Source organism: Variovorax ureilyticus (assembly GCF_050632185.1).
GTDB classification, from domain to species: Bacteria; Pseudomonadota; Gammaproteobacteria; order Burkholderiales; family Burkholderiaceae_C; genus Variovorax; species Variovorax ureilyticus_A.
This window is the reverse complement of sequence record NZ_CP192579.1, coordinates 284,123-514,808: the sequence shown is the minus strand read 5'-3', so window position 1 is coordinate 514,808 and position 230,686 is coordinate 284,123. Positions and strand designations below refer to the sequence as shown.

Sequence of the window (230,686 nt, the reverse complement as noted above, 5' to 3'; positions counted from 1 at the left end):
TTTGACTTGTCCATAATCCCCCGATGCAATTCGCGAGCATTTTGGCATCGGTGCGCCGCCGGCCCCGCGCAGCCCTTTCCACCCTGGTCTTTTCTTTCCTCGCCGCGGCCTGTGCGACCCAGTCCGCCAGTGCGCAAAACACCAACGACGACGTTCTCCTGCAGATGAAGCAGGCGGCGCAGCGCGGCGACAAGGCACGCCTTTCCGCGCTGCTGCCGCAGGCGCGCGGCCATGTGCTCGAACCCTGGGCCGCCTATTGGGAACTCAAGGCGCGGCTGCCGGACGCGAGCCAGGACGACGTCCAGGCCTTTCTCGCGCAATACGCCGGCACCTACCAGGAAGACCGCCTGCGCAACGACTGGCTGCTCCTGGCCGGCCAGCGCCGCGACTGGAACGGCTTCACCAGCCTGCATCCCGCCTTCCGCATGAACGACGATGCGCAGGTCCGCTGCTACGCGGTGCTGATCGAGACGCTGCAGTCCGGCACCGCGACGCAGGGCCAGGCAGACGAGGTGCGCCGCAACTGGTTCGGCCAGCGCGATCTCGACGACGGCTGCCTCACCGCCGCCGATCGCATGATCGGCGCGCGCCAGATGTCGCCCAACGACGCATGGAAGAAGGCACGCCTCTCCATCGAGGCGAACCGCCCGCAGGCGGCGCGCGCTGCCGTGATCATCGTGGCGCCCGAGGCGATCCCGCTGTTCGACGAAATGAACGCCAATGTCGGGAAGTTCCTGGCAAGCCGCGCGGTGGTCGCCGCCAAGTCGCGCCGGGAGATCGTGGTGCTCGCGCTGATCAAGCTGGCGATCGCCGATCCCGAAACGGCCGCCTCGCAGCTCGACAGCAAATGGGGGCCGATGCTCTCCGCCGAGGAACGCAACTGGCTCTGGGGCACCATCGGGCGGCAGGCGGCGACCAAGCTCTCGCCGGCGGCGAACAGCTATTTCGCCAACGTCACGAAGAACAGCGACCTCTCCGACGAGATGCTCGCGTGGAAGGCGCGCGCCGCGCTGCGCACCGGCGACTGGAAGATCGTGCAGGCCGCGATCGACGCGATGAGCGACACCCAGCGGCAGGACCCGACCTGGATCTACTGGAAGGCCCGCGCGCTGGCCGACCGCGGCGGCGACGAGCGCCGCGCACAGGCCCGCGCGCTGTACGAAAGCATCGCCGGCACGCGCGGCTTCTACGAGCTCCTGGCGCTCGAGGAACTCGGCCAGCGCGCCGCCGTGCCTGCGCGCCCCGCGCCGCTCACGGCCGATGAGAAGAAGGCCGCGCGCAACAACCCGGCGCTCAATCGCGCGCTCTATGCGATCTCGATCGGCCTGCGTCCCGAAGGCACGCGCGAGTGGAACTACGCCACCAACCTGCACGACCGCGGCGGCATGGGCGACCGCGAGCTGCTCGCCGCCGCCGACCTCGCCTGCCAGCGCGAGGTGTGGGACCGCTGCATCAACACCAGCGAGCGCACCAAGGGCACGATCGACGTGGACCAGCGCTTCCCGATGCCCTTCCGCGACATGGTGGTGCGCAAGAGCCAGGAGATCGGCCTCGACCCCGCCTACGTCTACGGCCTGATCCGCCAGGAAAGCCGTTTCGTCATGGACGCGCGCTCGGGCGTCGGCGCCTCGGGCCTGATGCAGGTCATGCCGGCCACCGCGCGCTGGACCGCCAAGAAGATCGGCCTTTCGGATTTCACGCCGGGCCAGATCACCGACCGCGAAACCAACATCACCATCGGCACCAACTACCTCAAGCTCGCGCTCGACGACTTCGACGGCTCCATGCCGCTCGCCGCCGCCGCATACAACGCGGGCCCCGGCCGCCCGCGCAACTGGCGCAACGGGCCGATCATGGAAGCGGCCATCTGGGCCGAGAACGTGCCCTTCAACGAGACGCGCGACTACGTGAAGAAGGTGCTCGCGAACACCACCAACTACGCGGCCCTGATCACCGGGCGACCGCAATCGATCAAGGACAAGCTCGGCCGCGTCGGCCCGCGCGACGCGGCCGAGCCCGAAACGAACAAGGATCTGCCCTGAACCGGCCCCTGCAGAGCCTGCGCGCCCAGTTGCCGAACTGGACGATCGAATGGCTCGAGATCATCGTCCCGACGGCGGAGGTGGCGCTCATCATGCTGGGTGCCTGGCTGCTGTACCGCATCGTCCGGCGGCTGGTCGAGCGCGTGGCCAGGAGCTACACGCTGCCCTCCAACGTGGCCACGGTCACCCGCCGCACGGCCGGCTTCCTGATCTACGGGGGCGCCGTCCTGTGGTCACTGGAGCGGCTGGGCGCCTCGGGCGAGGTACTCTGGACCGCCTTCACCGGCTTCGCCACCGTCGGCGCGGTGGCATTCTTTGCCGCCTGGAGCGTGCTGTCGAACATGTTCTGCGCGCTCCTGATCTTCACCACGCGCATGTTCTGGCCGGGCGACACGGTCGAAGTGCTCGAAAACGGCGAGAAGCCCGGCCTCAAGGGCCGCGTGCTGGACATCAACCTCGTCTTCACCACACTGGAAGAGACCGGCGACGCGCAGCAAGGCACGACGCTGAAGATTCCCAACAGCATGTTCTTCCAGCGCGCCGTACGACGCTGGCACGGCAGCGCGCCGCCGCTGCCGGCAACGCTGGCGCCCACGACCCGCTCGGATCCCTCTGGCATTCAAGGGCATTAGTCCGCTGATTCAGATGACCACCGTTTCGGCTGGCCATTCCGCTGCCTGAATGGCCAGCCGTAATCCGGGGCGGCGCCGTGCGCTGTGTGTCGCCGGCCTCGAGGACATCGTCAGACCGAAAAATCGTCAGGATCGATGTCGCGCCGGCCATGCAGCACACGCTCAACCCTCACGACATCGCCGAGCACCCGGAAGAAGAGGATGTATCGCGCGTGCGTGCACATGCGCAATCCGGAGGCCAGGTCTTCACGCGCCAGATAGGCGCTGGGCATCCGCGCGATCTTCCCTACCTGATCGATCAGTTCTCCAATGAAACTCTCGGCTCGACGGGGATTGTCCTGAGCGATGTAGTCGCCGATCTCGATCAGATCCGCCTCGGCCAGGGGCGAAAATTCACTATGCACTTGGTGGCTTGCCGGTGGCAGCCCACTCACGATAGCGAGACCTCAACTTCCCATCGACCTCGGCGAGCGGCCGACCTGGACCACTTTCGATGCCAGCCTGAATGTCGGCGCGCAGGGCCTCCAATTTCGCCTGCTGGTAGGCCGTTCGCTCTTCGAGCAAGCGCAGGCCGTCGCGAATGACTTCACTCGCGCTTTGATAGCGCCCAGAGTCAATCTGCTGACGCACGAAGCCCTCGAAGTGGTTTCCTAGGACGTAGCTGGATGGCATGAGGTTCAGGCTATCAAAAATTGCTAGTCCATGCAATCAGAACAGTCGGGCCGGAAACAGACGAAGCGGGCGTCGCTCAAGCCGTCTTTCGTATGTACACCGGCCTTGACTGAAGTCCCCCCGACATCAAACCGGGTCGGCCTGGGCGGCATGGAGCGCCACCAAGGCTTGTGCGCGTCGTGCCTCGCGGGGTAAGGGCGAATCGCAGCCGCCCGTACGCGATGACTGCCGCAGCAACCCCTGGATATACTCCATCCGATCACGCCAACAAGGGCGTGATCGGGATTGGCGTCCCAAGTAACCCGCTGCGACGCAAGCCGCAGCAACCCGCAGAGGTTCTGCGGCTTCGTCGTTCGTGCCTCCATTTTGGCGGCTTGAACGGGGAGCCGCGAGGCTCGCCGGTTCGCGCAAGCGGGTTCCCGGTACGCCAACCCGTTCGAGCCGCCGCCCCCAATTGGCGTTGGGTGCGGTGGTTGGCAAAACTGAACCCGCAGGGAGCCCATCCATGGCTAAGTCCAATCGCGCATCCGCGCCGTCGCTGCAAAAGGCATCGTCATCCGCCTTGCAGCTTGACGACGATTTCTGCAATCTCAAGCAAGCGCTTCGTGCTGTCGCCTGTCTCGAAGGCCTGCTCTCACCAGTCCATCGGGCGATGCATTACGAGGAGTTCAGCTTCGAGCCAAGCGATCTGCGTGCGCTGGTCGCGTTGATAAACGCCGAACTGGTCCGCTGCACCGAGCCGGTTGACGCGTCCATCCGTTCGTTGCGCAAGGCTCTCAAGCACAAGGTGCACTGAGCGGGCTCCACAGAACTCGCGCGTGACTTGAATCGGGTCAGGCGTAGAGAGCGGCTTCGGCCATGCCCCGGCGACGGCGACCGGACCGCCCGCTGAGCATCAATTCCCGCCCTGTTCCGCATCAATCGCCGGCTTGCCTGCCGCTAGCATGGAACGCTTTGCAGCACCGCACCGGAGAATCGCGATGACCCAGCTCTACATCGGCAACAAGAACTACTCGTCCTGGTCCATGCGGCCGTGGGTGCTCATGAAGCAGGCCGGCATCGCCTTCGAGGAAGTCATGGTCCGCTTCGATTCCATGGGCGCCGATTCGAAGTTCAAGCACACGATCCTCCCGCTCAACCCGACCGGCACCGTGCCCGTGCTGAAGGACGGCGACATCGTCGTCTACGACACGCTCGCGATCTGCGAATACCTCGCCGAAACCCATCCCGACAGGAAGCTCTGGCCCGCCGACCGCGCCCGCCGCGCGCAGGCGCGCAGCGCGTGCGCCGAGATGCACGCCGGATTCGGATCGCTGCGCAGCCACTGCACGATGAACATCGAGGCCGACCTGCGCCAGCAGGGCCAGTTGATCCTGCGCGACCAGGCCGGCGTGCGCGCCGATCTCGAGCGCATCGTCCGCCTCTGGGGCGGCCTGCTCGAAGCGCACGGCGGCCCGATGCTGTTCGGCGAGTTCAGCATCGCCGATGCCTACTACGCGCCGGTCTGCACGCGCATCCGGACCTTCGGCCTGCCGGTGCCCGCGCCGATCTCGGCGTACATCGACCGCGTCCTCGCGCTGCCGGGTGTGAAGGCATGGATCGACGAGGCGCTGGCCGAAAAGGAGTTCGTCCTCATCGACGAGCCCTACCGCCTGACGCGCTGACCCACCCGGGCGCCCGGGCGCATCGCCGCCCTACACTCGCCCGATGCAAACTTATCTCGTCGGCGGCGCGATCCGCGATGCGCTGCTGGGCCGGCCCGGCAGCGATCACGACTGGGTCGTCGTCGGCGCGACGCCCGAGCAGATGATTGCGCTCGGCTACCTGCCGGTGGGCCGCGACTTCCCGGTCTTCCTGCATCCCGAGACGCGCGAGGAATACGCGCTCGCGCGCACCGAGCGCAAGAGCGCGCCGGGCTATCGCGGCTTCGTCGTGCATGCAGCGCCCGACGTGACGCTCGAACAGGACCTCGCGCGCCGCGACCTCACCATCAACGCGATCGCCTTGCCCGAGGACCGGATCGGCACCTCCGACCGGCTCGATGTCGATCCCGCCGACCTCGTCGACCCCTTCCACGGCCAGCGCGATCTGCGCGAGAGGCGCCTGCGCCACGTGACCGACGCCTTCCGCGAAGACCCGGTGCGCATCCTGCGCGTGGCGCGCTTCGCCGCGCGCTTCGACGACTTCACCGTCGCGCCCGAGACCCTGGTGCTCATGCGCGAAATGGTCGAAGCCGGCGAGGTCGATGCGCTGGTGCCCGAGCGCGTCTGGCAGGAGCTCGCGCGCGGCCTGATGGAAGCCAGGCCTTCGCGCATGTTCGAGCTGTTGCGCGAGTGCGGCGCGCTCGCGGTGCTGCTGCCCGAGGTGGATCGGCTCTGGGGCGTTCCGCAGCCCGGGGCGCATCACCCCGAGATCGACACCGGCGTGCACCTGATGATGGTGCTCGACATGGCCGCGCACATGAAGACATCGCTCCCCGTGCGCTTCGCGTGCCTGGTGCACGACCTCGGCAAGGGCACCACGCCCGCCGACGTGCTTCCGCGCCACCACGGCCACGAACAGCGCAGCGCAAAGTTGCTGCGCGATGTGTGCGACCGCTGGCGCGTGCCGGTCGATATCCGCGAGCTCGCGGACGTGGTGGCGCGCGAACACGGCAACATCCATCGCAGCGGCAACCTCAACGCGGCGGCCGTGGTGCGCCTGCTGGAGCGCTGCGACGCCTTCCGCAAGCCCCAGCGCTTCGACGAGATCCTGCAGGCCTGCGAATGCGATGCGCGGGGCCGGCTCGGTCTCGAAGACCAGCCCTACGCGCCGCGCCAGCGCCTGCTCGCCGCGCTGGGCGCCGCGCAATCGGTGGTGACCGAGCCCATCGCGCGTGCGGCGCGCGATGCCGGCGCGTCGGGCCCGAAGATCGGCGAGGCGATCGCCCGCGCCCGCGTGGCCGCCGTCGAGGCGGCGCTTCAACCCTCCTTGCGAAGTTGAATTGACGGCTTTGGCCGACGCGCTGCGCAGCGCGAGTCTGCTATGGTTTTTCTTCCATGCAGCAGCCCCCCGACTCACCCGCGACGCGGCGCTCTTCCTCGACTTCGACGGCACGCTGGTCGAGCTTGCAGAAACGCCCGAGGCCGTGCAGGTGCCGGCCGCCATGATCCCGCTCCTGAGTGACCTCGCCGACCTGCTCGGCGGTGCGCTCGCGGTGGTCTCGGGCCGGCAGATCGACGTCATCGACCGCTTTCTCGCGCCCCTGCGGCTCCCGGCCGCCGGCGAGCACGGCGTGCAGCGCCGCGATGCCGATGGCGAGATGCAGGAGCGGCGCCCGCCCGATCTCCTGTTCGTGCTCGACGCCGCCAATGACCTCGCGCGCGTGCACGAAGGCCTGCTGGTCGAGCGCAAGCACGCCGCCATCGCGCTGCACTACCGCCTCGCGCCGCAACTCGAGGCGGTGTGCCGCGACGCGATGCAGCGCGTGATCGAAGGCCAGCCGCAGCTCGAGCTCATGCACGGCAAGTTCGTCTTCGAGGTCAAGCCCGCCGGCATCAACAAGGGCATCGCGATCGATGCCTTCCTGCAGGAGCCGCCTTTCGCGGGCCGCGTGCCCGTGTTCGCAGGCGACGACACCACCGACGAAAGCGGCTTCGCGATCGTGCAGCCGCGCGGCGGGGTCGGCATCAAGGTCGGCTCCGGCCCCAGCTTGGCGCTGCACCGGCTCGATTCGCCGCGCGCGGTCTTCGAATGGCTCGTGGCGGCGCGCGATCTGCTTGCTGCGCCCGCAACAACAACCCCGAGGAGGCCGACATGACAACCCTTCAAAAAGACAACGAAACCATCGATGGCCGCGCCGAGGCCGCCGCGCGCACCGGATTCGGCCCGCCGGCCACGCCGTCGCTCAACCTCGGCGTGATCGGCAACTGCGCCTACAGCGCACTCATCGATTCGCGCGGCCGCGTGGTGTGGTGCTGCCTTCCGCGCTTCGACGGCGACCCGGTGTTCAACGCGCTGCTGCATCCGGATGAGGACGCCAGCGCGTGGGCCATCGAGCTCGAGGACTTCGCCTCGTCGAAGCAGTGGTACGAGCCGAACACCGCGGTGCTGCACACGCAGCTCTTCGATACCGCCGGCCAGTGCGTCGAGATCACCGACTTCGCGCCGCGCTTCAGCAGCCGCTCGCGCTATTTCAGGCCGCTCACGCTCGTGCGGCGCGTGAAGCCGATCGTCGGTACGCCGCGCATTCGCGTCACACTCGCACCCCGCTTCCAGTGGGGCGCCACGGCGCCGACCATCACGCGCGGCAGCAACCACATCCGCTATGTGGGGCCGGACTTCGCGCTGCGCCTGAGCACCGATGCATCGGTGTCGCACATCCTTTCGCGCCAGCCCTTCGTGCTCTCGGGCGAACACAACTTCGTGCTCGGCGCGGACGAGACGCTGACCGACGGCATCGCGGACACCGCGCGCCACTTCGAGCAGGAAACCATCGCCTACTGGCGCACCTGGAGCAAGCGGCTCGCAATCCCCTTCGAGTACCAGGAGGCGGTGATCCGCGCGGCCATCACGCTGAAGCTGTCGCTCTACGAAGACACCGGCGCGATCGTCGCGGCGATGACCACCAGCATCCCCGAAGCGCCGGGCAGCCAGCGCAACTGGGACTACCGCTACTGCTGGCTGCGCGACGCCTTCTTCGTGGTGCGTGCGCTCAACAGCCTCTCGGAAGTGGGCACGATGGAGGACTACCTGCGCTGGCTCTCCAATGTGGTGATCGGCTCGCGCGGCGAGCACATCCAGCCGCTCTACGGCATCGGGCTGGAGCGCGAGCTGCCCGAATCCTTCGTCGACGGCCTGCTCGGCTATCGCGGCATGGGCCCGGTGCGCGTGGGCAACCAGGCGCAGGAGCACTTCCAGCACGACGTGTACGGCAACATCGTGCTCGGCGCAGCACAGGCCTTTCACGACCACCGCCTGCTCAACCGGGGCGGCCTGGCCGAGTTCCCGTACCTCGAGGCGGTCGGCGAGCAGGCCATCCGGGTCTACGGCACGCCCGATGCGGGCATGTGGGAACTGCGCACGCGCGCGCGCGTGCACACCAGTTCGGCGCTGATGAGCTGGGCCGCCTGCGACCGGCTCGCGAAGATCGCGCGCGCGCTTGGCCTGCCCGAACGCGCGGCCTACTGGCACGGCCATTCGTCGCGGATGCGCGAGGAGATCCTCACCAAGTCCTGGTGCGAGGAACGGCAGGCTTTCGCCGAGAGCTTCGGCGGCCATGAACTCGACGCGAGCATCCTTCTCATGGTCGAGGTCGGACTCATCGAGGCGCGCGACCCACGCTTCATCTCCACCGTCGACGCGATGGAGAAGACCCTCTGCGACGGCCCCTACATGCGCCGTTACGAAGCGGCCGACGACTTCGGCAAGCCCGAGACCGCCTTCAACATCTGCACCTTCTGGCGCATCGATGCGCTCGCGAAGATCGGCCGGAAGGCGCAGGCGCGGCAGATCTTCGAGACCATGCTCGCCGCGCGCAATCCGCTCGGCCTGCTGTCGGAGGACACGCACCCGGTCACCGGCGAGATGTGGGGCAACTTCCCGCAGACCTATTCGATGGTCGGGATCATCAATGCGGCGGTTCGACTCTCTGCGCCTTGGGACTCTTGCATATGAGTCGATTGGTGGTGATCTCCAATCGCGTGGCCGACCCCCGCAAGCCTGCGGCCGGCGGACTGGCCGTGGCACTAGGAGAAAGCCTCCAGCAAAGCGGCGGCCTGTGGTTCGGCTGGAGCGGCACGATCGTCGAGGAAGGCCCCACCGGCGAAGGCGAGATGCACCGGCAGCAGGCCGGCAAGGTCACGCTCGCGACGATCGACCTGAGTCGCGAAGACCATGACAGCTACTACCTCGGCTACAGCAACGACGTGCTCTGGCCGGTCTTCCATGGACGTCTCGACCTCGCGCATTTCGAGGCGGCCTTCATCACCGGCTACCGCCGCGTCAACCAGCTCTTCGCGCGCAAGCTGCTGCCGCTGCTGAAGCACGACGACATCATCTGGGTGCACGACTACCACCTGATCCCGCTCGCGGCCGAGCTGCGAGCAATGGGGTGCAGGCAGCGCATCGGCTTCTTCCTCCACATCCCGATGCCGCCGCAGGTCATCCTGGCAGCCGTGCCGCAGCACGAGTGGCTGATGCGGTCACTGTTCGCGTACGACCTCGTCGGCTTCCAGTCCCGGCAGGACGTGCGGCATTTCGAGGACTACGTGCACCACGAGGCCCGCGGCGAGGACCTCGGCGACCATCGCTACCGCGCCTTCGGCCAGACGGTGCGCTGCGACGCCTTCCCGATCGGCATCGACGTCGACGAATTCGCCGCGCTCACGCACGCCAAGGAATCGCGCGACATGTACGAGACCATGAAGCGCGAGTATTCGACGCGGCGATTGCTGCTCGGCATCGACCGGCTCGACTACTCCAAGGGCATTCCGCAGCGGGTGCGCGCGTTCCGCGAGCTGCTGGCCAACTACCCCGAGAACCGCCGCAGCGCGACGCTGATCCAGATCGCCTCGCCCACGCGCGAGACCGTCGATGCCTATGCCGACATCCGCCGCGAACTCGAGTCGCTGTGCGGAGCGATCAACGGCGACTACGGCGAGCTCGACTGGATGCCGGTGCGCTACATCCACCGCATGGTCGCGCGCAAGCGCGTGCCGGGCCTGTGCCGCGCAGCGGCGGTCGGTCTGGTGACGCCGCTGCGCGACGGCATGAACCTCGTCGCCAAGGAATACATCGCCGCCCAGGACCCGGCCGACCCGGGCGTGCTCGTGCTCTCGCGCTTCGCGGGCGCGGCCGAGCAGCTGAAGGAAGCGCTGCTGGTGAACCCCTACGACACGCACGGCACCGCGGAGATCATGCAGCAGGCGCTGCAGATGCCGCTGGAAGAACGGCGCGAGCGCCACCAGAAGCTGCTCGCGCGCATCCGCGAGCAGGATGTGCACTGGTGGCGCAACGGGTTTCTCGATGCGCTGCGCGCGGCGGAGAGCGTTCGATAAGTCGCCGTGGCGTACTCAGCGCGCGCGCTCGCCCACCCGCCGCCCCGCCCGCTTCTCGTTCACCCGCACGCCCACCTTCTCCCGCCGCAGGCTGTTCCCCAGCGCCGTCTTGCGCAGGATCACCGCGAAGGACTGGATGAACACCGGCTTGGTTTCGCCGAGCCGCCAGAGGATGCCCGGCGTGCGCGTCGGCGTCGGACTTTCGAGCGGGATCACGGCGAGCCCCGACATGCCCTCGGGCACCGCGTTGATCGCGACGATGGCGCCGATCTGCGTGCGCGCGACCAGCCCGAGCATCGGCGCGACGGTCGACATTTCCGCCACCACCGTCGGCTCGGCGCCGCAGGCGCTGAAGCACTCGTCGATCATCGTGCGCGTGGAGAACGACTTCCCCAGCAGCACGAGGTCCTGCCGGTGCAGCTCCACCATGCGGATGCGCTTGCGGCCCGCGAGCGGATGAGTGTTCGACACGACGAGCACCATCTCCTCGTTGTAGAGCGGTTCGAACCACAGGTCCGTCGGGTCCTCGGGCCGGTAGGCGATGCCCAGGTCGAGCTCGCCCGCGCGCAGGCGCGAGCAGATCACCTCGGCCGAGAGCTCCTCCACGCTGATGCGCACCGTGGGATGCCGCGCGAGGAAGAGCGCTACGCATTCCGGAATCAGCCCCATGTTGAAGGTGTGCGTGGCACCGATGCGCACTTGCCCCGTGAGGTTGCCCGCATCGGGCTTGAGCAGCGCCACGCCCTGATCGACCTCGCGCAATGCGCGTGACGCAAACCCGCGCAGCAACTCGCCCGCCTCGGTGGTCACCACCTTCTTGCCGATGCGCTCGAAGAGCGGCTGGCCGAGCTCCTCCTCGAGCTGGCGGATCTGGTGCGAGAGCGTCGACTGGGTGACGTGCACCCGCTCCGCCGCCCGCGTGAAGCTCAGGCAGTCGGCCAGTGCGACGAAGTAGCGCAGATGCCTCATCTCCATGGAAACCCCCACGAATGATCGATGCCATCGATGATATCGATGGAAATTCATCATTTGTCGGGCGCGGGTCGCCGCCCTATCGTCCCGGCCATCGGCGCTCGATGACGCCGGGACAGGAGACAAACACCATGTCGGAATACAACCAGGACGGCATCACGCGCGACGTGCTCGATGCCTTTGCCAAGACCCCCGACCCCCGCCTGCGCGAGCTGATGACGGCGCTGGTCAAGCACCTGCACGCCTTCGCGCGCGAAGTCGATCTCAAGCCCGAGGAGTGGCTCGCGGGGCTGAACTTCCTCAATGCCACGGGACAGATCTCGACCGACAAGCGGCCCGAGTTCATTCTTCTGTCGGACACGCTGGGCCTCTCGATGATGGTGGTCGCGCTGGCGCAGGCCCGGGCCAGCCAGGCCAAGGGTGCGACCGAGGCGACCGAGGCCACCGTCGAAGGCCCGTTCTACTGGCCCGGTGCGCCCGACGTGCCGCTGGGCGGCGACATCGCGAACGGCGCGAGGGGCGAGCCCACCTTCTACATGGGGCGCGTGACCGACTGCGACGGCCAGCCGCTCGCGGGCGCGCTGCTCGACGTCTGGTCCGGCGACGGGCACGGCAAGTACGACGTGCAGCTCAGCAGCGAGCCGTCGATGCAGGCGCGCGGGCGCTTGCGCACCGACGCGCAGGGCCGCTACTGGTTCTGGTCGATCCGCCCCAACTACTACCCGATCCCGGACGACGGCCCGGTCGGCGACATGATGCGCGCCACCGACCGCAGCATCTACCGCCCGGGCCATCTGCATCTGCAGGTCTCCGCGCCGGGCTACGTGACGCTGACCACGCAGGTCTTCGTCGGCGGCAGCCCCTACATCGACGCCGACGCGGTCTTCGGCAAGCGCGACAGCCTGGTCGTCGACTTCGAGACCCATCCGCCGGGCAAGGCGGTGGACGGCCGCGAGATGGGCGTGCCCTATCACTCCGCGAGCTTCGACGTGCGGCTCGCGCCCGCGACAGCTTGATGCACCCACCCCTCATCCATTTCAAACCAAGCCTTATGAAACTGAAGCAACTCACCCCAGGGCACCCGCGGAACCGGCTTCGCCGGGCCGCCGGGTGCGCCCCCTCGAGGGGAGCGCCGAAGGCGCATGGGGGTGCCTATGAAGATCGGAAAAGCGACCGTGCCGCGCACGGCGATCAGCACGTCGGACGCGCACACCATCGTCATCCGCGGGCAGGACCTGTCGAAGGACCTGATCGGCAAGATCTCCTTCGTCGACCACTTCTTCTTCCTGCTGACCGGCCAGCGCCCCACGCCTGCCCAGTCCGAGGTGCTGAACGCCACGCTGGTCGCGATCGCGGACCACGGGCTGGTGCCGAGCGTGCAGGCCGCGCGCATGACCTTCGCCGCGGCGCCCGATGCGCTGCAGGGCGCGGTGGCGGCGGGCATCCTCGGCTGCGGGTCGGTGATCCTCGGCGCATCGGAAACCGCAGGCCGCATGTACAGCGAGATCGACGCACTCGCGAACACCGGCAAGCCGCTCTCGGTCGCAGCGCTCGACGTGATGAAGGCGTGGCGCGCGGCGGGGCGCTCGATCCCGGGCTACGGCCATCCGCTGCACAAGGAACGCGATGCGCGGGTCGACGCGCTGTTCGCCGTTTCGAAGTCGGCGGGAACCGATCAACGCTTCGTCGAGATCGCCAGCGCGGCCGAGGCCGTGATGCCCGAGGTGCTCGGCAAGCCGCTCAAGCTCAACGTCTCGGGCGCGATCCCGGCGGTGCTTCTGGGTGCGGGCTTTCCGGTGGAAGCGCTCCGGGGCGTGCCGATCCTCGCGCGCACCGCCGGGTTGATCGCGCAGCTGTACGAGGAGATCCGGCAGCCGATCGGCTTCGCGCTGTCCTACCAGGCCACGCGCGAGATGCAGTACGACGGGGCACTGCCGCCTGGTTTCGGGACGCACGAATGATCCCTGTGCTTCAAGGCCTCAAGGTCGTCGAGCAAGGCACCTTCATCACGGGGCCGGCGGCCGGCATGCTGCTCGGCGATCTCGGCGCGGATGTGATCAAGGTGGAACAGCCCAAGACGGGCGACCCGTTCCGCGCCTTCAAGGATGGCCTCTACAGCCCGCACTTCCAGACCTACAACCGCAACAAGCGCAGCATCACGCTCGACACCCGGAGCGCCGACGACCGCGCGGTGTTCGACGCGCTGATCGCCGATGCCGACGTCTACATCCAGAACTTCCGCCCCGGCGTGGCCGAAAAACTCGGCGTCGGCGCGGACCGGCTGCGCAAGCTCAACCCGAAGCTCATCTACTGCTCGATCAGCGGCTTCGGCCCGACCGGCCCGGCGGCCGACCGGCCGGCTTACGACACCGTCGCACAGGCCGCGAGCGGCTTTCTCAACCTGCTGATCAACCCCGAGAATCCGCGCGTGGTCGGCCCCGCGATCGCCGATTCGCTCACCGGCTTCTATGCCGCCTATGGCGTGCTCGGCGCACTGTTCGAGCGCAGCCGCACCGGTCTGGGCCGCCTGGTCGAGGTGTCGATGCTGGAGGCGATGGCGCACTTCAATCTCGATGCCTTCACGCATTACTTCCAGGTCGACGAGGTGATGGGGCCCTACAGCCGGCCGAGCGTTTCGCAGTCGTATGTGCTGCGCTGCGCGGACGGCAAGTGGATCGCGCTGCACATGTCCTCGCCCGAGAAGTTCTGGCGCGGGCTGGCAACCGCCATCGAGCAGCCGGACATCTTCGAGGACCCGCGCTTCGCCACGCGCGAGGCGCGCATCGCGAACCAGGAGACACTGATCGAACTGCTCGGCGAGCGCTTCCGCAAACAGCCGCGCGACGAATGGTGCCGCCGCCTGCAGCGCGAGGACGTCCCGAACGCGCCGATGTACGACACCAGCGAGGCGCTCGAAGACCCGCAGGCGAAGCACCTCCAGCTCATGACCTCGGCCGAGCATCCGGTGATGGGGCTTTTCCGCACGGTGCGTTCGCCGGTGAGCTTCGACGGTCAGCGCGCGCTCGATGTGCGGCCGCCGCCGGTGCTCGGCGAGCACAACGAAGAGATCCGCGCCGCATTGCAGGGGCGAGTGAAGCCCCGCCAGCAAGGAGGCGCCGCATGAACCCGCACGACACACGACGCCGGTTCATCGCCGCACTGATCGGCGGTGCACTGATCGCCGGCATCGCGCACGCACAGGACCGCCCGCCGATCCGCATGGTCGTGCCCTTCGGCGCCGGCACCACGACCGACACCGTCGGCCGCGTCGTCGCCGAGGCGCTCGGCAAGAACCTGCAGCAGCCGGTGATCGTCGACAACCGCGCGGGCGCGGGCGGCTCGACCGGAACCGACCTCGTCGCCAAGGCCGCGCCCGACGGCCGCACGCTGGTCATGGGCACGGTCGGCACGCATGCGATCAACGCGGCGCTCTACACCCGTCTGCCCTACGACCCGGTGCGCGACTTCGCGCCCGTCGCCTTCATCGGCTACACGCCGACCCTGCTGGTCGTGGCCGCGGATTCGCCGATCAGGTCGCTGCACGATCTCGCACAGGCTGCCGCGAAGCCGGCCGGCATCACTTTCGCCTCGGCCGGCAACGGCACCTCGGGCCACCTCGCGGGCGAGCTGCTCGCGCAGCGGCTCGGCGGCAAGATGATCCACGTCCCCTACAAGGAAGGCGCGGTCGCGCTCACCAGCGTGATGGCCTCGCAGGTGGACTTCATGTTCTATCACCCGGCCGCGGTGCTGCCGCAGATCAAGGCCGGCAAGCTGCGCGCGCTCGGCGCGAGCGGCGCGGTCCGCAGCGCCGCCGCGAGCGACGTGCCCACGCTGATGGAGCAGGGTGTCGCCGATTTCGATCTGGTCGCGTGGTTCATGCTGTATGCGCCCGCCGCAACGCCCGCGGCCACGCTCGCGCAACTGCGCACCGGCGCGAGCGCCGCGCTGGCCCGACCCGAGGTGATGGCACGCCTGCGCGACCAGGGCATCGAATCGCGCGACCTGCGCGCCGACGAGATGCTGCCCTTCAACAAGACCGAGCTCGGCAAGTGGGCCGAGCTGGTCAAGCGCTCCGGCGCGCAGGTCGACTGATTCCGATAGAAGAAACCACAGGAGACAAGAACCATGAAGACGCAGCAATCCAATGGCATCGGACGGCGCAGCGCAGTGGCCGCGATCGCACTCGCGGCGGCCGGCATCTCGATGGCGCAGACGCCCACGGGGCAGCCGATCCGCATCGGCAGCACGCTCGCGCTCACCGGACCGCTCTCGGCCACGGCGCAGATCCACAAGCTGGTGGGCGACATCTACATCGAGCAGGTGAACAAGCGCGGCGGCCTGCTCGGGCGGCCGGTCGAGTGGGTCGTGAAGGACGACCAGTCCAAGCCCGATCTCGCGCGCACGCTTTACGAACAGCTCGTCACCGCCGACAAGGTCGACCTGCTGATGGGCCCGTACGCCACCGGCGCGATCCTCTCCGCGATGGGCGTAGCGCAGCGCTACAACAAGGTGCTGGTCCATCACACGCTGGGCATTCCGTCGCTCGCCAAGTACGACATGCAGTTCCCGGCGTGGTCGATCGGCTCCGACCCGGCGACCACCGTGCCGAACACGCTCTTCGATGCGCTCGCCGCATCGCCCAAGCCGCCGAAGACGGTGGCGGTGGTGACGAGCAAGTTCCCGTCGATCCAGTTCATGAGCGCGGGCGCGCGCGAGGTGCTCAAGAAGCGCGGCCTCACCGAGGTGCTGTTCCTCGAATGGGATTTCGGCAACCGCGACTTCGGCCCCATCGCCAACCGCATCAAGGACGCGAAGCCCGACTTCGTCTGGGTCGGCGCGATCGGCCTGGACGGCAACCTGCTGCTCGACGCGATGAAGAAGATCGACTATGTGCCGCCGCAGCACTTCTATCTCTACCCATCGCCCGGCCCGCTGCTGGCCGCGCCGGAAGCGAAGAACGCGCTGTCAGCCACGATCTTCGAGGACCAGCCGCCCTTCACCAGCAACTACGGCGCGGCCGAGTTCGTCAAGCTCTACCGCGAGCGCGCGGCCAAGGCCGGCTTCACCGACACCTCGGTCGAGACACAGGCCGCGGCTTCGTACACCGCGTGGCAGATCCTGGAAGCGGGCATCGTCGGCACCAAGAGCCTGGACGACAAGGCCATCGCCAACTACCTGAAGACGCACAAGGTCGACACCATCCAGGGCAAGCTGCACTTCGACGGCGTCGGCAACTTCGGCGACGACCTGATGCGCATCAAGCAGATCCAGGATGGCAAGTGGGTTGTCGTCTGGCCCAAGGAGGTCACGTCCGGTGGCGCGAAACTGCTGACGCCGTGAACCAGAAGTTCAGTCTCAGGCTCGGGGGTTGGCGCGGGATCGCGCCGACGGCGTACTCTGCTCCGCGAATGTCCCCCGCCCTTCGGGCTCCTCCTTTATTTCGCTGCGCAGAGCACACCATCGTCGCGATCCGTCACGGCGGTGGTTGATCTCTGCGCAGAGCACGCCGCTTCCCGTGGGGAGGATGCAGGGTGGTCCCCGCAGCGAAATAAAGGAGGAGGCGAAGCCGGGGGACATTCGCGGAGGGGACCGCCCTGCGTCCTCGCCACGCGCCCCCGACGCATCCCTGCGTTCATCATCCGAAGTCAAGGGACTCTGACATGTCGGGCTTCACGCTCCCAAGCCTTTCTCTGCTGTCCCAGTCGATCCTGTCGGGCATCTTCGTCGGCGCGCTGTACGGACTGATGGGCCTCGGCCTCAGCCTGAGCTGGGGCCTCCTGCGGCTCATCAACCTCGCGCACTTCGCGTTCGCGTTTCTCGCCGCCTACCTCTGCTACCAGCTGGCGACGATGGGCATGGACCCGCTGCTGACGCTCGTCGTCATCGTGCCGCTCTTCTTCGTGCTCGGAGCCGCCCTGCACTGGGTGATGGCGCGCTTCGCGGTGACGCCGTTCAATTCGCTGTTGCTCACCTTCGGGCTCATGGGCATCGTCGAAAGCATCATCCAGTCGATCTGGACCGCCGACTTCCGCAAGCTCGAATCGAGCTACGCGCAGCAGAAGTTCAAGATCGGCGAGCTGTTCGTGCCGGTGCCGGAACTCATCACGCTGCTGCTCGCGATCGGCATCGCCTTCGCGGTGTGGGGTGCGCTGCGCTTCACCGACCTGGGCAAGGCGATGCGCGCGGCCGCGCAGGATGCGCCGGTCGCGGCGGCCTTCGGCGTCAACGAGAAGGCGCTCGGCCTCTTGCTCGCCGGCACCTGCTCCGCGCTCGCGAGCGTGGCCGGCGTGTGCCTCGCACTGAGCTTCACGCTTGCGCCCTCGCAGATGTACGCCTGGGTCGGCGTGGTCTTCGCGGCGGTCATGCTCGGCGGGCTCGGCAGTGCGCTCGGGCCGCTGATCGCGGGCACGCTGATCGGCGTGAGCGAGGCCGTGACGATGGCGGTGACTGCGCCTTCGTGGGCGCCGATCGTGTCCTTCACGCTGCTGATCTTCATCCTGCTCTTCCGACCCAGAACATGAGCACGCTCACACAGACCCTGGCAACCGCGCCCGCGACGCCGCGCGCGGCAGGCCGGTTCATGAAGCGCACGCCGCTCGCGATCCTCGCGGCCGGCGTGGCGCTGGCCTTCGTGCCGCATCTCGGCCTGCCGGCCTTCTACGACTCGCTGCTCTACCTCGCGCTGCACTGGGTGGTGCTCGCGACCTCGTGGAACATCCTGTCGGGCTACTCGGGCTACTTCTCCTTCGGCCACGGCGCGTTCTTCGGCACGGGCATCTACACCAGCGCGAACCTGATGGCGCGCTACGACTGGCCCTTCCTGTGGACGCTGCCCGTCGCCGCGCTGGCGGCCGCGCTGATCGGCGTCGCGCTCGGCGCGATCGTGTTCCGCGTGAAGGGTGTGCGCGGCGAGCTCTTCGCGCTGCTCACGCTCGCGGTCACGCTCGTGATCGGCACCATCGTGGTCAACACGCCGCTCGACGGCGGCTCGGGCGTGCCGCTTTCCGGCGTGCCGGTGCCGAAGATCGGACCCACGCAATCGTCGACCTTCTACCTGCTCGCGCTCGCGGCCGCGGTGGTCACGCTGCTGATTGCCTGGGGCATCCAGGTGTCGAAGTTCGGCGCGGGCCTGTTCGCGATCCACGACGACGAGGACGCCGCCGAGGTGATGGGCGTGCCCACCTACCGCTACAAGCTCTACGCGCTCGCCATCTCGTGCGCGCTGGCGGGCGTTGCGGGCGGCATCCATGCGCTGTTCCTTTCGTACGTGACCGCGGGCGAGGTCTTCACCATCGCGGTACCGCTCACGGTGGTGCTGATGAGCGTGCTCGGCGGCACCCGCCACTGGGCCGGACCGGCCATCGGCGCGGTCGCGATCACCGGGCTGCTCTACAGCTTCACTGCGGCGGACCACGCGGTCGCGGGCAAGGCGCTGATCGGCGTGATCCTGATCGCGGCGATCCTGTTCATGCCGGAGGGCATCCTGGAGCGCTTCCGGCGCCATCGCCGGCCCGCGCCGTCGACGACGCCGGTTGCGACGCCGAGCGCGATCCAGCCGCCGGAGGTTCCCACCCGTGCTGCACCTGTCGCATCGCAAGGCGAACCGCTGCTGCGCGTGCGCGGCCTCGCCAAGTCCTTCAAGGGCGTGCGCGCATTGGCCGGTGTCGATGTCGATGTCCGTCAAGGCGAGATCCTTGGCCTGCTCGGGCCGAACGGCTCGGGCAAGTCCACCTTCATCAACGTCGTCAGCGGCCACTACACGCCGAGCGGCGGCACGATCGCGTTCGAGGGCCGTTCGCTCGACGGCCTGCCCGCGCACTGCATCGCCGGCAGCGGCATCGCGCGCACCTACCAGATCCCGCGCCCCTTCGCGCACCTGAGCGTGCTGCAGAACGTGGCGATCGCGACGATGTTCGGCGGCGCAATCGGCGACCCGGACACCGCGCGCAGGCAGGCCATGACCTGGCTCGAATTCACCGGCCTGCAGGACAAGGCCGATGCCCGGCCCGACGACCTCAATCTGCACCAGCGCAAGTTCCTCGAACTCGCACGCGCGCTCGCCTCGCGGCCGCGGCTGGTGCTGCTCGACGAGGTGCTGTGCGGCCTCACGCCGAGCGAGATCGACGATGCGGTGGCGCTGATCCGCCGCATCCGCGACCAGGGCTCGACCATCGTCTTCGTCGAGCACGTGATGCGCGCGGTGATGGCGCTGACCGATCGCATCGTGGTCTTCAACCACGGCGAGCTCCTGGCCGAAGGTCCCGCGGCCGAGGTGATGCGGCGGCCCGATGTCATGACAGCCTACCTGGGGAAAGCCCATGCTTGAAGTGCGCGATCTCCAGGTGGCCTACGGCGCCGCGCCGGCGTTGTGGGGCGTGTCGCTCGATGTACGGCCCGGCGAGCTGCTGTGCGTGGTCGGCCCCAACGGCGCGGGCAAGACCACGCTGATCAACACGATCGCGGGGATCCTGCGCGCGCGCGGCGGCAGCATCCGTTTCAACGGACAGGACATCACCCGCCTGCCGCCGCACCGCTTCTGCGAGGCCGGCATCGCGCTGGTGCCCGAGGGGCGGCGGCTCTTCACCGGCATGAGCGTGCTGGAGAACCTCGAACTGGGCAGCTACCTGCCGCGCGCAAAGTCGCAGCGGCGCGAGACGCTCGACGAAGTCATCTCGCTCTTCCCGGTGATCCGCGAGAAGCTCGCGAGCCCGGCCGGCGAGCTTTCGGGCGGGCAGCAGCAGATGGTCGCGATCGCACGCGCGCTGATGGCGCGGCCGAGCCTCCTGCTGCTCGACGAACCCTCGCTCGGCCTGTCGCCGCTGATCGTGCACGACATGTTCGCGGCGATCCGGCGCATCAACGCCGGCGGCATGGCGGTGCTGCTCGTCGAGCAGAACGTGACCATGGCGATGGACGTTTCGCACCGCGCCTATGTGCTCGAAGAAGGCCGCGTCGTGGCCGAAGGTGCGCCGGACGATCTCCTGGCGCGACCCGAAATCCAGCGCGCCTATCTCGGCGTCTGAACCCCAAGCCCGGAGGCAAGCCATGCTCTTCCCCACCACCATCGTCGGCAGCTTTCCGCAGCCCGACTGGCTCATCGATCGCGCCAAGCTCGCGGGCCGCTTCCCGCCGCGCGTGCGGGCACGCGAGCTGTGGCGCGTCGCGCCCGAATACCTCGAAGAAGCACAGAACGACGCCACGCTCATGGCGATCCGCGTGCAGGAAGAAGCGGGCCTCGACATCCTGAGCGACGGCGAGATCCGCCGCGAGAGCTATTCGAACCGCTTCGCGACCGCGCTCGACGGCGTGGACCTCGACAACCCCGGCACCGCGCTCGATCGCTCGGGTCATCCGAACCCGGTGCCGCGCATCGTCGGCAGGATCTCGCGGCGGCATGCCGTGGAGGTGGACGACCTGAAGTTCCTGCGCGCCCACACCGACCGGCAGGTCAAGATCACCGTGCCCGGCCCCTTCACCATGCTCCAGCAGGCGCAGAACGACTACTACGCGAGCGAGGAAGAAGCCGCGATGGACTACGCCGCCGCGGTCAACGCCGAGATCCGCGATCTGTTCGCGGCCGGCGCGGACGTGGTGCAGATCGACGAGCCCTACATGCAGGCGCGGCCCGAGAAGGCACGGCAGTACGGACTCAAGGCGCTCAACCGTGCGCTCGAAGGGATCACCGGCACGACCGCCGTGCATATCTGCTTCGGCTACGCGGCGATCATCCACGAGCGGCCGAGCGGCTATTCCTTCCTGCCCGAACTCGCGCAATGCAGTTGCAAGCAGGTGTCCATCGAGACCGCGCAATCGAAGCTCGACTGCGCGGTGCTCAGAGAGCTCGAAGGCAAGCGCGTGATGGTGGGCTGCATCGACCTCTCGGACCCGGCGGTGGAATCGCCCGAAACGATCGCCGGTCGCATCCGCCGCGCGCTGCCCTACATCTCGCCCGAGAACGTGATCCTCGCGCCCGACTGCGGCATGAAATATTTGCCGCGCGACTCGGCGATCGGCAAGCTGCGCGCGATGGTCGCGGCGGCGAAGATGTTGCGCGAGGAATTCGCGCACCGTGCGCTGGCCTGAGCCGGCTGTGCGCTTCACCCCCATCGGCTTGCCGCGACGGAACCGTCGCGGCGGAACTCCCAGTGTGGCAGCGTGCCGCTTGCGAGGTTCTTCCACTGCACGCCCTTGCCGATCAGGCTGACCTCGATCTCGGCGCAAGTCAGGCAGACCCAGTCGTCGGCGAAGGCCACGCCCGTGCGGGCCATGCCGATCATCACCAGCAGCATGGAGATCGCGAAGAGGAGGTCACGCGGGTTCATGGTGTCTGCTTCCCTCTGCGCGACGCGACGGATTCGCGCCGCTTCAGTGCAATGTAGGCAGACGGCCGCCAGGGCACGAGTGACGAGTTCGCTGCACCGAGGTGACGCAGTTCACTTCGTTCGTCAGCCCCGCCACACAAGCCCGCCCGTGAGGAGCTGAACCAGCCGCCCCACCCGCGTGGTGTTCACATAGTTCAGCGGCGCGGGACGCGGCAGTCCCTGCACCCGCGCGGCCGTCAGCGCCACGATCTCGATCCAGCCGCCGCGCTCCACCACGTGCGCCTCTTCCGCATGCACTGTCGACTTCACGTTGAACACGTTTTCGCCGAACCATGACGGCGGCGACACCACCTGGACGCTGCCCTCGAGCACGCGCACCGCGAAGCCCTCGTCCACGGCCAAGCGCAGCGCCTGGCCCGGCTGAAGGGGGTGATTTCGGAAGATTCGCTCGTCATGAAGACACCTCGTCGAGTCGGTTGGGGATGGCTTCATCGTAGGAATCCGGCCGCTCGAAAAACAGGCACAGCCAAGCGGCATACGAAGCGAAACAGATGCGGCCAAGGTCATCTGTTATGGTCCCTTTGCCTCGAATCTGCATCTGTTTTCAGGATGCGCGACGAGAGAGCATCACCCCGTATGGATTCGCCGCCGCTCTACCGGAAACTCGCCACGCACTACATCGATGCGATCGGCGCCGGTGCGCTCAAGCCGGGCGACCGGTTGCCGTCGTTGCGCAGCCTGATGCGCATGCACGACATCAGCCTGTCCACCGCGCTGCAGCTGTGCCGCGCCATGGAAAGCGAAGGCTGGGTCGAGGCGCGCGACCGCTCCGGCTACTTCGTCAAGCGCCCGCGCCGCCTCGCGATCGCGGCGATGGAAGAACCCGCGACCCACGTCGCGCCCGATCCGGCGCAATACGTCGGCATTCACGCCAAGGTGTCCGACTTCGTCGCGCGCCGGCGGCAGAACGAGGTGCGCATCGATTTCTCCACCGCGCGCGGCTCGCCCGAGCTCTACCCCGGCGATGCGCTGCGCACGATCATGATGCGGCTGCTGCGCCAGAAGCCCCTGCTCCTCACCACCGCCGCGCCATCGCGCAGCCTCAATCCCCTGCGCGAAACCGCCGCGCGGCGCGGCCTGCGCGTGGGCATGCGGCTCTCGCCCGACGAAGTGCTGACCACCAACGGCTGCATCGAGGCGCTCAACCTCGCCCTGCGCGCAGTGGCCCAGCCCGGCGACACCGTCGCGGTCGAATCGCCGACCTTCTACGGCCTGCTGCAGGTGCTCGAAAGCCTCGGCATGCGCGCGCTGGAAATCCCGACCAGCCCGCAGACCGGCCTGTCGATCGAGGCGCTGGAGATGGCGCTCGACGCCTACGACAACATCAAGGCCGTCGTCACCGTGCCGCATCTGCAGAACCCCCTCGGCAGCGTGATGCCCGATGCGCACAAGGAGCGCCTCGTCGCGCTATGCGAGCGCCACGGCGTCGCGCTCATCGAGGACGACACCTACAGCGAACTGCTCGACATGGACACGCCGCCGCGCGCCATCAAGTCATGGGACCGCAGCGGCAACGTGATCCACTGCGCCTCGCTGCACAAAATCCTCGCGCCCGGCCTGCGCCTCGGCTGGATCTCGGCCGGCCGCTGGCACAGCCGCGTGGAGATGCTCAAGTACACGCAGACGCGCAGCAATGAAGAGCTCTCGCAATGGGCTGCCGGCGAATACATGAACACCGGTGCCTTCGACCGCCATCTGCGCCGCCTGCGCGAACACCTGCGGCAGCAGCGCGAACAGGCCGCCGACGCGATCGCGGCGCACTTCCCCCGGGCACGCGGCTCAACTACCCGCCGGGTGGACTGCAACTGTGGGTGGAACTGCCCGATCGCCTCTCGTCGATGACCGTCTTCGACCTCGCCCTGCGCGACAAGATCTTCATCGCGCCCGGCACGCTGTTCTCGAATTCGTCGCGCTTCGATCACTACCTGCGCCTGAATTGCGGATGGCCGATCACCGAGACGATCGAGGCCGGCCTGCGCCGGCTCGGCGAGATCGCGAGCGAATGCGCGGCGATGCAGCGCAAGGCGGCCTGAACGCGCGCTGAGTGCAGTGGGCGCCGCGCTGTATGCGCATTCAGTAGTCCGTCCCGCCTACAACTTCAGGGGGCTTCTCACATTTGGCAACAGTCCTACACTGGGCCGCATCGGATGAATACCTAATTCGTACATTCATGCATCAAGGGGGTGTCATGGAAACGTTCAACGACGATGCGGCCCGGCTCAGGGCAGAGGCGACGAGGGCCGACGCGATGGCCCGGCGTGCGAAACGCGCGGCCGACGAGGCGTTCAGGGTGTTCTTGAAGGAGGACGGCGCCGCCGCGCCCGATCACGCCATCGAAACGGCGAAGGCCAGCGCCCGGGCTGCGCAGGAAGCGTGGCGCAACTACGTGAGGCACATCGCACTGCACGGCGGGCATCTGCACAACTGCTGATACCGTCGACCGGCCCGGGAGCGCGGGCTCCTGTGGGGATCAGTCCACCAGCGCCAGCGCGCCGTAGTCCCCGACCTTGTCTCCCAAACCCGCCGGCACCAGCAGCGCACCGCGCGTGAGCGCTTCGAGCTTGCCGTCGATCTGCGCCTGCAGGCGCGGCAGCAGGAAGTCGCGGTTGTTCCAGAACACGCTGCCGCCGAGGCTGATGCGCTGCAGGTCGAGCGTGGCGACGAGGTTGTAGAGCATGCGCCCCATCACGCGGCACAGCCCATCGGTGGTGGCGAGCGCCTTCGGGTCGCCGCGCGCGGCGGCGGCGAACAGATCGGCCGCGGGCTCGCCGAAGCGGCGCGCGATGCCGTTGCCGGCCGCGAGCGCCTCCACGTCCCCACGGTTGCCGCAGCCGCAGAGCGCATGGTTGTCGTCGTCCGAAACGAAGCTGTGGCCCGCGTGGCCGGCGTTGCCGTTCTTGCCGCGCAGCACGTGCCCATCGACGCAGAGGCCGACGCCGACGCCGGTGCTCCAGGTGACGTAGGCGCAATGGTCGAAGCCCTTGAGCGCGCCCCAGCGGCGCTCGGCTTCGAGCGCGGCGACCGCGTCGTTCTCGACGCGCACCTGCGCGAAGCGCTGGCGCAGGGGGCTTCGAGCAGCGCGGTCATCCATTGGTTGGGCAATCCACGCGCGGGGCCGGCGATGCCGCCGCAGATGTTGGGCGTGGCCAGTTCGACCATGCCATCGCGCAATTCGAAAGGCCCGGCGGACGAGACGCCGACGCGGTCGATGCTGCCGCCATCGATGCCCTGCTCGGCGCAGATCTGGTCGATGAGGCGAATGATCTGCACCGCGACCGCGTCGTTGTCGCCGGTCTTGGCGGTCGGCTCGCTGTGGCGGCCGATGAGGGGTGAGGTGCTGTCCACGGCGAGGCTCACCGCCACCTTGGTTCCGCCGAGGTCGACACAGGCCTTCATGACTGCCTCCGAGCTCGGCACTTCGTGTCCTCGCTGCCCCCCGAGGGGGCGCGAGCTTGCTTGGGGCGGCCCTGCGCTGCGCTCATCAGTGCCCCCGAGCTCGGCACTTCGTGTCCTCGCTGCCCCCCGAGGGGGCGCGAGCTTGCTTGGGGCGGCCCTGCGCTGCGCTCATCGATTCAGATCCATCGTGCGACCAGGGCCGCGATCATGCTGAGAACGACCGTGCTCGCGATCGGCAGTTGCCATTCGCGCCCGAACGCACGGAACTCGAAATCGCCGGGCAGCCGCCCGAAGCCGAAGCGCCGCAGCCACTCGGTAAGCCCGCTCATCAGCACCAGCGCGAGGACGACGACGATCAGCCAGCGAATCATCAGGCGAGTTTAGGCCGCGAGGAGCGCAAGCGCCTGTCGGTGAAGTTCGCGCGTTGCGGCGGCGACCACGCGGCCGTCGGACTGGAGGCCGAGAGGGCGGCCTTCCCAGTCGGTGACGATGCCGCCGGCGGCCTCGATGAGGCCGGTGGGGCCGAGGTAGTCGTAGGGTTGCAGGCCGGTCTCGACGACCAGATCGATGGTGCCGCCCGCGAGCTGCGCGTAGCCGTAGCAGTCGCCGCCGAAGCGCCGCATCGCGCACTTGCGGCTCAGGCGGTCGAAGGCCTGCCAGTCGGCGGCGTTGAAGATGTCGGGCGAGGTGGTGACGATGCGGGCGTCGGCGATGGCGGTGCAGTCGCGCACGCGCACCGCCTGGCCGTTGCGCTGCGCGCCGACGCCGGGCTGGCCGATCCAGCGCTCGCCGAGCACCGGCATGTCGACCATGCCGAGCTCGACGCGCCCGCCACGCAGGAGCCCGATCAGCGTGCCCCAGAGCGGCGAGCCGGTGATGAAGCTGCGGGTGCCGTCGATCGGGTCGAGCACCCAGACGCGCTCGGCTTCTAGACGCTCCAGCCCGTGCTCCTCGCCGAAGATTCCATCCGCCGGCCGCTTCGCGCCGAGGATGTCACGCATGGCCTGCTCGGCTTCGCGATCGGCCCGGGTGACCGGGCTTTCATCGGCCTTGGCGATGATGTCGAGCGGCGTGCGAAAGAGGCGCATCGAATGCGCGGCCGCCGCATCCGCCAGGGCGTGGGCGACGCGCAGATCGTCTTCGGGCGTGAAGGTGGAACTCATGGGCTTTTCGGCTGGCAAAAGCCCGATTAGACCCGAGCCGGAATCACAATCGCCGGATGTTCATCGTCACCCTGACCTACATCCGTCCCCTCGAAGAACTCGACGCGCTCATGGCGCAGCATGTCGCGTGGCTCAAGGTCCACTATGAGAGCGGGTTGTTCATCGCCTCGGGGCGGCAGGTGCCGCGCAAGGGTGGCGTGATCCTGGCGCGTTCGGGGGACCGCGAAGCGCTGGAGCGCATCCTCGCGGAAGACCCGTTCGCAAAGGCGGGCTGCGCGCGCACCGATGTCGTCGAGTTCACGCCGAGCATGGCGGCGCCGGGCGCGGAAGTGCTCAAGAGCCTCTGAGCGCGCGCGGCGCGGCTCAGATCGGCACGTCGCCCTCGATCGTGGTGCGGTAGAGCTTGCGCCGCTCGCTGTCGGGCGTGCCGGCGGCGAGGTGCATCAGCGACCGGTTGTCCCAGAAGACCAGATCGTGCGGCGCCCAGTTGTGGCGGTAGACGAACTCGGGCTTGACGCTGTGCGCGAAGAGCTCGGCCAGCAGCGCGTCGCTTTCTTCCTTGGGCAGCCCGACGACCCGGGTCGTGAAGTGCTCGCTGACGAATAGCGCCTTGCGGCCGGTCTCCGGATGCGTGCGCACCACGGGCTGCACGGCCGGCGCGACCTGGTCGATCTGCGCCTGCGAAAGCTTGGGTCGCCACGGATTCCTGGCGCGCAGCTCTTCGTACTTGGCGAGGTAGCTGTGCTCGGCCTTCAGCGGCAGGATGCGCGCCTGCATCTCGGGGCTGAGCGCCTCCCAGGCGAGATGCTGGTCGGCAAAGAGCGTGTCGCCGCCAACGGCGGGCAATTCCTGCGCGTGCAGCAGCGAGCCGAGGCTCGGCTTTTCCTTGTACGAGATGTCGGAATGCCAGTAGGCGCCCGCGTCGCCGAGCCCGATCGGCTCGCCGTTTTCCTTGATGTTGGAAACGATCAGGATCTCCGGATGGCCCTCGAGATGGAACTGGTGCAGCACATGGATCTCGAGCGGACCGAAGCGGCGGCTGAACGCGATGTGGTCGCCGGGCGAAACCTGCTGGTCGCGGAAGACGAGCACATGATGGTCCAGATGCGCGCGGTGGATTCGCGCGAAATCGGCATCGTCGATGGGCCTGGAAATATCGAGCCCGATGACTTCCGCACCGACCGGCGCGTCGAAGGGGCGGATCTCGAAGTGCTGTGTTGCCTGTGTCATAGCGTGTGGCTCCGATCGCCCTGCGTGAAACCGATCGCGTCCCACGCCTCGCCGGCCGCGAAGCCGACGACCTTGAAGAGTTCGCCCATCTCGTGCTCGTGGATGAGCCGCGCGGCCATGCTGCGCTCGGCCAGCGTGGCCTGTTCCATCATCGGCAGGATGCCGGCATTCAGCAGGAACCTCGCCTGGTTGCAGTAGCCAAGCACTTCGAGCCCCGCGTTCTGGCCGGCGAGCGCGATGCCGGTGAAGTTGACGTGCGCGGTGATGTCCTTCTCGCCCACGTCCGAGAGCGGATCGCCATCGGCCTGGTGGCCGCGGTGGCACATCACGGTGCCCATGTGGCGCTGCGGGTGGTAGTACTCGGATTCCGGAAAGCCGTAGTCGAAGAAGAAAGCCGCGCCGCGCCCGAGGCGATCGGCCAGCGTGGCGATGAAGGCCTCGGCCTGCGGATGGATCTCGGTGAGGTAGTCATGCTGGCCTTCGATCTCGACGGGCGGGCGCAGATCGGTCGGGCGGTCGCTCCACGCAAAGCCGCCGCCCTGCGCGACCACGCCGCGCTCGAACCACTGGCCGCCCGAGCGCACGAGCAGCTGTACCGGCATTGCGTCGAGCACTTCGTTGCCGACGACGACGCCGTTCATGGATGCGGGCAGTTCGGACAGCCATTCGAGCTTGGCGGCATGCTTTTGCAGCGTCTGCTGCTGGCGTGCGCGCAAGGTGCCGGAGAGATCGACGATGCGGTAGCGCGCCACTCGGTCGCCCAGCGCATCGAGCAGCTGCAGCGCGAGCGCGCCGGAGCCGGCACCGAACTCCCAGACCTCGTCGGTGCCGGTCTTTTCCAGCGCTTCGGCGACCTGCACCGCGAGCGCTCGGCCGAACAGCGGCGTCAATTCGGGCGCGGTGACGAAGTCGCTGCCGGACGACGGCATGCGGCCGAACTTGCGGCTCGCATTGGCGTAGTAGCCCAGTCCGGGGGCATACAAAGCCAGCGCCATGAAGCGGTCAAAGGGCAGCCAGCCGCCGTCGCGTTGCAGCGCGGCATCGATAATCCGGGTCAAAGGGTTGGCGCGCTGCGCGCCTCGGTCCAGGTTCATACAGGAAATCTATCAGGATGGCTCCAACGTCCCCACGCCAGAGCGTGCTCGTGACCGGCGGCGGCCGGAGGCTGGGCGCCGCGGTCTGCGAAGCCTTCGCGCGCGCAGGCTGGCGGGTGTGGTGCCAGTACCGCGCATCGCGCGAACAGGCGCTCGCATTGTGCGCGCGGCTGCGCGACGAAGGGCACGACGCCAGCGCCGTCGAAGCCGACATCGCCACCGAGGAAGGCCGCAAGGCGCTGGTCGCACAGGTCAGCGCCGAGGGCCCGCTGGCATGCATCGTCAACAACGCCTCGGCCTTCGAGCCCGACACCGGGCTCGATTTCGACGCCGACGCGGCGCTGCGCCAGATCGGCGTGAACCTGGTGGCGCCGCTGTCGTTCGCGCGGCTGCTCGCCAGGAGCGCCAAGGCGGGCGACGGCATCGACCGCTCGGCGATCCACATGCTGGACCAGAAGGTCTACAACCTGAACCCCGACTATTTCTCCTACACGGTGTCCAAGCTCGCGCTGGAGCGCGCCGTCGCCCTGCAGGCGCAGGCGCTCGCGCCGGCGGTGCGGATCTGCGGGGTCGCGCCGGGCATCCTTTATCAGAGCGGGCCGCAGAACGAGGTCAATTTCGCCAAGGCCTCGCGCGCAAACCTGCTGCGCCGGCCGATCGATCCGGCCGATGTGGCCCGCACCTGCGTCTTCCTCGCCGCCACGCCCAGCGTGACCGGCACCACCCTCTGTGTCGACAACGGCCAGCACCTGGTGCCGCTGCCGCGCGACATCATGTTCGTCGTCGACGAGCTTCTGACTCCCCCAGCCTCGCCCACTTCGTGTGGCTCTGCCCCCTGAAGGGGGCGCACCCCTGCGGCCCGGCGAAGCCGGTTCCGCGGGTGCCCTGGACTGACATCATGAATACCATCAATCCCCTCTTGACCACCTGCCGGCGCGTGTTCCTGCGCGACTACGAGGTGTGGATCAACATCGGCGTGCACGAATTCGAGAAGCGCGCCGAGCAGCGCGTGATCATCAATGTCGACCTCTACGTGCCGCTGGACGTGTCGACGCCCAAGGCGGACGACCTCGACGAAGTCGTGGACTACGACTTCATCCGCCGCACCATCGCCACGCGGCTGAGCAAGGGGCACATCCACTTGCAGGAAACGCTGTGCGACGACATCCTGACGCAGGTGCTGACCCATCCGAAGGTCCACGCCGCCCGCGTCTCGACCGCCAAACCCGACGTCTACCCCGACTGCGATGCAGTGGGCGTGGAAGTATTCAGGAGCAAGTAATTGAGCTCGCCCCCAGGCTGCGCGCACTGCGTGTCGCGGTGTTTCACGAAGGGGTCTTCGCTGCGCGCGACCGCGAAAGGAATTTGAGATGAGTGTGATTTGGACTGAAGAACAGGAAGCGGTCAGCGCCACCAACAGCCCGAAGATCGAGCGCGAGACGCACAAGCTCGAAAAGCGCCTGTGCCGCGAAGTGGGCCGCGCGATCTTCGACTACAACATGATCGAAGCGGGCGACAAGGTCATGGTGTGCGTCTCGGGCGGCAAGGACAGCTACGGGCTGCTCGACATCCTGCTCAAGCTGCGCGCGCGCGCGCCGATCCACTTCGACATCGTCGCGGTCAATCTCGACCAGAAGCAGCCGGGGTTCCCCGAAGAAGTGCTGCCGACCTACCTGACGTCGCTGGGCGTCCCGTTCCACATCGAGGAGCAGGACACCTACTCGATCGTCAAGCGCGTGATCCCCGAAGGCAAGACCACCTGCGGGCTCTGCAGCCGGCTGCGCCGCGGCATCCTCTACCGCGTGGCGGACGAACTCGGCGCGACCAAGGTGGCGCTGGGCCATCACCGCGACGACATGCTGCAGACCTTCTTCCTGAACATGTTCTTCGGCGGCAAGCTCAAGTCGATGCCGCCCAAGCTGGTGAGCGACGACGGCAAGCACGTGGTGATCCGCCCGCTGGCCTACGTGCCCGAGAAGGACCTGGTGCGCTGGGCGCAGCACCGGCAGTTCCCGATCATCCCGTGCACGCTTTGCGGCAGCCAGGAGAACCTGCAGCGCAAGCAGGTCGGCGAGATGCTGCGCGAATGGGAGCGCAAGTATCCGGGCCGCATCGAGAACATGTTCAACGCGCTGCAGAACGTGGTGCCCTCGCATCTGCACGACGGAACGCTGTACGACTTCAAGGGTCTGAAGGCGACGGGCGTGGCCGACGACGAAGGTGACAAGGCCTTCGACGCGCCCGAATTTCCGGCGGCGCCGTCGCCGCTCAGCATCGTGCAGATCTGATCCGTATGAAATCGCTGCTGGCCGCGCTCGCCGTCACCGTGAGCCTCACGGGCTGCGCGACGCGCTGGGTGGTCGACAGCGACGTGCGCAGCTTCTCCGAGATCGGCACCGTGCCGGCGGATGCGACCTACCGGTTCGAACGCCTGCCCTCGCAGCAATATGACGAGGCCGCGCAGCTCCGGCTCGAAGCGATGGCCGGCCCCGCGCTCGAAGGCGTCGGCCTGCGCCGCGACGATGCCGCGCCGCACTACACCGCCCAGATCGGCGCGCGCGTGACGGCCGAGGCGTCGATGTGGGTGGACCCGTACGGCAGCCCGTGGTGGGGTCCCGGTCCATGGGGAGCCCCGGGACCCTGGGGCCCGTATCACGGCGGGTGGGGCTACGGCAGCGGCTGGTCCGGGCCGGGCTGGTGGGGACCGCCGCCGTACAACCCCTGGTATTCGCGTGAAGTGAGCATCGTGCTGCGCGAGCTGCCGTCGAACCGTGTGGTCTACGAGACGCGGGCGCGCAACGACGGCCCGTACAACGACAGTGGCGCGATCCTCCCGGTGATGTTCCAGGCGGCGCTTCAGGGCTTCCCGAATCCGCCCAAGGGCGAGCGGCGGGTGAATCTGGAAATCCCGACCACCCGGAACTGAGCCACCTTCCGACAGCGTCCGCTTAGGGGTTTCCCCTAGAATTTCGCCCATGGAGTCCACCCGCGTCATTGCAGTCCGCCACGGCGAAACCGCCTGGAACGTCGACACCCGCATCCAGGGACAGCTCGACATCGAACTCAACGACACCGGTCTCTGGCAGGCCCGGCGCGTCGCGAAGGCGCTGGTCGAGGAACCCATCTCCGCGATCTACGCCAGCGACCTCGCCCGCGCATGGCAGACCGCCAGGGAAATCGCGGATCTGCGCCAGCTCGAGGTGACCACCGACGCCGGCCTTCGCGAACGCGCCTTCGGTCACTTCGAGGGACGGACCTTCGCCGACATCGACGCCGTGCTGCCCGACCAGGCGCGGCTCTGGCGCACGCGCGATCCCGAGTTCGCGCCGGAAGGCGGAGAGTCCCTGCTCACTTTCCGTGAACGCATCACCAGCACGGCGACCCGGATCGCAGCGCGTCATCCCGGCGAGCTGGTGGTGATGGTCGCCCATGGCGGCGTGATGGACGTGCTCTACCGCGCGGCCACCGGCCAGGGCCTGCAGGCGCCGCGCACCTGGGAACTGGGCAACGCGGCGATCAACCGCCTGCTCTGGACCCCCCAGGGTTTCACGCTCGTCGGATGGGCGGACACACGCCATCTCAGCGACGACGTGCTCGACGAAACCACCGTCTGAGCTGCCGCGACGGCCGCGTCGCAACAAATAGTACTTTCCCATGTACTTTTCGTCGATTCTGACCGTCGACGTCAGCTTTTCGTACTCATTTCAGGTAAACGTGGGCACAATCGTGTCTGCATGAAACTTTTGTCAATGCGACAAAAGCAACGAATTGCTTCGAATGTTGCAGTCTCCAAAAAGACATAGGCTGCTCAGCATGGCTTTCGGAGGGTGGCACTAAGGTCCTTGAGAGGGCAATATCGGGCTCGTGGAAAATGTTAACGCTTTCTGATTACTGTTCATAACGGATACATGTGTTGCCAAACCGCGCGCCGATCCTGAAACAAACCAGTAGTCACCAGAAGCTTCACAGCCACTCGCCAGCGGAGTCATCAGTCCATGGAACAAGCACTTGCACCCAGTTCCCCCGTTGAGGCCGCGGCGCTTTCGCCGGAGGATCTCTTCGTGGCACGTACGGGAGGCGTATCGCCCTCCGGGCCGGCCACCCATGATCTTCAGGTTCCGGCGGAACTGGCGGCACGGTGGGCACGCAAGGCGTCCGAATCGGCGCTTCTTCCCGACACCCTGTTTGCTGCCGCCTGGGCGCTGCTCCAGGCCCGATGGCTGGGCACTGCGATCCCGCTGAATGGCACCGCGAGCGAGTGGCTCGCTGAAATCGATCGGGTACGGCGCGACACCTCGAGCGCATCCGACGATGCGTTTCGCTTGAGCTTCTCGGCCGAGAGCTCGGTGCTGGGCCTGCGCGGCCCTGCGGCCCTGCTCGATGCCGACGTCGCGGCAACGCTGCTGGCTGCCATCGCCGACACCTCGTCGGATCTTCTGAACCGCCCCGGGGCCGCCCTGCGCGACATCCGCACGCTGACCGCCGACGACCGCCGGCGCCAATCGGACGCCTGGAACGTTCCGCCCACGCCCTACGACCGGGCGCTGACGGTCCATGCGATGTTCGACCGCCAGGTCGCCGCGCGTGGCGAGGCCATCGCGCTCGTCGGCGAAAACGGCGCCCTGAGCTACAACGAAGTGGCACGCCGCGCCGAAGTCATGGCACGCCGGCTGCAATCGCGCGGCGTTCGCGCAGGCCAGGCGGTGGGCGTGATGCTCGATCGCTCGAGCGCCGCCGTCATCACCCTGCTCGGCATCCTGAAAGCGGGCGCGGCCTATGTGCCAGTGCAGCCCGATTTCCCCGCCGAGCGCATCGCGTTCATGCTGTCGCACGCCGACGTCGGTCTCGTCGTCACCCAGGCCGCGCACCGGCCGCTCGTTCCCAGCGAGCGGCCGGTGCTGTCCATCGATGAGGGGCGCGTCGCCGACGAAGCCGCGCTCCCGCCCTTCTCGCCCGCCGACGCCGACGGCGAATCGGTCGCCTACGTGATGTACACGTCCGGCTCGACCGGCACGCCCAAGGGCATCGAGATCTGCCACCGCTCGATCCTGCGTCTCGTGGTCGACCCGCATTACGTGGACCTGCCGGCCGGCGAAGCGATGCTGCATGCGGCGCCGCTGGGCTTCGATGCCTCGACGCTCGAGATCTGGGGGCCGCTTCTCAATGGCGGCATCGTCGTGGTCCATGACGAGCAGGTGCCGACCGGCGCCGGGCTGGCGCGCACCATCGAACGCCATTCGGTGCGTACCGCGTGGCTCACCGCCGCGCTTTTCAATGCGGTGATCGACGACGATCCGCTGCAGTTCCAGGGCCTGCGCCAGCTGCTGGCGGGCGGGGAGGCCCTGTCGGTCTCGCATGTCCGCCGTGCGATCGCCGCGCTGCCGGGAACCACGCTGATCAACGGCTACGGCCCGACCGAGTGCACCACCTTCTCGGCCACGCACCGGATTCCGCGCGACCTGCCGGCCGATGCGCGCTCGGTGCCGATCGGCCGCCCGATCAACGACACCACGCTGCGCGTGCTGAGCCCGACGATGGCGATGCTGCCCGCCGGCCTCGTGGGCGAGCTGTGCATCGGCGGACGCGGCCTCGCGCGCGGCTACCTGCAGCGCCCCGACCTGACCGCCGAGCGCTTCGTCGCCGATCCGTACGGGGGTCCGGGCGACCGCCTCTATCGCACCGGCGACCAGGTGCGCTGGCTGCCCGACGGCACCATCGAATACATCGGCCGCGCGGACGGCCAGGTCAAGATTCGCGGCCACCGCATCGAGACCGGCGAGGTCGAAGCGGCGCTGCTCGCGCATCCGGGCGTCAAGTCCTGCGCGGTCATCGCGCGCAAGGATGCGTCGGGCCGGTTGAGCCTCGTCGCCTACCTCGTCGCGCGTGGCGCCGAAGTGCCGTGGACGACGCTGCGCCATCACCTGGCCGACCATCTGCCCGAGGCGATGCTGCCTTCGGCCCAGGTGTGGCTCGCGCAGCTGCCGGTGACCACCAACGGCAAGCTCGACCGCCGCGCATTGCCCGAACCGCCGCGCCAGCGGCCCGAGCTGGCGCAAGCGTTCGAGGAACCGCGCACCGACGCCGAGCGCACGGTGTGCGCGGCCTTCGTCCGCGCGCTCGGCATCGACCAGGTCGGCCGCAACGACAACTTCTTCGACCTCGGCGGCGATTCGCTCCTGGTCCTGAAGGTGATGAAGGACCTGCAGCGCGCAAGCGACCGCCGTCTTTCGACCAACATCTTCTTTCGCCAGCCCACGCCCGCCGCACTGGCCGCGAGCCTGCAGGCCGACGAACCGGTCGTGCCGAAGCGCGAAACCGCCAAGCCCGCGCCGCGCATCGGCGCCGAACTGGAACCGGTCGCGCTGGTCGCGATGGCAGGCCGCTTCCCGGGCGCGGCGGACGTCGAGCAGTTCTGGGACAACCTGCTCGCCGGCCGCGAATCGATCAGCTTCTTCGACGACGCGACGCTCGACGCGGGCGTGAGCGCCGCACTGCGTGCCGACCCGCTCTACGTGCGTGCGCGCGGCGTCATCGCCGACATCGAGCAGTTCGATGCCGCCTTCTTCGGCATCAACCCGAAGGAAGCCGAGCTGATGGACCCGCAGCACCGCGTGTTCCTCGAGATCTGCTGGGAATGCATGGAGCGCGGCGGCTACGTGCCCGACCAGGCGCCGGGCCCGGTCGGCGTCTACGGCGGCATGTACAACCCGACCTATTTCCAGCGGCACGTGTCGACGCGCCCGGACCTGGTCGAGATGCTCGGCGAGTTCCAGGTGATGCTGGCCAACGAGAAGGACTACATCACCACCCGCGTGGCCAACAAGCTGAGCCTCACCGGACCGGCCGTCAGCGTGCACACCGCGTGCTCGACCTCGCTGGTCGCGATCGCGCAGGCCTTCCATGCGCTTCGCACCGGCCAGTGCCGCATGGCGCTCGCGGGGGCGCATCGGTGACCTGCCCGCCGCGCAGCGGCTATCTCTACAACGAGGGCTCGATGCTCTCGCCCGACGGGCACACGCGCAGCTTCGACGCCAAGGCCAAGGGCACCGTCTTCAGCGACGGTGCTGCAGTGGTGCTGCTCAAGCGGCTCTCCGACGCGATCGCCGACGGCGACACCATCTACGCGGTGCTGCGCGGCGCGTCGGTCAACAACGACGGCGGCGCCAAGGCCAGCTTCACCGCGCCGAGCGTGGACGGCCAGGCGGCCGTGATCGAAGCCGCGCTCGCGTCGTCCGGCGTCGAGGCGCGCAGCATCTCGTACATCGAAACCCACGGCACCGCGACGCCGATGGGCGATCCGATCGAAGTCGAAGGCCTCACGCGCGCCTTTGCGCCGCACACCGCCGACAAGGGGTTCTGCACCATCGGTTCGCTCAAGAGCAACGTGGGCCACATGGTCACGGCCGCCGGGGCGGCGGGGCTCATCAAGGCCGCGCTCTCGTTGCACACCGAGGCGATCCCGGCCAGCCTGCACTACGAATCGCCGAACCCCGCGATCGACTTCGACGCAACGCCGTTCCGCGTGAACAGCCAGCTTCGGCCGTGGCCGCGCGAAGCGGCGCCGCGCCGCGCCGGCGTCAGCGCCTTCGGCGTGGGCGGCACCAATGCGCACGTGATCATCGAGGAAGCGCCGGTGCGCGAGCCTTCCGATCCACAGGCCGGGCCGCAACTGCTGACGCTCTCGGCCCGCTCGCCCGCCGCGCTGGCCGTCGCCATGACGCGACTGGCCGATCACCTCGACACGCATCGCGACGTACCACTGGCGGATGTCGCACACACGCTGCGCGTGGGCCGCAAGGCGTTCCAGCATCGCGCCTGCGTGGTGGCGGGCTCGGTCGACGAAGCGATCGCCGCGCTGCGCACCGCCGATTCGCCCGCACGCGCCGGCGCCTCGCAGAGCGCCTGGGTACCGCAGCCGGTATTCGCATTCCCCGGCCAAGGGGCGCAATACGCCGGCATGGGCCGCGCGCTGTATGAGAACGACGCGGTCTTCCGCGCCGCTTTCGACGACTGCCTGCGCGCCTTCGAGGGCGTGCTCGGCTTCGACCTGCAGGAGCGGATGTTCTCGGACGACGCCTCGGCGCTCGCGCCCACCTCGGTCACGCAGCCCGCGACCCTCGCGCTCGAATACTCGCTGGCACGCCAGCTCATGGCGCTGCATGTTCAGCCCGCCGCGATGGTCGGCCACAGCGTGGGCGAATTCGCCGCCGCGGTGCTGGCCGGCGTGATGCGTCTCGAGGATGCAGCGCGCCTCGTGGCACGGCGTGGCGTGCTGATGCAGGCGCTGCCCGCGGGCACGATGCTCTCGGTGCGCATGCCTGCCGCCGACCTGTTGCCGCTGCTGCCCGAAGGCATCTCGCTGGCCGCCGACAACGGCCCGGCCGTCTGCGTGGCCGCCGGCCCGAGCGATGCGATCGAGAACCTGCGCGTCGCGCTCGAAGCCAAGGGCATCGTCGCAAAGGCGCTCCAGACTTCGCACGCCTTCCACTCGGCCATGATGGAACCGGCGGTCGAACCGTTCGAAGCCCTGGTGCGCGAGACGAAGCTCTCGCCGCCCCAGCTGCCGATCTACTCGACGCTCACCGGCCGCCTCCTCACTGCGGAAGAGGCGACCGACCCGCACTACTGGGCGCGGCACCTGCGCGAGACCGTGCGCTTCTCGCCCGCCGTGCGCGAGGTGCTGGCGCAGCTCGCGCATCCGCTCTTCATCGAGATCGGCCCGCGCAACACGCTCGCCACGCTGGTGCGCCAGCATGCGACCAAGGCGGTGCCCGCGCCCGCCGTCTCGCTGCTGCTCGACCAGCCGCAAGGCGAGAACGCCGCGTGGCGTCTTGCGGCCGGTCGCCTCTGGGCGCACGGCGTCGAACTCGACCTGCGTGCCCTGGACACGCGCATGCGCAAGCACCGCGTCCGTCTGCCGACCTATCCCTTCGAGCGCAAGCGCTTTTGGATCGACATCGCCGCGGCACCTGCCGCGACGGTGGCACCCGTGATGACTTCCGCCCCTCTTCTTTCCAATCCGCTTCCGGAGTTGACAATGACTGTCGCCGCCACTTCCGCACCGCCCGCGCGCCGCGCATCCCTGGTCACGCGCCTGCGCGAGTTGTTCGAGAACCTGTCCGGCGTCGACATGGGCGGCGTCGACGGCGGGGCCCCCTTCGTGGAGATCGGACTCGATTCGCTCACGCTCACGCAGGCCGCCCTGCAGGTCAAGAAGACCTTCAAGGTCAACCTGACCTTCCGGCAGCTGATGGAAAGCTATCGCAGCTTCGACGCACTCGCCGAGTTCCTCGACGCGACGCTGCCGCCCGAGCCCGCGGCCGCGGCACCGGCCGCGCCGGTCGCCGCGCCCGTGGCCACGGTGGCTCCGCAGGCCGCACCGGTGTTCCAGCCCGTGCAGCAGATGATGCCCGTCATGCAGCCCGTGGCCTTGCCCGCCGGGGCCGGCAACCTGGTGCAGCAGCTCATCGCGCAACAGATGCAATTGATGCAACAGCAACTCGCATTGCTGTCGGCGGCACCATCGATGCCGGCCAGCCCCGTGCTGCCGGCACCGGTGGTGGAGCAACCCACGCCCACGGCCACCGCCGCGGCCACGGCGTCCAATTCGCAAGCCGCGCAGCCGGTGCAGGCCGCAGCGTCGGTCACGCCCGCAACCGACGCGGAAGCATCTGCCGCAGAGGTCAAGTACGACGTCAAGAAGGCCTTCGGCGCCATCGCCCGCATCCACACGCAGGCCAAGGAACCGACCGAGCGCCAGAAGGCGCGGCTCGCCGCCTTCATGCGCCGCTACACGGAGCGCACGAAGAAGAGCAAGGAATTCACCGCACAGAACCGTCCGCACATGGCCGACCCGCGCGTGGTCAACGGCTTCCGCCCCGCGACGAAGGAGATCACCTACCAGATCGTCGTCGATCGCTCCAAGGGTTCGCGCCTGTGGGACATCGACGGCAATGAGTACGTCGACACGCTCAACGGCTTCGGCATGAATCTCTTCGGCTGGACGCCGGACTTCATCAACGAGGCGGTGCACAAGCAGCTCGACCGCGGCTACGAGATCGGCCCGCAGCATCCGCTGGCCGCCGACGTGACCAGGCTGCTGTGCGAGCTCACCGGCTTCGACCGCGCGGCCCTGTGCAACACCGGCTCCGAGGCCGTGATGGCCGCCCTGCGCATCGCGCGCACCGTGACCGGCCGCAACACCGTGGTGCTGTTCACCGGCTCCTACCACGGCACCTTCGATGAAGTGCTGGTGCGCGCGGGCCGCCATGCCAAGGGCATGTCCGCCGCGCCGGGTGTGCTGCAGACCATGTTCGGCGAAGTGCGCGTGCTCGACTACGGCACGCCCGAGGCGCTCGAATTCATCCGCGCCAACGCGGACGACCTCGCCGCGGTGCTCGTGGAGCCGGTGCAGAGCCGCCGCCCCGACTTCCAGCCGCGCGAGTTCCTGCGCGAGGTGCGCGCGATCACCGAGAAATCGGAAACCTGCCTGATCTTCGACGAGGTGATCACGGGCTTCCGCAGCGACCTCGGCGGCGCACAGGCGATCTTCGGCGTCCGCGCGGACCTCGCCACCTACGGCAAGGTGCTCGGCGGCGGGTTCCCGGTCGGCGTGATCGCCGGCAAGCGCGCCTACATGGATGCGCTAGACGGCGGCGCATGGCAGTACGGCGACGACTCTGTGCCCACGGTGGGCGTGACCTACTTCGCCGGCACCTTCGTGCGTCATCCGCTCGCGCTCGCCGCGTCGAAGGCCGCGCTGGAACACCTCAAGCAGGACAACAACAAGCTGCAGACCCAGCTCAACCTGCACACCGCGGCGATGGCCGACGAGCTGACCGCGTTCTGCCGCGAAGTCGGCGCACCGCTCGAGATCCGCTATTTCTCGTCGCTTTGGCGCGTGACCTGGCTCGAGGACCATCCGCTGCAGGACCTGCTGTTCGCGATGATGCGCAGCCGCGGCGTGCACATCCTCGACAACTTCCCCTGCTTCATGACGACCGCGCATTCGCAGCAGGACATCGCGACGATCAAGTCCGCATTCAAGGAATCGATCGCCGAGATGCAGGAAGCCGAACTGCTGCCGCGCCGCGCGGTGGCGCAGACGAGCTTCGATGCATCGCACCCGCCCGTCCCCAACGCCCGGCTCGGCCGCGACAAGGATGGGCAGCCCGCCTGGTTCGTGCCCGATCCGAACGCCCAAGGCAAATTCACGAAGTTCCAAGCATGACTGCAGCCGTCCTCACCCCCGCCGACAACGCGCCCGCCGACGACTTCGATCCCTTCGCGTCGGGCCTCATCGAGCGGATCGTTCCGACGACGGAGGCGCAGCGAGAGGTGTGGCTGGGCGATCGGCTGAGTCCGGAAGCCTCGCTGGCCTACAACGAGTCGCTGCGGATGCGGCTCAGGGGCGCGCTGGATGCAGGCGCACTCGCCGCCGCGCTCGACCAGCTGGTGGCGCGGCACGAATCGCTGCGCGCGACCATCTCGCCGGACGGCACGCAGATGCTGATCGGCGAAGCCGTGCCGGCCGCCCTGGTGCAACACGACCTGTGCCAGCTCGACCCCGCGGCGCAGCAGCGCCGGCTCGAAGACGAAAACCTCGCGGCGGTGCTGGACCCCTTCTATCTCGAGAAAGGCCCGCTCTTCCGGGCCGCGCTGTACAAGCTCTCCGACCTCGAGCATGTGCTGGTGATGACCGCGCATCACGCGATCTGCGACGGCTGGTCGTGGGGCGTGATCAGCCAGGACCTCGGCCTGCTCTATGCCGAGCAGATCGGCGCCGGTCCGGCGCTCGAAGCCCCCTCGCAGTACTCGGACTACGCAGCCTGGGAAACGCAGGAAGCGGGGAGCCCCGAGATGCAGGGTCACATCGACTACTGGCTCTCGCGCTTCTCGGGCGGCAGCCTGCCGGTGCTCGAACTCCCGGTCGATCGGCCCCGCCCTGCCGTGCGCACCTTCAGCTCGCGCCGCGTCGACCATGTGCTGGGCCAGGACCTGATCGATTCGCTGCGCAAGGTCGGCGCCTCCTCGGGCACCAGCCTGTTCGCAACGATGTTCAGCGGCTTCGCGGCCACGCTGCACCGGCTGACCGCGCAGGACGACCTCGTGATCGGTATCGCCGCCGCCGGCCAGATGCCGAGCGACATGCCTTCGCTCGTGGGCCACTGCGTCAACACGCTGCCGATCCGCGTCGCGGTCGAGCCGCAGATGTCCTTCGACGCCTTCGCCAAGGCATCGGGCACGACGCTGCTCGATGCCTTCGAGCACCAGACGCTGACCTACGGCGCGCTGCTGCGCAAGCTGCCGGTGCCGCGCGATCCAAGCCGGCTGCCGCTGGTCAACGTGCTGTTCAACCTCGACAGCGGCGCGCTGGTCACGAGCAATTTCCCCGAGATCGAATCGGAGCAGAGTTCGATCCCGCGCCGCTACGAGAACTTCGAGCTGTTCGTCAACATCGCGCCGGTCGCGAAGGGCATGCAGATCGAGGCGCAATACAACGCCGACCTGTACGACGACGCCACGGTCAAGCGCTGGCTCGGGATGTACGAATGCCTGCTGCGCTCGGTCGCATCCGATCCGGCGCAGGCCGTCGGCAAGCTCAACGTGCTCGATGAATCGGAAGCGAAGGCCATCGCCGCGCTTCAGCCGGCGGCGACGACGCTCGCCGGCCAGCCGCTGATGCACGCCGGCTTCGCCGCGCAGGCCGCGAAGACGCCCGACCGCGCCGCGCTGCGCGACGGCGCGCGCAGCCTGAGCTACCTGGAACTCGACCAGCAATCGAACCGGCTCGCGCATGCGCTGCGCGAACGCGGCATGGGCCGTGGCCAGCGCGTCGGCCTGTGCCTGGACCGCGGCGCCGACATGATGGTCGCGCTGCTCGCGGTGCTCAAGTCCGGCGCCGCCTACGTGCCGCTCGACCCGGCCTTCCCGCAGGCGCGTCTCGACTACTACGCCGAGGATGCGCAGCTCGGCCTGCTGCTCACCGGTTCGACCGTCGCCGCGGTGCCCGCGAACTGGTGCTCCGATGCGGCGCAGCGCGTGCTCATGCTCGACCGCGACACCGACTGGCGGGACAAGCCCGCCACCGCGCTCGCACCGTCCGACCAGGATGCGCAGGCCGGCGATGCGGCCTATGTGATCTACACCTCCGGCTCCACCGGCAAACCCAAGGGCGTTTGCGTGCCGCACGGCGCGGTCGCGAACTTCCTGCAGAGCATGCGCGAGGCGCCCGGCATCACGGCCGACGACCGCCTGGCCGCAGTCACCACACTGTCGTTCGACATCGCAGTGCTCGAGCTCATGCTGCCGCTGACCGTCGGCGCGGAAGTGATCCTCGTGTCGCGCGACACCACGATGGACGGCAACGCGCTGCGTGCCCTGATCGAGCAGAGCGGCGCGACGATGATGCAGGCCACGCCCGGCGGCTGGCGGCTGCTGCTCGATGCGCAATGGCAGGGCTCGCCGCACTTCAAGGCGCTGGTCGGCGGCGAAGGGCTGCCTTCGGACCTCGCGCAGTCGCTGCTGCAGCGCTCGCGCGAAGTCTGGAACATGTACGGCCCGACCGAGACGACCATCTGGTCCACCCTCTGGCGCGTGGAGCCCTCGCGGGTCGCGCAGCGCGGCGTGTCGATCGGCAAGCCGATCGCCAACACCACCGTGTGGGTACTCGACACGAACGGCCAGCGCTGCCCGATCGGCGTGCCGGGCGAGATCGTGATCGGCGGCGACGGCGTGACGCTGGGCTATCTCGATCGCCCCGAGCTCACCGCCGAGCGCTTCGTTCCCGATCCGTGGGGCGCCGACGGTGCGCGCCTGTACCGCACCGGCGACCGCGGCCGCTGGAGCAACGACGGCCTGCTCGAACACATGGGACGCTTCGACTTCCAGGTCAAGGTGCGCGGCTATCGCATCGAGCTCGGCGAAATCGAAGCCGCCTGCAACGAAGCGCCCGGCGTCGGAAACAGCGTGGTCATCACGCGCGAGGACCAGCCGGGCGACGTGCGCATGGTGGCCTATGTGAGCCCCTCGTCGGGCGCGAGCATCGACCTGCACGAGCTGGACCGCCGCCTGCGCAACCGCCTGCCGCAGTACATGCTGCCGCAGCACGTCGTGACGCTGGACGCGATTCCCTTCCTGCCGAACGGCAAAGTCGACCGCAAGGCGCTGCCCAAGCCCCTGGCCAACCGCGAGGAAAGCCGCGAGCGCGTCGCGCCGCGCAACGATCGCGAACGGCGTATCGTCGAACACATGGAGCGCGTGCTCAACTTGCCTGGGCTGGGCGTCACGGACAGCTTCTTCGCGCTTGGCGGCCACTCGCTGCTCGCCGCGCGTCTCGCGACCCTGCTGAGCCGTGACCTGGGCGTTCCTGTGCCGATGCGCACCCTGTTCGAGGCGCCGACCGCCGAGCGCCTGGCGATGGCCGCCGAAGAACTCCTGAAAGCCGGCGCGCCGCAAGGCGATCTCATCGTCCATGACGCCGCGCGCCGCATCGCTCCGCTCACCCCGATGCAGGAGCGCATCCGCTTCCTGGAAGAGATGTTCCCCGGACGCTCGGTCTATAACGCGCCTTCGGCCCACCGCCTGGGCGGGCCGCTCGATATCGCGAAGTTCAACGAGACGCTGCGCGAGATCATCCGCAGGCAGCCGGCGCTGCGAACCTCGATCGGCACCGATCCGCAGACCGGCAAGCCCGCGGCGCTGATCGCGGAGCAGATCCAGTTCGACCTGCCGGTGGTCGACCTCACGCACCTGCCCGAGGATCAGCGCGAGAACGAACTGATGGAAGTCATCCAGGAGCTGGCCGACCGCCCGATCGATCTCGGGCGCGCGCCGTTGTTCCACGCTGCGCTCTATCGCATGGCTGAGGACGATCACGCCTTCGTCTTCGTGCCGCACCACCTCGTGTGGGACGGCTGGTCGTTCGACATCCTGCAATCGGAGCTCTCGCAGATCTACGGCGCCAAGGTCCGCGGCGAGCCGCATGGCCTGCCGGATCCCGCGCTCACGCACGGCGACTATGCCGCGTGGTTCGAGGACTGGCTCGGGACGCCGAAGGCCGAAGCACAGCTGCGCTACTGGAAGAATCGCTTCGCGGCCTCACCCGTGCCCAAGGTGCCGCGCACCGACATGCCGCGCCGCGCGGGCATGAGCGGCCAGGGCGGAACACACTGGATCACGGTCGAGAAGGCGCTCTCGGAGCGGCTGCACGAAGTCGGACGTGCCCACGACGTCACGCTCAACATGCTCACGCTCGGTGTCTACGTTCTGCTGATGACCCGCGTTGCCAATTCGCGCTCGATCGTGATCGGCATGCCGGTGCGCGGACGCGAGGTGCCCGAGCTCGAGTCGGTGATGGGCTTCTTCAACAATACGCTGCCGATGTCCTTCGAGGTCGACGCCTCGATGCGCTTCGGCGATTTCATGCGCTACATCAAGAAGGAACTGCTCGCCGTCATGGCCTACCAGCAGGTGCCCTTCGAGCGCATGGTGGCCGAACCCGAATTCGTCGAGCGGTCGCAAGGCGTGGGCCTGTATCAGGCGCTGTTCTCTTTCCAGGACGCACGCGAGCGCCCGTCCACGATCGGCGGCCTGCAGGACCGGCAAATCCACATGCTCCAGCGCGGCGCGACGGATGACCTCGGCATCTGGGTGATGGAGAAGGCGAGTGGTCTCGAGGGAGCGATCACGTACAACGCCGACGTCTACCGGCGAGAGACCGGTGCGGCCTTCCGGGACCGCTATATCGAGCTGCTGCGTGTCGTCGCCGACCGCCCGGATGACACGCTGGAAGCGATCTGGTCCTCGGGAGACTCGCAGAGCGCCGGTACCTGGAGCGGCTCTCCGACACCGGAACCCGGGAGGATGCGGCGGTCCCTGAACCGGCACGCGCCAAGCCAGCGAATGCCGCGGAGTCCGTTTCCCTCCTGCTCCCCGAACAGGCGCGCCTCGCGCAGATCTGGGCCAGCCAGCTCGGCATCGACGTCAACGACATCCGCGCGAGCGACAACTTCCTCGACCTCGGTGGCGATTCATTGCTTGCCATGCGCGTGATCCAGCAAGCGGAACAGGCACTCGGCTTCCGTGTGGAACCGCGCCGCTACGTGTTCGAGACCCTCGGGCAGCTTGCGATCGCCCCCCGACATGCCGGTCCCGGCGGCGGTTGCTTCGAACGAACCCGAGCGTCGTCGCGGCCTGTTGGGCCGGGTCTTCTCCGGCTGGGGCCGCAAGGGTTGAGGAAGAATTGATGTCCATTGTGGAGGTTCCTGCCGCAGTGCGCTGCCGGCTCTGGCGCATCGACCTCGACGCGACGCTGTCGGCCGAAGCCATCGCATCGCTCTCGGACGACGAATGGGAACGCGCTCACCGCTTCGTCTTCGCGCACGACCGCCGGCGCTTCATCGCAGCACATGCAGCGCTGAGGAGCACGCTGTCCGCGGAGACGGGCATCCCGGCTGCCGGGCTGGACTTCAGGTTCGGGGCCTTCGGCAAGCCGGCGCTGGTCGAGCCGCCCGGGATCCAGTTCAACATGAGCCACAGCAAGTCGGTCGGCATGATCGCGGTCGCGATCCCGACCGGGTCGGACTCGGAAATCGGCGTTGACGTCGAACTGCTGCGGCACATGCCCGACGCCGAAGCCCTGGCAGAAACCTATTTCACGGCGCACGAACGCGCGGCGCTCGCGGCTGCCGCGCCGCATGAGCGCGACCTCGCCTTCCTGCGCTGCTGGACGCGAAAGGAGTCCTGCCTGAAGGCGACGGGGCTGGGATTGAGCGTGGACACACGCAGCTTCGAGGTCGGGGTCGATGGGGGCGCACGCGAAGTACGCATCGCCGGAGAGGCCGGCCTGACGCGGCTCGAACTCGCCTCCTTCGATGGAGGCAAGGACCTCGTGTGCGCGGCAGCGCGAGTGCAGGCGATCGACACGCCCCGCGCCCGGCCTCTGATGCCGGAAAGGGAGGCCTGCCTGTGAAGCCCCTCATCTTCGGACCGGCGTCGCGCCAACTCTTCGGCCTCTACCACGAGCCCGAGCGCGAGGGCGAGATCGCGGTGCTCGTGTGTGCGCCCTTTGGCCAAGAGGCGCTGCGCACGCACCGGCTGTTCCGCGTTCTGGCCGACCGGCTCGCGCAGGCGGGCGTCGCCGTGCTGCGCTTCGACTACTACGGCACCGGCGATTCGCCTGGCGAGGACAGCGAAGGCGAACTTGAGGGTTGGCGGCGAGACGTGGGAGCCGCCCACGCGGAACTGCGGGGGCGCGTCGGCGGGCGGCGCATCCTGTGGCTCGGCGCGCGCCTCGGTGCCACGGTGGCCGTCATGGCGGCACGCAGCGGGCGCTGCGACCCGTCGCGACTCATCCTCTGGGACCCGATCATCGACGGCGCCCGCTATCTCGACGAACTGCGCGCGCGTCACGTGGATGCGCTGGAGGTGTCGTTCTGCGTCCCCGATCGCGCATGGAGGCGCCGGCTCGAAAAAGAGAGCAACTCCTACACGGACTCCGTGCTGGGTTTCGGACTATCCCCGGAACTGCCCAAGCAGTTGAAGGGGCTGACGTCCCGATCGCTGCAACTGACTGCGCTGCATGACACGGTGATCCTGGCCCGGGACGATGATCAGGATGCGGTGCAATGGGCGCGCACCGAAGCCGAGAGGCAGATTCCCGCCAGGCTTTCGCCTTTCCAGCATCCCCTGATCTGGACCTCCGATCCGTTCGTCGACAGCGCCATGGTTCCGATCGAAGTAGTACAACGCCTGCAGGAGGAGATCCATGCGTGACTATTTGGAAAAGCCTGTCCTTTTCGGCCCCGAAGGCTCGCTGATCGGCATGCTCGCCACGCCGGCGGAAGGCCAGGCGGAGCCGGTCGCATGCCTGCTGATGAACATGGGCGCGAACCATCGCATCGGCCCGCGGCGCATCAATGTCAAGATCGCGCGGGCGATGGCCGCGCACGGCATCGCCAGCATCCGCATCGACCTCTCCGGCATGGGCGACAGTCGCCCCACGAGCGGATCGGCACACTACCGCACGCAGGCAGTCCTGGATCTGCAGGCTGCGATGGATTGCATCGAGAAAGAGCTCGGCATTCGCCGCTTCGTCGCGGTCGGGCTCTGCTCCGGTGCCGAGAACGTGATGGCGAGTGCCGTCGCCGATGCCCGCGTCGCCGGCGTGCTGATGTTCGACGGTTTTGCATTCCCGGGCCGGCGATCGCAGCTGGAGAAGACCCTGCGCAGGGCGCTGGCAGACCTCTCCGTTGCGACGCTGGCCGCCAAGGTCATGGGAAAGCTGCGCAGATTCATGCCGGCGCGGGCGGCACCCGGGTCGCAGGCTGCGTACGTCGATGGCGCATCCAGCGAGATATTCCGGCCCGAGTCGCCCACGGAGAAGCTTGCCTATTTCAGCCGCTCGATGAGTCAGCTCGCGGAACGCAAGGTCTCGGCCCTGCTCCTTTATTCGGGCACCCTGCACGTGACGGACAGGGGCCGCGACCAACTCGGGCCGCTCGCCCAGGAGCCGTTCATGCGCCAGTTCGAGTACCGGTTCATTCCGGAGATCGACCACAGCCTGCTGTCGCCCGAGTCACAGCAGACGTTCCTGTCGCTCGCCTGCGAGTGGGCGCTCCGCGTGATCCGCGAGGGCGCGTCCCAGCCGCGCGAACGCCGGGTGGCGCAGACGAAGCCGTCCCCGGTCGTGATGGCCGAAGCCCCGGGCTACGGGGCCCAGAACGCAGAGTTTACGCAGGTGTGAGCTTCTCGCCGGGCAGGTCCTGCAGCGGCCCGCTGCCGCTGTAGCGGTCGAGCGCCAAGTAGATCGCCGGCGTGATGTACAGCGTGATCACCTGCGAGAAGATCAGCCCGCCCACCACCGCGACGCCCAGCGGCTGACGCAGCTCGGCACCGGCGCCGAGGCCGAGCGCCAGCGGCAATGCGCCCATCATCGCGGCCAGCGTGGTCATCAGGATCGGGCGAAAGCGCAGCCGGCAGGCCTCGCGGATCGCCTCCACCGGCCTCATGCCCTGGGTGCGCTGCGCCTCGAGCGCGAAGTCGATCATCATGATCGCGTTCTTCTTGACGATGCCGATCAGGAGCAGGATGCCGATGGTCGCGATCAGCGTGAGATCGAAGCCGAAGAGCTTGAGCGAGAGCAGCGCGCCCACCGCCGCAGACGGCAGGCCGGCGAGGATGGTGATCGGGTGGATGTAGCTCTCGTACAGCACGCCCAGCAGCACGTAGATCACCAGCACCGCGAGCACCAGCAGCACCGCCTGGCTCGACTGCGAGCTCTGGAACACCGCCGCATCGCCGCCGTAGCTGGTGATGATCGACGGCGGCATCTTGAGTTCTTCCTTGAAGCGGTCGATCTTCGCGGTGGCGTCGCCGAGCGGCACGTCGGGCGCGAGGTTGAACGACACCGTCACCGCCTGCAACTGCCCCTGGTGGTTGATCGAGGTCGGCCCCACGGTGCGCTTGACGGTTGAAAAGGCCGACAGCGGCACGAGCTGCCCCGCCTTGTTGCGCACCGACAGGCGCGACATGTCCTCCTCGAACTGCCGGTCGCTGTCGGCGGCCGAGAGGATCACCTGATAGGTGTTGCTCGCGCCGTAGATGCTGCCGATCTGGCGGTCGCCGTAGGCGTTGTAGAGCGCGGTGCGCAGGTCGCCCACCGCGATCCCGAGCACGCCGGCCTTGTCGCGGTTGATCTCGAGCGTCGCCTGCAGGCCGCGGTTCTGCGAGTCGCTGGTGACGTCGCGGAAGATCGGATCGGCGCGCATGCGCTCCATCAGCTTCTCGGACCAGAGGTTCATGGTGCCCGCGCTGACGCTCTGCAGCGTGTACTGGAAGCGCGCCTTGCTCTGTCGCCCGCCGAGCCGCAGGTTCTGGATCGGCTGCATGTAGACCGCGATGCCGGGGATCTCGCGGAAGCGCTTGCGCAGCGACTCGAGCACCTGCGGCATGTGCAGGCGTTGGCTGCGCGGCTTGAGCACCACGAACAACCGACCGGAGTTCTGCGTCGCGGTCGGGCCGCCGACGCCGATGAACGAGTTGACGTAGTCCACGTTCGGGTCGGCCATGATGGTCTCGGCCACGCGGTCCTGCAGCGCCTTCATCGCGGGGAACGAGATGTCCTCGGCCGCTTCGGTCGTGACCTGGATCTGGCCGATGTCCTCCTCGGGGAAGAAGCCCTTGGGGATGGTGACGAACATCCACGCGGTCAGCGCGAAGGTCGATGCGGCGAGGAGAAGCATCACCGGGCGACGCCGGAGCGTCCAGTCGAGCGTGCGCATGTAGCTCGAATGCACCCAGCGGTAGCCGCGCTCGAAAGCCCGGCCGATCGCGGTACCGGGCTCGGGGTGCTCCTCTTCATGATCCATCGCGCCCTCTTTGCGCGGCACATGCCTGAGCAGCCGGCTCGCGAGCATCGGCACCAGCGTGAGCGAGACGATCGCGGACACCATCACCGCGAGGCCGACGACGACCGCGAATTCGTGGAACAGGAGTCCGATCACGCCGGGCATGAAGAAGATCGGGATGAACACCGCCACCAGCGAGATCGAGATCGAGATGATGGTGAAGCCCACTTCGCGCGCGCCGCGCAGCGCCGCGGCGAAGGGCTCCATGCCCTTTTCGACGTAGCGCATGATGTTCTCGAGCACCACGATCGCGTCGTCCACCACCAGGCCCACCGCGAGCGTGATGCCGAGCAAGGACACGTTGTCGAGGCTGTAGCCGAAGGCGTAGAGCAGCGCGACCGCGCCGATCAGCGAGATCGGGATCGTGAGCGCCGGGATCAGCGTCGCGACCAGCCGGTGCAGGAACAGGAAGATCACCAGCACCACCAGCAGGATGGTGCCCAGGAGCGTGAGCTGCACGTCGTGCACCGCCTCGCGGATCGAGAGCGAGCGATCGTTGAGCACGCTGATCTCGACCGACTGCGGCAGCTCTTCGTGGAAGCGCGGCATCAGCGCGCGCACCGCGTCGACCACCTGCACCGTGTTCGCATTGGGCTGGCGCTGCACCGCCAGCGAGATCGAGCTCTTGCCGTTGTAGGCGCTGCCGGTCTTGACCGACTCGAAGCTGTCCTCGATGGTCGCGACCTCGTCGAGCCGCACCGGTGCGCCGTTGCGCTGGCCGACGATGACCTTGGCGAAATCGGCCGCCTTGAGCATCTGCTCGTTCGCCTGGATGGTCAGCGTCTGGCGCGGTCCGTCGAGCACACCCACGGGCGTGTTGGCGTTGGCGAGCCGCACCGCGTTGGCGAGCTCGTCGAGCGTGATGTTGCGCGCGTTGAGCAGGTCGGCGTCGGCCTTGACGCGCACTGCGAAGCGCTTCTGCCCATAGACCACCACCTGCGCCACGCCGTCGATGGTCGAGAGCGTGGGCGACACGAGGTTCTCGGCGTAGTCGTTGAGCTCGGACGGCGTCATCGAGTCCGAGGTCATCGCGATGAACAGCACCGGCGCATCCGCCGGATTCACCTTGCGGTACGACGGCAGCTGGGTGAGCTCCTGCGGCAATTGCCGCTGCGCACGCAGCAGGGCAGCCTGCACGTCGACCGCCGCCGCGTCGATGTCGCGCGAGCTCACGAACTCGAGCGTGACCGAGGTCGTGCCCTGCGTGTTGACCGAGCTGATCGTCTGCAGCCCGGGAATGGTGGAGAACTGCTTTTCGAGCGGCAGCGCGACCGACGACGCCATCGTCTCCGGGCTCGCGCCCGGCAGCTGCGCATTGACGTTGATGACCGGCGTGTTGTAGCTCGGCAGCGCCGCGACGGGGATCTGGAAGTACGCAAAGATCCCGATGACCACCACCGCGGCAGAGAGCAGCACCGTCATCGCCGGACGACGGATGCACAGCTCGGAGATGTTCATGCGCGCTCCCGCTGCGCGACGAGGCTGGCGTTGGTCGGCGCGACCGACGCAGCGCTGCCCGGCCCGGGCGCCGGGTCGTCGGTGCGCCGCGGGCCGCCGCTCGCCTCGACGCGCACCTTGCCGCCGGGACGGACGTTCTGCTTGCCTTCGGTGACCACCTGCTCGCCCGGCTGCACGCCGCGCACCACCACCTGCGTGCCGAAGGTGTAGACCGACTCCACCTTGCGCCGCGCCGCCTTCTTCTCGGCGTCGATCACGTACACCGATGACCCTTCGGACAGCATCATCAGCGCCGAAGCGGGCACCACGGTCGCGTCGTCGATGGTGCGCACGGTCACGCGCGTCTCGACGAACTGGCCGGGCCAGAGGCTCTGATCGGCGTTGTCGAACACCGCCTTGGCGCGCACCGTGCCGATCTGCGGATCGACCGTGTTGTCGACGAAGTTGAGCTGGCCCTTGAGCGTTTCCTTGCGGCCGGGAATCACCGCCTCGACCGGCGTGTGCGAGCGGGCGGCCGCCAGCAGGTCCTGCAGCTTGCCTTCAGGCACCGGGAAGCTCACCGCGATCGGGTCAAGCTGCGTGATCGTGACCAGCGTCAGCGTCGGCTGCACCAGCGTGCCGGGATAGATGCTGACCGCGCCGATGCGTCCCGCGATGGGAGCACGCAGCGTGGCGTAGCCCAGCGCCACGTCGGCCGATTGCACCGCCGCGCGGTCGGCGGCGACCGCCGCGCGCTGCGCGTCGAGTTGCGACAGGGTGGCATCGACCGCGCTCTTGGCGATGAAATTCTGCGCCACGAGCTCGAGATTCCGCTTGTATTGCCGCTCCAGGTCGGCCAGCACCGCTTCATCCCTCTGCTGCTGCGCCTTGGCCTTGGCGAGATTGGCCTGGTCGGGCCGATCGTCGAGCGTGAAGAGCAATTGGCCGGCCTTGACGAACTGGCCTTCCTTGACATGCACCTGCCGGACCGTGTTCGTCACCTGCGGCCGCAGGTCGACGCTGTTGAGCGACACCACGCTGCCATTGACCTGCACCGTGACCGGCACGCTTTGCTTCCTGGCGACCGCCAGGGTCACGAGCGCCGGAGCGCCGCCACCGGCACCGGTGGCCGCCTTGCCGCCCACCGGAGCGGAGGCGGTCTCCGCAGGGCGCGATCTGGCGCCGGACCACCACCAGCCGCCTGCGGCGGCGGCCACGACCAGCACCCCGGTCAGGGTGAGTACGAGATTTTTCTTCATGGGGCATCCATCATGGATCGAAGCTCTACATGCCGGAATGGGAGTCGCACTAGAAGAAATACGACACGTCGGAATTTTCCGGCCGCAGCTATTGGAGCAGCGCACGAGGGAAAGCGCCCCCACCGTCCGTAAAGATAAGTAAAGCGCTCAGGCACAACGGCACATCGGCGGGCCTCGCGTGTGGGGGCCGACCGCTAAAATCGCCGATCCCCAGCCTCTGGATGAACCCCATGAACCGCTGCAAGAAGCTCCTGAATTCCGCCCTGCTGGCCACCCTGGGCGTCATGCTCGCGCCGGCCGCACTCTTCTCCTCCCCGCCGCGGCGCAGACCGCACAGATCCCCAACACCCAGAACGAAGCCGCCAACGGCGGCCGCAACTTCCCCGTGGGCACGCTGCGCGGGCAGTTCATGGTGGTGAACTACCCCCAGATCACGCTCGACGGCCGTGCCGAGAACCTCTCGCCCGGCGCGCGCATCATGAGCGCCAACCGGATGCTGGTGATGCCCGCATCCATTACCGGCCAGAACCTGCTGGTGAACTACACGCGGGACGCGGCCGGACTGGTGCGCGAAGTCTGGATCCTCACACCCGAGGAAGCCGCCACCAAACGCGCGACCGCCGACCGGCCGCTTTTCAATTTCTGGCCCTTCGTGGCCGAGAGCGGTCCGCGCGACGACGGCAAGACCCCGTTCGATCAGCTTCCCCGCTACGGGCAGTAAACAAGCTCGCCCCCAGGCTTGCTCACTGCGTGTAGCCGCCAACCCCCTTCCGGGGGCGGCACCGGCGGCCCGGCGGAGCCAGTTCCACGGTGCCCCGCGCCTTGTCTGCACTCGCAATGACCCTTGCATCTCCCCCGGAGAGCCCCATGACCCGCAAAGTTTTCATCAAGACGTTTGGCTGCCAGATGAACGAGTACGACTCGGACAAGATGGCCGACGTGCTGCACGCCGCCGAGGGCTACGAGCCCACCACGGACGTGGAAGAGGCCGACCTCATTCTTTTCAATACCTGCTCGGTGCGCGAGAAAGCGCAGGAGAAGGTGTTCTCCGACCTCGGCCGCATCAAGCACCTCAAGGCCAAGGGCGTGAAGATCGGCGTCGGCGGTTGTGTCGCGAGCCAGGAGGGCGACGCCATCATCGCCCGCGCGCCCTACGTGGACGTGGTGTTCGGCCCGCAGACGCTGCACCGCCTGCCCGAGATGCTGAGCCAGCGCGAGCGCGAAGGCCGTCCGCAGGTGGACATCAGCTTCCCGGAGATCGAGAAGTTCGACCACCTGCCGCCCGCGCGCGTCGAAGGCGCCACCGCCTTCGTGTCGATCATGGAAGGCTGCTCCAAGTACTGCAGCTACTGCGTGGTGCCCTACACCCGCGGCGAGGAAGTGAACCGGCCGCTGGACGACGTGCTGGTCGAGATCGCGGGTCTCGCCGACCAGGGCGTGCGCGAAGTCACGCTGCTCGGCCAGAACGTGAACGCTTACCGCGGCACCATGGGCGACACCGCCGAGATCGCCGATTTCGCCACGCTGATCGAATACGTCGCCGAGATCCCCGGCATCGAGCGCATCCGCTACACGACGAGCCACCCCAATGAATTCACGCCGCGGCTGATCGAAACCTACGCGCGCGTGCCGAAGCTCGTGAGCCACCTGCACCTGCCGGTGCAGCACGGCAGCGACCGCATCCTCATGGCGATGAAGCGCGGCTACACCGCGATGGAATACAAGAGCACGGTGCGCAAGCTGCGCGCCATCCGCCCCCAGCTCGCGCTCAGCAGCGACTTCATCGTCGGCTTTCCCGGCGAGACCGACGAGGACTTCGCGAAGATGATGAAGCTCATCGACGATCTCGAATTCGACGCCAGCTTCAGCTTCATCTTCAGCCCCCGGCCCGGCACGCCCGCCGCGGCGCTGCACGACGACACGCCGCATTCGGTCAAGCTCGCGCGGCTGCAGCAGCTCCAGTCGGTGATCGACGGCAACGTCAAGCGCTTCGGCGAGGCCCGCGTCGGCACCGTGCAGCGTGTGCTGGTCGAAGGCGCATCACGCAAGAACGCGCGCGAGCTGATGGGCCGCACCGAGTGCAATCGGGTGGTCAACTTCGAAGGCGACGCGCGCCTGGTCGGCCAGATGATCGACCTGCGCATCACGACGTCTCTCGCGTACACCTTGCGAGGAGAGGTCGTGACCACCGAATCGACGCAAGTCGGCCACCCGGCGGTGACTGCCGCCTGATGGCGAAGTCGATGTCCGCGCGCGGCTCGTTCCAGCAGCTGCTGCTTTTCGCGTTCCTTCTCATCACCGCCCTGCTCGTGGGCGTGGCGCTGCGCGCCGTCTTCCAGTACGACGTGCTCATGACGCAGAGCCGCGATGCGGCGGCGCGCGCGCTCACGCTCTCGGGCGCCGCCCAGTCGCTGGCCGAGCGCACCGCCGCCATGGAGCGCGCCGGACGCCAGTCGCTGGTGCTCAACGATGCGGTGCTGCGCCGCCGCTTCGACGACGCGAGCCGCGATGCCAGTGCAGGTGCTGGACCGGCTCACCGCCAACGGCCTCGGCGCCGACGGCCCCCAGAAATGGCGCGAGCAGCTGGAGGTGATCCAGGGCCTGATGAGCGGCGCCCCCGAAACGGCGCTGGCGCGCGAAAGCTCGATGGCGATGCAATTTCGCGACCTCGACGCGCTCAACACCAACATCGCCCAGCAGGCGCAGTTCCTTATCGAGACGCAGAACAACGCACTGGCCGAGCGCATCGAGACCGCGCGCATCCGCCTGATGCGGCTGGTGGTGGCGGCCAGCGCACTGGCCGTCTCGCTGGCGCTGGCCTTCGGCGTGTGGCTCGCACGGCCTTTCAAGCGACTGCAGCGCGCCATCATCGGCCTGGGCGAAAACCGTCTCGACGAACCGATCGACATCCATGGCCCTTCGGACGTGCGCCGTGTCTCGCAGCAGCTCGAATGGCTTCGCCTGCGGCTGACCGAGCTGGACGCCGACAAGGCACGCTTCCTGCGACACGTATCGCATGAACTCAAGACCCCGCTCGCAGCCCTGCGCGAAGGCGTCTCCCTGCTGGAAGACGGCGTGACCGGCCCCCTGAACCCGGCGCAGCGCGAAGTCGCCCAGATCCTGCAGCAGAACACCGTCGCGCTGCAGGGGCAGATCGAAGCGCTGCTGCGCTTCAACGCCGCGGCCTTCGAGGCGCGCGAACTGCGCCGCGAGCGCACCGCGCTGCTCCCGCTGCTCGAGGAGCAGATCGAAGCCCAGCGCCTGCAATGGCAGGCCCAGGGGCTCACGGTGCGCGCCGAGGGCGACCCGATCTCGGTGGTGGTCGACCGCGTGAAGCTCGGCACCGCGATCGCCAACCTGCTCTCGAACGCGATCCGCTTTTCGGCGCGCGGCGGCAACATCACCATGACCGTCTCGGGCACGGCCGACACGGCCGTCATCGAGATCAGCGACGCGGGCCCGGGCATCGCCGAGGGCGACCGCGACCGCATCTTCGAACCCTTCTACCGCGGCGAGCGGCAGCCCCAGCATTCGGTGAAGGGCACGGGCATCGGCCTGTCGATCGTGCAGGAGTACATTGCAGCCCACGGCGGCCGCATCTCGCTGCTGCCGGACGGGCCGGGCGCGCGCTTCCGCATCGAACTGCCGCGTACCGCCTGAAGTCCGCCGCACACGTTCCCTTTCCGATCCATGCCTTCCTCGATCTTCCGCAGGTCCGCCATCGTCGTGACGTTCGTCATGCCGGTGCTGCTGACCGGCTGCGGGGCGCCGCCGCGCAAGCCGCCGCCGGCGCCTGTCGTCGTCCCGGTGCAGCCGCCCCCACCGCCGCCGATCACGCCCGTGGAGGCGGAACCGGTCGCCCCGGCCACGCAGCCGGGCGGCATCTTCTCGCAGCTCGCGCAGGGTCCGGTCGGCGCCATGCTGGCCTACGCCGACAAGGTCCGGCCGCTGGGCCCGCCCGAGCTCGCGAACGAACTCACCCGTCTCGCCGAACTCGCCGAGACGCCGACGACGCAGATGCAGACCTCGCTCGTGCTCGCGCAGACGCGCAACCCGGGCGACCTTGCGCGCGCGCAGAGCCTGCTGCAGAAGGTGGTCACGAATCCGGCGGCCGAAGCCCAGCCGCTGCAGCCCCTCGCACGCACGCTCGTGGCGCGCATCGCGGAACAACGGCGTGTCGAGGAGGATCGAGACAAGCAGGCCCAGCAGCTGCGCGATGCACAACGGCGCATCGATCAGCTCAACGACCGGATCGAAGCGCTGCGAGCCATCGAGCGCAGCTTCGCGCGTCCCAACAACCCGCCGCCGGCCGCACCGGCGGCTCATCCGAAACCCGCACAGTGAACAGCTCGGCACCGCAATCCCCCCGCCACCGTCCGCCACGGGGGCCGGCGAGGGATCGCGCGGCGCTCGCCTCCTGGTCGTCGACGACGACCCGGACATGCTCCGGCTCCTGTCGATGCGCCTGACCGCCGCGGGCTACCAGGTCACTGCCGTGACGTCGGCCGAGTCCGCGCTCACGCAACTGGAGATCGAGCACCCTCAGCTCGTGCTGAGCGACGTGCGGCTGCCCGGCCGCGACGGGCTCGCGCTCTTCGATGAAATCCGCAAGCGACATCCGACCCTGCCCGTGATCCTGCTGACCGCGCACGGCACCATCCCGGACGCGGTGGAAGCCACCTCGCGCGGTGTCTTCTCGTATCTGACCAAGCCTTACGAAGGCCGCGAGCTGCTCGACAAGATCGCGCAGGCGCTCGCGCTCGCCGCGCCGACCGAAGCATCCGGCAAGGGCGGCGACGAAAGCTGGCGCGCCGAGATCGTGAGCCGCAGCAACCGCATGGCCGAGCTGCTCGCCGAAGCGCGCATGGTCGCGAAGTCCGACGCCAGCGTGCTGCTGCGCGGCGACAGCGGCTCGGGCAAGGAACTGCTGGCGCGCGCCATCCACCGCGCGAGCGCCCGGGCCGGGAAGCCCTTCGTGGCGGTGAACTGCGGCGCCATTCCGGAAGCGCTGCTCGAATCCGAGCTGTTCGGCCATGTAAAGGGCGCGTTCACCGATGCGGTGGCGAATCACAAGGGCCTGTTCCAGCAGGCCGACGGCGGCACGCTGCTGCTCGACGAGATCGGCGACATGCCGCCGGCCTTGCAGGTCAAGCTGCTTCGCGTGCTGCAGGAACGCGCGGTGCGGCCCGTGGGGTCGAGCCAGTCCATCGCGGTGGACGTCCGGATCATCTCCGCCACGCACCGCGACCTCGACGCCGCGATGGAAGCCGGGCAGTTCCGCGAGGACCTGTACTACCGCCTCAACGTCGTGACGCTCAGCCTCCCGCCGCTCTCCGCGCGGCGCGAGGACATTCCGCTCCTGGCCAACCACTTTCTGCAGCGCCTGTCGGCCAAGTACGGCAAGCGGCTTTCCGGCTTCGCGCCCGAAGCGCTCAAGGCGCTGACCACGGCGTCGTGGCCCGGCAACGTGCGGCAGCTCTTCAACGTGGTCGAGCAGGTGTGCGCGCTGTCGAGCTCGCCGCTGATCCCGCTCGCACTGGTGCAGCGTGCGCTTCGGGTTCCGAGTGTGGAGGTGCTCACCTACGCCGAAGCCAAGCAGCGCTTCGAGCGCGATTACCTGGTCGGCCTCCTCAAGCTGACCGACGGCAACGTGGCCGACGCCGCCCGCCTCGCGGACCGGAACCGCACGGAGTTCTATCGCCTCCTGCAGAAGCACGAACTGACCCCCGGCCACTTCAAAGCCGAAGGCGTGTCGCCGTCCGGCGAGTCAGGTCGCTGACCAGCGACATAGCTAAGTCCTTGATTTCATTGAAGTTCGACGGTCAGGCTCCGTGGTTTGTCGGGCTTTGGCGACAAATTCGGGGGATTTGAAGCCTTTCAGCGCCCCGGGTCCTCGGCGGACACTGAAAAATCGTCCTAACCCTTTGATTTAAAAGAGGAATCCAGAGCTGGCACAGGGTTTGCCCCTGTACAGGCATGACAGCTCATTCCAGCCCCTCTTTCGCACTGCGTCCGCAGCGCGACGGCCTGCGTCAAAAGCAGTTTTCCCTCTCGCGCCCCCGCGCAGCGGGACATTCGCTGGCAGCTTTCGAGGCATCCAGCGGTGTCGCGCCGGACTGCGTTTTCAAGCGTCTTCCGGCAATCGGCGACACGCCCTCCGTCGAGAAGCAACGGTGGTGAGTCGCGAATGAAGCCCAACGAATTCTCCCAACTGAAGGTCGTGCCCCGCGCGGATTCCCCGCGCCGCGGCCTTCTTCGCGAAGAACGCCATCCCAACTCGGTGACGGCGCCCCCGATCAACCGCGGTTCCATGACGCCCCGCCCGTGGCGCGGCTTCTGGAACAGCATCGGCACCGCGCTCCTGGTCAAGCTCGGCGTCGGCCATGCCGCCAAGGCGGCCGCCGCGCAGAGCAAGGCGAACCGCGCGCCCCGGCAACCGTGGCAGCGCGCCGCGGCCCAGCGTCGCTTCGCCTTCCTGGCGCTCGCGGTGCTGAGCACGGCCATTGCTTCGACGCTGTTCGCCCGCGTCCAGCCCGACTACGACAACCTGTGGCTCGAATACAGCCAGATCGCGCTCTACGGCGTGCTCTCCGGCTGGGTCGTGACCGGCTTCGTGACCGCCCTCATGGGCTTCTATGTCTCGGTGCGCGGTGACAAGCACGCGCTCTCGGCGAAGCAGGTGGCCCACCACCCGATGAACCCCGAGGCGCGGACGGCGATCATCATGCCGATCTGCAATGAGGACGTCGCGACCGTCTTCGCCGGCCTGCGAGCGACCTGCGAATCGGTCGCCGCGACGGGCCACGCGCAACAGTTCGACGTGTTCGTGCTCTCCGACAGCTACACGCCCGGGATCGCTGCCGCCGAGCGCGCCGCCTGGGAAGACCTGCGCGCCGCGCTGGCCCAGAACCACGCGAACAACCCGAACCAGCCCCAGGTCGAGGTCTACTACCGCCTGCGCACACGCCGCACGCACCGCAAGGCCGGCAATGTCGCCGACTTCTGCCGCCGCTGGGGCAAGGACTACCGCTACATGATCGTGCTCGACGCCGACAGCGTCATGAGCGGCGACTGCCTGACCTCGATGGTCAAGCTGATGGAAGCCAACCCCACCGCCGGCATCATCCAGACCGCGACGCAGGCCATCGGCCACGTCACGCTGCATGCCCGCGCACAGCAGTTCGCCTCGCGCATGACCGGCCGCCTGTTCACGCTCGGCATGCAGTTCTGGCAGCTCGGCGAATCGCACTACTGGGGCCACAACGCGATCATCCGCGTCGAGCCCTTCATGGAACATTGCGCGCTCGCGCCCATCCGGGGCACGGGCGGCATGTCGGGCGGCATCATGTCGCACGACTTCGTCGAAGCCGCACTGATGCGCCGCGCCGGCTACCACGTGTGGCTGGTGGCCGACCTCGGTTGGCAGCTACGAACAGCAGCCGCCGGACCTTCTGGCCGAACTCCAGCGCGACCGCCGCTGGTGCCAGGGCAACCTGCAGAACGCGCGCCTGATGGCGGAACCGGGTCTGCACCCGGTCCACCGCGCGATGTTCGTGACGGGCACGATGGCCTACGTGTCGGCGCCGCTCTGGCTGGCTTTCCTCACGCTGGGCACCGCGCTGTGGCTCACCGGCTCGAGCGTGGTGGAACACTGGCTTGCCCTGCCGATGGAACTCGCCGGCCTCTGGATCTGGACGCTGTGCCTGCTGTTCCTGCCGCGCGTGCTCGGTGTGGTGGCCGTGGTGCTGCGCAATGAACAGCGCCATTTCGGCGGCATCGGCGGCCTGCTCAAGAGCGCCGCGCTCGAAAGCGCCCTGGCGATCGTGCAAGCCCCGGTCCGCATGTTGGCCCACTCGCTCTTCGTGGTCGTCGCGCTGACGGGCATCAAGCTCGACTGGAAGTCGCCTCCGCGGGAAGCCGCCGCCGTGCCGTGGCGCGTCGCCGTCCGGCAACTGGCGCCGATGACGCTGGTGATCGCCGCGCTCGCGGTCGGCGTCGCGCTGATCGACGCCAGCGCGCTGACCTGGCTGATGCCGGTGGGCCTGCCGCTCTTGCTGGCGATCCCGCTGACCGTGCTGACCAGCCAGATCGCCCTCGGCAACTCGCTGCGCGATCGTGGCTTCCTGCTGATTCCCGAGGAGTCGCGCTCGCCGGCCGTGCTGCGCCGCGCGTGGATGCATGCGGTGCGGCTGGCCCGACCGACCGCGGCCTGATCCGCTCGACCACGCCCCAAAAGCCCGCGATCGCGGGCTTTTTTCATGGTCGCGAACAATGGCCGGCCACGTGACCTTGATGTGCATCAGACAGGCGGCCCCCGGAACCCCCTATCGTCATGCCCTTTGTCAAGAAGTCGGCGATTGATGTTTGAACCTGTCGAGTTGTACCGCGATGCCCAGCATGTCTGCCTGATGTTCACCGACCTGGTCCGGGGCGAGCAGTCGGTCCAGGCGAATCAGTTCCTCATCGTGGACAACGGCACCGGCGCCGTCCTCGACCCGGGCGGCAACCTGGCGTTCAACGAGCTGTTCCTGGCCATGTCCCGCCACTTCAGTCCGCAGCGGCTGTCCTATCTGGTGGCGTCGCACGCGGACCCGGACATCATCGCTTCGCTCGATCGATGGCTCACGTCCACACCGGCCAAGCTCGTGATCTCCCGGATCTGGGAGCGCTTCGCGCCCCACTTCACCAAGGTCGGCAAGACCGAGGGGCGCATCATCGGCGTTCCGGATTCGGGCGGCAGGCTGCCGCTGGGCGCGAGCGAGTTGTGGCTGCTGCCCGCGCACTTCCTGCACGCCGAGGGCAACTTCCATTTCTACGATCCGGTCAGCCGGATCCTCTTCACCGGCGATCTGGGCGTGTCGATGGTTTCCGGAGGGGAGGCGCGCGAGCCGATCCTCCGCCTCGCCCCGCACATCCCGCGCATGGAAGGCTTCCATCGCCGCTACATGGTGTCCAACAAGGTCCTGCGCCTGTGGTCGGACATGGCGCGGAAACTGGACATTGCGATGCTGGTGCCGCAGCACGGCGCACCGATCGCCGGGCCCGCCATCGCGGAGTTCTTCGACTGGGTCGGCAGCCTTCAGTGCGGCATCGACCTGTTCGACGACCGCCACTACCAGGTGCCGACAGCGCGGCTTTGAGACCGCGCCGTCAGGACATCAGAAGCGCGGCATCCCGCCGCCGCCCATGCCGGGCAGGCCCTTCATGCCGCCCATGCGCTTCATCATCTTCATGAGGCCGCCGCCCTTCATCTTCTTCATCATCCCCTGCATCTGCTCGAACTCGTTGAGCAGCCGGTTCACTTCCTGAACCTGCACGCCCGCACCGGCGGCGATGCGGCGCTTGCGCGTGGCCTTGAGCAGTTCGGGCTTGCGGCGCTCCAGCGGGGTCATGCTGTTGATGATCCCTTCCTTGCGGCGGATGTCGCGCTCGGCGCGGGTCATGTCGGCCTCGGTGGCCTTGGCCGCGAGCTGCGTGGGCAGCTTGTCCATGATGCTCGACAGGCCGCCCATCTGCTTCATCTGCTGAAGCTGCGAAAGGAAGTCGTTGAGGTCGAAGCCCGCGCCGCTCTTCACCTTGGCCGCGAGCTTCTGCGCCGCGGCGACATCGACGCCGGCCGTGACCTGCTCGACCAGCGCGACGATGTCGCCCATGCCGAGAATGCGGCCCGCGTGGCGCTCGGCATCGAAGACCTCGAGGCCGTCGATCTTCTCGCTGACACCCGCGAACTTGATCGGCACGCCGGTCACCTGCCGCACCGACAGCGCCGCGCCGCCGCGCGAGTCGCCGTCGGTCTTGGTCAGGATGATGCCGGTCAGCGGCAGCGCTTCCTTGAAGGCCTTGGCGGTGTTGATCGCGTCCTGGCCCTGCATCGCATCGACCACGAAGAGCGTTTCGACCGGGTTCAGCGCAGCGTGCAGTTCCTTGATTTCCTGCATCAGCACTTCGTCGATCGCAAGACGGCCTGCCGTGTCGACCAGCAGCACATCGAAGAAATGGCGGCGCGCATGGTCGAGCGCGGCGCGTGCGATGTCGAGCGGCTTCTGGTCCGGCGTGCTCGGGAACCACTCGGCGCCGGCCTGCTTCGTCACTGTCTTGAGCTGCTCGATGGCGGCCGGGCGGTAGACGTCGCCCGACACCGTCAGCACCTTCTTCTTGCGCTTCTCGATCAGGTGCTTGGCCAGCTTGGCGGTGGTGGTGGTCTTGCCGGCGCCCTGCAGGCCGGCCATCAGGATCACGGCGGGCGGCTGCGCGGCGAGGTTGATGTCGGCCACGCCCTCGCCCATGGTCGCGGCAAGTTCGCGGTTGACGATGCCGACCAGCGCCTGCCCGGGCTTCAGCGAGCCGAGCACTTCCTGGCCGAGCGCCTTTTCCTTGACGCGGGCGACGAAGTCGCGCACGACGGGCAACGCCACGTCGGCTTCGAGCAGCGCCATGCGCACTTCGCGCAGCATGTCCTGCACGTTGCTTTCGGTGATGCGGGCCTGCCCGCTGACGTGCTTGACGAGGCGGGAGAACTTTTCGGAGAGGGCAGTGGCCATGGACGGACCTGGTTACTAGAGCCGGGGAACACCGCGGAACCGGCTAGGCCGGGCCGCTGGTGTTGCCCCCGGTAGGGGGTGTCAGAGCCACACGAAGTGGGCGAGGCTGGGGGGCGAGCTAAACTCGATCAATGATTTTAGCGATCCCCTCCCCACTCGGCGTGGCATTGGGCATCGCCACCGCGGCCGCCTATGGCATTACCGCCGTAGCGTCTTCCCGGCTCAACCGGACATCCACGCAATGGATGCTGGCGCTGGCGTGGCTGCTGCACGGCAGCACGCTCGTCGAGGGGCTGACCGGCAGCGTCCCACGGTTCAGCTGGGCGCCGGCAATTTCGGTGACCGCATGGCTGGTGCTCACGGTGTATGGCCTCGAAAGCCGCCTGTATCCGCAGCTCACGGTGCGCCGGGCGCTGGCCGCTCTGGGCGCGGCCGCCGTCCTGCTCGCGGCGCTCTTTCCGGGAACGCCGCTGCATGTGTCGGCCTCGCCCTGGCTGCCCCTGCACCTGGCGCTGGGCATTGCCTCGTACGGCCTGTTCGGCGCCGCCGTCGTCCACGCCTGGCTCATGACGCGCGCCGAAAGGCAGATCCGCCTCGCGGCCGAATCGCACAGCGGCGTGCCGCTGCTCACGATGGAGCGATTGACCTTCCGCTTCGTCGCCGCGGGCTTCGTGCTGCTGTCGGCCACGCTGCTGGCGGGCATCTTCTTCAGCGAGACGCTCTACGGCGCCGCCGTCCGTGCGTGGAGGTGGGATCACAAGACCGTCTTTTCGATCCTCGCATGGATCACCTTCGCCGTCTTGCTGATCGGCCGCGCGCGCTTCGGCTGGCGCGGCCGAACCGCAAGGCGCGTGCTGTACGCCGGTTCGGCATTGCTGCTGCTCGCCTACGTCGGATCGCGCTTCGTCCTCGAGGTCGTCCTGTCCCGCACGCCAGTATGAAATACCTCCTGGTCCTCGCCGTCGTCTTCATTGCCATCTGGCTCTGGCGCAAAGGCCGGCAGGAGGAACTTCGCTCGCGCCCGCCGCCGCCTCCCCGTCCCGCCGTCGGGGCGCCGACGGAGATGGTCCGCTGCGCCCACTGCGGATTGCACCTTCCGGCAACGGACGCGGTGCGCGGCGACGCCGGCCGGATCTATTGCAGCGCGGCCCACCGCAAGGCCGCCGAAGAGCGGGGATGACTTCGTCCCTCTGGTCACGTGGCGACCCGGCGACGGACTGGAGTTCGCTCGAGAAATTCATCAGCGCCCAGAGCCCGGCGCAGTCGCGGCTCTGGCGCGGCTTCATGGCGGCGCGCTGCTTCGTCGCGGCGGTACTGCTGCTGTTGCAGGGCGTCGGACTGGCGCTCGGGCAGTCGACGAACGTGTCGGCGATTGCGCTCTCGTCGGCCTACGTCGTTGCCGTTCTGCTCGCCGCGCGCTATGCCCCCTCAGACCGATGCGTGGCCTCGGCGGAGCCTGGCTCTACACGATCGGCATCGACCTCGTCACCTACACCGCGCTGCAGGTGATGCAGGTGGGCGGCATCAACTACACGCCGCTGTTCGCGCTGCCGGTGCTGATGGGCGCGGTGCTCGGCACCAGCACGGTCGGGCTCGGCACGACCGCGGTCGCCACGCTGCTGCTGCTCGGCCATGCCGGCTGGTACTCGCTGGAGCAGCCTGCAGACACTTCGCCGCGCGTCGTCCAGGCGGCGCTGTCCGGTACCGGCCTGTTCGTGGTGGCGTTGATCGCTCACGAGCTGGCCCGGCGCCTCACGCGCGAGGAAGCGATGGCGCAGCGCAGTCGAAGCGCCGCGCAGATGCACGCGCTGCTCAACGACCTGGTGATCGAGACGCTCAGCGAAGGCGTGCTGGTGATCGACGCGCAGGGACAGGTGCATGCCGCCAACCCAGCCGCGAACGAGATCCTCGGCCAGGGCCTCGCCCAGATTCCGCTGCCCTTCGCGCTGGGCGCGTTCCCCGCATGGGTTCCGCTCGCCGCACTCGCACGGCAGACCTTCGCGCGGCGATCGCCGCAGGCGCGCGAGATCCCGATCGCGCAGTCGCAGGGCACGCCGCGCGAGGTCCGCGTACGCACGCGCCTCACGCAGTCCCGGGACACGCTCACCGAAAGTCTCTGCGTGATGTTCCTGCAGGACCTTCGCGAACTCGAAGCGCGCATCCGCACCGAGAAGCTGGCGGCCATGGGGCGGATGTCCGCCGCCGTCGCCCACGAGATCCGCAACCCGCTGGCCGCGATCACGCAGGCCAGCGCGTTGCTGAGCGAAGACCTCGTCGACCCGGCGCATCGCCAGCTCACCACGATGGTCCAGCAGAACGCGCAGCGCCTTTCGCGCATCGTCGACGACGTACTCGACGTGGCGCGCGCCCGGCAGCAGCGCGTGCTGCCGCTGGCCGAGCAGGTGAGCCTCGATCCGACCGTGCGCACGCTCGCGGAAGAGTGGGTGCTGCACTCGCATCGGCAGGGCGTGCTGCTCTCGCTCGACGCGCCGGGCTGTGACGTCCGCTTCGACGTCGAGCACCTGCGCCGTATCCTCGTGAACCTGCTTGACAATGCGGCGCGCTATGCGGGCGATCGCGAAGGCTCGATCCAGGTCAGCACGCGCCTCAGTCCCGCAGGCCGCGCGAGCCTGCAGGTCTGGAGCGACGGCGCACCGCTCGAACCAGCGGTGCAGCGCCACCTCTTCGAACCCTTCTTCTCGTCGGAGAGCCGCTCGAGCGGCCTCGGTCTCTTCCTCTGCCGCGAGCTGTGCGAGCGCCACGGCGCCACGATCGGCTACGAGCGAAGGGCCCTCTCGCCGGGCGGCAGCGAAGGCAACGAGTTCTTCGTCGCATTTGCCCCGGCCGAAAACCGGCTGACACAATAGGGCCGTGAGCATCCCCACCCCTCCGCATCGCGCCCCGCGCAGATCCTGGTCGTCGACGACGAGCCCGACCTGCGCACGCTCTACGAGCTGACGCTGCTGCGCGAGGGCTACCGCGTCGAAGCGGCCGGAAGCGTCTCCGAGGCATGGCAGCACCTCGATGCCGGGCGGTTCGACGCAGTGATCACCGACATGCGGCTGCCCGACGGCCTCGGCATGCAGATCCTCCAGCGCATCCAGCAGGACCAGCGCAGCGAGCGCTGCGTCGTCATGACCGCATACGGCTCGGCCGAAAACGCGGTCGAGGCGCTCAAGGCCGGCGCCTTCGACTACCTCACCAAGCCGGTCGACCTGAAGCAGTTCCGCTCGGTGGTGGCATCGGCCGTGCACGCACCGCCGCAGACGGCGGCGCCCACGAAACCTCCGCGTCCCGCGGGGACTGCCGAGCCGGTCGAGGAAACCGGCAGGGCGACGCCCGCCATCGGCGCCACTGGCGCAGCGGCGCTCGAACGGCTGGTCGGCGAGTCCGAACCCATGCGGCTCGTGAAGGCGCGCATCGCCAAGGTCGCGCGCGGCATGGCGCCGGTGCTGGTGCGCGGCGAGTCCGGCACCGGCAAGGAACTGGTGGCGCGCGCGGTGCATGCCTGCAGCCAGCGCAGCGATGGGCCCTTCGTGGCGGTGAACTGCGGTGCGATTCCCGAGAACCTGCTCGAAGCCGAATTCTTCGGCGCGCGCAAAGGCTCCTACACTGGCTCCGCGCACGACCGCGACGGCTACTTCCAGGCGGCGCGCGGCGGCACGCTCTTCCTCGACGAGATCGGCGACCTGCCGCTTCCGATGCAATCGAAGCTGCTGCGGGCGATCCAGGAACGCAGCGTGCGGCCCATCGGCTCGACGCAGGAAGACGCGGTGGACGTCCGCATCGTGAGCGCCACGCACAAGGACCTTCACGCGGAGGTCCAGGCCGGCCGCTTCCGGCAGGATCTTTTCTATCGCCTCAACGTGATCGAGATCGCGGTGCCGGCGCTGCGCGACCGCCGCGAGGATCTGCCGGCGCTCTGCCATGCGCTGCTCGGCCGCATCGCGCGCGACGCGGGCATGCCGGCACCCACCCTCTCGGCCGAGGTGCTTCAGCAGTTGGGCGAGCATCCCCTGCATGGCAACGTCCGTGAACTCGAGAACCTCCTGCACCGTGCGGTGGCCCTCAGCGAAGGGGACGTGCTCCACGTCGATCTGATGGGGACGACCAGCGCGCCCGTGCCGCTCGAGCCGGTAGCACCGGTGCCGCCGGCACCCGCGGTCACGCCGGCCGCACCTGCTCGCGCACCGGCCATGGTGCCGCCCGACCTGCAAAGCTACCTCGACGAGCAGGAGCGACAGATCCTCGTGCGTGCGCTGCAGGAAACCGGCTTCAACCGCACCGCCGCCGCCGCGCGGCTGGGCCTGAGCCTGCGCCAGATCCGTTACCGCATCGCGCGCCTCGGCATCACGACGCCCAACGGCGACGACGCCAACGGTCCCGGCGGCGATGAGTGATCCGGCACACGGCCTCTGGCAGTCCGGCTGGTATCGCTTCGCGCGTCCCCTGCCTTCGCCCAATTTCGGACCGAGGCCCGCGGGCGCGCAGGTCGACCTGATCGTCGTGCATTCGATCAGCCTCCCGCCCGGCCAGTACGGCGGCGACGAGGTGCAGCAGCTCTTCACGAACCGCCTCGACTGGGACGCACATCCCTATTTCGACAAGATCCGCGGCCTCGAAGTCTCGGCGCATTTCTATGTGAGGCGCAACGGCGAGCTCTGGCAGTTCGTGAGCTGCGACGACCGGGCCTGGCACGCGGGCGCCTCGTCATGGCGTGGACGCTCGAACTGCAACGACGACTCGATCGGGATCGAGCTCGAAGGGCTCGAAGGCGAGACCTTCGAAAGCGCACAGTACGAAACCCTCGCGAGCCTGTGCGCCGCTATCGCGCAGGCCTATCCGACGGCCTTCGTCGCGGGCCACGAGCACATCGCACCGGGCCGCAAGCGGGATCCCGGACCGGGCTTCGACTGGCGCCTCTTGTGCGAGCAACTGGGCTGGGACCGGGCGATGTTCCCGGCCACCACGCCGGGCCCCTGAAGATTTTTTCAATCGCGCCGCACGGGGCGATGTGCCCATGCTGCGCCACGACAACCCCGCGATCGGCAAGTCGCAAGCGCAGCAACCATGCGCTTTTCAGGCCCAAATCCGCCGCAAACGCCCATGGATCGGGGGCCGCGCTACCTTGAGCCAACTGGGGAGCGGCCTCGCCGCCCCATCGCCCCCCGCCCGACGAATTTCACAGTGGTTGTTGTTTGTGGAAAACACTATATCTAGTGGGTTGTGGACCCTATGGACCCTAGATATAGTGTGCCCCTACCCGGCGTTTACAGCCGGAAACAAAAGCCAGAGCGGCTCCGCCGTCCACAAGAATTTGCCAAAAGAGGATTGAATGCAAACTGCCCTGAACACCCCCTCCACTCCCCGCGCCGTACCCTCGACGCCGCAAAACCGTGACGTCGCCGGCTCGCCCACCGGCAACGCACTCGCCAACTATCAGATCATTCGCCGCAATGGCGCCGTGGTGCCCTTCGAGCCGAACAAGATCGCCGTCGCGATGATGAAGGCCTTCCTGGCCGTGCACGGCACCCAGGGTGCCGCTTCGGCCAGCGTCCGCGAAACCGTCGACGTGCTGACGCAGAACGTGGTGCGCGCGCTGATGCGCTCGCGCCCGGGCGGCGGCACCTTCCACATCGAGGACGTGCAGGACCAGGTCGAACTCGGCCTGATGCGCGGCGGCCACCACGAGATCGCCCGCGCCTACGTGCTCTACCGCGAGCGCCGCGCGCAGGAGCGCACCAAGCAGGGCGAGCAGGAAGCGCCCGCGGCGCCGACGCTGCATGTGCTCGACCGCGGCGAACGTGTCGCGCTCGACCTCGGCGAGCTCAAGGCCCTGATCGAATCCGCCTGCGCCGGCCTGGGCGAGAGCATCACCGCCGAGCCGATCGTCGCCGAGACGATGCGCAACCTCTACGACGGCGTGCCGCTCGACGAGGTCTACAAGGCGTCGATCCTGGCCGCCCGCACGCTGATCGAGAAAGACCCCGACTACACCTTCGCGACGGCCCGCCTGCTGCTGCACACGATCTTCAAGGAAATCATCGGCCGCGAAGTGCCGCCCGCCGAGCGCGCGCAGGCCTATGCCGACTACTTCCCGCAGTTCATCAAGAAGGGCGTCGACAACGAGCTGCTCGACGAGAAGCTGCTGCAGTTCGACCTCGCCCGCCTCGGCGCCGCGCTCAAGCCCGAGCGCGACCACCAGTTCGACTACCTCGGCCTGCAGACCCTCTACGACCGCTACTTCCTGCACGTGCGCAAGACCCGCATCGAGCTGCCGCAGGCCTTCTTCATGCGCGTCGCGATGGGCCTCTCGCTGAACGAGATCGACCGCGAAGCCCGCGCGATCGAGTTCTACGAGGTGCTGTCGTCCTTCGACTTCATGTCGAGCACGCCGACGCTGTTCAACAGCGGCACGCTGCGCTCGCAGCTGTCGAGCTGCTACCTGACCACCGTGCCGGACGACCTCGACGGCATCTACGAGTCGATCAAGGAAAACGCGCTGCTCTCGAAATTCGCGGGCGGCCTGGGCAACGACTGGACGCGCGTGCGCGCCCTCGGCAGCCACATCAAGGGCACCAACGGCGAATCGCAGGGCGTCGTCCCCTTCCTCAAAGTGGTGAACGACACCGCGGTCGCGGTCAACCAGGGCGGCAAGCGCAAGGGCGCGGTCTGCACGTACCTCGAAAGCTGGCACCTCGACATCGAGGAATTCCTCGAGCTGCGCAAGAACACCGGCGACGACCGCCGCCGCACGCACGACATGAACACGGCGAACTGGATTCCCGACCTGTTCATGCGCCGCGTGATGGAAAAGGGCAACTGGACGCTGTTCTCGCCATCGAGCGTGCCCGACCTGCACGACAAGTTCGGCGCCGAGTTCGAAGCCGCCTACGTCGCCTATGAAGAGAAAGCCGCGCGCGGCGACCTCAAGCCCAGCCGCACCATCCCGGCCACCGACCTCTGGCGCAAGATGCTCACGATGCTGTTCGAAACCGGGCATCCGTGGATCACGTTCAAGGACGCCTGCAACGTGCGCTCGCCGCAGCAGCACGCCGGCGTGGTGCACTCGTCCAACCTCTGCACCGAGATCACGCTGAATACCAGCGACACGGAAACCGCGGTCTGCAACCTCGGCTCGGTCAACCTGCTGCAGCACCTGAAGGACGGCAGGATCGATCAGGAAAAGCTCAAGCGCACCGTCTCCACCGCAATGCGCATGCTCGACAACGTGATCGACATCAACTACTACGCGGTCAAGAAGGCGCGCGATTCGAACCTGCGCCACCGTCCGGTCGGCCTCGGCCTGATGGGCTTCCAGGACGCGCTGTACGAACTGCGCATCCCCTATGCGTCGCAGGAAGCGGTGCAGTTCGCCGACGAGTCGATGGAAGCGATCTGCTACTACGCCTACTGGGCCTCGACCGAACTGGCGCGCGAGCGCGGCAAGTACTCGAGCTACAAGGGCTCGCTGTGGGACAAGGGCGTGCTGCCGCTGGACACCCTCGACCTGCTCGAGAAGGCGCGCGGCGGCTTCGTCGAAGTGGACCGCTCGTCCACGCTCGACTGGAACGAGCTGCGCCAGAAGATCAAGGCCGACGGCATGCGCAATTCCAACTGCGTGGCCATCGCACCGACCGCGACCATCTCCAACATCATCGGCGTGGACGCCTCGATCGAGCCCTGCTTCGGCAACCTCTCGGTCAAGTCCAACCTCTCCGGCGAGTTCACCGTCATCAACCACTACCTGGTGCGCGACCTCAAGCGCCTGGGCCTGTGGGACGACGTGATGGTGATGGACCTGAAGCACTTCGACGGTTCGCTGCGCCCCATCGACCGCGTGCCGCAGGACGTCAAGGCGCTCTACGCCACCGCGTTCGAGATCGAGACCACCTGGCTGGTCGAGGCCGCCGCGCGTCGCCAGAAGTGGATCGACCAGGCGCAGTCGCTGAACATCTACATGGCCGGCGCGTCGGGCAAGAAGCTCGACGACACCTACAAGCTCGCATGGCTGCGCGGCCTGAAGACCACCTACTACCTGCGCACGCAGAGCGCGACGCATGCGGAGAAGTCCACCGTTCAATCGGGTCGACTCAACGCGGTGTCGTCGGGTAGCGATTCGCCGTCCGGGATGAGCGCACTCGAAGCAGCGGCTCTGGCAGCGCAAGCGCAATTGAATGCGATCCCCGCAACCGACATCGCGTTCTGCGGCGTCGACGATCCGACGTGCGAAGCATGCCAATGATGTCGGCATGAAGTTGGCGTCGTTCGCAGCATCGCCTGACAAATTGCGATGCATGCGAACAACATAACGACAACATAATTGGAGCGCGATGTGTAGGAGCACTTTGCAACTCACATCGTTGCTCACATAATTTGAGCATTGGATTTTTCTATGTTGACCTGGGACGAAGAAGTCAAGCCCTCCTTGCCAACGAATCTTCAACAAGGATTGCGGCACTCATCGAACGGCGGCACGCAAGTCGGCCGCTCGTCGGAGTTTCCGACTTCGCAAATGGCCCCCCAAATTTCTTCCATCGCACCTGCGGCGCGCGCGTTCGCCGATGACGCTGCTGCGCGCGCGATGCAGGCAAGTGCATCGACGGTGCCGGCGGGCCGGCGCGTCAAGGCGGCCGACAAGCGCATCATCAACGGCCAGACCGACGTCAACCAGCTGGTGCCGTTCAAGTACAAGTGGGCGTGGGAGAAGTACCTCGCCACCTGCGCCAACCACTGGATGCCGCAGGAAGTGAACATGACGCGCGACATCGCGCTCTGGAAAGACCCGAACGGCCTCTCCGAAGACGAGCGCCGTATCGTCAAGCGCAACCTCGGCTTCTTCGTGACCGCCGATTCGCTGGCCGCCAACAACATCGTGCTGGGCACCTATCGCCACATCACGGCGCCCGAGTGCCGCCAGTTCCTGCTGCGCCAGGCCTTCGAAGAGGCGATCCACACGCACGCGTACCAGTACATCGTCGAATCGCTCGGCCTCGACGAGAGCGAGATCTTCAACGCCTACAACGAGATCCCGTCGATCCGCGAGAAGGACCAGTTCCTGATCCCGTTCATCGACGCCATCAGCGATCCGAACTTCCACACCGGCACACCCGAAAACGACCAGAAGCTGCTCAAGTCGCTGATCGTCTTCGCCTGCCTGATGGAAGGTCTCTTCTTCTACGTCGGCTTCACGCAGATCCTCGCGCTCGGCCGCCAGAACAAGATGACCGGCGCCGCCGAGCAGTACCAGTACATCCTGCGCGACGAATCGATGCACTGCAATTTCGGGATCGACCTGATCAACCAGCTCAAGCTCGAGAACCCTCACCTCTGGACCGCCGAGTTCAAGGCAGAGATCAAGGCCCTCTTCCTGAAGGCCGTCGAGCTCGAATACCGATATGCCGAAGACACCATGCCGCGTGGCGTGCTCGGCATGAACGCCTCCATGTTCAAGGGCTATCTGCGCTACATCGCCAATCGGCGCGCGCAGCAGATCGGCCTCGAAACGCTCTTCCCGAACGAAGAAAACCCGTTCCCGTGGATGAGCGAGATGATTGATCTGAAGAAGGAGCGTAATTTCTTCGAAACCCGTGTGATCGAGTATCAGTCGGGCGGTGCGCTCTCCTGGGATTGAAATTCTCGACAAGAACAACGTGAGTTCAGAACTTGCCTTGCCGACAGACTGCACCGAAGAGTGCGGCATCGGTAGGGCGTCGGTGTTCATGGCGCTGGGGCTGGCCCCAACACCATGGATCGCTTCACGCTGACCTGCATGCGTGGAGTGCTTCAAGAGGTTGATTTTTTCAACTTGATCAAGGAGAAATAGAAATGGCAACTGCAAAGAAGGCGCCGGCCAAGAAGGCCGCTGCGAAGAAGGCTCCGGCAAAGAAGGCTGCAGCCAAGAAGGCCCCGGCAAAGAAGGTAGCGGCCAAGAAGGTCGTCGCCAAGAAGGCCCCGGCGAAGAAGGCTCCTGCCAAGAAGGTAGCAGCCAAGAAGGCTCCGGCGAAGAAGGTAGCGGCCAAGAAGGTCGTCGCCAAGAAGGCTCCGGCGAAGAAGGCTCCTGCCAAGAAGGTAGCAGCCAAGAAGGCTCCGGCGAAGAAGGCCGCGGCCAAGAAGGCTCCTGCAAAAAGGCTGCGGCCAAGAAGCCTGCCGCCAAGAAAGCAGCGAAGAAGCCTGCTGCCAAGAAGGCCAAGGCCCCCGCGAAGGCTGCTCCTGCCGTAGCCCCCGCTGCCGCGCCTGCCGCCCAGACGACGCTGAATCCCCAGGCAGCTTGGCCGTTCCCCACGGCCAGCAAGCCCTGAGTCAATCAGCCGCTGTCAAAGAAAAAGCCCGGTGTTCACGCACCGGGCTTTTTTGTTTGTCGGGCGAAATCAGAGGCCGAGCGATTTGCGATCCACCGTGTAATTCTGCGGGCCGCGCTGGGCAATCTTGAGCGCGCCCAATTGATTGCCGAGCGCCGCGCAGCGAGCCAGCGGCCATTCCTTTTCCAGCCCGTAGAGCAGCGCGCCGCGCCATGCATCGCCGCAGCCGGTCGGCTCGACCACGGCCGTCGGCGTCACTGCCGGAACGTGCTCGCGCTCGCCCTCGGTCCAGACTTCGCAGCCTTCCGCTGCGAGCGTGACCACCAGCCCGCGAACGCGCCTGGAGATTTCGGCCAGGCTCCAGCCGGTGCGCTGCGAGAGCATCTTGCCTTCGTAGTCGTTGACCACCACCCAGCTCGCGAGATCGACGAAATGCGCCAGCTCCTTGCCGTCGAACATCGGCAGACCCTGGCCCGGATCGAACACGAACGGGATGCCCGCGGCTTCGAACTGCTCGGCGTGCTGCAGCATCGCGTCGCGGCCATCGGGTGCGATGATGCCGATGCGCATGTCATCGCGCGCGGCGATGCGCGTGACGTGCGCCTGCTGCATCGCACCCGGGTGGAACGCCGTGATCTGGTTGTTGTCGCGGTCGTTCATGATCATTGCCTGCGCGGTGAAGGTCTCGTCGACCTGGCGAACGAACTCGGTGCTGATGCCCAGCGAACGGAGCCGCTCCACGTAGGAGCCGCCGTCGCTTCCGACAGTGGCCATCGGCAGCGCGTTGCCGCCGAGCGCATTCAGGCTGTAGGCGATGTTGCCCGCGCATCCGCCAAAGTCACGCCGCAGGCCCGGAACCAGGAATGACACATTGAGGATGTGCAACTGGTCCGGAAGGATCTGGTCGGCGAACCGACCTTCGAAGGTCATGATCGTGTCGAATGCGAGCGAACCGCAAATCACTGCTGCCATGGATGAACCGTCTGATGGAGTTGTCGAATGGATGAAGGAAGCGTGTGGCGCTCAAGGATAGAGCGTCTCCACGCGAAAGCCGGCCACGGGCGGCATGCGCGCCGCCTCAGGGCCGGTGAGCCTGAGCGAGAGTGAAGCCGAGCGTTCAGAGCGCGCCGGCAGGACATTCGGTGCGCCGAACTCGGCGGGCATGAGCACGCGCCTGACGACTGCGCGCTCCTGCGTATCGAGCAGCGACAACTCGACCGCAGGCATGGCGAGCGGGACGTCCGCCCCGTTGCGGAGCGTGAAGCTGAATCGATAGCCGTCGTCGTTCTTTTCGCGTGCGAACGACGCGCCGTCGACCTTGATGTCGTTGATCTGCCGAAGCGCGGAAATCTCGCAGCCGAACACCCTGCACATCGAAGTCATCGCGGGACGCAACGAGGGCTGACGCGCGACGATCAGATCGCGCTCCTGATAGGCCATCTGCGCCAGCAGAAGCACGACCCCGAGGACGGCGAGCAGCGCCATCGACCGGCGCACGGCGGAGCGTTGCCAGAAGCCATTCGCCGGCTCGGCCCCGAGAAATGGCGGTATCTCGGCAGCCATGGGCAGGGTGGCGGGTTCGAACTCGCTGGCGGCCAGCACCACGGGCGCGGTGTCGGCCTGCGCGGCCTTCCGCTCGCGTGCCTTGTTGGCCCTCGCGATCTTTGCCGACTTGACGCGCGCGCGGCGCAGCGCCTTCTGCAACTGGACCTGGCTCGCATCCTCGGATGCGGGCTCGGGTTCGGGTTCGGGCTCGGCGTCGGTTGCCGCTGCCGCAGCCACAGGCACGGAGGCAGCAGGCGGCGAGGTCAGCGAAAGATCGATGTCGGGAAAGGACAGCGGAGGGGGCTCCGGCGGACGGACCGCAACGCGCCCTTCATCGCCCAGCGACAGCATGTCGGCATCGGGCCATGCCACGTCGGGGACGATCCCGCCCACAGGCGAGTCGGCGTGCGCGCCCTCCTCGTCGTGTGCAGCCCCGGGGGCCCGCACCGGCTCGCCCGACGGAGCCGCCGGGTGGTCACTCGGCGCATCGTGAAAGTCGTCGAAGAAGTCCGTCTCCACATCGGCAGATTCAACGGAGTCGGCATGCGACTGCGGCAATGCCGATGGCGGAGGTTCGTCGACAGCCGCGGGCTCGTGCGGGGCAACGTCCTCGTGCGGATGCTCTTCAGCCACCGGTTCCGCCACGGGCGAAGGCGGCACGTCGGGGGACTCCACGGAGAATTCAGCCGCGTCGTGCAGATCGACCGTCGCATCGAACACCTGGCTGCAGCGCCCGCATCGCACCCATCCGTCGGAGATGCGAAGCTGGTCCCTGACCACCTTGAACGGGGTGGCGCACGCGGGGCAGCGGGTGACCAGACTCATGAGGCGCAGATTGTAGGGTTGCCTCCGCGTGAGGCACGACGAGGCGGAGGCCGGCTACAGCCGCGCCGTCATCAGGATCCAGCCGTCCTCGCTGTCCGAGACTTCAAGCGACGCATAGGGCGCGTAGGCCTGCTTCAACTCGTCGGCCTGCCGGTCGAGGATGCCGGCCAGCACCAACGAGCCACCCGGTGCCACGTAGCCGCAGAGCAAGGGCGCGAGCACCTTGAGCGGCGTCGCGAGGATGTTCGCCAACACGATGTCATAGCGGCCGTTCGCGGCTTCCGGCAATCCGGCATGGAGGTGAACGCCATTCGCGTCGGCATTGAGACGCGTCGATTCGACCGCGGCTTCGTCGATGTCGACCGCATCGATGTCGCGCGCACCGAACTTCGCCGCGCCGATCGCGAGGATGCCCGAGCCGCATCCGTAGTCGAGCACGCGCTGGCCGGAGAGATCGCCGCGCGAAGCGGTCCAGCGCAGGCACATGCGCGTGGTCGGGTGCGTTCCCGTTCCGAAGGCCAGCCCCGGGTCGAGGCGGATGACCTGCCGCGCCTGTTGGGGCGGCTCGTGCCAGGTCGGAACGATCCAGAACTCGGGGGTGATCTCGACCGGCGCGAACTGCGACTGCGTCAATCGCACCCAGTCCTGCTCGGGCACGTCGACCACGCCGATCACGCTGCAGCCGGCGAAGAAGTCTTGCGCGGCGAGCACCGTTGCCGCTTCCCGCGCCGCGTCCTCGGTGGCAAACAGGGCGATCACCCGCGAATGCTGCCAGCCCTCCTTGGGCGGCGGCATGCCGGGCTCGCCGAACAGCGCCTGCTCGGCATCGGTCTGTGCATCGGCATCCTCGACCGACACGCTCAGCGCATCGAGCGCATCGAGCGCATCGCTGACGATCTCGACCGTGTCTTCCGGCGCAAGCAGGCGAAGTTCGAACACTGGGGACTCCTTTCAGTGGCGGCAATGGCCCGCTCGCGAAACACCGCGGAACCGGCTCTGCCGGGCCGCTGGTGTTGCCCCCTGCAAGGGGCTGGCGCAGCGACACGAAGTGCGCGCAGCCTGGGGGTGTTCAACGTTTATGCGCCGCCAGCCACTCTTCGAGGTAGTGGATATTGGTGCCGCCGTTCATGAAGTTGGCATCGACCATCAGCTCGCGGTGCAGCGGCATGTTGGTCAGGATGCCTTCGATCACCGTTTCGTTGAGCGCCGTGCGCATGCGCGCCATGGCCTGCTCGCGCGTGTCGCCGTAGACGATGATCTTGCCGATCATCGAGTCGTAGTTCGGCGGCACGAAGTAGTTCGTGTAGGCGTGCGAATCCACGCGCACCCCCGGTCCGCCCGGCGGATGCCACATCGTGATGCGGCCCGGCGAAGGCGTGAACTTGTACGGGTCCTCGGCGTTGATGCGGCACTCGATCGCATGGCCGCGCATCTCGATCTGGCGCTGCGTGAACGGGAGCTTCTCGCCCGCCGCCACCATGATCTGCGTCTTCACGATGTCGATGCCGGTGGTGAACTCGGTCACCGGATGCTCGACCTGCACCCGCGTATTCATCTCGATGAAGTAGAACTCGCCGTTCTCGTAGAGGAACTCGAACGTGCCCGCGCCACGGTAGCCGATCCTCTTGCAGGCCATGGCGCAGCGCTCGCCGATCTTCTCGATCAGCTTGCGCGGAACGCCCGGTGCCGGCGATTCCTCGATCACCTTCTGGTGGCGGCGCTGCATCGAGCAGTCGCGCTCGCCGAGATAGACCGCGTTCTTGTGCTTGTCGGCCAGAACCTGGATCTCGATGTGGCGCGGGTTCTGGAGGAACTTCTCCATGTACACGGACGGGTTGTTGAACGCCGCGCCGGCTTCCGCCTTGGTCATCTGGATCGCGTTGATCAGCGCCGCCTCGGTGTGGACCACGCGCATGCCGCGTCCGCCGCCGCCGCCTGCGGCCTTGATGATCACCGGATAGCCGATGGCGCGCGCGATGCGCTTGTTGGCCGCGGCATCGTCTGACAACTCGCCATCGGAACCGGGCACGCAGGGCACGCCGGCCTTGATCATGGCCTGCTTCGCGGACACCTTGTCGCCCATGATGCGGATCGACTCGGGGGAGGGGCCGATGAACTGGAAGCCGCTCTGCTCCACCCGCTCGGCGAAGTTCGCGTTCTCGCTCAGGAAGCCATAACCGGGATGGATGGCCTCGGAGTCCGTCACCTCGGCGGCCGAGATGATGGCGGGCATGTTCAGATAGCTTTGCGACGAAGGCGCAGGGCCGATGCACACCGCCTCTTCGGCCAGCTTGACGTATTTGGCTTCGCGGTCGGCCTCCGAATAGACCATGACCGCCTTGATGCCGAGCTCGCTGCAGGCGCGCTGGATTCTTAAGGCGATCTCACCGCGGTTCGCAACCAGGATCTTCTTGAACATGGTCACTCGATGATGAACAGCGGTTGGCCGTATTCGACCGCCTCGGCCGTTCTCGCCGAGGATCTGGGTGATGATGCCCGCCTTGTCGGCCTCGATCTCGTTGAGGATCTTCATTGCTTCGATGATGCAGAGGGTGTCGCCCTCCTTCACCTGGCTGCCGATCTCGACGAATGCAGGGGCTCCGGGGCTGGACGAGCGGTAGAAGGTACCGACCATCGGCGACTTGACGGCGTGTCCGGTCACTGCCGGCGCACCCGCCGGTATCGCCGCAGCCGGCGCGGGAACGCCGGCGATGGCGGGCGCCGCAACCGCGGGCGCAGCCACGGTCTGCACGTACTGGACTGGCGCGGCCGGTCCACCCTTCACGATCCGGACCTTGCCTTCGGTTTCGGTGATTTCCAACTCGGAAATATTGGATTCAGACACCAAGTCGATCAGTGTCTTGAGCTTGCGTAGATCCATGGGACTCCAGCCTCGGCTTTGCCGTTTATTAGAACTTAACTCGCCTGAATTTCGGCTTATTCCGGCGTTTTAGCGCCATCTGCCAAATCGGTGGGGCCGGATTCTAGCCGCGAACTCAGGCGCGGCGCCAAGTTTGCAGGTCGCTCGGGTCAAGCCTGCCCATTTTACGCGCTGCGACCAAACCGCCACCTTCTATGACAATGGTGAACGGCAAGCCGCCCGAGGTATTGCCGAGGTTCTTGACCAGTTCCGTGCCCTGCAAGCCTGCCAGCCCGATCGGGTAGGTGACTGGCGTCTTCTCCAGAAACTTGCGCACCGCGCTGGGCTGATCAATCGCCAATCCGACAACTTGCCAGCCATTACCCCCATTTTCGCGGGAGAAGGCATCAATCATCGGCATTTCCTCGACGCACGGCGGGCACCACGTCGCCCAGAAATTGATCAGCAACGGCTTGCCCCGCAAGCTGGAGAGAGCGATCTGGCCACCGTCCGGCCGATCGAAACGCTGCGACCAGAATGCATCGTCCAGGCGCTCACTGCCCGGCTGCGAGGTCCTGCTCCGCCAATATGCGCCACCAATTCCGGTAGCCGCGGCAATCGCCGCGACCCCGCCATAAAGCAGGCCGCGCCGCGTCGGTCCCGAGGTCATCCGTTTTCCTTTTCGATCAGGCGCCGGAGCGCTGCAAGGTTGCCGCGCGGCACGCGCCCCTGCGAATCGGCTTTGAGCGCACCCCGGAGGTCGTCGAGGTCGTACACCATCAGGTGCACGCCGACCTCCTCGCCGAGCGCCCGGCTCGCCGCATGGAGGCTCAGCGCCTCCACCTGTTCGCCGTGGAAGCCGGTGACCATGCGCGGCTCGTAATCCACATGGTGGTCGATCAGCGCGATTTCGGCCGATTTCGGGTCGTCACAGAAGAGCTGGATGTAGATGTCGGAAAGCCGCGTCGCGGTGCCGTGCCAGACGGCGCCGCCGATGTGCGGGCGAAATTCCTCCATGTGCTCCATCCATTCGAGCGCGAGCACCCGCAATGCATGCAACTCCTTGGGCTGTGTGTCGGCGCAATAGAGACGGATGTAGTCGCGCACCTCCGCCTCGATTTCGTCGTTGTTCGGCAGCGCGGTGCGCGCCGGCAGGCCCAGTTCACGCAGCGCGCGGCGTTTCGCGGGGCCGTACTCCAGCCCTTCCTCGACCACGAGGCGGGCCGCAGTCGCGGCGATCTCCTGCTTGGAATCGTCCATTGGGTCATTTTGCCCTCAGTAGCGCGTGGGCAGAAGGCCGCGCGCCTGCATCCCTACCGCGTCCCTAGAATTGGCCGATGCACATTCACATTCTCGGCATCTGCGGCACCTTCATGGGCGGCGTTGCCGCGCTGGCGCGCGAAGCCGGCCATCAGGTGACCGGCTGCGACGCCGGGGTTTATCCGCCGATGAGCGACCAGCTCCGCGCGCTCGGGATCGATCTCATCGAAGGCTTCGGCGCCGATCAACTGGCGCTCAAGCCCGATGTTTTCGTGGTCGGCAACGTGGTTTCCCGCGCCCGGCTGGCCGACGGAACGCCCAAGTTTCCATTGATGGAAGCCATCCTCGATGCGGGCGCGAACTACACCAGCGGCCCGCAGTGGCTCGCCGAGCATGTACTCCAGGGCCGGCATGTGCTGGCCGTCGCCGGGACCCATGGCAAGACGACCACGACGTCGATGCTGTCCTGGATTCTCGAGCGCGCCGGACTGGCGCCGGGCTTCCTGGTGGGTGGCGTGCCGCTGGACTTCGGCGTGTCCGCCCGCCTGGGCCGCGGCGAAAGATCCACCTTCGTCATCGAGGCCGACGAATACGACACCGCCTTCTTCGACAAGCGCAGCAAGTTCGTCCACTACCGCCCGCGCACCGCGATCCTGAACAACCTCGAGTTCGACCACGCAGACATCTTCGACGACCTCGCGGCGATCGAACGGCAGTTCCACCATCTTGTGCGAACCGTTCCGGGCAGTGGACGGATCGTCGTGAACGCGACCGAAGAAAGCCTGCGCCGCGTTCTGGCACAGGGATGCTGGAGCCCGCTCGCGCGGTTCGGCGCCGGTGGCGAGTGGCAGGCGCGGGGTGCGCACGACGCCTTCGACGTGCTGCGCGGCGGCGCCTCCGTCGGCCGCGTCCAGTGGGCACTCACCGGGCAGCACAACCAGATGAACGCACTCGCGGCGATCGCGGCGGCCGAGCACGTCGGTGTCTCGCCGGCCGCGGCGGCCGACGCGCTCGGCAGCTTCCGCAACGTGCGCCGCCGCATGGAGCTGCGCGGCGTCGTAGAGCGACCGCAGGGCGCGATCGCGGTCTACGACGATTTCGCCCACCACCCGACCGCCATCCGCACGACCTTGGACGGCCTGCGTCAGAAGCTCGATGCCGACGGACGGAAGGCGGACCGGATACTCGCGGTCTTCGAACCCCGCAGCAACACGATGAAGCTGGGCACCATGGCCGCGCAGTTGCCCTGGAGCCTGGAATCGGCCGATCTGTCGTTTTGTCACAGCGGTGGCCTGGATTGGGACGCCGCGGCAGCACTCGCGCCGCTGGGCGAGCGCTCGAAGGTCGCCGGCAGCATCGATGCGCTGGTTCCCCAGGTCGCGGCCGCCGCTCGACCGGGCGATCACATCGTGTGCATGAGCAACGGCGGCTTCGGCGGCGTGCACGACAAGCTGCTTTCCTCGCTGCGCGCATCGCGGTGAACCAGCCGCGAGGTCTAACATCCGCACCATGCGCGCACAAGAACTGATCAAGACCCTGAACCTGCAGCCCCACCCGGAGGGCGGCTGGTTTCGCGAGATCCATCGCTCTTCCGCGCAGGTGCAGCCCGATGACGGGCGGCCCTCACGCAATGCGCTCACAACCATCTATTTCCTGCTCGAAGCGCACCAGCATTCGCGCTGGCACCGCGTGCAGTCCGACGAAGTGTGGATCCATCTGGAAGGCGCACCACTGGCACTCTGGACCAGCGATGCTGCCCTGCGCACGCCACCGGCGCATATGCGGCTGGGTCCTGTCGACGTTCACGGCACGCGGCCCCAACACACGGTACCGGCGGGCCAGTGGCAGGCCGCGCAGCCGATCAAGGGTCAGGGCGACGCAGACTACACGCTGGTGAGTTGCACCGTCGGTCCCGGCTTCGACTTCGACGATTTCGCCTTCATGCGCCCCGATGGGGACGAGGCCGCCCTGCTGCGCCACCATTGGCCGGAGCTGGCCGCACTCATCTGAAGCGCAGCCCGCGCCCCGGCGCGATTCAACCGCGACGGCGCTTGACGGCTTGCGACAACAGTTCGAGCACCTGGGTCGAATCTTCCCAGCCCAGGCACGCATCGGTGATGCTCTTGCCGTACTCGAGGCTTTCGATCGGGTCCTTGCCCGGCGTGAACTTCTGGGCGCCGGCATGCAGATGGCTCTCGATCATCAACCCGAAGATGCTGCGGCTGCCGCCCGAAACCTGGGCCGCGATGTCCTTTGCGACGTCGATCTGCTTCTGGTGCTGCTTGCTGCTGTTGGCGTGGCTGCAGTCGACCATCAGCGTCGGATGCAGCTTGGCAGCCTCGAGGTCCTTGCACGCGGCTGCGACGCTCGCGGCATCGTAGTTGGGCGTCTTGCCGCCGCGCAGGATGACGTGGCAGTCCTTGTTGCCGTTGGTCTGCACGATCGCGACCTGCCCGTTCTTGTGCACCGAAAGAAAGTGATGGCCACGTGCCGCCGCCTGGATCGCATCGGTGGCGATGCGAATGTTGCCGCCGGTGCCATTCTTGAAGCCGATCGGCGCCGACAGGCCCGAGGCAAGCTCGCGATGCACCTGGCTTTCGGTGGTGCGCGCACCGATCGCGCCCCACGAGATCAGGTCGCCGATGTACTGCGGCGAGATCACGTCAAGAAATTCGCTGCCGGCCGGCAGGCCCATGCGGTTGATCTCGATCAGCAGTTGCCGCGCGATGCGCAGGCCCTCGTCGATGCGGAAGCTTTCGTCGAGGTACGGGTCGTTGATCAGGCCCTTCCAGCCGACCGTGGTGCGCGGTTTCTCGAAGTACACGCGCATGACGATCTCCAGCGTGCCGGCGTACTTCTCGCGCTGGGCCTTCAGGCGGCGCGCGTATTCAAGGGCGGCCGCCGGGTCGTGGATGGAGCAGGGCCCCATGACGACGAGCAACCGGTCATCCTTGCCGGCCATGATGTGGTGAATGGCCCGGCGCGTGCCGGTAATCAGCGTTTCGACCTGCGTCCCCCGGATCGGGAAGAAGCGGATCAGATGTTCTGGAGGGGGCAACACAGTGATTTCCTTGATGCGTTCGTCGTCGGTCCGGCTGGTCTTTTCGACGTTCGCATACCAGGTGTCGCTAGCGGCGGCTTTAGGGCTCATGTGTTGTTCCTTCGGTTGTGTCGTGAATTCGTAGGGGCCAAGAAAAAACCGCCGGGCTTTTGGCACCGGCGGTTTTGGGAGGTTCTGTTTGTCTGCTTGCTTTACGCGCTCGCCTCTCGTCCGCCGATATTCGGGAACCAAAAGTAGGCAAAGAAATAAGCGCGGACTGCGGACATGAAGGAAGACTGTAGCACAGGCAAGGAAAATTCGGTGAACTCGTTCACGCCGTCCCGCCGACCGTGAGGCCATCGATGCGCAGCGTGGGCTGGCCGACGCCGACCGGCACGCTCTGGCCTTCCTTGCCGCAGGTGCCCACGCCCGGGTCGAGCGCCATGTCGTTGCCGATCATGATCACGCGGGTCAGCGCGTCGGGGCCGTTGCCCACCAGCGTCGCACCTTTCACGGGGTACTGGATCTTGCCGTTCTCCACCCAGTAGGCCTCGCTGGCAGAGAACACGAACTTGCCGCTCGTGATGTCGACCTGCCCACCGCCGAAGTTGACGGCATAGAGACCCTTCCTGATGCTCGCGACGATTTCTTCCGGCGCGTGGCTGCCGCCCAGCATGTAGGTGTTGGTCATGCGCGGCATCGGCGAGTGCGCGTAGCTCTCGCGCCGGCCGTTGCCGGTGGGCGCGGTCTTCATCAGGCGGGCATTGAGCGAATCCTGGATGTAGCGCTTGAGGATGCCATCCTCGATCAGCACATTGCGCTGCGTCGGGTTGCCTTCGTCGTCGACGTTGAGCGAGCCGCGGCGGTCGGCGATCGTGCCGTCGTCGAGCACGGTCACGCCCTTGGCCGCGACGCGCTCGCCGATGCGGCCGGAGAACGCGCTCGAGCCCTTGCGGTTGAAATCGCCTTCGAGCCCGTGGCCGATGGCCTCGTGCAGCAGGATGCCCGGCCAGCCGGGACCGAGCACCACGGTCATTTCACCGGCCGGCGCGGGGCGCGAATCCAGATTGGTGAGCGCGGACTTGACCGCCTGGTCGACGTATTCGGCGATATGTTCGTCATCGAAATAGGCGAGCCCGAAACGACCGCCACCGCCGCCGGAACCGACTTCGCGACGCCCGTTCTGCTCGGCAATGACTGTCACTGATAGACGCACCAGCGGACGCACATCCGCCGCCAGCGTGCCATCGGCGCGCGCGACGAGCACCACGTCGTACTCGCTCGCGAGTCCCGCCATGACCTGCGAGACGCGCGGATCGCGCGAGCGCGCGAGCTTTTCGACCTTTTCGAGGAGCTGGACCTTGCCGGTGCTGTCGAGCGTGGCAATCGGGTCGATGCCGCCATAGAGCGAACGACTTCCCGCTATCTTGCGCGCGGGCGCCTTGACACGCGCCGAGCGGCCGGCCGCCGAAATGCTGCGCACCGTGCGCGCCGCGTCGAGCAGCGAGGCTTCCGAGATGTCGTCCGAATAGGCGAACGCCGTCTTCTCGCCGCTCACCGCGCGCACGCCGACACCCTGGTCGATGCTGAAGCTGCCGGTCTTGACGATGCCTTCCTCGAGGCTCCAGCCCTCGCTGCGCGTGTATTGGAAGTAGAGATCGGCGTCGTCCACCTTGTGCGCGGCGATCTCGGCGAGCGCACGCGAGAGGTGCGATTCGTCGAGACCGAAGGGCGTGAGCAGGAGTTGCTGCGCGGTGGCGAGGCGCTCGATGGTCGGTTCGCGAGAGATCATCCAAACATTCTAGGCTCGCCCCCTCCAACCACGCTAAGTCTGAACCAATCGCTTCGCTCGGGCGATGGACATCAGGATGCCGAGCCCCAGGCCCAGCGTGACCATCGCGGTGCCGCCGTAGCTGATGAAGGGCAACGGCACGCCGACCACCGGCAGGATGCCGCTCACCATGCCCATGTTCACGAAGGCATAGGTGAAGAAGATCATGGTCACCGCGCCGGCCAGCAGGCGCGAGAAGAGCGTCGGCGCATCGAGCGCGATGAGCAGGCCGCGGAAGATCAGGAAGATGAACGACGCGATCAGGAACAGATTGCCGACGAGACCGAACTCCTCGGAGTAGGCCGCGAAGATGAAGTCGGTGGTGCGTTCGGGAATGAATTCCAGGTGCGTCTGGGTGCCCTGCATGAAGCCCTTGCCGGGCACACCGCCCGAGCCGATCGCGATCATCCCCTGGATGATGTGGAAACCCTTGCCGAGCGGGTCCTTGGTCGGGTCGAGCAGCGTGCAGATGCGCTGCTTCTGGTAGTCGTGAAGGACGCGCCAGTCGAAGCCGTCCGCGCACAGCTGCGACTCGAAACCGACGATCAGCGCCACCGCGATCAGGCCGATGACGACCGGCGGCACGATGAGCTTCCAGGGCAGCCCGGCGAAGAAGATCACCGACAGCCCGGTCGCCAGCACCAGCAGCGCGGTGCCGAGATCGGGCTGCTTCATGATGAGCCCGACCGGCACCGCGAGCAGCACCGTCGCCACCACGAAATCGAGCGCCCGCAACTGGCCCTCGCGACGCTGGAACCACCAGGACAGCATCAGCGGCATCGCGATCTTGAGAATCTCGCTGGGCTGGATCACGACCCCCACGTTGATCCAGCGCTGCGCCCCCTTCTTGGTGATCCCGAAGAGCGCGACCGCCACCAGCAGCGCCACGCCGAGGACATACAGCGGCGCCGCGAATTTCATCAGGCGCTGCGGCGGCACCTGCGCCACCACGAACATGATGCCGGCCGCGAGCAGCATGTTCCGGCCATGGTCCACGAAGCGCGTGCCATGGTCGTAGCCGGACGAATACATCGTCAGCAGCCCGGCACCCGCGAGCAGGAGAACGGCGAAAAGGAGATAACCGTCGAAACCCTGGAAGACCGGCAACAGGCGGCGTGCGAGCGAGGGTTGATGGAGGACGGCTGACATAGCCTTCAATTATCCCTCGCGCCGCACCCCGGCCCCACGGGCAGTGGGGCCGGCGACCGTTCGGTCCGGTCGGCTTTCGGGGTCATTCAGGCTGCGTTCGGATAATTGCCCCATGAATTCCGCGCCGCCCATCACCCACCTGCTCTATCTGCACGGCTTCCGCTCCTCGCCGCAGTCCACCAAGGCCCGGCTGATGGCGCAGCGCATCGCCCGGCAGCACCCCGGAACGACCTGGTGGTGCCCCCAGCTCCCACCGTCGCCGCGGGCGGCCATCGAGCTCGTCATGTCGGGCATCGCCGGCTGGCCGCAGGGGTCGATGGGCGTGGTGGGCTCCTCGCTCGGCGGCTTCTATGCCACCCACGTCGCGCAGAAGACGGGGTGCCGCGCGGTGCTGCTCAACCCGGCCGTGCATCCGGCCCGCGATCTCGCCGGCTACATCGGCGACCAGGTGGCCTGGCACGACCCGGCCGAGCATTTCTATTTCCGGCCCGAATACATCGAGGAATTGCGCGCACTCGAGGTCGGCCCGCTGTCGCATCCCGAGCGCGTCTTCGCGCTCATCGCCAAGGGGACGAGGTGCTGGATTGGAGGGAAATGTCCGCCCGCTATCCGGGAAGCAGGCTCAAGATCGTCGAAGGCGAGGACCACGCGCTGAGCGATTTCGAAGCCCAGCACCTCGACGAAGTGCTGGCCTTCCTGAACCCTGCCTGAGCGCCCGGGCGACCGAAAGCCGGTGCGCTGCGTGGGACAATCCGCGCCATGTTTGTATTGTTCGAAGAAGCCGGAAAGTACCTGGGCGGCCGCGTCCTGTCGGAGGCCGAGTCATCGGCCCAGGTCGAGCTCGAGACCGGCAAGCGCGTCAAGGTCAAGGGCGCCAACATCGTGCTGCGGTTCGAGAAGCCCGCGCCGGCCGAGCTGCTGGCAGAAGCGCGCGAGCTGGCCGCCGACGTCGACCTCGATCTGGCCTGGGAGTTCGCCCCCGAAGGCGAATTCGGATTCGCGGAACTCGCCGCCGAATACTTCCAGGCCCAGCCCACGCTGACACAGCAGGCCGCGGCACTGCTCGCGCTCTTCGATGCGCCGCACTATTTCCGCCGTGCCGGCAAGGGCCGCTTCAAGAAGGCGCCGGCCGAGATCCTGCAGCAGGCGCTCGCCGCCATCGAGAAAAAGAAGGCCATCCAGGCGCAGATCGTCGAATGGTCGGCGCAACTCGCCGCGGGCGAATGTCCCACGCCCGTGCGGGAACAGCTCTTCAAGATCCTCTTCAAGCCGGACAAGAACGCGCCCGAATACAAGGCCGTGGTCGAAGCGTCGCGCGCCACCCAGCGCCCGCCGCTCGAGCTGCTGAAGCAGGCGGGCGCGATCGATTCGTCCTACCAGTTCCACTGGCGGCGCTTCCTGTTCGACAACTTCCCGAAGGGCACCGGCTTCCCCGCGCTCGATGCGCCTGCGATCGCGGACGAACTGCCCGTGGCGAGCGTCCAGGCCTTCTCGATCGACGATTCGCACACCACCGAGATCGACGACGCCCTCTCGGTGCAGGGACTCGGCGGCGGCACGGTCGTGGTCGGCATCCACATCGCCGCACCGGGCCTCGCGCTCGCGCCGGGTAGCGCGATCGACCAGGTGGCGCGCTCGCGCATGTCCACCGTCTACATGCCGGGCTACAAGATCACGATGCTGCCGGACCACGTGGTCGATGCCTACACGCTGCAGGAAGGCCGCGACTGCCCCGCCGTGTCGCTCTACGCCACCTTCGACGAATCGACGCTCGAACTGAAGTCGACCGAGACGCGCCTGGAGCGCGTGCCGATCGTCGCCAACCTGCGCCACGACCAGCTCGACACCGTGATCTCGCAGGCGTGGCTCGAGGATTCGTCGGTGCAGGCCGACGGCACGCCCGATGTCGCCACGCGCGTTCGCCAGCCGCTAGCCTTTCTCTTCCGTCTCGCGAAGCATCTGAAAGCGCAGCGTGAAGTGGTGCGCGGCAAGCCCGAGACCTTCACCCGGCCCGACTACACCTTCCGGCTCGTCGGCAATGACGGCGAACCCACCGGTGCCGAGCGGGTGCAGATCTCGACGCGCCAGCGCGGCGCACCGCTCGACCTGATCGTCTCCGAGGCCATGATCCTGGCCAACAGCAGCTGGGGCGGCTGGCTGGCCGAACTGGGCGTGCCGGCCCTCTACCGCAGCCGAGGCCAGCCTCCTGCCCGGCATCAAGGTGCGCATGGGCACGCGCGCGCTGCCGCATGCGGGCCTCGGCGTGAAGAGCTATGCCTGGAGCACCTCGCCACTGCGCCGCTACACCGACCTCGTCAACCAGTGGCAGATCATCGCGGCCGCGCGCCACGGCAAGACCGCCGCGCTCGCCGCGCCCTTCAAGCCGAAGGACGCGGACCTGTTCTCGATCCTGTCCGGCTTCGATGCCGCCTACAGCGCCTACAACGCGCACCAGGGCGCCATGGAGCGCTTCTGGACGCTCAAGTACCTCGAGCAGGAAGGCATCACCGAGCTCGACGCCACGCTCATCAAGGACGCGCCGAACGGCGCGATGGTCCGCGCCGACATCCTCCCGCTCGTGTTCCAGGTGACGGGCACGCAAGGGCTGCAGCGCGGCGCGCGGGTGCGGGTCAAGCTCGGCGAGGTCGACGAGATTGCGCTGGACGTGCACGGCACCGTCATCGCGCGGCTCGACACCGCTGCGGCGGAAGCGGCGCCCGAGGAAGAAGGCGGCGAGGACGAGGAAGAGGTCGCCGGTCCCATCGCGATCGCGGTGGACCTGACCGACAGCGAGCCCGCCGCAGAAAACACGCCTGCCTGAAAGGCTGCCGGACATGTCCGTTCCCCACCAAGCTTCACGCAACTCACAGAGCATGAAACCGGCACAGCGAAACCCGGGAACCCCGCGGAACCGCCTCTGCCGGGCCGCCGGGGTTGCCCCCTGGAAGGGGTGCCCGAGCCACACGAAGTGGGCGAGGCTGGGGGTCAGCCATGAACCTGCGTGACCTCAGCACGCTGCAGATTGCGCTCGGCCTGTCGGTCATCGCCCACGCGGCCTTGCTGACCGTTCGCTTCGTGGACCCCGAGTCCTTCAACCGCGTCTTCAAGGAAACGCCGCTGGAGGTCATCCTGGTCAACGCCAAGACCAACGAACGCCCCGACAAGGCCCGGGCGATCGCGCAGGCCTCGCTGGCCGGCGGCGGCGATCTCGACAAGGGCCGCGCCACCAGCCCGCTGCCGCCTTCGACCTTCACCACCATCGGCGATTCGATGGAGGATGCGCAGCGCCAGGTCGACACGATGCAGCAGCAGCAGATGCTGCTGCTGACGCAGCTCAAGCAGCAGCTCGCCGCGATGCCGACGACGACCGACCCGCGCAACACGGGCGACCCGAGCGAGGTCGCCGCGCGCGAAGAGAAGCGTCGCCAGCTCATCCAGCTGCTCGCCGAGATCGAACGCCGCGTCAACGAGGAGAACGCACGACCCAAGAAGCGCTACCTCAGTCCCGCCACGCGCGAGGCCGCCTATGCGGCCTACGTCGATGCGCTGCGCCGCAGGATCGAAGTGCGCGGCACCGAGAACTTCCCCGAAGCCGGCGGCAAGAAGCTGTACGGCGAGCTCACGATGATGGTGACGGTCAATTTCGACGGCTCGATCCTGGCGACCGACGTCATCGAAAGTTCCGGCAACAAGATGCTCGACCGCCGCGCGCAGGCTATCGTCCGCAGCATCGGCAGCTTCGGCAAGTTCACCGACGCGATGCGGCGGCAGACCGACCAGATCGTACTGCCGTCGCGCTTCAAGTTCACCCATGACGAGACGCTGGAGACCCAGCTCTCGTCCAGATGACGAAGACGAGGGAGGCTCCGTGGATCTCTACTGTGTGATGGGCAATCCGGTCGAGCACAGCCGCTCGCCATGGATTCATGCGCGCTTCGCCGAACTGACCGGGCAGCAGCTCGACTACGGCCGGCGGCTCGTGCCGCTCGGCGGCTTCGACGCGGCCGTGGGAAGCCTTCCGCCGCGAGACCTCGGGCACGGCGCGCGGCTGCAACGTCACCGTGCCCTTCAAGTTCGATGCGGCGGCGCTCTCGCAGCACCTGACGCCGCGCGCCGCGCTCGCGCGCGCCGTCAACGTGCTGAGCTTTCGCGAAGACGGCATCCACGGCGACAACAGCGACGGCGTCGGCCTCGTCAACGACATCACGCTGCACGCCGGCATCGCGATCGCGGGCCGCGATCTGCTGCTGCTCGGCGCAGGCGGCGCGGCGGCCGGCGTGCTCGGACCGCTGATCCAAGCCGGACCGCGCCGGCTGGTCGTGGCAAACCGCACGCTCGCCAAGGCGATCGCCCTCGTCCAGCAGCACGCGGCGCTCGCGCTGCAGCACCACGTCGAGCTCGAAGCGCAGGCGCTGCATGCCGTTCCGGGCGCGTTCGACCTGCTCGTGAATGCCACCGCATCGAGCCTCGCCGGCGGTGAAGTGCCGGTGGCCGCCAGCGTGCTCAAGCGCGGGGCGCTCGCGGTCGACATGATGTACGGCCCCGCCGCGGCCGGTTTCATGGGCTGGGCGCGCGAGCACGGTGCGGTGCCGCGCGACGGCCTCGGCATGCTGGTGGAACAGGCGGCCGAAGCCTTCCAGACCTGGCGCGGCGTGCGGCCGCCCACGGCCAAGGTGCTGGCCGAGCTGCGCGCGATCGTCGAAGCCAAGTGAAGCCGGTCCTGCGCTGGCTCGGCTGTCTGCTGATCGCGGCCTTCGCGCTGCAACTCTTCTTCGTCCTGCGCATCGCGGCGATGGCGGTGGTCGATCCCGAATCGACCGCATTCCAGCGCTCCGAGGCCTGGCGGGTCGCCACGCAGGGCCGCACCAATGGCGAGCGCGAATGGCGGCAGCGCTGGGTACCTTATGCGCAGATCTCCGATTCGCTCAAGCGTGCCGTGATCGCCAGCGAGGACAGCGAGTTCATCTATCACCAGGGCGTGGAATGGGAAGCGGTCGAGCGCGCCCGCCAGCGCAATGCCAAGGCAGAGGAGATCGCCGCCAGGCGCGCTGCGCAGATGCGCGCACGCGGCAAGGAACCACGGCCGCCGCAGTTGCGAGGCGGGTCGACCATCACGCAGCAGCTGGCAAAGAACCTGCTGCTGTCGAGCGAACGCACCATGCTGCGCAAGGCGCAGGAGCTGATGCTCGCGACCACGCTCGAAATCCTGCTCGGCAAGCAGCGCATCCTCGAGATCTACCTCAACAACGTGGAATGGGGCGAAGGCATCTTCGGCGCCGAGGCCGCAGCCCAGCACTACTTCCGCAAGCCCGCCGCGCGACTCACCGCAAGCGAAGCAGCTCGGCTCGCGGTGATGCTCCCGAGCCCGAAGTTCTTCGAGCGCCGGCAGGGCTCCGGCTACCTCGCCGGGCGCACCGCCTCGATCGTCGCGCGCATGCCCGCCGCCGAGCTGCCTTGAGCATCGGCGGACCCGCCTCGATGACGGCGGGGAGCAAATATGATCAGCCATGCTTGCAAAGTTCATGGGGTGGGGGTTGCTTGCCGCCATCCGCCTGCTCACGGGTGCCCAGGCGCGCTGGTGGGGTTGTCCGCCGAAGGCCGAGCAGCGCATCTACTTCGCCAACCATCAGAGCCATCTGGACCTCGTGATGATCTGGGCCGCCCTGCCGGAGGAGCTGCGCAGCATCACGCGGCCGATCGCAGCGCGCGACTACTGGGCGACCACGCCGTTCAAGCGCTGGATCACGACCGAGGTCTTCAACGCGATCTACGTCGAGCGCGGCGGAAGCGCGGCGGCTGCCCCGCCCGCGCTCGAGCAAGCTGCGGCGCCGCAGGTCATCCCCGGGAGCGCCGAGGCACTCGCGCCGCTCCAGCCGCTGATCGAGGCCCTGCGAAGCGGCGACTCGATCATCATCTTTCCCGAAGGCACGCGCGGCAACACCGGCGTGCCGCAGAAATTCAAGTCAGGCCTCTTCACGCTGGCGCAGATGTTTCCCGAGGTCGTGCTGGTGCCCGCGTGGATCGACAACGTGCAGCGCGTGATGCCCAAGGGCGAGGTGGTGCCGGTGCCGATCCTCTGCTCGGTGACCTTCGGCACCCCGATCCGCCTCGAGGAAGGCGAGGAACGCCGTCCGTTCCTCGATCGCGCCCGCGAAGCGGTGATTGCGTTGCGCAATGTCTAGGGCCGTCCTCACATGAACGAATTCCTGCGCAATCTCACGCCGACCCAGCAGGTCGCGGCTCTCTTCTTCATCGTCTTCGGCATTCTTTTCGTCGTGAGCACGGCCGCCTTCCTGCTGAGCCTCAGGGAAAGGCGCAACCCGGTCCATGACGAGATCTGGCAGCGCGAGCTGCAGCATTTCCGTTCGCTGCTGCGCACCAGCTGGGTGATGGCGATCATCTTCTGGGTCGGCTGGACCCTGGGCGAGACGGTCGCGACGGTGCTCTTCGCACTCATCTCTTTCTTCGCGCTGCGCGAGTTCATCACACTGTCGCCCACACGGCGCGGGGACCATCGCAGCCTGATCCTGGCCTTCTTCGTCGTGCTGCCGATCCAGTTCTGGCTGGTCGCGACTGCGCACTTCGACCTCTTCACCGTGTTCATCCCGGTGTACGTCTTTCTCGCGATTCCGGTGGTGAGCGCGCTGGCCGACGACCCGAGCCGCTTCCTCGAACGCAATGCCAAGCTGCAATGGGGGATCATGGTCTGCGTCTACGGGCTCAGCCACGTGCCGGCACTGCTGCTGCTGTCCTTCCCGCGCTACGAGGGCAAGAGTGCGTTCCTCGTGTTCTATCTGGTGATCGTGGTGCAGACCTGCATGCTCGTGCAGCACCTCGTCTCGCGGCGGAAGTCGATGCCGCCCACCGGCGTACCTTCGGACGAGATGCCCAAGGGCTGGCTGGGACCGCTGCGGCATCGCCTGTTCATGCAGCCGCCCTTCGCGCCCCACGTGAGTCGCAGCTTCAACTGGACCAGCTGGGCCCTCGGCATGGCGATCGCGAGCCTCTTCGGTGCGCTGCTGTCGTTCATCACGCCGTTCAAGTACGGGCAGGCGCTCGCGATGTCGCTGATCGCCTGCGCGGCCGGCTCGATGGGCCACCTGGTGATGAAGGCGCTCAAGCGCGATCGCGGCATTCCCAACTGGGGTCAGCGCGGCGTGGGCGTGACGGGCGCCAATGGCCTGCTCGACCGGGTCGATGCGCTGTGCTTCGCCGCGCCGGTGTTCTTCCATGCAGTACGCTGGTACTTCAACGCATGACAAGGATCACCCCCAGCCTCGCCCACTTCGTGTGGCTCTGCACCCCCTTCCAGGGGGCCATCCCGGCGGCCCGGCAAAGCCGGTTCCGTGGGATTCCTGGCCTGGAGAGGTGCTGACATGCGCATTCTCGGCATTGATCCCGGCCTGCAGACCACCGGCTTCGGCGTGGTGGACGTCGACGGCCATTCGCTGGGCTACGTCGCCAGCGGCACCATCAGCACGCGCCACATCGGCAAGGGCCAGTTGCCGACGCGGCTCAAGGTGCTGTTCGACGGCATCGGAGAGATCAACGAACGCTACAAGCCCGATGCGGCGGCGGTGGAGATCGTGTTCGTCAACGTCAATCCGCAATCCACCCTGCTGCTCGGCCAGGCGCGCGGCGCGTGCCTCACAGCGCTGGTCGCCTGCAACCTCCGCGTGGCCGAATACACGGCGCTGCAGATGAAGCAGGCCGTCGCGGGACACGGCAACGCCGCCAAGGCCCAGGTGCAGGAGATGGTGAAGCGCCTGCTTCATCTGCCCGGCGTGCCGGGCAGCGATGCGGCGGATGCGCTGGGCATTGCCATCACGCACGCGCACGTGGGCCGCTCGATGGCGCGTCTGGAAACAGCGGCGGTGCTGGAAAAAGGCCTCGCCGGAAGATACCGGCAGGGGCGCACGCGCTAGCCTGCGCCGCCCGCTAGAAAACGCGCTCGGCGATCAGCACCGCGAAGAAGCCGAAAGCCGCGAGCAGTGTCCACTTGAGGACGATCCAGCCGAAGCGCCGGTACCTGACCTGCCCCGTTCCCGCGTAGAACGCGAACGAAGCGCCGGCCACCAACAGAAGCAGGAGGATGGCCCAGCGAAAAAGAAGCATCGCGTTCGTAGCCCTACCAGGCGCGAGCGACTTCGGCGAAACCGGCCGGCGCGCGGCGCTCGTCGTCGAAGGTCACGATCTCGTGCGCATCCTCGTGCGCCAGCAACTCGCGCAGCAGCTTGTTGTTGAGCGCATGGCCCGAACGGAACGCGCTGTAGGCCGCCAGCAACGGCTGGCCGATGACGTAGAGGTCGCCCATCGCGTCGAGGATCTTGTGCTTGACGAACTCGTCGTCGTAGCGCAGCCCCCGGCATTGAGCACCTTGGTGTCGTCCATCACGATCGCGTTGTCGAGACCGCCGCCGAGCGCCAGTCCTTTCGAGCGCATGTACTCGACTTCCTTGGTGAACCCGAAGGTGCGCGCACGGGCGATATCCTGGCTGTAGGAGCCGCTTCCGAGGTCGAACTCGAAGCGCTGCCCGGTCGAACTGACCACGCGATGGTCGAAGTCGATCTCGAAGCTGAGCTTGAAGCCGTGGTACGGCGCGAGCCGCGCCCACTTCTCGTCGGCGCCCTGGCCTTCGCGCACTTCGATGGGCCGAGTCACGCGGATGAACCGGCGCGGGGCGTTCTGCAACTCGATGCCGGCGCTTTGCAGCAGGAACACGAAGGACGAGGCGGACCCGTCGAGGATCGGCACTTCGTCCGCGGTGATGTCGATCAGGAGATTGTCGATGCCAAGACCGGCGCAGGCCGACATCAGGTGCTCGACGGTCTGCACCTTCGCGCCGCCCGAGGACACGGTGGAGGCGAGGCGCGTGTCGGTGACCGCCTCGGCGGTCATCGGGATCTCGACCGGCTCGGGCAGGTCCACCCGCCGGAACACGATGCCGTGATTCACCGGCGCAGGACGCAGCGTGAGCTCCACGCGCTGGCCGCTGTGGAGCCCCACGCCGACGGCACGGCTGATCGATTTGAGAGTACGTTGTGGAAGCACGGGCGCGATTTTAAGAGCGCGAGGCGCCCGGCGTACCGCCCGCCTCGCTATGTCCGCGATAGCTTCCACCGAGCCCCCGTCAGTCCGCTTGTCTGCGCAGGAAAGCGGGGATCTCGAAATCGTCCATCCCACCCGACGACAGCGCATCCACCTTCGCGGCGGCCATCGTGCGGTTGGTGCGCCACACGCTCGGCACCGCCATGCCGTCGTAGTTCGGCTGGCTGGCGGCATGGCCGACCCCCGCGCCGAGCGTCGGAACGGTGAACGGGATGTTGTCGGTGCCGGTGCGGATCACCTCGAGCGTCGGCGCCCGGCGGCGCGCATCCTGGCGCGAGAGGCCGGTCGCGACCACGGTCACGCGCATCTCGTCGCCGAGGTTCTCGTCGTAGGCCGCACCGTAGATGACGTGCGCGTCGGGCGACGCGTAGGCGCGGATGGTGTTCATCGCGAGCTTCGACTCGCTCAGCTTCAGGGAAGCCTTCGATGCGGTCACCAGCACCAGCACGCCCTTGGCGCCCGAGAGGTCGATGCCTTCGAGCAGCGGGCAGGCCACGGCCTGTTCGGCGGCAATGCGGGCGCGGTCCGGGCCGCTCGCGGCGGCCGTGCCCATCATGGCCTTGCCGGGCTCGCCCATCACGGTGCGCACGTCTTCGAAGTCGACGTTCACGCCGCCGTACTCGTTGATGATTTCCGAGATCCCGCCGACCGCGTTCTTCAGCACGTCGTTGGCATGCCCGAAAGCCTCTTCCTGCGTCACGTCCTCGCCCAGCACGTCGAGCAGCTTCTCGTTGAGCACCACGATCAGCGAATCGACGTTGGCTTCGAGCTCGTTCAGGCCGGTCTCGGCGTTGGTCATGCGGCGGCCGCCTTCCCAGTCGAAGGGCTTGGTCACCACGCCGACGGTAAGGATGCCCATCTCCTTCGCGACGCGCGCGATCACCGGTGCGGCGCCGGTGCCGGTGCCGCCGCCCATGCCTGCCGTAATGAACAGCATGTGCGCGCCGGCGATGGCTTCTCGAATGTCGTCCACCGCGGCTTCCGCGGCGTCACGGCCCTTCTCGGGCTTGCTTCCCGCGCCCAGCCCGTTGGTACCGAGCTGGATGGTCTTGTGCGCATTGCTGCGCGACAACGCCTGCGCGTCGGTGTTGGCGGAGATGAACTGAACACCTTGCACGCCACGATCGATCATGTGGGCGACCGCGTTGCCGCCGCCACCCCCGACGCCGATCACCTTGATCTGAGTCCCCTGATTGAACTCCTCGATCTCGATCATTTCGATTGCCATGTTCTGACTCCTTGAATATGCAGTTGCCATGTTTGTGAATGAATTTGTTGTTGGAACCGTTGACGTGTCAGCGCGGTGGTCCGGTTCTTCGCCATCGCTCGTTGAAATGCCGCGGCGGCCCCGCACGCGCCAGCCAGAGTGGGGAGCCGTTCATCAGAAGTTCCCTACGATGAAGTCCTTGAAGCGGCCGAAGGCCGTCTTCACGGAACCATTTTTCTGGGCGACCTTGAAGCCGCGCATGCGCGCATAGCGCGCTTCCTCGAGCAGCCCCATCACCGTCGCGGCCCTCGGCTGCGCCACCATATCGGACAGCGCGCTCGAGTATTTAGGAATCCCCCGGCGCACCGGTTTCAGAAAGATGTCCTCGCCGAGTTCCACCATGCCGGGCATCACCGCGCTGCCGCCGGTGAGCACGACACCGGACGAGAGCACCTCCTCGTAGCCCGACTCGCGAATCACCTGCTGCACGAGCGAGAAGATCTCCTCGATGCGCGGCTCGATCACGCCCGCCAGCGCCTGTTTGCTCAGAAGACGCGGGCCGCGATCGCCGAGCCCCGGCACCTCGACCTGCGTTTCCGGATCGGCCAGGAGCTGCTTCGCAAAGCCGTTCTCGACCTTGATGTCCTCGGCGTCCTTGGTCGGCGTGCGCAACGCCATCGCGATGTCGCTGGTGATGAGATCACCCGCGATCGGGATCACCGCCGTGTGCCGGATCGCGCCGTTGGTGAAGATCGCCACGTCGGTCGTGCCCGCGCCGATGTCCACCAGCACCACGCCGAGCTCGCGCTCGTCCTCGGTCAGCACCGCCTGGCTCGATGCGAGGGGGTTCAGCATCAACTGATCCACTTCGAGACCGCAGCGGCGCACGCACTTGATGATGTTCTCGGCCGCGCTCTGCGCACCCGTCACGATGTGCACCTTGGCTTCGAGCCGCATGCCGCTCATGCCGATCGGCTCCTTGACGTCCTGACCGTCGATCACGAACTCCTGCGGCTCCACGAGCAGGAGGCGCTGGTCGCTCGAGATGTTGATCGCGCGCGCCGTCTCGACCACGCGCGCCACGTCGGCCGGCGTGACTTCCTTGTCCTTCACTGCCACCATGCCGCTCGAATTGATGCCGCGGATGTGGCTGCCGGTGATGCCGGTGTAGACGCGGCCGATCTTGCAGTCGGCCATCAGCTCGGCTTCCTTGAGCGCCTGCTGGATGCTCTGCACCGTCGCATCGATGTTCACCACCACGCCGCGCTTGAGTCCGTTGCTCGGCGCGATCCCCAACCCCGCCAGCTTGAGCTCGCCGTTGGGCAGCACTTCGGCGACCACCGCCATCACCTTGGCAGTGCCGATGTCGAGGCCGACAACGAGATCTTTGTAGTCTTTGGACATGAAGCTTCCTCTGTTCGCTTTCTCTCTTGTGCTTACTTCTTCTTCGGCAGGTCGGGCACCACCGTCGTCACGCCGCGCAGACGCAGCGCGTAGCCCTCGTTGTGCCGAAGATCGGCGCCCTCGACCGACGCAACCGTTCGCCCGTACTGGCTCGCCACCGGCGTGACCGTGCGCAGGAACCGCTGCGTACGCGCCACCACTTCGTCGCCCTGGCCTCGCCCGAGCTCGATGACCGCACCGCTGTCGAGCGTCGCGCGCCAGCTTCCGCGGCTCGACAGCGTCAGCTCGTCGAGCGCGAGGTCGTAGGGCTTGAACAGCGGCGCCAGCACGCGGTACATGCCGAGCACCTGGCCTGCCTGCTCGACCGGCCCGTCGAGGCGCGGCAGGTCGTCGTCGACTTCCGCCACGTTGGCATCGAAGACCTCGCCGAAGCCGTTGATGAGCCGCGAGCCGGCGTCGTCGCCCCAGTGCGCAACCGGCTGGTGCTCGGTCAGCGTCACGCGCAGCCTGTTCGGGAACTCGCGGCGGACCACCGCCTTGCGCACCCACGGCACCGACTCGAAGGCGGTGCGCGCACGCGCCAGATCGACCGTGAAGAAGTTGCCCGCGAGCTGCGGCGCCACGTTGGCGCGCAGCGTCACCGCGTTGTTGTGCGTGACCTCGCCGTCGACCTTGATGCCGGCCAGCGGGAAGAAGGGCTGACGCAGCACCCACCATGCGCCCGCGGCGAGCATCACGAGCGCGAACAGCGCGAACACCAGGGTCGCGGTCACGTTCATGAGCTTGACGTCGAAGGGCACGGGGACGCTGTGGGCCATGTTCATCCTTCCGCGCGTTCGTTGCCCGAATCGAGCATGGCCGAAGCGAGCACCCGCAGGCACAGCTCCTCGTAGGGAATGCCGGCCGCCCGCGCCGACATCGGCACGAGCGAATGGCTGGTCATGCCCGGCGAGGTGTTCATCTCGAGCAGGAAGGGCTTGCGGTCGCTCGCGCGGATCATCAGGTCGGCACGCCCCCATCCACGGCAGCCGAGCTGGTGGTAGGCCGCGAGCGTGATGCGGCGGATCTCCGCCTCCTCCGCGGGCGGCAGGCCGCTCGGGCAGTGGTATTTCACGTCGTCGGTGAAGTACTTGTTCTGGTAGTCGTAAGCCCCCTTCGGCGCGGCGATGCGCACCACCGGCAGCGCGACGGCATCGAGGCCGCTGCCCAGCACCGCGCAGGTGACTTCCTCGCCTTCGATGAACTCCTCGCACAGCACATCGGGGTCGTAGCGCACCGCCAGCGCGACGGCATCCTGCATCTGGGAATAGCCCTCGACCTTGGTCACGCCGATGGACGAACCCTCGCGCGGCGGCTTCACGATCAGCGGCAGGCCGAGCACGTCGGGCACCGCATTGATCTGCTCGCGGCTCTGCTGGTCGAAGGCGAGGCGAACGTAGTGCGGCGTCGGCAGACCGTCGGCCTGCCAGATGCGCTTGGTCATGACCTTGTCCATCGCCACGCTCGACGCCATCACGCCCGAGCCGGTGTACGGGATGCCGAGCAGTTCGAGCGCACCCTGCACCGTGCCGTCCTCGCCGTGCCGGCCGTGCAGAGCCACGAAGCAGCGCTGGAAGCCCTCGCGACGCAGCTCGACGAGATCCCGCTCGGCGGGATCGAAGGCATGCGCATCCACGCCGATCGACTGCAGCGCGCCCAGCACGCCCGTGCCGGACATGATGGAGATTTCGCGTTCGGCCGAAGTGCCGCCGAACAGCACGGCAACCTTGCCGAATGACTTGGGATCGATCACGCTCACTGCGCACTCCCTTCGCGCATTGCAATTTCGACGACCTTGGCGGGCACGGCGCCGATCGAGCCCGCGCCCATGCAGATCACCACGTCGCCGGCGCGCGCGTTGTCGAGGATGGCCTGCGGCATCGCCGCGATGTTGTCGACGAACACCGGCTCGACCTTGCCCGCGACGCGCAATGCACGCGCGAGCGAACGGCCGTCGGCCGCCACGATCGGCGCCTCGCCCGCGGCATAGACCTCGCCGAGCAGCACCGCATCGGCCTGCCCGATGACCTTGACGAAATCCTCGAAGCAATCGCGCGTGCGCGTGAAGCGGTGCGGCTGGAAGGCCAGCACCAGCCGCCGTCCCGGGAACGCGCCACGCGCGGCCGCGATGGTCGCGGCCATTTCGACCGGGTGATGGCCGTAGTCGTCGATCAGCGTGAAGCTACCGGCATCGCCTTGGGCGGCCGGGACTTCGCCATAGCGCTGGAAACGCCGCCCCACGCCCTTGAAGTCGGCGAGGCCGCGCTGCACCGCTTCGTCGGGGATGCCCAGCTCGACCGCGACCGCGATCACCGACAGCGCATTGCGCACGTTGTGCTCGCCGGGCAGGTTCAGCACGATGTCGAGGTCGGGCAGCGTCACGCCGTTGCGCCGCTGCGCCGTGAAGTGCATCTGAGCGCCGACCGCGCGGACGTTGACCGCGCGGACCTGGGCGCCCTCGTCGAAACCGTAGCTCGTGACCGGGCAGGACACCTCGGTCACGATCTGGCGCACTGCCGGATCGTCGGTGCAGAGAATCGCCACGCCATAGAACGGCATGCGGTGCAGGAAATCGACGAAGGCCTTCTTGAGCCGCGCGAAGTCGTGCCCGTAGGTCTCCATGTGGTCGGCGTCGATGTTCGTGACCACCGCCATGATCGGCAGCAGGTTCAGGAACGAGGCATCGGACTCATCGGCCTCGACCACGATGTAGTCGCCGCTGCCGAGCCGCGCATTGGCGCCCGCGCTGTTGAGCCGGCCGCCGATCACGAAGGTCGGGTCGAGCCCCGCCGCCGCGAGCACGCTCGCGACGAGGCTCGTCGTGGTCGTCTTGCCGTGCGTGCCGGCGATCGCGATGCCCTGCTTGAGCCGCATCAGCTCGGCCAGCATCAGCGCGCGCGGCACCACGGGGATGCGCTTCTCGCGCGCCGCGACCACCTCGGGGTTGTCGGCGTGCACCGCGGTCGAGGTGACGACCGCGTCCGCGCCCGCGATGTGCGCCGCGTCGTGGCCCACGAAGGTGGTGATGCCCAGGCCCGCGAGCCGCCGCAGCGTCGCGCTGTCGGCAAGGTCCGAGCCCGAGATTCTGTAGCCCAGGTTGAGCAGCACTTCGGCGATGCCGCTCATGCCCGAGCCGCCGATGCCCACGAAGTGGATGTGATGGATCGCGTGTTTCATGAGCGCCCTCCACGTGCAGGTTCAGCGAGCTCTTCGCAAGCGCGGACCACGGCGTCCACCGCCTCGGTTTTCCGCATCGTCCGGGCTTTCAGGGCCCGGTCCAGGAGCGCATCGCGCCCCGTTTTCTTTAGCAAGTCAGCCAGCAATTCAGGTGTCAGTTCAGTTTGCTGGACGAGCCAGCCGCCGCCCGCATCGACAAGGAAGCGCGCGTTGGTGGTCTGGTGGTCGTCCACGGCGGAAGGAAAAGGCACGAACAGCGCTGCTGCGCCGACGGCCGCGATTTCGGTGACGGTGCTCGCGCCGGCGCGCGCGACGATGAGGTCGGCGTCGGCATAGGCACGAGCGGTGTCGTCGATGAAGGGAGTGAGCTCGCCCTCGACGCCCGCCTGGGCGTAGTTGGCGCGAAGCTCGTCGATCTGTTTGGCGCCGCTCTGGTGCGTGACGCTCGGACGCTGGGCCGGCGCGATCAGTGCAAGCGCCTTCGGCACCACCGCATTGAGCGCCTTCGCGCCCAGGCTGCCGCCCACGACCAGCAGCTTGAGCGGCCCGGTGCGACCGGCGAAGCGGGCGGACGGCGCCCCCTGCGCGGTGAACGCCGCGCGCAGCGGGTTGCCCACCCACTGCGCCTTCTTGAGGACGTTGGGGAACGCGGTGAACACGCGGTCCGCCACACGCGCGAGGATCTTGTTGGCCAGGCCCGCGACCGAGTTCTGCTCGTGCAGCACCAACGGCTTGCCGAGCAGCACGCTCATCATGCCGCCGGGGAAGGTGATGTAGCCGCCAAGCCCCACCACCACGTCCGGCCGGACGCGGCGCACCACGCCCAGGCTCTGCCAGCAGGCGCGCAAGAGGCGCACGGGCAGCAACGCGAGCGTGAGCGGCCCCTTGCCGCGCACCCCGCCGAACTGCACCGGCTCGAAGGCGAAGCCGCGCGGCGGCACGAGTTGGTGCTCCATGCTGCCGGGCGCGCCCAGCCAGTGCACGCGCCAGCCGCGATCGCGCAGCGCCTCGGCCACGGCCAGCCCCGGGAAGATGTGCCCGCCCGTGCCGCCCGCCATGACGAGTGCCGTCCGGGTCATACGCGGCCTCCACGCATCAGAACGCGGTTCTCGTAATCGATCCGCAGCACCACCGCGAGCGCAATCACATTCATCAGGATGGCCGAACCGCCGAAGCTCATCAGCGGCAGCGTGAGCCCCTTGGTCGGCAGCGCGCCGAGGTTCACGCCCATGTTGATGAAGGTCTGGAAGCCGATCCAGATGCCCACGCCCTGCGCCACCAGGCCCGAGAACACGCGGTCGAGCGCGATCGCCTGCCGGCCGATGTGCATGATGCGGCGCGTGAGCCAGAGGAACAGGCCGATCGCCATCAGCACGCCCACAAGGCCGAACTCCTCGCCGATCACGGCCATCAGGAAGTCGGTGTGCGCTTCGGGCAGCCAGTGCAGCTTCTCGACGCTGCCGCCGAGGCCGACGCCGAAGATCTCGCCGCGACCGATCGCGATCAGCGAGTGCGAGAGCTGGTAGCCCTTGCCGAGCGCGTGCTCCTCGCTCCACGGATCGAGGTACGCGAAGATCCGCTCGCGCCGCCACGGGCTGGTCGCCACGATGGTGCCGAAGGCCACCACCACGAGCGCGGCGATCACGAAGAACATGCGCGCGTTCACGCCGCCGAGGAACAGGATGCCCATCGCGATCACCGCGATCACCATGAAGGCGCCCATGTCGGGCTCGGCCATCACCAGCATGCCGACCACGACCACCGCGATGCCCATCGGCAGCACCGCGCGGAAGAAGCGCTCCTTGATCTCCATCTTGCGGACCATGTAGCTGGCCGCGTAGAGGATCATCGCGAACTTCGCGAGCTCCGAAGGCTGGAAGCGCATGAAGCCCAGCGGCAGCCAGCGTCGTGCACCGTTGACGTTGATACCGAGGTGCGGGATCAACACCACCACCAGCATCAGCAGCGACACGACGAAGAGCCACGGCGCGACGCGCTCCCAGGTCCGCATCGGCACCTGGAACGCGAGCATGCCGGCGACGAAGGCGATCACGAGGGACGCGGCATGGCGCGTGAGGAAGAAGATGGGGCTGTAGCCGGCGCGCGCGAAGCGCGGGTTGTCCGGCATCGCGATGGAGGCCGAATAGACCATCACCAGCCCCCAGGCCAGCAACGCGACCGTGACCCAGACCAGCGCCTGGTCGAAGCCCAGCACCCGCACCGGCGCAGCCTTGGTCTGCGTCATGCCGGCGCTGCCGAGGTGCACCGGCAGGTGGATCGGCAGCGCATCGATGCCGCTCTTCGCGCGACTGAACCAGCCGGCGAAGCGGCCGGTCTTTCCGGTCGAGGCGGGGACTGCGCTCATGCAAGCCCCCATGCTCGGCACTTCGTGTCCTCGCTGCCCCCCGAGGGGGCGCGAGCTTGCTGGGGGCGGCCCGGCGCTGCGCTCATGCAAGCCCCCATGCTCGGCACTTCGTGTCCTCGCTGCCCCCCGAGGGGGCGCGAGCTTGCTGGGGGCGGCCCGGCGCTGCGCTCATGCAAGCCCTCCCTCGGCCGCGAGGTCCTGGACCGTCTCGCAGAACACGGCCGCCCGATGCGCGTAGTCCTTGAACATGTCGAAGCTCGCGCAGGCCGGCGACAGCAGCACCGCGTCGCCGGGCTGCGCGCGCTCGGAAGCGAGCTTGACCGCTTCTTGCAGCGACGCGGCTTTCTGCATCGAGATGCCGGTGGATTCGAGGGCCGATTCGATCTGCGGCGCATCGCGCCCGATCAGCACCACCGCGCGCGCGTACTGGCGCACCGGCGCGGCGAGCGGCGTGAAATCCTGCCCCTTGCCTTCGCCGCCGAGGATCACGACCACCCGGCGGTCTTCGCCCAGGCCGATCAGCGCGGCGACCGTCGCACCGACGTTGGTGCCCTTGCTGTCGTCGAAATACTCGACGTCCTTGATGATCGCGACCGGCTCGACGCGGTGCGGCTCGCCCTGGTACTCGCGCAGGCCATAGAGCATCGGCGCGAGCTGGCAGCCCGCGGCCGATGCAAGGGCGAGTGCCGCCAGCGCGTTGAGGGCGTTATGCCGACCACGGATGCGCAGCGCATCGGCCGGCATCAGGCGCTGGATGTGGATCTCTTCTTCCGGGGCGGCGGCGCCGCGCTTGCGCTTCTGCGTCTCGTCGGCTTCGAGCGCGCGCACCAGCCACGCCATCCCGTGCAGCTTCTCGATGCCGTAGTCGCCCGGGCGCTCCGGCATGCCCGCGCCGAAGGTCACCACGCTGCGGGGCGCCTGCCCCCTGGCGAGCTTCACCGGCGCGGGGCGCATCGCCATGACCGCCTGGTCGTCGCGGTTGAGCACCATCGTGCCCTGCTTGCCGAAGATGCGCGCCTTGGCCGCCGCGTAGGCCGCCATGTCCCCGTGCCAGTCGAGGTGGTCCTGCGTCACGTTGAGCACCGTGGCGGCGGTGGGCTCGAAGCCCTGCACGCCGTCGAGCTGGAAGCTCGACAGCTCGAGTACCCAGACCTCGGGGAGCGTGCCGGCCTCCATGCGCTCCGACAGGGTGTCGAGCAGGGTCGGGCCGATGTTGCCGGCCACCGCAACCGTCTTGCCGGCGCGCAGAACCAGCTGGCCAGTGAGCGCGGTGACCGTCGTCTTGCCGTTGGTGCCGGTGATCGCGAGCACGGCGGGCTCGTAGCCCTTGGGCCTGGGCGGCGGCGCGATCACTTCGGCTGGCGGCGAGAACGAATCATCGTCCTCGTCCCCGGACGCGGTTGCGGGTTCGGTCGCATCGGTCGCCTCGGAGGTCGGCGGCTCCGGCGCGGCGGGCCCTTCGCTCGCATCGGCGGACCCGGCTGCTTCGGCTTCCGCGTTCAGCGCCATCGTCCGCAGATCGGCCAACGCCTGCGCGAACAGATCCAGTTCGCCGCCCACCGGCAGGCCGACCGCGCGCGCGGCTTCGACCACCGCCGCGACATTGGCAGGCGAAAGCCCGGGCGAGCGGTACACCGCGCGCACCGGCGTGCCTTCGATCAGCGACGCCGTGAACGGTCCGCCGACGAAGCTCGCGCCGGGCAGTTCCGCGCGCAGCGTCGCCAGCTGGGGCGGTGCTTCGCGCGTGTCGGCCACGGTGACCTTCGCGCCGTGGCGCGCACACCAGCGCGCCATCGCGAGCCCGGACGCGCCGAGGCCGAGGATCAGAACGTGGAGGTCCTTGAGATGCAGCATCGCCCGCCTACCGCAGCTTCAAGGTGGAAAGACCCACGAGGCACAGCAGCATCGTGATGATCCAGAAGCGCACCACGACCTGCGTCTCGCGCCAGCCGCTCTTCTCGAAGTGGTGATGCAGCGGCGCCATCTTGAGCACGCGCCGCCCCTCGCCGAAGCGCTTCTTGGTGTATTTGAAGTAGGTGACCTGCGCCATCACCGAGATCGCCTCGACCACGAAGATGCCGCCCATCACGAAGAACACGATCTCCTGCCGCACGATGACGGCGATGGTGCCGAGCGCGCCGCCGAGCGCGAGCGCGCCCACGTCGCCCATGAACACCTGCGCCGGATGCGTGTTGAACCACAGGAACGCAAGGCCCGCGCCCGCCATCGCCGAGCAGAACACCAGCAGCTCACCCGAGCCGGGGATGTGCGGGAAGAGCAGGTAGCGCGAGTACACCGCGCTGCCGGTGACGTAGGCGAACACGCCGAGCGCGGAACCGACCATCACCACCGGCATGATCGCCAGCCCGTCGAGGCCGTCGGTGAGGTTCACCGCGTTGCTCGCGCCGACGATCACCAGGTAGGTCAGGATCACGAACCCGATGCCCCCGAGCGGGTAGCTCACTTCCTTGAAGAAGGGCACCAGCAGGTTGATCTTGGGCGGGAAGTCCAGGTCGAAGCCGGAACGCACCCAGGAGAAGAACAGTTCGAGCACGCGCCAGTTGGAGCTCTCCGAGATGCTGAACAGCAGGTAGAAGGCCGCGACCGCGCCGACCACCGACTGCCAGAAATACTTCTCGCGCGAGCGCATGCCCTCGGGGTCCTTGCGCACCACCTTGCGCCAGTCGTCGACCCAGCCGATCGCGCCGAAACCCATCGTGACCCACAGCACGATCCAGACGAACCGGTTCGACAGATCGAACCAGAGCAGCGTCGCGAGCGCGATCGAGAACAGCACGAGCACGCCGCCCATGGTGGGCGTGCCGCTCTTGGTGAGGTGCGTCTCCATCGCATAGCCGCGCACCGGCTGGCCGATCTTGAGGGCGGCGAGGCGGCGGATGACGAAGGGCCCCGCGGCCAGCCCGAACAGCAGCGCGGTCAGCGACGCCATCATTGCGCGGAAGGTCAGGTACTGGAAGACGCGCAGGAACCCGAGTTCCGGCGACATCCCCTGCAGCCATTGGGCAAGTGTCATCAGCATGATGTGAACGAGCGCGGTTCATGCGGCATGACCGGCCTCCCTGTCTTGTTGTTGCGGCACCGAAGCGATGACGGCCTGCACCACGCGCTCCATCTTCATGAAGCGCGAGCCCTTCACCAGAACGCTCGCGGCGCCCGGCAGTTGCGCGAGCACGGCGGCGTTGAGCGAATCGATGTCGCCGAAATGCTGCGCCTGGCCGTTGGCAGGGGCGCCGTACGCCGAGACGCTGTGCACCGTTTCGTCGCCCAGCGCGAACACGGTCTCGATGCCGCGCTCGCGTGCCCAGGCACCGACTTCGGAATGGAATTGAGGCCCCTGGTCGCCGACCTCGCCCATGTCGCCGATGACCAGCATGCGCGGGCCGGGCAGGCTCGCGAGCACGTCGATCGCGGCGCGCATGGAATCGGGGTTGGCGTTGTAGGTGTCGTCGACGAGCGTGATCGTGCGCCCGTCGGGGAGGCGAAGCTCGACGGCCTTGGAGCGCCCCTTGACCGGTTCGAACGCGGCCAGCCCTTCGGCGATCCGGTCCGGCGAAACCCCGCTGGCCAGCGAGCACGCGATGGCCGCCAGCGCATTGACGACGTTGTGGCGACCCGCGATGCGCAGCGCGCAGCGCACCTCGCCGACCGGCGTCCGCGCCGCGAACTTCCAGGCGCCGTGCTGCCATTCGGCGGCCACCAGGGCGATGTCCGCATCGGGATGCACGCCGAAGGTCAGCGTACGCCGCGTCGCACCTTCACGCGCGATGGCCTGCCACAGCGGCGCGAACTCGTCGCCGAAGGGGAACACCGCCGTGCCGCCGTTGGGCAGCGCGGAGAAGACCGCGGCGTTCTCGCGCGCCACCGCCTCGACGGTGGCCATGAATTCCTGGTGCTCGCGCTGCGCGTTGTTGACCAGCGCGATGGTGGGCCCGGTGATCGCGGCGAGGCGCGCGATCTCGCCCGGATGATTCATGCCGAGCTCGACCACCGCGCGCTGGTGCCGCGGCTGGAGCCGCAGCAGGGTCAGCGGCACGCCGATCTCGTTGTTGAAGTTGCCGGCGGTCGCGAGCGCCCCTTGCCCACTGGCGACGCGCAGGATCGACGCGATCATCTGCGTCACCGTGGTCTTGCCGTTGCTCCCGGTGACCGCGATCAGCGGCAGGTCGAACTGCCCGCGCCAGCCGGCCGCGAGCGCACCGAGCGCGACCAGCGTGTCCGGCACCTCGAGGCCCGGCAGGCCCGCGGCTTCGAGACCGCCGTGCGCGAAGGCCGCGACCGCACCGCGCGCCTTCGCGTCGGCGAGGAACTGGTTGGCGTCGAAACGCTCGCCCTTCAGCGCCACGAACAGGTCGCCGGCCGCGAGCGTGCGCGTATCGGTGTGGACGCGGAGGATGGGCGTCGCGGGATCACCGACCAGGCGCGAACCCGGGACCCAGGCATGCGCCTCGCCGAGCGTCATCATCGGAACCATGGCTTGCGATTCGGTCATGCGCCGCTCCTTCGGGTGAGCGCGTCGATGGCATGCGTGCGGTCGGAGAACGCGATGCGTTCGCCCGCGATCTCCTGCCGGGCCTCGTGGCCCTTGCCGGCGATCAGCACCACGTCCTCGGGAAGGGCCTGCGCCAGCGTGTCGGCGATCGCCTTCGCGCGGTCGGGCTCGACCTGTGCCGCCTCGGGGCTCGCCAGTCCGAGCAGGATCTGGCTGATGATTGCGGAGGGCTTCTCGCTGCGCGGGTTGTCGCTGGTCACGACCACGCGGTCGGCCTGCTTTTCGGCGACGGCGGCCATCATCGGGCGCTTGGCCGTGTCGCGATCGCCACCGCAGCCGAAGACGCACCAGAGCGCGCCGCCGCGCTGCCGCACGAGCGGGCGCAGCCCCGCAAGAGCCTTGTCGAGCGCGTCGGGCGTGTGCGCATAGTCGACGACCGCCAGCGGATGGCCGGCCACGCTGAGCCGCTCCATGCGACCCGGCACACTGCCGAGGCCGATGCACGCGGCCACCGCGTCTTCGAGCGACAGGCCGAGCGCCCGCAGCGCGCCGATCACGCCGAGCAGGTTCGAGACGTTGTACTGACCGATGAGCTGCGTCGACAGCCGCACCGGCGGCATGCCCTGCTCCACCACACTGAAGCCGAGGCCTTCGGTGTCGTAGCCGATGTCCTTGGCCACGAGCCGGGCGTGCGCACCTGCGGCGGACACGGTCCAGACGTCGGGCGCGCCCACGCCGGTCTCGATCAGGCTGCCCACCAGCGCGGCACCATGCACGTCGTCGATGTTGACCACCGCCGCACGCAGACCGGGCCAGCGGAACAGTTCGGCCTTGGCCTGCCAGTAGGCATCCATGCTGCCGTGGTAGTCCAGATGGTCCTGGGTGAAATTGGTGAACACCGCGACAGCGATCCGCGTGCCGTCGAGCCGTCGCTCGACAATGCCGATGGAGGACGCCTCGATCGCACAGGCGCCGAATCCGCGATCGGCGAAGCCGCGCAGCTCGCGCTGCAGCAGCACCGGATCGGGCGTGGTCAGCCCCGTGTAGGTCAATTCGGGCGGAACGCCCACGCCCAGTGTGCCGACGACCGCGCACGGCGCGCGACCGGACCGCGACAGCGCCTCTGCAAGCCACCACGCGGTGGACGTCTTTCCGTTGGTCCCGGTGACCGCGAGCACGTCGAGCTGCGCGGAGGGGTTGTCGTAGTAGGCAGCGGCGATCGGCCCCGTCGCCGCCTTCAGGCCCGGATAGGTCGCGATCGCTTCGGCTTCGAATCCGAAGACCCCGCTGCCTTCGGCCTCGACCAGGCAGGCCGCGGCGCCCTGCGCCAGCGCGGCCGGCACGAAGCGTCGGCCATCGGTGGCAGCACCGGGCCAGGCGATGAAGCCGTCGCCGGCGCCGATCGGACGACTGTCCGCGTGCAGCACCCGCGCACGCGCGACCGCAGCCAGCGCGCGGCGTCGTCGGGGGTGCGAAGCATCGTCGTCATCAGAAGCTCTCTTCCACGCCCTTGGTCACCACCAGGGGTTTGACCGCGAGGTCGGGCGCCACGTTCATCATGCGCAGCGTCTGCTGAACCACTTCGCTGAACACCGGGGCGGCCACGATGCCGCCGAAATACTGGCCGTTGCTCGGCTCGTCGATCATCACCGCCACGATGATGCGCGGCTTCTCGATCGGGGCGAGGCCGGTGAACCACGAGCGGTACTGCTTGCTCGCGTAGCCGCGGCCGACCTGCTTGTGGGCCGTGCCGGACTTGCCACCCACCGAATAGCCGATGGTCTGCGCGAGCGGACCGGTGCCGCCGGGTCCGGCCGCCATCTGCAGCATCTTGCGCACCGACGCGGCGGTCTGCGGCGAGAACACCTTGACGCCAACGGCGGGCTCGCTGCTCTTGAGGATGGTCGCCGGAATCACGTCGCCGTCGTGTGCGAAGGCGGTGTACGAATGCGCCATCTGGAACAGCGACGCCGACAGGCCGTAGCCGTAGGCCATCGTGGCCTGCTCGACGGGCTTCCACGACTTCCATGGCCGCAGGCGGCCCGTGACCGCACCGGGGAACTGGATCTGCGGCTTCTGCCCGTAGCCGAGCGCGGTGTAGGCGTCCCACATCTCGTGGGGCGTCATCTTCTGCGAGATCTTCAGCGCGCCGATGTTGCTCGACTTCTGGATCACGCCCTCGACGGTCAGCGAGCCATAGTTGTGCGTGTCGCTGATCGTGAAGCCGCCCAGGCTGTAGCGCCCCGGCGAGGTTTCGATCACGGTCTGCGGCTTGATGCGCCCCGCCTCGAGCGCGGTGGCGACCGTGATCGGCTTCATCGTCGAGCCGGGCTCGAAGACGTCGGTCAGCGCGCGGTTGCGAAGCTGCTCGCCCGTGAGGTTCTGGCGCTTGTCCGGCACGTAGCTCGGGTAGTTGGCCAGCGCCAGCACCTCGCCGGTGATCGCGTCGAGCACCACCACGCTGCCGGCCTTGGCCTTGTGGAATGTCACCGCGTCGCGCAGCTTCTGGTAGGCGAAGAACTGCACCTTGCTGTCGATGCTGAGCTGGATGTCCTTGCCCTCGACCGGCGGCACCTGCTCGCCCACGCCCTCGACCACGCGGCCGAGGCGGTCCTTGATGACGCGACGCGAACCGGGCTTGCCTGCCAGGTCCTTGTTGAAGGCGAGCTCGATACCTTCCTGGCCGTTGTCCTCGACGTTGGTGAAGCCCACCACGTGCGCAGCCGATTCGCCTTCGGGGTACTGGCGCTTGTATTCCTTGCGCTGGTAGATGCCCTTGATGTTCAGGGCCGCGATTTCCTTGGCGATCGGCTCGTCCACCTGGCGCTTGACCCAGACGAAGCTCTTGTCCTCGTCCTCGAGCTTCTTGTCGAAATCCTTTTGCGGCATGCCGAGCAGCTTGGCGACCTGGCGCAGCTTGGCCTTGACCTCGGGATCGTCGCGCTCGATGTCCTCCGGGATCGCCCAGATGCTCGGCGCGACCACGCTCTGCGCGAGCAGCAGGCCATTGCGGTCGAGGATGCGGCCGCGATTCGCCGGCAGCTCGAGCGTGCGGGTGAAGCGCACCTCGCCCTGGCGCTGGAAGAAGGCGTTGCCGAACACCTGCACGTAGGCCGCACGCCCTGCAAGCACGATGAAGCCGAGCGCAATGCCCGCGACGATGAACCTGCTCCGCCAGACCGGGGTCTTGCTGGCGAGCAGGGGGCTCGTCGTGTACTGGACGCTGCGGCGGGCCATCTCAGTGCGCTCCTCGCGTGGCGGAGGTGCGCTGCGCGGGCGCGGTCGTCGAAGGCGCGGGCGCGGCGACGGCCGGGATCACGGTGCCGTCCTGGCGCACGTACTGCGTGATCGCCGGCGTGGCCGTACGCATCTTGAGCTGCTCCTTCGCGAGCTTCTCGATGCGCAGGGGCGTGGCCTGTGCGCGCTTCTCGACCTGCAGGCGGTCCTGGTCGAGTTCGAGCCGCCGGGTTTCGAGCTCGACCCGATGCAGTTCGGTGAAGAGCTGCCGCGACAGGTACTGCGTGTGCACGAGGTACATGGCCGAGCCGAGCACGGCGATCAGCAGGAGCAGGTTCAGGCGGGCCAAGGCTCAGCTCCCACCCGCAGTGCGCTCTGCGATGCGAAGGATCGCGCTGCGCGCGCGTGGATTGCCGTCCACTTCGGCTTGCGACGGCTTCACCCGACCCAGGGACTTCAGCTTCATCGCCTTCGGCGCAGCAAAAGGCGCGCGACGGTCATAGACCTCGCGCGAATGCTTCGCGATGAACTGCTTCACGATGCGGTCTTCCAGCGAATGGAAGCTGATCACCGCGAGCCGACCCTGGGGCTTGAGCACGTCGAGACTCGCTTCTAGCGCCTGTTGCAGCTCTTCAAGCTCGGCGTTGATGAAAATCCGAAGAGCCTGAAATGTGCGCGTTGCAGGGTTCTGGCCCGGCTCGCGGGTTTTGACCGCGCCAGCCACGAGCTGGGCCAGCTCGGTGGTGGTTGAAATTGGGCCCCGTTCTTGTCGGCGAGCAACAATCGCCTTTGCAATCTGAACAGCAAACCGTTCTTCGCCATAGTCACGAATCACCTCCGCAATCTGCTGCTGGTCGGCCGTTGCCAGCCACTCGGCCACGCTCTCTCCGCGCGTGGTGTCCATGCGCATGTCGAGCGGCCCCTCGAAACGAAAAGAAAAACCCCGGGCGGGGTTGTCGATTTGGGGAGAGCTGATTCCGAGGTCCAGCAGCAGGCCTGACACGCTGGCCGGCTGGAGCTCTCCCAGATCCTTGAATCCCTGGTGACGGATGGAAAAACGCGCATCCTGGATGCGCGCTGCTTCGGCCACCGCTTCCGCGTCCTTGTCGAACGCGATGAGGCGGCCCTCCGGCCCGAGCCTCGCGAGGATCGCGCGGCTGTGCCCACCGCGGCCGAAGGTTCCGTCCACGTAGGTGCCGGCGGCAAGCGACGATGCGCCGGGCGGCATGTCGGGGAAGAGGGCATCCACCGCCTCTTTCAACATGACGGTCGTGTGGGTCCATGGCTCGTCCACTTCGCGCCTCAGAACGAAAAGTCCTGGAATACGTCCGGCATCTGGCCTTGGGTGGCTTCGGCCTCCTTGGCATCGTAGGTCGCCTTGTCCCAGAGCTCGAAGTGGTTGCCCATGCCGAGGAGGAGGGCATCGCGCGTGATGCCGGCCGCAGCGCGCAACTCGGGCGACACCAGCACGCGACCGGTGCCGTCCATCTCGACATCCATCGCATTGCCGAGGAAGACGCGCTTCCACCACTGGGCCGACATCGGCAGCTCGGCAATGCGCTCGCGAAACTTCTCCCACTCGGGGCGCGGGAACACCATGAGGCAGCCGTGGGGATGCTTGGTGATCGTGAGCTGGCCGCCGGCGGTCGCGCTCAGGACGTCACGATGCCGGGTCGGCACGGAGAGCCGCCCCTTGGCATCGAGACTGAGCGATGAAGCGCCTTGAAACACGACCTGAAAACCCCGCTTGAGAGAGCCGCCGCATGGGTTCTTGCGGCAGTTCTCGACACTTTTTCCCACTTAACTGCACTTTTTTGCACTGTAGCAGGAAACGTCTACTGCGCAACGGGAGGTCGCCGGAATTTTTTGTAATGGAATCAACGACTTAGCGGTGTTTTTGCAACCGCGGAAAACCGAATTCCGTTGCAAATGAAGTACTTAGCTCACGCAATGAATGTGTTGCGTGAAGCGTTCGTTACACAGCGCGGGAATCAGAGAATGAATCGAGAGAGATCTTCGTCGTGACTTAGTGCCGAAAGCCGCGCATCCACATAGGCGGCATCGATGCGCACCGACTGGCCGCCCAGGCGGGTGGCGTCGAAGCTCACCTCGTCGAGCAGGCGCTCCATGACCGTCGAGAGGCGCCGCGCCCCGATGTTCTCGGTGCGCTCGTTCACCTCGTACGCAATGCTCGCGAGCCGGGTGATGCCATCGGCGGTGAATTCGAGGGTGACGCCCTCGGTCGCCAACAGCGCCTGATACTGCTTCACGAGCGAAGCCTGCGTCTGCGTCAGGATGCTTTCGAAGTCCGACACCGAGAGCGACTGCAGCTCGACCCGGATCGGAAAGCGGCCCTGCAGCTCGGGGATCAGGTCGCTCGGCTTGCTCAGATGGAAGGCGCCGCTCGCAATGAAGAGGATGTGGTCGGTGCGCACCACGCCGTACTTGGTGCTCACGGCCGTGCCTTCGACCAGCGGCAGCAGATCGCGCTGCACGCCCTGCCGCGAGACATCGGCGCCCTGCCCTTCGGCGCGCGAGGCGACTTTGTCGATCTCGTCGATGAAGACGATGCCGTTCTGCTCGGCATTGCGAATGGCCCGGCTGCGGATCTCGTCCTCGTTGACCAGCTTGGCCGCCTCTTCCTCGATCAGGAGGCGCATCGCCTCGGAGATCCTGAGCTTGCGCGTCTTGCGCTTGCCGCCACCGAGTTGCCCGAACATGCCACGAAGCTGCTCGGTCATTTCTTCCATGCCGGCGGGGCCCATGATCTCGAGCGGCATCTTGGTGTCGGCGAGCTCGATCTCGATTTCCTTGTCGTCCAGCTCGTGCTGGCGCAGCTTCTTGCGGAAGGCCTGCCGCGTGGCGTTGCCGGCGTCGGAGGTGCTGCCGCCGTCCGGCAGGCGTGCCGGCGGCAGCAGCACGTCGAGGATGCGCTCTTCCGCGCCATCTTCCGCGCGCATGCGGACCTTGGCGCTCTCGGTCTCGCGCGTCTGCTTGACCGCGATTTCGGCGAGATCGCGGACGATCGAGTCGACGTCCTTGCCGACGTAGCCCACCTCGGTGAACTTGGTCGCCTCGACCTTGATGAACGGCGCATCGGCCAGCCGCGCAAGCCGGCGCGCGATCTCGGTCTTGCCGACGCCCGTCGGGCCGATCATGAGGATGTTCTTGGGCGTGATCTCGGCGCGCAGCTTTTCCTCGACCTGCTGCCGGCGCCAGCGGTTGCGCAGGGCGATCGCCACGGCGCGCTTGGCCTCGGGTTGCCCGACGATGTGGTTGTCGAGTTCGGAAACGATTTCCTGGGGTGTCATGGACATAGCGGGCTCACAGACTTTCGACTGTGTGGTGCATATTGGTGTAGATGCAGAGTTCGCCCGCGATCTCCAGCGACTTGCGGACGATCTGCTCGGCAGTCAGATCGGTACTGTCGACCAGGGCCTTGGCCGCGGCCTGCGCGTAGGCGCCGCCGGAACCGATCGCGACGATGCCGTTCTCGGGCTCCAGCACGTCACCGTTGCCGGTGATGATCAGCGAGGTGGTTGCATCGGCCACCGCCAGCATCGCCTCGAGCCGGCGCAGGACGCGGTCGGTGCGCCAGTCCTTGGTGAGTTCGATGGCGGCGCGCGTCAGATGGCCCTGGTGCTTCTCGAGCTTGGCCTCGAAGCGCTCGAACAGGGTGAATGCGTCGGCGGTCGCGCCGGCGAAGCCGGCCAGCACCTTGCCGTGATAGAGCCGGCGCACCTTGCGCGCGCTGCCCTTGATGACGATGTTGCCGAGGGTCACCTGGCCATCACCGCCGATGGCCACCTGGTCGCCATCAGCGGTCTTGCGACGCACGCTGATGATCGTGGTTCCGTGAAATTGTTCCATGCGACATTATCTTTGGTCGCCCTCACGCCTGCCGCTCTGCGAGTGGACGCCCACCCCCGGGCAGGGGGCGATCGGAGCAGCCAGGTTCAGTCCCGGGTCTTCACGGCCGCCTGGTCGGCGATGCCGATCACGCCGAAGAACGCCGCGACCAGGCGATGCGCGTCGGTGAACTGGACGCGCTGCCCGCGGGCATGCCGCGCCGTGACCCAGTTGAGAAGCGAACCCGCAGCGGCGAAGTCCATGCGGACGAGGGCGGCACAGGAAATGTCCGGCGCGGCCGTTTCGCCGAGTTCGCCATCGAGCCGCTGCCAGGTGGAAAGAGACTCGCCGGCCAGCTCACCGCTCAGGGTCGCGCTGCCTGCCTGCGGCGCACCGCCGGAGAAGCTGCCGGGCTTGGTGGCTCTCGGGAGATCGAGCGGCAAATAGCTGCCTTTGGGGTCCTCCCAGGGCGGCGGCGACACTTCATAGGTGATGCAGTAGTTGAGCGCCAGGAGTTCGAACTCGTCGGCCCGGTGCATCACGCGCAGCGCAGCCATGTGAAGTTGCCACCAGACCGCGTCGACATTGCGTTCATTGGCCGGCGTCGCCTCGGCCAGGACCAGCAACAACTGGTCCGCCCCCGCAAAGCGCAGCTGGACCGTCGAATCCGCCCAGTGATTGAGCAAGGCGCGCAACGGCCCCGCGGCGTCGGCCTCGATGGTGTCGAGAGCGGTCCAGTCGAGTTTCCACGAAGGTCCGGCCGCGCCGAGGGCGCGCGTGAGGCCGATCAGGGCCTCGCGCGTGAGACGCGGCGGGCTCGTCCAGTCCGCCCCGCCCGCCTGAGGCGTACCCGGCGGCGTCAGGGGCGCTGATGCCGCACGGACGGAATTCGCCAGCGCGCGGAACGAGATCCAGTCGGGCGGCGTGCGCTTCATGCGCTGCGCATAGCGGGTGCTCGCGGCAACGAATTTCTCGGCGTCGCCGGTGGCGCGATAGAAATCAAGCAGCGCGCGCCAGGTGTCGTCGTGACCCCCGAGGGACTGTCGGGCGCCAGCGCCTGGAGAAGGATCGCTTCGGTGCCGGCGTCGTCGCCGTGGGCGAAACGGATGCATGCCTCCTCGAGGCTGCCATCGTGCGTGGGCGCATCGGCAGCAGGAAGCTGCGCGCCGGTGCCACCCTGCGGCACACCGGGCACGGTATCGGCGTAGGCGCGCGAGTGCTGGACGGCCATCGGTTCGGCTGGCGCCCCCTCGGCCTTTTCCTCGGACCGCGCGTTGCGGGCCTTCCACCACTGCTGCGACATCTGCTCTTCGATCTCGTCGATCTTCTTGAGCGTGAGCGCCCTGCCCTCGGACTTGCCCGAGGTGCTGCTGACATTGAAGGCGGACGGCGTCACCGCCGCATCACGGCCGCCGGCGGCCTCGCGCTGCCGTAGCTTGCGCAGCATGTCGAACTCGCGGCGGCGCACGAAATCGTTGCGCTGCCGCCGCTCGATCATCTCCTTGAGCATTTCACGGCTGTAGCCGTTCTCGAGCGACGAGGAATCGTCGGCGTCGAGCTCCGACCAGTCCTTCAGCGGATTGCGAACGAACTTCGCGACCTTCGACAGCAGGCGGCCGGTTTCTTCCTTGCCCATGCGCTTCGTCTCCGTCCGGCTCCCGCGGGATCAGTCCCCGAACATCTTCTGCTTGAGCTCGCGGCGCTGCTGCGCCTCGAGGGACAGCGTGGCGGTCGGGCGGGCCAGCAGGCGGCCGACGCCGATGGGTTCGCCGGTTTCGTCGCAGTAGCCATAGTCGCCGGCGTCGATGCGCTGGATCGACTGCTCGATCTTCTTGAGGAGCTTGCGCTCGCGGTCGCGCGTGCGCAGTTCGAGCGCGTGCTCTTCCTCGATGGTCGCGCGATCGGCCGGATCGGGCACGACCACGGTGTCCTCACGCAGGTGCTCGGTCGTCTCGCCGGCGTTTTCGAGGATGCCGCGCTTGAGTTCCAGAAGCTTCAGGCGGAAGAACGCCATCTGCTTTTCGTTCATGTATTCGGAGTCGGGCATCGCGATGACTTCGGCGTCCGTCAGTTCTTCGGCGGACTTGGCCTTCCAGTTGTTCGCGAGCTTGGGGTCCTTCTTGATCGCGACCGGCGGCGGCGGGACGAGCGGGTTGGACGAGGTTTGCACGAAGCTGGATTTCGCGGCAGTCGACGCGACCGCCTGCGGCATGGAGGGCACGGTCACCTGCGACAGCCGGGACGACGGACGCGCGCTGCGGGCGGGCACGGAGGCGGCGGTCCCGGCGGGAGTCACCGTGGCGGTAGAGGATTCGGAGGCGGCAGCCGTTTTTTTCATGGGAGTCGGTGGTGCAGATGGCGCGGGGTGGAAACCGGCCGGTTTGGAGGACGAGGCGCCGGCAGTCGCCGCCTTGACCTTGCTCGTGGCGGAGGCCGTTGATGCGGCGGCGGGCTGGGCGGGCTTTGCAACTGAAACCTTCTTCGCTGCGGGCACAGCCTGCTCGGCAACCGCCGTCTTCTTGACGGCCGGCTTCGACGCTGGCTTGGCTTTGGCGACAGGTTTCTTCACAGTGACTGGCTCCTTCGACGAACTCGAACGCACATTCAATGGATGTCTCCCGCGTGGATTTCACGGGTGCTCGCCTACGGCGAACCCAAGGGTTATACCCCTGAAAACGACCCAGAAACGCACGCAGTCTTATCCCGGAAGTCACACACCGCCCTAAAAAAAGGACGGGGTGGCTCCCGGAACAGGCGCGCGATTGTATAGAGAAGTGGAGCCGGCCGGTGGGACAGCCCCCACGCGTCGCGTTGCGTGTCGTCACTGCCCCCAAGGGGGCCGCAGACCGGCTTGGGGCGGCCTGGCGCCGACCTCAGACCAGACACTGGTCCAGCCCCTGCTCCAGGATCTCGCGCGGCAGGTCGATGCCGATGAAGACCATGCGGCTGCTGCGCTTCTCGTCGGGCCCCCAGGCGGGGCCGAGATCGCTGCCCATGAGCTGGTGCACGCCCTGGAAAATCACCTTGCGCTCGGTGCCCTGCATGTCGAGCACGCCCTTGTAGCGCAGCATGCGCGGGCCGTAGATATTGACCACCGCGCCGAGGAAGTCCTCCAGCCGCGCCGGGTCGAACGGCCGATCGGCGCGATAGACGAAGCTCTTCACGTCGTCGTCGTGGTGATGGTGGTGCCCGTGACCGCCGTGCTGGTGCGAGGGGTGGTCGCAGTGCTCGCCGTGCGCGTGGTCATGGTCGTGCTCGTCCTCTTCCTTGAGGAAGTCCGGATCGATGTCCAGCTTGGCATTGAGGTTGAAGCCGCGCAGGTCGAACACATCCTTGAGCGGCACCTCGCCGAAATGCACCTTCTGCTGCGGCGCGCGCGGGTTCATGTGCTTGAGGCGGTGGATCAACGCATCCGTTTCCTCGGCCGCGACCAGGTCGGTCTTGCTGATGAAGATCTGGTCGGCAAAGCCCACCTGCCTGCGCGCCTCCTGGCGGTCGTTGAGCTGCTGGGGTGCGTGCTTGGCGTCCACCAGCGTCAGGATCGAATCCAGCAGATAGCTCTCGGCGATCTCGTCGTCCATGAAGAAGGTCTGCGCCACCGGGCCCGGATCGGCGAGGCCGGTGGTCTCGATCACGACGCGATCGAAGTCGAGCAGGCCCTTGCGCTTCTTGGCGGCCAGCAACTGCAGCGCTTCCCGCAGATCCTCGCGGATGGTGCAACAGATGCAACCGTTGCTCATCTGGACGATCTGCTCCTTGGACTCGGTCACGAGGATGTCGTTGTCGATGTTCTCCTCGCCGAACTCGTTCTCGATGACGGCGATCTTCTGGCCGTGCGCCTCGGTCAGGATGCGCTTGAGCAGCGTGGTCTTTCCGGAGCCGAGAAAGCCGGTGAGGATGGTGGCGGGAATGAGGGCCATAGGTATGAATCTCCCCCAGCCTCGCCCACTTCGTGTGGCTCTGCACCCCCTCTCCGGGGGCGCACCCGGCGGCCCGGCAGAGCCGGTTCCGCGGGTGCCCTGGCCTGGGTCGGGCCAGTTTCAGACGTGTGGCGAAGCTGGTGGTTGTGAAAAACGGAAAGTTTAGCGACGGCCGGCCGGCCCCGCTTCGCTAGGGTCAAGCGTTATTTGCGCACGACCACCAGGCCTTTCAAGTATTCGCCTTCCGGGAATTCGATGGTCATGGGATGGTCGGGCGCGGCGCCGAGCCGCTCGGTGATGTAGCCGTCCACGCCCGCATCGATGCCCGCCGACGCCACGATCTTGTGGAACAGATCGGCCCCGATGCCGCCGGAGCACGAGAAGGTCAGCAGATGCCCGCCCCGCGCGAGCAGCTTGAAGGCCTGGCGGTTGAGGTCCTTGTAGGCGCGCGCGGCCCGCTCGGCATGGGCGACGGTCGGCGCGAACTTGGGCGGGTCGAGCACGATGGCATCGAAAGTCCGGCCTTCGTCCACGAAGCGGCGCAGCGAGGCATTGACGTCGGCATCGAGGAACTGCGCCTGCGCGTCGTCGAATCCGTTGAGGACCAGGTGCGCCCGCGCCCGTTCGAGCGCCGGAAGCGACGAATCGATCGAGATCAGCTCGGCCCCGGAGACAGCGCCCGCCGCCTTCAGCCCCGCCAGCGCGGCGACCGTGAAGCCGCCCGTGTAGCAGAAGCAGTTGAGCACGCGCCTGAACCGGCGTCTCGCCGCCAGCTCGGCGAAGCGCCTGCGGCTGTCGCGCTGGTCCAGGTAGAAGCCGGTCTTGTGGCCGGTCGCGATGTCGAGGCTGAGGCGCCACTCGTGCTCGCGGATCGTGAGCTCGGTTTCGCCGCTGCCGCGCAGCCAGCCGGTGACCGGCGCGAGTCCTTCGCGCTCGCGGCCGCTGGCGTCGGAGCGCTCGTAGAGCTTCCCCAGGCCGGTGGCCGCGAGCAGGGCATCCGCCAGGACACCCTTCCAGCGCTCCACGCCGGTGGAGAGAAACTGCGCCACCAGCGTGTCGCCGTAGCGGTCGACGATCAGCCCCGGCAGCCCGTCGGCCTCGCCATGGACGAGGCGCACGCCGTCGCTTCGCAGATCGAAAAGGCTCCGTGCCTCAACCGCGCTCGCAACCCGTGCGCCAAAGAACGCGGCATCGATGCGCTGCTTCTCATCGAAGCTCCAGGCCCGGGCGCGGATCTTGGAGTCTGGACTGAACGCCGCCCAGGCGAGGAACTTGCCGTCGCTGGATTCGATGCGCACGGTTTCGCCCGCATCGCCACCGCCCTTGGCGATGGCGGATTCGAACACCCACGGATGGCGCCGCTGCAGCGAGCGCTCCTTGCCGGGTCGGAGACGGAGGACTTTCATGGCTTGCCGTTCTTGATCTTTCTTTCGTCCGCGGACGGCTTGCGCTCGTCGCGGGCGCGCGCCCTGGGGTGGGCGGCGTCATAGGCCCGCGCGAGATGCTGGAAATCCAGCCGCGTGTAGACCTGGGTGGTGGAGATGTTCGCGTGCCCGAGCAGTTCCTGCACCGCGCGCAGATCGCTGCTCGATTGCAGCACGTGGCTCGCGAAGGAATGCCGGAGCATGTGGGGATGCACCGGCACGGCGAGGCCGGCTTTCAGGCTGCGCTGGCGCAGCTGCTTCCAGACCGACTGCGCCGAGAAACGCAGGCCGTTGCGGCCGATGAAGAGGGCAGCCGCGCTTTCGGGATTGCACAGGCGCGCCGCTTCGTTGGCCGGACAGTCGTCCCGCACGGCGAGCCATGCGCGAAGCGCTTCTGCAGCCTTGCTGCCGACAGGCACGAGGCGGCGCTTGCTGCCCTTGCCGAACACATTGGCTTCGGCCGATTCGAGGTCGACCCAGCCGCGCGCCGCGGGACTGGGCCGCACGTCCAGTCCGGTCAGTTCGCTGACCCGCAGGCCGCAGCCGTAGAGAAGCTCGACGATGGCGCGGTCGCGCGCTTCGGCCCAGGGGTCGGCTTCCGCGTCATGGAGTTCCGCGAGCTGGACGGCGTCGTCGACCGCGAGCGCCTTCGGCAGCGGCCGGTCCGCTTTCGGCGCGTGGACATCCTGCACCGGATTCGATCCCACCAGCCCCTCATGGCCGAGCCACCGATAGAAGCTGCGCCAGCACGAGAGCACCAGCGCAATGCCGCGCGACTCGCGCCCGGCGCTGTGGAGCTGCGCCATCCAGCGCCGCACGTGCACGGTCTGGACCTTGTCGAGCGCGACCCCGGCCGCATCCGCCTTCTCCGCGAGCGCCTTCAAGTGGATGCTGTAGAGCTCCACCGTGCGCGCGGCAAGCCGGCGCTCGACACGCACGTACTCAAGATAGCGCTCGATCAACTGGGACACGTTTCTCCTTCCAGAAACACCGCGGAACCGGCTCCGCCGGGCCGCCGGTGTTGCCCCCGGCCGGGGGTCGGCGGCCACACGAAGTGGGCAAGCCTGGGGGCGAGCTAAAAATTCCCGGAATTCTTGACGATCGCGAAGGGCTCGCGCAATGCGCCCTTGAACACCATGCCCCAGCGCTGCCAGCAAGAGGTGGACGCGGCGGCGTACTGGACGTCGAACATCCGGTCGAAACCGGATGCGCGCACGAGGCGCTCGATCCGCCAGAGATGATAGGGCTCGGAGACGACGATCACGCTCTGCACCCCCGCCGCCTGCATCAGCGGGCTGGACATCGAGAGGTTCTCGCGCGTGGTCTGCGAGCGCGGCTCCAGCAGCAGCGGCCCAGCGTAGCCGGCCGAACGGGCGTGCTGCTCCATCACCTCGGCTTCGATGCGGCCATCCTCGCTGTCCACCCCGCCGCTGAAGACGAGCTTCCGCACGAGCCCTTCCTTTGCGAGCGCGATGCCGGCATCGACACGGCCGGTCAGGCAGGGATTGGGCTTGCCGTCGCGATAGGCCCGGTTGCCGAGCACCAGCGCCACGTCCGCCGCGCGCTGCGGTGGATGCGCGAGCACCTCGCGCGCGTGCCGCCAGACCGTGACCGAGATGGAGACGTAGCCCAGCAGGAAGACCAGGAGCGCGCCCCACAGGCCGCGCCGGAGCGCGCGACTCAAGACCGCAGCCGCGAGAGCGCGCTCGAGGCGAGCTCGGCGATGCGCTCCAGGAACTCGGTGCCCATCTCGGCGTTGTAGCGCTGCGCATCGGGCGAGGCGAGCACCAGCAGGCCGAAGGCCGGCAACTCGGGCGAGTCCCGCAGCGGGATCAGCGCGATCGAGACGGCGGCCTGCGGCTCGGCCAGCCACGTGGCCGCCTCGAAACCGGAATTCAGCCCGCAGTACGGCGCCGTCAGCGAGGTGACGAGCGTCTTCACGTCATCGCTCACCGATTGCGTGTAGGGCTCGTCGAAGTAGGCGCTGTCGCAATCCCAGACCTTGATGGCGGCCTGCGGCACCAGGAAGAGGCTTTGCAATTGCAAAGCGATCTCCATCGGAAGCTGGCGCGGATCGCGCGTGGTCAGCAGCGCGCGCGTCCAGCGCTGGAGCCGGTCGGCCGTCACGCCGTTCTCGGTGCCGTGGCGCACCATGTCCATGATGCGGTGTTCCAGCGCCTTGATCTTCTCGCGCAGCATCTCGGCCTGCCGCTCCTGCAGGCTGACCGCGCGGTTGCCGTGCGGGCTGGTGAGCTGCACCTGTCCGAGCAGCTGCGCGTGGCGCTCGAAGAAGTCCGGGGTGTTCGACAGGTAGTTGGCGATGTCGTCTTCGGTGATCGGGTTCATGACGTCTTGGTTGATGTTCTTCATGGCAGCTCCGGCACTTCGATGTCGCCTTCAAATACGGTCACGGCCGGCCCGGTCATGAGGACCGGCGCGCCGTCGCCGGCCCATTCGATGGTGAGCACGCCGCCGTGCGTCTCGACGTCCACGCGCGACGCCAGCAGGCCGAGCCGGATGCCGGCCACCACCGCCGCGCAGGCGCCGGTGCCGCAGGCCAGGGTTTCGCCGGCGCCGCGCTCGAAGACGCGCAGCCGCACGTGCGAACGGTCGACCACCTGCATGAAGCCGGCGTTGACCCGCTGGGGAAAACGCGGATGGTGTTCGATCAGCGGCCCTTGCACGGCCACCGGCGCCGTGTCGACGTTGTCGACCACCTGCACCGCATGCGGATTGCCCATCGACAGCACCGCGACCGAGACGATCGCGCTGTCGGCATGCGTGCCCAGCGCCAGATGCCACCTGTGCCAGCCGTTCTCGTGCAACGGGGTGAGCCCCGCCATGTCGAAGGGAACGCGCGCGGGCTCGAAGATCGGTGCACCCATGTCCACGGTCACGCGGCCATCGGCGCCCATGCGCGGCTCGATGACCCCGGAGAGCGTCTGCACGCGCACCGCGCGCTTGGGCGTGAGGCCGTGCTCGTGCACGAAGCGCATGAAGCAGCGCGCGCCGTTGCCGCACTGCTCGACCTCGCCGCCGTCGGCGTTGTGGATCACGTACTGGAAATCGACCCCTTCGCCGGGCGACGGCCGCACCGACAGGATCTGGTCGGCGCCGACGCCGAAATGGCGGTCGGCCAGGAAGCGGTATTGCGCCGGCCCCAGGCCGAGCGGGCCGCGGGTTTCGTCCAGCACGACGAAGTCGTTGCCCGCGCCTTGCATCTTGGTAAAGCGGATTCGCATCGCGGAATTATCTGCTGGCGCGCGACACGGAGCCGGTCGAGCGCAGTCGTGATCTGGATTATCTTCACGCAATGGCTTCCCAAGACCCCGCCTTCATCCCGAACGCCGGTGAACTCCCCGTGGTCCCACTGCAATTCATCGCGAGCCCGCGCCATGCCGAGGCTCAGGCGGCTGCCGCCCGGCGCTCCTCGATCAGCTTGACGAGCGCGAACAGCGTGCGGTTGACCGGCACCGGCACGCCGAGTGACTCGCCCTTGCGCATCACGTAGCCGTTGAGATGGTCGATCTCGGTGCGCTTGCCGCGCGCGAGGTCCTGCGCGGTGGACGAGTACTGCGTCGGCATCGTCTGCACGAGGCCCGCGACCGCCTGCCATGCATCGCCGGGGAGCCTGACGCCACCGGCCTGCGCGACCGCGACGCATTCCTGCACCACGTCGCGCATCACGCCTTCCACGCCCTCGCCGGGCACGACGCGGCCGTAGGGAAGCTGCGAGATCGCCGACAGCGCGTTGTAGGCGCAGTTCAGGATCAGCTTCATCCACAGCGCACCGATCACGTTGTCGGACACCTGCGTCGGGATGCCCGCCTCTGCGAAGGTCTTCGCGATGCCATCGCTCGCAGCGGTCGGCGCGATGACCAGCTCGCCGCGCCCGTGGTGCTTCACATGGCCGGGGCCGGCCATTTCGGTGGCCACGTACACGACGGCGGGCGCGACCACCTGCGACAGACGTGACTGCAACCGCTCGGCGTTGTCGACGCCGTTCTGGAGCGTGAGCACCACCGCCCCGGGCTTCAGATGCGGCTTCATTTCGTCGGCGGCGATCTCGGTGTCGGTGGACTTGACGCAGAAGAGGACCAGATCCGCCCCGCGCACCGCGCTGACTTCGGTACTGGCATCGAGCTGGACCTGCTCCTTGAAGCTCCGCGTATCGAGCAAAAGCCCATCGCGGCGGATCGCCTCGACATGCAGCGGCCTGCCGATCAGCGTCACCGCGTGGCCGGCGCGCGCGAGCATGCCGCCGTAATAGCAGCCGACCGCGCCGGCGCCCATTACCGCAATCTTCATTGAATTTTCCTCATCGGTTCACGAATCTTCTCATCGTGCGCACGGCGCGTGAGATTTGCATCAGATGCTCGCTTCGTTACATCGAGTCACCGCGCAGCCTGCTTATATTGCCGTCGTTTTTTCAGGGAGCACACACCACATGAACAGCAATCTCAAAGTCTGGTCCGCCGAATTCCTCGGCACCTTCTGGCTGACCCTCGGCGGCTGCGGCAGCGCAGTGCTTGCGGCGGCCTTCCCCGAGCTCGGCATCGGCCTGCTCGGCGTTTCGCTCGCCTTCGGGCTGACCGTCGTCACAGGCGCCTACGCGTTCGGGCCGATCTCGGGCGGGCACTTCAACCCGGCCGTCTCGCTCGGTCTGGTCGCCGCAGGCCGCATGCCGATCGGCCGCCTGCCGGGCTACGTGATCTCGCAAGTGGCGGGCGCCTGCGTGGCCGCCGCGATCCTCTATCTCATCGCCTCCGGCAAGCCGGGCGCCGAACTCGGCGGTTTCGCGGCCAACGGCTTCGGCGAGAACTCGCCGGGCCACTACGGCATGACGGCGGCGCTGGTCACCGAGGTGGTCATGACGGCCGTGTTCCTGCTCGTGATCCTTGGCGCGACGGCAAGCCGCGCGATCCCTGGCATGGCGGGCCTCGCGATTGGCCTGTGCCTCACGCTGATCCACCTCGTGTCGATCCCGGTGACGAACACCTCGGTCAACCCGGCGCGCAGCACGGGTCCGGCCCTGTTCGCCCCGCAGTGGGCGATGGACCAGCTCTGGCTGTTCTGGGTTGCGCCGCTGGCAGGCGCGGTGCTCGGCGCGCTGATCTACCGCGTTCTGCTGGCCGACCGCCAGCCGCAGGTCGCGGCGCAGGATGCGTAAACGACCTTGAGCCGACAAACCTGCGGTCTCCTCATCTATAAATCCGGATCGAGGAGACATCTTGAAGGCCGGGCATACGCCCCGGGCGTTGTTGCGAAAAGGGCTTCGGCAAGCGTTAATCCGACGCATCGCAACAACAGTCGCACTGCATGAACGCAGCCCCGATCAGCATCGCCGTCTTCGCCGCCATCCTGCTCTACGCATTCTGGCGCACGCTTTCCCAGCGAACCGGTGAGCGCACGCCGCCAGCCGCGCACCTGCCCATGCGCGCCGCGCGCCGACCGCAACATCACGCCGACATCCGCCAGCTGCTGGGTCAGATGTCGGAATCGCTGCGGGCCCGGCTCCACTCCGCCGGCATGGCGCTGGAGATGATGCTCCCGACCGACCCGCTGCCCGTGCTGCTCGACCGCTCGGGCATGCAGGAGGTCTTCGCGCACATCGTCGATTTCGCGTGCCGCGCCATGCAGGCCGGAAGCACCTTGCGCGTGCTCGGCCGCGTCGAGGGCACACATGCGGTGGTCAATTTCATGGACGCCGCGCCCGACGCCGGCGAGCCGCGCCTCGCGCGCTGCTTCGACGCTGCGTCCACCAGGGCCGTGGCGCGGAATGGCGACGGCGAGACGATGGCGAGCGTCGCCCTCTGCGCGCAGATCGTGTCCGAGCACCGGGGCCGCATCTACTCGGCGCCTTCGCCCCTCGGCAGCCTGGGCATCACCCTGCGGCTTCCGCTTCAGGACGCGATCGGGAGCGTTCATTGAACTCCGCCTTTTCTCCCACTTCGCCGCGCACAGTCTCCGCTCCGCGCCTTGCGCTCTCCGGAGCCACGAACATGGTCCCGCCCTCTCTCCGCAGCCCTGGCCTTGGCCATGCCCTGGGTGCGATCGGCGCGCTCGGCCTGTTCGTGGCCACCGGCTTCACCTGCGCCAACGGCATGGCGCCGGCCAGCGCTTCGACGCTGGCGCCGATCATGACCACCGGCCCTGCGAACGCCTCGCTCACCACAGCCGGCAACGAAAAGAAGTGCCCCGCCAAATGAAGCTTCGAGGCTGCCAGCGCGCCGGTGCGGTCCGGGGCCTCGCAGCTTGAGCACGATCCGCCCGCAGCGCGTGCCGCACAATGCGGCGCCTCCCGCATCCGCCGCCATGCCCCGCCTGACCCTCTTCCGGAAGATCTTTCTTGCACTGGTGCTGCTGCTCGCGGCGCTGCTGGCCATCTTCACCACCTTCTCGTGGCTCGGCCTGCAGCGCGGCCTCGGCGCCTACGTGGCCGAGATCGAGATCCGCCGCATGGACTGGTTCGCCGAACTGCTCCGCAAGCACCACGCGACGAATGGCAACTGGGATGACCTGCGCAGCAACGAAGCCGCATGGCTGCGGCTGCCGATGAACGCCTTCGGGGTGGTGGAGCGCGATTCGGCCATCGCCGGCCCGCCCGGCGAGCCACCGCGCCGCATCCCGCCGTGGCCGCCGCGCGATTTCCGCCCGCCGTCGTGGGAGATCGGCCCGTCGGGCGGCAATCCGCCTCCAGGCCCGACAGGGCCACCCGAACTCCCGCCGCCCCGGCCTTTGTGGCCCCCGCCGCGGCACGGCATGCTGGGCGAGTTGCTGCGCAATCCCGATTCAGTCTACCGGCGGCTGGGCCTGCTCGACGCGAACGACGTCTGGGTGGTCGGCGCGAAGGTCGATCCATCGACCGCCGCGCGCCTGCCGTTGCGCGAGGGGGACCGCCTGATCGGCACGCTGGTGCTCGCGCCGCTGCAGGGGATGGAAACCGACGCCGACCGCGCCTTCGTCGCGCGACAGTCCGGCTTCGTCATCTGGACCGGCGTGGCGGGCCTCGCGATCGCGCTGCTGCTCGCGTGGCTGCTCGCGCGCCGCTGGTTCGCTCCGATCGACGCGCTGACGCAGGGCGCGCAACGCATCGCGCAAGGCCGGTTGGACACGCGCGTGTCCGTGCGCGGGAGCGACGAGCTCGCGCTCCTGGGCCGCACCTTCAACGACATGGCCGAGCGCCTCGACCACATCGAAGCATCGCGCCGCGAGTGGCTGGCCGACGTCGCGCACGAACTGCGCACGCCGCTGGCCGCGATGCGCGCCGAGATCGAAGCGCTGCAGGACGGCATCCGCACCTTCGACCAGAAGACCGCCCTGCGGCTGCACCGGCAGGTCATGCGGCTGGGGCAACTGGTGGACGACCTGCGCAGCAGCATGCGCGAGCAGAGCGAGAGCTCGCCGCTCTTCGTCACGGTCTATCCGCTCTCGATCCTGAAAGAGGCGCTCGCGCTGACCCGCGAACGCTTCGCCCGACGAAGGATTTCGCTGGATGCCGCCGCACTCGACACGCCTGCCGGCCGCCACCCGCCGTCCTCGCGCGGCGACGCGCGCCGGCTGCACCAGGCGTTCATGAATCTGCTCGAGAACACGCTCTCCTACACCAACACCGGCGGCCGGGTGCGCATCGATGCGCAAGTCGAGAGCGACGAAGGCAGGGAACGTCTGGTCCTTCGCTTCGACGACAGCCCGCCCGGCGTGCCGCCCGAGGAAATGCCGCGCCTGTTCGAGCGACTCTTCCGCGGCGAAGCCTCGCGCAGCCGCGCACTCGGCGGCTCCGGACTCGGGCTCGCGATCTGCCGCGCCACCTTCGAAGCGCACGGAGGATCGATCGAAGCCTCGCCCTCGCCGCTCGGCGGATTGCGCCTCACGGTCATCCTGCCGCTGGAGAATGCGGCATGACGCGCATCCTCGTGGTCGAAGACGAAGACGACATCGCCTCGGTGCTGGTGGACTACCTGCGCCATGCAGGCTATGCGCCGGAACGGGCCGCCGACGGCGAGGCCGCGCTCGAACGCATGGTGGCCGACCCGCCCGCCCTCACGCTGCTCGACGTGATGCTGCCGCGCCTGGACGGCATGGCGGTGCTGCGCGAGGTGCGCCGGCACAACGCGAATCCGGTCATCATGCTCACCGCGCGCATCGAGGAAGTCGACCGCCTGGTCGGCCTCGAACTCGGCGCGGACGACTACGTGTGCAAGCCCTTCTCTCCGCGCGAGGTCGTGGCGCGGGTGCGCGCCGTGCTCCGCCGCAGCGCCGCGCACGATGCGCCCGCCACGACCGCTGTGCGCCGCCTGGAGCTGGACGACGCGCTGTGGCGCGCATCGCTGGATGGCGTGCCCCTCACCCTCACGCGCCTCGAGTTCCGGCTGCTGCAGGCGCTCTCGCGCCAGCCGGGGCGGATCTTCTCGCGCTCGCAGTTGCTGGACCTCGCCTATGACGACGCCGCCGAAGTGACCGAGCGCGCCGTCGACAGCCACGTCAAGAACCTGCGGCGCAAGCTGGCCGCGACCGGTTCGGAGCACGACTGGATCCGCTCGGTCTACGGCGTCGGCTTCGCGTTCGAAGAACCTGCCGACTGAGCGCCGCGCGTTCTTCACTCCCAGATTCCTCCGAAGTTGCGGGCGAGCATCGCCGCCGCAACAGGAAGGAAGGAATACCCCCGTGACTCGTCCCTACGGCTGGAGTCTGCTCGGCCTCGCCGCGGTGCTGCAGGGCTGCTGCGTGATGCCGCCACCGCCGCCTCCGCCACCCCCACCGCCCCATCATCACGAACATCGCCCGCCGCCGCCCGAGTTCATGCGCGCCTGCGAAGGCCAGCACGAAGGCGCCGCCGTCCAGCTCACCGGACGCGACGGCGAGCCGCTCGAGGGCACCTGCCGGCGCGCGCCGGACGGGCGGCTGGTCTTCATGCCGCCGCCAACGCCGCAGCGCTGAGCACGACGCGCCGGCTCAAACCCAGCCGGCGCGCTTGAAGCGGTAGTACAGATAGCCGCAGAGCGAGCCGATGAGCAGCAGCGCGACGACATAGCCGTAGCGCCATTCCAGCTCCGGCATGTTCTTGAAGTTCATGCCCCAGATGCCCGCGAACGAGGTGCACACCGCGAAGATCGCGGCCCAGGCGGCGAGGCGCTTGGTGACCTCGTTGTCCTCGATCGTGACCATCGAAAGGTTCACGCTGATCGCGGTGCCGATGGTGTCGCGGATCGCGTCGGTCGACGCATTGATGCGCCCGAGGTGGTCCACCACATCACGGAAGTAGGCCTGCGAGCCCATGCAGATCTGCGGCACGCGGCCGCCGTAGAGCTTGCCCGCACCCTCCAGAAGCGGCGCGACCGCGTGCTTGAGCACGGTGAGCCGCTGCTTCAACTCGTAGAGCCGCTGCACGTTCTCGCGCGCCTCGCCCTTGGTGAAGATGCGCGCCTCGATCATCTCCAGCTCGACCTCGAACGCATCGATGATCGGGAAGTAGCGGTCGACCACCGCATCCATCAGCGTATACAGAACAAAGCCCGGGCCGTTCTTCAGAAGCTCCGGCTCTCGCTCGCAGCGGGCGCGGACTTCGGTGAAGCCGTGCTCGCTTCGGTTGCGCACCGACACGACGTAGTTCTGGCCGACGAAGACGTCGATCTCGCCAATCCCGAGCGTCGACTGCCCATCGCCCTGGGGCTCCAGCAGGTGCATCACCACAAAGAGCGAATCGCCGTATTCCTCCACCTTCGGCCGCTGGTGGCCGTGCTGCGCGTCCTCGACCGCGAGCGGGTGCAGCTCGAACTCCTGCCGCACCTCTTCCAGCTCCTCGGGTGTCGCGTCGTAAAGCGCCACCCAGACGAAGCAGCCCGGAAGCGTGAGGTAGTCGCCGATGCTCGAGACCGGAATGTCGGCGAGCTTGTTGCCGTTTTCGTAGACCACGCAGTTGACCAGCATGCGATTCACCCCGGGGGAAACAAAGGCGGCCCATCTTGCCATGGGCCGCCCTTGTCGGCGGGCGCTCAGAGCTGGCTCATGCCTCCATCCACGATGACTTCGGTGCCGACGATGAAGGCCGACTCCGGCGCCGCGAGGTGCAGCACGGTCGATGCGAGTTCTTCCGGCGTGCCGAAGCGGCCGAGCGGGACTTGCGCCTGGATCTGCGCGGCGACGGTTTCCAGCGCGCTCGCGTCGAACCCGAGCTTGCCGTACAGCGGCGTGCGGATCGGCCCGGGACTCACGACATTGACCCGCGCACCTTGCGGCAGCAACTCGGCCGACAGCGTCTTTGCCAGCGAGACGACCGCCGCCTTGCTCGCCGCGTAGACCGCGCTGTTGGGCATCCCGATATGGGCGTTGATCGAGCCGTTGATCACGATCGACGCACCCTGCGCGAGCAGCGGCGCGAGCGCCTGCACCTGGAAGAAGACACCCTTGACGTTGATGTCGAAGGTTTCGTCCCAGAGGGCTTCGGTGATGTCGGACAGACCCGCGAACTTCGCGATGCCGGCATTGAGGAATGCCGCGTCGAGCTTCAGGCCGCGACCCGAGATCGCGGCGGCGAGTTCCTTCGCGGCGCCGGGTGCAGCCGCATCGTTGCGCACGGCGATGGCGCGCGGGCCGAGTTCGGCTTGCGCCTTGTCGAGCGCGGCGGCGTCGCGGCCGGTGACGACGACGCGCGCACCTTCCGCGATGAAGGCCCTGGCTGCGGCGAGGCCGATGCCGCTCGTGCCGCCGGTGACGAGGACTGTCCTGTCTTGAAAGCGTTCCATGATGTTCTCCATTCGGTTTCCATTGGGTTGCGGTGCAATCACCGTGGATGAATGGTCGGCTTCCGGACGACGTTTGACGTACCGGCTTCGCGACGGACATGTTCGGAAACATCGAACGTTTCAGCCCGACATGCCATCATCCGGCCGAACTCGCCGAAGGGATCCGAACATGCTGTCCAACGACGAACTCGCGCTGCTGGAGGCGATCCGTGAAAGCGGGAGCCTTTCGCGCGCGGCCGCTCGGCTGGGCAAGGCGCCCTCGACCGTCTCGCATGCGGCCCGCCAGCTCGAGGAGAAATTCGACGCCCTGCTCTTCGACCGCCGGCGCTACCGCCTGCAGCTCACGCCCGCGGGACAGCTTCTCGCACAGGAGGCCGCCCGGCTCGCGCTCGATGTCTCGCGCCTGTCGCAGCGCGTGCGGCAGGTGGCGAGCGGCTGGGAGGACCGGCTCTGGATCGTGACCGACGAGGTCATCGAGTTCGAGACGCTGCTGCCGGTCATCGCCGCCTTCGATGCGCTCGATTCGGGTGTGCCGCTGCGCGTGACGCACGAAGTGCTTCGCGGCACCTGGGAAGCCCTGCGCGACGGCCGCGCCGACATGGTGGTCGGCGCCACCAACGAGCCGCCGTCGCACCAGGGGCTGCGCTGGTTCGAGCTGGGCGTCATGGAATGGGTCTTCGCGGTGTCGCCGCGTCATCCGCTCGCCGGGGTGAAGGAGCCGATCGGCCGCGACATGATCGCGAGCCATCGCGCGGTCGTCGTCGCCGACACCTCGCGCAGCACAGGCGGCAGCGCGTACGGCGTCCAGGGCGGGCAGGCCACGCTGGCGGTGCCGACGATGCACGCGAAGATGCTGGCCCAGCGCGAGGGGCTCGGCGTCGGCTGGCTGCCGCGGCAACGCGCCGCTTCGCTGATCGCGCGCGGCGAGCTGGTGGAGAAGAGGACCGCGAATCCGCGCGAGCCCAACACGCTCTACGTGGCGTGGCGCGGCGAGCAGGAAGGCCAGGAAGGCCGCGCGCTCCAGTGGTGGATCGACCAGCTCAGGCAGCCCCGGCTCGCGATGCGGCTGGTGCAGGGGCTGGACCCGTTCGCGCGCTGAGCCGCGTTGGTCAGGGCTTCGGTGCGTCCGGCTTGCGCTGCAGGGCCTGCATGAACGGCCCGATGACATCCACCGGCAGCGGGAACACGATGGTCGAGTTCTTGTCGGCCGCGATCACGGTGAGCGTCTCGAGATAGCGCAGATGAAGCGCCTGCGGATGCCGCCCCAGGATCTCGGCCGCCTCCGCGAGCTTGACGGAGGCCTGCAGCTCGCCTTCGGCGTGGATCACCTTCGCGCGCCGCTCGCGTTCGGCTTCCGCCTGTCGCGCGATCGCGCGCACCATGGTCTCGTTGAGGTCCACGTGCTTGATCTCGACGTTGGTGACCTTGATGCCCCACTGGAAGGTCTGCGCCTCCAGCGTCTTCTGGATGTCGAGGTTGAGCCGCTCGCGCTCCGCGAGCAGGTCGTCGAGGTCGTGCTTGCCGAGCACCGCGCGCAACGTGGTCTGCGCGAGCTGGCTGGTGGCCTCGAAGTACTTCTCGACCTGGATGATCGCCTTCTCGGGATCGATCACGCGGGAAGTACAGCACCGCGTTCACCTTCACCGAGACGTTGTCGCGCGTGATGAGGTCCTGGCTCGGGATGTCGAGCACCATCACGCGCAGCCCCACGCGCACCATCTGCTGGATGCCGGGAATGAGGATCACGAGCCCCGGCCCCTTGACCTTCCAGAAGCGGCCGAGCTGGAACACCACGCCGCGCTCGTACTCGCGCAGGATGCGAAGCGACGCGGCGGCGAGCATCGCCAGCAGCACAACGAGAAAGGCGATGAGCACGAGGCTGAAATTGATGAACATGGTGGCTGACTCGCTTCACGCCCCCGCGGGGCTTTGCTGGCTTTCCTCGTCGGTCACATGCAGCGCGAGGCCCTGGACCTTCGTGACGCGGATGCGCCGTCCGGGCCGCAGGGCTTCGGAGCCGCGCACCTTCCAATAGTCACCCTGGATCTGCGCCCAGCCTTCGCCGTCGGCGAACTCGACCAGCTCGCCGGTCGCGCCGACCAGTGTCGAGACACCGACCGCCAGTGGCCGTCGTCGCGACTTCGCCGCGATGCCGCCGACGATGAGGATGAAGGCAGCCGACCCCACCGCCAGCAGCCCGATCAGCCACAGCGGCACGCCGAAGCCCGGCACCTCGTTGTCGATCAGCAGCACGGCCCCGATGCAGAAGGATACGATGCCCCCGACGCCAAGCACGCCGAAGGTCGGCAGGAAGGCCTCGGCGATCAGGAACGCCACGCCGAGAAAGATGAGCCCCAGGCCGGCGTAGTTGACCGGCAGCATCTGCAGCCCGAAGAGCGCCAGCATGAGGCTGATGGCGCCGGCCACACCGGGCAGCACGAAGCCCGGGTTCGAGAATTCGAACAGGAGGCCGTAGACGCCGATCATGAGCAGGATCAGCGCCAGACTGGGCTCGGTGATCACCGACAGCAGCCGGGTGCGCCAGTCCGCATCGACGACCAGCAGCTCGGCGCGCTGCGTGGCGAGCTGGACCTTGCCGTGGACGGTGCGCACCTCGCGTCCGTTGGCCTGCATCAGCAGGTCGGGCACATCGCGCGCCACGAAGTCGATGACGTTCTTCTCCTTGGCCTCCTGGGCCGAGAGGCTCACCGATTCACGCACCGCTTTTTCTCCCCATTCTGCGTTGCGTTCGCGCAGTTGAGCGAGGCTGCGGATGTAGGCGGAGGCATCGGCGAGGCGCTTAGCCGTCATCGCGTCGCCTTCGGGCTCGCCCTTGGCCGGTGACTCCGGCTTGGTGGTGGGCGCGGCCGGATTCGGCATGCCGATCGCCACCGGCGTCGCCGCGCCGAGATTGGAGGCGGGCGCCATGGCCGCGATGTGGCTCGCATAGAGGATGTAGGTGCCGGCGCTTGCGGCGCGCGCGCCGTTGGGTGCGACGAAGCTCGCCACCGGCACCGGCGACGCGAGGATGTCCTTGATGATGCTGCGCATGGAGGCATCGAGCCCGCCCGGGGTGTCGATCTGGATCACCACGAGGCGCGCGTCTTCTCTCTCCGCCTGCTTGAGTCCGCGCCGGATGTAGTCGACCGACGCGGGGCCGATGGCGCCGTCGAGTTCCATCAGCACCACGGTTCCGCGCTTCGCGGCAGCGGGCGTCGCGGCAGAGGGTGGCCCGGAGGTGGAGGCAGGCGGCGCGTCAGGCATGGCTTGGGCATGGGCCGCTCCTGCCGCACAGGCGGAGAGGACCAGTCCCGTCAACCATGCTCTGGCGGACCTCATGCTTTCATTCTAGGGAGCGGCCGGGGCGCTGTCACATCGCGGCGCAGCACAGGCGACGGGCTTCTCCCGATAATCCCCGGATCATGGTCCGTCCCACCCAATTGCTCCATCCACAGCGCGAACCGGCACGCCCGCATCCCGCCGCCACCGTGCTCCTGCTGCGCGACACGCCCGAGGGCGTCGAAGTGCTCATGACCCGCCGATCGGCAACCGCGAGTTTCGCGCCCGGCGCGTATGTCTTCCCGGGCGGGCGCATCGACGAGGGGGATGCGACCGCACACCGGATTGCGACGCGCCGCGAGACGCAGAGCCGGGCGCAGCTCACACAGGCGATCGCCGCGATCCGCGAGAGCTTCGAGGAGCTGGGCGTGCTGCTGGCCCGCCACCCGGACGGCCGGCCGGTCGACACCGACGCCTTCGCCACCATGGACCGCAGCACCGCCGCAACGACCGTCGCGTTCGCCGAACAATGCGCCGAGCGCGGCCTGATGCTTTGCACCGATCAGGTCTATACCTTCGCGCACTGGATCACCGACCGCGACCTTCCCAAGCGCTTCGACGTGCCCTTCCTCGTGGCGCGCATGCCCGAGGGCCAGACACCGACCGCCGACGAGGCCGAGCAGTTCGAGCCCTGCTGGGTGCGCCCCGCCGACGCGCTGGCGCGGCACAAGGCCGGCAGCTTCTTCATGATCTTCCCGACGCTGCGCACGCTGGAGCGGCTTGCCACCTATGCCGACGTGGATGCGGTGCTCGACGCCTGCGCGAACCGCGAAGGCGGGGAAGGTCCGCTGTGGACCAGTTGCCCCCGCGCAGGCCTCCTTCGCGGGGAGGACGCGCGCTACATGGAGCACGAATCGGCCTTCGGCGAACTCGCGCTGGTCAGCCCCGACGGCCAGCTCGTGCACACGCTCGACTGGCAGAGCGAAAAGCCGGTGCCGCTGCTGCAGAACGTGCAGCGCCTCACCGCCGCCAATCCGAGCGCGATGACCGGCCCCGGCACCAACAGCTACATCGTGGGCGATGCATCGACCGGTTACATGGTGATCGACCCAGGTCCGAGCGACGCCGGACACATCGAGCGGCTCTGGCGCGCGACGGGCGGGGACATCCGCGTGATCGTCTGCACGCATTCGCATGCGGACCATTCGCCCGGCGCAGAGCCGCTGCAGCGGCTCTGCGAGACGCCTCCGCCGATCCTCGGCACTGGCGTCCGCGTCCACCGCGCGGTCGTCGGCGCGCTTCACGCCCGATCGCGAACTCGCGGATGGCGAACGGATCGTGCTCGGCTCGGGCGCGCACACGCACACCTTGCGCGCGGTCCACACGCCGGGCCACGCGGCCAACCATCTCTGCCTCGTGCTGGAGGAAGACGGCCTGCTCTTTTCCGGCGACCATGTGCTCAACGGCAGCACCACCGTCATCGATCCGCCGGACGGCAACATGAATGCCTACCTCGACTCGCTCGACAAGCTCGACGCGACGTGCGAGCAAGGCGGCATCGACTTCATCCTGCCCGCGCACGGCTACGTGCTGGGCAATGCGCGCGCTGCGCTCGCCCACCTGAAGGCACACCGCCTCAGGCGCGAAGCCAGGATCGCCGCCGCGATGCGCCTGCTGCCCGAGGGGACACCGGAAGACTGGCTGCCACTCGCCTACGACGACGTACCGGAGCGCATGTGGCCGGTGGCTGCCCGTTCGCTCGCGGCGCATGTCGAACGCATCCTGCAGACCTCGCAGGCATGAGGTTCAAGCAGTGACCGATGCGGAAGAAGGCATTCGCCTCGCCAAGCGCGTGGCAGCGCTCGCAGGGTGCTCACGGCGCGAGGCCGAGCTGCTGATCGAGAACGGCGCGGTCCGCGTCGACGGCGAGCCCGCACTGCTCCCGCAGACGCGCGTGCTGCCGCATCAGCGGGTGGAGATCGAACCCGGTGCGCGCCCCCAGCCGGTGGTGCCGGTCACCCTGCTGCTGCACAAGCCGGCCGGCATGTCGACCGACAGCGCGCACCGGCTGCTGGCGGCCGCGAACCATCACGCCCCCGAGCGCGCCGGCCTGCGCTTCCTCCCGCGCCATGTCGCGGGGCAGCGCTGCATGACCCCGCTGGAAGCCGGTGCGAGCGGCCTCGTCGTCTTCACGCAGGAATGGCGCGTCGAGCGCCGATTGCATGAGGATGCCGCGCTCCTCGAACATGAATTCATGGTGGACGTCGAAGGCGCCGTCGGACCCGAAACGCTCCTCTGCTTCGACCGCTCGCCGGCGCGCGTGAGCGTCAGCCAGCGCGGCGAAGGCCACACCGGTCTGCGCTTCGCGATCAAGGGCCCACACCCCGGGCAGATCGCCAACCTGTGCACCCAGGCCGGCCTGCGCATCCAGTCGATGAAGCGCATCCGCATCGGCCGCATCCCGCTGGCGGGGCTGCTGCCCAGCCAGTGGCGCTACCTGCTGCCGCACGAAAAATTCTGAGCAGCCACGACCTGACAGGATTGTCATTTCCCTGTCAGCCTGGCGTGCCGCGCCGCGGCCTAGAGTGGTCCGCATGCGAATACTGTGTCTGGCCCTGGCCGCATCGCTGACGGCTTGCGCTGTCGGACCCGACTACCAGCGCCCCTCGTTGCCGGAGGGCGTCTCGGCGCCCGCATTCAAGGAAGGCGGTGACTGGAAGGCGGCAGCGCCCGGCCGCATCGATGCCGGCCAGCCGTGGTGGACGGCCTTCGGCGACAGCCGCCTCGATGACCTCGTGGACGAGGCCAATCGCGCCAATCAGGACGTTCGCGCGGCCGAGGCGCAATACCGCGAAGCGCAGGCGCTGGTACAGAACGCCCGCTCGGCGCTCTTCCCGACACTGGGGGCCGATGCCTCGGTGAACCGGGGGCAAAGCCAGACCGTGCTCGGTCCCAAGCTCGGCAACTCACACGCATGGTCGCTGCAGGCCGGCTGGGAGGCCGACCTCTGGGGTCGCGCACGGCGCGGGATCGAAGGTGCGAGCGACAGCGCCCAGGCGAGCGAAGCCGATCTGGCCGCCGCTGAGCTGGCGATCCAGGCAGAAGTCGTCAGCGACTACATCCTGCTTCGCGTGGCCGACACCCAGCAGCAGCTCTACGCGCGCACGGTCGAGGCCTACCAGAAGTCGCTCCAGATCACGCAGAGTCAGTACCGCGGCGGCGTTGCCACGCGTGCCGATGTCGAGCTCGCGAACACCACACTGCAATCGACGCAGGCGCAGGCGATCGACATCGAAATCGCGCGCCGGCAGGCCGAGCACGCGATCGCGGTGCTGCTGGGGCGGACGCCGGCCGGCTTCTCGATTGCGCCGGACAGCTTCGCGCTCACGCTGCCGCAGGTGCCGGCGGTGGTGCCCTCCGAGCTGCTGGAGCGTCGGCCCGACATTTCCGCCGCCGAGCGCCGCGTCGCGTCGGCGAATGCGGGGATCGGCCTTGCGCAAGCCGCGCGCTATCCGACGCTCGCGCTCACGGCGGCGGGCGGCTACAGCGGATCGGGCTTCGGGCCCTGGTTCTCGACGCCCGACCGGGTCTGGGCGCTCGGCGCCGCGCTCGCGGGCACGATCTTCGACGGCGGCCTGCGCGCCTCGCAGGTCGAGCAGGCGCGCGCCGTCTTCGATGCCTCCGCCGCGACGTACCGCAAGACCGTGCTCGCCGGCTTCCAGGAAGTCGAGGACAACCTCGCCGCGCTCAGCCTGCTCGCGCAGGAGCGCGACGTGCAGGACGGCGCGGTGCGCTCCGCGCGCAATGCCGAGCGCGTCACCCTGAGCCAATACCGCGCCGGCACCGCGCCTTATCTCGCGGTCATCACCGCGCAGGCGCTCGCATTGAACAACGAGCGCACGGCGCTCCAGTTGCAGGGCCGCCAATACGCCGCCAGCGTGGCGCTCACCAAGGCCGTGGGCGGCGGGTGGGACGCGCGCCGGCTTCAGGCCCGCTCGGGCGCGAGCCCGACGGCCACATCCGCCGCCGCTTCCGGCCCGGTGGCTTCGACGAACGAATGAACGACATGGATACCCCCGCCCCCAAGTTCACCCGCGCCGACGCTGGTGGATCGCCGGCACGATCGCGCTGCTGGCCGTGCTGATCATCGCCACAGGCGCATGGCGCAAGTCGGCGCATACCGCGCCGACCGCGGCGCCGCCGCCGGTACCCGCGAGCACGGCCCGGGTCGCGAGCGAAACCGTGCCGATTGCGCGAACCGGCGTGGGCACGGTGATGACGGTCGCCTCGGTCACCGTACGCACGCGCATCGACGGCCAGCTCGACAGCGTCGAGTTCAAGGAGGGGCAGGACGTGAAGGCCGGCCAGGTGCTTGCGCGCATCGATCCGCGGACCTTCCAGGCACAACTCGAACAAAGCCTCGCGCAGAAGTCCAAAGACGAAGCCCAGCTCGCCAATGCGCGCGCCGACCTGCAACGCTACGGCGCGCTGATCAAGGAAGACGCGACCACGCAGCAGACGCTGGACACGCAGCGCGCGCTGGTCAACCAGCTGCAGGCGGCGGTCAAGAGCGACGACGCGCAGATCCATCTCGCGCAGGTGCAGCTCGGCTACACCACCATCACCGCGCCGCTCAGCGGCCGCGTGGGCGCACGGCTGGTCGATCCGGGCAACATCGTGCACGCGGCCGATGCCAACGGGCTCCTGCTCATCAACCAGATCGATCCGATCGCGGTGCAGTTCACCCTGCCCGAGAGCAGCTTCCAGGCCGTGAACCGGGCGCTCAACACGCAGCACGAGCCGCTGCCCGTCGAGGCCATCGACCGCGACACGCACGAGGTGCTCGCAACCGGCAGGCTGGTGCTGCTGAACAACCAGATCGACACCGCGACCGGCACGATCTCGATGAAGGCGCAGTTCGCGAACGCCGAACACACGCTCTGGCCCGGCCAGTCGGTCGATGCGCGGCTGGTGCTGGGCGAGCGCGCCGATGCGCTCACCGTGCCCTCGGCTGCGGTGCAGCGCAGCCAGGACGGCTTCTTCGCCTATGTGGTCGGCCCCGACGACAAGGTGCGCATGCAGCCGATCGAGGTGGCCGATACGGTCGGCGGGAAGTCGGTGATCGCCAAGGGCCTCGCCGTGGGTGACCGCGTCGTGACCGACGGCCAGTACCGCCTGACGCCGGGCGCACGCATCGTCGAGCGGCAGCAGGGCGGCAGCATCGGCGGCGGGGCCGAGGTGGCCGAGGCCGGGGAAGTGAAGCGATGAGCATCTCCGCCGCCTTCATCAAGCGACCGATCGGCACCTCGCTGCTCGCCGCGGCGCTGCTGCTGATCGGCCTCGTCGCATGGCCGCTGCTGCCGGTGGCGCCGCTGCCGCAGGTCGACTTCCCCACGATCCAGGTCACGGGCCGCTTGCCGGGCGCGAGTCCGGAGACGATGGCCGCGAGCGTCGCGCAACCGCTGGAGCGCCAGTTCTCGCTGATCCCGGGGCTGTCGCAGATGACCTCGACCAGCTCGCTCGGGCTCTCGCAGATCACCCTGCAGTTCGAGCTCGACCGCAACATCGACGCCGCCGCGCTCGACGTGCAGAGCGCCATCAACGCGGCCGGCGGCCAGCTGCCGCAGAACCTGCCGAGCCCGCCGAGCTTCCGCAAGATCAACCCGGCCGATACCTCGGTGCTGGTGCTCGGCGTGCAGTCCAAGGTGCTGCCGCTGACCCAGGTCAACGACTATGCGGACAACGTGCTGGCGCAGCAGATCTCGCGCATCCAGGGCGTGGGCCTGGTCAACATCTTCGGCGCGCAGAAGCCGGCGGTACGCATCCAGATCGATCCGGCCAAGCTGAAGGCGGTCGGCATGAGCCTGGAGGAGGTGCGCGGCGTGATCGCCAACACCACCGTGAACCAGCCGACCGGCACCATCGACGGCGAGCGACAGGCATTCAACGTCTACACCAACGACCAGTTGCTGAAGGCCGCGCCGTGGAACGACATGGTGCTGGCGTGGCGCAACGGCGCGCCGATCCGCGTGCGCGACGTCGGCGTGGCGGTGGACGGCCCCGAGAACGCCAAGGTCGCGGCCTGGGGCTTTGCGGGCAAGGCCGCGGGCGAGGGCAGCGACATCGCCGACGGCCGCGCGATCATGCTCGCGATCACGAAGCAGCCGGGCGCCAACGTGATCGAGACGGTCGACCGCATCCAGGCCGCGCTGCCCAAGCTCAAGGCCGCGATCCCGCCGAGCGTGACGGTCAACACGCTGATCGACCGCACGCAGACCATCCGCGCCTCGGTCAAGGACGTGGAGTTCACGCTGCTGCTGTCGATCGCGCTCGTGGTGGCGGTGATCTTCGTCTTCCTGCGCAATCTGACGGTGACGATCATCCCGAGCGTGACGGTGCCGCTCGCACTGCTGGGCACGGCGGCGGTGATGTATGTGGTGGGCTACAGCCTCGACAACCTCTCGCTGATGGCGCTCACGATCGCGGTCGGTTTCGTGGTCGACGATGCGATCGTGATGCTGGAGAACATCTACCGCCACGTCGAGGACGGCATGCCGCCGATGGAGGCGGCGCTCAAGGGTGCGGGCGAGATCGGCTTCACCATCGTGTCGATCTCGGTGTCGCTGGTCGCGGTTTTCATTCCGCTGCTGCTGATGGGCGGCATCGTCGGGCGTCTCTTCCGCGAGTTCGCGGTGACGGTGACGCTCACCATCGTGGTGTCGGTGCTGATCTCGCTCACGCTCACGCCGATGCTGTGCGCGCGCTTTCTCAAGCCGCACACGGCGAACGAGAAGCATGGGCGGCTCTACCAGTGGTTCGAGAACGGCTTCGACGCGATGCTGAGCGGCTACAAGCGCGGCCTCACGGTGGTTCTCAAGCATCCGTTCATCACGCTGATGAGCTTCATCGCCACGGTGGCGGCGACAGTGCTGCTCTTCATCGCGATCCCGAAGGGCTTCTTCCCGCAGCAGGACACGGGCTTCATCTTCGGCTCGGCCGATGCTGCGCAGGATTCGTCCTCGCAGGCGATGCATGACCGCATGCTCAAGCTCGCCGACATCATCCGGGACGATCCGGACATCACCAGCTTCGGCATGCAGGCCGGCGCGAGCACCTTCAACTCGGGCAACTTCTTCATCGGCCTCAAGCCCAAGGACGAAGGACGGACCGCCAGCGCCGACGAGATCATCGCGAGGCTGCGGCCCAAGCTGGCACCGGTGCAGGGCATCACGCTCTACATGCAGGCGGGGCAGGACATCAACGTGGGCGGGCGGCTCTCGCGCACGCAATACCAGTACACGCTGACCGACTCGAACCTCGACGAGCTCAACCAGTGGGCGCCGAAGCTGCTCGAGCGGCTGCGGCAACTTCCCGGGCTCACCGACGTGACCTCCGACCAGCAGAACGCCGCGCCGACCGCGATGGTCACCATCGACCGCCAGCGCGCCTCCAGCTACGGCATCACGCCGGCCATGGTCGACGCCACGATCTACGACGCGGTCGGCCAGCGCCAGGTGGCGCAGTACTTCACGCAGCTCAACAGCTACAACGTGGTGCTGGAGGTCACGCCCGAACTCCAGCGCGACCCGTCGCTGTTCGACCATCTCTACCTGACCTCGCCGATCAACGGCCAGCAGGTGCCGCTGTCGACCTTCGTCAAGCTCGACACCAGCCACACCGGCTATCTCTCCATCAGCCACCAGGGCCAGTTCCCGGCGGTGACGATCTCGTTCAACCTCCGGCCGGGCACCTCGCTCGGGCAGGCGGTCGACGCCATCCACGGCGGGCAGGCGCAGATGGGCGTGCCGGCCACGCTCGGCGGCACCTTTCAGGGGACCGCGCAGGCTTTCGGCGATTCGCTGCGCACGCAGCCCTACCTGATCCTGGCGGCGCTGGTGTCCGTCTACATCGTGCTGGGGCTGCTGTACGAGAGCTACATCCATCCGCTGACGATCCTCTCGACGCTGCCGTCGGCCGGCGTGGGCGCGTTGCTGATCCTGATGGCCGGCGGGTACGATCTGAGCGTGATCGCGTTGATCGGGATCATCCTCTTGATCGGCATCGTGAAGAAGAACGGCATCATGATGGTCGACTTCGCCCTGCACGCCGAGCGAGACAGGGGCATGTCGCCGAAGGACGCCATCTTCGAGGCCTGCCTGCTGCGCTTCCGGCCGATCATGATGACCACCATGTGCGCGCTCCTGAGCGGCCTGCCGCTGATGCTCGGCCACGGTTCGGGCTCGGAGCTGCGCCGGCCGCTGGGCTACGCGATGGTGGGCGGGCTGATCCTGTCGCAGGTGCTGACCTTGTTCACCACGCCGGTCATCTACCTGTACCTCGACCGCGCGCATCATTGGTACGTGCGCCGCAAGGACGCACGCCGGCAGCGCCGCATGCCGGCCATCACATCCACGGGAGCCATCGCTGAATGAAAGTGCTGATCGTCGAAGACGAGCGCAAGACGGCCGACTACCTCAGCCAGGGGTTGACCGAGCAGGGCTGCACCGTCGACCTTGCCTTCGACGGCATCGACGGCCAGCACATGGCGCTGCATTACGACTTCGACGTGATCGTGCTCGATGTGATGCTGCCGGGGCTGGATGGCTTCTCCATCCTCAAGTCGCTGCGCAGCGTGAAGAACACGCCGGTCATCATGCTCACCGCGCGGGACGGCGTCGCCGACCGGGTGCGCGGCCTGCAGGACGGCGCGGACGACTACCTGGTCAAGCCCTTCTCGTTCCTCGAACTGCTCGCGCGGCTGCAGGCGCTCACCCGGCGCGGGCGCAGCCACGAATCCACCCTTCTGCGCGTGGGCGACCTGCGCGTGGACCTCATCAGCCGCAAGGCCTGGCGGCAGGACCAGCGCATCGACCTCACGGCCAAGGAATTCGCGCTGCTTGCGGTGCTCGCTCGGCGGCAGGGCGAGATCCTCTCCAAGACCGTGATCGCCGAGCTGGTCTGGGACATGAATTTCGACAGCAACACCAACGTGGTCGAAGTCGCCATCAAGCGCCTGCGCGCCAAGATCGATGCATCCTTCGACCACAGCCTGCTGCACACCATCCGGGGCATGGGCTATGTCCTGGAGGACCGCAGCGGCTCGGAGCCGGAATGAGGAACTCGATCGCCACCCGGCTGGCCCTGATGTTCGCCGCCGCGGCGCTGGCGGGCTTCGCGCTGCTCGGCTTCGCGCTGCACCAGGTGCTGGCCGGCGAGCTCGCGCGGCACCAGCAGGCGCAGATCGATGCACGGCTGGAGGACATCTCGTACATGCTCCAGCACGGCCGCGCGCCGAACCTCGGCGAACGCATCCGCGACAAGCTCGACACCCTCGGCGCCGCCGACCCGCGCACCCGCACCTGGATGTGGAGCGAGGACCCGGCCTACCGTTTCGGCGAAGACGCGGCCGACATGGTCGCCGCCATCGACGCGGGCCGCGACACCGTGGAGGTGCGCAGGCCCGGCGCCGCCCAGACCCACCGCATGCGCGTGCGCGGCCAGACCTTGCCCGCGACCGAGACGCGGCCGCCGGTGCGCTTCGTGGCCGGCGTCGATGCGCAGCCGTTCCGCGACACGCTGCACAGGTTCGAGGCGGCGCTGGTGCTGCTGACGCTGGCCGGCACCGCGGCGGCGGCGGCGCTGGGCTACTGGATCGCGCGCATCGGCCTCGGACCGGTGGAGCGCCTGTCAGAAGACGCGCAGCGCATCGGCCCCGACAACCGCGCACAGCGCCTGCAACTGCCCGCGCTGCCGCGCGAGCTGGCGCGACTCGGCATCTCGTTCAACGCCGCATTGGATCGGCTCGATGCCGCCTACGCACAGCTCGCGACTTTCAGCGACGACGTGGCGCACGAGCTGCGGACCCCGCTCGCGAACCTGATCGGCCAGACGCAGGTGGCGCTCGGGCGCGATCGCAACGCGGCCGAACTGCGCGAGGTGCTGCAATCCAACCTCGAAGAACTGGAGCGGCTGCGCGCGATCGTCGCCGACATGCTGTTCCTCGCGCGTGCGGAGCAAGGCGTGCGCGCCCGGGGACTGGTCGCCTCGTCGATCGCGCAAGAGGTCGGCAAGACGGTCGAGTTCCTCGACCTGCTGCTCGACGAAGCCGGCATGACGGTGCAGGTCGAGGGCGATGCGGTGGCGCCGATCGAGACCTCGCTGTTCCGCCGCGCGCTGACCAACCTGCTGCAGAACGCGATCCAGCACTCGCGGCCCGGCGCGCAGGTGCGGGTGCGGATCGGCAGCCACGGGCGCTCGGCCGAGGTGAGCTTCTCGAACCCGAGCGCGCCGATCGCGCCCGAGCAGCTCGCGCGGCTCTTCGACCGCTTCTACCGCGTCGACACCTCGCGCCGCAACAGCGGGGAGAACCACGGGCTGGGCCTGTCGATCGTCAAGGCCGTGGCGGTGATGCACCACGGCACGGTGTTCGCGCGCTCCGGCGACGGGATCACGACTGTGGGTTTCAGCGTCGCGCTGGAAGGCCGAACCGCGTCTCGCGGGGCGGCGATGTGAAAAGTGTGAAGCCCGCCTGTAAGCCGGATTCTGTGCATCGGCGCTCTTGCGAGACGCCGACGTGACCGCCATTACTCTGGGCCGTTTGTCGCCAAACGGCTCGGTGCCACCTACCCGCCAGCTCTGCGGAACCACATCGACGCTGGCCTACTTGGTGTTGCTGCGCGCAGAGATTGCCCGTTTCACCCGGCCCGGGTTGCCCCGCGCCGACTCGTCTCTGTTGCTCTGATCCTCACCTCGCGGTGGAGAGCCGTTAGCTCCTGCGCTGTCCTGTGCAGTCCGGACGTTCCTCCAGTGCGCTCTTTCGAGACATGCACCAGCGGCGGTCCGGCGTGCTTCACGCGGGGATTATCGCCACAATGGCGCTCCCATTCACTCATCGCGCAATCTGAGGGCAACAACTCATGAAGGCTGAAAACATCCTGCAGACGATTGGCAACACGCCGCACATCCGCATCCATCGCCTGTTCGGCCACGCGACCCAGCAGGTCTGGATCAAGTCCGAGCGCGCCAATCCCGGCGGATCGATCAAGGACCGCATCGCGCTGTCGATGGTCGAAGATGCCGAGCGCTCCGGCGCGCTCAAGCCCGGCGGCACGATCGTCGAGCCGACCTCGGGCAACACCGGCATCGGCCTGGCGATGGTCGCGGCGGTCAAGGGCTACAAGCTGATCCTCGTGATGCCCGACAGCATGTCCGTCGAGCGTCGCCGGCTCATGCTGGCCTACGGCGCGACCTTCGACCTCACGCCGCGCGAGAAAGGCATGAAGGGCTCCATCGCCCGCGCCGAGGAAATCGTGGCCGGCACGCCCGGCGCCTGGATGCCCCAGCAGTTCAACAACCCGGCCAACGTGGCGGTGCATGAGCGCACCACCGCCGAGGAGATCGCGGCCGACTTCCCCGACGGCATCGACGTGCTCGTCACCGGGGTGGGCACCGGCGGCCACATCACCGGCTGCGCGCGGCTTCTCAAGAAGAAGTGGCCGAAGCTCAAGGTCTTCGCGGTGGAGCCGGTGGCCTCGCCCGTGATCTCAGGCGGCCAGCCGTCGCCGCATCCGATCCAGGGCATCGGCGCGGGCTTCATCCCGAAGAACCTCGACACCTCGCTGCTCGACGGCGTGATCCAGGTCGATGCGGAACCGGCGCGCGAGATGGCGCGGCGCTGCGCGCAGGAGGAAGGCATCCTGGTCGGCATTTCGTCGGGCGCCACGCTGACCGCCATCGCGCAGAAGCTGCCCTCGCTGCCGCCTGACGCAGTGGTGCTCGGCTTCAACTACGACACCGGCGAGCGCTACCTCTCCGTCGACGGCTTCCTTCCAGCGTAGCTCACCCACCCCCAGCCTCGCCCACTTCGTGTGGCTCTGCACCCCCTCAAGGGGGCGCACCCAGCGGCCCGGCGAAGCCGGTTCCGCAGGTGCCCGCGAAGGGGCTTCGCTGCGCTTGCCCGGTCCGCCTATATTCGGAGCTTGCTTGATGAATACGAGCCCTCACGATGCTCCGACTGTCCGAACTCAAACTGCCGCTCGACCATGACCAAGCGGCCCTCCCCCACGCCGTCGACAGCCTGCTGGGCACACCGCCCGGCGCGGTGACCGCGATCAAGGTCTACAAACGCAGCTTCGACGCGCGCAAGGCGCAGTTGCTGCAGGTCTACATCGTCGATGTGACCCTCGCGGACCCGGCACTCGAAGCGCAACTGCTCGCCCGGTTCGCCGAGAACCCCCGCGTTGCGCCGACGCCCGATATGACCTGGCGCGCGCCGGCGCGGGCTCCCGCCGAGCTCGCGTTGCGCCCCGTGGTGGTCGGCTTCGGCCCCTGCGGCATCTTCGCCGCGCTCGCGCTCGCGCAGATGGGTTTCAAGCCGATCGTGCTGGAGCGCGGCAAGACGGTGCGCGAGCGCACCAAGGACACCTGGGGCCTCTGGCGCAAGGGCGTGCTGAATCCCGAGTCAAACGTGCAGTTCGGCGAAGGCGGCGCCGGCACCTTTTCCGACGGCAAGCTCTACAGCCAGATCAAGGACCCGCGCTTCCTCGGCCGCAAGGTGATGGAAGAGTTCGTCAAGGCCGGCGCCCCGGAAGAGATCCTGTACGTCGCTCATCCGCACATCGGCACCTTCAAACTGGTGAAAGTGGTCGAGGGCATCCGCGAAGAGATCATCGCGCTCGGCGGCGAGATCCGTTTCCAGCAGCGCGTGACCGACGTGCTGATCGAGGACGGCCCGGACGGCCGGCACCTGCGCGGCCTGACCGTGCTCGACCAGCGCACCGGCCAGACGAGCGAACTGCGCGCCGACCACGTCGTGATGGCGCTCGGCCACAGCTCGCGCGACACCTTCGCGATGCTGCACGAGCGCGGCGTGCAGATCGAGGCCAAGCCCTTCTCGATCGGCTTCCGCGTCGAGCATCCGCAGAGCCTGATCGATCGCGCCCGCTGGGGCCGGCACGCCGGGCATCCGCTGCTGGGCGCCGCGGACTACAAGCTGGTGCACCACGCGAGCAACGGGCGCTCGGTGTACAGCTTCTGCATGTGTCCGGGCGGCACCGTCGTCGCGGCAACCAGCGAGCCGGGCCGCGTCGTGACCAACGGCATGAGCCAGTACTCGCGCAACGAGCGCAACGCCAACGCGGGCATCGTGGTGGGCATCGAGCCCAGCGACTACCCGGGCTGGGAAGAAGGCCGGACCGGCTCGCCGCTCGCGGGCATCGCGCTTCAGCGGTCGCTGGAATCCAACGCCTACGTGCTCGGCGGCAGCGACTACCGCGCGCCGGGGCAGCTGGTGGGCGACTTCATCGCGGGCAAGCCGTCGACCGCGCTCGGCAGCGTCGAGCCGTCGTACAAGCCCGGCGTGACGCTCGGCGACCTGCATGCGGCGCTGCCCGCGTACGCGATCGAGGCCATGCGCGAAGTCTTCCCGGCGTTCGGCCGCAAGATCAAGGACTTCGACCTGCACGACGCGGTGCTGACCGGCGTCGAGACGCGCACCTCGTCACCGATCCGAATCGGGCGCGGCGAGGACCTGCAGAGCCTCAATGTGCGCGGCCTCTATCCGGCCGGGGAAGGCGCGGGCTACGCGGGCGGGATTCTGTCGGCAGGCGTGGATGGCCTGAAGGTGGCCGAAGCGGTGGCGCGCAGCACGGTCGGAACCTCGAAAGCGTGAAGCCAGAAACACCGCGGAACCGGCTCCGCCGGGCCGCTGGTGTTGCCCCCGGCAGGGGGTTGGCGCAGCGACACGAAGTGCGCGCAGCCTGGGGGCGAGCTTATTGCTGCAGAGCAGCGATGCGCTGCTCGATCGGCGGGTGCGTCGCGAACAGGCTGCCCAGCTTGCCCGTGATGCCCATCGCTTCGACCGACTTCGGCAGCTCGCCCGGCGGCAGACCGCCCAGGCGGGCCAGTGCGTTCACCATCGGCTGCCTCCGTCCCATGAGCTGAGCGGAGCCGGCGTCGGCGCGGAATTCCCGCTGGCGCGAGAACCAGGCCACCACGATGGCGGCGGCGAAGCCGAGCACGATGTCCAGCACGAGCGTGGTCACCATGTAGCCGATGCCGGGGCCGGAGGAACGCTCGTCGCCGCGGCGCAGGAAGCTGTCGACCGCATAGCCGATCACGCGCGAGAGGAACACGACGAAGGTGTTCATCACGCCCTGGATCAGCGTCATCGTGACCATGTCGCCGTTGGCGACGTGCGCGATTTCGTGGCCGATCACGGCCTCGACCTCTTCGCGCGTCATGTTCTGCAGCAGGCCGGTCGAGACCGCGACCAGGGCCGAGTTCTTGAACGCGCCCGTGGCGAAGGCATTGGGCTCGCCTTCGAAGATGCCGACCTCGGGCATGCCGATGCCGGCCTTGTCGGCAAACTTCTTGACCGTCTGGACGATCCAGGCTTCATCGGGCGACTGCGGGTCGTTGATGATGTGAACGCCCGCCGACCACTTGGCCATCGGCTTGCTGATCAGGAGCGAGATGATCGCGCCGCCGAAACCCATCACCAGCGCGAAGCCGAGCAGCGCGCCCAGGTCGAGCCCGTTGGCGGTGAGGAAGCGGTTGACACCGAGCAGGCTCGCGACGATGCCCAGCACCGCCACGACCAGGACGTTGGTCAGCACAAACAGAAGGATGCGTTTCAAGTTGGTTTCTCCGTGAGGCAAACGTGGCGCAGATGGGGGCCGGACCGGCCCGCTTCAAGCTGCGCCGACGTGACAGGGACTAGGGAGTTGGACTTCGTTCTGCGCCCCTGCGTGGACGAAAGACTTCCGAATCATCATAGAAGGAAAAGTTCTCGTTTCGAACGCACCATCCGGGCACGCCGAGCACCGGCAGCGGCGCGAATGGCTTGGTTGCCAGATGCGCAGGATGGAGCGAGGCGGCAATGGTCGCATCGTCCAGCGGGATCGACGGCATTTCCCCCGGGGCGATGAGGACATGGGCGGTTGCGGCCTTGCGCGGCGTGGTCAGCTTCTCGAGCAGGGCATGGCCGAACACCAGCAGTCGCGCCTCGCGCCACAGCGATCGATGCGTGACGAAAAGGCCCTGCCAGTCGCGGGCGCGAAATGCATCCCAGAGCGGCCCCGGCGCTTCGAGCACCGCACCGTTCTCGTCGAAGAGCGTGAGCGCATCGCGCAGCGGCCCGCGCGAGGCGCCGATGCCGTCGCGCGCGATCTCGGCGGCCTGAAGTTCATTCAGGCGCCGCTTCGTCTCGGGGAAGTGATGCCAGACGAGCCCGTTGAAGAAGTCGTGCAGGTTGTCGCGTGTGGGAACACAGGCGGTTCGATGGATGAAGGCTTCGTAGGCTTCGCCGGGCGGTGCACTGTCCCCGGGCACGAATCGCAGCGGGCCGGACACCAGCGCGATGGATCGCGATTCGGCCGCGAGCGCCTCGCCGACGCTCGCGCCCCTTGCGGCCCTTGCCGCGACGCGCGATGCGCACGCGGCGTAAGGCGCCATCCATGGCGTCGCGGCGTCCAGGCTCCAGACGTCGCCGGCGGTGCTCACGAGGGCATGGGGCCGACGTACTGCACCTTGTTGGGCGTCTTCTCAGGTGTCAGCAGGAACAGCTCGGGGTGCTTCTTGAACAGCTTGGGCGAGCTCGCGCTCTTGCCGAGGAGCTTGGCGGCGCGCAGGCGCTCGGCGGCCAGATTGAGCTCGACCTTGTTTCCCGTGGCCAGTTCGGCCACCGCGTCGAGGATGCGGCGCACCTCGTCGTGCAGTTCCGGCACGCTCGGCGCCGGCGGCGCCGCCGCCTTGGTGCGCCGCGTGGCGCGCTTGGCCGGTGCGGCCTTCGGCGGCTGGTGATGCAGGAGATCGACGAAACTGTCGTAGACCGCCACGGTGTCTTCGCCTGTCTTGCCCTGCTGGCCGATGCCGCACACGCGGCAGCCCTTCTCGCGCAGCCGGATCACGAGCGGCGCGAAGTCCGAATCCGACGACACCAGCACGACCACGTCGGGCCGCTCGGCGATCACGAGGTCGATGGCGTCGACCGCCATCGCGATGTCGGTGCTGTTCTTTCCGGCGGAGAGGTTCACCATCGGCCGCACCGACAGCCGCTTGAAGAGCGCCTGCTGCTTGAGCGCCGTCTCCGCATTGCAGTACGCCCGTCGCACATGGATGTTGCCGTATTCGGTCATCGTGCGCTGCACGGCCTGCTCGATCACGTCGGCGGAGACGTTGTCGGCATCGATCAGCAGGGTGACGCGCGGCGAAGCGTTCACGCCATCCTCCAGCCGATGGTTTCGCCGCCGCGCAGCGGCTTCAGCGTGGCGTCGCCGTAGGGCACCGTCTCGGGCACGGTCCAGCTCTCGCGGCGCAGGGTCACGGTGCCCTTGTTGCGCGGCAGGCCGTAGAAGTCGGCGCCGTGGAAGCTCGCGAAGCCTTCGAGCTTGTCGAGCGCGCCGGCCTTGTCGAAGGCCTCGGCATAGAGCTCCAGCGCGGTGAGGGCCGTGTAGCAGCCCGCGCAGCCGAGCGCATGCTCCTTGAGGTGCGCCGGATGCGGCGCGCTGTCGGTGCCGAGGAAGAAGCGGTCGCTGCCGCTGGTGGCCGCCTCGACCAGCGCCACGCGATGCGTCTCGCGCTTGAGCACCGGCAGGCAGTAGTAGTGCGGCCGGATGCCGCCGGTGAAGATCGCGTTGCGGTTGTAGAGCAGATGGTGTGCGGTGATGGTCGCGGCCGTGAAGCGGCTCGCGTCGCGCACGTAGTGGGCGCCTTCCTTCGTCGTGAGGTGCTCGAACACGATCTTGAGCTCGGGGAAGTCCTGGCGCAGCGGAATCATCACGCGGTCGATGAACACCGCTTCGCGGTCGAACAGGTCGACCGCCGGATCGGTCACCTCGCCGTGCACCAGCAGCAGCAAGCCGTGCTTCTGCATGGCTTCGAGCGTCGCGTAGGTCTTGCGGATGTCGGTCACGCCCGCATCGCTGTTGGTCGTCGCGCCAGCCGGATAGAGCTTGAGCGCGCGCACGCCCGCATCCGCGGCACGCTGGATTTCATCGGGCGGGAGGTTGTCGGTGAGGTACAGCGACATCACCGGCTCGAAATCCGTGCCGGCGGGCACCGCGGCGCGGATGCGTTCGCGGTACGCCACGGCCTGCAGGGCGGTGGTCACCGGCGGACGCAGGTTCGGCATGATCAGCGCGCGGCCGAACTGGCGGGCGGAATGCGGTACCACGGCTTCGAGCGCGGCGCCATCGCGCACATGCAGGTGCCAGTCGTCGGGACGGGTGATGGTGAGGGTGTCGGCGGGGCTGTTCATGGTGTGGATTGTCCCATCGGGCCGCCCCGGCGCCCGGAAACAAATGCTCAGTCGTTCGACGCGAACACGCGGCTCAGCACCGAGCGACGCCGGGGCGCGGGAGAAGCCGCGATCTGCGCCGCCTTGACCTGCGCGTAGGCGGCGCGCTCCGCATGCAGCACGGCTTCGAGCGCTTCGAGGCTGGGGCGGTCGTACGCCCACATGCCGCTGACCGCGAAGTGCGCCTCCTTCCCGCGAAGCGGCTTCGGCGCGACCCGGACATTCCGCACGCCGATGCTCTGCAGCAGGTCCGCGCGCGCCTGCGCCGGGTAGGCCTGCCGGCCCTCGAAGCCGTCGATGTCGCGGCCCAGCGTGATCTCGATGGCGCTGATCGCCTCGTAGGTGGTCGCCACGAAATGGACCACTTCCGCGATGACGAGCTTCGCGATGCGCTTCGCGAGGAAGTCGGCCTGGTGGGTCGCCTCGAAATCACCCAGCAGGATCTCGTCGCCTGTCGACGCAAGAACGACCGTTCGTACGATTCCCACGCTCGCGTCGCCATCCAGCACCTCGATCGGCGTGCCCAGCATGTAGCCGTCCGATCCAGGACTCCTCATCGTCAGGTTTTCGAAGCTCATGCCTGCGATGCTACTGGAGAGAGGCCTCGGGCCCGGGCCAGGATGAAATCGATGAAGGTGCGCGTGGCGCGCGTGTGCTGCCGGTTCGGCATGTAGAGCATGTACATCTGCGTGCCGAAGATGCTGAGCCGCCAGTCGTCGAGCGTGGTCAGCACATCGCCGCGCCGCACGTCGTCGTTCATCAGGTAGTCGGGCACGAGCCCGATGCCGAGCCCCGCGAGGATGGCCTGCCGCAGGAAGAGGAAGTTCTCAGAGATCAGCGTGGGCTCGAGCACCACCTCGCGCCGCTCCTCGCCCTGGTAGGCCGCCACGCGCAGCTGCCGCCCGATGACCGCCGCGGTGACCACCGGCGCGGACTGCAGCTGGTCGAGCTGCGTCGGCAGGCCGTGCTGCGTGGCGTACGCGCGCGACGCGCAGGCCACGTAGCGCACCGGGCCGAGGTCGCGCGCGACGAGGTTCTGCGGCGGCTCGGGAATCACGCGGATCGCGATGTCGACTTCGTCGCGCAGCAGGTCCTCGATGCGGTTCTCGAACAGCACGTCGAGCACGATGCCCGGGTACTGGCGCTTGAAGTCGATCAGCCATTCGGACATCACGATCTGCCCATAGCCGCTCGGCACGCTCAGGCGTACGCGGCCGAGCAGGCTCTGGCCGAGCGTGGTGACCGACTCGCGCGCCGCCGCGAGTTCGCTCTGGATGGCAAGCCCATGCTGATACAGCCGCAACCCGATCTCGGTGGGTTCCGCGCGGCGCGTGGTGCGGCGCACGAGCTGCGCGCCGACCGAACGCTCGAGCTGGTTCAGGTGGTAGCTCACGTTCGCGCGGGTCATCTTGAGCCGGCGCGCAGCCTCGCTGAGGTTGCCGGCGTCCAGGATTTCGACGAGGAGAGTGAGCGATTGCAGATCCATGCAAGCCCGATTTTGTCAAAAATTCTTTGACAGTCTGTCAATCGCCAATGCAATTGTCAAAGGCGGTCGCGGGGCCAAGAATCCGAAGTTCACCCTCAAGGAACCCTCACGGTTCGTGCCTTCGGAGACACACAGCATGGCTTCCCCGCCCCTTCCACGCCCTCCTCCACGCCTTCTCCCGTCACCTTCCGCCGCGATGGCGACGTGTTCGTCATCACCATCGACAACCCGCCGGTCAACGCGCTCGGGGTCGACGTCCGGCGCGGCCTCGTCGCCGCGATCGAAGCCGCCGAGGCCGATGGCAACGCCGCCGCGGTGGTGATCGTGGGCGCGGGCCGCAACTTCATCGCCGGCGCCGACATCCGCGAATTCGGCAAGACGCCGCAGCCGCCGTCGCTGCCCGAGGTCTGCAAGTGCATCGAGGACTGCAACAAGCCGGTGGTGGCCGCGATCCACGGCGCGGCGCTGGGCGGCGGACTGGAGATCGCCCTCTCCGCCCACTATCGCCTCGCGGCGCCTTCGGCCAAGCTGGGCCTGCCTGAAGTGGCGCTCGGCCTGATCCCCGGCTCCGGCGGCACGCAGCGCACGCCGCGCCTGATCGGCGTCAAGCCCGCCATCGAGCTGATGCTGAGCGGCCGACATGCGGGCGCGAAGGAAGCCCTGTCGCTCGGCTTGGTCGACCGGCTCGGCGAGGGCGCCGACGCGCTGGCCGAAGGCATGGCCTATGCGAAGGAACTGATCGCTTCCAAGGCCCCGGTGCGCCGCACCCGCGACGCGCAGGCGCTGGCCGATGCCGCCGCCAGCCGCGCCGCGCTCGATGCCGCGCGCGCCGACACCGCGAAGAAGAGCCGCGGCCTGTTCTCGCCGATGAAGATCGTCGAGGCGGTCGAGGCCGCGCTGACGCTGCCCTTCGACGAAGGCATGGCGCTCGAACGCAAGCTCTTCCTGCAATGCATCGAGAGCCCGCAGCGCGCGGGCCTGATCCACGCCTTCTTCGCCGAGCGCGAAGTGCTGAAGGCGCCCGAGACCAAGGCCGCGAAGCCGCGCCCGCTCGAATCGGCCGGCATCGTCGGCGGCGGCACCATGGGCGCGGGCATCGCGGTGTCGATGCTCGACGCGGGCATCCCGGTCACCATGATCGAGCGCGACGACACGCAGCTCGCACGCGGCCGCGCCAATGTCGAGAAGGTCTACGACGGCCTGATCCAGAAGGGCCGCATGACGCCCGAGGCCAAGGCCGCCGTGATGGCGCGCTTCACCGGCTCCACGTCGTACGACGCATTGGCGAAGGTCGACATCGTGGTCGAGGCTGTGTTCGAGGAGATGGGCGTCAAGAAGGCGGTCTTCGCCGAACTCGACCGCGTCTGCAAGCCCGGCGCGGTGCTCGCCACCAACACCTCGTACCTCGACATCGACGAGATCGCGGCCAGCATCTCGCGTCCGCAGGACGTGGTGGGCCTGCACTTCTTCTCGCCGGCCAACATCATGAAGCTGCTGGAGATCGTGGTGCCCGCCAAGGTCAGCGCCGATGTGGTGGCCACCGGCTTCGAGCTCGCGAAGAAGCTCAGGAAGGTGCCGGTGCGCGCCGGTGTGTGCGACGGCTTCATCGGCAACCGCATCCTCGCGGTCTACCGCCGGGCCGCCGACCACATGATGGAAGACGGCGCCTCGCCCTACCAGATCGACCAGGCGGTGCGCGACTTCGGCTACCCGATGGGGCCCTTCCAGGTGTCCGACCTCGCGGGCGGCGACATCGGCTGGGCCACGCGCAAGCGCAAGGCCGCGACGCGCGATCCGAAGGCGCGCTATGTGCAGGTGGCCGACCGCATCTGCGAACGCGGCTGGTTCGGCCAGAAGACGCAGCGCGGCTACTACCTCTACCCCGAAGGCGCGCGCACCGGCCAGCCCGACCCCGAAGTGCTCGCGATCATCGATGCCGAGCGCCAGCGCGCCGGCGTCACGCCGCGCCCCTTCACCGACGAGGAAATCATCCGCCGCTACATGGCCGCGATGATCAACGAAGGCGCGAACGTGGTGCACCAGCGCATCGCGCTGCGTCCGCTCGACGTGGACGTGACCTTCCTCTACGGCTACGGCTTCCCACGCCACCGCGGCGGCCCGATGAAGTACGCCGACACGGTGGGCCTCGCCAAGGTGCTGGCCGACATCCGCGAATTCGAGAAGCAGGACCCGGTGTTCTGGAAGCCCTCGCCGCTCCTCGTCGAGCTGGTGGCGCGCGGCGCCGACTTCGCGAGCCTCAACCAATCCGAGTGATTCCAGCATCCCAGGAGAAATTCCCATGCGCGAAGCCGTCATCGTTTCGACCGCCCGTACGCCGCTGACCAAGTCGCATCGCGGCGAATTCAACATCACGCCCGGCGCCACGCTGGCCGCCTTCGCGGTGAAGGCCGCGGTGGAGCGCGCGGGCATCGACCCGGCGCTGATCGAGGATGCGATCCTCGGCTGCGGCTACCCCGAAGGCACCACCGGCCGCAACATCGCGCGCCAGGCCATCATCCGCGCGGGCCTGCCGATCTCGATCGCCGGCACCACGGTGAACCGCTTCTGCGCCTCGGGCCTGCAGGCGATCGCGATGGCGGCGGGCCGCATCGTGGTCGAAGGCGCACCGGCCATGATCGCGGGTGGCGTCGAGAGCATCTCGCAGATCCGCACCCGCAGCGCCACCGACAGCGGCGACAGCGGCATGGACCCGTGGATCGTGGAGCACAAGCCCGCGCTCTACATGGCGATGATCGAGACCGCCGACATCGTCGCCCAGCGCTACGGCATCGGCCGCGAGGCGCAGGACCGCTTCTCCGCCGAGAGCCAGCGCAAGACCGAGGAAGCACAGATCGCCGGGCGCTACAAGGACGAGATCGTTTCGTGCACCACCACGATGGCCGTGACCGACAAGGAGACCAAGGAAGTCACCTACCGCGAAGTCACCGCCACCGAAGACAACTGCAACCGCCGCGGCACCACCTACGAGGCGCTCGCCAAGCTGAAGCCGGTGATGGGCGAGGACAAGTTCATCACCGCCGGCAACGCCTCGCAGTTGTCCGACGGCGCATCGGCCTGCGTGCTGATGGAGGCCAAGGAAGCCGAACGCGCCAACCTGAAGCCGCTCGGCGCCTTCCGCGGTCTCGCGGTCGCCGGCTGCGAGCCCGACGAAATGGGCATCGGCCCGGTGTTCGCGGTGCCGAAGCTGCTCGCGCGCCACGGCCTGAAGGTCGACGACATCGACCTGTGGGAACTCAACGAGGCCTTCGCCTCGCAGTCGATCTACTGCCAGGAGAAGCTGGGCATTCCGTCGGAACGCCTCAACGTCGACGGCGGCGCGATCTCGATCGGCCATCCCTTCGGCATGACCGGCGCGCGCCTGGCGGACCACGTGCTGATCGAAGGCAAGCGCCGCGGCGCGAAATACGCGGTCGTCACGATGTGCATCGCCGGCGGCATGGGTGCCGCAGGACTTTTCGAAATCTACTGACCCACCCCCAGGCTGCGCGCACTTCGTGTCGCTACGCCAACCCCTTGCAGGGGGCAACACCAGCGGCCCGGCAGAGCCGGTTCCGCGGTGTTTCACGAACATTCGTAGAACCAACTGAAAGGGGCTCCTATGGACCTCAATTTCACGCCTGCGGAAGAGGCCTTCCGCGACGAGGTGCGCGCCTTCCTGGCCGCGAAGCTGCCGAAGCGCCTGTCCGACAAGGTCGCGACCGGCAAGCACCTGACCAAGGCCGACATGCAGGAATGGCACGCCATCCTCAACGAACGCGGCTGGCTCGCCAACCATTGGCCAAGGCAGTACGGCGGACCGGGCTGGAGCGCTGTCGAGAAGTTCATCTTCGAGAACGAATGCGCCCTCGCCCACGCGCCGCGCATCGTGCCCTTCGGCGTGAACATGCTCGGCCCGGTGCTCATCAAGTATGGCAACGAGGCGCAGAAGCAGCATTGGCTGCCGCGCATCCTCGACGGCAGCGACTGGTGGTGCCAGGGCTATTCGGAGCCGGGCGCGGGTTCCGATCTCGCATCGGTCAAGACGTCCGCGGTGCGTGGTCGTGATGCAAACGGCGACCACTACATCGTCAACGGCCAGAAGACCTGGACCACGCTGGGCCAGCATGCGGACATGATCTTTTGCCTTGTGCGTACCAACAAGGAAGCCAAGAAGCAGGAGGGCATCAGCTTCCTGCTGGTCGACATGAAGTCGCCCGGCGTCGAAGTGCGGCCGATCATCACGCTCGACGGCGAGCATGAAGTCAACGAGGTGTTCTTCTCCGATGTGCGGGTGCCGGCCGAGAACCTCGTCGGCGAGGAAGACAAGGGCTGGACCTGCGCCAAGTACCTGCTGACCTACGAGCGCACGAACATCGCGGGCGTGGGCTTCTCCGTCGCCGCGATGGAGCAGCTCAAGGTGATCGCCTCGAAGCAGAAGAAGAACGGCCGCCCGCTGGCCGAAGACCCGGCGTTCGCGGCGCGCATGGCGAAGGTCGAGATCGACCTCGAGAACATGAAGACCACCAACCTGCGCGTGATCGCGGCGGTGGCAGGCGGCGGCGTGCCGGGTGCGGAAAGCTCGATGCTCAAGATCCGCGGCACCGAGATCCGGCAGGAGATCTCGTCGCTCACACGGCGCGCGATGGGTGCAGAGGCGCGGCCCTTCGTCGCCGAGGCGCTCACGGAAGGCTTCACCGGCGAGGCTTTCAGCCCCGCACCGGCTGCCGCAGCGCGCTACTTCAACAACCGCAAGCTGTCGATCTTCGGCGGCTCCAACGAAATCCAGAAAAACATCATCTCCAAGATGATCCTGGGCCTCTGACAGGAACGGTCATGAACTTCGAACACACCGAAGACCGGCGCATGCTCGCCGACAGCCTGAACCGCTTCATCGCGGAGCAGTACGGCTTCGAGGCGCGCAATCGCATCGCGCAATCGAAGGAAGGTTTCAGCCAGGCGATCTGGCAGCAGTTCGCGGAACTGGGCGTGATCGGCGCACTGTTCAGCGAGGCCGATGGCGGCTTCGGCGGCGCGGGCTTCGACGTCGCCGTGGTCTTCGAGGAACTGGGGCGCGGGCTCGTGGTCGAGCCGCTTCTGGGTGCCGTGATGGCCGGCGAGGCGATCGCTGTTGCAGGCAACGATGCGCAGAAGGCGAAGCTGGCCGACATCATCGGCGGCACCACGGTCGCCGCGTTCGCCCACGACGAACCGGAATCGCACTATGAGCTGTCGCGCGTGCAGACGCGCGCCGAACGCAGTGGCGACGGCTGGGTGCTCGACGGCGTCAAGGCCGTGGTGCAGCAGGGCGAACAGGCGAGCTTGTTCGTGGTCTCGGCGCGCACTTCCGGCAGCACGGACGACGAAGCCGGCATCTCGCTCTTCCTCGTGCCCGCGAACACGCCGGGCCTCAAGGTGCGCGGCTGCCCCGCGATCGACGGCGGCCGCGTGGCGGAACTGACGTTCGACAACACGAAGATCGGCGGCGATGCATTGCTCGGCGCCGAAGGCCAGGGCTTCGACGCACTCGAACGCGCCATCGGACGGGGCGTGCTCGCACTCTGCGCGGAAGCGCTCGGCGCGATGGAATCGGCCAAGGTCGCCACGCTGGAGTACCTGCGCACGCGCAAGCAGTTCGGCGTGTTCATCGGCAGCTTCCAGGCGCTGCAGCATCGCATGGCCGACCTGCTGCTGGAAATCGAGCAGGCGCGCTCGGCCGTGATCAACGCGGCGGCAGCGATGGATGCGGACCGCGTCACGCGCGAGCGCGCGCTGTCGGCGGCGAAGTTCAGCATCGGCCGCATCGGCACGCTGGTCGCGCAGGAGAGCATCCAGATGCACGGCGGCATCGGAATGACCTGGGAGCTGCCGCTCGCGCACTTCGCCAAGCGGCTCGTGATGATCGACCACCAGTTGGGCGACGAAGACCATCACCTGCAGCGCTACATCGCGCTCAGTCGTGCCTGAGGGTTTGGTCATGAGCACGACGCCCCCGCCCATCGCCGCGCCCTTCACTGCATCGTTTCCGATCCGCAGCGAGGCCGACATCCGCAGGCTGGAGGAAACGCCGCTTGCCGAAGCGCTCACGGTGCGCAGCACCTACGAGATCTTCCGCAACTCAGCCGCGGCCTTCGGCGACAAGACCGCGCTGACCTTCCTGCGCACTGGCAATCCGGACGACGCGCCGATCCGCTGGTCGTATGCGCAGTTGATGAGCGGCATCCACCAGGCCGCGAACCTGCTGCACCGCCTCGGCGTCGGGCCCGACGACGCGGTCGCGATCCTGCTGCCGGGCTGTCTCGAATACCACCTCGCGCTCTGGGGCGGTGCCGCGGCCGGCATTGCGCAACCGCTCAATCCGCTGCTGACCGACGAGAAGCTGGTCTCGCTGATGAAGGCCGGCCGCGCGAAGGTGCTGATCGCCTATGGCAGCGATGCCGAGTCCGGCATGTGGTCGAAGGCGATGCGCCTGCGCGATCAGGTGCCCTCGCTCACGACGGTGCTGCGCGTCGCGCCGCATGACGAAGCGCCGGGCAGCGCCGGCCCCTTGCCCGATGGCGTGCTGGACTTTCTCGCGGAACGTGCGAAGGAACCGGGCGACCACCTGGTGAGCGGGCGCGATATCCAATCGAGCGACATCGCCGCGTACTTCCACACCGGCGGCACCACCGGCGCGCCCAAGCTCGCGCGACACAGCCACGGCGCGCAAGTCTTCACCGCATGGGCCAGCATCAAGCTCACCGGCCAGAGCGCGAAGGACACCTCAATCAACGGCTACCCGCTGTTCCATGTCGCGGGCGTGCTGCCGGCCTCGCTGGCACTGCTCTCGGCGGGCGTGGAGATGATCATTCCGACGCCATCGCTGCTGCGCAACAAGGAGGTGGTGGCCAACTACTGGCGGCTGGTCGAGAAGTACCGGGCGACTTCGCTCTCGGCAGTGCCCACAGTGCTCGCGGCGCTGGCCAACGTGCCGCTGGCCGGCGCGGACATCTCGTCGATCCACTACTGCCGCACCGGCGCGGCGGTGCTGCCGCCCGAGCTCGCGGCGCGATTCGAGCGGCTCTTCGGCCTGCATGTGCACGAGAGCCTCGGCATGACCGAGATGGCGGGCATCTCCACGATCACGCCACCGGGCGTGATCGGGCCGGCCGGCTGCGTCGGCTTTCGCCTGCCTTACGCGCAAATGCGCATCGTCGCGCTCGACCCGAACGGCAACGCGAGCGATCGCGACCTTCCGGCCGGTGAGCAGGGCATGGTGCTTTTCAAATCGCCCAATGTGTTCTCGGGCTTCGTCGATCCGGCCGACACCGCGAAGGCGTTCACCGCCGACGGCTGGCTCGCGACCGGCGACCTGGGGTGGCTGGACGCCGAAGGGCGGCTCAATCTCTCGGGCCGCTCCAAGGACCTGATCATCCGCAGCGGCCACAACATCGACCCCAAGGTCATCGAGGATGCGCTCGGTGCGCATCCGGCAGTGCAGCTGTGCGCCGCGGTGGGTGCGCCCGATGCCTATGCGGGCGAACTGCCGGTGATCTTCGCGACACTGGTGCCCGGCGCATCGGCGACCGAGGCGGAACTGCTCGCCTTCACCGGCGAGCGGGTCGACGAGGCGCCCGCGAGGCCGAAGTCGGTGATCGTGATCGAGCACATGCCGATGACCAACGTCGGCAAGATCTACAAGCCCCAGCTGCGCGCGATGGCCGCACACAAGGTGGCGGAGTCGATCATCGACGAAGCCTGCGCGGCGTCGGGTCTTGGCGAAGCGGCACGGCCGCGCGTCGAGGCGGATGGCGAGAGCGCACTCAAGGTGATCGTCGATGCGGCGGCCGTGGGCCATCAGGCCAGTGCAGTTGCACGCGCAACTGCAGCAGGCGCTCGGGCGCCTGCCGTTCAAGACGCGGGTGGTCCTCGCGTGATCCTGCGCAACCCATGAATTTCAAATCGAAGGAGTAAGACCGTGAAGATCCTGGTCCCCGTCAAGCGGGTCGTCGACTACAACGTGAAGGTGCGCGTCAAGTCCGACGGCACCGGTGTGGACATTGCCAACGTCAAGATGAGCATGAACCCGTTCGACGAGATTGCCGTCGAAGAGGCGGTTCGGCTGAAGGAAAAGGGCGTGGCGACCGAAATCATCGCCGTCTCCTGCGGCGATGCGAAGTGCCAGGAGACGCTGCGCACGGCGATGGCGATCGGCGCGGATCGCGGCATCCTCGTGGAGACCGCCGAAGAACTCCAGCCGCTGGCCATCGCCAAGCTGCTCAAGGCGCTGGTCGACAAGGAACAGCCCCAGCTCGTCATCCTCGGCAAGCAGGCCATCGACGACGACAACAACCAGACCGGCCAGATGCTCGCTGCCCTGGCCGACCTGCCCCAGGCCACCTTTGCCAGCAAGGTCGAAGTCGCCGGCGACAAGGTCAGCGTCACCCGTGAGGTCGATGGCGGCCTGGAAACCCTGTCCCTCACGCTCCCGGCGGTCATCACCAGCGACCTGCGCCTGAACGAGCCGCGCTACGTGACCTTGCCCAACATCATGAAGGCCAAGAAGAAGCAGCTCGACACGGTCAAGCCCGAGGACCTCGGCGTGGACGTCAAGCCGCGCCTGAAGACCCTGAAGGTCGCGGAGCCCCCGAAGCGCGGCGCCGGCATCAAGGTGCCCGACGTGGCCACGCTGGTGGACAAGCTGAAGAACGAAGCCAAGGTGATCTGAGGAAGACTGTCATGACCGTACTTGTTATTGCCGAACACGACCACGCCACCCTCAAGCCGGCGACCCTGAACACCGTGACTGCAGGGATTGCCTGTGGTGGTGATGTCCACGTGCTGGTGGCCGGTGCCAATGCTGCCGAAGCCGGCAAGGCCGCTTCGCAGGTCGCAGGCGTTGCCAAGGTGATCGTGGCCGACAGCCCGAGCCCGGCGGAGAACCTCGCCGAGAACGTTGCCGCCCAGGTCCTCGCCATTGCCAAGAACTACAGCCACATCCTGTTCCCGGCGACTGCCAACGGCAAGAACGTCGCGCCGCGCGTGGCCGCCAAGCTGGATGTGGCCCAGATCAGCGACATCACCAAGGTGGACAGCGCCGACACCTTCGAGCGGCCGATCTACGCGGGTAACGCCATTGCCACCGTGCAGAGCAGCGATGCGATCAAGGTGATCACGGTGCGCACGACGGGCTTCGATGCCGCAGCCGCCACGGGCGGAAGCGCCGCAGTGGAAAGCGCCGAAGGCGTCGCCGACAGCGGCAAGAGCGCGTTCGTGGGCCGCGAAGTGACCAAGAGCGACCGCCCCGAACTGACGGCCGCCAAGATCATCGTCTCGGGCGGCCGGGCGCTGGGCAGCTCGGAGAAGTTCAATGAAGTGATGACGCCGCTGGCGGACAAGCTCGGCGCCGCGCTCGGCGCCAGCCGCGCCGCGGTGGACGCAGGCTACGCCCCGAACGACTGGCAGGTGGGCCAGACGGGCAAGATCGTCGCCCCGCAGCTGTACATCGCCGCGGGCATTTCCGGCGCGATCCAGCACCTGGCCGGGATGAAGGACTCCAAGGTGATCGTGGCGATCAACAAGGACGAAGAGGCGCCGATCTTCTCGGTGGCCGACTACGGCCTCGTGGCCGACCTCTTCACGGCTGTGCCGGAACTCGTCAAGGCGCTCTGACCGCGCCGCGAAAGGGCGCACCATGAGGACCGGCTGACCGGCCTCGGGGGCGGGCATCGGGGTCGGCTAAGGAAATCCCCTATCGGGGAAAGGGCATCGATCATTACGATCGATCACCACTTCCCTGTCGAGGTGTACGGATCGCGTCCCGGCGACCGCCCGGCGACATGGCGCATGCCTCACTTGCCCGATGACCACCCCCAACGAGTCCGGCCCCGTGCTGGACGCCGCCAGCCCCTCCCCCTGAAATCGAAGCCGCCGACGAACCGACGCGCGTCCCGCTCGCCATCGAGGACTGGGCGACCGTCGTCATCATGGGCATGCTGGCGTGCATCACCTTCGCCAACGTCGTGGTGCGCTACTTCACCGACTCCTCCTTCGCGTGGACGGAAGAGTTCTCGGTGTTCCTCATGATCCTGCTCGCGCTGGTGGCCGGCTCGGCCGCGGTGGCGCGCGACCGCCACATCCGCATCGAGTACTTCGCCGAAGGCGGCTCGATGGCCCGCCGCAGGCGCCTCGCGCAGTTCGGCGCGGCGATGGTGGCGCTGCTCTTCTTCCTGATCGCTGCGCTGAGCGTGCGCGTGGTGTGGGACGACTACCGCTTCGAAGAAACTTCCCCGGGCATCGGCGTGCCGCAGTGGTGGTATTCGATCTGGCTGCCGATCGTGTCCCTGGCGATCGCCTTGCGTGCCGTGGGCCTGCTCATCCGCCGCGGTCGCAAGACGAACGACGGGGGCCGTCCGCGATGATTCCGACGCTTCTCTTCGTCGCCTTCATCGTGATGATGCTGGTCGGCGTGCCGATCGGCGCGGCGCTCGGCCTCGCGGGTGCGGCCTGCATCGCGCTGGCGAATGGCGACGCGCAATGGCTCGGCCTGCTCGCGGTGCCGCAGAACTTCTATGCGGGCCTCGGCAAGTACCCGCTGCTCGCGATCCCGATGTTCGTGCTGGTCGGCTCGATCTTCGACCGCTCGGGCGTGGCGTTGCGGCTCGTGAATTTCGCGATCGCGATCGTGGGGCGCGGCCCCGGCATGCTGCCGCTGGTGGCGATCGTGGTCGCGATGTTCCTCGGCGGCATCTCGGGCTCGGGCCCGGCCAATGCGGCAGCGGTCGGCGCGGTGATGATCGCGGCGATGTCGCGCGCCGGCTACCCCGATGCGTATTCGGCCAGCGTGGTCGGCGCAGCGGCGGCGACGGACATCCTGATTCCGCCTTCGGTGGCCTTCATCGTGTATTCGGTGCTGGTGCCGGGCGCATCGGTGCCGGCGCTGTTCGCCGCCGGCATGATTCCGGGCATCCTGGCGGGCATCGCGCTGATCGTCCCGGCGGTCTGGCTCGCGCGCAAGCACAAGATGGGCGCGCTCGAATCGAGCCTGCCGCGCCCGCCGTTCTGGAAGAGCTTCCGTGACGCCACCTGGGGCCTCGCGGCGCCGGTGCTGATCCTCGGCGGCATGCGCGCCGGGCTCTTCACGCCGACCGAGGCGGCAGTCGTCGCGGTGTTCTACGGCCTCTTCGTCGGCATGGCGATCCACCGCACGATCAAGGTCCGCGACCTGTTCGCGATCCTGCGCGAATCGGGCGAGCTGTCCGCGGTGATCCTGCTGGTGGTGTCGCTCGCAGGCATCTTCGCGTATTCGCTGTCGACGCTGGGCGTGATCGACCCGGTCACGCGCGCGATCGTCAACTCGGGGCTCGGCGAATACGGCGTGCTGTCGCTGCTGATCCTGCTGCTCATCACGGTCGGCATGTTCCTCGATGGGGTGTCGATCTTCCTGATCTTCGTGCCGCTCCTGTGGCCGATCGTGCAGCACTACAAGTGGGACCCGGTGTGGTTCGGCGTGATCCTCACGCTCAAGGTCGCGCTCGGCCAGTTCACGCCGCCGCTGGCCGTCAACCTGATGGTGTCGTGCCGCATCGCCAACGTTCGCATGGAAGAAACCGTGCGATGGGTCGGATGGATGCTGTTCGCGATGTTCCTCGTGATGGTGGCCGTGATCATCTGGCCGGGGCTGGCGTTGTGGTTGCCCCATGCGCTGGGGTATTGAATTGACGAGCACGTCCTTCGCACCATCTCTTAGCCCGGTTTGCGGTGCGGGGCTGCGGGCGCCTCTACGTCGCCGAGGAGCGCAGTCTTTCGCGGACCAGGGCTCGCGCTTGTCTGAGCGAAGCGAGTTTGCGCGAGACCCCGCGAAAGGCGAGCACCGCAGGGCAGCCGCGAAGCGGCCGGCGTAGTGAAGCCCGCTGCGCCGCACCGCAAACCGGGCGGCCCGACCAACGAGCACACACCAAGCGAACCAAGTTACCCCCAAGGAGACCCAAACCCATGAAGTTCCGTCGTTCCCTCATCGGCCTGCTGGCCGTCGCCGCTGCCCTCGGCAGCTTCTCCGCCAGCGCCACCGCGCAGAACTACAAGGCCGAATACAAGATGTCCCTCGTGCTCGGCCCTCCGACCCCATGGGGTGAAGCCGGCCGCGTCTGGGCCGACCTCGTCAAGGAGCGCACCCAGGGCCGCATCAACATCAAGCTCTACCCCGGGGTTTCGCTGATCCAGGGCGACCAGACCCGCGAATTCAGCGCACTGCGCCAGGGCGTCATCGACATGGCCGTCGGCTCCACCATCAACTGGTCGCCGCAGGTCAAGCAGCTGAACCTGTTCTCGATGCCCTTCCTGATGCCCGACTACGCGGCCGTCGACACGCTCACGCAGGGCGCGGTCGGCAAGGACATGTTCGCGACGCTCGAGAAGGCCGGCGTCGTGCCGCTCGCATGGGGCGAAAACGGCTTCCGCGAAATCACCAACTCGAAGAGGCCGATCAAGTCGCCCGATGACCTGAAGGGCATGAAGATCCGCGTCGTCGGCTCGCCGATCTTCTCCGACACCTTCAGCGCCCTCGGCGCCAACCCGACGCAGATGAGCTGGGCCGATGCGCAACCCGCACTCGCCAGCGGCGCGGTCGACGGCCAGGAGAACCCGCTCTTCCTCTTCACCGTGCTCAAGATGCACACCGTCGGCCAGAAGTTCGTGACCACCTGGGGCTACGTCTGCGACCCGCTCGTGTTCGTCGTCAACAAGGAAGTCTGGGCCTCGTGGACGCCCGCCGACCAGGCCATCGTCCGCCAGGCCGCCATCGACGCCGGCAAGCAGAACATCGCGCTCTCCCGCAAGGGCCTCGTCGAGGCCGACAAGCCCGTGCTCAAGGACATCGCCGCCATGGGCGTGACCGTGACCAACCTGACCCCGGCCGAGCGCGATGCCTTCGTCAAGGCCACCCGCCCGGTCTACAACAAGTGGAAGGCGACGGTCGGCAACGACCTCGTGACCAAGGCCGAGCAGGCCATTGCGGCGCGGGCGAAGTAGCGCACAACGCACCCAGAAAAAGCCCCGCGATGCGGGGCTTTTTCTCTTTGACTTGACATCCATGCCCTACGTAATGCCCCCGATGACCGCGCTTCGAGCCCCTTCCTAGAATGAATTTGGCACGCCGGGCCGCTTGGGTCCGACGCCAAAAGGGAGACGAAACAATGAGAATCAAGATCGATCAGCGCGAGCTGATATCGGCAGGATTGATGCTTGCCATCGGGCTGGCCACCATGGCCGGCGGCTCCAACTACCACGTGGGCACCGCGGCCCGCATGGGGCCGGGGTTCTATCCCATGTTGCTGGGCGGCTTGCTGTGCCTGGTAAGCCTGCTGATGGTGCTTTCGCCGGCGCCCGCGCAGGACACGGCGCCGGAGGAAGCCCGGGCCGCACCCGAGTACCGCGCATGGGCTTGCGTGACGGGTGGCGTGATCGCCTTCATCGTGCTTGGCAAGCACGCCGGGCTGGTACCCGCCACCTTCGGCCTGGTCTTTATCTCGGCCCTGGGCGATCGGCACAACACATGGGTCACGGCCACGTTGCTGGGTCTGGGCATGAGCGCTTTGGCGGTGCTCGTGTTCTCCGTCCTGCTGAAGATCCAGTTCCCTCTCTTCATCGGGGGCTGATCGATGGAAGCATTGAACAACCTGTGGCAGGGCTTCGGGGTTGCCCTGCGGCCCAGCAACCTGATGTGGTCATTCATCGGCGTCTTCATGGGCAACCTGATCGGCGTGCTGCCCGGCATCGGCCCGCTGGCCGCCATTTCGCTGCTGCTGCCGGTGACCTACTCGCTCGACCCGACCGCCGCCCTGATGATGCTGGCCGGCATCTACTACGGCGCCCAGTACGGCGGGGCCACCACCTCGATCCTGCTGAACCTGCCCGGCGTCGCCTCGCATGCCGTGACCTGCCTCGACGGTCACCCCATGGCCGGGCAGGGCCGCGGCGGCGCGGCGCTGTTCATGGCCATGTTCGCCTCCTTCATCGGCGCCAGCATCGGCATCGCGCTGATGACCTTCTTCTCGCCGCTCCTGGTCGACGTGGCCTTCAAGTTCGGCCCCGCCGAATACTTCGCCATGATGCTGCTCGGGCTGCTCGCGGCCTCGACCCTGGCCAAGGGCTCGCCGCTCAAGGGCGTCGCGATGGTGCTCGTCGGATTGATACTGGGCGTCGTGGGAACCGACGTGAACTCGGGCGTGGCGCGCTTCGCGCTCGACATCCCGGAACTGACCGACGGCCCGGCGCTGGTCGCGCTCGCCATGGGGCTGTTCGGCGTCGCCGACACCCTGGCCAACGTCAACCGGATCGGCACCGGCTCGGTCGAGACCAAGGTCACGATGCGCTCGCTGCGTCTGGCCAAGGGCGAGATGAAACGCTCCTGGATGCCGATCCTGCGCGGCACGGCGATCGGCTCCTTCTTCGGCATCCTGCCCGGCACCGGTTCCACGATCGCCTCGTTCATCTCCTATGCCTCCGAAAAGAAGGTCTCCAGGCATCCTGAGCAGTTCGGCCACGGCGCCATCGAAGGCATCGCGGGCCCTGAAGCCTCCAACAACGCGGCAGCCCAGACGGCCTTCATTCCCACCATGAGCCTGGGCATCCCGGGCGATGCCGTGATGGCCTTGATGCTGGGCGCCCTGATGATCCACAACATCCAGCCCGGCCCTCAGTTGATCGGCGAACACCCGCTGATCTTCTGGGGCCTGATCGCCAGCTTCTGGGTCGGCAACCTGCTGCTCCTGGTCCTGAACATTCCGCTGATCGGGATGTGGGTCAGGCTGCTGACGGAGCCCTACCGGATCATCTATCCCTGCGTGCTGTTCTTCATCTGCATCGGGGTCTACAGCGGCAACAACAACCTGTTCGACGTCGGCGTCGTCCTCGCGATCGGCGTCGGCGGCTATTTCACAACGCGGCTCGGCTTCGAGCCGGCGCCTGTGCTGCTGGGCTTCGTGCTCGGCCCGATGGTGGAGGAAAACTTCCGCCGCGCCCTGCTGCTCTCCAGAGGCGACCCGGGCATCTTCGTGACCCGCCCGATCAGCGCCACCTTCATGCTGGCGTGCTGCCTGATGCTCGCGGGCGTGGCCTATTCGCGCCTGCGCAAGGGCCGCTCGGCCCACCGCGCGGCAGGCTGAGGCGGGTCATGCGCGCGGGCCCGGTTCAGCCCGCGCACTGCATGAAACCCTCGAGCACGTTCACCGCGTTCGCACCCACCTCCGCCACCGCATAGCCGCCTTCGAAGACGAAGACGGTGGGCACACCGGCGCGCGCGAGGTCCTCGCCGATGCGCAGATAGTCGGGCGTAGCGAGCGTGAAGCCCGCGATCGGGTCGCCTTCGAAAGTGTCGAGGCCAAGTGACACGACAAGCGCGCCGGCCTTGAACTCCGCGATGCCACCCAGGGCCTCCTTCAGCGCCTCGCGCCACCGCGCGAAACCCGTACCGCGTGGCAACGGGAGATTGCGGTTGAAGCCCAGTCCATCGCCCGCGCCGCGCTCGTCCGCATAGCCAAGGTAGTAGGGATATTCGGTATGCGGATCGCCGTGGATGCTGGTGAACTGCACATCGGCGCGGTCATAGAAGATGGCCTGCGTGCCGTTGCCGTGGTGGTAGTCGATGTCGAGCACAGCGACGCGCTCCACGCCCGCATCGCGCAATGCCTGCGCCGCAATGGCCGCGTTGTTGAGGAAGCAGTAGCCGCCGAAGAAATCCACGCCGGCGTGATGCCCCGGTGGGCGCGTCAGCGCGAAGGCGGCACGCTCGCCGCGCAGCACGTGCGCGGCGGCGGTCAGCGCGCAGAAGCCGCCCGCGCGGGCGGCCAGCCAGGTCCCGGCAGTCAGCGGCGTACCCGCGTCGTACGAGAACAGGCCCATGCGCGCCGCGAAGCTCGCGGGCAGCACGTCGGAGCGGAAAGTGCGGATCGGCCAGTACGAAGGCAGCGCGTCGCGTTCGACGTTGGCGGGGTCCAGCGCGATCCATTCGCTCCATGCACCGGCAAGGAAGTCGAGGTAACGCTGTGAATGAACGCGCGCAAATGCGGATTCGCCCGATTCAACCGGCGCTTCGATGGGCCCGAGGTTGCGCTCCTGCAATTCGCGAAGCACATAGTCGGCACGGGCCGGGACCTCGAAGCACGGCACCAGCTCGCCACGGAACATCTCCACCTTGCCGTGGTGGACCATGTGGAGGTTGTTGAAGACGGTGAGCATGGCGATAGGGTAGCGCCTGTCTTTCCGCTGGACCAATGGGCCCTCTGGTGGGTGGGGGTTCTGAAGTCGGGGGCGGTGGGGAAAAACTGTCCACCTCCACGGCGGTCGTCGGGGAGCGGACCGCGACGTCGGACCCGAACAATTCGTTGATCAACCACTGAGCCCGGTCTGCGATGCGGCGCTGCGGGCGCCTCTGCGCCGCCGAGGAGCGCAGCCTTTCGCGGATCAGGGCTCGCGCTTGTTTGAGCGAAGCGAGTTTGCGCGAGCCCCCGCGAAAGGCGAGCACCGCAGGGCAGCCGCGAAGCGGCCGGCGCAGTGAAGCTCGCAGCGCCGCACCGCAGACCGGGCGGACGCCCCAGGGACAACGGAATCAGGCCTCCCGCCGCAACCCTCGGCCAGATTCTTCCGCAACAGGCATCGGCACGACCACATTCGCCGAACGCGCCGCGCGAGCCAGCACGGGCGCCAGAGCCACACCCGTGTGCGTCCGAAGGGCCACGACGTCCTCAGGCGGCGCAGCGGCCACGATGCGCCCACCCGCATTGCCGCCCTCGGGCCCCAGGTCGATCAGCCAGTCCGCCTCGGCGATCACATCGAGGTCGTGCTCTATCACCACCACGCTGTGCCCGCCGTTCACCAAGCGGTGCAGCACATGGATCAGCTTCTCGACGTCGGCCATATGCAACCCGACCGTCGGCTCATCAAGCACATAGAGCGTGTGCGGCGTCTTGTTGCCGCGTCGCGTGACGTCGTCTCGCACCTTGCTCAACTCCGTCACGAGCTTGATCCGCTGCGCCTCGCCACCCGACAACGTCGGCGAAGGCTGCCCCAGCGTGAGATACCCCAGCCCCACATCCTTCAGCAACTGCAACGGGTGGCTGATGTTCGGCATCGAGGCGAAGAATTGCACCGCCTCATCCACCTCCATCTGCAACACATCGCCGATGCTCTTGCCGCGCCAGCTCACCGCCAGCGTCTCGGGATTGAAGCGGGCGCCGTGGCACACCTCGCAAGGCACCTTCACATCGGGCAGGAAGCTCATCTCGATCGTGCGGACGCCCGCGCCTTCGCAACCGGGACAACGGCCCTCGCCCGTGTTGAAGCTGAAACGCGCCGGACCATAGCCCCGCGCCTTCGCTTCCAGCGTGTCCGCGAACAGCTTGCGGATCGTGTCCCAGAAGCCGATGTAGGTCGCCGGACAACTGCGCGGCGTCTTGCCGATCGGCGTCTGGTCGACTTCGAGCACGCGGTCGATGGTCTCGTAGCCTTCCACCGCGCGGCACCCGGCCCATGCGGGACGCTTGCCCGCCGCATCCGCGTCGCGGCCCGCCTTCGTCATGCGCTGCGCCACGACGGCATGGACATTGGCCAGCAGCACATCGCGCGCCAGCGTCGACTTGCCCGACCCGCTCACGCCCGTCACCGCGACCAGCCGCTTCAGCGGCAACGACACCGTCACGTCCTGAAGGTTGTGCATGTCGGCGCCACGCACCGTGAGCCAGTCCGGCGCACCCGGTTCGGGCGAAGGCACCGGCCGCCGCGCCTGCAGCGGATGCTTGATCGCGTCGCGCAGATAGCGCCCGGTCTGCGAATCGTTCGCCGCCTGGATATCGGCCACCGTGCCCTCCGCCACCAGACGCCCACCGCGCTTGCCCGCACTCGGGCCGATGTCGATGATGTGATCGGCCCGGCGGATCGTGTCCTCGTCGTGCTCCACCACCACCAGCGTGTTGCCCTTGTCGCCCAGCTTGTGCAGCGCATCGAGCAGGATCTGGTTGTCGCGCGCATGCAGGCCGATCGTGGGCTCGTCGAGCACATAGCAGACGCCCTGCAGGTTGCTGCCGAGCTGCGCCGCGAGCCGGATGCGCTGCGCCTCGCCACCGCTCAGCGTCGGTGCACCGCGATCGAGCGTGAGATAGCCGAGCCCCACCTCTTCGAGGAACTCGAGCCGGCTTCGGATCTCGGGCACCAGGTCGCGCGCGATCTCCGCTTCACGCCCGGAAAGCTGCAAGCCTTCGAACCACATGCGGATGTCGCTCACGCTCATGCGCGCCAGTTGGGTGATGCCGATGCCGCCATCGCCCGATGCATCCGAAGCACCGAAAAGCACCGCGCGCGCGGTCGCGTTGAGCCGGGTGCCCTCGCAGGTCGGGCACACCACGTCGCCCACGTCCTCGGCTTCCGGCTCCGCGAAGGTCTGCTCGCGCCCCTTCTGGTCGTCGGCCATCACCGAGTCGTCGTAGACCTTGCGCTGCTCCTTCGTGAGCTTGACGCCCGTGCCCACGCAATCGGGGCACCAGCCGTGCTTGCTGTTGTAGGAGAACAGGCGCGGATCGAGCTCCGCATAGCTGGTGCTGCACACCGGGCATGCGCGCAGGGTCGAGAAGACATGCGAGCGCCCGATCCCGCCGGTCGGCGCACCGGCCATCATTGCGCCGCGCAGGCCGGCGAGGTCGCTCAGCACGTGCACCACGCCCTTGCCATGCTCCAGCGCACGCGCGAGCGCCTGCCGCAATTCCGTTTCCTGCGAGGGGAGCACATCGAGGCTCGCCACCGGCAGCTCGATGGTGTGCTCCTTGAAGCGGTCGATGCGCGGGAAGTTCGTGGTCGGCAGGAATTCGCCATCCACCCGCAGATGGGTGTAGCCGCGCGGACGCGCCCAGTCGGCCAGTTCGGTGTAGACGCCCTTGCGGTTGCTCACCAGCGGCGAGAGCAGGCCGATGTGCTGGCCCTTGAAGTTCTTCAGCAGCTGCGCCGCGATGCTGTCTTGTGTCTGCGGCTGCACTGCGGCGCCGTCGTGGATGCAGTGCTGCACGCCGAGCTTGACGTACAGCAGCCGCAGGAAATGCCACACCTCGGTGGTCGTGCCGACCGTGCTCTTGCGGCCACCGCGCGAAAGCCGCTGCTCGATCGCCACCGTCGGCGGTATGCCGTACACCGCATCCACCTCGGGCCGCCCCGCCGGCTGCACGATGCTGCGCGCATAGGCGTTGAGCGATTCGAGATAGCGCCGCTGCCCTTCGTTGAAGAGGATGTCGAAGGCCAGCGTCGACTTGCCCGACCCGCTCACGCCGGTGACCACGCTGAACTTGCCGCGCGGAATGTCGACTGTCAGGTGCTTGAGGTTGTGCTCGCGCGCATTGACGATCTGGATCGCCTCGCGGCCCGGCGCAGGCTGCGCATGCGCGGCGTATTCGCGCGCCGCGCGCTCGGCCACCTTGTAGGCGCCGGGGCCGATCGCCAGTTCGTAGTCGGCCAGCGCCTCGCCGGTCAGCGAGGCGCGGTTCTCGCGCACCTGCTCCGGCGTGCCGACCGCGACGATCTGGCCACCGCCCTCGCCGCCTTCCGGCCCGAGGTCGATGATCCAGTCGCTGGCGCGGATCACGTCGAGGTTGTGTTCGATCACCACCAGCGAATGCCCCGCATCGAGCAGCTTGCGCAGCGCGCGCATCAGGCGCGCGATGTCGTCGAAGTGCAGGCCTGTCGTCGGCTCATCGAAGAGGAAGAGCTGGCCCTTGCGCGCCAGCGGCTGCTTGCTCGCGCTGCCGCTTTTCGCGGCCTCCGCGAGAAAGCCCGCGAGCTTCAGGCGCTGCGCCTCGCCGCCGCTCAGGGTCGGCACCGGCTGGCCGAGCTTGACGTAGTCGAGGCCCACATCGACGATCGGCTGCAGCATGCGCAGCACGTCGCGGTCCGCTTCGAACGTCGCGGCCGCCTCGGCCACGGTGAGTTCGAGCACGTCCGCCACGTTCATGGTGCGGCCCTTGCGCTCGATCGTGACTTCGAGAATCTCCGGGCGATAGCGTTTGCCGTCGCAATCGGGGCAGCGCAGGTACACGTCCGACAGGAACTGCATCTCCACATGCTCGAAGCCCGAGCCGCCGCAGGTCGGGCAGCGCCCGTCGCCGCTGTTGAAGCTGAACTTCGACGAGGTGTAGCCGCGCTGCCGCGACAGCGCCGCGGTCGCGAAGATCTCGCGGATCGCGTCCCACGCGCCCACGTAGCTCGCGGGGTTCGACCGCGCGGTCTTGCCGATCGGCGACTGGTCGACGAACACCACGTCGCTCAGGTGGTCCGCGCCCAGCAGCCGGTCGTGCGCGCCCGGCGATTCGGTCGCGCGGCCGAAGTGCCGCATCAGCGCAGGCGCGAGCACGTCCTGCACCAGCGTGGACTTGCCCGAGCCGCTCACGCCGGTGATGCAGACGAGGCGCGACAGCGGAATCTCCACCGTCACGTCCTTGAGGTTGTGCTCGCGCACGCCTTCCAGGATGAGGCGCGGCGTGTTGTCGCTCACCATGCGGCGGAAGCCCATGCCGATCTGCTTGCGGCCGCCGAGGTACTGGCCGGTCAGCGTGTCGGCGTCGCGCAGCGCATTGGTGGTGCCGTCGAACACCACGCGACCGCCGCGCACCCCGGGGCCCGGCCCCATGTCGATCACGCGGTCCGCCGCGAGCATCACGGCCGGGTCGTGCTCGACCACCACCAGCGTATTACCTGCGTCACGCAGGCGCAGCATCGCCTCGGTGATGCGGTTCATGTCGCGCGGATGCAGGCCGATGCTGGGCTCGTCGAGCACGAAAAGCGTGTTCACCAGCGAGGTGCCGAGCGCGGTCGTGAGGTTGATGCGCTGCACCTCGCCGCCGCTCAGCGTTCGGCTCTGGCGGTCGAGCGTGAGATAGCCGATGCCCACGTCGTGCAGGTAGCGCAACCGCGTCGTGATTTCCTCGAACAGGAGCTTGAGCGCCTGTACGTCGCCTTCGCTCGCGTTGCTGTGGTTGCCATGGCTTTCCATGCCGTCGAAGAAGCGCCGCAGCCGCTCGATCGGCAGCAGCATCAGGTCGTGCAGGCAAAGACCCGGTAGCGATTCGAGCTGCGCGCGCGACCACTTCGCGCCCTGCGGCATGAAGCGCTTCGAGGGTTCGAGCACCGCATCGGCGTCTTCCTTGCTGCCGATGCGCCAGAGCAGGCTTTCGAGCTTGAGGCGTGCGCCCGCGCAGGTCGGGCACGGCGTGTAGCTGCGGTACTTCGACAAGAGCACGCGGATGTGCATCTTGTACGCCTTGCTTTCCAGGTAGCCGAAGAAGCGGCGGATGCCGTACCACTGGCGGCTCCAGTTGCCTTCCTTGTAGTTCGGCGTGCCCTCGATCACCCACTGCTTCTGCTCGTCGGTGAGCTTGTTCCAGGGCGTGTCGCGCGGAATGCCGGCGGCCTCGGCGTGGCGCATGAGATCGTCCTGCGCCTCTTTCCACGCGGGGGTCTGGATGGTCTTGATCGCGCCGGCGCGCAAGGTGAGCTTGTCGTTCGGGATCACGAGCCCGAGATCGACGCCGATCACGCGGCCGAAGCCCCGGCAGGTCTCGCACGCGCCCACGGCCGAGTTGAAGGAGAACATCGACGGGATCGGGTCCGCGTAGCGGATGTCGCTCTCGGGGCAGTGCAAGCCGGTGGAGAACTTCCAGATGGCCGGCTCGGCACCTTCTTCCGCCGCCAGTGCGTAGACGGTGAGCCGCCCGCTGCCGCGCTTGAGCGCCACCTCGATCGCCTCGACCACCCGCGCTCGCTCGGCGCCGGCGATCCGGAAGCGGTCGGCGACCACATCGAGCACCTTGCGCGGCCCGGTCGGCGTCGCGACTTCGCGCTCGGCCTGGATGCGCGTGAAGCCGCTCGCGGAGAGCCATTGCGTCACCTCGTCGGCCGAGGCGCTCGCGGGCAGCTCGACGGCGAAAGTGACCACCACGCGCGGATCGCCCGCGGCAACAGCGCGCGAAACCAGCTCGGCGTAGATCGAATCGGGCGAATCGTGCCGCACCGGCAGCGCAGTCTCGCGATCGAACAACTGCGCCGCGCGCGCGAAGAGCAGCTTGAGGTGATCGTTGAGCTCCGTCATCGTGCCGACGGTCGAACGCGACGAGCGCACCGGGTTCGTCTGGTCGATCGCGATCGCGGGCGGCACGCCCTCGACCTTGTCGACGGCCGGCTTGTCCATGCGGTCGAGGAACTGCCGCGCATAGGCCGAGAAGGTCTCGACGTAGCGACGCTGGCCTTCGGCGTAGAGGGTGTCGAACACCAGGCTCGACTTGCCCGAGCCGCTCGGCCCGGTGACCACCGTCATCTCGCCGGTGCGGATGTCGAGATCGAGGTTCTGGAGGTTGTGCTGGCGTGCGCCGCGAATGCGGATGGAGCCCTGTGTCATGAGTGCCTTGCGGAATGGGGCAGACATTCTAGGAATTCGGGCGCACCTTCGCTTGCGGCGGCCCAAGGTGCTTGCCGGGCGGATCGCTTACACACCGACACACACCCGGCAGCGCCGCAGGCAGCCCACAATCCGGCTCAGATCCGACATCCCGCCAGTTCATGACATTCCTCGTCGACGAAGAAATCACGTTCCGCAAACTGGAGATCCTGCTGGCCTTCATGGAAACCGGCAATCTCGCGCGAACGGCCGAAAAGCTCGACATCAGCACGGTGAGCGTGCATCGCGCGCTGCACTCGCTGGAAACGGGCGCTCGCTGCGCGCTGTTCCGGCTCGAGGGGCGCAACCTGCTGCCCACCGACGCGGCGAGGACGCTGGCCGACGTGGCGCGCGAGGTGGTGCGCACGATGTCGGAAGGCATCCGCGCCACACGCGAAGTGGCGGGCTATTCGGCGGACCGCATCCGCATCGGCTCGCTCTACTCGCTGACCAGCCGCACCGTGCCGAAGGTGATCATGGGCATGAAGCTGCGCAAGCCCGACCTGCACACCGAGCTGGTGCTGGGCTCGAACGCCGACCTGCTGCAGAAGCTGCGCGACGGCGCGGTCGACGCGGTGCTGATGGCGATCCCCGACGACGCGCAGGACGTCGAATCCGAGCCGCTCTTCGAGGACGACATCTTCTTTGCCGCGCCCAGCGGATCGCGCTATGCGGAGATGGTCGAAGTCGACCTCGGCGCCTGCCGGCACGAGCGCTTCGTGAGCCTGTCCGAAGGCTTCGTGACCTACAGCGGCTTCATGGAATCGTTCCGCATCGCGGACTTCACGCCCGAGGTGGTCATGCGCACCGGCGACATCTTCTCGCTGATGAACCTCGTCGCCGGCGGCGTCGGCTACACGCTGCTGCCGGGGCGGGTGCGCGGAGCCTTGCCGCACAACGTGCGGCTGGTGCCGCTGCAGCCTAAATACCTCGTGCGCCAGACCATCGCCGTGAACTTCCTGCGCACGCGCGAGCGCGACCCCAACCTGCTGGCGCTGCTGTCGCTGTGCCGCAGCTCGAAGGCCGAGCTGGCCTGAACCGCTGGCCAAGGGTTAACCCGCGACCGTTTCACGCACCGTAAGCATCGGCGCCCCCCGTTAATTGATCGCGCGGAGGGCCGCCGATAACGTTCGTCTCCACAGCGCCGCGCATTCCGCGCGACACACAAAGGAGACGCCCATGATCATTTTCGGAACCGCCCTGCTGGCCGTGTGCCATCTGCTGGGCATCTTCCTCGGCGACCTGCTCGGGCAGGCGCTCGGCGTGAAGACCAACGTGGGCGGCGTCGGCATCGCGATGCTGCTCCTGATCTTCGCGCGGCTCCACATGCAGAAGCGAAACATGCTGCCCAAGCTGACCGAGCTCGGCGTGGAGTACTGGGGCGCGATGTACATCCCCGTCGTCGTCGCGATGGCGGCGCAGCAGGACATGGTGTCGGCGCTGCGCGGCGGCCCCGTTGCCGTGCTCTCGGCCATCGCCGCGGTGGTGGTCTGCGCCTGCGTCATCGCCGCGATCAACCGATCCGAACGGCCGGAGGCGGAAGCGGAAACGACGCCGAAGCTGCACGACAACCCCTTGCTGACCGAAGCGGAATAACCGGATCGCGGAGCAACACCATGATCGACATCCTCGAAAAAGCCGCCCTCCAGAACGGCCTCGTGACCGCCTTCGCGGTGGTCGGCCTCGTCATCCTGGTCTCGGGCCAGATCTCGCGCCGGCTGACCTTCGGCCGCGTGCACGGCTCGGCCATCGCGATCGTGATCGGCCTCGCGCTCGCCTACTGGGGCGGCACGCAGACCGGCGGCCACAAGGGCCTCGCCGACATGTCGCTGTTCGGCGGCATCGGCTTGATGGGCGGCGCGATGCTGCGCGACTTCGCGATCGTGGCGACCGCCTTCGAAGTGCAGGCCACCGAAGCGCGCAAGGCCGGGTTGATCGGCGCGGTGTCGCTGCTGCTGGGCACCGTGCTGCCCTTCGTCGTCGGCGCGGCCATCGCGTGGAGCTTCGGCTACTCGGACGCAGTGAGCATGACCACCATCGGCGCGGGCGCGGTCACGTACATCGTCGGCCCCGTGACCGGTGCGGCCATCGGCGCAAGCCCCGACGTGATGGCGCTGAGCATCGCGACGGGGCTGGTGAAAGCCATCATCGTGATGGTGGGCACGCCGATCGCGGCGCGCTTTCTGGCCTTGAAGACACCGCGCTCGGCGATGGTCTTCGGCGGCCTCGCAGGCACCGTGAGCGGCGTGTCCGCCGGGCTCGCCGCCACCGACCGGAAGCTGGTGCCCTACGGCGCACTGGTCGCCACCTTCCACACCGGCCTCGGCTGCCTGATGGGGCCGTCGGTGCTGTTTTTGCCACCAGGGCCCTGGTGGGTTGAGGAATCCCCATGGATCGAATGAACTGGAACACCAAGGCCGGGAACCGCGCCGCGCGCCTCGCGCGAGCGGCCAACGCACTCGGCGCCGACCTCGTCGGCAAGCGCGTCGCCACCGAGGCGGTCGGCAAGCTGCTGGAGGCCGTGTTGGCGCCGGGCGACCGCGTCTGCCTCGAAGGCAACAACCAGAAGCAGGCCGACTTCCTGGCGCGCGCGCTGGTGGAGCTCGATCCGGCGAAGGTGCACGGCCTGCACATGGTGCAGTCGGTGCTCGCGCTGCCGGAGCATCTGGACGTGTTCGAGAACGGCATCGCGGCGCGGCTCGACTTCAGCTTCTCGGGTCCGCAAGGCGGGCGGCTGGCCAAGCTGGTGTCGGCGGGACGCATCGAGATCGGCGCGATCCACACATACCTTGAACTGTTCGCGCGCTACTTCGTCGACCTCACGCCGCAGGTGGCGCTGGTCGCGGCGCACGCGGCCGATGCAGAGGGCAATCTCTACACCGGCCCCAACACCGAGGACACGCCGGTCATCGCGGAAGCCACCGCCTTCTCGGGCGGCATCCTGATCGCGCAGGTCAACGAACTGGTCGACGGCCAGACCACCACGCTGCCGCGCGTCGATATTCCCGCCGACTGGGTGTCCTTCGTCGTCAAGGCACCGCGGCCCAACTTCATCGAGCCGCTGTTCACACGCGACCCGGCGCAGATCAGCGAGATCCAGGTGCTGATGGCGATGATGGCGATCAAGGGCATCTACGCCGAATACGGCGTGCAGCGGCTCAACCACGGCATCGGCTTCGACACCGCCGCCATCGAGCTGCTGCTGCCGACCTATGCCGAATCACTCGGCCTCAAGGGAAAGATCTGCAGGCACTGGGCGCTCAACCCGCATCCGGCGCTGATTCCCGCGATCGAGGCGGGCTGGGTCGAGTCGGTGCACTCCTTCGGCTCGGAGCTGGGCATGGAGGACTACATCCGCGCGCGCTCCGATGTGTTCTTCACCGGCCCCGACGGCAGCCTGCGCAGCAACCGTGCGCTGTGCCGGGCGGCCGGCCACTATGCCTGCGACCTGTTCATCGGCTCGACCCTGCAGATCGACCTTGACGGCAACAGCTCGACCGCGACCCTGGGCCGCATCGCCGGCTTCGGCGGTGCGCCCAACATGGGCGCCGATGCGCGCGGGCGCCGCCATGCGAGCCCGGCCTGGCTCAAGGCAGGCCAGCAGGCCCGCGCCGGCCGCCGCGGCGCCGCCGGCACGCCGCGCGGGCAGAAGCTGGTGGTCCAGATGGTCGAGACCTTCCGCGAGCACATGCAGCCGGCCTTCGTCGACCGGCTCGATGCGTGGACCCTGCAGGAGAAGGCCGGCATGGACCTGCCGCCGATCATGATCTACGGCGACGACGTCACGCACGTCCTCACCGAGGAAGGCATCGCGAACCTGCTGATGTGCCGCAGCGACGCGGAGCGCGAGCAAGCGATCCGCGGCGTGGCCGGCTACACCGCGATCGGCCTGGGCCGCGACCGCCGCGCGGTGGAGAACCTGCGCGACCGCGGCGTGATCCGCCGGCCGGAAGACCTCGGCATCGACCCGCGCGAGGCCACGCGCAACCTGCTGGCCGCGCGGAGCATGCGCGACCTGGTGCGTGCATCGGGCGGCCTGTATCAGCCGCCCAAGCGATTCAGAAACTGGTGATCGGGAGAACGAACATGACCATTCCTGCGGGGCTCGAAGCCCTCGATTTCTCATTCGCCGGCACGCGCCCGGCCGGTGCCTTCGCACCGGTACTGGTGGGCGTTGTCGGCTCGGGCAATCTGGAGGTGCTGCTCGAAGCGGCTGGCGGCGAAGGCTGCACCGTCCGCATCGAGACCTCGGCGCGCGGCTTCGGGCCGATCTGGGAAGCCGTGCTCGGCGACTTCCACGACCGCCATCCGCTGGCCGGCGTTCGCATCTCGATCAACGACATGGGCGCGACGCCGGCCGTCGTGAGCCTGCGGCTCGACCAGGCCGTGGCCGAACTGCCGGGCGCCGCGCAAGGAGGACGGCCATGATCAGCTACGCCGAATGTTCCGCGCGCGAGCGTCTCGCGCAGGTGCTCGATGCCGGCAGCTTCCATGAATGGCTGCCGCCCGACGAACGGCTCACCAGCCCGCATCTCGCGCAGCTCGGCGTGCCTTCGTCCTTCGACGATGGTGTCGCGATCGGCCGCGCGAAGCTCGGCGGGCTGGATGTGTTCGTGGCGGCGCAGGAAGGCGCCTTCATGGGCGGCGGCGTGGGCGAGGTGCATGGCGCCAAGCTGGTGGGCCTGCTGCGGCGCGCCCTGCGCGACCGCCCGGCTGCCGTGCTGCTGCTGGCCGAATCGGGCGGCGTGCGGCTGCACGAGGCCAACGCCGGGCTGATCGCGGTGTCGGAAGTCATGCGCGCCGTGCTCGACGTGCGCGCGGCCGGCGTGCCGGTGATCACGCTGATCGGCGGCGCCAACGGCTGCTTCGGCGGCATGGGCATCGTCGCGCGCTGCACCGACCACATCGTGATGAGCGATGTCGGGCGGCTCGCCATGTCGGGCCCCGAAGTGATCGAAGCCTCGTTCGGCGTGGAGGAGTTCGATTCACGCGACCGCGCCCTCGTGTGGCGAACGACCGGCGGCAAGCACCGCTGGCTCACCGCCGATTGCGACGCGCTCGTCGAGGACGACGTCGCGGCGTTCCGCGCGGCGGCGCTCGATGCGGTCGGTGCGGCGGAGCCCGTGACGCTCGACGCGCTCGAACGCGAACACGCCCTGCTCGCTGCGCGCCTGCGCCTGTTGCCGCCCGCGGACGAAGGCGGCGACGACGCCATCGCGCTGTGGTCGCGCCTGGGCATCGCCGACGCCGCGCGCATTCCCGAACTGGACGTGGCCGCCGTGCGCGCGCTGCGTCCCGCATGAGGAGCGAAACGATGGAATGGAATCTTCTCGCCACCCGGCTCTTCGGCGCCGACCATGGCATCGCCGCCGACGGCGACTTCCTGCACGGCACCGTGCGCTTCGAGGGCCGGCCGATCACGGTGGTCGGCACCACGAACCATGCGCCCATCGGCGTGCGGCTGGCGCTCGCGCAAGCGCGTGTGGTGCTCGACACCGTCGCACGGCATCCTGAGCGGCCGATCCTGCTCTTCATCGACACGCAGGGCCAGCAACTGCGCCGGCGCGACGAACTGCTCGGCATCAACCGCGCCATGGCGCACCTCGGCGAAAGCATCGATCTCGCGCGGCGGCGCGGCCATCGCGTGATCGGGCTGGTGTACGACCAGGCGTTGTCCGGCGGCTTCATCACCTCGGGCCTGATCGCCGACGCCTGCTATGCGCTGCCCGAAGCCGAGATCCGCGTGATGCGCATCCCGGCGATGGCGCGCGTGACCAAGCTGCCCGAGGACATGCTCGAATCGCTGTCGAAGTCGAATCCCGTGTTCGCACCCGGTGTCGCGAACTACGTCGCGATGGGCGGCGTGCGCGGCTTGTGGCGCGGTGACCTTGCCGCCGAATTGCGCGACGCGCTGGCCCACACGCCGCAGGTCGACACGCGCGCCATCGACGGCGCCGAGCGCGGTGGACGCCGAATGGCCGCCGCTGTCGCGCAACGCGTGCTCGACGCGGCCTGAGGCTCGCCATGATGCCGCTGCGCCGTCACCGGCTGGCCTTTCTCTCGGACGCGGGCTGGGCCGGCGTCCGCGCGCGCGCGTGGGACGCACAGGCACAGGCCTGCATCGACCACTGGGCCGCGCATCGCCTGCCGTTGGTCGTCACGCGCCAGCCGCAAGCCGAGTCGGACGAAGGTCGGATCGCGCTCGGCCTGCCGGCGCCATTGCAATGGGATCGGCGACGCCTCGCGATCCACGTGCCCCGCAGCGCGCTGGCCTGGTTCGATGAATTCCCGCGCGCAGAAGAAGCCGCGAGCCTGCTGCCGCGCATTCCGCGCGCTGCACTGGCGAACGCTGGGCCGGAAACTCGCAGCCTGCGATGCCTCCGTGCGAGTCTACGGCGCCTACGGCTGGCAGTTGCTGACCGGACTCCCCTGTGTCCGCGAGAGCTCCGACATCGACGTGTGGATCGGCGTGCGCGACGCCGAGCAGGCGGATGCCGTCGCTCATCACCTCGAAGCCTTCGCGCCCCGCCATCCGCGGCTCGACGGCGAACTGGTCTTCGAGGACGGCACCGCCGTCGCATGGCGCGAATGGCATGCATGGCGCGCGGGCCGGGCGCGGCACCTGCTCGTGAAGCGATTGCACGGCGCATCGATGGCGGATGCGTCCTTCCTGCGCGCGGAGCCGCTGGAGATGGCGGCATGACCGCGCTCGCCCTGCCGCGCGCGGCCCATGGGACGCAGCGGGCGACGCATGCGCTGCGCCTCACCGCCGCCGACATCGGCCGCGCCGCAACGCTCGCGCTGCACGATGAACTCGAGCTCGCTCCCAAACCGGGGCTGGTGTCCTTCATCGACAGCGGCAGCCATGACGACATGGACGCGCACACCTTCATGCAGAGTCTCTTCGCGCTGCGCCACTACTTCGTGCAGATCGCGGTCCTGGGCGAAGCACACGCGCCCTTCGAAGCACTGGAGCGCTGCGGCATCGCGGCGGAAGCACGCATGCTCGCGGCCACTGGCGGCATCAACACGCATCGGGGTGCGGTCTTCACGCTCGGCCTTCTTTGCGCATCGGCGGGTGCCTTGGTGCGCGACGGGCAAGCACCCTGCCCGGCTGCGCTGCGCGCGTCGCTGCGTCGGCATTGGGGCGATGCGCTCGGTGCGCGCAGCCGCCGCGTATCGATGCTGCCCGGCGGCATTGCCGCGCGCCGATACGGCTTGCGCAGCGCGTCGGAAGAGGCGGCGCTCGGATTCCCGGTGCTGTTCGACATCGCCGTGCCGGCACTCGCTGCGGCAACCCGGCGCGGGCTGGACTCGCAACGTGCGCGCCTCGACACGCTGTTCACGACCATGGCATCGCTCGACGACAGCAACCTCGCGCATCGAGGCGGCCTCGCGGGCTTGCAGCACGCACGGCACGCCGCGCGCAGCTATCTCGAACGCGGTGGCGCGGGGGCCGACGAACACCTTGAAGCCGCATGGACCCTCCATCGCGACTTCGTGGCACGGCGTTTGTCACCCGGCGGCGCGGCCGACACGCTCGCAGCCGCCTGCTGGATGCGACGGGTCTGCGAACGACACGCATGAGCTACGCGCTGATCTTCTCGGGCCAGGGCATGCAGCATCCCGCCATGCTGGCCTGGCTGGCGGAAGATGACGTGCTGCGAAGCGTGCAACGCCGACTGGGCCACGACTGGCGCGAGCGCCTGCGCGATCCGGATTGGGCGGGCCGCAATGCGAACGCTCAACTGCTGCTCACCGGGGCGGGGCTCGCCGCATGGACTGCACTTGCGCCGCACGTGCCCGCCCCCGCGGTCGTCGCGGGCTACAGCGTCGGCGAAGTGGCGGCTTTCGCGGTCGCCGGTGTCTTTGACGCACCGACCGCCATCGAGCTGGTGCAGCAGCGCGCGGATCGGATGGACCGCGAGGCCGAACGATGCGCCTGCGGTCTGATCGCGGTGCGCGGACTCGGAGCCGAAGTGCTCGATCGCCTGTGCGCGGATCTCGGCCTTGCAGTGGCGATTCGCAACGACCCGGTCAGCGTGGTCCTCGGCGGCCCCAGGGCAGCGCTCGCATCAGCGGCCGATGCGGCGCAAGGTCTCGGCGGCCACGTCACGCGGCTGAATGTCCACGTCGCATCCCACACGCCGTGGATGAGCGACGCGGCGCGCTCCTTCGAGGTCCTGCTCGCCGCGCGCACGCTCGAAGCGCCCCGACTCCCCTTGCTCAGCAACGTCGGCGGCCGCGTCCGCGATGCCGATCAGGCCAGGGCCGCCCTCGCGCGCCAGATCGACCACACCGTGCGCTGGGACGAGTGCATGGAAGGCATCGCGTCACGTCGCGTGCGATGCGTGCTCGAGATCGGTCCCGGGCAGGCACTGGCGCGCATGTGGAATGCCCGGTACGCGGACATCCCCGCGCGGTCGGCGGATGAATTCCGCAGCATCGAGGGGGTGATCGGCTGGATCGAGCGGCACACCGGCTGACAGAGTTCCGCCGCGTTTCTGTGGATAAGGTTGTGGGTTGTGCGAGGATGGCCGCACAGGAGCCCAGAATTCATGCGGGTTGCGGCTGGATTGCCCGCAAAACGGGCAACCCCTGCGCCCCATGGTCAAACCAGGTCCGATTCGGGCGGAAGCGCCGCATCATCCTCGATGAACTCGGCCGGAACCCACACCCTGAAGACTGTTCCTCGGCCGGCCTTTGATTGCACTTCCACCCGATAGCCCAGCCGGTCCGCAAATCGTTTCACGATCGCCAGTCCCAGTCCGACGCCTTGGCCGGCGACACGATCGCCCGTGTCATTCTCTCGATGGAACGCCTGAAAGATCCTCTCATGTGCTTCGGGGTCGATGCCTGGCCCCTGATCCCACACCTCCAGCGCCAGAAATGCGCCCCGTCGTCTTGCGCCAATCAGAACGCCGCCCCGGGTGTGCTTGAATGCATTCGAGGCCAGGTTCTCCAGAATGCGCAGGAGCATCGACGGATCGGTCCGAATGAAGACGGGGGATCTACGAAAGCGCAACGCGATGTTGTCGCGCGCCGACATCTTCTCGAAACTCAGGTCCAACTTCTGGAACAGCGATTGGATGCCGGTACGCTGAAGCCGGGCATCAAGATCCATCGATTCGATGCGGGCGAAATCCAGAACTCGATCGATATAGGCCTGCAAGTCATTGAGTTCCTGCCCAAGCCGCTCAAGCGGCCGCGCGGCCTCGGCGACCCCTCTTGTGGTCTCCATGACACATGAAACCCAGAGCTTGGCCGCATGCAGGCGCTGCCGGAAATCGTGACTGGCTTCAGAAAAGAACTCCGAGCGGGTTTCGAGCGTCCTGCAAGTCATGTCCTTCAATTCCAACTCTGCATTGATGATCCGCAGTTCACTCAACGCGCGCTCGAGTTCGGCGCCTCTGGCAAGTTGCGAATTGACCTGTATGACCGACACGAAGACGTTCAGCCAGATGACGGCAGCCACGCTGAGATTCAAAACGACGAGCGCCCCCCAAGTCGCAGCCCCTCCCACCCCCAGCGCATAGGAAAGGGCACTCCAGAGCGCGACGTAATAGGCCATGGAAGTCACCGGCGTCACGGGCCACATGCCTGTCATCGAGATCGAGATCGAAAGAAAGCCAGTGAACAGGACGAGCTCCCGCATCGTCACACCGGACCCCACGAACAACGTCGTCGTCCAGACCCAGAACGCGCAGCCAATGGCGCTGCTCAACAGGGGCAAGCACTGAAGCACGAGGGACTTCGCAATCGCGGAAGGCGGCAGCCTGTAGAGCGGTACGAATATCAGCAGGCGCAATACCCAGCTCGCGAGAAACACTCCGGCCCATTGCCGGATGACCTGGGACGCGAGCAAGGGATAGGAAGCGTGGACGACAACGAGCCCGATGACCGTAGCCCAGTTCACGACCTTCTGTACAGCGAACGCACGCATCGCCAAGCGCCTGTGCATCGGAGTGGCCGTGAGCAGAAAGCGAACATGTCCCTGGCTCCCAGGCGATTGCGACGGGTTCGTGGCCGCCGCAGCAGCTCCGGGAACTGTATGGGCGGCCCGGCTCATCTCGCCACGCCCTGAACGCCGCCACCCAACGTCAACAGACCAAACCGAAGCGCCCGCTGCACCGCATGCGCGCGCGACCTGACCTCCAGGGCATCCATGGCCGATTCGATGTGGTAGTTCACCGTGCCGACGTGCAGGCCAAGAATCCGCGCGATCTCCTTTGTCGTCTTTCCCTGGCTCACGAGTTGGAGGCATTCCGTCTGGCGTGCGGTGAGACGAGGGTTGTCTGCGGATGACTGCGAGGCAGTCGCGGAAGGGAACGCCTTGCCACCTGCGAGCGCGGCGTCCAATGCGCGAACCAGCTCCTCGATGTCCATCGCCTTCAGGATGTAGCCCTGAAAGCCATCCGCCGCGATCTGCGCCACGTAGTCGCCGCGCTGGGTCCCGGTCAACACGCAAGTGATCGGCGCCAGGCCAAGCTGCTTGATCTCCATGGCGAGCGACAGGCCGACGGCACCCGGCACGTCGAGGTCCAGAAGAATCAGCCCCCACCGATGCGGCTGCGAGCGGAGCGCCTGGAGCGCCTGCTCTGCCGTCTGGCACACGTGGATCGAGGCGACACGGGCGTTGCGGGACAACTTGTCCGCAGTCGCCTCGGAAACGACCGGCTGGTCCTCGATGAAGAGAACATCAATCATTGTTTTATCTCCCTGTTCAAGCAACCGAAGTCCCGAATCCGCGCGCTCCCTCGGAAGGCCCTGGTAATCGTCACTAGTTGCCTCTCCATCTTAGTGGTCGTTAGATTCGCCACACAACGAACGCCACGACAGGGGGACGCAATGCAGAAAGACATGTCCGTCGACACCAGCCGCGTGCGGCAATCAATCGCCGTGCGCCAGGACCGGACACGCGCGCTGAAAAGCGGCAAGTTGATCGATGTGAGCGCGGAGGCCGTCCAAGCGGGTTTCAGGTACCCGGTCGCCATCACCAGGACCGCCTGGCTCGAATGCGTCGCGTGGTCAAGCGAGAAAGCAAAGGCCGCCGCGCCCGAGCAGAACGAAGCGGCGCGACTGCGGGACTTGCTCTACACCGCCCGCGCGGCAGCCAGCCGTCCGATGCAATACGCGCATTGCGTGTTCAGCTTGCATTGCATCCCGCAGGAAGGCGCGGAGACCGGCACCCGGCGAATGGTGCTCGTCATGCAGATCAATCGCAACGACAAGGGCGCTCCGGTCGTCACGATCCTGGTGCCCGGCGAGGACTGAGCGTGAGACAGGGCCCGAGGCCCAAAGAAAAGGCCCCGCGCCGCTGCCAGCACGAGGCCTTCAATCCAGCCAGTCGGGAAATACCGCGGAACCGGCTCCGCCGGTCCGCTGGTATTGCCCCCTGCAAGGGGTGCCCGAGCTACACGAAGTGAGCGAGGCTGGGGGTGTGCTCAGTCATTCGCGTAGATGTCCACATCCTTCGTCTCGCGGATGAAGATCGTGCCGACGACCAGCGTCATCGCAGCGATCACGATCGGATACCACAGGCCGTTGTACATGTTGCCGGTGCTGGCCACGATCGCGAACGCGGTGGTGGGCAGCAGGCCGCCGAACCAGCCGTTGCCGATGTGGTAGGGCAGGCTCATCGAGGTGTAGCGGATGCGTGTCGGGAACATCTCGACCAGCATGGCGGCAATCGGGCCGTAGACCATCGTCACCAGCAGCACCAGCCAGAAGAGCAGCGCCACGGTCAGGCCCTTGTTCATCTTGGCGGGGTCGGCCTTGCTCGGATAGCCGGCGGCCTTGAGCTGCTCGGTCACGCTCTTCTTGAAGGCGGCGATGTCCTTGCTCGAGGCTTCGTCGAACTTGTGGTTGGCCACGTTGCCGACCGGCGAGGTGATCGCCACGTCGCCGACCTTCACCACGGCCGGCGAGCCGGCCGGGCCGTCGATGCGCTCATAGCTCACCGAGTTCTGCACCAGGAAGCGCTTGGCGATGTCGCAGGAGCTGCGGAAGTCGATTTCGCGCGCCACCGGATTGCCCTGGAACGAGCAGGTGCTCGGGTCGGCGGTGACCGTCACGCCCGCGGTGGCCTGGGCCTTGGCGAGATCGGGGTTGGCGGCTTCGGTCAGCATCTTGAAGACCGGGAAATAGGTCACCACCGCCAGCAGACAGCCGGCCAGGATGATCGACTTGCGACCGATCTTGTCGGAGAGCGTGCCCCACACCACGAAGAACGGCGTGCCGATGAGCAACGCGGCCGCGATCATCAGGTTGGCCGTGGTCGCGTCGACCTTGAGCTGCTGCGTCAGGAAGAAGAGCGCATAGAACTGCCCCGTGTACCAGACCACGGCCCGGCCGGCGGTGAGGCCGACGAGCGCCAGGATCACGATCTTGAGGTTCTTCCACTGGCCGAAGGATTCGGCGAGCGGCGCCTTCGAGGTCTTGCCCTCTGCCTTCATGCGCTGGAACGCAGGCGACTCGGACAGCGACAGGCGAATCCACACCGAAACGCCCAGGAGCAGGATCGAGACGAGGAACGGAACGCGCCAGGCCCAGTCGGCGAAGGCGGCCTCGCCCACGCCTTCGCGCACCCCGAGGATGACCAAGAGGCTCAGGAAGAGGCCGAGCGTGGCGGTGGTCTGGATCCACGAGGTGTATGCACCACGCTTGCCGTGCGGCGAATGCTCGGCCACGTAGGTGGCCGCACCGCCGTACTCACCGCCGAGCGCGAGGCCCTGCAGCAGTCGCAGTGCGATAAGGATCACCGGCGCCGCGATGCCGATGGTCGCGTAGCTGGGCAGCAGGCCGACGATGAAGGTCGACAGGCCCATGATCAGAATCGTGACCAGGAAGGTGTACTTGCGCCCGATCATGTCGCCGAGACGGCCGAACACGATCGCGCCGAAGGGACGGACCAGGAAGCCCGCTGCGAAAGCCAGGAGCGCGAAGATGAAGGCCGCGCCGGCATCGAGGCCGCTGAAGAACTGCTTGGCGATGATCGCCGCGAGCGAACCGTAGAGGTAGAAGTCGTACCACTCGAACACCGTTCCGAGGGAAGAAGCGAAGATGACCTTCTTTTCCTCGGCGGTCATGGGACGGGGACCGCTGGTGGGCGTTCCCCGTGAATCTAGTGTGGCTGCCATGTCGTCTCCTTCTAATGTTGCGCCCACGGTGTGGGGCGTCACGCATTCTTGGAGTACCGACTGACCCGAGGCTGTCGCCAAACTGAATCGAGGCTGACAGCTTAAGGTCTAACCCGCGGGTTGCTTTTCAGTTTGCAGAAAATGTCAGGAATTGTTGCGGCGCAGCGAGGGGCGCTGATCGGCGGCGGCCCATTGCACGCTGTCGAACCAGTCGTCGCCAACAAGGTACGCGCGCAGCATCCCGAGGCTGTCGAAGCCCCAGAACTGGCGGCCGTCGACCTCGAAGGTGGGCACGCCGAAGATGCCGCGCGCGATCGCCTCGTCGGTGTTCTTCCTGAGTTGCGCCTTCACTTCGTCGCCAGCGGGATCGCGCACCTGGCGGAGTTGCGCAGCGAGTGCCGCGAGACGGGCTTCGTCGCTCGGCTCGCCACCGGTGCGCCAGATGTCGCGGAAGATCATCTCCGCGACATAGCGGCTGATGTCGCCATCGGTCGATGTCGCGAGCGCGAGCCGCAGCTGCGGCAGCGGGTTGAAGGGATGCGTTGCCGGCATCTGCACGGGGATGTTGTTCTCGCGGCCTTGCCACAGGATGTGCCGGTAGGTCCATGCGCGCTTCGGCGCAATCTCGGCCGGACCGAGCTGGCCGTGGTGCCTGAGCAGCGCACCGAGGAGCAGAGGCCGGTACGCCACGCTGTAGGTCAGCCCTTCGAGCGCCTGCGGCAGATGCTCGAAGGCGAGATAGGCGTACGGCGAGATGAAGTCGAGATGGAAAGTGATGTGCTTCATGGCTTGTCTCCAGCGCCGGCGAGGAAGCCGGCTTGCGCGCGCAGTTCGATCGCGCGCCACACGCCGCGCTTGTCCGCATCGCTCATGCGGCTCCACGCCGCGATCTCGTCGATGGTGCGCAGGCACCCTTCGCAGAAGCCGCTTTCAGAGTCGATGCGGCAGATCGAGATGCAGGGCGACGGTACATCGCGCGGCACCGCACGTGCGGCAACGGCACGCTCGACGAGCGAAAGCACAGCTTCGATCGTCACACCACGTCCGCGACCGGTGCGCCCGTGAGCCCTTCGAGATCCTGCGGACGCAGCCGAACCACCGCGTGCGGGTGCCCGGCCGCGGCCCAGATCTCGTCGAAGCGGAACAGCTCGCGATCGATCAGCATCACCGGCTCGGTCGCATGCCCGAACGGCGACACGCCACCGATCGAAAAACCGGTCCGCGACTTCACGAAATCCGCGTCGGCGCGGCCGAGCCTGCCGACGATGGCCTCGACCTTCTTCTCGTCCACCCGCCTGTCGCCCGAGGTCACGACCAGCACCGCGCGCTCGTCGGACTTGCGGCGGAAGACGATGCTCTTGGCGATCTGCCCGAGCTCGATGCCCAGCGCATCGGCCGCCTGCTGCGCGGTGCGTGCGGCGTCGTCGAGCATGCGCGGCGAATGGGGATGGCCCTTGTCCTGCAGCACGCGCGCGACGCGCTGCACGCCCTCGGGCAATGAAGTCAGTTCTGCGCCACACATGGTTCAGCCGGCCCTCTTCGTTCGTATCGCCTTGGAAGCGCGCGAATTCGGTTCGCGTCCCAGGGCTTCGCTGATGTAGACACCGGCATCGATCAGCTTGTCCAGATCGATCCCGGTTTCGATGCCCATGCCGTGCAGCATGTAGACCACGTCCTCGGTCGCGACATTGCCCGTCGCGCCCTTCGCGTAGGGACAGCCGCCCAGGCCCGCCACCGAGGACTGGAAGTTCCACACGCCCAGTTCCAGCGCGGCCAGCGTATTGGAGAGCGCCTGGCCGTAGGTGTCGTGGAAGTGGCCCGAGACCTCGTCGATGCCGAAGTGCGCGAGCGTGGCCTCGATGGCGCGCTGCACCTTGCGCGGCGTGCCCACACCGATCGTGTCCGCCACATCCACGCGCTGCACGCCGATGCCCTTCATCAGCCTGGCGAGGTAGTCCACCTTGTCGGGTGCGATGTCGCCCTCGTAGGGACAGCCCACGGTGCAGCTCATGGCGCCGCGCACCTGGATGCCCTTGGCACGCGCGGCTTCGACGACAGGCGCGAAACGCTCGATGCTTTCGGCGATCGAGCAGTTGATGTTCTTCTGGCTGAACGCCTCGCTCGCGGCACCGAACACCACGATCTCGTCGGGCCATTCCTCGCGCGGCGCGGCGATCGCCGCCTCGAAGCCCTTCATGTTGGGCGTGAGCACGGAGTAGCGCACACCCGGCTTGCGCTGGATACCGCGCATGACCTCGGCGTTGTCCGCCATTTGCGGAACCCACTTGGGAGAGACGAAGCTGGTGACTTCGATCTCGCGCAGCCCCGCATCCTGCAGGCGATGCACGAGGCCGATCTTGACGTCGGCGGGGACCGGTTGCTTTTCGTTCTGCAGGCCGTCGCGCGGGCCGACGTCGACGATCTTGACCTTGCCGGGAAGTTTCATTGGGGAGTTCTCCGTGAACGGATCAGTATCCGCGCTGTGTATCGACCACGCCGGCGACAGGCTCTCCGCGTTGCATCGCGCGAATCTTGCCGGCGATCTGCGCGATCGATGCTTCACGCATCGTCCGCGCCGAACCGTGCGGCGTGACGTTGATCTTCGGGTGGCGCCAGAAGGGATGTTCAGCCGGCAGCGGCTCGACCTCGAACACATCGAGCGTCGCGCCCGCGAGCTGGCCGCTGTCCAGCAGCGGGATCAGGTCGGCTTCCACCAGATGCGCACCGCGCGCGACGTTGATGACGTAGCCGCCCGGCCTGCCGCCGTGGAGCTTCGAGAGCGTCTCGCGGTTCATGATGCCGCGCGTGTCGGGCGTCAGCGGCAGCAGGTTAACCAGCACCCGCGTCGTGCTCAGAAAGTCCTCGAAGCCTTCCTGGCCTGCAAAGCAGCGCGCGCCGGGCAGATCCTTCGGCGAACGGCTCCAGCCGTTGACCGGAAACTCGAAGTGCTGCACCGCCTTCGCGACCCGCTCGCCGAGCACGCCGAGCCCCATGATCCCGACCGGAAAGTCCTCGCGTTCGCGCGGCTTGCGAAAGCTCCAGCGGCCCGCGCGCGACTCGGCTTCGTACGCATCGAACTCGCGGGAAGTGGCGGATCAGGTAATGGCAGACGTACTCGGCCATCTGCACCGCCATGCCCGCATCGTCGAGCCGCACGATGCGCGTCTGCTGCGGCACCTTGAGCTTGAGCAGGGCATCGACGCCGGCGCCGATGTTGAACAGGCCTTGCAGGTTCGGCTGCTCGTCCAGCATCTGCTGCGGCGGCGCCCAGACGACCGCGTGGTCGGCCGGCGCCGCGCCCGGTTGCCACGGTTCCACTTCGGCGTCGGGGAAGGCCGCCTGAAGCCCCGCGACCCAGGCTTCGGGGCGGAGGTCGGTCAGGCTGACGAGGATTCGCATTCGGGAAGTCATCCCCCAAGCTTAATCAAGCCGCGATCCGAAGCAGCTCCGCCCCCTCGGTGACCTGGTCGCCCGGCGCAAAGAGCAGTTCCTCGACCGTGCCGTCGGCGGGCGCGGCGATGGTGTGCTCCATCTTCATCGCCTCCATCACTGCGAGCGCCTGGCCGCGGCTGACCTTGTCGCCCGCCTTGACCGCGAAGGACACCACCTTGCCCGGCATCGGCGCCGTGAGTCGGCCGCCTTCGGCCTGCGTGTCGCCCGCATGCGCGAGGCGGTCGACCGCGGTGATCTTCGTTGCGCCATCGGCGGCGAAGACGTGCGCGGTGGACTGGTCTTCGTAGACGTTCAGCGTGTGGCGGTGGCCGTCGAACATCAGCTCGATCTCGCCGGCCGGGAGGCTGCCGATCTCGAGCGGCCCCGAGACGTCGCCCACGCGCAGCGCGAGCGCGCCGTCGTGCAGGTAGCGCAGTTCGGCGGTCTTCGTCTCGCCGCGGAACTCGAATTCGAAGGGGCGCGTGGCGATGCCATGCGATTGCCAGCCATCGCGGCGACTGAAGGGGTCGGCGCTCGCAGTCGCCTTTTCGGCGAGCAGCGTGTTCGCGATCGATGCGGCGGCCGCGAGCGGCAGGCCCAGCGGCTCCTGGTCGAAGAGCACCGCGCGCTCTCGCTCGATCAGCGCGGTGTCCAGCTTCGCGTTCGCGAACGAATCGGTGCGCAGGATGCCTCGCAGAAACTGCACATTGGTCGCCACGCCCACGATATGGATCTGCGCCAGCGCCTGGTCGAGGCGCGCGAGCGCCTCCTCGCGCGTGGCGCCGTGCACGATGAGCTTGGCAATCATCGAGTCGTAGAAGGGCGAGATCACGCCGCCCTCGCGCACGCCGTCGTCGATGCGCACGCGGCTGCGCTGGAAGGCCGTCGCCTGCGGCTTGCGGTAGACGTGCAGGGTGCCGGTGGCGGGCAGGAAATTGTTGTCGGGGTTCTCGGCGCAGATGCGGGCTTCGATCGCGTGGCCGTGGATCTGAAGCTGCTCCTGCTTCAATGGAAGGGGTTCGCCCGACGCCACGCGCAGCTGCCATTCGACGAGGTCCAGGCCGGTGATGGCCTCCGTGACCGGATGCTCCACCTGCAGCCGCGTGTTCATCTCCATGAAGAAGAAGTTCATGCTGCCGTCGTCGCGCTGCTCGACGATGAATTCCACCGTGCCGGCGCCGACGTAGTCGACCGCGCGCGCAGCGGCCACGGCCGCTTCGCCCATCTGCCTGCGCATCGCCTCGGTCATGCCGGGCGCGGGGGCCTCTTCCAGCACCTTCTGGTGGCGGCGCTGCACCGAGCAGTCGCGCTCGAACAGGTAGAGGTAGTTGCCATGCGTGTCGCCGAAGACCTGGATCTCGATGTGGCGTGGGCGCTGCACGTACTTCTCGATCAGCACCGCGTCATCGCCGAAGCTGTTGATCGCCTCGCGCCGGCACGATGCGAGCGCGGCGGCGAAGTCGCTCTTCTTCTCGACCACGCGCATGCCCTTGCCGCCGCCGCCTGCGCTCGCCTTGATGAGCACCGGGTAGCCGATGCGGTCCGCTTCGCGCTGCAGCAGCTCCGGGTTCTGGTCGCTGCCGTGGTAGCCGGGGACCAGCGGCACACCGGCCTTCTCCATGAGTTGCTTCGATTCGGCCTTCAGGCCCATCGCCTTGATGGCCGAGGGCGGCGGGCCGATGAAGACCAGGCCCGCGTCGGCGCAGGCCTGCGCGAATTCCTCGTTCTCGCTGAGGAAGCCGTAGCCCGGATGAACCGCCTCCGCGCCCTTCGACTTCGCGGCTTCGAGGATCTTCTCCCAGCGCAGGTAGCTCTCCTTCGGCGCGCTGCCGCCGAGATGAACCGATTCGTCGCAGGCACGCACGTGGCTCGCGTGCGCGTCGGCGTCCGAATACACCGCGACGGTGCGGATCGCCATGCGGCGCGCAGTGGCCGCGACGCGGCAGGCGATTTCACCGCGGTTCGCGATCAGGATCTTCTTAAACATGCTGCGCCCCCGCGGTGAAATCGCCTCCGCACGCTTCGCGTGCCAGGCGATTTGGCTGCGCCGCTGCGCCGCTGCGCGGCTGGTCACCGCGGTTCGCGATCAGGATCTTCTTAAACATTCGATGAGTCTCCAGGAGGATTCTTCTTGAGCTGGAAGGCCGGCGTCACGCCGGGATCGGGCCGGCCGCTGAAAATGCGGGCCACCCGGCCGAAAAGGGATTGGAGGAAGCGCCAGCTCTTTCGGATCAGCCATACGCTGAACACGAGCACGGCGATGAAAAGAATGCCGAATACCAGGGGATGCACGACCGCGAGCCAGAGACTCACGGGCACCATGCCGTCTTCGACCAGCGACGCGCCCACGTTGCTGAAAGGCTCGGGCGATGTATTGATCGCTGCGCGGGTCGTGGCCTTGGCTGCATGCGCCGTGGCGGCGAAGCCGCCGCCGAGCAGCGCCGCGACAAGCGCCATCGCCGCATGATCCGCGCCGAACACACCCGCTGCCAGAGCAGCTCCGGCAGGGATGCGGATCACGGTGTGCACCATGTCCCACAGCGAATCGAGGCCGGGGATCTTGTCGGCGAAGAACTCGACGAACACCATGAAGCCGCTCGCCACCAGCACCACTGGATGCGCCAGAAGCTGCAAGCCACCCGGCAGCTGAACCCAGCCGAGATAGCCGGCAAGCCCCGTCAGCAGCACGACCAGATACAGACGCACGCCACTCGCCCAGCCCAACGCCGCGGCCAGCGCGAGCAGTTGGGGCATGTCCAGCGAGTCCACGATGCATCCGATGCTCAGCCGAGCCAGGAGGGCTTGCGCTTTTCGAGGAAGGACCGGACGCCTTCGCGACCTTCTTCGCTCGCGCGAATGTCGGCGATGCCCTGCACCGTCTTCGCGACCAGCGCATCGTCGATGTCCTGCCCCGCGACGTCCGCGATCAGCGTCTTGCAGGCCCGCACGGCCGCCGGGCTCGCGCTGGTCAGCGCCTTCACGATCTCGGCCACCTTCGCGTCGAGCGCATCGGCGGTCACGACTTCATGCACGAAGCCGATGCGATGCGCCTGCGTCGCAGTGAAGCGTTCCGCTGTCAGGAAATACCGCTGCGCCGCGCGGGTGCCCATCGCGCGCAGCACGTAGGGGCTGATGGTGGCCGGGATCAGGCCGATCTTCACTTCGCTCAGGCAATACCACGCGGTGTCCACGCTGACCGCAATGTCGCATGCGGCCACGAGCCCCATGCCGCCGGCATACACGTCGCCTTGCACGCGCGCGACGACCGGCTTCGGGCTTTCGTGGATCGCGCGCAGCATCGCGGCGAGGTTGCCGGCATCGGCGAGGTTCTCTTCATGCGTGAAGTCCGCCGCGCGTCGCATCCAGTTGAGATTCGCGCCGGCGCAGAAAGCCGGCCCGTTCGCGCCGAGCACGATCGCGCGCACCTCGGGCGCCGCAACCGCCTGTGCGAACGCATCGCCGAGTTCGCGGATGACCACGTCGTCGAAGGCGTTGCGCAGCTCGGGCCGGTTGAGCCAGATGCTCGCGACCGCGCCTTCGATGGACAGTTCGAGTGTGGTGAAGGAGGTGCTCATGATGGCGTGCGCGATTCCTGTTGCAGGAGGTAGACCCAGTCGAGCTCGGGCCCGGGGTGGACCATCGCCGTCAATGCCGCTGTCAGTTGGCCCCGGTGATGGGTCGCATGGTTGAAGACATGGCCAAGCGCCGGCGCGAAGGGAATGCGCACCTGCTCGCCGTTGTTGCGCACGTAGACCAGCTCGCCATCGAAGCGATCGGGCGCCAGCGTCGCGAGCCACGGACTCCAGCGCGCCACCGCCTCGCCGAGCGCCTTGCAGACTTCGGCGCGGTCCTGATGCAGTTCGGTGTCCAACGGCAAGCGCAGCGAACGCCCCTCGGCAAAGCGCGAGAACCAGATGTCGTCGGTCAGGAGAAGATGATTGACCGTTCGGTGCACCGAACGGAAGTAGAGCCCGCAGTCCCGGTGCCAGTCGTCGTCGGAAAGCCCGCGCAGGTTGGTGTCGATCAGCTTGTGCGTGGCCCAGACGTGGTAGCGCGCGAGGCTTGCGAAGTAGTTCGGCAGTGTCATGGCGGCGGACCCTTTCCTTACATGCGGAAGACGCCGAACTTCGGCTCGGGGATCGGCGCGTTGCGCGCGGCGGCCAGGCCGAGCGCCAGCACGCGGCGCGTGTCGACCGGGTCGATGATGCCGTCGTCCCACAGGCGCGCGGTGGCGTAGTACGGATGGCCCTGCACCTCGTACTGCTGCCGGATCGGGGCCTTGAAGGCTTCCTCCTCCTCCGCGCTCCATTGCCCGCCCTTGGCCTCGATGCCGTCGCGCTTGACGGTCGCGAGCACGCTCGCGGCCTGCTCGCCGCCCATCACGCTGATGCGCGCGTTCGGCCACATCCACAGGAAGCGCGGCGAATAGGCGCGGCCGCACATGCCGTAGTTGCCGGCGCCGAAGCTGCCGCCGATGATGATCGTGAACTTGGGCACGTTGGCCGTGGCCACCGCGGTCACCATCTTGGCGCCGTGGCGCGCGATGCCTTCGTTCTCGTACTTGCGCCCGACCATGAAGCCCGTGATGTTCTGCAGGAACACCAGCGGGATCTTGCGCTGGCAGCACAGCTCGATGAAGTGCGCGCCCTTCTGCGCCGACTCGGAGAACAGGATGCCGTTGTTGGCGACGATGCCCACCGGCATGCCCTCGATCTCGGCGAAGCCGCACACCAGCGTGTTGCCATAGCGCGCCTTGAACTCGTGGAACTCGCTGCCGTCGACGATGCGGGCGATGATCTCGCGCACGTCGAAGGGCTTGCGGGTGTCGACGGGGATCACGCCGTAGAGCTCGTCCGCCGCGTATTCGGGTGCGCGCGGTGCGATGGATGCATCGCTCTTCGGCGCGCGTGCGTTGAGGTTGGCCACTGCCGTGCGCGCGAGCGCGAGCGCATGCAGGTCGTTCTGCGCGAGGTGATCGGCCACGCCCGACAGCCGCGTGTGCACGTCGCCGCCGCCGAGGTCCTCGGCCGTCACCACCTCGCCGGTCGCCGCCTTCACCAGCGGCGGGCCGCCGAGGAAGATGGTGCCCTGGTTCTTGACGATGATGCTTTCGTCGCTCATCGCCGGCACATACGCGCCGCCCGCGGTGCACGAGCCCATCACCACGGCGATCTGCGCGATGCCCTGCGCGCTCATGTTCGCCTGGTTGTAGAAGATGCGGCCGAAGTGCTCGCGGTCCGGGAAGACCTCGTCCTGGTTCGGCAGGTTGGCGCCGCCCGAGTCGACCAGGTAGATGCAGGGCAGGCGGTTCTGCTCGGCGATCTCCTGCGCGCGCAGGTGCTTCTTGACGGTCATCGGGTAGTAGGTGCCGCCCTTCACCGTCGCGTCGTTGCACACGATCATGCAATCGACGCCGCTCACGCGGCCGATGCCGGCGATCAGGCCCGCGCCGGGCGCCGCGCCGTGGTACATGGCGTGCGCGGCCAGCGGCGAGATTTCCAGGAAAGGCGTGCCGGGGTCGAGCAGCTGCGCGACGCGGTCGCGCGGCAGCAGCTTGCCGCGCGCGGTGTGCTTGCTGCGCGCGGCCTCGCCGCCGCCGGCCTCGACCTTGGCGAACTGGACGCGCAGGTCATCGACCAGGGTCCGCATGGCTTGCGCATTGGCCTGGAATTCGGCCGAGCGCGGGTTCAATCGGGAATCCAATCTGCTCATTGTTGTCCTCGCACGGCCTCCGGGGCCGTTGCTATTGGGGAGAAAATCAAACTCGCATGCATACCGTCGAAACTGTCCTGCTGGTGATCCTCCTGGGCTCCGTCACCGGCATCGCCGCTCGCTATTTGCGCGCCATTCCACTTCCCACTGATCCAGATCGCACTCGGCGCGCTGCTGGCCTGGCCGCAGCAGGGGCTGCACATCGCCTTCGATCCGGAACTGTTCCTGGCCCTGTTCATTCCGCCGCTGCTTTTCGCGGACGGCTGGCGCATTCCCAAACGCGAATTCTTCGCGTTGTGGCGGCCGATCCTCAAGCTCGCGCTGGGGCTGGTTCTGGTCACGGTGATCGGGCTGGGCCTGTTGATCCACTGGTTGATTCCATCGATGCCACCGGCCGTGGCCTTCGCGCTCGCCGCCGTGGTGTCGCCGACCGACGCGGTGGCCGTGTCGGCGATCACGCGCAACCTCGGCATGCCGGCCAAGACCATGAACGTGCTCGAGGGCGAATCGCTGCTCAACGACGCTTCCGGCCTCGTGGCGCTGAAGTTCGCGGTCGCTGCCACCATGACCGGCCTGTTCAGCTGGGATGACGTCGGCAAGGAATTCCTCTGGATGGCCTTTGGCGGTCTCGGCGTCGGCACGGCGCTCGGCTGGTGCTTCGCGCGCGGTCGCGACGTGGTCACCCGCCGCGTGGGCGACCTGGCCGCCACGCAGATGGTGCTGATGCTGGTGCTGCTGCCCTTCGCGGCCTACCTGCTGGGCGAGTATTTCGGCGTCTCGGGCATCCTCGCGGCCGTGGCGGCGGGCATCACGACCAACTTCGCCGACCTGCGGCGCAGCGAGTTCGTGGCCGAGCGCCTCCAGACCGAAGGCACCTGGGCCATGGTGGAATCGGCCTTCAACGGCGCGGTGTTCCTGTTGCTGGGCCTGCAGTTGCCGTCGATCATCGGCAGCACGCTGGCCGATGCCGGCCACGGCGGCTGGCGGCTGGCCGGCCACGTGCTCGTGATTTCCGTGGCGCTGCTGCTGGTGCGCTGGGTCTGGCTGACGCTGGTGGTGCGGCAAAGCCTGCGCCGGGTGCATGCCGAGGGAAAGATGGCCGAACACCCGTCCGCGCTGCTGACGCTCGCCACCACCGTCGCAGGCATCCGCGGCGCGGTGACGCTGGCCGGCGCGCTGTCGGTACCGCTGCTGCTGCCCAACGGGTCGCCCTTCCCGGGGCGCGACATGCTGATCTTCCTGGCCACCGGCACCATCATCTGCACGCTGCTGATCGGCAGCATCTCGCTGCCGCTGTTGCTGCGCCGGCTGCCGCCGGCCGGCGAGCCACCCGATCTTCGCGAGGAGCGGGCCGCGCGCGTGGTGGCCTGCCGCGCCGCGATCGACGTGCTGGCCGGCGGCGAAGACAAGATCGCCCCCGACGTGCATCTCGCGCCCGGGCAATTCCAGGAAGTCGCGGGCCGGCTCGCGCAGGATTACCGCAAGCGCATCGACCTGCTGAGCGACGGCACGGACGCCGCCGTCACGCCCGAAGCGATCGCCGATGCGCCCGACGCGGTGCGGCAGCGCCATCTGCGCTACGTGATGGAACTGGAACTGCGCCTGCGCTGCGTGCGCATCGAGCGCGACGCGCTCTACCGCGAGCGCCAGTCGCACCAGATCAACGACGCCTCGTTGCGCAGCATCGTGGCCGAACTGGACCTGTCCGAGATCTCGCTGAGCAAGCGATTGCTCGTCGCGCGCCGCGCGGCCGGGCTCAGCGTGCCCGCCGTCGACGGCTACTGACATCACGGCCGCGTCCTTCAAGCGGTGCGCTCCGCCCGGAGGCCGAGCCGCTCGGCCATCGCCTCGCGGATGCGGAACTTCTGGATCTTGCCGGTCACCGTCATCGGGAATTCGCTGACGAACTCGATGTAGCGCGGCACCTTGTAGTGGGCGATCTGGCCCTTGCAGAAGTCGCGGATCTCGTCGGCGGTCACGCTCTGGCCGGGCTTGGCGATGATCCACGCGCACAGCTCTTCGCCGTACTTCTTGTCGGGCAGCCCGACCACCTGCACGTCCTGCACCTTCGGATGGCGGTAGAGGAACTCCTCGATCTCGCGCGGATAGATGTTCTCGCCGCCGCGGATCACGAGGTCCTTGATGCGGCCGACGATGTTCACGTAGCCCTCGTCGTCCATCGTCGCGAGGTCGCCGGTGTGCATCCAGCCGTCGGTGTCGATGGCCTCGCGCGTCTTCTCCGGATCCTCCCAGTAACCGTGCATCACCGAATAGCCGCGCGTGCAGAACTCGCCCGAGCTGCCGCGCGGCACGATGTCGCCGGTGACCGGGTCGACGATCTTGATCTCCAGGTGCGGCTGCACCGTGCCGACGGTGGACACGCGCTTTTCGAGCGGCGTGTCGGTGGAGCTCTGGCAGCTCACCGGGCTGGTCTCGGTCATGCCGTAGGCGATGGTGATCTCGCGCAGGTGCATCTGCTCGACCACGCGCTTCATCACTTCGGTCGGGCACGGCGAGCCAGCCATGATGCCGGTGCGCAACGTCGAAAGATCGAATTCCTTGAAGCGCGGATGGTCCAGCTCGGCGATGAACATCGTCGGCACGCCGTGCAGCCCGGTGCACTTCTCGGCCTGCACCGTCTGCAGCACCGTGACCGGATCGAAGCCGTCATTGGGGTAGACGATGGTGCTGCCGTGCGTGATGCACGCGAGGTTGCCCAGCACCATGCCGAAGCAGTGATAGAGCGGCACCGGGATGCACAGCCGGTCCGCCGGCGTGAGCTTCATGCACTCGCCGATGAAGAAGCCGTTGTTGAGGATGTTGCGGTGCGTGAGCGTCGCGCCCTTCGGGAAGCCGGTGGTGCCGCTGGTGAACTGGATGTTGATCGGGTCCGTTGCCTTCAGCGTCTTCGCGATGGCGGCGACCTTCGGATCGTCGGCGCTGCCGCTTTCGAGCAGCGCCGAGAAGCGCATCAGCCCCGGCAGCTCGTCCGTGTCGGCCGGCGTGTCGATCCATGCGACGGTGCGCAGGTGCGGCAGGCGCGCGGCCTCCAGCTCGCCGGGCTTCGCGCTTGCGAGTTCGGGCGCCAGCTCGCGCAGCATGCTCACGTACTCGCTGGTCTTGAAGCTCTTCATCGTCACCAGCGCCTTGCACGCGACCTTGTTGAGCGCGTATTCGAGCTCCGAGGTGCGGTAGGCCGGGTTGATGTTGACCAGGATGATCCCGGCCTTGGCGGTCGCGAGCTGCATCAGCACCCACGGCACGTTGTTGTGCGACCAGATGCCGACGCGGTCGCCGGGCACGAGGCCGAGCTTCAGCAGCGCGCTGGCGAGGCGGTTCGATTCGCGCTGGAGTTCGAGATAGCTCAGGCGCTTCTTCTCGTGCGCGCTGACCAAAGCATCGCGGTCGCCTTGCCGCGCGGCCATGTCGTCGAAGAAATCGCCGATGGTCTGCTCGATCAGCGGCACGTCGGTGGCGCCTTGCGCCATGCTTGTCGATGGGGGCATGTTCCTTGTCTCCTCTACGCGCTCAATCGGCGCATTTGCGGGGAACACCGCGGAACCGGCTTCGCCGGGCCGCTGGTGTTGCCCCCTGGGAGGGGGCTGAGGGCCGCGGCTCCAAGCCTGCCTGCGCAGGCTTGGACGAGCCCGAAGAGCAGCCGCCTCTGGCGGCCGCCCGAGAGAGCGACACGAAGTGCGCGAGCCTGGGGGTCATGCCGTCTCGCTGAACAGCTCGCGGCCAATGAGCATGCGGCGGATCTCGCTGGTGCCGGCGCCGATCTCATACAGCTTGGCATCGCGCCACAGCCGCTCGACCGGAAATTCCTTCGTGTAGCCCACGCCGCCGAGCGCCTGGATCGCCTCGCCGGCCATCCAGGTGGCCTTCTCGGCCGAATACAGGATCGCGCCGGCCGCGTCCTTGCGGAAAGTGCGCGCATGGTCGTTGCGGTCGCAGGCCTTGCCGACGGCGTAGACATAGGCGCGCGTCGCCTGCCAGGTCGAATACATGTCGGCGACCTTGCCCTGCATCAGCTGGAACTCGCCGATGCTCTGGCCGAACTGCTTGCGCTCGTGGATGAAGGGCAGCACCGTGTCCATGCACGCGGCCATGATGCCGAGGGGCCGCCCGAGAGCACCGCGCGCTCGTAGTCGAGGCCGCTCATCAGCACCTTGGCGCCCATGCCTTCGCCGCCGAGCACGTTCTCTTCCGGCACTTCGCAGTTGTCGAAGAAGAGCGGGAAGGTGTTCGATCCGCGCATGCCGAGCTTGTCGAGCTTGCTGCCGGCCGAGAAGCCCTTGAAGCCCTTCTCGACGATGAAGGCCGTCATGCCGCGCGCGCCCATCTCGGGCTCGGTCTTGGCGTAGATCACCAGCGTGTCGGCATCGCCGCCGTTGGTGATCCACATCTTGCCGCCGTTGAGCACGTAGCGATCGCCCTTCTTCTCGGCGCGCAGCTTCATGCTGACCACGTCGGAGCCGGCGTTGGGCTCGCTCATCGCGAGCGCGCCGACGTGTTCGCCGCTGACCAGCTTCGGCAGGTATTTCTTCTTCTGCGCCTCGCTGCCGTTGCGGTGGATCTGGTTCACGCACAAGTTGGAGTGCGCGCCGTACGACAGGCCGACCGATGCCGAGGCCCGCGAGACCTCCTCCATCGCCACGATGTGCGCGAGGTAGCCGAGCTGGGTGCCGCCGTATTCCTCGCTCACCGTCATGCCGTGCAGGCCGAGGTCGCCGAGTTTCTTCCAGAGGTCGTGCGGGAACAGGTTGTCGCGGTCGATGGCCGCCGCGCGCGGCGCAATTTCTTCGGCGGCGAAATGCTGGATGGCGTCGCGCAACGAATCGATGGTCTCGCCCAGGTCGAAGTTCAGGCCGGGATCGTGCATGGGGTTGTCTCCTGTGGGTCGTCGGCGGCGCGCGGGAAGCCGTGCGCGGAAAGCCGCAGCTTACGCCGTGTGCCGTTGCAATTGGCGCCACAATGGTTGCAAATCACGCCACCATCGTCGAACCCAGGATGAGCTCGTCCCCGCTTCGCAGTTCCAGCCGCGCCGCCACTCCGATGGCCTTTGTCAGAGCCATTGTCCGAGGCTACGAGCGCTACGGGACGGACCCGGCCGGCGCCTTGGCCGAGGCACAGATTCCGCCGCACGAGCTCGAAAACCCGAACGCCCGCGTGACGGCTGCGCAGTTCGAGACGCTCTCCGGCCACGCGATGCAGGAGCTCGACGACGAGGCGCTCGGCTGGTTTTCGCGCCGGCTGCCGTGGGGCACCTACGGCATGCTGTGCCGGGCCTCGAACGCTTCGCCCGACCTCGGCGTGGCGATTAAGCGCTGGTGCCGGCACCACCGGCTGCTGACCGAGGACATCACGCTCGATCTCGTCGCGGCCGGCGGACTGGCCACGCTGACGATCACCGAGCACCGCGACCTGGGCGCGTTCCGGGAGTTCTGCCTCGTCTCCAGCCTGCGCTTCCTGCACGGGTATGCCTGCTGGGCGATCGACTCGCGGGTTTCGCTGAACGCGGCCTCGTTCTCATTCGAGGCGCCGCCGCACCGCGACGCCTATCCGCTGATGTTCGGCGGCGAACTGCGCTTCGGCGCCGACCGGACGAGCTACAGCTTCGACGAACGCTACCTCGCGATGCCGCTGCTGCGCGACGAGCGCGCGCTTCGAACGATGCTGCGCCGCGCGTTGCCGCTCACGGTGCTGCAATACCGGCGGGACCGGCTGCTCGGCCAGCGCGTGCGCGAGCTGATGCGGGCACACGGGCCGGAAGCCGGCAACGCCGAATCGATCGCGGCGCTCTTGAACCTCTCCAGCCGCACCCTGCACCGGCAGTTGCAGGAAGAGGGCATCTCGCTCCAGACGCTGAAGGACGACGTCCGCCACGAACTGGCGGCGGACCAGCTCCGGCGCACCGAGCGCCCGATCAAGCAGATCGCACTGGCGGTGGGTTTCCGCAACGAAAAGAGCTTTTCCCGGGCGTTTCGCGCCTGGAGCGGGCTCACCCCCGGGGCATTCAGGCGCCGTGGAATGGCGCAGCGTGGCGCATGACGGACCCTCGGGGCTCCAAAACCGGGATTTTTCTTACACATCGATTGCACCTTTCTGTCGCCAATCCGTGAACAATTCCGCGCCGGACGCGCTCCAGGAGCGCCTCGGAGCCCGGCACGCCTCCGGACGGCCCTACGATTACGAAATGCAACAAATTCCCGCCACCGACAGCGCCGACTTCGCGGACCTCATGGACTTCATCGCCACGTCGGGACGCACGCGCAACGGCGCCTTCGTGAACGAGAACGCCGACCAGATCGTCATGGACATGTGGGCCGGCCGCGCCCAGGCGATGACCCAGTCGCTCGTCGCGATGGCCAAGGCTTCCTCGGTGCTCGGCAAGCACTGATTTCTCTCCGGGCGGCGCTCGCAGCACCCCGCCCGCGTCCCGTTCAATCGTCTTTCACGCCCAGCGACCGCTTCAGCGCCTGGAAATCGGCCGAACGCTGCAATGCGCTTCGACCGGCGGCGATCAGCCGGGTGACCTCTTCATCGCTGATCGAGAACGCGGTCGGCACTTGTAACAACCGAAGCCGCAGCTCGCCCTCCGCCGCATCGCGCAGGTTGGCCTGCACGACATGGATCTCGGCGTCGGGCGCGAAAGCGTCCGCGCCGGTCCCGCGGCGGCGCAGGTCCTCGCGCCACTGCACTGGTGGTATCCAGAAGGAACTCCTGCGTCTCCAGCGTGGCGCGCGCACCGGCGCCGAAGAGCAGCGTGTCCGCCACCTGGCGCACCCCGGGCACCCGGTCGCTCTGGTCGATGTTGTTCGCCGGATCGCGTGCGGAGTTCACGCTGATCACCACCAGCTTGCGGACGCTGCCGGGCGGGATGCCGACCTCCTCGAAGCTCTCGCGCAGACCGCCGCCGAGCAGCGCCCGGTCGAGCAGCCGCCGCACCGCGAGGTTGTCGGCCACGCCCCCGTCGACCAGGTGGATGAATGGCCGCGCATTGGCGTCGAGGTAGCTGTTCGCCTGCATGCGGAACATGCGCGCCCGGTAATTCACGCCGCCCACCGTCGCCAGCCGGGGCGTGATGCCGCGGTCGCGGCACACCTGGGCGTGGTTCTTGAGCGTCAGGGGGCTCAGGAGGACCGGCACCGCCGACGAGGCCGCCACCGCGAACGACAGCGGCACGCTTTGCAGGTTGGAGCAGATCAGCTCGAACTGGTCCTGCGTGAACTCGAAGGGGTTCCGAGCGACATGTCCGTCGCCGCGATCACCAGCTGCGGGTGCCGCGGGTCCTTGTCGAGGTCGCCGTAGGTCTTGCCCTGGTAGATCTCGTCGAGCCGCCGCGCGAGCAGGTGCGAGCGGCCGTACCAGGGCGACGTCAAATCGTGCAGGCTGCTCGGCCGAAGCGCCTGCAGGATGAGGCTGTTCTGGAAGTTCTGGCGCAGGAAGACGCTTTCGAAGCTCGGCAGCCCCTCTGCGCCGAAGGCCGCGTAGTACGCCGCCAGGATGCTGCCGCCCGACACGCCGCTGATGACGTCGGTGGCGTCGAGCAGGTCGGTCTCGCGGCCGTTCCACTGGAACCGGGTGTGATGGAGCTCCTCCAGCACGCCGTAGCCGAAGGCCGCCGCACGCGCGCCGCCGCCCGACAGCGTGACCGCGACGAGGATGCTCGGATCGCGATGCGCCGTCGCCATCACGACCGATCGCGGCAGCGGGTCCTCGGGCAGGGGTTCGTTGATCCACGGCCGCAGCGACGAGCAGGCCGAAAGGCATGCAGCGACCAGGACGAACCAGAGCGCGCGCAGGCCCCGCATGTGCACCTCAGGCGGACACGAGACGCCAGTCGGCGAGCAGCCCCGGGAGCTGCGCCATGTCGGTGAACACCTGCGCCACGCCGACCGCGCGCAAGGCCTCGGGCCCGCTGTGGCCCAGGTCGCTCGGGCTGTAGCCGAAGACCGTGGCGCCGGCCGCGACCCCGGCGCTGGCGCCGGTGACCGTGTCCTCGACCACCGCGCAACGCGCCGGGTCGACGCCGAGCGCCTCCGCCGCGGCGAGGTAGACGTCGGGCGCCGGCTTGGAACGCGGCATCTCGTGCCCGCTGAACACGCGCCCCTCGAAGCAGTCGAGGATGCCGATCTTGTCGAGCTGCAGCTCGACCTTGAACCGATCGGCGCCCGATGCGCAGGCGATGCGGCCTTCGAGCGCCGCGTGCAGCGCGCGGACGGCCACCGCGGCGCCGGGGATGGCGACCAGCTCGCGCTCCAGCGCCAGGTTGCGCCGCTCGCGGAAGCCGACCAGCCATTCCTGCGTCAGGGCGAAGCCGGTGCGCGCCTCGATCAACGTCGCCTCGTCCTTGACCGCCTTGCCGGTGAAGATGCGCATGCATTCCCGGGCGCTCAGCGCCCAGCCCAGTTCGCCGAGCATTTCTGCCAGGACGCGATTGGTGATGGGCTCGGAGTCGACCAGAACGCCGTCGCAATCAAAAAGGACGGCGTCGAACGGGAAGGCATTCATGGGCCGCGATCGTATCAACGAAGTCTTTTCAGCTCCATGTCAGACGACGGGCTTGACCGGGATGTAGATCTCGCCGCCACCGGCCTTGAACTCGGCGGACTTGCCGGCCATGCCCGCCTCGACCGCGGCGCCTTCGTCGAGACCCTTCTGCGCTGCGTACTCGCGCACTTCCTGCGTGATCTTCATCGAGCAGAACTTCGGCCCGCACATCGAACAGAAGTGCGCCACCTTGCTGCTGTCCTTGGGCAGCGTCTCGTCGTGGAATTCGCGCGCGGTGTCGGGGTCAAGACCGAGGTTGAACTGGTCCTGCCAGCGGAAGTCGAAGCGCGCCTGCGAGAGTGCGTCGTCGCGCGCCCGCGCACCCGGATGGCCCTTGGCGACGTCGGCCGCATGCGCCGCGATCTTGTAGGCGATGATCCCCTGCTTCACGTCGTCGCGGTCCGGCAGGCCCAGGTGCTCCTTCGGCGTGACGTAGCAGAGCATGGCGGTGCCGAACCAGCCGATCATCGCGGCGCCGATCGCGCTGGCGATGTGGTCGTAGCCCGGCGCGATGTCGATGGTCAGCGGGCCGAGCGTGTAGAACGGCGCCTCGTGGCAGTGCTTGAGCTGCTCGTCCATGTTGGCCTGGACCAGGTGCATCGGCACATGGCCCGGGCCTTCGATCATCGTCTGCACGTCGTGCTTCCACGCGATCTGCGTGAGCTCGCCGAGCGTGCGCAACTCGGCGAATTGCGCCTCGTCATTCGCATCCGAGGCGCAGCCGGGCCGCAGGCCGTCGCCAAGCGAGAAGCTCACGTCGTAAGCCTTCATGACCTCGCAGATCTCCTCGAAGTGCGTGTAGAGGAAGCTCTCCTTGTGATGCGCGATGCACCACTTGGCCATGATCGAGCCGCCGCGCGAGACGATGCCGGTGCGCCGGTTGGCCGTGAGATGGATGAAGGGCAGCCGCAGCCCCGCGTGGATGGTGAAGTAGTCGACGCCCTGCTCGGCCTGCTCGATCAGCGTGTCGCGGTAGATCTCCCAGGTGAGGTCCTCGGCGATGCCGCCGACCTTCTCCAGCGCACTGGTAGATCGGCACCGTGCCGATCGGCACCGGGCTGTTGCGCACGATCCAGTCGCGCGTGGTGTGGATGTTGCGGCCGGTGGAAAGGTCCATCACGTTGTCCGCGCCCCAGCGGATGGCCCACACCAGCTTCTCGACCTCTTCCTCGATGCTGGAGGTGACGGCCGAATTGCCGATGTTGGCGTTGATCTTGACCTTGAAGTTGCGGCCGATCGCCATCGGCTCGACTTCCGGATGGTTGATGTTGGCCGGGATGATCGCGCGGCCGCGCGCCACTTCGTCCCGCACGAACTCGGGCGTGATGATCTTCGGGATGCTCGCGCCCATCGGGTTGCCGGCCAGGCGCTTCTCGCGCGCGGCATCGGCGAGGTACTCGGCCATCCACTCGCGGCGGCCGTTCTCGCGCAGGGCGACGTATTCCATCTCGGGCGTCACGATGCCGCGGCGCGCGTAGTGCATCTGCGTCACGTTGGCGCCGGCCTTCGCGCGGCGCGGCGTGCGCTGCAGGCTCGCGGCACCCGCGCGCAGCTCGGCGATGCGCTGTGCATCGCGATCGGCATGCGTCGCGCCGTCGTCGATGGCCTTGTGGATACGGCCTTCGTAGCTTTCGGTGTCGCCGCGCTCGGCGATCCACGCCTCGCGCACGCCCGGAAGGCCGCGCCGCACATCGATGTCCACCGACGGATCGGTGTAGGGGCCGGAGGTGTCGTAGAGCGACACGCACTCGCCGTTGGTCAGCAGCACGTCGCGCACCGGCACGCGCAGATCGGGCCGGCTGCCGGTGATGGCGCTCTTGGTGGAAGCAGGGAAAGGCTCACGGGTCAGCGTGAGGAGGGAGGCGAACTTGTCGACGGCATTCATGCGGGCACTCCTGGTTGAGGGTCAACGGGTGCTCCGCAATCGCTCCATGGACGACGCCCCGGTCGGGTGACGGGAACGTGAGAGGAGTCGCAGCTCTTCTTTCGCTGGTATGAGCCAGATCAAGTTCGCGGGTTCGGCCGCCTGGCCATCTCAGCGCGCTTCTTTGCGCACACCCCGGAGCGAAAGCGATTCTAGGTGCAGGCCGCGCGGGGCATCAAGCAAGCCCCCACGGCGTCAGCCGAAGGTCAGGCCGCGATCAGGCGGCATGCGCGACGGCGATCGGCCCGACGGCCACCGGCACCTCGGCGCCGGTCTCCTCGGCCATCCATGCATCGATGCCGCCCGCGAGTACGCGAACGCGCGGCACGCCCGCCGCCACGAAGAGCCGCGCTGCGGCGATCGCACCGCCGTCGTCCGGGCAGTCGCAGTACACGACGAGTTCGCGGCCATCCGCGAAGCCGTCGATGCGCGATGGAATGTGCTTGAGCGACACGCCGATCGCACCGGGAACCACGCGGCCGTCCAGGAGACGCGCTTCGTCGGAACGCACGTCGATCACCGTCACGTCCGCGCCGGCCACGAGCGCGGCACGCAGGGCACCCGCTTCGATGCGATCGATGTCGTCCGCCTGCAACGCGGCCCGGCGCTGCCAGTAGCGCCAGGCGGCGAATGCGCCGAACAGAACCGCAAACACCGCCGCCGCCGTCGCGCCCACGTTCGAAAGCACCGCCAGCACATCCTGAATCGCGGCATGGAACACGCGCCCGACCAGCAGGAACCCCAGCGCCCAGATCAGCGCGGCAACCGTCTCGTAGGAAAGAAAGCGCAGGTTCGACATGCCCAGCGCACCCGCCATCGGCGGCGCCACCACCGACACGCCCGGCACGAACTTGGCCGCGATCAGCGACAGGCCGCCCCACCGGCCGATGATGTTCTCGCTGCGCTTGACGCAAGAGTCGGCCGACAGCGAGATGCGGCACAAGAGCCGCATCACGCGATAACCCCAGCGCCGTCCGGCCAGGAACCATGCGCCATCGCCCAGGATGTTGCCGACGAGCGCCGCCAGCGTCACCGCGAAGAACGACACCTCGCCGCCGACCGACAACCCACCGGCCACCACCAGGAAAGGAACGGCGGGCACCGGCGCACCCAGCCGCGACGCCAGCGTGGCGGCGAACACCAGGACCGAACCCTGGCTGGCGAGGAGTGCAACGAAGTCGTTCATTTCTGGAACCCGATGGTCGATGGTTGAATGGTCTGCTATTCCCCTTGCGCGGGCTTTTCCTTCGGCTGAGCCACCGCTTCCTGTGTCGAAGGCGCGCCGTGCAGTTCGAGGTCGGAGAAATACGCAATGCCGTGGCCGTGCGTGTTGTCCGAATCCGCCGAGATCGCGACCGCGACGATGTCCGGCACCGTGTCACCGGCTTCGTCGCCGAAGGCGCGCTTGTAGTCCGCGAGCAGGCTGCGGCGTTCCGCGACCCAGGTGCCGGGCTTGGATGCCGGGCCCGATTCGAGAATGATCATCCGCACGCGCTTCGTGAACGCATTCGTCAGCGCCGTGCCCTTGGCTTCCTTGTTGTCCCAGACATAGCAAATCGCTTCGCTCGGCACGTCCTCGCCGGTGGCCTTGCGCGCCAGCGCGAGGCGCGTGCGCTCGCCCACCGGCAGCTTGTCGGTCGGGAAGTCGAAGAACACGCAGACCTTCGCCGCACCGTCGTCGCCGGCCTTGGTGCGCAGATCGGCGCCCTGCACGAATTCGTCGACACGCCAGCGCCAGGCCAGCGTCGCGTTGTTGTTCAACGGCAGGTGGGCGGGATGGACGAGGTTGCCGTACGACTGGTCCGAATCGACCTTGAGGACGTGCTTGCCGTCTTCCTGGACCACTTCGAAGCGTGTCGGGGCCTTGTTGGGCAGCGTGGTGAAACGCCACGGCTGCGGCGCCTGCGCGCCCTGCGCACCGGAAAAGGGCGTGAGCAGCGGCGCATCGCCGGCCGCATAGGCCATGGGTGCAGCCAGCAACGCAGCCGCCAGCGGCAACGCGGATGCGATGCGCCGCCACTGCACATTACGAACCGTCTTGCTGAACGTCATGTCGCACTCCTGCCTCGTGTTGTTGGTCTTTCGGGCAAGCGCGCCAGACGCTTTTACCCACAGGCTTGAAGTGTGAGGGTTCGGCGTCGCAAGATAAATAGGCCAAAAGGAATCGGACTGTATCGATGGCGCGCACAATCCCGCGCCGCGTCGCTCGACTCGGCACCAATCAGCGCATATCGCCGTCGACGTAGTACCAGCGATTCAGCTCGCCGTCAGGTTCGCGGATGAAGCGGCTGCGCTCGTGCAGGCGGACGGCGGCGCCGGACTTGCCACGCTGCCGGGCGACGAATTCGACCTCCGCGTGATCCGCATCCGATGCGGAGCGCGCACGGACATCGAGCCCGAGCCACTTCACGCCGGGCTCGAAATCGAGCGATCCGGGTCGGGTGGTGCGGTGCCAGGTCGCGAGCAGGTAGTCCGCCCGCTCGCGCACGAAGGCGGTGTAGCGCGATCGCATGAGCGATTCCGCATCGGGCGCCGGAGTGCCCGCGAAATCGTCGACATAGCGGCCGCAGCACTGCACGTAGGGCAGCGAAAGCCCCTTGCGGTCAAGGCGCCCGCAGGGGCAGGGAGCAAGGGCGGGGGCCGAAGAGGAAGCGGACATGCAGGATCGTGGATGGGAAGCCGCCGCGTATTGTGCAGACCGCGCCCGCCACCTCGCGCAAACCCTGGATTCCGCCGATGGCGCGGCGCTTGCAGCGGGGCTAAGCTCCGGGCGCCCTTCCCCATGGAGCGACGATGTACCTGAGTGGTTCGGAGCAACGCGCACTGCGCTGCATATTCGCGCTGCTCGCGGAAGACCAGAGCGAGCGCGAGATCCGCGAGCGCACCGGCTGGGCCTTGCTCGACCTGCTGCGGGCAGACCAGTTCGCCTCCTTCGTATGGGACGCAGGAAGCGACGCCTTCGGCGGCCGGGTCGCCCTCAACATGGACCCGGCCAACCTGGACCGCTACAACCGCTGGCATCAATACCACGATCCCATCACCTTCGTGCTTCAGGCGCGTCGCCACGCCACCCGCGTCACCGAAGTGATGCCGCAGCGCGACCTCATGCGAACGGCGTTCTTCACCGACTTCCTCTCGCGCGACGGTCTGCACTGGGGCATGAATCTGCACGCCTTCCACAGCGATCGCGCGCTGGGCGATCTGCGCATCTGGCGGCGCCGGGACCGGGGCGACTTCAGCGACCACGACAAGGCCTTGCTCGACCTCATCGAGCCGGCCTTCGTGGGCGCGCTGCAACGCGCGCAGCGCATGGCTCCGGCAAAAGCCGCGCCGACGGCCGGCGAAGCCGCGCCCGCGTGGTCGCGCCTGAGCGAACGCGAGCGCGAGGTCGCGGCTGCCGTGTGCAAGGGACTGACCGACAAGGACATTGCGCGGCGCATGGGCGTGGGTGTGCCGACCATCCGCACCTACCTGCGGCGCATCTTCGACAAGCTCGGCATCGATCGCCGTGCGGCGCTCGCGGGGCTGGCGGGGAGGGATCGGCCCTCTTGAGGACCGCGCCGATCCCGGTCGTGCCTACTTCGCCGGCGCCGGCAGCCGTCCCAGCAGGGGCTCGATCGCCAGGCCAAGCGCCAGCAGCCTGCGATCGCTGCCCGCCGGTCCATCCAGTTCCAGCCCCACGGGAAGCCCGCTCGAGGCGCCCAATGCCGCGGGCAGCTGAAGGCCCGGAATGCCCGCATTGCTGCCGGGGTCCGTGTTCTGGATCAGAGCGACGAAGTTCTCCACGCTGCTGGCCTCCGGCGTGGCCGCGAGCGCCACGCGCGGCACCGTCGGGAACACCAGCGCATCCAGCCTGTTTTTCGTGAAGGTGTCGCGATAGAGCCTCTGCAACGCCGGGCGGGCCACGCCCATTGCGTTCTCGTAGGCAGGCTTGGCGTCCACGACGCCGTTCGGCGCCGGCAGCTTGCGGGGGATGATCAGGCCGTCGAAGGTGCCCTTGACGTCCGGGCTGGCCACGCCTGCGGCCAACTGCGCCAGATCGACGCCGGTGCGGTATCTGGAAAGGTAAGCCGTGATGTCGTCGTACGCCTCATAGAGCGCGACCGGAAAGCCGACCGCGCCATTGAGCTCCATCAGCTTCGGCATGTCCACGTCCACCAGCGTGACGCCGGCCGCGCGCAGCCTGGCGAGCGCCGCGTCGACAGCCCCGCGCGTATCGGCATCGAGGTTCGCGTAGAAGGCCTGCACGACGCCGAGCCGCACACGCTTCAGGTTGGCAGGCTTGACCGCCGTCCCGCCGGCGATGACGCGATCGAGCAATGCCACGTCGGCCACCGAGACGGCCATCGGCCCCGCCGTGTCGCGCGTATGCGAAATCGGGGTGATGCCTTCCTGCGAATAGCGCCCCACCGTCGGGCGCAGAGAGGCGCAGCCGTTGAAAGCGCACGGAATGCGCACCGAGCCCCCGGTGTCGGTGCCGAGACCGGCCGGCGCCATCCGCGCGCCGAGTGCCGAACCGGTGCCCGAGGAAGATCCTCCCGCAATGCGGCTGCCGTCGTAGGCATTGCGCACGCCGACCTCCGGTCCGGTCTGGAACGCGGGGTTGTAGCCGGTGACGCCGAAGGCCAGTTCATGCATGTTCGTCTTGCCCAGCACGATCGCGCCGGCCGACCGCAGCCTGGCGACCACGGGGGCGTCGGCCGCAGGCACGAAGTTCCTGAGCGCAGGCGTCCCGGCCGTCGCGGGCAGGCCCTTCACCTGGATGTTGTCCTTGACGACCACCGGAACGCCGGCCAGCGGCAGGCAGGCGCCGCCCCGCTTGCGCGCCGCATCGGCCGCGCGCGCCGCCTTCAGCGCGCCGGCTTCGTCGAGCGTGATGAAGGCATTCAGCTGCGGTTTGGCCTTGGCCTGGGCGATGTAGGCCGACACCAGTTGCTCGCTGCCGAGCGAACCCGCGCAGATTTGCCGCGCGGCCTCGCTGGCCGTCAGCGTGGCCAGATCGGGCGCGGCGGATTGCGCCCAGGCCGGCATACCGGCAGCGACGCTGCAAAGAACCGCCGCTGCACGCAGGGCGGAAGGTGTCAACGAACGGGGCATGGCAGAACCTCCGACAAGGGGCCCCCATGCTGCGCCGCCGTGCGTCACTTGTCTGTCATCGAAATCGATGACAGCGGCTGCGCCGTCAGGCCAACGCCCGCTGGATCAGCAGCTTCTGGATATCCGACGTGCCTTCGTAGATCTGGCACACGCGCACGTCACGGTAGATGCGCTCCAGCGGGAAGTCGTTGACGTAGCCGTAGCCGCCCAGCGTCTGGATCGCGGCGCTGCACACGCGCTCGGCCATCTCGCTCGCGAAGAGCTTGGCCATCGCCGCTTCCTTGAGGCACGGCAGGCCCGCATCACGCAGGCTCGCCGCGTGCCAGATCAACTGGCGGGCGGCTTCGATCTGCGTGGCGCATTCCGCGAGCCGGAACCCCACCGCCTGCTGGTCGAAGATCGAGCCGCCGAAGGCCTGCCGCTCCTTCGCGTAATTGACCGCGAACTCGAACGCGCTGCGCGCCATGCCCACGCTTTGCGCCGCAATGCCGATGCGCCCGCCCTCGAGCGCGCCGAGCGCGATCTTGTAGCCCTCGCCTTCCTGGCCGATCAGGCTCTCGGCCGGAATGCGGCAGCCGTCGAAGTTGATCTGCGCGGTGTCGCTCGAATGCTGGCCCAGCTTGTCCTCGAGCCGTGCCACGTTGTAGCCCGGCGCGTCGGTCGGCACGATGAAGGCGCTCATGCCGCGCTTGCCCGCGCCCTTGTCGGTGACCGCGATCACGATCGCGACCTGCCCGTTCTTGCCGCTGGTGATGAACTGCTTCACGCCGTCGATCACATAGCCGTCCCCGTCCTTGCGCGCGGTCGTGCGCAGCGACGACGCATCGCTGCCCGCCTGCGGCTCGGTGAGGCAGAAGGCGCCCAGCATCTTCCCTTGCGCGAGCGGCTGCAGCCACTTCTTCTTCTGCGCCGCATTGCCGTAGCGCATCAGGATCGCGTTGACCGGGCAGTTGGTCACGCTGATCGCGGTGCTGGTGCCGCCGTCGCCCGCGGCGATCTCTTCGAGCACCAGCGCGAGCGTCAGGTAATCGAGCCCCGCGCCGCCGTCTTCCTCCGGCACGCAGATGCCGTAGGCGCCCAGCGCCGCCAGGCCCTCGTGGGCCGCCTTGGGAAAGCTGTGGTCGCGGTCCCATTGCGGCGCGTGGGGCCACAGCTCGGCCTGCGCGAAGGCGCGCACGGCGTCGCGAATGGCTTCCTGGTCGGTGTTGAGCAACATGGCGGGGCTCCTTGCGTTCGCTGTGTTTACTTGCCTTGGCCGAGGTCCATGATCAGCTTGCCGGCCATGTACAGGCGGCGCGGGATCGCGCTGGTGTCCACGTACTCGGCCTTGTCGCTGTGGTAGCCGAAGCCCGGCAGGCCCAGGCTTTCGATGACCGGCTTGCCCGCGAGCGCCGCGTAGGCCGCATCGGTGCCGCCGCCGGTGCGCTCGATCACCGCGAGTTCGCCGCCGGCTTCCTTGTAGTAGCCCACCGCCTTGTCGACCAGCTTGCGGCCGCCTTCACCGGCATTGAAGGCCGGGCGGCCGCGGGTGACGAGCACCTTCACGTCGGCATCGGGCAGCTTCTTCTTCTGCGCACGCGATTCGAGCGTCTTCATCGCGGCTTCGAAGTCCTCGTTCTTCGCGTAGCGCACATCGGCGTTGAGCGTGGCGCTCGCCGGGATGATGTTCGACACTGCGCCGGCCTTGGCGATGGTCCAGTTGAATCGCAGGCCCTTGGACTTGTCGTCGATGTCCATGGTGCGCAGCACGAGGTCCGAAGCCTCGACCAGCGCGTTCACGCCGAGCTCGGGCGCCGCGCCCGCGTGCGAAGCCTTGCCTGTGATGTTGACCTGCACATACGCGATGCCCGAGGTGCCGAGCGAGAGGTCTTCCTTGCCCGCGGCGGTGGGCTCGAAGGAGAGCACGTAGTCGGCCTTCGCGGCTTCTTCCTGGATCAGGTCGCGCGAGCCGAATGAACCCTTCTCCTCGTCGGTGTTGAACAGCACCGTGATGCTGCCGAAGTCGTCGAAGCCACGCGCCTTGAGCAGCTTGAGCGTGTGGATGATCACCGCGTTGCCACCCTTGTCGTCGGCGATGCCCGGGCCGTAGGCCTTGTCGCCTTCGACGCGGAACGGCGCCTTGGCGAGGATGCCCTTGAGGTAGACCGTGTCCATGTGCGAGAGCAGCAGCAGGTTCCTGCCGCCCTTGCCCTTGAGCTTGCCGACGATGTTGTCGCCGACCACGATGCCGGCCGACTTGCTGCGCGTGACGGTGAAGCCCAGCGACTTGAGCTGGTCTTCGAGGTACTTGCCGGCCGATTCGAGGCCTTCCGCGTCGCCGGTGCCGGTTTCGATGTTGACCAGGTTCTCGAGCGTCTTGATGACCGCCGGCTTTTCAGCCGTGGCGGCATCGAACAGGGCCTGGTCGCGGGTCTGCGCGTGAGCGGCGGAGGCAAGGAATACGGAAGCGAACAGCGCCGCGATGGCGCTGCGGGGGAAGGCCGGATGCATGAACAGGTTTCTCCTCAATGGACAGGTTTTCGATTCTAGGTAGCGGCAAAAAAGAGCCCGCACCATCACACGACAGTGCGGGCCGCGGCCGTCACGGGGCCGCAAAAATCAGACCAGCTCGATCGCGACAGCCGTGCCTTCGCCGCCGCCGATGCACAGCGTCGCGACGCCGCGCTTCTTGCCGCGCTGCTGCAGCGCATGGATCAGCGTGACCATGATGCGCGCGCCGCTCGCGCCGATCGGGTGGCCGAGCGCGCAGGCGCCGCCGTTCACGTTGACGATGTCGTGTGCCACCGACAGCTCGTGCATCAGCGCCATCGGCACCACGGCGAAGGCTTCGTTGACTTCCCACAGGTCCACGTCCTTCACGCCCCAGCCGGTCTTCTTGAACAACTTGGCGACCGCACCGACCGGCGCGGTGGAGAACCACTCGGGCTGCTGCGCGTGCGTGGTGTGGGCAACGAGGCGCGCGATCGGCTTCGCGCCGTACTTCTTCGCGGTGCTCTCGGTCATCATCACCAGCGCGGCGGCGCCGTCGTTGATCGACGAGCTCGATGCGGCGGTGATGGTGCCGCCGTCCTTCTTGAACGCCGGCTTCAGCGTCGGGATCTTGTCGATCTTGACCTTGCCCGGACCCTCGTCGATGTCGATCACCGTCTCGCCGCCGCGGCCCTTGACCGTCACCGCCGCGATCTCGGCCTTGAACGCGCCCGAGGTCGTTGCGGCCTTGGCGCGCTCGACGCTGGCGATCGCGAACGCATCCTGCTGCTCGCGCGTGAACTTGTACTTGGCCGCGCAGTCCTCGCCGAAGGTGCCCATCGAGCGGCCCGGCTGGTAGGCGTCCTCGAGGCCGTCGAGCATCATGTGGTCGAAGATGCGGTCGTGGCCCATGCGGTAGCCGCCGCGGCCCTTGAGCATGAGGTAGGGTGCGTTGGTCATGCTTTCCATGCCGCCGGCCACCATCACCTCGTGCGTGCCTGCCAGCAGCATGTCGTGCGCCAGCATGGCCGCCTTCATGGCCGAGCCGCACATCTTGCTGAGCGTGACCGCGCCCGCGCTGTCGGGCAGGCCGCCCTTGTAAGCCGCCTGCCGCGCCGGCGCCTGGCCCTGGCCCGCCATCAGGCAGTTGCCGAAGAGCACTTCACCCACGCTGTCGCCACTGATGCCCGCGCGCTCGACGGCGGCCTTGATCGCCACGCCGCCGAGGTCGTGCGCCGCGAGGGAAGAAAAGTCGCCCTGGAAGCCGCCCATCGGGGTGCGGGCTGCGCCGACGATCACGATCGATTCGCTCATGGATTTGCTCCTTCAGATAGTTGTCAGAAATAGGGGGCGTGGCCTTCGTGCTTGAAACGCTGGGCCTCGTCATAGGGAAAGACATCGAGCATCTGCCCGGCCTGGATGCGCTCCTTGTGGCTCTGCCAGAAAGCCGCATCGAGCAGGTCGGCGTGGTGGGACATGAAGGCTTCGCGCACTGCAGGGTTGCCGAGAAGAAAAGGGCCGAAGGTCTCGGGGAAGACGTCCTTGGGCCCGACCGCATACCAGACCTCGCCGCTCATCTCGTCTTCCTCGGTGCGCGGCGCGGGGACCTTGCGGAAGTTGCAGTCGGTCAGGTATTCGATCTCGTCGTAGTCGTAGAACACGACCTTGCCGCCGCGCGTCACGCCGAAGTTCTTCCACAGCATGTCGCCCGGAAAGATGTTCGCCGCCACCATGTCCTTGATCGCATTGCCGTACTCGACCACCGCATGCTCCAGCTGCTTGCTCGCACGATGGGCATGTTCGGGCTGGTCGAGCAGGTCGAACGCCTCCTGCAGGTAGATGTTGAGCGGGATCATGCGCCGCTCGATATAGCAGTGCTTGAGCACCACTTCCATTTCCCCGTTGCCGTCGCGGTCGCCGATTTCGAGCTGGCTCGGCGCGAACCGCTTGATCTCCTCGATCAACCCGGGCTCGAAGCGGTCCAGCGGGAAACCGACGTTGCTGTATTCCAGCGTGTCGGCCATGCGGCCGACGCGGTCGTGCTGCTTCACCAGCATGTACTTGCTCTTGATCTGCTCGCGCGTGGTCTCCTTCTGCGGCGGAAAGTGGTCCCGGATGACCTTGAACACATACGGAAACGAAGGCAGGTCGAACACCAGCATCACCATGCCCTTGATGCCCGGCGCGCTGCGGAACTTGTCGCTCGAATAGTTCAGGTGGGAGAGGAAGTCGCGGTAGAAGAGCGTCTTGCCCTGCTTGGCGAGCCCGAGCGCGTTGTAGATCTCGGCGCGCGGCTTGCGCGGCATCAGCGAGCGCAGGAACTGCACGTAGGCCGAGGGCACTTCCATGTCGACCATGAAGTACGCCCGCGCGAAGCTGAAGAGCATCTGCAGTTCGTCCTCGCCGAAGAGCACCGCATCGACGTAGAACCGGTTGTCCGCATCGTGCAGGATCGGCAGCGAGAACGGCAGCTCGGTGAAGCCGTTGATGATCTTGCCGACCACGTACGCGCCCTTGTTGCGATAGAAAAGCCCCGACAGCACCTGCAACTGGAAGTTGGCGCGCAGCTTCACCTGATGGAAGCGGCCGAGGATCGCGGTCGCGACGCGGCCCGCATCGCGCTCCAGGTTGGCATAGCCGCGCCCCTGCAGGCGATAGTCCAGCAGCATCGACCGGATCATCCCCGGCAGCGACTCGGGCGTCGGGTAGTAGGCGCGGTAGGTCGGTGCGCCGCGCGGCTCGATGTACTCGGTGCTGATCGCGGGCCGCACGAAGATGAAGTCGTTCTGGAAATACGCGCGGTGCAGGATCTTGGTGGTGACCGAGTTGAAGAAGGTCTCGGCCAGCTCCGGCTGGTGATGGTTGACCAGCAGGCCGATGAAGTGCAGCTTGACCTGGTGCCACACATCCATCGGCTGGTCGCCGGCCTTGAATTCCTTCTCGAGCCGCGCCACCGCCTCGCCCACCCGCAGGTCGTAGAACTCGATGCGCTCGCGCTGCGCGCGCTGCTGGCCGTGCCAGTCGGCCGTCTCGAATCGATGCTTGGCGCGCGCCGATTCGGCACGGAACAGCCGGTAGTGCCGGTCGAATCCGTCCCGCATCGCCTTCGCGATGTCGTAGGCAAGCGGCGAATCGAGACGCTGGGGAAACATCGCTACTTGATGTACTCGGAGGCGGATTCCTCCGGCTTGCTCCACTTGTACCGGATGCGCTGCACGGCGGCGCGGTAGATGTTTTCCATCGGCTTGCTGCCGTCGACGGTGATCTCCAGGTCCTGGATGAGCCCGTCGTGCACGCCGAAGGCCCAGCCGTGGATCGTGACCGACTGGCCGCGGCCCCAGGCGTCCTGCATCACGGTGCTGACGGCCACGTTGACCACCTGTTCCGCCACGTTCAGCTCGCACAGCGCATTGGCGCGCACCGCCTCGGGCAGGGATTCGATCATCACGTGGTGCCGGTCGCGCACGTCCTGGATGTGGCGCAGCCAGTTGTCCGCGATGCCGATGCGCGCGCCTTCCAGTGCGGCCTGCACGCCCGAGCAGCCATAGTGGCCGACCACCATGATGTGCTGCACCTTGAGGCGCTCCACCGCGAACTGGATCGCGGAGAGCGCATTGAGATCGGAGTGCACCACGATGTTCGCGACGTTGCGATGCACGAAGATCTCGCCCGGCTCCAGGCCGGTGATCTGGTTCGCGGGCACGCGGCTGTCGGAGCAGCCGATCCACATGTACCTGGGCGTCTGCTGCTTCACCAGGCTGGAGAAGAAGCCGGGGCGGTCACGCTCCATGCGCGCGGACCAGGCGCGGTTGTGGGCAAACAGGTCTTCGAGGCCTTCAGAGGAGTTGTCCATGATGTCTGTCGTAGTGATGGAGTGGTGGATGGGGGACGTCCCTGTGGTTCAGCGCGCCTTCGGCTTCTCGGCGCGCGCGAGGGCGGCGCGGGCCTTCTTTTCCTGCGCGCGGATTTCGTCGATGTTGGCCTGCAGATCCGAAAGCTGCGCCTCGAGTTGCTGGCGGTGATTGCCCAGCACGCCCAGGAAGCGCTGCAACTGCGGCGCGGTGTCGCGCGGACTGTCGTACATGTCGAGGATTTCCTTCACCTCGGTGAGCGTCAGCCCCAGCCGCTTGGCGCGCAGCGTGAGCGTCAGCCGGGTGCGGTCGCGCGAGCTGTAGACGCGCTGCAGCCCCGCGCGCCCGGGCGAAAGCAGGCCCATGTCCTCATAGAAGCGGATCGCCCGCGTGGTGAGGTCGAACTCCTTCGCGAGCTCGCCGATGGTGAAGGTCTGTGACGGCATGTAATCGGGATCGGAACGGGCGCGACAGCGCAGTCGGGGGGCACTGCCTACAATGATGGCTCCTTGCCATGACGTTTACGTCAACGTCAATCGTACATGAACCTCCTCGAACGCGAACTCAAATACCCCCTCGGCGACACCCTGCCCGCGCCCGGCGAAGCGATCGAAGTGGCCGACGGCGTGCGCTGGATCCGCATGGCGCTGCCCTTTGCGCTCGACCACATCAACCTCTGGCTGCTGCGCGACAACATCGACGGCGTCGAGGGCTGGACGGTGGTCGACACCTGCATCTCGCACGACGCCGCACGCGCGCAGTGGGAGCAGATCTTCTCGACGCAGCTGGAAGGCCTGCCCATCCTGCGCGTCATCGTCACCCACATGCACCCCGACCACATCGGCCTTGCCGAATGGCTCTGCAAGCGCTGGGACGCCCCCTGTGGATCAGCTCGACCGACTACCACGTCGCGCGCGTGCTCACCACCGCGGGCGACACGCTGGCCGGCGGCGATGCGGCGGCGGACTTCTTCGCCATGCACGGCCTCGTCGACCCGGATTCCGTCGCCAAGATCCGCGCCCGGTCGAGCTACTACGTGAACATGGTGCCCGCCGTGCCCGCCTCTTTCGTGCGGATGATGGACGGCGACATCGTCCGCATCGGCGGCCGCGAATGGCGCTGCATCAGCGGCTACGGCCATGCGCCGGAGCACATCGCGCTCTACTGCGAGGAACTGAACGCGCTGCTCGGCGGCGACATGATGCTGCCGCGCATCTCGACCAACGTCAGCGTGCACGCGGGCGAACCCGAAGCCGATTCGCTCAAGCTCTTCCTCGACAGCATCGAGCGCTTCAAGGCGCTGCCGGAGGACGTGCTGGGCCTGCCCTCGCACGGCAAGCCTTTCACCGGCGTGCACCGCCGCGTCGAGCAGCTCAAGGAACACCACCGCGACCGGCTCGCCGAACTGCTCGAAGCCTGCGTCGCCGGGCCCCACAGCGCGGCGGAAGGGCTTCCGATCCTCTTCAAGCGGGCGCTCGACCTGCACCAGATGACTTTCGCGATGGGCGAGACCGTGGCGCACCTGCATCTGCTGTGGTTCTCGGGCCAGTTGCAGCGCCGGCGCGGCGAAGACGGCGTGTACCGCTTCGGCGTCTTCGAATGAGCATGCTGGACCCGCTCCGCGCGGGTCAACTCAAGGGTGCGCGGCGGCTGGACCTTCGGGGCTGCGCGCTCGCCGAGTTCCCGCGCGAGATCTTCGACCTCGCCGACACGCTGGAAGTGCTCGATCTCTCGGGCAATGCGCTGCGCACCCTGCCCGACGACCTGCACCGCCTCACGCAACTGCGCGTGCTCTTCTGCTCCGACAACCCGTTCACCGAAGTGCCGCCCGCGCTGGGCCGATGCGCCCGGCTCGACATGGTCGCCTTCAAGGCCAGCCGCATCCGCAGCGTGCCGGCCGAATCGCTGCCGCCGCGGTTGCGCTGGCTGATCCTCACCGACAACCAGATCGAATCGCTGCCCGCCGAACTCGGCAACCGCCCGCGCCTGCAGAAGCTGATGCTCGCGGGCAACCGCCTGCGCGCGCTGCCGCCTGAAATGGCCGCCTGCCAGGCGCTGGAGCTGGTCCGCATCTCCGCCAACGAATTCGATGCGCTGCCCGCGTGGCTGCTTTCGCTGCCCCGCCTCTCGTGGCTCGCCTTCTCCGGCAATCCCTTCGACGAAGGGCCGAAAATTGCCGCGATGAACGCGGTGCCGACCGAAGCGGTCCCGTGGCGGCAACTCTCGCTGCGGCACAAGCTCGGCGAAGGCGCGTCCGGCGTGATCCATCAGGCGGACTGGCAACGCGCCGACGGCAGCACCCGCCCCGTCGCGGTCAAGCTCTTCAAGGGCAACGTCACCAGCGACGGCTGGCCGCACAGCGAAATGGCCGCGTGCATCGCCGCCGACCGGCATCCGAACCTCATCGAAGTCCTGGGCCGCATCCACGATCACCCCGAGGGCACACCGGGCCTCGTGCTGAAGCTGGTCGACCCGGCCTTCCGCAATCTGGCCGGGCCGCCGAGCTTCGAATCGTGCACGCGCGATGTGTATGCGGACGATGCGCGCTGGTCGTTTGAGACGGCGTGGCGCATGGCGAGCAGCATCGCTTCGGCCGTCGCGCAGCTGCATTCACACGGCATCGTGCACGGCGACCTGTACGCGCACAACATGCTCTGGAACGGCCAGGGCGACGTGATGCTCGGCGACTTCGGCGCGGCATGCTTCCTGCCGCGCGACGACGAAGCGACCGGCCAGGCGCTGCAGCGCATCGAGGCGCGCGCCTTCGGCTGCCTGCTCGAAGAGATGCTGGTGCATTGCGAACCACCTGCCGACCAAGGCGAGCAAGCGCGCCACGCTCTTCTCGCGCAGCTCCAATCGCGATGCATGGGTGCGGACATCGCGGCCCGCCCCGCCTTCGCCGAGATTGCTTCGCTTCTGTCCGCATGACCCAGCGCGCATTGCCGCTCCCCGTGCGAGACGGCGTCGGCCCGAGCTGTGTGGTGCTGCCCGCGGGCGACTGGCCGACCGTGCTCGACTACTTCGTGCATCGCTTCGCCGCCGTCACGCGCCCGCAATGGCAGGCCCGCATGGGTGCGGGCGAGGTGGTCGACGCGCATGGCGTGCCGGTCACCGAAACGCGGCGCTTCGAGCCGAACCTGCGCATCTACTACTACCGCCAGCTCGATGCCGAGCCCCGCGTGCCCTTCGAGGAACGCATCCTCTATTGCGACGAGCACCTGCTTGCCGTGGACAAGCCGCACTTTCTCTCGATCTCGCCGGTCGGCAAATACGTGCAGGAAACGCTGCTGGTGCGCCTCAAGCGCAAATTGGGCATCGACGAGCTCGTGCCGCTGCACCGCATCGACCGCGAGACCGCCGGTGTCGTGCTCTTCTCGGTGCAGCGCGCCACCCGTGGCCCCTACGTCCAGCTCTTCGCCGAACGCACCATCGAGAAGCGCTACGAGGCGATCGTGCATCGCACCGCCGACTTCGCGCCGCCCGCCGTGCGCCGAAGCCGCCTCGTAGACGACGACACCCACTTCATGCGCATGCGCGAAGTCCCCGGCGAGCCCAATGCCGAGACGTACATCGAAGTGATCGCCACCGGCGCGGACTGGGCGCACCTCGCGCTCTCGCCCGTCACCGGCCGCCGGCACCAGCTGCGGGTGCATTGCCAGGCACTCGGCATGCCGATCCGCAACGACGCCATCTACCCGGTGCTGCGCCCCGAAGGCACCGACGACTACGAACGCCCGCTGCAACTGCTGGCCCGCGAAGTGCGCTTTCGCGACCCGCTCAGCGGCGCCGAGCGCTTCTTCGCCAGCCAACGATCGCTCGCGCTGCCACCAAGGTGACGCGGTTCTCCGGCATGCCGCACTAAGCTCGCGGCAGCTTCATCAGGAGACAACCGCATGGACACCACCCAACTCTTTTCGCTCAAGGGCCGCACCGCCCTCATCACCGGCGGCTCGCGCGGCATCGGCCGCATGATTGCCGAAGGCTTTCTGGCGCAGGGCGCGCGCGTCTACATCTCGGCCCGCAAGGCCGAGGCGTGCGACCAGACCGCGAAGGAGCTTTCCGCCTTCGGCCACTGCGTCTCGCTGCCGGCGGATGTTTCCACGCTCGAAGGCGCGCAGGCGCTCGTCGATGCCTATGCCGGGCATGAAGACAAGCTCGACATCCTCGTCAACAACGCCGGCGCCGCCTGGGGCGCCCCTTACGACGAGTTTCCGGAAAGCGGCTGGGACAAGGTCGTCGACCTCAACCTGAAGACGCCCTTCTTCCTGACCAAGGCGCTCACGCCGATGCTTCGCAAGGCCGCGACCGACCACCTCGCCAAGGTCATCAACATCGCGTCGATCGACGGCATCTCGGTCAACCCGCAAGAGACCTACTCGTACGCCGCGAGCAAGGCCGGCCTGATCCAGCTCACCCGCCGCATGGCGCTGCGCCTGGCGCAGGACCGCATCGTGGTCAGCGCGATCGCCCCGGGTGCCTTCGCATCGAACATGAACAAGGAAGCACGCGACCACGCGGACGAAATCAAGGGCCACATCCCTGCCGGCCGCATCGGCGAGCCGGAAGACATGGCCGGCGCGGCGATCTACCTCGCCTCGCGCGCGGGGGACTATGTGATGGGTTCGACGCTCATCGTCGACGGCGGCGTGACGCACGCGCGGTAGCGCGATCAGCGAGGCAGTTCGACGCGCGCCAACTCGCGCGCTTCATCCCGCGCCGGGCCCAGCGCGACGAGCAGGAACTCGGCGACGTCCGACCCGGCCTCCCGCCAGGTCTGGTGCCCTTCGAGGACGGCCACCATGGCCGCCAGCGTGCTCCCCGTCAGCATGCCCACCATCGCGCGCAGTTGCTCCGGCTTGATGCTGTAGCGCCCTTGCGCGATGCCGGTGCTGAGATTCGTCGCCGGGTCCGACGTCAGCACCGCCTGCAGCGAGGCCATGCTGAGCCCGAACCGGCTCATGAAGCGACCCCACAGCGGCTCCTCGTGCGCTCGCCGGATGTAAAGCCGCACGCCGATCGAAAGACGACATGCGACGTCGTCGACCCCCGCAAAAGCCAGCATGACCCGATCGACCATCTCCCGCACCAGTTCGGCTGCGACCTCCTCGAACAGCCCGTCGATGTCCGGCACATTGCTGTAGACCGTGCCGCGCGCCACGCCGGCCGCCGTGGCCAGTTCGCTGACGGTCACCTGCGTCACGCCCTGCTCCGCGAACAGCCTCATCGCTGCGGCATGAATTCGCCTGCGTACCGGCGTCAGGGCATCAGACTGCAGAGCGTCCATCGTTTGATCAGTCGTGTTCAAAAATCATCATCTTAATGTTCGATCGAACAACTAATGGTTTTCACGGGTGACAGCAAAAGAGCAAAATTGAACACTACTGTTCACCAAACAACACCAGTGAACATGATGCCGAACTCCGAAATCAGCCGCAGGGAATTGCTCAAGTCCATCGGCGTCGGCGCCGCCGCGTCCACGCTCATGGCCGCAGGCGCGAGCGAGGCGGCAGGCCCGAAGCGTTCAACACCGGCTTCCGGCAACGCGCCCGGGGGTACGTACAACGTGCTCTTCATCCTCACGGACCAGGAGCGCCACTTCCGCCCCGGCGAGCTGCCGCGCGGCTATCGCCTGCCGGGCCATGAGCGCCTCCTGCGCAGCGGCACGCTGTTCGAGAACCACCGCATCAACTCCTGCGTCTGCACGTCGTCGCGCTCGGTGCTCTACACGGGCCGCCACATCCAGCAGACGAAGATGTTCGACAACACCAACTTCCCGTGGATCGGCAGCCTTTCGCCCGACATCCCCACCGTCGGCCACATGCTGCGCGACGCCGGCTACTACACCGCCTACAAGGGCAAGTGGCACCTGACGAAGGAGTTCGAGACGGTCAACGAGTTGGGCTCGCCCACGAAGATCTTCACGCAGGAGATGGAGGCCTACGGCTTCAGCGACTACTTCGGCGTCGGCGACATCATTGCGCACGACCAGGGCGGCTACCTGCACGACGGCATCATCTCGGCGATGGGCGTGAGCTGGCTGCGCGGCCGGGGCAAGGAACTGGCGGCCGAAGGCAAGCCGTGGTTCCTGGCCGTGAACCTGGTCAATCCGCACGACATCATGTTCCTCAACACCGACCGGCCGAACGAGACGTCGCAAGCCAGGAACATGCTCAGCCACATCCGGCCGGAGCCCGCCGACCCGCTCTACCGGAAGCAGTGGGACTTCGAGCTGCCCGTGAGCTACAAGCAGCCGCTCGATGCACCCGGCCGCCCCGCCGCGCATGCCGACTACCTCAAGTCGCACGACGGCCTCGTCGGCCACATCGCCAACGAGGACTGGCGCTGGCGCCGCCGCCACAACTACTACCTGAACTGCCTGCGCGATGTCGACCGCAACGTCGTCGCGCTGCTCGACGAGCTCGACGCGCTCGGCCTCGCGTCGAACACCATCGTCGTCTTCACCGCCGACCACGGCGACCTCGACGGCGCCCACCGGCTTCACGCCAAGGGCGCCACCGCCTACCGCGAGCAGAACAACGTGCCTCTGATCGTCGTGCACCCGGCCCATGCGGGCGGCAACCGCTGCAAGGCCGTCACGACGCATCTGGACATCGCGCCGACGCTGGTGAGCCTCACCAACGCGCCGGCGGACCGCAAGGCCGAGATCACGAAGAGCCTGCCGGGCAAGGACTTCTCTTCGCTGCTCGCCAAGCCGGAGCAGGCGGCGCCCGGCGCGGTGCGCGACGGCGGCCTGTACTGCTACAACATGTTCGCCTACATCGACGGCGACTTCATGGAGAAAGCCGTCGCGACGCTGATGCAGCCCGACGGCAAGGCCGCACTCCAGAAGGCGGCCAAGGAAGGCACGCTGAAGCCCGACCTCAAGAAGCGCGGCGCCATTCGCGGCGTCTTCGACGGCCGCTACCAGTTCACCCGCTACTTCTCGCCCAGGCAGCACAACCGCCCGACCTCGCTCGAATCGCTCTTCGCGCTCAACGACGTGGAGCTGTTCGACCTGCAAAGCGATCCGCACGAGCTGAACAACCTCGCCGTGGACCGCCAGCGCAACGCCGAACTCATCCTGACGATGAACGACAAGCTCAACCGCCTGCTCGACGCCGAGGTGGGCGAGGACGTCGGGCAGATGCTGCCGCCGAACATCGACGGCGGATGGGTGGCGACCGACGCGGTCAAGGACGTGTGAACCCGCGGATCATCGCGACGGTGCTTGTAGTCTGGAGGGTACGACCGACGGGCGGCGGCGTTCATTGACCAGCCGATCGATCAAGTCAGCGCCTGGTCCGAACGAAAAAACCGGCCGAGCCGGTTTTTCGTTGGAAGCAACTGGGGTCAGTAACGGCCACCGCCGTAGCCGCCATTGCCATAGCCAACGTCAGCTCGCGTGGTTGCCTTGAAACCGTCCGCACCATAGCCACCCGAACCACGGCTCGCTTCACGAGGGCGGGCCAGGTTCACGACGATCGAGCGTCCATCCACGGACACGCCGTCCAGCGCTTTGATGGCGGCCTGGGCGACGTCCGCAGACGCCATTTCCACAAAACCGAAGCCCTTGGAGCGGCCGGTCTCGCGGTCCATCATGACCTTGGCGGAGGCAACGCGGCCGAACTCGGCAAAGTTGCTTTCCAGGGTGGAATCGGTCACGGAGTAGGGCAGGTTGCCCACGTAGATTTTGCTGCTCATGGAAGAGCCTTTCTCAATGATGGCGCGCAACGTAGGGCGCAACGTGTGAAACGGGTGTGCGGATCGGGATTCCGGCGCAACGGGGAAGAATGGCGTGGATCTGCGTCGAGCAGACCATCAGCACTCGGGGGGATGCGCCATGCACGTTTGCAGCCAGCCTTGGGTGACTGCAAACATCCGGGCGGCTTCGCGCGAGGCGAAGGCTCTATCGAATCGGAATACGCGGCAGTAGCTGCCGTTTCCTTGTGACCGATGGACCGAGAAGGAGGCGCGGAAGCGACCGCAGTCGGTCGGGTGTGTCGCGGGCGAAACGACGTACTGGCCCATGGAAATAGCGGACTGTGAAATTTAGTGCATTCAGGACCGCAGGCTTGGATCAACCTGCGTGAGCATCAGGGACTCGGTTGGCTGCAGCTCGACAGACCAACTGGGCGACCAAGGTCGCAAGAGGCACGCTGCATCGTTCGGCTTGCCGCCTACGAGCATGCGTTTCGGATGGAGAGCCCCCGTCAGGAACTCTCTCTGCAACCCACCCGAGCGTGCGACGCACGCTCTTGAGACTGCGGTTCGGTTGATCAGTAGCGATTGCCGCCGTAGCCGCCAGCGCGGGGAGGACGCGCCTCCATCGGCTTTGCAATGTTCACGACCATGTCACGGCCGCCCAGGTCCCGTCCATGCAGCGCCTTGACGGCGGCATTGGCTTCAGCGGCGGTGGACATCTCGACAAAGCCGAAGCCCTTCGAGCGACCGCTGTCGCGGTCCATGATGACCTTGGCGCTGTTGACCGACCCGAACTCACCGAAAGTGCGCTGCATGTCGTTGTCGCTGAAGGCGTAGGGCAGGTTGCCCACGTAGAGTTTGTTTTCCATGATGTCTCCATTGAGGAAGGGGCCGCGCAGCAACATGCCGTGCGGTGCACAACGCCAGAGAACATCGAGAGGAAATCAGACAACGACGCGGCGGGTTGCAAATCCGCCGGGGAGAGAGTAAGACTTGAAAAGCGACGATCTATTGAACGTCCAGCACCGCGTAGGTTAGCACGCCATGAACTTTCGTGCAATAGGCCGTCAAACCTTGTCCTGGCGCAATACCGGTATCCGCCGGACGCGGGACACTGGTACATGGACCCTAGCCTGCGCGTCAAGATTGCCAGCTTCCGCCCGCTGCTCAACGATGCGCAGGGTTTTGCGACCGCGATCCTGTTGATCGGCCTGGGTCTGGCCATGCTTCGCAGCGCCCAGTTGTTGACCGCCGGCATCCCGGCGTGGCCTTCCTGATGAGCTATGCGACCGGCTGGCCCCTTGGCTGGACCTTGCTGATCGTGAACCTGCCGTTCATCGCGTTCGCATGGCGCGCATTCGGGCCGAGGTTCACCTGGAAAACCATCATCGTGGTGGCAGGCCTCTCGCTCTGCGTCGAAGGACTCGGCAGAGTCCTCAGCGTGCATTCGGCGCACCCGTTGTTCGCCGCGATCGCCGGCGGCTTGCTCATCGGCGTCGGCCTGCTCATGCTCTTTCGTCATGGCGCCAGCCTGGGCGGGTTCGGCGTGCTGGCACTGTTTCTCCAGCGGCGACGTGGATGGAGCGCGGGCACCGTGCAGATGATGTGCGATGCCGCGATCGTTGCCGCGGCATTCGCGCTCGTCGAGCCGAGCCGCGTTGCCTATTCCATCGTGGCGGCCGTGATGGTGAATCTCGTCCTGGTCTGGAATCACCGACCGGTGCCCGCGCCGACGCAGGGCTGATTCCCTGCGAACCGGCGTCGGGCGCCCCCTACCCTCGCGGCTGCCGCCTTGCCCTCTCAGTTCGCCAGGCCGAACTGCATGTAGCCCGCGCCGTTGTTGTTCCGCGCACCCACCACCACGGACAGGACGCTGTTCTGCATCACGAAGTAGGCGTTCGGCACCGTGCCCGCGCTCTGCAGGCCCGACGGAAGACCGGGGATGTTGAGCCCCAGGGTCTGGTTGTCCGGCGTACCGTCCGCCTTGGTGACGGCCCACGAGACGCTGCTGCCAGTGAAGCCCAGCGTTCCCCAGCCGCCGTTGGTCGTGCCGCCCCGCGCCGTGTTCGTGATGGGCCCTGTCGCGACAACGCCGATCCTGAAGACCCGCTGCGTTCCGGTCTGATCCGGTCCGGCCTGCAGCAACACCCGTTGCCCCCCACATAGGCGACCGTGAGCGCGGCCTTGTCGGCGGGATTCGCGACGTTCACGTAGTTCCAGCCGTTGTTCGTGCCGGGCGTCACCGTGTAGGTCGCCACGTTGGCCGGCGTGCAGCTGGGAATGTCGTGAATCGCGACGTCGTTGCACTGCTGCAGCACGGTGCCGCCTGCCGAGAGTTGCACGACCCGGATCTGCGAATCGCGCAGGCCGGGGGCGTAGTTCATGCCCAGCCGGGTGTAGACCCCGTCCAGATCGGCCTGCGTGGTCAGCACCGCGCGCGACGCGACGAACGGCTGCACCAGCTGCGCGGACGTGCCCTGAGGATCATCGAACGGGTATGCGCCCACCACGGCGTCACTGGTCACGCGGAACCTGGCCCCGTTGAACGCCGTCGTGACCTTGGCGCTCTTGAACACGTAGGTGCCCGCTTCGCCCGGGTCGGCAGAGAACACATCCGACGACACCACGCCTGCGGGGTCCGTCATGTCGTAGGTCTTCGTGTCGAAGTTCAAGGCCAGCTGCAACTGGGTTCCGTTGGTCGCCCACACACGATAGGTGCCGTTCTGGGCATTGCCGCCCGCGACCTTGAAGACCGCGTCCTTCGACACACTGGCGGCGCTGGTCGCCTTGGCCGTGACCGTGTAGGTGGCCTGGGCGGTGGTGTTGTTGACCATCTGCGCCGACCACTTCGAGCCCGAGGCGCCGGCCGCGCGGAGCGTCACGTCGTTCGAGCCCGACGAGGTGGTCGACCAGTCGGCGCTGATGCTGGGCGTGACCTCGACGGTGTCACCGGGCTTGACCGCGTATTGGCCCGCGCTGTCCGCTGCTGCGGCAGCTCCGTTCACGGTGACGGCCAGGTTCATCGTCTGGGCCTGGGTCTGGACCGGAATGAACGCGCCACCGCCGCCCCCTCCGCCACCGCCACCACATGCCGCAACCCCTCCAAGCGTCATCGCCAGGGCGATGACAGAACTCCATGCTCTCATTCGAAACACTCCGATTTGTTGTTGATGTCAGGCGGCGTTCAGGTGACGCCGCCCGGGGGAATGTAACTGAATGAATCTTTTGTGTAATCTTTTTTGTTTAAGTTGAAGGACGGTTGCGCGAGGGTCAGTTCGACACTCCAGACGTAGTAGAACCCGATCGCCACGGCTGAAAGCAACAAGAAGCCCACGCCTTCGGGCGACGCTTCGACCCCGCCGCCCCGCCCCAAGGCCACTATGGCGATGCCCGCGAACGCAGCCGCTATGCCCGCCTTCTGCAAGGGCGTCACGGCCTGCTTGAGGCGTATGGCAGCGAAGAGCACGATGAAGATCGGAATGGTTGCGGAGACGACCGTGCCTCGCGGGTGGCTTTGCGCAGCACGACCCGCGATGCGACGGTGGCCTTCGAGCGCAAGATTCGCGCTTTGCCCGAGGTCTTGCAGTGTCACTGCGTCGCAGGGGACACGGACTTTGTACTGGTTATCTGTGCCCGGTCACTGCCCGAGTACCAACTGTTTGCGCAGCAGCAACTCGGCGAAGCCCTGCAATTGAGGAGCTATTCGAGCGACATCGTCCTTTCGACATCGAAGTTCACGACAGAATTTCCGCTGAGCGCCGACGCTTGGCCCCCAACGGCGTCGGCGACTTAGTCCGCTCCCCACGCCACCAAGAGCCCCCAGAGCGGCTTCCGAACTTCCGTACATGGACGCCCCCAAATATGCCAGGCAATCAGTTGCTGATGACTTGAAGGTTCGATTGCACCCGTACATCCGGACTTTCGCTGCGGCTTGTCGTCGCTGTCCCTGATGGGATTTGCTGGTCGGCTCCTCTATCGCTCCTTCGCACTCGAGGTGCCTCGGACGTTCTGGGCTTCGCCAACCACGGTCTTACCTGTCTTGCCATCAGTGCGTGATTGCCTGAGCAATCGGCGGTTCGTTCTCCTGCTTGCTGTGTAGATTGGTCGCCTTGCTACGTCGCAAGCTGGAGCGGCACGTAGTTAGAACGGAACTCGCGGCCGTGGGCGAGCAGCGCCCATACCGTTCGTACGTTCTTGTTAGCTAGGGCGACGGCGGCCACGTTCGGATGTCGTCGGTTCAACAGG

Annotated in this window: 190 protein-coding genes, 1 other RNA gene, 21 pseudogenes and 1 riboswitch (2 of these 213 cut by a window edge); of the genes and pseudogenes, 109 read left to right on the top strand and 103 right to left on the bottom strand. The window is 67.6% G+C overall.

The features are described 5' to 3' along the window. Window positions 1-14: the start of a 5-formyltetrahydrofolate cyclo-ligase gene (locus ACQ858_RS02405; RefSeq protein ID WP_431275253.1), read on the bottom strand. 604 nt of this gene lie to the left of the window's left edge; the window shows 14 of its 618 coding nt (coding positions 1-14); its start codon is at window positions 12-14; its stop codon lies beyond the left edge, outside the window. Between the two features lie 9 nt (window positions 15-23). Here ACQ858_RS02405 and ACQ858_RS02400 point away from each other — a divergent pair, with 9 nt between their 5' ends. Further along, a complete protein-coding gene (locus tag ACQ858_RS02400; protein ID WP_431275252.1) occupies window positions 24-2,042 on the top strand; it encodes a transglycosylase SLT domain-containing protein in 2,019 nt (672 codons plus the stop codon). A 29-nt stretch (window positions 2,043-2,071) separates the two neighbouring features. Then, entirely contained in the window at window positions 2,072-2,674 is a 603-nt protein-coding gene (locus ACQ858_RS02395) for a mechanosensitive ion channel family protein (RefSeq protein ID WP_431275251.1), read from the top strand. Between the two features lie 110 nt (window positions 2,675-2,784). Here ACQ858_RS02395 and ACQ858_RS02390 read toward each other — a convergent pair whose 3' ends face one another. Beyond that, a complete protein-coding gene (locus ACQ858_RS02390; protein WP_431275250.1) occupies window positions 2,785-3,108 on the bottom strand; it encodes a type II toxin-antitoxin system RelE/ParE family toxin in 324 nt (107 codons plus the stop codon). Continuing rightward, entirely contained in the window at window positions 3,071-3,346 is a 276-nt protein-coding gene (locus tag ACQ858_RS02385) for a type II toxin-antitoxin system ParD family antitoxin (RefSeq protein WP_431275249.1), read from the bottom strand. Before ACQ858_RS02385 ends, ACQ858_RS02390 begins: the two co-directional genes overlap by 38 nt. Window positions 3,347-3,851: 505 nt before the next feature. Here ACQ858_RS02385 and ACQ858_RS02380 point away from each other — a divergent pair. From ACQ858_RS02380 to otsA, 6 genes are all read left to right on the top strand, one after another. After that, on the top strand, window positions 3,852-4,142 hold the full coding sequence (locus tag ACQ858_RS02380; protein WP_431275248.1) for a hypothetical protein: 291 nt from the start codon (window positions 3,852-3,854) through the stop codon (window positions 4,140-4,142). Window positions 4,143-4,326: 184 nt separating this feature from the next. Next, window positions 4,327-5,010: a glutathione S-transferase N-terminal domain-containing protein gene (locus ACQ858_RS02375; RefSeq protein ID WP_431275247.1), complete on the top strand. Its 684-nt coding sequence runs from the start codon at window positions 4,327-4,329 to the stop codon at window positions 5,008-5,010. A gap of 43 nt (window positions 5,011-5,053) precedes the next feature. Continuing rightward, on the top strand, window positions 5,054-6,328 hold the full coding sequence (locus ACQ858_RS02370; RefSeq protein WP_431275246.1) for a multifunctional CCA addition/repair protein: 1,275 nt from the start codon (window positions 5,054-5,056) through the stop codon (window positions 6,326-6,328). Window position 6,329: 1 nt separating this feature from the next. Beyond that, window positions 6,330-7,145 (top strand): trehalose-phosphatase, encoded by an 816-nt coding sequence (otsB, locus tag ACQ858_RS02365; RefSeq protein ID WP_431275245.1) that lies wholly within the window; start codon window positions 6,330-6,332, stop codon window positions 7,143-7,145. Beyond that, the gene (locus tag ACQ858_RS02360) at window positions 7,142-9,001 is read left to right on the top strand and encodes a glycoside hydrolase family 15 protein (protein WP_431275244.1); all 1,860 of its coding nucleotides are present in this window, start codon (window positions 7,142-7,144) and stop codon (window positions 8,999-9,001) included. The genes otsB and ACQ858_RS02360 overlap by 4 nt, the downstream gene beginning before the upstream one ends. Beyond that, window positions 8,998-10,383, top strand: coding sequence for an alpha,alpha-trehalose-phosphate synthase (UDP-forming) (gene otsA / locus ACQ858_RS02355; protein WP_431275243.1), 1,386 nt, complete (start codon window positions 8,998-9,000; stop codon window positions 10,381-10,383). Before ACQ858_RS02360 ends, otsA begins: the two co-directional genes overlap by 4 nt. A 15-nt stretch (window positions 10,384-10,398) precedes the next feature. On the opposite strand, the gene ACQ858_RS02350 is transcribed toward otsA, so the two are convergent. Beyond that, window positions 10,399-11,358, bottom strand: a complete 960-nt coding sequence (locus ACQ858_RS02350; protein WP_431275242.1) for a LysR substrate-binding domain-containing protein — start codon at window positions 11,356-11,358, stop codon at window positions 10,399-10,401. A gap of 128 nt (window positions 11,359-11,486) precedes the next feature. On the opposite strand from ACQ858_RS02350, the gene ACQ858_RS02345 reads away from it, so the two are divergent. The 9 genes from ACQ858_RS02345 to ACQ858_RS02305 all read left to right on the top strand — a co-directional run bounded on the left by ACQ858_RS02345 (window position 11,487) and on the right by ACQ858_RS02305 (window position 21,438). After that, window positions 11,487-12,371: a dioxygenase gene (locus ACQ858_RS02345; protein WP_431275241.1), complete on the top strand. Its 885-nt coding sequence runs from the start codon at window positions 11,487-11,489 to the stop codon at window positions 12,369-12,371. A 138-nt stretch (window positions 12,372-12,509) separates the two neighbouring features. Beyond that, window positions 12,510-13,316 carry a citryl-CoA lyase gene (locus ACQ858_RS02340; protein ID WP_431275240.1) on the top strand — a complete coding sequence of 269 codons (807 nt, stop codon included), beginning with the start codon at window positions 12,510-12,512 and terminating at the stop codon, window positions 13,314-13,316. Next, window positions 13,313-14,479 carry a CaiB/BaiF CoA transferase family protein gene (locus ACQ858_RS02335; protein WP_431275239.1) on the top strand — a complete coding sequence of 389 codons (1,167 nt, stop codon included), beginning with the start codon at window positions 13,313-13,315 and terminating at the stop codon, window positions 14,477-14,479. Before ACQ858_RS02340 ends, ACQ858_RS02335 begins: the two co-directional genes overlap by 4 nt. Beyond that, on the top strand, window positions 14,476-15,447 hold the full coding sequence (locus ACQ858_RS02330) for a Bug family tripartite tricarboxylate transporter substrate binding protein (protein WP_431275238.1): 972 nt from the start codon (window positions 14,476-14,478) through the stop codon (window positions 15,445-15,447). The genes ACQ858_RS02335 and ACQ858_RS02330 overlap by 4 nt, the downstream gene beginning before the upstream one ends. 33 nt (window positions 15,448-15,480) lie before the next feature. Continuing rightward, window positions 15,481-16,695, top strand: a complete 1,215-nt coding sequence (locus ACQ858_RS02325) for an amino acid ABC transporter substrate-binding protein (protein ID WP_431275237.1) — start codon at window positions 15,481-15,483, stop codon at window positions 16,693-16,695. 320 nt (window positions 16,696-17,015) lie between these two features. Continuing rightward, the gene (locus tag ACQ858_RS02320; protein WP_431275236.1) at window positions 17,016-17,876 is read left to right on the top strand and encodes a branched-chain amino acid ABC transporter permease; all 861 of its coding nucleotides are present in this window, start codon (window positions 17,016-17,018) and stop codon (window positions 17,874-17,876) included. After that, window positions 17,873-19,681, top strand: a complete 1,809-nt coding sequence (locus ACQ858_RS02315) for an ABC transporter permease subunit (protein ID WP_431275235.1) — start codon at window positions 17,873-17,875, stop codon at window positions 19,679-19,681. The genes ACQ858_RS02320 and ACQ858_RS02315 overlap by 4 nt, the downstream gene beginning before the upstream one ends. Continuing rightward, the gene (locus ACQ858_RS02310; RefSeq protein WP_431275234.1) at window positions 19,674-20,378 is read left to right on the top strand and encodes an ABC transporter ATP-binding protein; all 705 of its coding nucleotides are present in this window, start codon (window positions 19,674-19,676) and stop codon (window positions 20,376-20,378) included. The genes ACQ858_RS02315 and ACQ858_RS02310 overlap by 8 nt, the downstream gene beginning before the upstream one ends. A gap of 22 nt (window positions 20,379-20,400) precedes the next feature. After that, on the top strand, window positions 20,401-21,438 hold the full coding sequence (locus ACQ858_RS02305) for a uroporphyrinogen decarboxylase family protein (RefSeq protein WP_431275233.1): 1,038 nt from the start codon (window positions 20,401-20,403) through the stop codon (window positions 21,436-21,438). A 14-nt stretch (window positions 21,439-21,452) separates the two neighbouring features. Here the strand turns inward: ACQ858_RS02305 and ACQ858_RS02300 are convergent, their stop codons facing one another. Both ACQ858_RS02300 and ACQ858_RS02295 read right to left on the bottom strand, forming a co-directional pair. Beyond that, entirely contained in the window at window positions 21,453-21,677 is a 225-nt protein-coding gene (locus ACQ858_RS02300; protein WP_431275232.1) for a hypothetical protein, read from the bottom strand. Window positions 21,678-21,800: 123 nt separating this feature from the next. After that, window positions 21,801-22,079, bottom strand: coding sequence for a hypothetical protein (locus tag ACQ858_RS02295; RefSeq protein WP_431275231.1), 279 nt, complete (start codon window positions 22,077-22,079; stop codon window positions 21,801-21,803). A 234-nt stretch (window positions 22,080-22,313) separates the two neighbouring features. On the opposite strand from ACQ858_RS02295, the pseudogene ACQ858_RS02290 reads away from it, so the two are divergent. Both ACQ858_RS02290 and ACQ858_RS02285 read left to right on the top strand, forming a co-directional pair. Then, window positions 22,314-23,770: pseudogene (locus ACQ858_RS02290) on the top strand (PLP-dependent aminotransferase family protein). Between the two features lie 155 nt (window positions 23,771-23,925). Continuing rightward, window positions 23,926-24,168 (top strand): hypothetical protein, encoded by a 243-nt coding sequence (locus ACQ858_RS02285; RefSeq protein WP_431275230.1) that lies wholly within the window; start codon window positions 23,926-23,928, stop codon window positions 24,166-24,168. Between the two features lie 39 nt (window positions 24,169-24,207). Here ACQ858_RS02285 and ACQ858_RS02280 read toward each other — a convergent pair. From ACQ858_RS02280 to hisN, 3 genes and pseudogenes are all read right to left on the bottom strand, one after another. Then, window positions 24,208-25,133 (bottom strand): annotated as a pseudogene (locus ACQ858_RS02280) (ROK family protein). Window positions 25,134-25,309: 176 nt separating this feature from the next. After that, on the bottom strand, window positions 25,310-25,504 hold the full coding sequence (locus tag ACQ858_RS02275) for a DUF2905 domain-containing protein (protein WP_184524711.1): 195 nt from the start codon (window positions 25,502-25,504) through the stop codon (window positions 25,310-25,312). A gap of 9 nt (window positions 25,505-25,513) precedes the next feature. Next, entirely contained in the window at window positions 25,514-26,296 is a 783-nt protein-coding gene (gene hisN / locus ACQ858_RS02270; protein ID WP_431275229.1) for a histidinol-phosphatase, read from the bottom strand. A 56-nt stretch (window positions 26,297-26,352) separates the two neighbouring features. Between hisN and ACQ858_RS02265 the strand changes: the two genes are divergently transcribed. Next, window positions 26,353-26,643: a YciI family protein gene (locus tag ACQ858_RS02265; protein ID WP_431275228.1), complete on the top strand. Its 291-nt coding sequence runs from the start codon at window positions 26,353-26,355 to the stop codon at window positions 26,641-26,643. A gap of 16 nt (window positions 26,644-26,659) precedes the next feature. On the opposite strand, the gene ACQ858_RS02260 is transcribed toward ACQ858_RS02265, so the two are convergent. Continuing rightward, the gene (locus tag ACQ858_RS02260; RefSeq protein WP_431275227.1) at window positions 26,660-27,526 is read right to left on the bottom strand and encodes a TauD/TfdA dioxygenase family protein; all 867 of its coding nucleotides are present in this window, start codon (window positions 27,524-27,526) and stop codon (window positions 26,660-26,662) included. After that, window positions 27,523-28,620, bottom strand: a complete 1,098-nt coding sequence (locus ACQ858_RS02255) for a class I SAM-dependent methyltransferase (RefSeq protein WP_431275226.1) — start codon at window positions 28,618-28,620, stop codon at window positions 27,523-27,525. The genes ACQ858_RS02260 and ACQ858_RS02255 overlap by 4 nt, the downstream gene beginning before the upstream one ends. Window positions 28,621-28,637: 17 nt before the next feature. Between ACQ858_RS02255 and ACQ858_RS02250 the strand changes: the two genes are divergently transcribed. From ACQ858_RS02250 to ACQ858_RS02195, 12 genes and pseudogenes are all read left to right on the top strand, one after another. After that, the gene (locus tag ACQ858_RS02250; protein WP_431275225.1) at window positions 28,638-29,459 is read left to right on the top strand and encodes an SDR family oxidoreductase; all 822 of its coding nucleotides are present in this window, start codon (window positions 28,638-28,640) and stop codon (window positions 29,457-29,459) included. 59 nt (window positions 29,460-29,518) lie between these two features. Then, window positions 29,519-29,902 carry a dihydroneopterin aldolase gene (locus ACQ858_RS02245; RefSeq protein WP_431275224.1) on the top strand — a complete coding sequence of 128 codons (384 nt, stop codon included), beginning with the start codon at window positions 29,519-29,521 and terminating at the stop codon, window positions 29,900-29,902. A gap of 88 nt (window positions 29,903-29,990) precedes the next feature. Further along, complete coding sequence (ttcA, locus tag ACQ858_RS02240; RefSeq protein WP_431275223.1) at window positions 29,991-30,908, top strand: tRNA 2-thiocytidine(32) synthetase TtcA; 918 nt, start codon at window positions 29,991-29,993, stop codon at window positions 30,906-30,908. Between the two features lie 5 nt (window positions 30,909-30,913). Then, entirely contained in the window at window positions 30,914-31,546 is a 633-nt protein-coding gene (locus tag ACQ858_RS02235; protein WP_431275222.1) for a DUF4136 domain-containing protein, read from the top strand. A gap of 49 nt (window positions 31,547-31,595) precedes the next feature. Beyond that, window positions 31,596-32,234 (top strand): histidine phosphatase family protein, encoded by a 639-nt coding sequence (locus ACQ858_RS02230; RefSeq protein WP_431275221.1) that lies wholly within the window; start codon window positions 31,596-31,598, stop codon window positions 32,232-32,234. 381 nt (window positions 32,235-32,615) lie between these two features. Next, a pseudogene (locus ACQ858_RS02225) lies at window positions 32,616-37,610 on the top strand (acyltransferase domain-containing protein); the annotation flags it as partial. A 47-nt stretch (window positions 37,611-37,657) separates the two neighbouring features. Further along, window positions 37,658-39,850: an aminotransferase class III-fold pyridoxal phosphate-dependent enzyme gene (locus tag ACQ858_RS02220; RefSeq protein ID WP_431276767.1), complete on the top strand. Its 2,193-nt coding sequence runs from the start codon at window positions 37,658-37,660 to the stop codon at window positions 39,848-39,850. Further along, window positions 39,847-44,673: an amino acid adenylation domain-containing protein gene (locus ACQ858_RS02215; RefSeq protein ID WP_431275220.1), complete on the top strand. Its 4,827-nt coding sequence runs from the start codon at window positions 39,847-39,849 to the stop codon at window positions 44,671-44,673. Before ACQ858_RS02220 ends, ACQ858_RS02215 begins: the two co-directional genes overlap by 4 nt. Beyond that, window positions 44,577-44,867, top strand: coding sequence for an acyl carrier protein (locus tag ACQ858_RS02210; protein WP_431276766.1), 291 nt, complete (start codon window positions 44,577-44,579; stop codon window positions 44,865-44,867). Before ACQ858_RS02215 ends, ACQ858_RS02210 begins: the two co-directional genes overlap by 97 nt. After that, window positions 44,867-45,592: a 4'-phosphopantetheinyl transferase family protein gene (locus tag ACQ858_RS02205; RefSeq protein WP_431275219.1), complete on the top strand. Its 726-nt coding sequence runs from the start codon at window positions 44,867-44,869 to the stop codon at window positions 45,590-45,592. Before ACQ858_RS02210 ends, ACQ858_RS02205 begins: the two co-directional genes overlap by 1 nt. Further along, complete coding sequence (locus ACQ858_RS02200) at window positions 45,589-46,395, top strand: alpha/beta fold hydrolase (protein ID WP_431275218.1); 807 nt, start codon at window positions 45,589-45,591, stop codon at window positions 46,393-46,395. Before ACQ858_RS02205 ends, ACQ858_RS02200 begins: the two co-directional genes overlap by 4 nt. Continuing rightward, complete coding sequence (locus ACQ858_RS02195; RefSeq protein WP_431275217.1) at window positions 46,388-47,365, top strand: alpha/beta fold hydrolase; 978 nt, start codon at window positions 46,388-46,390, stop codon at window positions 47,363-47,365. The genes ACQ858_RS02200 and ACQ858_RS02195 overlap by 8 nt, the downstream gene beginning before the upstream one ends. On the opposite strand, the gene ACQ858_RS02190 is transcribed toward ACQ858_RS02195, so the two are convergent. Together ACQ858_RS02190 and ACQ858_RS02185 are read right to left on the bottom strand one after the other, a co-directional pair. Then, on the bottom strand, window positions 47,352-50,486 hold the full coding sequence (locus tag ACQ858_RS02190; protein WP_431275216.1) for an efflux RND transporter permease subunit: 3,135 nt from the start codon (window positions 50,484-50,486) through the stop codon (window positions 47,352-47,354). The genes ACQ858_RS02195 and ACQ858_RS02190 overlap by 14 nt on opposite strands. Then, the gene (locus ACQ858_RS02185; RefSeq protein ID WP_431275215.1) at window positions 50,483-51,724 is read right to left on the bottom strand and encodes an efflux RND transporter periplasmic adaptor subunit; all 1,242 of its coding nucleotides are present in this window, start codon (window positions 51,722-51,724) and stop codon (window positions 50,483-50,485) included. The genes ACQ858_RS02190 and ACQ858_RS02185 overlap by 4 nt, the downstream gene beginning before the upstream one ends. Before the next feature lie 178 nt (window positions 51,725-51,902). Between ACQ858_RS02185 and ACQ858_RS02180 the strand changes: the two genes are divergently transcribed. From ACQ858_RS02180 to ACQ858_RS02150, 7 genes and pseudogenes are all read left to right on the top strand, one after another. Beyond that, entirely contained in the window at window positions 51,903-52,445 is a 543-nt protein-coding gene (locus tag ACQ858_RS02180) for a hypothetical protein (RefSeq protein ID WP_431275214.1), read from the top strand. A gap of 146 nt (window positions 52,446-52,591) precedes the next feature. Beyond that, window positions 52,592-53,956: a tRNA (N6-isopentenyl adenosine(37)-C2)-methylthiotransferase MiaB gene (gene miaB, locus ACQ858_RS02175; RefSeq protein ID WP_431275213.1), complete on the top strand. Its 1,365-nt coding sequence runs from the start codon at window positions 52,592-52,594 to the stop codon at window positions 53,954-53,956. Further along, window positions 53,956-55,384: pseudogene (locus tag ACQ858_RS02170) on the top strand (sensor histidine kinase). Before miaB ends, ACQ858_RS02170 begins: the two are co-directional and overlap by 1 nt. A 30-nt stretch (window positions 55,385-55,414) precedes the next feature. Further along, on the top strand, window positions 55,415-56,068 hold the full coding sequence (locus ACQ858_RS02165; protein ID WP_431275212.1) for a hypothetical protein: 654 nt from the start codon (window positions 55,415-55,417) through the stop codon (window positions 56,066-56,068). 97 nt (window positions 56,069-56,165) lie between these two features. Next, entirely contained in the window at window positions 56,166-57,503 is a 1,338-nt protein-coding gene (locus ACQ858_RS02160; RefSeq protein ID WP_431275211.1) for a sigma 54-interacting transcriptional regulator, read from the top strand. Between the two features lie 408 nt (window positions 57,504-57,911). Further along, a pseudogene (mdoH, locus tag ACQ858_RS02155) lies at window positions 57,912-59,937 on the top strand (glucans biosynthesis glucosyltransferase MdoH). Between the two features lie 147 nt (window positions 59,938-60,084). Then, the gene (locus ACQ858_RS02150; protein ID WP_431275210.1) at window positions 60,085-60,864 is read left to right on the top strand and encodes an MBL fold metallo-hydrolase; all 780 of its coding nucleotides are present in this window, start codon (window positions 60,085-60,087) and stop codon (window positions 60,862-60,864) included. An 18-nt stretch (window positions 60,865-60,882) separates the two neighbouring features. On the opposite strand, the gene ffh is transcribed toward ACQ858_RS02150, so the two are convergent. Continuing rightward, on the bottom strand, window positions 60,883-62,265 hold the full coding sequence (ffh, locus tag ACQ858_RS02145; RefSeq protein WP_431275209.1) for a signal recognition particle protein: 1,383 nt from the start codon (window positions 62,263-62,265) through the stop codon (window positions 60,883-60,885). A gap of 131 nt (window positions 62,266-62,396) precedes the next feature. Between ffh and ACQ858_RS02140 the strand changes: the two genes are divergently transcribed. The 8 genes and pseudogenes from ACQ858_RS02140 to ACQ858_RS02105 all read left to right on the top strand — a co-directional run bounded on the left by ACQ858_RS02140 (window position 62,397) and on the right by ACQ858_RS02105 (window position 72,566). Then, a complete protein-coding gene (locus ACQ858_RS02140; protein ID WP_431275208.1) occupies window positions 62,397-63,206 on the top strand; it encodes a cytochrome C assembly family protein in 810 nt (269 codons plus the stop codon). Further along, the gene (locus tag ACQ858_RS02135) at window positions 63,203-63,445 is read left to right on the top strand and encodes a PP0621 family protein (protein WP_431275207.1); all 243 of its coding nucleotides are present in this window, start codon (window positions 63,203-63,205) and stop codon (window positions 63,443-63,445) included. The genes ACQ858_RS02140 and ACQ858_RS02135 overlap by 4 nt, the downstream gene beginning before the upstream one ends. Further along, window positions 63,442-65,132: pseudogene (locus ACQ858_RS02130) on the top strand (sensor histidine kinase). The gene ACQ858_RS02135 and the pseudogene ACQ858_RS02130 overlap by 4 nt, the downstream one beginning before the upstream one ends. Before the next feature lie 42 nt (window positions 65,133-65,174). Next, complete coding sequence (locus tag ACQ858_RS02125) at window positions 65,175-66,665, top strand: sigma-54-dependent transcriptional regulator (RefSeq protein ID WP_431276765.1); 1,491 nt, start codon at window positions 65,175-65,177, stop codon at window positions 66,663-66,665. After that, window positions 66,658-67,248, top strand: coding sequence for a 1,6-anhydro-N-acetylmuramyl-L-alanine amidase AmpD (ampD, locus tag ACQ858_RS02120; protein WP_431275206.1), 591 nt, complete (start codon window positions 66,658-66,660; stop codon window positions 67,246-67,248). The genes ACQ858_RS02125 and ampD overlap by 8 nt, the downstream gene beginning before the upstream one ends. A 352-nt stretch (window positions 67,249-67,600) precedes the next feature. Further along, on the top strand, window positions 67,601-70,510 hold the full coding sequence (locus ACQ858_RS02115; RefSeq protein WP_431275205.1) for a ribonucleoside-diphosphate reductase subunit alpha: 2,910 nt from the start codon (window positions 67,601-67,603) through the stop codon (window positions 70,508-70,510). A gap of 150 nt (window positions 70,511-70,660) precedes the next feature. Next, the gene (locus tag ACQ858_RS02110; RefSeq protein ID WP_431275204.1) at window positions 70,661-71,899 is read left to right on the top strand and encodes a ribonucleotide-diphosphate reductase subunit beta; all 1,239 of its coding nucleotides are present in this window, start codon (window positions 70,661-70,663) and stop codon (window positions 71,897-71,899) included. Window positions 71,900-72,093: 194 nt separating this feature from the next. After that, a pseudogene (locus ACQ858_RS02105) lies at window positions 72,094-72,566 on the top strand (histone H1-like DNA-binding protein). Between the two features lie 69 nt (window positions 72,567-72,635). Here ACQ858_RS02105 and ACQ858_RS02100 read toward each other — a convergent pair. The 7 genes and pseudogenes from ACQ858_RS02100 to ACQ858_RS02070 all read right to left on the bottom strand — a co-directional run bounded on the left by ACQ858_RS02100 (window position 72,636) and on the right by ACQ858_RS02070 (window position 79,056). Next, window positions 72,636-73,538, bottom strand: coding sequence for a carbohydrate kinase family protein (locus tag ACQ858_RS02100; protein ID WP_431275203.1), 903 nt, complete (start codon window positions 73,536-73,538; stop codon window positions 72,636-72,638). A 51-nt stretch (window positions 73,539-73,589) separates the two neighbouring features. Then, window positions 73,590-74,936, bottom strand: a complete 1,347-nt coding sequence (locus ACQ858_RS02095) for a zinc-ribbon and DUF3426 domain-containing protein (RefSeq protein WP_431275202.1) — start codon at window positions 74,934-74,936, stop codon at window positions 73,590-73,592. A gap of 54 nt (window positions 74,937-74,990) precedes the next feature. Continuing rightward, a complete protein-coding gene (prmA, locus tag ACQ858_RS02090) occupies window positions 74,991-75,875 on the bottom strand; it encodes a 50S ribosomal protein L11 methyltransferase (protein WP_431275201.1) in 885 nt (294 codons plus the stop codon). A 130-nt stretch (window positions 75,876-76,005) separates the two neighbouring features. Further along, a complete protein-coding gene (gene accC, locus ACQ858_RS02085; RefSeq protein ID WP_431276764.1) occupies window positions 76,006-77,355 on the bottom strand; it encodes an acetyl-CoA carboxylase biotin carboxylase subunit in 1,350 nt (449 codons plus the stop codon). Between the two features lie 102 nt (window positions 77,356-77,457). After that, window positions 77,458-77,817, bottom strand: a pseudogene (gene accB, locus ACQ858_RS02080) (acetyl-CoA carboxylase biotin carboxyl carrier protein); the annotation flags it as partial. 115 nt (window positions 77,818-77,932) lie between these two features. After that, window positions 77,933-78,466, bottom strand: a complete 534-nt coding sequence (locus ACQ858_RS02075) for a TlpA family protein disulfide reductase (RefSeq protein WP_431275200.1) — start codon at window positions 78,464-78,466, stop codon at window positions 77,933-77,935. Further along, window positions 78,463-79,056 (bottom strand): hypothetical protein, encoded by a 594-nt coding sequence (locus ACQ858_RS02070; protein WP_431275199.1) that lies wholly within the window; start codon window positions 79,054-79,056, stop codon window positions 78,463-78,465. The genes ACQ858_RS02075 and ACQ858_RS02070 overlap by 4 nt, the downstream gene beginning before the upstream one ends. Before the next feature lie 77 nt (window positions 79,057-79,133). On the opposite strand from ACQ858_RS02070, the gene mpl reads away from it, so the two are divergent. Together mpl and ACQ858_RS02060 are read left to right on the top strand one after the other, a co-directional pair. Further along, window positions 79,134-80,537, top strand: coding sequence for a UDP-N-acetylmuramate:L-alanyl-gamma-D-glutamyl-meso-diaminopimelate ligase (gene mpl / locus ACQ858_RS02065; protein WP_431275198.1), 1,404 nt, complete (start codon window positions 79,134-79,136; stop codon window positions 80,535-80,537). Between the two features lie 28 nt (window positions 80,538-80,565). Next, on the top strand, window positions 80,566-81,066 hold the full coding sequence (locus ACQ858_RS02060) for a cupin domain-containing protein (RefSeq protein WP_431275197.1): 501 nt from the start codon (window positions 80,566-80,568) through the stop codon (window positions 81,064-81,066). 25 nt (window positions 81,067-81,091) lie between these two features. Here ACQ858_RS02060 and ACQ858_RS02055 read toward each other — a convergent pair whose 3' ends face one another. The 3 genes from ACQ858_RS02055 to rodA form a co-directional block, all read right to left on the bottom strand. Further along, on the bottom strand, window positions 81,092-82,207 hold the full coding sequence (locus tag ACQ858_RS02055) for a 3-deoxy-7-phosphoheptulonate synthase (RefSeq protein WP_431275196.1): 1,116 nt from the start codon (window positions 82,205-82,207) through the stop codon (window positions 81,092-81,094). A 220-nt stretch (window positions 82,208-82,427) separates the two neighbouring features. Next, entirely contained in the window at window positions 82,428-83,888 is a 1,461-nt protein-coding gene (gene tldD / locus ACQ858_RS02050) for a metalloprotease TldD (RefSeq protein WP_431275195.1), read from the bottom strand. 33 nt (window positions 83,889-83,921) lie between these two features. Continuing rightward, complete coding sequence (gene rodA / locus ACQ858_RS02045) at window positions 83,922-85,076, bottom strand: rod shape-determining protein RodA (protein WP_431275194.1); 1,155 nt, start codon at window positions 85,074-85,076, stop codon at window positions 83,922-83,924. A gap of 112 nt (window positions 85,077-85,188) precedes the next feature. On the opposite strand from rodA, the pseudogene ACQ858_RS02040 reads away from it, so the two are divergent. From ACQ858_RS02040 to ruvC, 8 genes and pseudogenes are all read left to right on the top strand, one after another. After that, window positions 85,189-85,787: pseudogene (locus ACQ858_RS02040) on the top strand (YqiA/YcfP family alpha/beta fold hydrolase). Window positions 85,788-85,835: 48 nt separating this feature from the next. Then, a pseudogene (locus tag ACQ858_RS02035) lies at window positions 85,836-87,897 on the top strand (ribonuclease catalytic domain-containing protein). 170 nt (window positions 87,898-88,067) lie between these two features. Continuing rightward, entirely contained in the window at window positions 88,068-88,925 is an 858-nt protein-coding gene (locus tag ACQ858_RS02030; RefSeq protein WP_431275193.1) for an energy transducer TonB, read from the top strand. Further along, a pseudogene (aroE, locus tag ACQ858_RS02025) lies at window positions 88,888-89,788 on the top strand (shikimate dehydrogenase). Before ACQ858_RS02030 ends, aroE begins: the two are co-directional and overlap by 38 nt. Next, window positions 89,785-90,534 (top strand): monofunctional biosynthetic peptidoglycan transglycosylase, encoded by a 750-nt coding sequence (gene mtgA, locus ACQ858_RS02020; protein WP_431275192.1) that lies wholly within the window; start codon window positions 89,785-89,787, stop codon window positions 90,532-90,534. The pseudogene aroE and the gene mtgA overlap by 4 nt, the downstream one beginning before the upstream one ends. Window positions 90,535-90,583: 49 nt before the next feature. After that, window positions 90,584-91,258: a lysophospholipid acyltransferase family protein gene (locus ACQ858_RS02015; protein WP_431275191.1), complete on the top strand. Its 675-nt coding sequence runs from the start codon at window positions 90,584-90,586 to the stop codon at window positions 91,256-91,258. 12 nt (window positions 91,259-91,270) lie between these two features. Then, window positions 91,271-92,335: a phosphatidate cytidylyltransferase gene (locus tag ACQ858_RS02010; protein ID WP_431275190.1), complete on the top strand. Its 1,065-nt coding sequence runs from the start codon at window positions 91,271-91,273 to the stop codon at window positions 92,333-92,335. Window positions 92,336-92,452: 117 nt separating this feature from the next. Next, entirely contained in the window at window positions 92,453-93,001 is a 549-nt protein-coding gene (gene ruvC / locus ACQ858_RS02005) for a crossover junction endodeoxyribonuclease RuvC (protein ID WP_431275189.1), read from the top strand. Window positions 93,002-93,014: 13 nt separating this feature from the next. On the opposite strand, the gene ACQ858_RS02000 is transcribed toward ruvC, so the two are convergent. The 29 genes and pseudogenes from ACQ858_RS02000 to ACQ858_RS01860 form a co-directional block, all read right to left on the bottom strand. Next, window positions 93,015-93,191, bottom strand: a complete 177-nt coding sequence (locus ACQ858_RS02000) for a hypothetical protein (RefSeq protein WP_431275188.1) — start codon at window positions 93,189-93,191, stop codon at window positions 93,015-93,017. Window positions 93,192-93,204: 13 nt separating this feature from the next. After that, window positions 93,205-94,127: pseudogene (gene lpxC, locus ACQ858_RS01995) on the bottom strand (UDP-3-O-acyl-N-acetylglucosamine deacetylase). Window positions 94,128-94,206: 79 nt separating this feature from the next. Beyond that, the gene (gene ftsZ, locus ACQ858_RS01990; protein WP_431275187.1) at window positions 94,207-95,412 is read right to left on the bottom strand and encodes a cell division protein FtsZ; all 1,206 of its coding nucleotides are present in this window, start codon (window positions 95,410-95,412) and stop codon (window positions 94,207-94,209) included. Window positions 95,413-95,565: 153 nt separating this feature from the next. Then, window positions 95,566-96,795, bottom strand: a complete 1,230-nt coding sequence (gene ftsA, locus ACQ858_RS01985; RefSeq protein ID WP_431275186.1) for a cell division protein FtsA — start codon at window positions 96,793-96,795, stop codon at window positions 95,566-95,568. 32 nt (window positions 96,796-96,827) lie between these two features. Next, window positions 96,828-97,613: a cell division protein FtsQ/DivIB gene (locus ACQ858_RS01980; RefSeq protein ID WP_431275185.1), complete on the bottom strand. Its 786-nt coding sequence runs from the start codon at window positions 97,611-97,613 to the stop codon at window positions 96,828-96,830. Window positions 97,614-97,615: 2 nt separating this feature from the next. Then, window positions 97,616-98,593: a D-alanine--D-alanine ligase gene (locus ACQ858_RS01975; protein ID WP_431275184.1), complete on the bottom strand. Its 978-nt coding sequence runs from the start codon at window positions 98,591-98,593 to the stop codon at window positions 97,616-97,618. Next, window positions 98,590-100,011, bottom strand: a complete 1,422-nt coding sequence (gene murC / locus ACQ858_RS01970) for a UDP-N-acetylmuramate--L-alanine ligase (protein ID WP_431275183.1) — start codon at window positions 100,009-100,011, stop codon at window positions 98,590-98,592. Before murC ends, ACQ858_RS01975 begins: the two co-directional genes overlap by 4 nt. Beyond that, the gene (gene murG, locus ACQ858_RS01965) at window positions 100,008-101,090 is read right to left on the bottom strand and encodes an undecaprenyldiphospho-muramoylpentapeptide beta-N-acetylglucosaminyltransferase (RefSeq protein WP_431275182.1); all 1,083 of its coding nucleotides are present in this window, start codon (window positions 101,088-101,090) and stop codon (window positions 100,008-100,010) included. Before murG ends, murC begins: the two co-directional genes overlap by 4 nt. After that, a complete protein-coding gene (ftsW, locus tag ACQ858_RS01960; protein ID WP_431275181.1) occupies window positions 101,087-102,376 on the bottom strand; it encodes a putative lipid II flippase FtsW in 1,290 nt (429 codons plus the stop codon). Before ftsW ends, murG begins: the two co-directional genes overlap by 4 nt. Window positions 102,377-102,544: 168 nt before the next feature. Then, entirely contained in the window at window positions 102,545-104,230 is a 1,686-nt protein-coding gene (gene murD, locus ACQ858_RS01955; RefSeq protein WP_431275180.1) for a UDP-N-acetylmuramoyl-L-alanine--D-glutamate ligase, read from the bottom strand. 7 nt (window positions 104,231-104,237) lie between these two features. Beyond that, complete coding sequence (mraY, locus tag ACQ858_RS01950) at window positions 104,238-105,416, bottom strand: phospho-N-acetylmuramoyl-pentapeptide-transferase (RefSeq protein WP_431275179.1); 1,179 nt, start codon at window positions 105,414-105,416, stop codon at window positions 104,238-104,240. A gap of 18 nt (window positions 105,417-105,434) precedes the next feature. Continuing rightward, window positions 105,435-106,886 (bottom strand): UDP-N-acetylmuramoyl-tripeptide--D-alanyl-D-alanine ligase, encoded by a 1,452-nt coding sequence (locus ACQ858_RS01945; RefSeq protein WP_431275178.1) that lies wholly within the window; start codon window positions 106,884-106,886, stop codon window positions 105,435-105,437. Next, window positions 106,883-108,366: pseudogene (locus ACQ858_RS01940) on the bottom strand (UDP-N-acetylmuramoyl-L-alanyl-D-glutamate--2,6-diaminopimelate ligase). The gene ACQ858_RS01945 and the pseudogene ACQ858_RS01940 overlap by 4 nt, the downstream one beginning before the upstream one ends. Before the next feature lie 8 nt (window positions 108,367-108,374). Continuing rightward, complete coding sequence (locus ACQ858_RS01935) at window positions 108,375-110,123, bottom strand: peptidoglycan D,D-transpeptidase FtsI family protein (RefSeq protein WP_431275177.1); 1,749 nt, start codon at window positions 110,121-110,123, stop codon at window positions 108,375-108,377. Between the two features lies 1 nt (window position 110,124). Then, window positions 110,125-110,472 carry a cell division protein FtsL gene (gene ftsL / locus ACQ858_RS01930; protein ID WP_431275176.1) on the bottom strand — a complete coding sequence of 116 codons (348 nt, stop codon included), beginning with the start codon at window positions 110,470-110,472 and terminating at the stop codon, window positions 110,125-110,127. A gap of 3 nt (window positions 110,473-110,475) precedes the next feature. Next, window positions 110,476-111,417, bottom strand: coding sequence for a 16S rRNA (cytosine(1402)-N(4))-methyltransferase RsmH (gene rsmH, locus ACQ858_RS01925; protein WP_431275175.1), 942 nt, complete (start codon window positions 111,415-111,417; stop codon window positions 110,476-110,478). 8 nt (window positions 111,418-111,425) lie between these two features. Continuing rightward, the gene (gene mraZ / locus ACQ858_RS01920; protein WP_340358928.1) at window positions 111,426-111,854 is read right to left on the bottom strand and encodes a division/cell wall cluster transcriptional repressor MraZ; all 429 of its coding nucleotides are present in this window, start codon (window positions 111,852-111,854) and stop codon (window positions 111,426-111,428) included. A gap of 260 nt (window positions 111,855-112,114) precedes the next feature. Beyond that, window positions 112,115-113,440 carry an ATP-dependent protease ATPase subunit HslU gene (gene hslU / locus ACQ858_RS01915; RefSeq protein WP_431275174.1) on the bottom strand — a complete coding sequence of 442 codons (1,326 nt, stop codon included), beginning with the start codon at window positions 113,438-113,440 and terminating at the stop codon, window positions 112,115-112,117. Between the two features lie 7 nt (window positions 113,441-113,447). Next, on the bottom strand, window positions 113,448-113,993 hold the full coding sequence (gene hslV, locus ACQ858_RS01910; protein ID WP_431275173.1) for an ATP-dependent protease subunit HslV: 546 nt from the start codon (window positions 113,991-113,993) through the stop codon (window positions 113,448-113,450). An 86-nt stretch (window positions 113,994-114,079) separates the two neighbouring features. Further along, window positions 114,080-114,907, bottom strand: coding sequence for an STAS domain-containing protein (locus ACQ858_RS01905; RefSeq protein ID WP_431275172.1), 828 nt, complete (start codon window positions 114,905-114,907; stop codon window positions 114,080-114,082). Further along, window positions 114,904-115,608, bottom strand: coding sequence for a hypothetical protein (locus ACQ858_RS01900; RefSeq protein WP_431275171.1), 705 nt, complete (start codon window positions 115,606-115,608; stop codon window positions 114,904-114,906). The genes ACQ858_RS01905 and ACQ858_RS01900 overlap by 4 nt, the downstream gene beginning before the upstream one ends. A gap of 30 nt (window positions 115,609-115,638) precedes the next feature. Next, complete coding sequence (dksA, locus tag ACQ858_RS01895; RefSeq protein ID WP_431275170.1) at window positions 115,639-116,310, bottom strand: RNA polymerase-binding protein DksA; 672 nt, start codon at window positions 116,308-116,310, stop codon at window positions 115,639-115,641. Between the two features lie 535 nt (window positions 116,311-116,845). Beyond that, complete coding sequence (locus ACQ858_RS01890) at window positions 116,846-117,892, bottom strand: CobW family GTP-binding protein (protein WP_431275169.1); 1,047 nt, start codon at window positions 117,890-117,892, stop codon at window positions 116,846-116,848. A 203-nt stretch (window positions 117,893-118,095) separates the two neighbouring features. Beyond that, a complete protein-coding gene (locus ACQ858_RS01885; protein ID WP_431275168.1) occupies window positions 118,096-119,298 on the bottom strand; it encodes a class I SAM-dependent rRNA methyltransferase in 1,203 nt (400 codons plus the stop codon). Then, window positions 119,295-120,287 (bottom strand): tyrosine recombinase XerC, encoded by a 993-nt coding sequence (locus ACQ858_RS01880; protein WP_431275167.1) that lies wholly within the window; start codon window positions 120,285-120,287, stop codon window positions 119,295-119,297. The genes ACQ858_RS01885 and ACQ858_RS01880 overlap by 4 nt, the downstream gene beginning before the upstream one ends. A 104-nt stretch (window positions 120,288-120,391) precedes the next feature. Beyond that, entirely contained in the window at window positions 120,392-121,000 is a 609-nt protein-coding gene (locus ACQ858_RS01875; RefSeq protein WP_431275166.1) for a YdcF family protein, read from the bottom strand. Then, entirely contained in the window at window positions 120,997-121,686 is a 690-nt protein-coding gene (locus tag ACQ858_RS01870) for a DUF484 family protein (protein WP_431275165.1), read from the bottom strand. Before ACQ858_RS01870 ends, ACQ858_RS01875 begins: the two co-directional genes overlap by 4 nt. Then, window positions 121,683-122,558, bottom strand: coding sequence for a diaminopimelate epimerase (gene dapF, locus ACQ858_RS01865; protein ID WP_431275164.1), 876 nt, complete (start codon window positions 122,556-122,558; stop codon window positions 121,683-121,685). Before dapF ends, ACQ858_RS01870 begins: the two co-directional genes overlap by 4 nt. A 163-nt stretch (window positions 122,559-122,721) precedes the next feature. Then, window positions 122,722-123,624: a ketopantoate reductase family protein gene (locus ACQ858_RS01860; RefSeq protein ID WP_431275163.1), complete on the bottom strand. Its 903-nt coding sequence runs from the start codon at window positions 123,622-123,624 to the stop codon at window positions 122,722-122,724. Between the two features lie 139 nt (window positions 123,625-123,763). Here ACQ858_RS01860 and aqpZ point away from each other — a divergent pair, with 139 nt between their 5' ends. The 6 genes from aqpZ (at window position 123,764) to ACQ858_RS01830 (ending at window position 128,256) form a co-directional block, all read left to right on the top strand. Next, entirely contained in the window at window positions 123,764-124,486 is a 723-nt protein-coding gene (aqpZ, locus tag ACQ858_RS01855) for an aquaporin Z (RefSeq protein WP_431275162.1), read from the top strand. 149 nt (window positions 124,487-124,635) lie between these two features. After that, on the top strand, window positions 124,636-125,247 hold the full coding sequence (locus tag ACQ858_RS01850) for an ATP-binding protein (protein WP_431275161.1): 612 nt from the start codon (window positions 124,636-124,638) through the stop codon (window positions 125,245-125,247). A 71-nt stretch (window positions 125,248-125,318) separates the two neighbouring features. Then, window positions 125,319-125,525 carry a hypothetical protein gene (locus ACQ858_RS01845; RefSeq protein WP_431275160.1) on the top strand — a complete coding sequence of 69 codons (207 nt, stop codon included), beginning with the start codon at window positions 125,319-125,321 and terminating at the stop codon, window positions 125,523-125,525. 106 nt (window positions 125,526-125,631) lie between these two features. Continuing rightward, the gene (locus ACQ858_RS01840) at window positions 125,632-127,221 is read left to right on the top strand and encodes an ATP-binding protein (protein ID WP_431275159.1); all 1,590 of its coding nucleotides are present in this window, start codon (window positions 125,632-125,634) and stop codon (window positions 127,219-127,221) included. Continuing rightward, entirely contained in the window at window positions 127,218-127,901 is a 684-nt protein-coding gene (locus tag ACQ858_RS01835; RefSeq protein ID WP_431275158.1) for a response regulator, read from the top strand. The genes ACQ858_RS01840 and ACQ858_RS01835 overlap by 4 nt, the downstream gene beginning before the upstream one ends. An 82-nt stretch (window positions 127,902-127,983) precedes the next feature. Next, window positions 127,984-128,256 carry a hypothetical protein gene (locus ACQ858_RS01830; protein ID WP_431275157.1) on the top strand — a complete coding sequence of 91 codons (273 nt, stop codon included), beginning with the start codon at window positions 127,984-127,986 and terminating at the stop codon, window positions 128,254-128,256. 15 nt (window positions 128,257-128,271) lie between these two features. On the opposite strand, the gene corA is transcribed toward ACQ858_RS01830, so the two are convergent. Then, complete coding sequence (corA, locus tag ACQ858_RS01825) at window positions 128,272-129,246, bottom strand: magnesium/cobalt transporter CorA (protein WP_431275156.1); 975 nt, start codon at window positions 129,244-129,246, stop codon at window positions 128,272-128,274. A 65-nt stretch (window positions 129,247-129,311) separates the two neighbouring features. After that, window positions 129,312-130,061, bottom strand: coding sequence for an SDR family oxidoreductase (locus ACQ858_RS01820; RefSeq protein ID WP_431275155.1), 750 nt, complete (start codon window positions 130,059-130,061; stop codon window positions 129,312-129,314). Between the two features lie 169 nt (window positions 130,062-130,230). Between ACQ858_RS01820 and ACQ858_RS01815 the strand changes: the two genes are divergently transcribed. Then, window positions 130,231-131,160 carry a LysR family transcriptional regulator gene (locus ACQ858_RS01815; protein WP_431275154.1) on the top strand — a complete coding sequence of 310 codons (930 nt, stop codon included), beginning with the start codon at window positions 130,231-130,233 and terminating at the stop codon, window positions 131,158-131,160. A gap of 10 nt (window positions 131,161-131,170) precedes the next feature. Here ACQ858_RS01815 and ACQ858_RS01810 read toward each other — a convergent pair. After that, window positions 131,171-131,957, bottom strand: a pseudogene (locus ACQ858_RS01810) (slipin family protein). Between the two features lie 15 nt (window positions 131,958-131,972). After that, the gene (locus tag ACQ858_RS01805) at window positions 131,973-133,325 is read right to left on the bottom strand and encodes an NfeD family protein (protein WP_431275153.1); all 1,353 of its coding nucleotides are present in this window, start codon (window positions 133,323-133,325) and stop codon (window positions 131,973-131,975) included. A gap of 158 nt (window positions 133,326-133,483) precedes the next feature. Here ACQ858_RS01805 and ACQ858_RS01800 point away from each other — a divergent pair. The 7 genes and pseudogenes from ACQ858_RS01800 to ACQ858_RS01770 all read left to right on the top strand — a co-directional run bounded on the left by ACQ858_RS01800 (window position 133,484) and on the right by ACQ858_RS01770 (window position 143,852). After that, a pseudogene (locus ACQ858_RS01800) lies at window positions 133,484-135,143 on the top strand (MBL fold metallo-hydrolase). A gap of 10 nt (window positions 135,144-135,153) precedes the next feature. Beyond that, window positions 135,154-135,861, top strand: a complete 708-nt coding sequence (locus ACQ858_RS01795; protein WP_431275152.1) for an RNA pseudouridine synthase — start codon at window positions 135,154-135,156, stop codon at window positions 135,859-135,861. A gap of 73 nt (window positions 135,862-135,934) precedes the next feature. Then, on the top strand, window positions 135,935-137,401 hold the full coding sequence (locus ACQ858_RS01790; RefSeq protein ID WP_431275151.1) for an efflux transporter outer membrane subunit: 1,467 nt from the start codon (window positions 135,935-135,937) through the stop codon (window positions 137,399-137,401). A gap of 76 nt (window positions 137,402-137,477) precedes the next feature. Next, window positions 137,478-138,608 (top strand): efflux RND transporter periplasmic adaptor subunit, encoded by a 1,131-nt coding sequence (locus ACQ858_RS01785; RefSeq protein ID WP_431275150.1) that lies wholly within the window; start codon window positions 137,478-137,480, stop codon window positions 138,606-138,608. After that, window positions 138,605-141,772, top strand: a complete 3,168-nt coding sequence (locus ACQ858_RS01780; protein WP_431275149.1) for an efflux RND transporter permease subunit — start codon at window positions 138,605-138,607, stop codon at window positions 141,770-141,772. The genes ACQ858_RS01785 and ACQ858_RS01780 overlap by 4 nt, the downstream gene beginning before the upstream one ends. Continuing rightward, window positions 141,769-142,455, top strand: a complete 687-nt coding sequence (locus ACQ858_RS01775) for a heavy metal response regulator transcription factor (protein WP_431275148.1) — start codon at window positions 141,769-141,771, stop codon at window positions 142,453-142,455. Before ACQ858_RS01780 ends, ACQ858_RS01775 begins: the two co-directional genes overlap by 4 nt. After that, window positions 142,452-143,852, top strand: coding sequence for a heavy metal sensor histidine kinase (locus ACQ858_RS01770; protein ID WP_431275147.1), 1,401 nt, complete (start codon window positions 142,452-142,454; stop codon window positions 143,850-143,852). Before ACQ858_RS01775 ends, ACQ858_RS01770 begins: the two co-directional genes overlap by 4 nt. Window positions 143,853-143,855: 3 nt before the next feature. On the opposite strand, the gene rnpB is transcribed toward ACQ858_RS01770, so the two are convergent. Continuing rightward, an RNA gene (gene rnpB / locus ACQ858_RS01765) (RNase P RNA component class A) lies at window positions 143,856-144,191 on the bottom strand. 65 nt (window positions 144,192-144,256) lie between these two features. Between rnpB and cysK the strand changes: the two genes are divergently transcribed. Both cysK and ACQ858_RS01755 read left to right on the top strand, forming a co-directional pair. After that, a complete protein-coding gene (gene cysK, locus ACQ858_RS01760) occupies window positions 144,257-145,177 on the top strand; it encodes a cysteine synthase A (protein ID WP_431275146.1) in 921 nt (306 codons plus the stop codon). A gap of 167 nt (window positions 145,178-145,344) precedes the next feature. Continuing rightward, entirely contained in the window at window positions 145,345-147,009 is a 1,665-nt protein-coding gene (locus ACQ858_RS01755; RefSeq protein ID WP_431275145.1) for an NAD(P)/FAD-dependent oxidoreductase, read from the top strand. A gap of 100 nt (window positions 147,010-147,109) precedes the next feature. Here ACQ858_RS01755 and htpX read toward each other — a convergent pair whose 3' ends face one another. The 6 genes from htpX to ACQ858_RS01725 form a co-directional block, all read right to left on the bottom strand. After that, window positions 147,110-147,976, bottom strand: a complete 867-nt coding sequence (gene htpX / locus ACQ858_RS01750) for a protease HtpX (RefSeq protein ID WP_431275144.1) — start codon at window positions 147,974-147,976, stop codon at window positions 147,110-147,112. Window positions 147,977-148,055: 79 nt separating this feature from the next. Further along, on the bottom strand, window positions 148,056-148,793 hold the full coding sequence (locus tag ACQ858_RS01745) for a DUF3025 domain-containing protein (protein ID WP_431276763.1): 738 nt from the start codon (window positions 148,791-148,793) through the stop codon (window positions 148,056-148,058). A 44-nt stretch (window positions 148,794-148,837) separates the two neighbouring features. Next, window positions 148,838-149,560 carry an NYN domain-containing protein gene (locus ACQ858_RS01740; protein WP_431275143.1) on the bottom strand — a complete coding sequence of 241 codons (723 nt, stop codon included), beginning with the start codon at window positions 149,558-149,560 and terminating at the stop codon, window positions 148,838-148,840. Continuing rightward, window positions 149,557-150,597 (bottom strand): dihydroorotase, encoded by a 1,041-nt coding sequence (pyrC, locus tag ACQ858_RS01735; protein ID WP_431275142.1) that lies wholly within the window; start codon window positions 150,595-150,597, stop codon window positions 149,557-149,559. Before pyrC ends, ACQ858_RS01740 begins: the two co-directional genes overlap by 4 nt. Window positions 150,598-150,644: 47 nt before the next feature. Beyond that, a complete protein-coding gene (locus ACQ858_RS01730; RefSeq protein WP_431275141.1) occupies window positions 150,645-151,214 on the bottom strand; it encodes a hypothetical protein in 570 nt (189 codons plus the stop codon). Next, the gene (locus ACQ858_RS01725; RefSeq protein ID WP_431275140.1) at window positions 151,211-152,122 is read right to left on the bottom strand and encodes a LysR family transcriptional regulator; all 912 of its coding nucleotides are present in this window, start codon (window positions 152,120-152,122) and stop codon (window positions 151,211-151,213) included. Before ACQ858_RS01725 ends, ACQ858_RS01730 begins: the two co-directional genes overlap by 4 nt. A 204-nt stretch (window positions 152,123-152,326) precedes the next feature. Between ACQ858_RS01725 and ACQ858_RS01720 the strand changes: the two genes are divergently transcribed. The 12 genes from ACQ858_RS01720 (at window position 152,327) to ACQ858_RS01665 (ending at window position 167,262) form a co-directional block, all read left to right on the top strand. Further along, the gene (locus tag ACQ858_RS01720; protein WP_431275139.1) at window positions 152,327-154,396 is read left to right on the top strand and encodes a 3-hydroxyacyl-CoA dehydrogenase NAD-binding domain-containing protein; all 2,070 of its coding nucleotides are present in this window, start codon (window positions 152,327-152,329) and stop codon (window positions 154,394-154,396) included. Between the two features lie 25 nt (window positions 154,397-154,421). Further along, a complete protein-coding gene (locus tag ACQ858_RS01715; RefSeq protein WP_431275138.1) occupies window positions 154,422-155,612 on the top strand; it encodes an acetyl-CoA C-acyltransferase in 1,191 nt (396 codons plus the stop codon). Between the two features lie 129 nt (window positions 155,613-155,741). Continuing rightward, window positions 155,742-156,944 (top strand): acyl-CoA dehydrogenase family protein, encoded by a 1,203-nt coding sequence (locus ACQ858_RS01710; RefSeq protein ID WP_431275137.1) that lies wholly within the window; start codon window positions 155,742-155,744, stop codon window positions 156,942-156,944. An 11-nt stretch (window positions 156,945-156,955) separates the two neighbouring features. Continuing rightward, window positions 156,956-158,086 carry an acyl-CoA dehydrogenase family protein gene (locus ACQ858_RS01705; RefSeq protein ID WP_431275136.1) on the top strand — a complete coding sequence of 377 codons (1,131 nt, stop codon included), beginning with the start codon at window positions 156,956-156,958 and terminating at the stop codon, window positions 158,084-158,086. Between the two features lie 10 nt (window positions 158,087-158,096). Next, window positions 158,097-160,052 (top strand): acyl-CoA synthetase, encoded by a 1,956-nt coding sequence (locus ACQ858_RS01700; RefSeq protein ID WP_431275135.1) that lies wholly within the window; start codon window positions 158,097-158,099, stop codon window positions 160,050-160,052. Window positions 160,053-160,076: 24 nt separating this feature from the next. After that, window positions 160,077-160,826 (top strand): electron transfer flavoprotein subunit beta/FixA family protein, encoded by a 750-nt coding sequence (locus tag ACQ858_RS01695; RefSeq protein WP_431275134.1) that lies wholly within the window; start codon window positions 160,077-160,079, stop codon window positions 160,824-160,826. Between the two features lie 11 nt (window positions 160,827-160,837). Then, a complete protein-coding gene (locus tag ACQ858_RS01690) occupies window positions 160,838-161,770 on the top strand; it encodes an electron transfer flavoprotein subunit alpha/FixB family protein (protein ID WP_431275133.1) in 933 nt (310 codons plus the stop codon). A gap of 314 nt (window positions 161,771-162,084) precedes the next feature. Next, window positions 162,085-162,519 carry a TRAP transporter small permease gene (locus ACQ858_RS01685; RefSeq protein ID WP_431275132.1) on the top strand — a complete coding sequence of 145 codons (435 nt, stop codon included), beginning with the start codon at window positions 162,085-162,087 and terminating at the stop codon, window positions 162,517-162,519. Then, a complete protein-coding gene (locus tag ACQ858_RS01680) occupies window positions 162,516-163,814 on the top strand; it encodes a TRAP transporter large permease (RefSeq protein ID WP_431275131.1) in 1,299 nt (432 codons plus the stop codon). The genes ACQ858_RS01685 and ACQ858_RS01680 overlap by 4 nt, the downstream gene beginning before the upstream one ends. A 278-nt stretch (window positions 163,815-164,092) precedes the next feature. After that, the gene (locus ACQ858_RS01675; protein WP_431275130.1) at window positions 164,093-165,127 is read left to right on the top strand and encodes a DctP family TRAP transporter solute-binding subunit; all 1,035 of its coding nucleotides are present in this window, start codon (window positions 164,093-164,095) and stop codon (window positions 165,125-165,127) included. A gap of 164 nt (window positions 165,128-165,291) precedes the next feature. Then, on the top strand, window positions 165,292-165,753 hold the full coding sequence (locus ACQ858_RS01670) for a tripartite tricarboxylate transporter TctB family protein (protein ID WP_431275129.1): 462 nt from the start codon (window positions 165,292-165,294) through the stop codon (window positions 165,751-165,753). A 3-nt stretch (window positions 165,754-165,756) separates the two neighbouring features. Then, the gene (locus ACQ858_RS01665) at window positions 165,757-167,262 is read left to right on the top strand and encodes a tripartite tricarboxylate transporter permease (RefSeq protein ID WP_431275128.1); all 1,506 of its coding nucleotides are present in this window, start codon (window positions 165,757-165,759) and stop codon (window positions 167,260-167,262) included. A gap of 25 nt (window positions 167,263-167,287) precedes the next feature. Here the strand turns inward: ACQ858_RS01665 and ACQ858_RS01660 are convergent, their stop codons facing one another. Both ACQ858_RS01660 and uvrA read right to left on the bottom strand, forming a co-directional pair. Then, window positions 167,288-168,334, bottom strand: a complete 1,047-nt coding sequence (locus tag ACQ858_RS01660; RefSeq protein WP_431275127.1) for a histone deacetylase family protein — start codon at window positions 168,332-168,334, stop codon at window positions 167,288-167,290. A gap of 370 nt (window positions 168,335-168,704) precedes the next feature. Continuing rightward, entirely contained in the window at window positions 168,705-174,524 is a 5,820-nt protein-coding gene (gene uvrA / locus ACQ858_RS01655; RefSeq protein ID WP_431276762.1) for an excinuclease ABC subunit UvrA, read from the bottom strand. A gap of 161 nt (window positions 174,525-174,685) precedes the next feature. On the opposite strand from uvrA, the gene ACQ858_RS01650 reads away from it, so the two are divergent. The 11 genes and pseudogenes from ACQ858_RS01650 to ACQ858_RS01600 all read left to right on the top strand — a co-directional run bounded on the left by ACQ858_RS01650 (window position 174,686) and on the right by ACQ858_RS01600 (window position 183,049). Beyond that, complete coding sequence (locus tag ACQ858_RS01650; RefSeq protein WP_431275126.1) at window positions 174,686-175,600, top strand: LysR family transcriptional regulator; 915 nt, start codon at window positions 174,686-174,688, stop codon at window positions 175,598-175,600. 142 nt (window positions 175,601-175,742) lie between these two features. Further along, a complete protein-coding gene (gene madL / locus ACQ858_RS01645; protein WP_431275125.1) occupies window positions 175,743-176,159 on the top strand; it encodes a malonate transporter subunit MadL in 417 nt (138 codons plus the stop codon). 20 nt (window positions 176,160-176,179) lie between these two features. Beyond that, window positions 176,180-176,943: pseudogene (gene madM / locus ACQ858_RS01640) on the top strand (malonate transporter subunit MadM). A 9-nt stretch (window positions 176,944-176,952) separates the two neighbouring features. Further along, a complete protein-coding gene (gene mdcA / locus ACQ858_RS01635; protein ID WP_431275124.1) occupies window positions 176,953-178,635 on the top strand; it encodes a malonate decarboxylase subunit alpha in 1,683 nt (560 codons plus the stop codon). 14 nt (window positions 178,636-178,649) lie between these two features. After that, a complete protein-coding gene (mdcC, locus tag ACQ858_RS01630) occupies window positions 178,650-178,991 on the top strand; it encodes a malonate decarboxylase acyl carrier protein (RefSeq protein ID WP_431275123.1) in 342 nt (113 codons plus the stop codon). Beyond that, window positions 178,988-179,866: a biotin-independent malonate decarboxylase subunit beta gene (locus tag ACQ858_RS01625; RefSeq protein WP_431275122.1), complete on the top strand. Its 879-nt coding sequence runs from the start codon at window positions 178,988-178,990 to the stop codon at window positions 179,864-179,866. The genes mdcC and ACQ858_RS01625 overlap by 4 nt, the downstream gene beginning before the upstream one ends. 11 nt (window positions 179,867-179,877) lie before the next feature. Beyond that, window positions 179,878-180,579 carry a biotin-independent malonate decarboxylase subunit gamma gene (locus ACQ858_RS01620; RefSeq protein ID WP_431275121.1) on the top strand — a complete coding sequence of 234 codons (702 nt, stop codon included), beginning with the start codon at window positions 179,878-179,880 and terminating at the stop codon, window positions 180,577-180,579. 8 nt (window positions 180,580-180,587) lie between these two features. After that, window positions 180,588-180,782 (top strand): annotated as a pseudogene (locus ACQ858_RS01615) (malonate decarboxylase holo-[acyl-carrier-protein] synthase); the annotation flags it as partial. Continuing rightward, window positions 180,703-181,266 (top strand): malonate decarboxylase holo-[acyl-carrier-protein] synthase, encoded by a 564-nt coding sequence (gene mdcG / locus ACQ858_RS01610; protein WP_431276761.1) that lies wholly within the window; start codon window positions 180,703-180,705, stop codon window positions 181,264-181,266. The pseudogene ACQ858_RS01615 and the gene mdcG, both read left to right, overlap by 80 nt. Beyond that, entirely contained in the window at window positions 181,263-182,150 is an 888-nt protein-coding gene (gene mdcB, locus ACQ858_RS01605; RefSeq protein WP_431276760.1) for a triphosphoribosyl-dephospho-CoA synthase MdcB, read from the top strand. The genes mdcG and mdcB overlap by 4 nt, the downstream gene beginning before the upstream one ends. Then, window positions 182,147-183,049 carry a malonate decarboxylase subunit epsilon gene (locus ACQ858_RS01600; protein ID WP_431275120.1) on the top strand — a complete coding sequence of 301 codons (903 nt, stop codon included), beginning with the start codon at window positions 182,147-182,149 and terminating at the stop codon, window positions 183,047-183,049. Before mdcB ends, ACQ858_RS01600 begins: the two co-directional genes overlap by 4 nt. 125 nt (window positions 183,050-183,174) lie before the next feature. On the opposite strand, the gene ACQ858_RS01595 is transcribed toward ACQ858_RS01600, so the two are convergent. After that, window positions 183,175-184,506, bottom strand: a complete 1,332-nt coding sequence (locus tag ACQ858_RS01595) for a sensor histidine kinase (RefSeq protein WP_431275119.1) — start codon at window positions 184,504-184,506, stop codon at window positions 183,175-183,177. A gap of 122 nt (window positions 184,507-184,628) precedes the next feature. After that, complete coding sequence (locus ACQ858_RS01590; protein WP_431275118.1) at window positions 184,629-185,294, bottom strand: response regulator transcription factor; 666 nt, start codon at window positions 185,292-185,294, stop codon at window positions 184,629-184,631. Between the two features lie 129 nt (window positions 185,295-185,423). Between ACQ858_RS01590 and ACQ858_RS01585 the strand changes: the two genes are divergently transcribed. Then, window positions 185,424-185,837, top strand: a complete 414-nt coding sequence (locus ACQ858_RS01585; RefSeq protein WP_431275117.1) for a DUF6573 family protein — start codon at window positions 185,424-185,426, stop codon at window positions 185,835-185,837. 170 nt (window positions 185,838-186,007) lie between these two features. Here ACQ858_RS01585 and ACQ858_RS01580 read toward each other — a convergent pair whose 3' ends face one another. From ACQ858_RS01580 to ACQ858_RS01530, 11 genes and pseudogenes are all read right to left on the bottom strand, one after another. After that, window positions 186,008-187,702 (bottom strand): MFS transporter, encoded by a 1,695-nt coding sequence (locus ACQ858_RS01580; RefSeq protein ID WP_431275116.1) that lies wholly within the window; start codon window positions 187,700-187,702, stop codon window positions 186,008-186,010. A 144-nt stretch (window positions 187,703-187,846) separates the two neighbouring features. Continuing rightward, complete coding sequence (locus tag ACQ858_RS01575; RefSeq protein WP_431275115.1) at window positions 187,847-188,488, bottom strand: 2-hydroxychromene-2-carboxylate isomerase; 642 nt, start codon at window positions 188,486-188,488, stop codon at window positions 187,847-187,849. Then, on the bottom strand, window positions 188,485-188,739 hold the full coding sequence (locus ACQ858_RS01570) for a DUF1289 domain-containing protein (RefSeq protein WP_431275114.1): 255 nt from the start codon (window positions 188,737-188,739) through the stop codon (window positions 188,485-188,487). The genes ACQ858_RS01575 and ACQ858_RS01570 overlap by 4 nt, the downstream gene beginning before the upstream one ends. Further along, window positions 188,736-189,224, bottom strand: a complete 489-nt coding sequence (locus tag ACQ858_RS01565; RefSeq protein WP_431275113.1) for a YbaK/EbsC family protein — start codon at window positions 189,222-189,224, stop codon at window positions 188,736-188,738. Before ACQ858_RS01565 ends, ACQ858_RS01570 begins: the two co-directional genes overlap by 4 nt. Window positions 189,225-189,227: 3 nt before the next feature. Next, on the bottom strand, window positions 189,228-190,148 hold the full coding sequence (locus ACQ858_RS01560) for a hydroxymethylglutaryl-CoA lyase (protein ID WP_431275112.1): 921 nt from the start codon (window positions 190,146-190,148) through the stop codon (window positions 189,228-189,230). Between the two features lie 22 nt (window positions 190,149-190,170). Further along, a pseudogene (locus tag ACQ858_RS01555) lies at window positions 190,171-191,101 on the bottom strand (2-hydroxyacid dehydrogenase). 25 nt (window positions 191,102-191,126) lie between these two features. Continuing rightward, a complete protein-coding gene (locus ACQ858_RS01550; RefSeq protein WP_431275111.1) occupies window positions 191,127-193,121 on the bottom strand; it encodes an acetyl-CoA carboxylase biotin carboxylase subunit in 1,995 nt (664 codons plus the stop codon). Between the two features lie 110 nt (window positions 193,122-193,231). Further along, window positions 193,232-193,903 (bottom strand): DUF4126 domain-containing protein, encoded by a 672-nt coding sequence (locus ACQ858_RS01545; RefSeq protein WP_431275110.1) that lies wholly within the window; start codon window positions 193,901-193,903, stop codon window positions 193,232-193,234. Between the two features lie 14 nt (window positions 193,904-193,917). Continuing rightward, on the bottom strand, window positions 193,918-194,709 hold the full coding sequence (locus ACQ858_RS01540) for an enoyl-CoA hydratase/isomerase family protein (protein WP_431275109.1): 792 nt from the start codon (window positions 194,707-194,709) through the stop codon (window positions 193,918-193,920). Continuing rightward, entirely contained in the window at window positions 194,706-195,221 is a 516-nt protein-coding gene (locus ACQ858_RS01535; protein ID WP_431275108.1) for a DinB family protein, read from the bottom strand. Before ACQ858_RS01535 ends, ACQ858_RS01540 begins: the two co-directional genes overlap by 4 nt. A gap of 17 nt (window positions 195,222-195,238) precedes the next feature. Continuing rightward, complete coding sequence (locus tag ACQ858_RS01530) at window positions 195,239-196,846, bottom strand: carboxyl transferase domain-containing protein (RefSeq protein ID WP_431275107.1); 1,608 nt, start codon at window positions 196,844-196,846, stop codon at window positions 195,239-195,241. Window positions 196,847-196,969: 123 nt separating this feature from the next. On the opposite strand from ACQ858_RS01530, the gene ACQ858_RS01525 reads away from it, so the two are divergent. Beyond that, window positions 196,970-198,631, top strand: a complete 1,662-nt coding sequence (locus tag ACQ858_RS01525) for a Na+/H+ antiporter (protein WP_431276759.1) — start codon at window positions 196,970-196,972, stop codon at window positions 198,629-198,631. 17 nt (window positions 198,632-198,648) lie between these two features. Here the strand turns inward: ACQ858_RS01525 and ACQ858_RS01520 are convergent, their stop codons facing one another. Then, window positions 198,649-200,352 (bottom strand): AMP-binding protein, encoded by a 1,704-nt coding sequence (locus tag ACQ858_RS01520; protein WP_431275106.1) that lies wholly within the window; start codon window positions 200,350-200,352, stop codon window positions 198,649-198,651. Window positions 200,353-200,556: 204 nt separating this feature from the next. Further along, window positions 200,557-201,728 (bottom strand): annotated as a pseudogene (locus ACQ858_RS01515) (isovaleryl-CoA dehydrogenase). A gap of 128 nt (window positions 201,729-201,856) precedes the next feature. On the opposite strand from ACQ858_RS01515, the gene ACQ858_RS01510 reads away from it, so the two are divergent. Next, window positions 201,857-202,897, top strand: a complete 1,041-nt coding sequence (locus tag ACQ858_RS01510; RefSeq protein WP_431275105.1) for an AraC family transcriptional regulator — start codon at window positions 201,857-201,859, stop codon at window positions 202,895-202,897. A gap of 145 nt (window positions 202,898-203,042) precedes the next feature. Continuing rightward, a complete protein-coding gene (locus ACQ858_RS01505) occupies window positions 203,043-203,246 on the top strand; it encodes a hypothetical protein (RefSeq protein WP_431275104.1) in 204 nt (67 codons plus the stop codon). Window positions 203,247-203,289: 43 nt separating this feature from the next. On the opposite strand, the gene ACQ858_RS01500 is transcribed toward ACQ858_RS01505, so the two are convergent. From ACQ858_RS01500 to ACQ858_RS01465, 8 genes and pseudogenes are all read right to left on the bottom strand, one after another. Then, window positions 203,290-203,415, bottom strand: coding sequence for a hypothetical protein (locus ACQ858_RS01500; protein ID WP_431275103.1), 126 nt, complete (start codon window positions 203,413-203,415; stop codon window positions 203,290-203,292). Beyond that, the gene (locus ACQ858_RS01495; RefSeq protein WP_431275102.1) at window positions 203,387-204,031 is read right to left on the bottom strand and encodes a hypothetical protein; all 645 of its coding nucleotides are present in this window, start codon (window positions 204,029-204,031) and stop codon (window positions 203,387-203,389) included. The genes ACQ858_RS01500 and ACQ858_RS01495 overlap by 29 nt, the downstream gene beginning before the upstream one ends. A 20-nt stretch (window positions 204,032-204,051) precedes the next feature. Further along, the gene (locus ACQ858_RS01490) at window positions 204,052-204,660 is read right to left on the bottom strand and encodes a patatin-like phospholipase family protein (protein WP_431275101.1); all 609 of its coding nucleotides are present in this window, start codon (window positions 204,658-204,660) and stop codon (window positions 204,052-204,054) included. Window positions 204,661-204,667: 7 nt separating this feature from the next. After that, window positions 204,668-205,360: an HAD family hydrolase gene (locus ACQ858_RS01485; protein WP_431275100.1), complete on the bottom strand. Its 693-nt coding sequence runs from the start codon at window positions 205,358-205,360 to the stop codon at window positions 204,668-204,670. A 39-nt stretch (window positions 205,361-205,399) separates the two neighbouring features. Beyond that, window positions 205,400-207,284, bottom strand: a pseudogene (thiC, locus tag ACQ858_RS01480) (phosphomethylpyrimidine synthase ThiC). Between the two features lie 79 nt (window positions 207,285-207,363). Further along, window positions 207,364-207,471, bottom strand: a riboswitch (TPP riboswitch). Window positions 207,472-207,540: 69 nt separating this feature from the next. Further along, window positions 207,541-208,509 (bottom strand): rhodanese-like domain-containing protein, encoded by a 969-nt coding sequence (locus tag ACQ858_RS01475; protein ID WP_431275099.1) that lies wholly within the window; start codon window positions 208,507-208,509, stop codon window positions 207,541-207,543. 35 nt (window positions 208,510-208,544) lie between these two features. Beyond that, window positions 208,545-209,375, bottom strand: a complete 831-nt coding sequence (locus tag ACQ858_RS01470) for a DUF3047 domain-containing protein (RefSeq protein ID WP_431275098.1) — start codon at window positions 209,373-209,375, stop codon at window positions 208,545-208,547. Between the two features lie 169 nt (window positions 209,376-209,544). Next, window positions 209,545-209,982 (bottom strand): YchJ family protein, encoded by a 438-nt coding sequence (locus tag ACQ858_RS01465; protein ID WP_431275097.1) that lies wholly within the window; start codon window positions 209,980-209,982, stop codon window positions 209,545-209,547. Window positions 209,983-210,116: 134 nt separating this feature from the next. Between ACQ858_RS01465 and ACQ858_RS01460 the strand changes: the two genes are divergently transcribed. Further along, entirely contained in the window at window positions 210,117-210,875 is a 759-nt protein-coding gene (locus tag ACQ858_RS01460; RefSeq protein ID WP_431275096.1) for a response regulator transcription factor, read from the top strand. Between the two features lie 24 nt (window positions 210,876-210,899). Here ACQ858_RS01460 and iaaH read toward each other — a convergent pair whose 3' ends face one another. From iaaH to ACQ858_RS01425, 7 genes are all read right to left on the bottom strand, one after another. Continuing rightward, window positions 210,900-212,354, bottom strand: coding sequence for an indoleacetamide hydrolase (iaaH, locus tag ACQ858_RS01455; RefSeq protein WP_431276758.1), 1,455 nt, complete (start codon window positions 212,352-212,354; stop codon window positions 210,900-210,902). Window positions 212,355-212,505: 151 nt separating this feature from the next. Then, the gene (locus ACQ858_RS01450; RefSeq protein WP_431275095.1) at window positions 212,506-213,636 is read right to left on the bottom strand and encodes an acyl-CoA dehydrogenase family protein; all 1,131 of its coding nucleotides are present in this window, start codon (window positions 213,634-213,636) and stop codon (window positions 212,506-212,508) included. Window positions 213,637-213,662: 26 nt separating this feature from the next. Then, window positions 213,663-214,910: a glutamate carboxypeptidase gene (locus ACQ858_RS01445; RefSeq protein WP_431275094.1), complete on the bottom strand. Its 1,248-nt coding sequence runs from the start codon at window positions 214,908-214,910 to the stop codon at window positions 213,663-213,665. A 108-nt stretch (window positions 214,911-215,018) separates the two neighbouring features. Further along, window positions 215,019-216,203, bottom strand: a complete 1,185-nt coding sequence (locus tag ACQ858_RS01440; RefSeq protein WP_431275093.1) for an acetyl-CoA C-acyltransferase — start codon at window positions 216,201-216,203, stop codon at window positions 215,019-215,021. Between the two features lie 23 nt (window positions 216,204-216,226). Then, entirely contained in the window at window positions 216,227-218,041 is a 1,815-nt protein-coding gene (gene aceK / locus ACQ858_RS01435; protein WP_431275092.1) for a bifunctional isocitrate dehydrogenase kinase/phosphatase, read from the bottom strand. A gap of 2 nt (window positions 218,042-218,043) precedes the next feature. Next, window positions 218,044-218,742 carry a carbonate dehydratase gene (gene can / locus ACQ858_RS01430; RefSeq protein ID WP_431275091.1) on the bottom strand — a complete coding sequence of 233 codons (699 nt, stop codon included), beginning with the start codon at window positions 218,740-218,742 and terminating at the stop codon, window positions 218,044-218,046. Between the two features lie 48 nt (window positions 218,743-218,790). Beyond that, entirely contained in the window at window positions 218,791-219,186 is a 396-nt protein-coding gene (locus tag ACQ858_RS01425; protein ID WP_431275090.1) for a MerR family transcriptional regulator, read from the bottom strand. A 96-nt stretch (window positions 219,187-219,282) separates the two neighbouring features. Between ACQ858_RS01425 and ACQ858_RS01420 the strand changes: the two are divergent. From ACQ858_RS01420 to ACQ858_RS01405, 4 genes and pseudogenes are all read left to right on the top strand, one after another. Then, window positions 219,283-220,343: pseudogene (locus ACQ858_RS01420) on the top strand (MBL fold metallo-hydrolase). Continuing rightward, the gene (locus ACQ858_RS01415) at window positions 220,340-221,668 is read left to right on the top strand and encodes a leucine-rich repeat-containing protein kinase family protein (RefSeq protein WP_431275089.1); all 1,329 of its coding nucleotides are present in this window, start codon (window positions 220,340-220,342) and stop codon (window positions 221,666-221,668) included. Before ACQ858_RS01420 ends, ACQ858_RS01415 begins: the two are co-directional and overlap by 4 nt. Continuing rightward, window positions 221,665-222,576: a pseudouridine synthase gene (locus ACQ858_RS01410; protein ID WP_431275088.1), complete on the top strand. Its 912-nt coding sequence runs from the start codon at window positions 221,665-221,667 to the stop codon at window positions 222,574-222,576. Before ACQ858_RS01415 ends, ACQ858_RS01410 begins: the two co-directional genes overlap by 4 nt. Window positions 222,577-222,633: 57 nt before the next feature. Continuing rightward, window positions 222,634-223,404, top strand: a complete 771-nt coding sequence (locus ACQ858_RS01405; RefSeq protein ID WP_431275087.1) for an SDR family oxidoreductase — start codon at window positions 222,634-222,636, stop codon at window positions 223,402-223,404. A 5-nt stretch (window positions 223,405-223,409) separates the two neighbouring features. Here the strand turns inward: ACQ858_RS01405 and ACQ858_RS01400 are convergent, their stop codons facing one another. Beyond that, window positions 223,410-224,024: a TetR/AcrR family transcriptional regulator gene (locus ACQ858_RS01400; RefSeq protein ID WP_431275086.1), complete on the bottom strand. Its 615-nt coding sequence runs from the start codon at window positions 224,022-224,024 to the stop codon at window positions 223,410-223,412. A gap of 126 nt (window positions 224,025-224,150) precedes the next feature. Between ACQ858_RS01400 and ACQ858_RS01395 the strand changes: the two genes are divergently transcribed. Continuing rightward, window positions 224,151-225,944, top strand: coding sequence for a sulfatase-like hydrolase/transferase (locus tag ACQ858_RS01395; RefSeq protein ID WP_431275085.1), 1,794 nt, complete (start codon window positions 224,151-224,153; stop codon window positions 225,942-225,944). Window positions 225,945-226,090: 146 nt separating this feature from the next. On the opposite strand, the gene ACQ858_RS01390 is transcribed toward ACQ858_RS01395, so the two are convergent. The 3 genes from ACQ858_RS01390 to ACQ858_RS01380 all read right to left on the bottom strand — a co-directional run bounded on the left by ACQ858_RS01390 (window position 226,091) and on the right by ACQ858_RS01380 (window position 227,310). Then, on the bottom strand, window positions 226,091-226,441 hold the full coding sequence (locus ACQ858_RS01390) for an RNA recognition motif domain-containing protein (RefSeq protein WP_431275084.1): 351 nt from the start codon (window positions 226,439-226,441) through the stop codon (window positions 226,091-226,093). 117 nt (window positions 226,442-226,558) lie between these two features. Then, window positions 226,559-226,768, bottom strand: coding sequence for a hypothetical protein (locus ACQ858_RS01385; protein ID WP_431275083.1), 210 nt, complete (start codon window positions 226,766-226,768; stop codon window positions 226,559-226,561). A gap of 248 nt (window positions 226,769-227,016) precedes the next feature. Next, window positions 227,017-227,310, bottom strand: coding sequence for an RNA recognition motif domain-containing protein (locus ACQ858_RS01380; RefSeq protein ID WP_431275082.1), 294 nt, complete (start codon window positions 227,308-227,310; stop codon window positions 227,017-227,019). A gap of 252 nt (window positions 227,311-227,562) precedes the next feature. On the opposite strand from ACQ858_RS01380, the gene ACQ858_RS01375 reads away from it, so the two are divergent. Both ACQ858_RS01375 and ACQ858_RS01370 read left to right on the top strand, forming a co-directional pair. Then, window positions 227,563-227,718: a hypothetical protein gene (locus tag ACQ858_RS01375; RefSeq protein WP_431275081.1), complete on the top strand. Its 156-nt coding sequence runs from the start codon at window positions 227,563-227,565 to the stop codon at window positions 227,716-227,718. Continuing rightward, on the top strand, window positions 227,718-228,185 hold the full coding sequence (locus ACQ858_RS01370) for a YitT family protein (protein ID WP_431275080.1): 468 nt from the start codon (window positions 227,718-227,720) through the stop codon (window positions 228,183-228,185). The genes ACQ858_RS01375 and ACQ858_RS01370 overlap by 1 nt, the downstream gene beginning before the upstream one ends. Window positions 228,186-228,324: 139 nt before the next feature. On the opposite strand, the gene ACQ858_RS01365 is transcribed toward ACQ858_RS01370, so the two are convergent. Both ACQ858_RS01365 and ACQ858_RS01360 read right to left on the bottom strand, forming a co-directional pair. Beyond that, the gene (locus ACQ858_RS01365) at window positions 228,325-229,464 is read right to left on the bottom strand and encodes a hypothetical protein (protein WP_431275079.1); all 1,140 of its coding nucleotides are present in this window, start codon (window positions 229,462-229,464) and stop codon (window positions 228,325-228,327) included. Between the two features lie 161 nt (window positions 229,465-229,625). After that, window positions 229,626-230,033, bottom strand: coding sequence for a hypothetical protein (locus tag ACQ858_RS01360; protein ID WP_431276950.1), 408 nt, complete (start codon window positions 230,031-230,033; stop codon window positions 229,626-229,628). Between ACQ858_RS01360 and ACQ858_RS01355 the strand changes: the two genes are divergently transcribed. Next, on the top strand, window positions 229,950-230,234 hold the full coding sequence (locus ACQ858_RS01355) for an Lrp/AsnC ligand binding domain-containing protein (RefSeq protein ID WP_431275078.1): 285 nt from the start codon (window positions 229,950-229,952) through the stop codon (window positions 230,232-230,234). The two genes, ACQ858_RS01360 and ACQ858_RS01355, sit on opposite strands and share 84 nt — an antisense overlap. Window positions 230,235-230,553: 319 nt before the next feature. Here ACQ858_RS01355 and ACQ858_RS01350 read toward each other — a convergent pair whose 3' ends face one another. Continuing rightward, on the bottom strand, window positions 230,554-230,686 hold the end of the coding sequence (locus tag ACQ858_RS01350) for an IS110 family transposase (RefSeq protein ID WP_431274663.1). 905 nt of this gene lie beyond the right edge of the window; 133 of the gene's 1,038 nt are visible here — the last part of the coding sequence; its start codon lies beyond the right edge, outside the window; the stop codon is at window positions 230,554-230,556.

Bases quoted from the DNA above. Each gene is read 5' to 3' on its own strand.
- ACQ858_RS01460 (WP_431275096.1), top strand. From the start codon at position 210,117: ATGTACCTGAGTGGTTCGGAGCAACGCGCACTGCGCTGCATATTCGCG.
- hslU (WP_431275174.1), bottom strand. From the start codon at position 113,440: ATGTCCATGACACCCCAGGAAATCGTTTCCGAACTCGACAACCACATC.
- ACQ858_RS01550 (WP_431275111.1), bottom strand. From the start codon at position 193,121: ATGTTTAAGAAGATCCTGATCGCGAACCGCGGTGAAATCGCCTGCCGC.
- ACQ858_RS01870 (WP_431275165.1), bottom strand. From the start codon at position 121,686: ATGAAGAACATCAACCAAGACGTCATGAACCCGATCACCGAAGACGAC.
- ACQ858_RS02010 (WP_431275190.1), top strand. From the start codon at position 91,271: ATGAACGAATTCCTGCGCAATCTCACGCCGACCCAGCAGGTCGCGGCT.
- ACQ858_RS02215 (WP_431275220.1), top strand. From the start codon at position 39,847: ATGACTGCAGCCGTCCTCACCCCCGCCGACAACGCGCCCGCCGACGAC.
- ffh (WP_431275209.1), bottom strand. From the start codon at position 62,265: ATGGCCACTGCCCTCTCCGAAAAGTTCTCCCGCCTCGTCAAGCACGTC.
- ACQ858_RS01565 (WP_431275113.1), bottom strand. From the start codon at position 189,224: ATGTGTGGCGCAGAACTGACTTCATTGCCCGAGGGCGTGCAGCGCGTC.
- ACQ858_RS02195 (WP_431275217.1), top strand. From the start codon at position 46,388: ATGCGTGACTATTTGGAAAAGCCTGTCCTTTTCGGCCCCGAAGGCTCG.
- ACQ858_RS01465 (WP_431275097.1), bottom strand. From the start codon at position 209,982: ATGTCCGCTTCCTCTTCGGCCCCCGCCCTTGCTCCCTGCCCCTGCGGG.
- ACQ858_RS02110 (WP_431275204.1), top strand. From the start codon at position 70,661: ATGTTGACCTGGGACGAAGAAGTCAAGCCCTCCTTGCCAACGAATCTT.
- ACQ858_RS01820 (WP_431275155.1), bottom strand. From the start codon at position 130,061: ATGGAACGCTTTCAAGACAGGACAGTCCTCGTCACCGGCGGCACGAGC.
- ACQ858_RS02055 (WP_431275196.1), bottom strand. From the start codon at position 82,207: ATGAGCCCTAAAGCCGCCGCTAGCGACACCTGGTATGCGAACGTCGAA.
- ACQ858_RS01490 (WP_431275101.1), bottom strand. From the start codon at position 204,660: ATGCGGGGCCTGCGCGCGCTCTGGTTCGTCCTGGTCGCTGCATGCCTT.
- ACQ858_RS01900 (WP_431275171.1), bottom strand. From the start codon at position 115,608: ATGGGCAAGGAAGAAACCGGCCGCCTGCTGTCGAAGGTCGCGAAGTTC.
- ACQ858_RS02385 (WP_431275249.1), bottom strand. From the start codon at position 3,346: ATGCCATCCAGCTACGTCCTAGGAAACCACTTCGAGGGCTTCGTGCGT.
- ttcA (WP_431275223.1), top strand. From the start codon at position 29,991: ATGAGTGTGATTTGGACTGAAGAACAGGAAGCGGTCAGCGCCACCAAC.
- ACQ858_RS01390 (WP_431275084.1), bottom strand. From the start codon at position 226,441: ATGAGCAGCAAAATCTACGTGGGCAACCTGCCCTACTCCGTGACCGAT.
- aqpZ (WP_431275162.1), top strand. From the start codon at position 123,764: ATGAACAGCAATCTCAAAGTCTGGTCCGCCGAATTCCTCGGCACCTTC.
- ACQ858_RS01580 (WP_431275116.1), bottom strand. From the start codon at position 187,702: ATGGCAGCCACACTAGATTCACGGGGAACGCCCACCAGCGGTCCCCGT.
- ACQ858_RS01400 (WP_431275086.1), bottom strand. From the start codon at position 224,024: ATGGACGCTCTGCAGTCTGATGCCCTGACGCCGGTACGCAGGCGAATT.
- ACQ858_RS01475 (WP_431275099.1), bottom strand. From the start codon at position 208,509: ATGAACGACTTCGTTGCACTCCTCGCCAGCCAGGGTTCGGTCCTGGTG.
- mdcB (WP_431276760.1), top strand. From the start codon at position 181,263: ATGACCGCGCTCGCCCTGCCGCGCGCGGCCCATGGGACGCAGCGGGCG.
- ACQ858_RS01775 (WP_431275148.1), top strand. From the start codon at position 141,769: ATGAAAGTGCTGATCGTCGAAGACGAGCGCAAGACGGCCGACTACCTC.
- ACQ858_RS01370 (WP_431275080.1), top strand. From the start codon at position 227,718: ATGAGCTATGCGACCGGCTGGCCCCTTGGCTGGACCTTGCTGATCGTG.
- ACQ858_RS02285 (WP_431275230.1), top strand. From the start codon at position 23,926: ATGGAAACGTTCAACGACGATGCGGCCCGGCTCAGGGCAGAGGCGACG.
- ACQ858_RS01980 (WP_431275185.1), bottom strand. From the start codon at position 97,613: ATGGCCCACAGCGTCCCCGTGCCCTTCGACGTCAAGCTCATGAACGTG.
- ACQ858_RS01850 (WP_431275161.1), top strand. From the start codon at position 124,636: ATGAACGCAGCCCCGATCAGCATCGCCGTCTTCGCCGCCATCCTGCTC.
- ACQ858_RS01690 (WP_431275133.1), top strand. From the start codon at position 160,838: ATGACCGTACTTGTTATTGCCGAACACGACCACGCCACCCTCAAGCCG.
- ftsZ (WP_431275187.1), bottom strand. From the start codon at position 95,412: ATGGCAATCGAAATGATCGAGATCGAGGAGTTCAATCAGGGGACTCAG.
- ACQ858_RS01715 (WP_431275138.1), top strand. From the start codon at position 154,422: ATGCGCGAAGCCGTCATCGTTTCGACCGCCCGTACGCCGCTGACCAAG.
- ACQ858_RS02015 (WP_431275191.1), top strand. From the start codon at position 90,584: ATGCTTGCAAAGTTCATGGGGTGGGGGTTGCTTGCCGCCATCCGCCTG.
- ACQ858_RS02345 (WP_431275241.1), top strand. From the start codon at position 11,487: ATGTCGGAATACAACCAGGACGGCATCACGCGCGACGTGCTCGATGCC.
- mdcA (WP_431275124.1), top strand. From the start codon at position 176,953: ATGGATCGAATGAACTGGAACACCAAGGCCGGGAACCGCGCCGCGCGC.
- ACQ858_RS02150 (WP_431275210.1), top strand. From the start codon at position 60,085: ATGTTTGAACCTGTCGAGTTGTACCGCGATGCCCAGCATGTCTGCCTG.
- ruvC (WP_431275189.1), top strand. From the start codon at position 92,453: ATGCGCATTCTCGGCATTGATCCCGGCCTGCAGACCACCGGCTTCGGC.
- ACQ858_RS01665 (WP_431275128.1), top strand. From the start codon at position 165,757: ATGGAAGCATTGAACAACCTGTGGCAGGGCTTCGGGGTTGCCCTGCGG.
- ACQ858_RS01815 (WP_431275154.1), top strand. From the start codon at position 130,231: ATGCTGTCCAACGACGAACTCGCGCTGCTGGAGGCGATCCGTGAAAGC.
- ACQ858_RS01780 (WP_431275149.1), top strand. From the start codon at position 138,605: ATGAGCATCTCCGCCGCCTTCATCAAGCGACCGATCGGCACCTCGCTG.
- uvrA (WP_431276762.1), bottom strand. From the start codon at position 174,524: ATGACACAGGGCTCCATCCGCATTCGCGGCGCACGCCAGCACAACCTC.
- ACQ858_RS01945 (WP_431275178.1), bottom strand. From the start codon at position 106,886: ATGACCGAATCGCAAGCCATGGTTCCGATGATGACGCTCGGCGAGGCG.
- ACQ858_RS01530 (WP_431275107.1), bottom strand. From the start codon at position 196,846: ATGAGCAGATTGGATTCCCGATTGAACCCGCGCTCGGCCGAATTCCAG.
- ACQ858_RS02135 (WP_431275207.1), top strand. From the start codon at position 63,203: ATGAAATACCTCCTGGTCCTCGCCGTCGTCTTCATTGCCATCTGGCTC.
- ACQ858_RS01505 (WP_431275104.1), top strand. From the start codon at position 203,043: ATGCAACAAATTCCCGCCACCGACAGCGCCGACTTCGCGGACCTCATG.
- ACQ858_RS01540 (WP_431275109.1), bottom strand. From the start codon at position 194,709: ATGAGCACCTCCTTCACCACACTCGAACTGTCCATCGAAGGCGCGGTC.
- ACQ858_RS02260 (WP_431275227.1), bottom strand. From the start codon at position 27,526: ATGACACAGGCAACACAGCACTTCGAGATCCGCCCCTTCGACGCGCCG.
- ACQ858_RS01860 (WP_431275163.1), bottom strand. From the start codon at position 123,624: ATGAAGATTGCGGTAATGGGCGCCGGCGCGGTCGGCTGCTATTACGGC.
- ACQ858_RS01560 (WP_431275112.1), bottom strand. From the start codon at position 190,148: ATGAAACTTCCCGGCAAGGTCAAGATCGTCGACGTCGGCCCGCGCGAC.
- ACQ858_RS01700 (WP_431275135.1), top strand. From the start codon at position 158,097: ATGAGCACGACGCCCCCGCCCATCGCCGCGCCCTTCACTGCATCGTTT.
- ACQ858_RS01770 (WP_431275147.1), top strand. From the start codon at position 142,452: ATGAGGAACTCGATCGCCACCCGGCTGGCCCTGATGTTCGCCGCCGCG.
- ACQ858_RS01625 (WP_431275122.1), top strand. From the start codon at position 178,988: ATGATCAGCTACGCCGAATGTTCCGCGCGCGAGCGTCTCGCGCAGGTG.
- hslV (WP_431275173.1), bottom strand. From the start codon at position 113,993: ATGGAACAATTTCACGGAACCACGATCATCAGCGTGCGTCGCAAGACC.
- ACQ858_RS01450 (WP_431275095.1), bottom strand. From the start codon at position 213,636: ATGTTGCTCAACACCGACCAGGAAGCCATTCGCGACGCCGTGCGCGCC.
- ACQ858_RS01710 (WP_431275137.1), top strand. From the start codon at position 155,742: ATGGACCTCAATTTCACGCCTGCGGAAGAGGCCTTCCGCGACGAGGTG.
- dapF (WP_431275164.1), bottom strand. From the start codon at position 122,558: ATGCGAATCCGCTTTACCAAGATGCAAGGCGCGGGCAACGACTTCGTC.
- ACQ858_RS01670 (WP_431275129.1), top strand. From the start codon at position 165,292: ATGAGAATCAAGATCGATCAGCGCGAGCTGATATCGGCAGGATTGATG.
- ACQ858_RS01730 (WP_431275141.1), bottom strand. From the start codon at position 151,214: ATGAGCTTCGAAAACCTGACGATGAGGAGTCCTGGATCGGACGGCTAC.
- ACQ858_RS01905 (WP_431275172.1), bottom strand. From the start codon at position 114,907: ATGAAGCGCACGCCGCCCGACTGGATCTCGTTCCGCGCGCTGGCGAAT.
- ACQ858_RS02115 (WP_431275205.1), top strand. From the start codon at position 67,601: ATGCAAACTGCCCTGAACACCCCCTCCACTCCCCGCGCCGTACCCTCG.
- ACQ858_RS01425 (WP_431275090.1), bottom strand. From the start codon at position 219,186: ATGCCGTCACAGACCTTCACCATCGGCGAGCTCGCGAAGGAGTTCGAC.
- ACQ858_RS02205 (WP_431275219.1), top strand. From the start codon at position 44,867: ATGTCCATTGTGGAGGTTCCTGCCGCAGTGCGCTGCCGGCTCTGGCGC.
- ftsW (WP_431275181.1), bottom strand. From the start codon at position 102,376: ATGAGCGCAGTCCCCGCCTCGACCGGAAAGACCGGCCGCTTCGCCGGC.
- mpl (WP_431275198.1), top strand. From the start codon at position 79,134: ATGCACATTCACATTCTCGGCATCTGCGGCACCTTCATGGGCGGCGTT.
- ACQ858_RS02335 (WP_431275239.1), top strand. From the start codon at position 13,313: ATGATCCCTGTGCTTCAAGGCCTCAAGGTCGTCGAGCAAGGCACCTTC.
- otsA (WP_431275243.1), top strand. From the start codon at position 8,998: ATGAGTCGATTGGTGGTGATCTCCAATCGCGTGGCCGACCCCCGCAAG.
- madL (WP_431275125.1), top strand. From the start codon at position 175,743: ATGATCATTTTCGGAACCGCCCTGCTGGCCGTGTGCCATCTGCTGGGC.
- cysK (WP_431275146.1), top strand. From the start codon at position 144,257: ATGAAGGCTGAAAACATCCTGCAGACGATTGGCAACACGCCGCACATC.
- corA (WP_431275156.1), bottom strand. From the start codon at position 129,246: ATGCTGGTCAACTGCGTGGTCTACGAAAACGGCAACAAGCTCGCCGAC.
- ACQ858_RS01725 (WP_431275140.1), bottom strand. From the start codon at position 152,122: ATGGATCTGCAATCGCTCACTCTCCTCGTCGAAATCCTGGACGCCGGC.
- can (WP_431275091.1), bottom strand. From the start codon at position 218,742: ATGGACAACTCCTCTGAAGGCCTCGAAGACCTGTTTGCCCACAACCGC.
- ACQ858_RS02275 (WP_184524711.1), bottom strand. From the start codon at position 25,504: ATGATTCGCTGGCTGATCGTCGTCGTCCTCGCGCTGGTGCTGATGAGC.
- ampD (WP_431275206.1), top strand. From the start codon at position 66,658: ATGAGTGATCCGGCACACGGCCTCTGGCAGTCCGGCTGGTATCGCTTC.
- ACQ858_RS01620 (WP_431275121.1), top strand. From the start codon at position 179,878: ATGGAATGGAATCTTCTCGCCACCCGGCTCTTCGGCGCCGACCATGGC.
- ACQ858_RS01380 (WP_431275082.1), bottom strand. From the start codon at position 227,310: ATGGAAAACAAACTCTACGTGGGCAACCTGCCCTACGCCTTCAGCGAC.
- ACQ858_RS02265 (WP_431275228.1), top strand. From the start codon at position 26,353: ATGTTCATCGTCACCCTGACCTACATCCGTCCCCTCGAAGAACTCGAC.
- ACQ858_RS02340 (WP_431275240.1), top strand. From the start codon at position 12,510: ATGAAGATCGGAAAAGCGACCGTGCCGCGCACGGCGATCAGCACGTCG.
- ACQ858_RS02315 (WP_431275235.1), top strand. From the start codon at position 17,873: ATGAGCACGCTCACACAGACCCTGGCAACCGCGCCCGCGACGCCGCGC.
- ACQ858_RS01650 (WP_431275126.1), top strand. From the start codon at position 174,686: ATGACATTCCTCGTCGACGAAGAAATCACGTTCCGCAAACTGGAGATC.
- ACQ858_RS02245 (WP_431275224.1), top strand. From the start codon at position 29,519: ATGAATACCATCAATCCCCTCTTGACCACCTGCCGGCGCGTGTTCCTG.
- ACQ858_RS01845 (WP_431275160.1), top strand. From the start codon at position 125,319: ATGGTCCCGCCCTCTCTCCGCAGCCCTGGCCTTGGCCATGCCCTGGGT.
- ACQ858_RS01675 (WP_431275130.1), top strand. From the start codon at position 164,093: ATGAAGTTCCGTCGTTCCCTCATCGGCCTGCTGGCCGTCGCCGCTGCC.
- ACQ858_RS02305 (WP_431275233.1), top strand. From the start codon at position 20,401: ATGCTCTTCCCCACCACCATCGTCGGCAGCTTTCCGCAGCCCGACTGG.
- mraY (WP_431275179.1), bottom strand. From the start codon at position 105,416: ATGCTGATGACACTTGCCCAATGGCTGCAGGGGATGTCGCCGGAACTC.
- ACQ858_RS02325 (WP_431275237.1), top strand. From the start codon at position 15,481: ATGAAGACGCAGCAATCCAATGGCATCGGACGGCGCAGCGCAGTGGCC.
- iaaH (WP_431276758.1), bottom strand. From the start codon at position 212,354: ATGCCGGCCTGGGCGCAATCCGCCGCGCCCGATCTGGCCACGCTGACG.
- ACQ858_RS01885 (WP_431275168.1), bottom strand. From the start codon at position 119,298: ATGAAAGTCCTCCGTCTCCGACCCGGCAAGGAGCGCTCGCTGCAGCGG.
- ACQ858_RS01375 (WP_431275081.1), top strand. From the start codon at position 227,563: ATGGACCCTAGCCTGCGCGTCAAGATTGCCAGCTTCCGCCCGCTGCTC.
- ACQ858_RS01415 (WP_431275089.1), top strand. From the start codon at position 220,340: ATGAGCATGCTGGACCCGCTCCGCGCGGGTCAACTCAAGGGTGCGCGG.
- ACQ858_RS02330 (WP_431275238.1), top strand. From the start codon at position 14,476: ATGAACCCGCACGACACACGACGCCGGTTCATCGCCGCACTGATCGGC.
- ACQ858_RS01805 (WP_431275153.1), bottom strand. From the start codon at position 133,325: ATGCCTGACGCGCCGCCTGCCTCCACCTCCGGGCCACCCTCTGCCGCG.
- ACQ858_RS02230 (WP_431275221.1), top strand. From the start codon at position 31,596: ATGGAGTCCACCCGCGTCATTGCAGTCCGCCACGGCGAAACCGCCTGG.
- ACQ858_RS01405 (WP_431275087.1), top strand. From the start codon at position 222,634: ATGGACACCACCCAACTCTTTTCGCTCAAGGGCCGCACCGCCCTCATC.
- ACQ858_RS01575 (WP_431275115.1), bottom strand. From the start codon at position 188,488: ATGAAGCACATCACTTTCCATCTCGACTTCATCTCGCCGTACGCCTAT.
- ACQ858_RS02060 (WP_431275197.1), top strand. From the start codon at position 80,566: ATGCGCGCACAAGAACTGATCAAGACCCTGAACCTGCAGCCCCACCCG.
- ACQ858_RS02375 (WP_431275247.1), top strand. From the start codon at position 4,327: ATGACCCAGCTCTACATCGGCAACAAGAACTACTCGTCCTGGTCCATG.
- ACQ858_RS02320 (WP_431275236.1), top strand. From the start codon at position 17,016: ATGTCGGGCTTCACGCTCCCAAGCCTTTCTCTGCTGTCCCAGTCGATC.
- ACQ858_RS02350 (WP_431275242.1), bottom strand. From the start codon at position 11,358: ATGGAGATGAGGCATCTGCGCTACTTCGTCGCACTGGCCGACTGCCTG.
- ACQ858_RS02095 (WP_431275202.1), bottom strand. From the start codon at position 74,936: ATGAGTCTGGTCACCCGCTGCCCCGCGTGCGCCACCCCGTTCAAGGTG.
- ACQ858_RS01585 (WP_431275117.1), top strand. From the start codon at position 185,424: ATGTCCGTCGACACCAGCCGCGTGCGGCAATCAATCGCCGTGCGCCAG.
- ACQ858_RS01485 (WP_431275100.1), bottom strand. From the start codon at position 205,360: ATGAATGCCTTCCCGTTCGACGCCGTCCTTTTTGATTGCGACGGCGTT.
- ACQ858_RS01935 (WP_431275177.1), bottom strand. From the start codon at position 110,123: ATGGCCCGCCGCAGCGTCCAGTACACGACGAGCCCCCTGCTCGCCAGC.
- ACQ858_RS01520 (WP_431275106.1), bottom strand. From the start codon at position 200,352: ATGCCCCCATCGACAAGCATGGCGCAAGGCGCCACCGACGTGCCGCTG.
- ACQ858_RS01535 (WP_431275108.1), bottom strand. From the start codon at position 195,221: ATGACACTGCCGAACTACTTCGCAAGCCTCGCGCGCTACCACGTCTGG.
- ACQ858_RS02360 (WP_431275244.1), top strand. From the start codon at position 7,142: ATGACAACCCTTCAAAAAGACAACGAAACCATCGATGGCCGCGCCGAG.
- ACQ858_RS01660 (WP_431275127.1), bottom strand. From the start codon at position 168,334: ATGCTCACCGTCTTCAACAACCTCCACATGGTCCACCACGGCAAGGTG.
- miaB (WP_431275213.1), top strand. From the start codon at position 52,592: ATGACCCGCAAAGTTTTCATCAAGACGTTTGGCTGCCAGATGAACGAG.
- ftsA (WP_431275186.1), bottom strand. From the start codon at position 96,795: ATGTCCAAAGACTACAAAGATCTCGTTGTCGGCCTCGACATCGGCACT.
- ACQ858_RS01470 (WP_431275098.1), bottom strand. From the start codon at position 209,375: ATGACGTTCAGCAAGACGGTTCGTAATGTGCAGTGGCGGCGCATCGCA.
- ACQ858_RS01745 (WP_431276763.1), bottom strand. From the start codon at position 148,793: ATGGCGCCTTACGCCGCGTGCGCATCGCGCGTCGCGGCAAGGGCCGCA.
- ACQ858_RS01840 (WP_431275159.1), top strand. From the start codon at position 125,632: ATGCCCCGCCTGACCCTCTTCCGGAAGATCTTTCTTGCACTGGTGCTG.
- ACQ858_RS02000 (WP_431275188.1), bottom strand. From the start codon at position 93,191: ATGCTTCTTTTTCGCTGGGCCATCCTCCTGCTTCTGTTGGTGGCCGGC.
- hisN (WP_431275229.1), bottom strand. From the start codon at position 26,296: ATGAGTTCCACCTTCACGCCCGAAGACGATCTGCGCGTCGCCCACGCC.
- ACQ858_RS01445 (WP_431275094.1), bottom strand. From the start codon at position 214,910: ATGCATCCGGCCTTCCCCCGCAGCGCCATCGCGGCGCTGTTCGCTTCC.
- ACQ858_RS01395 (WP_431275085.1), top strand. From the start codon at position 224,151: ATGCCGAACTCCGAAATCAGCCGCAGGGAATTGCTCAAGTCCATCGGC.
- ACQ858_RS02070 (WP_431275199.1), bottom strand. From the start codon at position 79,056: ATGGACGATTCCAAGCAGGAGATCGCCGCGACTGCGGCCCGCCTCGTG.
- ACQ858_RS02100 (WP_431275203.1), bottom strand. From the start codon at position 73,538: ATGGCAGCAGTGATTTGCGGTTCGCTCGCATTCGACACGATCATGACC.
- ACQ858_RS01680 (WP_431275131.1), top strand. From the start codon at position 162,516: ATGATTCCGACGCTTCTCTTCGTCGCCTTCATCGTGATGATGCTGGTC.
- ACQ858_RS02400 (WP_431275252.1), top strand. From the start codon at position 24: ATGCAATTCGCGAGCATTTTGGCATCGGTGCGCCGCCGGCCCCGCGCA.
- mdcC (WP_431275123.1), top strand. From the start codon at position 178,650: ATGACCATTCCTGCGGGGCTCGAAGCCCTCGATTTCTCATTCGCCGGC.
- rodA (WP_431275194.1), bottom strand. From the start codon at position 85,076: ATGTCAGCCGTCCTCCATCAACCCTCGCTCGCACGCCGCCTGTTGCCG.
- ACQ858_RS02255 (WP_431275226.1), bottom strand. From the start codon at position 28,620: ATGAACCTGGACCGAGGCGCGCAGCGCGCCAACCCTTTGACCCGGATT.
- ACQ858_RS02030 (WP_431275193.1), top strand. From the start codon at position 88,068: ATGAACCTGCGTGACCTCAGCACGCTGCAGATTGCGCTCGGCCTGTCG.
- ACQ858_RS02380 (WP_431275248.1), top strand. From the start codon at position 3,852: ATGGCTAAGTCCAATCGCGCATCCGCGCCGTCGCTGCAAAAGGCATCG.
- ACQ858_RS01835 (WP_431275158.1), top strand. From the start codon at position 127,218: ATGACGCGCATCCTCGTGGTCGAAGACGAAGACGACATCGCCTCGGTG.
- ACQ858_RS02165 (WP_431275212.1), top strand. From the start codon at position 55,415: ATGCCTTCCTCGATCTTCCGCAGGTCCGCCATCGTCGTGACGTTCGTC.
- ACQ858_RS01685 (WP_431275132.1), top strand. From the start codon at position 162,085: ATGGGCATGCTGGCGTGCATCACCTTCGCCAACGTCGTGGTGCGCTAC.
- ACQ858_RS01385 (WP_431275083.1), bottom strand. From the start codon at position 226,768: ATGGGCCAGTACGTCGTTTCGCCCGCGACACACCCGACCGACTGCGGT.
- accC (WP_431276764.1), bottom strand. From the start codon at position 77,355: ATGTTCAAGAAGATCCTGGTTGCGAACCGCGGTGAGATCGCCTTAAGA.
- tldD (WP_431275195.1), bottom strand. From the start codon at position 83,888: ATGATCTCTCGCGAACCGACCATCGAGCGCCTCGCCACCGCGCAGCAA.
- ACQ858_RS01890 (WP_431275169.1), bottom strand. From the start codon at position 117,892: ATGGCCCTCATTCCCGCCACCATCCTCACCGGCTTTCTCGGCTCCGGA.
- ACQ858_RS02250 (WP_431275225.1), top strand. From the start codon at position 28,638: ATGGCTCCAACGTCCCCACGCCAGAGCGTGCTCGTGACCGGCGGCGGC.
- ACQ858_RS01755 (WP_431275145.1), top strand. From the start codon at position 145,345: ATGCTCCGACTGTCCGAACTCAAACTGCCGCTCGACCATGACCAAGCG.
- ACQ858_RS02185 (WP_431275215.1), bottom strand. From the start codon at position 51,724: ATGAAGAAAAATCTCGTACTCACCCTGACCGGGGTGCTGGTCGTGGCC.
- murC (WP_431275183.1), bottom strand. From the start codon at position 100,011: ATGAAACACGCGATCCATCACATCCACTTCGTGGGCATCGGCGGCTCG.
- ACQ858_RS01365 (WP_431275079.1), bottom strand. From the start codon at position 229,464: ATGAACCTGGCCGTCACCGTGAACGGAGCTGCCGCAGCAGCGGACAGC.
- ACQ858_RS01410 (WP_431275088.1), top strand. From the start codon at position 221,665: ATGACCCAGCGCGCATTGCCGCTCCCCGTGCGAGACGGCGTCGGCCCG.
- pyrC (WP_431275142.1), bottom strand. From the start codon at position 150,597: ATGAACAGCCCCGCCGACACCCTCACCATCACCCGTCCCGACGACTGG.
- ACQ858_RS02160 (WP_431275211.1), top strand. From the start codon at position 56,166: ATGCTCCGGCTCCTGTCGATGCGCCTGACCGCCGCGGGCTACCAGGTC.
- ACQ858_RS01790 (WP_431275151.1), top strand. From the start codon at position 135,935: ATGCGAATACTGTGTCTGGCCCTGGCCGCATCGCTGACGGCTTGCGCT.
- ACQ858_RS02370 (WP_431275246.1), top strand. From the start codon at position 5,054: ATGCAAACTTATCTCGTCGGCGGCGCGATCCGCGATGCGCTGCTGGGC.
- ACQ858_RS02190 (WP_431275216.1), bottom strand. From the start codon at position 50,486: ATGAACATCTCCGAGCTGTGCATCCGTCGTCCGGCGATGACGGTGCTG.
- murD (WP_431275180.1), bottom strand. From the start codon at position 104,230: ATGCTGCATCTCAAGGACCTCCACGTTCTGATCCTCGGCCTCGGCGCG.
- ACQ858_RS01595 (WP_431275119.1), bottom strand. From the start codon at position 184,506: ATGCGTGCGTTCGCTGTACAGAAGGTCGTGAACTGGGCTACGGTCATC.
- ACQ858_RS02235 (WP_431275222.1), top strand. From the start codon at position 30,914: ATGAAATCGCTGCTGGCCGCGCTCGCCGTCACCGTGAGCCTCACGGGC.
- murG (WP_431275182.1), bottom strand. From the start codon at position 101,090: ATGACCCGGACGGCACTCGTCATGGCGGGCGGCACGGGCGGGCACATC.
- ACQ858_RS01440 (WP_431275093.1), bottom strand. From the start codon at position 216,203: ATGAGCGAATCGATCGTGATCGTCGGCGCAGCCCGCACCCCGATGGGC.
- ACQ858_RS02220 (WP_431276767.1), top strand. From the start codon at position 37,658: ATGACTGTCGCCGCCACTTCCGCACCGCCCGCGCGCCGCGCATCCCTG.
- ACQ858_RS02140 (WP_431275208.1), top strand. From the start codon at position 62,397: ATGATTTTAGCGATCCCCTCCCCACTCGGCGTGGCATTGGGCATCGCC.
- ACQ858_RS01600 (WP_431275120.1), top strand. From the start codon at position 182,147: ATGAGCTACGCGCTGATCTTCTCGGGCCAGGGCATGCAGCATCCCGCC.
- ACQ858_RS02310 (WP_431275234.1), top strand. From the start codon at position 19,674: ATGCTTGAAGTGCGCGATCTCCAGGTGGCCTACGGCGCCGCGCCGGCG.
- ACQ858_RS01510 (WP_431275105.1), top strand. From the start codon at position 201,857: ATGAGCTCGTCCCCGCTTCGCAGTTCCAGCCGCGCCGCCACTCCGATG.
- ACQ858_RS01705 (WP_431275136.1), top strand. From the start codon at position 156,956: ATGAACTTCGAACACACCGAAGACCGGCGCATGCTCGCCGACAGCCTG.
- ACQ858_RS02075 (WP_431275200.1), bottom strand. From the start codon at position 78,466: ATGACCTCGGGACCGACGCGGCGCGGCCTGCTTTATGGCGGGGTCGCG.
- aceK (WP_431275092.1), bottom strand. From the start codon at position 218,041: ATGTTTCCCCAGCGTCTCGATTCGCCGCTTGCCTACGACATCGCGAAG.
- dksA (WP_431275170.1), bottom strand. From the start codon at position 116,310: ATGAAAAAAACGGCTGCCGCCTCCGAATCCTCTACCGCCACGGTGACT.
- ACQ858_RS02300 (WP_431275232.1), bottom strand. From the start codon at position 21,677: ATGAACCCGCGTGACCTCCTCTTCGCGATCTCCATGCTGCTGGTGATG.